Raw genomic sequence first — 227369 nt, 5'->3', positions numbered from 1 at the left:
CTGCTGGGAGCGACGGGTTTTGCGGTGCTGTTCTTTGGCGGGGTGCTGGACGAACGCGCCCGCATGACCTGTCCGCCACCCGCGGCCCTGCGTCGCCGGGCCAATGTCGTCACGGCATGCGGTTTCGTGTTGGTGCTGGGGTCGTTCCTGCTGCAGTGGAAGGTATTCGGCTGAGCCCTTCGTGTTCGTGGTCGCAGGAAAGCGCAGCCGGGCATGGGCTATGCCGGCCGACTTGACCGGCACCTTTCGAGCCGCCGCAAGCGGCATGGGACAATGCCCCACCCGCCGCCTGCCGTGCCCGCAATGCTGATCGCCTTCAACAAGCCCTTCAACGTGCTCTGCCAGTTCACCGACCGCAGCGTGCCGCCGCGGCCGACCCTGGCCGGGTTCGGCCTGCCGCCGCGCGTGTATGCCGCCGGTCGCCTGGACCATGACAGCGAAGGCCTGCTGCTGCTGACCGACAACGGTACGCTGGCGCACAAGCTGACCGACCCGAAGCACAAGGCTGACAAGACCTACTGGGTGCAGGTGGAAGGCATGCCCAGCGACGAACAGCTGCAACAGCTGCGCGACGGCGTGGTGCTCAATGACGGGCCGACCCTGCCGGCGAAGATCGAGCGCCTCGATCCGGCGCCGTCGCTGTGGACACGCGATCCGCCGGTGCGCTTCCGCAAGACCGTGCCTGACAGCTGGTTGGCGATCACGATCCGGGAAGGCCGCAACCGGCAGGTGCGGCGGATGACCGCGGCGGTGAGCCTGCCGACGCTGCGGCTGGTCCGCGTGTCGATGGGGCCTTACCGGCTGGACGACCTGCAGCCGGGGCAGTGGCGGCAGATCGGTTGATGCAGAAAGGGCCGGATACCTTCCGGTGTCCGGCCCTCATGTAGTGCCTTGGGGTCAGAGTCCTTCCTGTGGAAAGGATCCGACCCCGGCAGGCTCAGGCGTCGCTGCCGATATCGCTGTGCTCGTCCACCACGGTGTCGTTGCGGCGGTCACGTGCGTTGATCCGCTGCGCCTGCCCATTCACCACGTGGCCATTGGCGGCCTTCTTCTTCTGCTGCTTGCGGTACAGCGCGTAGCCGAGCAGGCCTACACCGACCGCAGCGGCGGCCACGGCCACTGCCGGATTGCGGCGCACGAACTTGGTTGCGGCCTTGCCGCCGGTCTTCACTGCGCCGATGGCGGCGCCGGTCTTGATCCAGTCCGCATTGCGCAGGCTGCCACCGGCGCTCTTCAGGCCATCGCCGGCGGTGTGGGCCAGCTCCAGGGCGCGCTCCAGAGCGCGGTCGGTGATTACGGTCAGCTTGCTCATGCGGGGGTCCTTTGCCTCGGGTCGAAGTCCAGTGTCGCGTGTTGCCCGTAAACGGTATGTCAGTCGAGGTCACACGTGGCGTGACTTTACCGCAGCCATTCAGGATCAGGCAGGGTCCGCAGCCGGCCCCACCGGTCAGGTCCCGCGCGGCTTGGCCCGATGGGTGGCCGTCGCCGTCCACGGGTCATCCGGCCACGGATGGCGCGGGTAGCGGCCCTTCATTTCCTTTTTCACTTCCGCGTAGGTGTTTTCCCAGAAATTGCGCAGGTCCTGGGTGACCTGCAGTGGGCGGCCACCGGGCGAGAGCAGGTGCAGGGTAAGCGGCACGCGGCCGTCGGCGATGCGCGGGGTGTCAGCCAGGCCGAACAGTTCCTGCAGCTTCACCGCCAGCACCGGCGGCAGCGGTTCGCCGCTCTCGCTGTCCAGCGCGTAGGTGATCGGCCGCTCCAGCCCGGAGGGCACGGTGATGCGGGTCGGTGCATGACGCTCGACCAGCTGACGCTGTGACCACTCCAGGGGCGACTTCAGCGCTTCGCCGAAGCTGGACTCGTCCAGCGCATCCAGGCGCGTCTTGCCGGCGAACGCAGGCTGCAGCCATTGCGCACGCGTGGCCAGCAGGGCGTCGTCGCTGCAGTCGGGCAGGCCGAGTTCGGGCATCCAGCGCCGCAGCGACTCCACGCGTGCCTGCCATTGGCGCAGGCCTTCGGTCCACGGCAGCGCCTGCAGGCCGAGTTCGGCCACCGCGTCGGTCAGCGCCTGTGCGGCGTGCTGCGGATCAACCCGCCCGGCCGAGCGGCTGTCCAGCACGATGCGGTCGAAACGGGTCTCGCGCAGTGCCACCAGGGCGCGACGCTCGCTGTCCCAGCGCACCACATCCTCGGTCACGAAGCGCTCCGGCCACGCCTTGCGCAGCTGGCCCTCGTCCACCGGTGCGGCACGCAGCAGCAGCGCGTCGCGTGCCTCGAAGCGCAGTTCACTGGCTACCAGCCACGGCTCGCCACGCAGGTCGCTCAGCTCGTGCAGGCGTGCGCTGCGACCGTTGGCCAGCAGGTAGCGCAGTGGGTCGCTGGGGTGCTGGACACCGATGCGGTCGGGGAAGGCGTGCGCGAGCAGGTCACCGAGTTCATGGGCTTCGATGCTGGCCGGCGGTGCGGCATCGCAGCGCAGGCGGCGACGCCATTGTTTGGCGGCGGCATCGATCGCGGTCAGGCCGCTGCGGTTGGCGTCGCCCGGTGCGCGGCCATTGCGGAATGCCGCCAGCGCACGCCAACGCGCGGCCAGCGCATCACCGCCCTGGCGCAACGGATCGCGCGCCTCCAGCAGGGCGGCCAGATCGGCGGCCAGCGCCTGTGCGCGGGCATCGGACGCGGCCAGCAGCATCGCCGCCATCCGCGGATGCGTGCCCAGCGCCAGCACACGGCGGCCAAGTGCGGTGATCGCACCGCTGCTGGACAGCGCGCCGAGCCGCTGCAGCAGTTCGCGGGCGGCACCCATCGGGCCGGCCGGTGGCGGATCGAGGAAGCGCAGGTCGCTGCTGCCCCAGGCGGCCAGTTCCAGCGCCAGTCCGGCCAGCTCGACCTGATCGATTTCGGCGCGGCGCTGCGGCTCCAGCCGCTGCGACTGCGGCCACAGCCGCCACGCCACGCCCTCGGCGACACGGCCGGCGCGGCCCGCGCGCTGGTCGGCCGATGCCTGCGCGATGGCCACCACGTCCAGCCGGGTGAAGCCGCTGTTGGGGTCGTAGCGCGGCTCGCGCGCCTGGCCGCTGTCGATCACCACGCGCACGCCCGGCAGCGTCACCGAGGACTCGGCCACGTTGGTGGCCAGCACCACGCGCCGACGACCATCACTGGCCGCCTGCAGGACCCGCGCCTGCTGCTCCACCGGCAGTTCACCGTGCAGGGCCAGCACTTCGACGCCGGCATCCAGCGATTCCTGCAGCCCGGCCTGCACCCGCGCGATCTCGCGCTGGCCGGGCAGGAACACCAGCAGGTCACCGGGATGTTCTCCCAAGGCCTGCTGCACCGCGCGGCGAACCTGCAGTTCCAGCGCCTCATCGCGGCGCGCCGGGAAATGGCTGACCGTCACCGGGTAGCTGCGGCCTTCGCTGCTCAGCCGCGGCGCATCGAGGAAGCGTGCCAGCCGTTCGCCATCCAGCGTTGCCGACATCACCACCAGGCGCAGGTCATCGCGCAGCTGTGCCTGCACGTCCAGCGCCAGTGCCAGGCCGAGATCACCGCTGAGGTGGCGTTCGTGGAATTCGTCGAACAGGATCGCGCCGACCTCTTCCAGCATCGGGTCGTCCTGCAGCATGCGGGTCAGGATGCCTTCGGTAACCACCTCGATGCGGGTGCGCGACGAGACCTTGTTCTCGAAGCGGATGCGGTAGCCGACGGTGCCGCCCACCTCTTCGCCCAGCTGCCGCGCCATGAACAGCGCGGCGCTGCGTGCGGCGACCCGGCGCGGTTCCAGCAGGATGATCTTCCGCCCCTGCAGCCACGGTGCATCGAGCAGCGCCAGCGGCACCTGGGTGGTCTTGCCGGCGCCGGGCGGTGCCTCCAGCACCAGTCGTGGCTGCGCGGCGAGGTGCCGCTGGATCTGCGGCAGCAGCGGGGAAATCGGGAAGAGCGGCGCGTTCATGTGTAAAGGATAAGGGGCCACGGCGGGCGCAGGTACAATGCGCGGGCACTTTTCCCCCGCGATGACCATGCACCTGATCGATATCGGCGCCAACCTGACCCACGACTCCTTCGACCGCGACCGCGATGCCGTGCTGGACCGCGCGCGCCAGGCCGGCGTGGTGCAGATGGTCATTACCGGCGCCAGCCGCGAGCACTCGCCGCTGGCCGTGCAGCTGGCGCAGCAGCATCCTGGTTTCCTGTATGCCACCGCCGGCGTGCACCCGCACCACGCTGTGGAATACACCGAGGAATGCGATGCCGAGATGCGCGCGCTGCATGCGCACCCGGAAGTGGTGGCGGTGGGCGAGTGCGGGCTGGACTACTTCCGTGACTTCTCTCCGCGCCCGGCCCAGCACCGCGCGTTCGAGCGCCAGCTGCAGCTGGCCGCAGACAATGGCAAGCCGCTGTTCTTGCACCAGCGCGACGCGCATGCCGATTTCATGGCACAGATGAAGAACTTCGAGGGCCGCATCGGCCCGGCAGTGGTGCATTGCTTCACCGGTGAGCGCGACGAGCTGTTCGACTACCTGGACCAGGACTGGCACATCGGCATCACCGGCTGGCTGTGCGACGAACGCCGTGGCGCGCACCTGCGCGAGCTGGTGAAGAACATCCCGGCCAACCGCTTGATGATCGAGACCGACGCGCCGTACCTGCTGCCGCGCACGCTGAAGCCGATGCCGAAGGACCGCCGCAACGAACCGATGTTCCTCTCGCACATCGTGGAAGAACTGGCGCGTGACCGTGGTGAAGACGTGGCGGTGACCGCCGCGAATGCAACTGCCGCGACGCGTGCGTTCTTCCGCCTGCCGGACGCGGGTTGATCAGGTAGTGCCGGCCGCTGGCCGGCAGCAGCATGAACGCCGCAAACATCGCGCGGTTGCCGGCCAGCGGCCGGCACTACCGGAGCAGGTCGCGCAGGCCCTCACGGTAGCTGGGGAAGCGCGGCTCCCAGCCCAGCGCCTCGCGCGTACCGGTGCTGTCGATGCGCTTGTTGCTCTCGTAGAAGCGCCGCAGCGTCGGGCTGAGTGCAGGGTCGTCCCATGCCACTGCAGGTGGCATCGCAAAGCCGCCCAGCTGCGCGGCGAAGGCCAGTACCTCCTGCGATGGTGCCGGCTCGTCATCGGCTGGCAGATACAGCCCATCCACGCACGGCCGCTGCATCGATGCGATAACGACCGTTGCCAGGTCATCCACGTGCAGGCGGTTGAACACCAACCCTGGACGCACTACGTGGCGCGCACGTCCCTGTGCCAGCTGCAGCAGCGCATTGCGTCCCGGCCCGTACAGGCCGGGCAGGCGGAATACCGCCGAGGCGATACCGCGCTGCTCCGCCAGCGCACGCCACTGGTCCTCGGCGCGTCTGCGTTGCATGCCGGTCGTTTCAGTGGCATCGGCCACGCTGGTTGCGTTGATCCAGCCGCCGGCCCGATCGGCATAGACCGACGTGGATGACAGATAGCCCACCCAGTGAAGTGCTGGACTTTCCTGCAGTGCCGGCAGCAACAGACGCAGTGCCGGGTCACCCTCGGCATCGGGCGGCACGCTGCACAGCACGGCCTCGGCCTGCGCGATCTCACCGAGCAGAGCGGGCGATGGCGTGTCGTCGGCACGTAGCTGATGGCGCAGCAGGCCATCGTGCGGTGCTGATGCCAGGTCGCGCACCGTGCCGACCACGTGTACGCCCAACGCCCGCAGATGCGTGGCCAGCACGCACCCGCTCCAGCCCATGCCGAGGATCAACACCCGCGCGGGCAGGGCGTTGGCCTGCGTCGTATCGCTCACGCGCTGCGCAGCGCCTGGTAGGCCTGCAGGCTGCTGTAGGCGACCTGCAGCAGCAAAGCTTCCTGGTCGGCCTTGCGCGCGCGCGCCAGCATGTCGCCGACGATCTGCTCGGCTTCCACCTGCTGGCCGGCTTCCAGGTCTCGCAGCATCGATGCCTTCAACGCAGAGCCCGCCTGGGTGAGGGTGCCGCGTGCGGTGTCCTGCGCGGCATCAGGAATCGGTTCACCGGCAGCCTCGGCCACGGCCAGGCACTCGTCGTACAGGCCACGCACGATCGCCTCGCCATCATCGGTGGCGACGATGCTGCCGATATCCGCGCGCAGCAGGCAGGTCGCGGCGGCCAGCGCGGTCAGGAAGGTGTACTTGATCCACTGTTCCTGGCCGATGTGCTCGCTGGCCAGGTGATCGAGGTTGGCCTGCGCGCAGGCGGCGGCGAAGGCACGCATGCGTTCTGAGATGGCACCGCCGTCGCGCTCGCCGAAGGTGAGCTTGGCCGGCTTGCCCAGGTGCAGCACGGCGCCGTCGGGGGCCTTGGTGGCGCTGATGAAGCATAGGCCACCGAGCACAGCGTCGCGGCCGAAGCGCAGGTCCAGCGCGTTGTAGTGATGCAGGCCGTTGAGGATCGGCAGCACGGTGGTGTTTGCGCCCACGGCCGGAGCGATGGCATCGATTGAGCTGTCCAGGTCGTAGGCCTTGCAGCTGAGGATGACCAGGTCGAACGGCTTCTGTGCGGCCAATGCGGGTAGCGCATCGGCGGTGACGTGCTGCACCGGGAAGCTGGCATCGCCGAGTGGGCTGCGGATGACCAGGCCGTCGCGGTCCAGCTGGGCGGCGCGTGCGGGGCGCACGAGGAAGGTCACATCTACGCCGGCCTGAGCCAGGCGACCGCCGAAGTAACCGCCGGTACCGCCGGCGCCGAGGATCAGGATGCGCATTGCACGTTCACCGTTTTCTGGGGAATCAGGAGTGCGATTGTGCCGGAGATTGCGGCCAACGGCGGAGCCCCTCGTGGTGGAAGAAGCACAAGCCGTGCCTGGTCGGGCGGTCCGGGTGCGCGGGGGACGCCGCAAGTACGTCCGTGTAGGCTTGGCCGCCGCATCCATGCGGCGGACACCCCCGCGCACCCGGACCGCCCGACCCCTGACAGTTTCCGGGTGCGGCCACCACGGAAGACAGATCAGGAGCGAAAGCGGGTCGCTCGCTGCGCTCGCTGCGCTCGCTCGTGTGGAGCGGTGCTCAGGGCAGTTGTTCGCTGAAGTCTTCGGTGTAGCCCAATAGCAGTGTGGTGCGGTTGGCCAGCGTTGCAGCCAGTTGTGACCACGTGTCGTGCGTTCCGGCCGCGTAGACGCGCTGCAGGTCCGCGACCAACGCGCTCGCCTCTGCAGGCGACGGTGCGCGGTCGCGCTGGAAGCCGAGCCACGACGCACCGAGTCCGAACAGGCGGTAGCCGTATCGCTGCTGAAGGTGCCGGATCAGGGCGTGGTTCTGGAAGAGGTCCCAGTCCGCGCTGAAGTAGCCGTTGGGCAGGGCGGCAATCAGCAGGTCATCGCGGGCCACGGGTACCTGCTGCACGCAGACCACGTCATCGATGATGAGATCCGGCTTCGCATTGGCGGCGACCAGCGCCTCGATGTCTTCGTCGCTGCACATCAACGTACCCGCCAGCGCTGTCCACTGCAGCCGATGCGTGGAATGCTCAAGCTGCGCGACGACGTGCGCCAGCAACCGCCCGCGTGCCGCCAACGCATCTTCCGGCGTCGCCGGGTCTTCGTCCTCGTACAGCGCGATGCGTTCGTCATCGGACGCGTGCATGCTGGTGTAGCGGCACTGGCCGACATCGTCGAGCGTGCATAGATAACGATGAAGGGGATCAGCCGCCTGCAGCGAGGCCAGGCAACCGAGCACCTCATCCAGCGTAGGCGAATCGCTCAGCAGGACGTGGCTGAACGCATCGATCGGACCATCCGACACGGCCTTGTCCAACGGAATGGAAGTGATCTTCATCGCCACAGCCTAGCCGTAATCCGAAACGAAAAGAGCCAAGCATCGGCTTGGCTCTACAGGAACGCTTCATCCACGCATGGCGTGGATCTACCGTGTCGACCAAGGTCGACACCTACCAGCAGCAGCGGAGAACGCTGTCCCGACAGATCGCAGAAACCTGTCGAAGGCGGGGTGGGTCCGGTTGCGGGGGCGTGAGCCGCATGGGCCCGAGGCATGCCTCGGGCGGGTTGGGCAGGACGCCCAACCCAGGTCTTGCCGTGTGCGCAGGACAGCGCACACGAGCAAGCGGCGACCGAGCTTACATGGGTGAGGGCGCTTTGCTTGCGAAGCATTGCTTCGCAAGCGCCCGAACGCACAGCCGCCAGCGGCTGGGCCGGGCCCCGGAGGGGGACTTGCAGCGTCCCCCGCAACCGGATCCACCCCGCCAACCCACGGAATGCCAGCTTTTGACGTTGCCGTAGAAGTTGACGTTGACGTTGATTCGGCGGGTGCAGGGCCGCAGGCCCTGCAGGCAACCCTCAGCTGCGCATGCCCACGCCACGGCGCAGCAGCCACAGCGCCAGCGCCGTCAGCACCACCACGAATCCGATCATCAGCCCGTAGGCCACCGGCAGCGGCACATCGCTGCTGCCCAGCAGGCCATAGCGGAATGCATTGACCATGTAGAAGATCGGATTCGCGTGCGTGGCGGCCTCGGCCCAGCCCGGCAGCAGCTTCACCGAATAGAACACGCCACCCAGGTAGGTCAGCGGGGTCAGGATGAAGGTCGGCACGATCGCCACGTCATCGAACTTCTTCGCATACACCGCGTTGATGAAACCGGCCAGCGAGAAGATCGTCGCACCCAGGATCACCGTGGTCAGCATCACCAGCGGGTGCGGGATGCGCACCGGGGTGAAGAACATCGCGATGATCAGCACGATCACGCCCACCATCAGGCCGCGCAGCACCGCACCGGCCACGTAGCCCCACAGGATCACCCAGTTCGGCATCGGGCTGACCAGCAGCTCTTCCACGTGGCGGCCGAACTTGGCGCCGAAGAACGAGGAGCTGATGTTGCCGTAGCTGTTCTGGATCACGCTCATCATTACCAGGCCCGGCACGATGAACTGCATGTAGGTGTAGCCGCCCATGTCCCCCACGCGCGACCCGATCAGGTTGCCGAAGATCAGGAAGTACAGGGTCATGGTGATCGCCGGCGGCACCAGGGTCTGGCCCCAGATGCGCATGATGCGGGCGACTTCGCGGCGCACGATGGTCATCAGTGCGACGCGGTTGCGCTGGCCGTCGGTCAGCTCGGTGGTGCTCATGCAGGCTTCTCCAGGTTGCCGGTGAGGCGCACGAACAGCTCCTCCAGGCGGTTGCTCTTGGTACGCATCGAACGCACACGGATACCGGACTCGTTGAGCGTGGCAAACACGCGGTTGAGGTCCATTGCGCGCGGCATGTCGATGTCCAGCGTGTGCGGGTCCGGTGCGGTCAGCGTCGCGCCCTCGATCACCGGCAGCTGCGCAGGCAGGTCACCGTCGATGTCCAGCAGGAAGCCTTCCACGTCCAGCTTGGCCAGCAGGGTGCGCATCGGCCCCTGCTCGACGATCTGGCCATGATTGATGATCGCCAGGTGGCGGCACAGGTACTCGGCTTCTTCCAGGTAGTGCGTGGTGAGGATGATCGTGGTGCCGGCGGCGTTGATCTCCTTCAGCACGCGCCACATGTCGCGGCGGATCTCGATGTCCACGCCGGCGGTCGGCTCGTCCAGGATCAGCAGGCGCGGGCGGGTCATCATCGCGCGGGCGATCATCAGCCGGCGCTTCATGCCGCCGGACAGCGTGCGGCTCATCACCTGCGCCTTTTCCCACAGGTGGGCGCGCTTGAGTTCCTCTTCGGCACGCTGCTCGGCTTCCTCGCGCGGCACGCCATAGAAACCGGCGTAGTTCACCAGGATGTCGAAGGGCTTTTCGAACAGGTTGAAGTTGATTTCCTGCGGCACCAGCCCGATCAGGCGCATGGTGGCGCTGCGGTTGCGCACCAGGTCGCTGCCGAACACTTCCACCTGGCCCTCGCTGAGGTTGACCAGGGAGCTGATGATGCCGATCAGGGTGGACTTGCCGGCACCGTTGGGGCCGAGCAGGGCGAAGAAGTCGCCCGGGGCCACTTCCAGGGAAACCCCCTTCAGGGCCTGGGTGCCGTTGTCATAGGTCTTGCGCAGGTCGCGCACGCGCAGGGCGGGCGCCGTATCGTTCAGGGAAGCCAAGCTCGAAGCCTTCGCGCCCATGGGCTGGCGCTGGAGAGGGGCGGGGAGGGGCTATTATAGAAGACCCCGAGGGCTTGCCCCGGCTACACACTGTCCCGAAAAGTCGTGCCTGTTCAATTCCCCCTCAAGCTGGTCGGCTGCCGCATGCTGGCCCCGACCGTCGGCCACTACCAGTTCGTGCGTGACGATGGGCAGCCGCTGGATTTCCAGCCCGGCCAGTTCATCCAGGTCCATTTCAGCTACGCCGACGGCACCGAAACCAAGCGCAGCTACTCGCTGGCGACCATCCACGACCACGCGCTGGGCCCGGGCGAGGCGGTGGATATCGCGGTTAGTTTCGTACCCGGCGGCGCCGCCACGGCCCTGTTCGAGGCACTGCAGCAGGGCGGCCAGATCAGCGCGTCCGGCCCCTACGGCCGCTTCTGCCTGAATCCCGGTGACCACAACGCCCGTTACCTGCTGATTGCCACCGGTACCGGCGTCACCCCGTACCGCTCCATGCTACCGCTGCTGGAAAAGGCCATGGCCGAGCGCGGTGTGCAGATCGTGCTGCTGCAGGGCGCGCGCAGCCCGGGTGAGCTGCTGTACAGCGAAGACTTCTACAGCTTCGCCGAAAAGCATCCGAACTTCCGCTATGTGCCGTGCCTGTCGCGCGAACTGCCGGCCGATCCGCACCCGGACGTGCAGCACGGCTACGTCCAGCAGGCGCTGTCCGGCTTCACCCCGGACCCGGCCACTGACATCGCCTATCTGTGCGGCAACCCGGACATGGTCGATGCCTGTGCCGAGCTGCTCAAGGCCGCGGGCCTGGGCAACCCGCAGATCCGCCGCGAGAAGTACGTCAGCAGCAAGTAAGCCAGGGTAGTGCCGGCCGCTGGCCGGCAACCCCATGGCGCCTTGAAATGCTCACCGGAGGCGGCATCACGCCGCCCCCGGTGCCCTGCCTCAGTACGCGATCCAGGCGTCGCGCCAGGCAAAGCCGGTACCCGGGCGGTAGGCATCGGCGTTGATGTTGCACCATGCACCTTCCGGGAACGGGCGGCAGGCATACAGCTTGCCGTCGGTGCCCTTCACCACGGTCTCGCCCGGCTTGTAGCTGCCGAGGCCGGCCGGATACACGAAGTCGAAGTCGCCGCCCGGCGGATCGACCGGATCGATCGGGCCCGGACCGGGTACCTGGGTTTCCAGCTGGAAGCGGTTGCCCGGCTTCAGGTACACGCGGTTGTCGGTGGCCGAGGCGACCGGCGTGATCACGCCGTTCTTCATCACACCCACGCGCGCGTGCTGTGCGCTGGCGTTGACCTTGCGGGCCAGGGCCAGCGGCCACTGCGTCGGGCTGGTCTGGCCAGCGGCCAGCTTGGTTTCCACGCGCTCCAGGTCGTTGCCGTTGGCATTGAACACACGCAGGGTCACGGTGCTGTCCACGTCCAGTGCGCCATTGGCGGTCACCGCGCCGGCATCCTGCCACTGCGGCGGCGGAACCACGCCACCGCCACCTTCGAAGCGCACGTCCATGCAGGTGTAGAACGCTTCCTGCGAATCCGAGCGCTGCCAGGTGTTGTAGATGATGTGCTGGCCACTGCGCTTGGGCAGCGGGCAGTCCAGCTTGTAGACACCGCCTTCGGACAGCGGCACGTTGCCCAGGGTGCAGAATTCCTGCAGGTCGGCCCAGCGCAGCGGGCTGCCCGGCTGCCAGCCGTCACGGGTCACGTAGAACTTCCACTCTCGGGTGGCGTGCGGCGCCGGCGCCAGGAACTCGAAGGTGTAGCGGCCACGCGAATCGGCGCGCACCGGCGTGGTCGGCCAGTCGCTGCGATTCAGATCGAGGCCGCGGTACTTGGGGATGCTGGCGCTGCACAGCTCGCCATCGCGCACCAGGTCGCGGTGGTTGCCATTGGCGTTGCCGTGGGCGATCGCGCTCCAGTCATAGAACGGCTGCGCGCCGCCGATGGCCTTGGCCGCGGCACAGGCCGGGTTGGTCGGGTTTTCCGGATTGCCTTCGTGGCACTGCTTCACGCGGCTGAGCGGCTTGGACATGGTGCCGTGGGCGAGGGCGCTGCCGGACAGGGCCAGGCCGGCAACGACGGACAGAGCGAGGACTGCCCGGTGGGACAGGTGCATGCAGGAACTCCTTTGCGAAGTGTGGGAAACCTCGCGCAGTCTTCACATGCAGGGCCGTCGGCAACATCGGACAAGTTTGAAATCGATGGCGGCTGTGTTCGATCTGCAACACGGTGCTCACTGTGCCGCCATCCGGGCGAAAGGCGGTGCACTGTGCACCGCCTCCCGCATCACTGCCTCAGTACGCGATCCACGCATCGCGCCATGCTGCACCCACGCCCGGCCGGTAGGCTTCGGCGTTGACGTTGCACCATGCACCTTCCGGGAACGGGCGGCAGGCATACAGCTTGCCGTCGCCGCCCTTCACCACGGTCTGGCCCGGCACGTAGCTGCCGATACCGGCGGGATACACGTGGTCGAAATCACCGCCCGGTGATGGCGTGCCGGGGTCCGGCACCTGGGTATCGAGCTGGAAGCGGTTGCCGTTCTTCAGGTACACGCGGTTGTCGGTGGCCGAGGCGGAGGGCGTGATCACACCGTTGTTGAGCACGCCCACGCGCGCATGCTGGGCACTGGCATTGACCTTGCGGGCCAGCGCCAACGGCCACTGCGCGGCCGCAGTCTGGCCACTGGCCAGGGTCGCTTCCACGCGTTCGACGTCATTGCCGTTGGCGTTGAACACGCGCAACGCCAGGGTGGTGCCGACCGGCAGCTCGCCGCGTGCGGTGACCGGGCCGGCATCCTGCCATTGCGGTACCGGCGGGGTGCCGCCACCTCCACCTTCAAAGCGCACGTCCATGCAGGTGTAGAACGCTTCGGTTGAATCCGAGCGCTGCCAGGTGTTGTAGATCACATGCTGGCCGCTGCGCTGCGGCAGCGTGCACTGCAGCTTGTAGGTGCCATCGGCCGACAGCGGCGTGTTGCCCAGCGTGCAGAACTCCTGCAGATCGGCCCAGCGCAGCGGGCTGCCCGGTTGCCAGCCGTCGCGGGTGACGAAGAAGCGCCAGTCACGCGTGGCGTGCGGCGCGGTCGCCTTGAACACGAAGGTGAACTTGCCATTGGCATCAGCCTGGATCGGCGTGGTCTGCCAGTCACTGCGGTTCACATCCAGCCCGCGGAAGGTCGGGTTGTTGCCGCTGCACAGCTTGCCGTCGGGCACCACGGCCTGGTGGTTGCCGTTGGCATTGGCCTGGTTGATGCCATTCCAGTCGTAGAACGCCTGCGAACCGCCCACCGCTTTCGCGGCGGCGCAGGCCGGGTTGGTCGGGTTCTCCGGATTGCCCTGGAAACAGGCATAGACGCGGCTGACCGGCGTGGTCATGGTGCCGTGGGCGAATGCGTTGCCGGCCAGGCACAGGCCCGCAGCGGCGAACGAGGTGGCCAGCAACAGCGGTGTGGATCGGAATGACATGGCGCTTCCTTGTGGTCGTCGAAAGAGAACGGTGACCGCAGGAGCTGCGCTGCACGGCGGACTTTCGGCGGCACCACAGCGAGTATCGAGTCGCGATGCAGGGTGCGGAACCACCGAAGCGCCGATCCGTGACTGGGGGTGTGAAGCCCTTCCCGCAGGCTTCACGCGGGACTGAACGGATGCGTTGGCCATCACGTCTTCGGCGTGGCATCGATCACGTCGTGGAGATCCTGCTACGTCGCCGGCATACCCACCCGATCTGCCTGGCACGAGAAGCAGCCGTGGGCCGCGTTGTGCAGTTGCACGAAGGCCACGGCAGGGTCGGCAAACAGCGCGTCCAGCCGGGCGGCAACATCAGTGCCCGCGCTGATCTCTGCGGCCAGCATCAATGCAGCGTGGTCATAGGCGCGCAACGAGATCGTACGGCGCTGTACATAGGCGGGTACCTCACCCGGCGGCAGCACGCAGCGCGTTACGCCACGCTGCACGAAGATCGGGCCCGAGGCGTGATAGGGCGAGTGCAGCGGCAGGTGCACATGGGACAACAGCAGCAGCTCGCTGCCGCTGGGCGGATCGCTCAGGCCGATCCGGCAGGGGTGTCCTCCTGTTTCGCCGGCCCAGCGACGCTGGATGCCCAGCGCAGCCAGCGCGGTGTCACTCTTCTCGAACAGGTGCTGGAAGGGGCGGTGGTCGAGGCCACCGAGGTACCACGCATGCATGGGCGTCTCCTTGGTTTTCCCCGGATTCTGCGCACGCACCGGCCGTCATGCTCGCCGTTTTCAGACCCGGCATCGCCATCGGGCCAGGCAGTGCCACGGGGATCGCACCGCAAGGCGCTAAGATGCGCGCGCCGCCCCGGCCGATGAGCGCCGCATGTCCCTGGATTTCCCCACCATCACCGTGCTTGGCTTCCTGCTCTGCATCGGCATTGCGGTGGGGTTCTCATTGCTGCTGGTGGTGCTGCGCGGGCAACCGGTGCTGCGCCTGTGGACCGCCAGCCTGTGGCTGCTGACCCTGGGCGTGACCCTGCTGGCGCTGCGCCCCTACCTGCCGTTGGCGCCGGCCATACTGGCCGGGAATGCGGCGATGGCCGGTTGCGCGGTGCTGATGCTGCGCGGCGTGGCGCTGCATCTGGAACAGCCGCTGCCGCTGTGGCGGCCGTTGTTGTTGGCGGCCGCGTTCATGGCCTGCATCTTCGCCTTCCTGGTGTTCTGGCCGGACCTGGGCGTGCGCCTGCAGGTGTTCAGTGTGTTCACGCTGCTGGTCGATGGCTGGATCGCCTGGCTGCTGCTGTGGCATGCCCCCGTACAGCAGCGCACCAGCTGCCGTCTGGCGGCGGCGGTGTTCCTGGCCGAGGCGGCACTGTACGCGGTGCGCCTGTTCCTGCCGGTGGCGCCCGATGCCGGTGAGGACATCATGCGCACCGGCACGCCGATGTTCGTCACCTACATTGCCGGGGTGATGCTGGAGCTGGCGCGATGTTTCGCGATGGTACTGCTGCTGGTCGAGCGCATGCTGGTCGATCTGCGGCGTGCGGCACGCACCGATGGCCTGACCGGGCTGCTCAACCGCAGCGCGGTGCTGGCCGATGGCCAGGCGCAGTTGCAGCGGCTGCGTCGGCAGGGCCGGCCGCTGGCCCTGCTGCTGGTCGACGTCGATCACTTCAAGCAGATCAACGACCGCTGGGGCCACCTGGCCGGTGACCAGGTACTGCGTCACTTCGCTGCGCTGCTGCAGCATGGTTTGCAGGGCCACGACACGCTGCTGGGCCGCTACGGTGGCGAGGAGTTCGTGCTGGTGCTGGCCGGCAGCACACAGGGCGAAGCGATGGCGTGGGCCGCGGCGATCCGTACCGCTCTGCAGCAGAAGCCGGCGCGGCTGGGCACCGGGCCGGTGACGGTCACCGCCAGCATCGGCCTGGCCATGGACGACGGCCATGGCGACCTGTCCACGCTGCTGGCAGCGGCGGATGCGGCGCTGTACCGGGCCAAGGCCGCAGGCCGCGACCGCCTGGCCTGCGCCACGCCCGCGGAGATTTCGCGTCTGCCCATCGCCGACGACGCCGTGCCCGTGTAAGTTGAGTCACATCTTCCGCGGCAGCCCGTCGTGGTTGCCAGGAACGTCCTCCAGGGGAAACGAGCACGATGCAAAGACACCACCTCGCGTTGGCCGCAGCGTTGGCCAGCCTGATGCTTGCCGGTTGCAGCCAGTCACCGTCACCCGGCGCTGAAAGCGCCAGCGATGCACCCAGCCGCCGTTTCGGCACGATCGACTTCCAGCCCTGCACGCTGTCCACCGAAGGCGCCAGCGCCAACGTGGAAGCGCAGTGCGCCACCCTGCAGGTGCCGGAAGACCGGGCCCAGCCCGATGGCCGACGCATTGGCCTGCGCATCGCCTGGCTGGAATCGGGCAGCAGCGGCTCCAGCCAGCCCGACCCGGTGTTCTTCCTGGCCGGTGGCCCCGGCCAGGCGGCCAGCGAAGTGGCGGTCATCGTCGATACCGCGCTGCGCCAGGTGCGCAAGCAGCGCGACATCTTCCTTGTCGACCAGCGGGGTACCGGTGGCTCCAACCCGCTCAGCTGCCTCGGCGCGGACGGCAAGGACCTGCAGATGGACGAGGACGCCGCTCCCACCGAGGCGTCGCTGCGCGACTACGCGCAGCGCTGCGCGGCCTCGCTGCAGGGGCGTGCCGATGCCCGCTTCTACACCACCACCGAAGCCATCGCCGACCTGGATGCGGTACGCCAGGCCTTGGGCGTGGACCGGATCAACCTGGTCGGCGGCTCCTACGGTACCCGCGTGGCCCAGCGCTATGCCGGTGCCTATCCGCAGCACACCCGCAGCATCGTCATCGATGGCGTAGTGCCCAATGAACTGGTGGTGGGCGGCGACTTCGCCACGACGTTCGAGGATGCGATCGCCCTGCAGTCGGCGCAGTGCCGCAAGGATGCCGCCTGCAGCAAACGCTTCCCGACCGACACCCGCGCGCAGCTGCGCAGCGTGGTCGAGACCCTGCGCCGTGCGCCGGTCTCGGTGGAGTATCGCGACCCCGGCACCAACCAGACCCGGCAGGATGTGCTGAGTCCGGACAGCGTGATCGGCCTGGCGTTCGCCTTCTCCTATGTGCCGCAGTATTCCTCGCTGCTGCCGCTGGTGCTCGATGAAGCCGCGCATGGCCGCTATGCACCGCTGGCGTCGCTGGCACGCGGTGCGAACCGCAGCATGGATTTCCAGATCAACCGAGGCATGCAGTGGTCGGTGATCTGCAGCGAGGATGCGCCGCGTTACAAGGCGCCGGCCGAGGACCCGGAGCGACTGTTCGGCAACGACGTGGCCAGTGCCTTCTTCGCGGCCTGCCCGGTATGGCCGCACCAGCCGGCGCCAGCGGCCAATGCCGTGCCGCTGCGCAGCGACGTACCGGCGCTGCTGCTGTCCGGTGAACTCGACCCGGTGACGCCACCACGCTATGCCGAACAGGTCCTCAAGGGCCTGCCGAATGGCCGCGCGCTGGTCGCCCGCGGCCAGGGCCACGGCACGCTGAGTGCCGGCTGCATGCCGCGCCTGCTCGGCCAGTTCATCGACAAGACCGATGCCAAGGCGCTGGATGCCGGCTGCCTGGACACGCTGAGCTACGTGCCGGCGTTCACCTCGTTCAACGGATGGGAACCATGATCGTCGCCGACAACCTGCACAAGGCTTTCGACACCCGCACCGGCCGCATCCAGGCGGTCTCCAATGTCGGCTTCCGCGCCGAGGACGGCCGCATCACCGGCCTGCTGGGCCCCAATGGTGCCGGCAAGACCACCACCATGCGCATGCTGTACACGCTGATGACCCCGGACCAGGGCAGCATCAGCGTCGATGGTGTCGATGCCGCACGCAATCCGGTGGAAGTACGCCGCCACCTTGGCGTGCTGCCCGATGCGCGTGGCGTCTACAAGCGCCTGACCGCGCGCGAGAACATCGCCTACTTCGGCGAGCTGCATGGCCTGTCGGCCGAGCGCATCCGCGAACGCATCGAAGTGCTGTCGCATGCCCTGGACATGGGTGACATCCTCGACCGCCAGACCGATGGCTTCTCGCAGGGCCAGCGCACCAAGACCGCGATCGCCCGCGCGCTGGTGCACGACCCGCGCAACGTCATTCTGGATGAGCCGACCAACGGCCTGGACGTGATGACCACGCGCGCACTGCGCCGCTTCCTGCTGGACCTGCGCGAAGAGGGCCGCTGCGTGATCCTGTCCAGCCACATCATGCAGGAGGTGGCCGCGCTGTGCGATCACATCGTGATCATCGCCAAGGGCACGGTGATGGCTGCCGGCAGCGCCGATGAACTGCGTGCGCAAGCCGGCGAATCCAACCTGGAAGACGCGTTCGTGAAACTGATCGGCAGCGAAGAGGGCCTGCACGCATGAGCATGATGTCGACCCTGATGACGGTGATGCGCAAGGAACTGCGCGACCTTTCCCGTGATCGCCGCACGCTGCTGCTGACCCTGCTGTTCGGGCCGCTGCTGTACCCGGTGCTGCTGCTGGGCATGGGCAAGCTGGCCGAGAGCCGGGTACGCACCCAGATCGAGCAGCCGCTGCAGATTCCGACCATCGGTGCGGAGAACGCCCCCAACCTGGTGCGTTTCCTCGCCGCGCAGGGGCTGAACACCGCACCTGCACCGAAGGACCTGGCCGAGGCCATCCGCAGCCAGGACATCGACGTGGCGCTGCGCATCAGCGATGACTTCGGCAAGGACTGGGCCGATGGCAAGCCGGCGCTGGTGGAGGTGATCAAGGACAGTACCCGTCGTGCCGCCGAAGTGCCCAGCGCACGTCTGGAGGCGGCACTGGCCACCTACAACGGCCAGGTGGGGGCACTGCGATTGATGGCGCGTGGCATCGACGCGCAGGTGGCGCGGCCGCTGGACGTGGCACGCCAGGACCTGGCCAGTGCCGAGGCCAAGCGCGGCATGATCCTGTCGATGCTGCTGCCGGTGCTGCTCACGCTGACCTCGTTCATCGGCGGCGCCTATCTGGTGATGGATGCCACCGCCGGCGAGCGCGAGCGGCAGTCACTGGAACCGCTGCTGGCCACGCCCGGCTCGCGCAGCGCGATCGTCAGCGGCAAGATCGCGGCTGCCTGCGTGGTCGGCTTCGTGTCGTTGCTGCTGACCCTGGTGGCGTTCAAGGTGAGCGCGCAGATCGCGCCTGGCAACATCGGCCGCCAGTTCAACATGAACGTTGCCTCGATGCTGCAGATGCTGCTGGTGATGCTGCCGATGCTGATGATCGGCACCTCGCTGCTGACCTTCCTGTCGGCCGCGGCCAAGAGCATGAAGGAAGCGCAGAGCCACATGACCTGGCTGATGCTGTTGCCGATGATGCCCGGCTACGCGCTGGTGGCCTATCCGCTGAAGAGCGAGCTGTGGCAGTACGCCGTGCCGTTCCTGTCGCAGAACCAGATGCTGTTGAAGGTGATCCGCCACGAGACCATCACGCCGTCGGTCTGGGCCATCTATCTCGGTGCCAGCCTCGGCCTGGCCGCACTGCTGTGGTTCGCCGCCGTGCGCCGTTACCACAACGAGCGCCTGGCGATCTCGGGCTGACTGCAAAAGGGGACGGAGGGGATTAAGTCGTTTTTAACCCTCCGCCCCCTTCTTCTGAGGGCGCCCCCGCTTGCGCAACACCACGGGGCGGCCCAGTGTCTGTTCCACCATCCGCAGGTAAGCTGCATTTCCCAACGGATGCTGCCGGGCACTGTGCGCGCGTATTGCCGGCAGGTCGGCGGACGCGTTCACGTCCCGCAGGAACTGCGCATAGAGCGTCGTCCGCTGTCGCTTGGTCGAGGCCAGTGCCTGAAAGGCGGGGTGTTCTGTCAGCATCGGATCATCGCGGCGCTGCAGGTTTCCATGCACGCTCGACCATGGGTGATCTTCCGGGGCGCCTGTCATGCCTGCACGAACCGGATTGAGTTCGATGTAGCGATAAACGCTGAGCAGATAGGCGTCGCTGTCCACCATCGAAGAATGGAAGCGGCCCTGCCAGAGTGGTCCGCTGCGCTCATGCCGCTGATTGAACGCCTGGACATAGTTGTTGCCCTGCATCCGCATCGCGTTGGCCAAGCCGGCCTGAGTGGAGGGTGTGGCCAACAGATGGACGTGATTGCCCATCAATACATAGGCATGCAGCGCGACCTGATGCTTCAGGAAGGCGCTGTGCAAAAGGTGCAGAAACAGCTGGCGGTCGATATCGTCAACGAAGATCGCCCCCTTGTTCACACCGCGCTGGGTTACGTGATACGGCTGTTCGGCCAACATCAGGCGTGCTTGTCGAGGCATGGCAGTTCAGGGGGTTCAAGGAATCATCAGCCTGCCGCCTCCGTGACCGCGAAGGGCATCAGGCGATGCCGCGAGTTGATGTGGGGGAGGGCAGAAGCGACTTAATCCCCTCCGTCCCCTTTTCCATACCGCGCAGGCGTCACCCCCATCTCGCGCTTGAACACGGCGATGAAGGCACTGGGTGTGTCGTAGCCCATCGACAGCGCGACGCTGATCACCGGCTCGCCGGACAGCAGGCGTGGCAGTGCCAGCAGCACCCGCAGGCGCTGCCGCCACTGGCTTGGCGACAGGCCGGTCTCGGCCAGCCAATGGCGGGCGAGGCTGCGGCTGGACAGACCGCTGCTGGCGGCCCAGTCCTCGATGCTGCGGTTGTCGTGCGGTGCGCGCGCCAGTGCGGCGGCAAGTTTCTGCAGTCGCCGGTCATGCGGTTGTGGCAGGGCAAGCGGCAGAGGCGTGCTGGCGGCAATCTCATCGGCGATCACACCGGCCAGTCGTGCCTGTGTGGCATCCAGTGGAACATGCGGCCACTGCAGCGCCCGAATCACCGCGGCCTGCAGCAGCGGCCCCGGCTGGAAGATGCGAGGGGCTACAGGCAGGTCGGTGCAGGCCTGCGCGCTGAAGTACAGGCTCCAGCCGTCGAACGCACTGGTACTGGCCAGAGCGTGGGGCAGCGAAGGCGGTATCCAGGCGACATGACCCGCCGGCAGCAGCCAGTGCAGGTCGCCGACCTCGATCCGCAGCAGGCCCTGATGTGCACCCAGCAGCTGCCCACGTGCGTGCTGGTGGCGTGCCGTGCGGCGCGGAGCCGGCAGGCGCAGCTGCGCCCCCAGCAATGCAGGCCCGTCGGCGGCATTGGCCAACGCCGGGTCAATCAATGCGGTGGTTGTCTGATCTGCCATATCGATTGGCAGTTATACGGCAGAAACGTCGCGTCCGGGCTCCGACACTGGAGCCCACTTCAACGGAGCGCTTCCCCATGCAGCCACAGGACATTCTTCCCGACCATCAGAACGACGTGCAGGTGAACGGCATCACCGTGCGCAAGGGTAGCGTGGGTGCTTTCCTGGCCAGCGTCCGCGACTGGCAGGATCCCGCCAGCGATGATGCCACCCGCGCCACTGCCGAAGCCGACCTGCGTGCGTTGCTGCCCGACCTGCATGTGCTGGGCCTGTTCCAGGTGCTGGCCGCGCGCGATCCGGCGTTGCAGCGCCTGATTGATGGCGCTGCCTGAAACGGACAAGGCCCGGACGGACCGGGCCTTGGCGTCATGGAGGTGGCAGAAACGACTTAATCCCCTCCGTCCCCTTTTTTGCGGTCAGCCGCCCGGTGCGAATACCAGGGTGCGGCGGGTGGTGACCGGCGCGTTGACCGGCTCGAAGCGCCAGCGCTTGACCGCGTTCAGGGCTTCGCGGTCGAAGGTCCGTCCCGACGTCGCGCGCAGCACGCGGGCGCTGACCACTGAGCCGTCGGTACCGACGGTGATCTCCACCAGCACTTCGCCCGACGTTCCCGAACGCAGTGCCTCGGCCGGATAGCGCGGCGCCGGCGTGCTGACCGGGCGGAGGGTGGGAGCTGCCGCGGCGGCTGCCTGGCGTGCGGCGCTGGCCTGTTGGGCGGCGGCCTGCTGCTGTTTCTGTTCGGCATCGCGACGGGCCGCGGCCTGGCGCTCCGCCTCCTGGCGCTCGTTGTCGCGGCGTGCGGCATCCTGCTGCGCGGCAATCTGCTTGGCCGCATCGGCTTCCTTGGCGCGCTGCTCGGTCAGGCGCTGCTGTTCGGCCTGCTGCTTGGTCCGGTCTTCGGCGTCCTTCTTGGCCTTCTCGGCTTCGGTCTCGCTGCGCTTGGCCGCATTTTCCACGCCCTTGGCCAGGCCTTCCTTCAGGCGCGGCAGGGCGGGAGCGGAGGCGTCCACCTTCTCGATCAGTGCCACCAGGCGCTGCGCCTCGGTGTAGTCCTCGCGGCCCAGGTGCTGCTCGGCGGCGATCAGGGTGTAGGGCAGCAGGTCGGTCAGCGCGCTCTTCACCGACGCGTCGTCCGGTGTCTTGTCGCGCAGGGCGAGGTAGTACTCGATGGCGTTGTCGCCGGCCGGCGCGTACATGCGGTTCTCGCGCAGTGCCTGGCTGGCCGATTCACGCAGCTGTTCGGTGCCCATGGACTGCACCTTGGCGGCGACCACCGGTGCGGCCGGTGCAGCAGCGGCGGGTGCGGCGGCCGGGGCCGGTGCTGCAGATTCTTCCTTTCCCGAGCAGGCGGCCAGCGCCAGTGCCAAAGCAACCGGCAGCCACCGGCGCGCGGCGGTGATCGTTGAGACGTGCGACATCCTGCTCCCCTCTAGAAGACGACGTGACGTAAATCATTGATACGCATGGCCGGGACCTGTGGTCCGGGCGCGGAACGATGACGTTTCCCGACGCCACCGCCGGCAACGGCGAGGGTGCAATCTAGCATCCCGGCCACCGCCGCGTACAAGGGGCAGGGGCCGGGATGGGGCAGCGGCGAAGGATCGCTGCCGGTTGCCGCATCAGTGGTCGTGCGACTTGCTGTGGCTGTTGGACATCAGCTTGTCGGTCCAGGCAATACCGATCGCCGACAGGATGAACACGCAGTGGATGATGGTCTGCCACAGCACGCCTTCCTGGGTCATGGTCGTGCAGGTATCGACACCAGCGTTGTAGAAGCTGGTCGAAGCCGACGACACTGCTGCTGCCCATTGTTCCGGCTTGCACAGCGGCAGTCCCTTCAGCGCGCTGGTGGCGATGAAGGTCTTCAGCAGGTGGATCGAGGAGATGCCGATGATCGCCATCGCCAGCTTCACCTTCAGCACGCTGGCGTTGACGTGGCTCAGCCATTCCGGCTGGTCCGGGTGGCCTTCCAGGCGCAGGCGCGAGACGAAGGTCTCGTAGCCGCCGACGATCACCATCACCAGCAGGTTGGAGATCATCACCACGTCGATCAGGCCCAGCACGATCAGCATGATCTGCTGCTCGCCCATCGACACCGAGTGCGAGATCAGGTGCCACAGTTCCTTGCCGAACAGGAACACGTAGACGCACTGCGCCACGATCAGGCCCAGGTACAGCGGCAGCTGCAGCCAGCGCGAGGCGAAGATCAGCGAGGACAACGGGGACAGGGGGCGAGGACTGTGGCTCATGCAGGACAGTGCGTTTCGGGGGAGCCGCGAGGTTACCGGCCCGTCGTGACGGTGCCAACCCAACTCTCGCACTAGACTTCAGGTTCCTTTCCGCACCCCGAGCCGCCGCCATGATCGACCTGTATTACTGGCCCACCCCGAACGGCCACAAAGTGACCCTGCTGCTGGAAGAAGCCGGCCTGGAGTACCGCATCCATCCGGTCAACATCGGCTCGGGCGACCAGTTCAAGCCGGAATTCCTCGCCATTTCGCCGAACAACAAGATGCCTGCGATTGTCGACCACGCCCCGGCCGATGGCGGCGCCCCGCAGAGCGTGTTCGAGTCCGGCGCGATCCTGCTGTATCTGGCCGAGAAGACCGGCCAGTTCCTGCCCAGCGACCCGCGCGGCCGCGTCACCACCCTGGAGTGGCTGTTCTGGCAGATGGCCGGCCTGGGCCCGATGAGCGGCCAGATGGGCCACTTCAATGTGTATGCGCCGGAGAAGATCCCGTATGCGATCGAGCGCTATGACAACGAAGTGCGCCGCCTGCACGGGGTGATGGACAAGCGCCTGGCCCAGCACGCCTTCCTGGCCGGGGACGCGTACACCATCGCCGACATGGCCAGCTACCCGTGGATCGGCGCCTACGACAAGCTGCCGGTGGATTTCGCCGCGTTCCCGAACCTCAAGCGCTGGCACGAAGCGATTGCTGCACGCCCGGCCACCCAGCGCGCCTATGCCCTGCGCCAGCAGGTGAACCCCAACGCCGGCAAGCCGCTCAGCGACGAAGAGCGCAAGCACCTGTTCGGCCAGCGTTGACCCGGAACGGTGGGTGCCGACCGTTGGTCGGCACGCCTCATGGGCAGAAGGTCATGCTGCCTTCCCGCACGGGCTTGGTTAGGATGGGGGACGACCGCCCCGCGTCCATCGCGGTGGCGGACCTGCCGTTTGCCGGGATCCTCCATGCGCCACCTGTTCGCTTCGCTCGCCCTCATGCTCGCCACCAGTACCGCCGCCCACGCTGAAAAGCTGACCCTGGAAGCCATCACCGGCCCGCTGCCGCTTTCCGGCCCGACCCTGATGAAGCCGAAGGTCGCCCCCGATGGTTCGCAGGTCAGCTTCCTGCGCGGCAAGGACAGCGACCGCAACCAGCTGGACCTGTGGACCTATGACATCGGCAGCGGCCAGACCCGCCTGCTGGTGGATTCGAAGGTGGTGCTGCCCGGCACCGAGACCCTCAGTGATGAGGAAAAGGCCCGCCGCGAGCGCCAGCGCATCGCCGCGATGACCGGTATCGTCGATTACCAGTGGTCGCCGGACGCGCAGCGCCTGCTGTTCCCGTTGGGCGGTGAGCTGTACCTGTACGACCTCAAGCAGCAGGGCCAGGCCGCAGTGCGCCAGCTGACCCACGGTGAAGGATTCGCCACCGACGCCAAGCTGTCGCCCAAGGGCGGTTTCGTCAGCTTCATCCGCGGCCGCAACCTGTGGGTGATCGACCTGGCCAGCGGCAAGCAGCTGCAGCTCACCCGCGACGGCAGCACCACCATCGGCAACGGCGTGGCCGAGTTCGTCGCCGACGAGGAAATGGACCGCCACACCGGCTACTGGTGGGCGCCGGATGATTCGGCCATCGCCTTCGCGCGCATCGATGAAGCACCGGTGCCGGTGCAGAAGCGCTACGAGGTCTACGCCGACCGCACCGACGTGATCGAGCAGCGTTACCCGGCCGCGGGCGACGCCAACGTGCGCGTGCAGCTGGGCGTGATCGCACCGGCCGCCGATGCGCAGCCGCGCTGGGTCGACCTCGGCAAGGAACAGGACATCTATCTGGCTCGTGTCGATTGGCGCGATGCGCAGCACCTGAGCTTCCAGCGCCAGTCGCGCGACCAGAAGCAGCTGGACCTGGTGGAAGTGGCGCTCGATTCCAATCGCCAGCGCGTGCTCGCCCACGAGACCAGCCCGACCTGGGTGCCGCTGCACAACAGCCTGCGTTTCCTCGATGACGGCAGCGTGCTGTGGTCGTCCGAGCGCACCGGTTTCCAGCATCTGTACCGCATCGACAGCAAGGGCAAGGCCACCGCGTTGACCCACGGCAACTGGCCGGTGGACGAACTGCTGGCGGTCGATGAGAAGGCTGGCAAGGCCTACTTCCGCGCCGGCATCGAGACCTCGCGCGAAAGCCAGATCTACGCGGTGTCGCTGCAGGGCGGTGAGCCGCAGCGCCTGTCCAAGGCACCGGGCATGCACAGCGCCAGCTTCGCCCGCAATGCCAGCGTCTATGTCGACAGCTGGTCCAACAGCACCACGCCGCCGCAGATCGAACTGTTCCGCGCCAATGGCGAGAAGATCGCCACCCTGCTCGAGAACGACCTGGCCGACCCGAAGCATCCGTATGCGCGTTACCGCGATGCACAGCGCCCGATCGAGTTCGGCACGCTGACCGCGGCCGACGGCAAGACCCCGCTCAACTACAGCCTGATCAAGCCGGCCGGCTTCGATCCGTCCAAGCGTTACCCGGTGGCGGTGTACGTCTACGGTGGCCCGGCCAGCCAGACCGTCACCGACAGCTGGCCCGGTCGTGGCGACCACCTGTTCAATCAGTACCTGGCCCAGCAGGGCTACGTGGTGTTCTCGCTGGACAACCGCGGCACCCCGCGCCGTGGCCGTGACTTCGGTGGCGCGCTGTATGGCAAGCAGGGCACGGTGGAAGTGACCGACCAGCTGCGTGGCGTGACCTGGCTCAAGCAGCAGCCGTGGGTGGACCCGGCGCGCATCGGCGTGCAGGGCTGGTCCAACGGCGGCTACATGACCCTGATGCTGCTGGCCAAGGCCTCGAACCAGTACGCCTGTGGCGTGGCCGGTGCGCCGGTGACCGACTGGGGCCTGTACGACAGCCACTACACCGAACGCTACATGGACCTGCCGGCGCGCAACGAAGCGGGTTACCGCGAAGCGCGCGTGCTGACCCATATCGACGGCCTGCGTTCGCCGCTGCTGCTGATCCACGGCATGGCCGATGACAACGTACTGTTCACCAACTCGACCAGCCTGATGAGTGCGCTGCAGAAGCGTGCACAGCCGTTCGAACTGATGACCTATCCGGGTGCCAAGCATGGCCTGTCCGGTGCCGATGCGCTGCATCGCTACCGCGTCGCCGAAGCCTTCCTGGGACGTTGCCTGAAACCCTGATCCACAGCCGGGAAGGAGCCCGCCGATGACCCTGCCACCACCGATTCCCGCCCATCGACAGACGTCCGCCGGTTGGTGGTGCCGTCATTGGCGCTGGGCGATGCCGTTGACGGTGGTGCTGGTGCTGGGCGGCGCCGGTGGCGTGGTGACCTGGAGCGTGCTGCGCTGGAGCGAGGCGGCACGCGAGAGCCCGCCGATGCGCGAGGCGCTGCGACGCGCGGGCTGCAGTATTGAACTGGTGGAAGCCTTTGGCGAGCCGCTGCATATCGAATCGATGCCGCTGGGCAGCATGCAGACCGCGATGAACGGCCAGCGCGACGTCGGCCTGACCGTTGCGCTGGAAGGACCGCATGCGCACGGCCGGCTGTTCGTGCAGGGCAGCCGTCGCGATGAAGTCTGGGATTACCCGGTGATGTATGTACTGGCCGAAGACAAGCAGACCTTCGACCTGACTGCACTGGATGACGACGAGGCTGCGGGGGAGTGCGAGCTGCAGGCCTGCCGTGAGCGTGGCGAATGCCCGCTGACCGCCGCGCTGTGACCGCAGGTCGCGCGGCCGGGTAAGGGCGGCCATGTAGAGTCGACTGTTAGTCGACTGCTCTCCACAAGACGCCTGAAAAACCCCGCGCTGCGCGCGATAGTCGACTGACAGTCGACTCTACCCATCAGCCGCGCCGTGACCTCCAGCCGATTGTCGCCATCGCCGTGAGCGCGTAAGTTGCGGGCAACCCTTTGCTGGAGTGTCCCATGAAGCCGATTGCGCTCGCTGTTGCCCTGGCCCTGACTGCCGCCCCGTTGCTGTCCGCACCGCCGGCGCTGGCTGCACCCGCCGCCAAGGCCGCCACTCCTGCCAGCCCGGCCTGGGTGGCCCGCAGCAATGCACTGGCGCAGATCCTGCTTGATGCACAGGGTCCGTTCCAGCCGGAGGAAACCGGCTTCTTCGGCGTTCCCGGCTACGACGACAAGGTGGCCGACCTCGGCCCGGACAACGGCAAGCGCTACCGCGCCGCGATGGCCAAGGCCCGCGACGAACTGAAGGCGAAGCTGGCCACCGAGCAGGATCCCAATGTCCGCCAGGACCTGGAGATCATGATCCACGCCGCCAGCCAGAACATCGAAGGCAGCGAGCTCAACGAGAAGTACCTGTTGCCGTGGAGCGATGCGCCGCAGACGGTGTTCAGCGGCCTCAACCTGCTGCTGTCCGACCAGGTGCCGGCCGAGCGCCGGGCCAAGGCGCTCGACCGCCTCAAGGCCTACGCCGGCCTGCAGCCGGGCGGCACCGCCTTCACCACGCTGGCGCGCCAGCGCTATGAAGAGCGCTTGAAGGACAGCAGCCTGCTGCAGCCGACGAAGATCGAAGTGCAGCAGTCGCTGGACAACGTCGAGACCTACATCACCGGTATCGAGTCGCTGCTGAAGAAGTACCAGATCGCCGGTGCCGATGAAGCAATGAAGGCGCTGGCCGGGCAGATGAAGGACTACGCCACCTGGACGCGCACGACCGTGCTGCCGAAGGCACGTGCCGACGCACGCCTGCCGGCGCCGCTGTACGCCTACCAGCTCAAGCAGGTCGGCATCGACATCGACCCGAAGCTGTTGATGCAGCGCGCGCAGCTGGAGTTCATGGAAACCCGCTCGGCGATGCAGCAGCTGGCGCCGCTGGTGGTGAAGGACAAGGGCCTGAAGGTGGCCGACCCGAGCGACCCGGTGGCGGTGATCCGCGCGCTGAAGGCCGACAAGATCGCCGACGATCATCTGGAAGGCCACTACCGCAAGGTGATCGATGCGATCGACCCGTTGATCCGCGAGCACGCCATCGTCGACGTGCCCAAGCGCGCGATGCAGATGCGCCTGGGCTCGGCCGCCGAGAGTGCTGCGAGCCCGGCGCCGCATTTCCTGCCGGCGCCGCTGGTCAACAACACCGGGCAGCAGGGCACCTTCGTGCTGCCGCTGGGCAACCCGGCCGCGGGCCCGGGTGCGCAGTACGACGACTTCAACTTCGGTGCGGCGGCGTGGACGCTGAGCGCGCATGAGGGCCGCCCGGGTCACGAGCTGCAGTTCACCGCCATGGTCGAGCGCGGCGTCTCGCTGGCACGCACGATGTTCGCGTTCAATTCGGTGAACGTGGAAGGCTGGGCGCTGTATGCCGAGGCCGAGATGGTGCCGTACGAGCCGCTGGACGGGCAGATGATCGCCCTGCAGTTCCGCCTGCTGCGGGCTGCGCGCGCGATGCTGGACCCGATGCTCAACCTCGGCCTGACCGACCGCGCCAACGGCGAGCGTGTGCTGATCGAGCAGGTCGGCCTGTCCAAGGCGATGGCCACCCAGGAACTGGACCGCTACATGGTGCGCATGCCGGGTCAGGCCGGCAGCTACTTCTACGGCTACACCCGCATCCTGGAACTGCGCATGCAGACCGAGCTGGCACTGGGCGCGAAGTTCGACCGCCTGGCGTTCAACAACTTCCTGCTCGACCAGGGCCTGCTGCCGCCGGACCAGCTGGCCGATGCGGTGAACAAGGTGTTCGTGCCGAAGTACAAGCGCTGAGCATCACCGGTAGTGCCGGCCACTGGCCGGCGCCGCGGGTTTCGTGCCAACCAAGGTTGGCACCTACCAGAACGATGCGTCGGTTGTTGCAGGGGTAGTGCCGGCCGCTGGCCGGCAATCGCCGTTGGTAGATGCCGACCTTGGTCGGCGCTGTGGGTTTCGTGCCAACCAAGGTTGGCACCTACCAGAGCGATACGTCGGTTGTTGCAGGGGTAGCGAAGCCGCTGGCCTACAATCGCCGTTGGTAGATGCCGACCTTGGTCGGCGCTGTGGGTTCGTGCCAACCAAGGTTGGCACCTACCAGAGCGATGCGTCGGTTGTTGCAGGGGTAGTGTTTACCACTGGCCACAATCGCCGTTGGTAGATGCCGACCTTGGTCGGCGCTGTGGGTTTGTGCCAACCAAGGTTGGCACCTACCAGAGCGATACGTTGGTTGTTGCAGGGGTAGTGTCACGCCACTGGTACAACCGGTGTTGGTAGATGCCGACCTTGGTCGGCGCTGTGGGTTTCGTGCCAACCAAGGTTGGCACCTACCAGAGCGATACGTCGGTTGTTGCAGGGGTAGCGGCCACGCTGGCTTACAATCGCCGTTGGTAGATGCCGACCTTGGTCGGCGCTGTGGGTTTCGTGCCAACCAAGGTTGGCACCTACCAGAGCGATACGTCGGTTATTGCAGGGGTAGTGCTTGCCGCCGGCTTGGCAATCGCCGTTGGTAGATGCCGACCTTGGTCGGCGCTGTGGGTTTCGTGCCAACCAAGGTTGGCACCTACCAGAGCGATACGTCGGTTGTTGCAGGGGTAGTGCTTACCGCTGGCCGGCAATTGCCGTTGGTAGATGCCGACCTTGCCGCATGCCGCGGGTTTCGTGCCAACCGAGGTTGGCACCTACCAGAGCGAAGCGTCGGTTGTTGCAGGGGTAGTGCCGCTCCGCTGGTCAATTGCCGTTGGTAGATGCCGACCTTGGTCGGCGCTGTGGGTTTCGTGCCAACCAAGGTTGGCACCTACCAGAGCGATACGTCGGTTGTTGCAGGGGGAGAGGCCACGGCTGGCGATTTCCCCTGGGCGAAGAGGATTTCTGAGGTTGCTTAGCCAGCGGCTTAGACTACCGGCGGTGACCCTCTCGGGTCACCGCTGCGGCTGCGGTGTGATCACCTGTGTCGGCAACCGCGCGGGCGGTGCCGGATTCGGCACCCAGATCGCGACGCCGGCGGCGCGCTTCTGCGTGGTCGGAATACCGATGCCGACGCCGCCACCGACGTGCGAACCGAACGTGCCGGCGCCGACCGACATGCCCACCGGCGAGCCACTGCTGCCCACGCCCATCAACACCACGCCATTGGCGCCGAGCGCGGCGGCCTCACGCTTCAGGCGTGCCACGGCGGCATCGGTCTGGCCCTGGGTGCCGAAGCCGACGGCGGACGCCGATTCCAGCTGGGCGATTTCCAGGGAACCGGCCGGTGGCGTCGAATAGATCTGCACCAGCGCCGGATCGATCGGGGCGCGGGCGCGGCCCAGCATCACCTTGGAGGTACTGGCACAGCCAGCGGCGACCAGCAGGATGGCCGCCAACGCGGCCCAACGGATGTTCATGGCACGACCCCTGTAGGACTGGTTGCGATCATCGGCGGGCCACTCTGAATCGGCGCCAACACCCGGGCCAGGGCACGCACGGCAGCACGCTAGCACGGCGGGGGTGACAGCCCCGCCAATGGCAGTAGGCGGCGGCAGCGGGAACGTCTATGGTTGGGGCAGGAACCAACTGCGGGAGAGCGGCATGGGTGTGATCAGTCTGTTGTGGGGCGTACTGGCGCTGTTGTGGATGATCCTGGCGCTGATTCCACTGCTGGGCTGGGGCAACTGGTTCCTGATCCCGTTCGCTGCCGTGGGCGCGGTGATCGCCGCGCTCGGCATCCTGTTCACCCATCCGAGCAAGCGTGGCCGGGCCTGGGCCGGGCTGGTGCTGAACGGCATCGTGGTGGTGGTCGGCATCCTGCGCCTTGGCCTGGGTGGCGGCGTGATCTGAGCCCGCACCCGGGTGCGACAGGGCGTCGCAGGCGCACGGTCCATGGCCGGGCAGGGGCGTACAATGGATGGCTGCGCGAGCCCCCCGCGTGCCTGTGAATCCGCGCCCGGCGCGGCAGCCCCATGATCATCCGACCCCGTCCCCACGGCTGGCAACTGCTCTACATCCTGCGCGGCTCGATCGTCAAAGCGATCGCGCCCAAGGTGCTGGCCATCCTGATCCTGTCCATTGCGGTGGCCGCAGTGGTGGAACTGGCGCCACCGACCGGCATCGAGCGCGTCTCGGTCACGCCGTTCACCCTGCTCGGCCTGGTCCTGTCGATCTTCCTCAGCTTCCGCAACAGCGCCTGCTACGAGCGCTGGTGGGAAGGCCGCAAGCTGTGGGGCCAGCTGGTCTACGAATCGCGCTCGCTGGCCCGCCAGGTGAACCTGCTGCTGGCCGATGACACCGGCCGCCGCCGCCGCATCGCCTACCTCACCACCGCCTTCGCCCATGCCCTGGCCGGTCGCCTGCGCGGGCGCATCGTGGCGCTGATGGCCCTGCCGTGGCTGGACAAGCGCCAGCGCGAACAACTCGGGCAGCGCGAGAACGTGCCCGACGCGCTGCTCTCGATGATCGCTGGGGAACTGGCGCAGGCCCTGCGCGCCGGTGACCTCGACCCGATCCTCTACACCCAGCTGGAAGAGCGCCTGCATGCGATGTCGTCGATCCAGGCCGGCTGCGAGCGCATCCTCACCACACCGCTGCCGTTCGCCTACACCCTGCTGCTGCACCGCTGCGCGTGGATGTTCTGCGTGCTGCTGCCGTTCGGCCTGGCCAGTTCGCTGGGCTGGGGCACGCCGGTGCTGTCGGCGGTGCTGGCCTATGCCTTCTTCGGCCTGGACCAGCTGGGCGAAGAAATGGAAGACCCGTTCGGCCTGGAGCCGAACGACCTGCCGCTGGACGCGCTGGTGCGCACGATCGAGATCGACCAGCTCGACGCGCTCGGCGAACGCCCATTGCCCGAACCCCTGCTGCCGCAGGGTTACCTGTTGCAATAGCCACTCCTCGGAGCCTGCCATGTCCCACCCGCTTTACCGCCCGCGCCGCATGCGCCATGACGAGTTCTCGCGCCGCCTGATGCGCGAGAACACGCTGACCACCGACGACCTGATCTACCCGGTGTTCGTGCACGAACTGGCTGGCCGCACCGCGGTGCCGTCGATGCCGGGCGTGGAGCGGCTGTCGATCGAAGAACTGCTGAAGGTGGCCGAAGAGGCGCTGGAGCTGGGCATTCCGGTGATCGACCTGTTCCCGGTGATCGACCCGTCGCTGAAGTCGCTGGATGCATCGGCGGCGTGGGCCGAGGACGGCCTGGCGCAGCGTGCGATCCGCGCGCTGAAGTCGCGCTTCCCGGAACTGGGGGTGATGACCGACGTGGCGCTGGACCCGTACACCACCCACGGCCAGGACGGCATCATCGACGACAAGGGCTATGTGCTGAACGACATCACCGTCGAGGCGCTGGTCAAGCAGTCGGTATCGCACGCCGAAGCCGGTGTCGACATCGTTTCGCCCTCGGACATGATGGACGGCCGCATCGGCGCGATCCGTCGTGCGCTGGATGCCGACAACCACATCAACGTGCGCATCATGGCCTACTCGGCCAAGTACGCCTCAGCGTTCTACGGTCCGTTCCGCGATGCGGTGGGCAGCGCCGCCAGCCTCGGCAAGGCCGACAAGAAGACCTACCAGATGGACCCTGCCAACGGCGACGAGGCCCTGCGCGAGATCGCGCTGGACCTGGAAGAGGGCGCCGACATGGTGATGGTCAAGCCGGGCATGCCGTACCTGGACCTGGTGCGCCGGGTGAAGGAAAAATTCGGCGTGCCGACCTTCGCCTACCAGGTGAGTGGCGAGTACGCGATGATGAAGGCCGCCTTCGCCAACGGCTGGCTGGACGAGCGCGCCTGCGTGCTGGAGTCGCTGCTGGGCTTCAAGCGGGCCGGCGCCGACGGCGTTCTGACCTATTTCGCGCCGCAGGTGGCGCGATGGCTGCGCGAGCGCTGACAATAGCGCCACGATAGACGGAGGAGTGCGCGATGGGACCCGAACTGGGATGGATGCAATGGCTGATCTGGGGCATCGGTACGCTGGTGTTCGGCGCCATCATCGTCGGTGTCTTCATCGCCGCCTGGCGGGCCGGCAAGCGCCCGCCGGAGCAGCTCTCCGCCGCCCGCCATGTCGCCCGTGAGCAGGCCCTGCCGGACAGCGTGCAGGCCGAACTGGCCGCGTTGAACCAGCGCAAGGACAACGGCCAGCTGAGCGAGGTGGAGTACGAGCAGTTGCGCGCCAAGGTGTTGTCGCGCTGATGGGTGGGTGCCAACCCTGGTTGGCACTTTCCCGCATGCCAACCAAGGTTGGCATCTACCAAGCGGCCATCCACGCACGGCGTGGATCTACCGCACGCACCTGGCGCCTCCATCGCCCTGGTAGCCGCCAACCTTGGTTGGCATTTGCCGTCACCGTGCGCCCGGTAGGCACCCGGCCACCGCCACCACCTTCGGCACGGCCAACCGGTACACATCCACGCCACCGGCACGCGGTGCCTTCGCCGCACTGCTGGCGACCATCATCTCGCCCGGCTTGGCGTTGTCGATCACCGGCGCGCCGGTCCAGCCGCCGGCCTGGTTGAACGACAGCCCCAATGGCTGCAGCGCCGCACCGGTCCACGCACAGCCGCTGCTCCACACCTGCGTGGTCGTGCCGTTGCCGCGGCTGAACACCACGGCGCCGTCATGCCCCAGCCAGTCGCCGTCGGTCTCGTCGTCGGCACTGTTCAACGCGCTCAGTGCGCTGGCCGGGCCACGCAGTCCCTGCGCATCCAGCGTCGCCACGAACAGGTCCCAGCCGGCGCCACGGCCCTGCTGGCGGGCAAACAACAGCTGCCTGCCATCCGCGCTCAGGGCCGGCCCGCGCTCTTCCCGGCGGCCCGCGTCGCCCGCCAGCAGCTGCGCGGTACCCAGTTGGCCATCGGTGGCGAGAGCGGCCCGATACAGCGCCAGCTTGCCCTCGCGGCCGGCCGCGAACAGCAGCCAGCGGCCGTCGCGGCTGAAGTAGGGATCATGGGCCTCACCGGCCACGCCTACCGGCAAGGCCTGCGCCTGCTGCCAGCGGCCGTCCACCACGCGCGCCTCCCACAGGGCCCAACCGGCCTCGCCACGGCGGGCGAAAACGATGCGCTGGCCATCGGCGCTGATCGTGGCGCGGCCCTCGTCGGCACGGGTCGAGACCACGCCCATGCCTTCGATGCCGTACTCGTTCAACGCCATCGCCACGGGGGCAGAGAGTAGACTGGCGGCAAGCACCAGCAGGGGCGGGGTGATGCGCATCATCCGGGTCCGTGCACGAAAGAGCATCAGTCTAGCCAGCTTGAGGATTCCATGACCGACCGTTACGCCGTCTTCGGACACCCCGTTGCCCACTCGAAGTCGCCGCAGATCCACGCGACGTTCGGTCGCCAGGAAGGCATCGCGGTGGATTACCGCGCGATCGACCTGGCCCCGGATGCGTTCCTGGCCGGCCTGGAGGCGTTCGCCTCAGAGGGCGGCGTCGGCGCCAACGTCACCTCGCCGCACAAGGAAGCCGCGTTCTCGGTGTGCACCACGCTGACTGCACGTGCGCGCCGCGCCGGTTCGGTCAACACGCTGCTGCGCAAGGGCGACCGCTGGCACGGTGACACCACCGACGGCATCGGCCTGGTGCGCGACCTGACCGACCGCCACGGCCTGGACCTGCGCGGCCGCCGCATGCTGCTGATCGGTGCCGGTGGCTCCGCGCGCAGCGTCGCCCCGGCCTTCCTCGATGCTGGAATCACCGAACTGGTGGTGGTCAACCGCACGCCGGAACGTGCCGATGAACTGATCGACGCCATGGGCGAGCCGGGCCGCGCGATCAGCCGCTACTGGGAAGACCTGCGCGAGCTGGGCGACTTCGAGCTGATCGTCAATGCCACCTCGGCCGGCCGCGACCGTGACGTCGAGTTCAAGCTGCCGCTGTCGCTGGTCAACTCGATGACCACCGCCGTCGACCTGAACTACGGCGAGGCCGCCATCGCCTTCCTGGCCTGGGCGCGCGCAGCGAACTGCCGCAATACCGTGGATGGCCTGGGCATGCTGGTCGAGCAGGCCGCCGAGAGCTTCCTGCAGTGGCACGGTGTGCGTCCGCAGACCGACGAGGTCTACCAGACGCTGCGGCAGGGCTCGGCCGTGCTGGCCGGCGAGGACTGATCGATGGACAACACGACCCTGATGGTGACGGTGCTGAGCATCGTGGGCGTGCGCCTGCCGGTGCTGATCGCACTGTGCGTGGGCCTGGTCTGGGTGGTCGGCGCACCGCGCGATGCCACCCGCACCGGCGCCCTGGTCGGCCTGGTGCTGTTGCTGCTGTCCAGCCTCGGCGGCATGGCCGCCGGCATCCTGCCGATGTGGTTGATCAACAGCGGCAACTTCGACGCCATCTCGGGCATGAGTGCCATCCTTGGCGTGCTGCACTTCGCGCTGGCGATGGTCGAGGCCATCGGCGTGGTGCTGCTGGTGTGGGCGCTGGTGCGCCTGCTGCGTACCCGCACGATCCCGGCATCCTGACCGGTAGCGCCGGGCCATGCCCGGCGTATCTGGCCCTTGGGCGGTCCGCCCATCGGACCGTGACCGCCGCCTGGCGTCGTCGCTGGCCCGTTCAGGGTGCCAGCGACGGTGAACGCGGCCGGCCATGCGACAATGACCGGCCTGATCCAGCCACGGTACTTCCCGGCGTGACCGAAACCGTCGCCGCTCCGCGCACGCTCGATGACACCTTGAAGGACGCGATCCGCAAGGCGTACACGACGCTGCAGGCCAATACCCCCGGCTTCTCCACCCGTCGCTCGCAGAGCCAGATGATCGGCGTGGTGTCGCGTGCGCTGTCGAAAAGCGGTGGCGTCGGCGTGGTCGAAGCGCCCACCGGCGTCGGCAAGAGCCTGGGCTACCTCACCGCAGGCGTGCCGATCGCGCTGGCCAGCAAGAAGAAGCTGGTGATCAGCACCGGCACCGTGGCGCTGCAGTCGCAGCTGGTCGAGCGCGACATTCCGAATTTCCTGAAAGCCACCGGCCTGGAAGCGACCGTGGCGCTGGCCAAGGGCCGTACCCGCTACCTGTGCACGCGCAACGCCGCCGAGGCGCAGGGCGAGGGCTCGCAGGGCGGCATGTTCGAGGATGACGCGCCGCTGTTCGACCGGCCGCTGGCGCCGATCGAGATGGACATCGCCAAGCGCCTGACCGATGCCTTCACCGGCGGCAGCTGGGATGGCGACATCGACAACGCGCCGGAGACCATCAGCCCCGGCCTGCGCAGCCGCATCACCACGCCGGCTTCGGGCTGTGCCGGGCGCCGCTGTGCCTATTCGGCGCAGTGCGCGGTGCTGCGTTCGCGCAATACGGTGCGCGACGCACAGATCGTGGTCACCAACCACGCGCTGCTGCTGTCGGCGCTGTCGATCGGTGACAGCGACAACGGCCAGCCGTTGATCGCCCCGCCGTCGGACATGCTGCTGGTGTTGGACGAAGGCCATCACATCGGCAACGTGGCGATCGACCAGGGCGCGGCCAGCCTGGCGCTGGACGAGATGGCCAAGCGCACCGGCCGCCTGCAGATCCTGATCGCCGGCGCCTACCGCGCGGTCGACAAGGATCGGTTGGGCAACCTGTTGCCGAACGAGGCGATCGAGGTGGCCAGCAACGTGGCCAAGCAGCTGCGCGCGTTCCGCGACCACGTCGAGCGGGTGTGGATGCCGGCACCGGCCGACGAGGAACCGATGTGGCGCGCCGCCAATGGTCGTCTGCCCGAGGCCTGGCGCGAGCCGATCGAAGCGCTGGCCGACGACACCCGCAGCCTCTACAACTGGGCGCATGCCGCCACCGCGCAGGTGGCCAAGGGCAAGCCGGACGATGCCGCGCGCGAGCGCCTGCAGCGCAACCTGGGCATGGCGCTGGAAATGATCGAGCAGCAGTACAACCTGTGGCAGGCCTGGCGCCGCGAGGACAAGGACGGCGCGCCGCCGATGGCGCGCTGGGTCACCGCCACCCGCGACGGCGACCTGGTGCTGCATGGCTCGCCGGTGTCGGCCGCGCACGTGCTGCGCAAGCTGCTGTGGGATGAAGTGGACTCGGTGGTGATGACCTCGGCGACGCTGACCGGCGGTGGTGATTTCCAGTCGCTGGCGATCGACAACGGCATTCCGGAAGAGGCCGAGATGGTCTCGCTGTCGTCGCCGTTCGACCTGCCCAACCAGGCCGAGCTGATCGTGCCGAAGTTCCCGGTCACGCCGGACGACCGCGAAGGCCATCCGCGCGAAGTGGCGCGCTACCTCGACACCGAACTGGACTGGGCCAAGGGGTCGATGGTGTTGTTCACCTCGCGCTGGAAGATGGAGAAGGTGGCCGGGCTGATGTCGGCCGCGCGCCGCAAGCAGGTGCTGGTGCAGGGCGAGATGTCCAAGACCCGGCTGATCGACGAGCACCTGCGCCGCGTGGCGGCAGGCGAAGGCTCGGTGCTGTTCGGGCTGAATTCGTTCGGCGAAGGCCTCGACCTGCCCGGTGAGGCCTGCACCACGGTGGTAATCACCCAGGTGCCGTTCGCGGTGCCGACCGATCCGCAGACCGCCACGCTCAGTGAGTGGTTCGAGGGGCGTGGCCTCAATGCCTTCAACCTGATCGCCATTCCGCACGCGCTGCGCACGCTGACCCAGTTCGCCGGCCGCCTGATCCGGACCTCCACCGACACCGGCCGCGTGGTCATTCTTGATTCGCGACTGCTGACCCGCCGCTACGGCAAGCGCATCATCGACGCGTTGCCACCGTTCAAGCGCGTGATCGGCTGACCGGTAGCAAAAAGGGGACGGAGGGAATTAAGTCGTTTATGGCAAAAACGACTTAATTCCCTCCGTCCCCTTTTTTGCGAGCACTGTACAGATGCCGGCCAGGGGCCGGCACTACCGCACGGGCTGACGATCGGACAGCGGCGCTTGGTGGTTACCGGGTGCCTGTTTCAGGCGTCCGGCAGCCTGGCCCATAGGCCTCCATGTAGGGTTTGCCGAAGCAGCGCAGTAGCCCATCAAGCACATCCAGGTTGGGCGGCCACGGCATCTGCACCTGCTGCCCGCCTTCGGTGGTGAACTGGTAGCGACCGTCCTTGATGTTCTCCGCCATCGCGGTGGGCGTCGGTATCGCGACCAGCCTCGCACGAGCCTTCTCCAGGGCGCTGCGGTCCTGGCGCAGGAACGCGACCATGCCGTCCACGTAGGCATTCCAGTAACCCGGGTCGCCCGCGTTCACGGGTTTGTGGCTGCGTTCCATCAGCGTGATCGCCTGCGCGGTCTGCCCCAGCTCCGCGCGCAGCTGGCCCTCGTGCCAGGTGATGATGACGTTGCCTTCTGCCTTGGGCAGAGCGCCGTAGGCGGACAGCAGGTCGGCCGCTTCGCGGGTACAGCCACGGTCGGCCAGCGGGCGCCAGCCACCTGCCAGGTCCTGATCGAATCGGCCAGGTTCCATCGCCAGCATCGCGGCACGGTCGTAGCTGCAGTCCGGGGCTTTGGGCGGTTCGGCTGACGTGCCCATGGCAGTGGCCAGCGCAAAGGAAAGCAACATCATCTCAACCTCCGTGTTGGTGACTTCCTGGACCACCATAACGGATCAGGAGGGGTAGCGCCGGCCGCTGGCCGGCAACCTCATTGATTTGCAGACGCATTGTGCAGATGCCGGCCAGCGGCCGGCACTACCGCACGGGGATCAATCGCCGAGCAGCGCGGTGTTGCGTACGGCGCCCTTGTCGGCACTGGTGGCCAGCAGCGCGTAAGCCTTCAGCGCGCTGGTGACCTTGCGCGGGCGGGGTGCGCGCGGCTTCCAGCCGCGGGCATCGGCGTCGGCGCGGCGCTGGGCCAGCGTGGCCTCATCCAGCAGCAGGTCGATGCGGCGGGCCGGGATGTTGATGCGGATGCGGTCGCCGTTTTCCACCAGGCCGATGACACCGCCGCTGGCGGCTTCCGGCGAGACGTGGCCGATCGACAGGCCCGAGGTTCCGCCGGAAAAGCGGCCATCGGTGAGCAGCGCACATTGCTTGCCCAGCCCCTTCGATTTCAGATAGCTGGTCGGGTACAGCATCTCCTGCATGCCGGGGCCGCCCTTCGGGCCTTCGTAGCGGATGACCACCACCTCGCCCGGCTGCACCTCGTCAGCGAGGATGCCGGCGACGGCGGCGTCCTGGCTTTCGTAGACGCGCGCGGGGCCTTCGAACACATGGATCGACTCGTCCACGCCGGCGGTCTTCACCACGCAGCCATCGATGGCCAGGTTGCCGCGCAGCACGGCCAGCCCGCCTTCCAGCGAATACGCGTGCTGCAGCGAGCGGATGCAGCCCTCGGCGCGGTCCACATCCAGCGTCGGCCAGCGCGTGGCCTGGCAGAAGGCTTCCTGGGTGGGGATGCCGGCCGGGCCAGCCTTGAAGAAGGTATGCAGGGTGTCGTTGTCACTGCGCACCACGTCCCAGCGTTCCAGTGCTTCGGCCAGGCTGGCGCTGTGCACGGTCGGCACCGTGGTTTCGAGCAGGCCGGCGCGGTCCAGTTCACCGAGGATGCCGAACACGCCGCCGGCGCGGTGCACGTCCTCGATGTGGTACTTCGGCGTGTTCGGCGCCACCTTGCACAGCTGCGGTACGCGCCGCGACAGCGCGTCGATGTGGGTCAGGTCGAAGTCGACCTCCGCTTCCTGCGCCGCGGCCAGCAGATGCAGGATGGTGTTGGTGGAACCGCCCATGGCGATGTCCAGGGTCATCGCATTGGCGAACGCGGCCTGGGTGGCGATGCCGCGCGGCAGCGCGCTCGGGTCTTCGCCGCCATACCAGCGGTGGCAGAGTTCGACGATCAGGCGGCCGGCGCGGCGGAACAGCGCCTCGCGGTCGGCATGGGTGGCCAGCGTGGTGCCATTGCCCGGCAGCGACAGGCCCAGCGCTTCGGTCAGGCAGTTCATCGAGTTGGCGGTGAACATGCCCGAGCAGGAGCCGCAGGTGGGGCAGGCGCTGCGCTCGAACGCCGCCACCTTCTCGTCGGAGGCGCTGTCATCGGCGGCCACCACCATCGCATCGACCAGGTCCAGCTTGTGCTCGGACAGCTTGGTCTTGCCCGCTTCCATTGGCCCGCCGGAGACGAACACCACCGGGATGTTGAGGCGCAGCGCAGCCATCAGCATGCCGGGGGTGATCTTGTCGCAGTTGCTGATGCACACCAGCGCGTCGGCGCAGTGCGCGTTGACCATGTACTCCACGGCGTCGGCGATGATCTCGCGGCTGGGCAGCGAATACAGCATGCCGTCGTGGCCCATCGCGATGCCGTCGTCCACGGCGATGGTGTTGAATTCCTTGGCGACGCCGCCGACCTGTTCGATCTCGCGCGCGACCAGCTGGCCGAGGTCCTTCAGGTGCACGTGGCCGGGCACGAACTGGGTGAAGGAGTTGGCGATGGCGATGATCGGCTTGTGGAAGTCGCCGTCCTTCATGCCGGTGGCACGCCACAGGGCGCGGGCGCCGGCCATGTTGCGGCCGGCGGTGGAGGTGCGGGAGCGGTATTCAGGCATGGCTGGCGGAACGGGCGGGCCGTACAACGTGGGGGTCGCCCGATCATGGCCAATTTTTTCGGTTGCTGCTGCAACCACCGGGTAGGATTCGGCAGGGCTGCGCCCTGCACCTGCCGAAGCAAGTGCTAATGCAACGGCCGAAGCAACGGCAACAGCTGGCCTATCCGTGGGATGGCGGGGTGGGTCCGGTTGCGGGGGACGGCGCAAGTACGTCCATTTAGCCTCGGTCGCGCCATCCATGGCGCTCACGCCCCCGCAACCGGACCCACCCCGCCTTCGACACTTTCCCAATGCTGTTGGTGGGTGTCGACCTTGGTCGACACGATGTATCCACGCCATGCGTGGATGATGGGGAACGACGAAAATGAAAGTCCGTTCATCTTTCGGACTTTGCCGATTCCGGTTGCTGGTCCGGATTTGGCATCATTGGGGCATTGATCCGTCGACAGGGCATGAGGCCATGAAACGTTCCCGCACCACCGCGCTGCTGCTGATGAGCGCTGCGCCGCTGCTGTTCACCGCCTGCCAGAAGGAGCCGGAGGTGAAGGTGCAGGAAGGCCTGTACACCTCGGTGGAGGCCTGCACCGAGGCCACCGGCGATCCCTCGTCGTGCCGCAATGCCTTCGCCGAAGCGCAGAAGCAGGCCGCCGATGCGGCGCCGAAGTACGCCAGCAAGGAAGCCTGCGAGAAGGACTACAAGCCGGAACAGTGCGTGCAGCAGCACACCTCGGCCGGTACCTCGTTCATCGGCCCGATGATGATGGGCTTCTTCATGTCGCAGATGCTGAGCAACCGCGGCGGCCTCGCGCCGCAGGCGCCGGCGGCGGCGCCGGCCTACCAGGACAAGAGCGCTGGATGGGCGCGTCCGGCACCGGGCGGTACCGGTGGCCTGAACACCGCCAGCGGCATCGGCGCGGGCAAGGCCGGCCTGGCCCCGGTCACCAGCGAGCCGAACCGTGCGGTCACCGCCAGCCGTGGTGGCTTCGGCAACACCAGCGCACGCCGCAGCACCAGCGGCAGCTACGGCGGCTGATCGACCCATGCAGCGCATCCGGATTGCCGAGCGTGCCCAGTGGCGGGCACGTGCGGATGAAGCGGGTTTCCGCTTCCACACCATCGACGGCCAGCCGTATTGGGATGAAAGCGCGTACTACGCCTTCACCCTGCGCCAGATCGAACAGGACATCGAAGACCCCAGCGCCGAGCTGCACCAGATGGCGCTGGACCTGGTCGGTGATGTCATCGGCAGCGAACGATTGATGGACCAGCTGGCGATTCCGTCGCATTACCGCGACTGGATCGCCAACAGCTGGCGCCAGCGCCAGCCGCATCTGTACGGTCGCCTGGACCTGGCCTACGACGGTACCGGCCCGGCCAAGCTGTACGAACTGAACTACGACACGCCGACCTCGCTGTTCGAGGCCAGCTTCTTCCAGTGGCAGTGGCTGGAAGACCAGCGCAACGCCGGTCGCCTGCCGCAGCATGCCGACCAGTTCAACGCGATCCACGAAGCGCTGGTCGAACGTTTCGGCGAACTGGCCACGCAGTTGCCGCCACCGCTGTATTTCAGCGCCGTGGGCAGTTCGGAAGAAGACCGCGGCACCGTCGACTACCTGCGCGACTGTGCGTCGCAGGCCGGCCTGCATGGCCAGGCCATCGCCATCGAGGATATCGGCCTGTCCGAGGACGGCCGCTTCACCGCGCTGGACGATTCGGTGATCGGCACGCTGTTCAAGCTGTACCCGCTGGAAGACCTGATGGCGGAAGAGTTCGGCCGCGCGCTGCCCGGTTCGGGCGTGCAGCTGCTGGAGCCGGCGTGGAAGGCGGTGCTGAGCAACAAGGGCATCCTGCCGCTGCTGTGGCAGCGCAACGTGGGCCATCCGAACCTGCTGGAAGCGCATTTCGATGACGGCAGCACGCTGGCCTCGGGCTGGGTGCGCAAGCCGCTGTTCTCGCGCGAAGGCGCGAACATCGAGATGCACCTGGCCGATGGCAGCACCCAGCGCAGCGACGGTCCCTACGACGGCCCGGCGATCATCCAGCGTGCGCATCCGCTGACCCGCTTCGAAGGCGGCTACCCGCTGATCGGCAGCTGGGTGGTGGGTGACCACGCCTGCGGCATCGGCATCCGCGAAGACGACAGCGCGATCACCCGCGACAGTGCGCGCTTCGTGCCGCACGCGATCGTTGATGAGGCGCCGACGCGGATCTACGTCTGATGACGGTACGGCGCCCCCGGGCCGGCGTGGGCAACCGACGCCGGTCGTAGAACAACCGCTGTAGGTAGGGGCCGACCCTGGTCGGTGCTGTGGATTCCTTGCCAACCAAGGTTGGCACCTACCAGAGCGATGCGGCGGTTGTTGCAGGGGTAGTGCCGGCCGCTGGCCGGCAACCGCCGTGGGTAGATGCCGACCTTGGTCGGCGCTGTGGGTTTGTGCCAACCAAGGTTGGCACCTACCAGAGCGATGCGTTGGTTGTTGCAGGGGTAGTGCCGGCCGCTGGCCGGCAACCGCCGTTGGTAGAGGCCGACCTTGGTCGTCGCTGTGGGTTCGTGCCAACCAAGGTTGGCACCTACCAGAGTGATGCATCGGCTGTTGCAGGGGTAGTGCCGGCCGCTGGCCGGCTACCGCTGTTGGTAGATGCCGACCCTGGTCGGCGCTGTGGGTTCGTGCCAACCAAGGTTGGCACCCACCAGAGCGGTGCGTCGGTTATTGCAGGGGTAGTGCACGCCGGCTTGCCAATCGCCGTTGGTAGATGCCGACCCTGGTCGGCGCTGTGGGTTTGTGCCAACCAAGGTTGGCACCTACCAGAGCGATGCGTCGGTTGTTGCAGGGGTAGTGCCGGCCGCTGGCCGGCAATCGCCGTTGGTAGATGCCGACCTTGGTCGGCGCCGTGGGTTTCGTGCCAACCAAGGTTGGCACCTGCCAGAGCGATACGTTAGTTGTTGCAGGGGTAGTGCCGGCCGCTGGCCGGCAACCGTTGTTGGCTCCCACCAGATCTATCGCTGGTATCAGAGCAGCCCTTCGCGCTTCACCGCCAGGTAGCGTTCCACCAGAGCACCGGGCAGGGCATCGGCGGTTACGTCCAGCACCATCACCTTCTCGCTGCGCAGCGCCTCGTGCGCCTTCGCGCGCTGCTGCAGGTACAGCGCCGCTGCACCGGCCTGGGTGGCGTCTTCCAGTGTCTGCACTTCGCTGTCCAGCACGCCGTCCAGCTCACGCTCGCGCAGGCTGGCCACGCATACCAGGTGGCGCTGCTGCAGCAGGCGCACCGCCGCCAGCAGGTCTTCGATGTCTTCGTCGCGCACGTTGCTGACCAGCATCACCAGCGCACGCCGGCGCTGGCGCAGCGACACTTCGGTGGCGGCGGCCAGGTAGTCGGTGGCCACCGCGCGCGGCTGCAGGTCGTAGCTGGCGCGCAGCAGGTGCTCGACGGTGCCCATGCCGCGCTGCGGCGCCACCCAACGGCGCTCGCCACCGGTGGCGAACAGGCCGGCGGCGTCGCCCTGGCGCAACGCCAGGTAGGCCACCACCAGCGAGGCGTTCAAGGCATGGTCGAAGTGCGAGAGCCCGCCTTCGCTGGCCAGCATGCGCCGACCGCTGTCGAGCATCAGCAGCAGCTGCTGGTTCTTCTCGTCCTGGTATTCGCGCGAGATCAGCTTGCGCGCACGCGCGGTGGCCTTCCAGTCGAGCTGGCGCAGGCTGTCGCCGATGCGGTACTCGCGCATCTGGTGGAAGTCGGTGCCTTCACCGCGGCGGCGCTTCACGTGTGCACCGACCAGCCGCGAGGCCTGGTCGGCACTGAACAGGGCAAAGCGGGTGAGCGGCACGAAGTTCGGATAGACCCGCACGTCCAGTGCGGGCGGCAGCGTGCGTTGCTGCCACCACAGCCGCCACGGCGAACGCATGCGCAGGTGCACGCCTTCGAAGCGGAAATGCCCACGCTGCAGCGGCTGCAAGTGGTAGTGCAGGGTGGAGGCACTGCCGGCCTGCAGGCGCACGCGCTGCGGCAGTGATTCCAGCGGCCAGCCGCCGGGGACCAGGTCGAACACCTGCACCGTCATCGGTGCGTCCGCCTGCAGCCGCAGTGCAGCCTCGCGGCGCACGCCCAGTGCCAGCGCTTCGGGCAGTTCGCGCTGCACCTGCGGCGACGGACGCCGCCACTGGCGCCACAGATCCATCAGCGCCGGCACGGCAATCGCCAGCGCCGCCAGCGCCCAGCTCCAGCGCGGCAGCAGACCGCCCAGCACCAGACCGCCCTGGGCAGCCCAGGCCAGCAGCAGTGCCAGCAGCAGCGGGGCCGGCCTCATCGGCGCGGCGCTTCCACCTTGGCCAGCAGCGCGCCCAGCACGTCGTCGGCGTCCTGGCCTTCGATCTGCAGTTCCGGGGCCAGCGCGATGCGGTGGCGCAGCGCCGGGCGTGCGATGTCGCGCACATCATCCGGAGTGACGAAATCACGACCGGCCAGCACCGCCTGCGCGCGCGAGGCACGCACCAGCGCGATGCTGCCACGCGGGCCAGCGCCGACCGCGATACCCGGCCACTGCCTTGTGGCCGCCACAATCCGCACCGCGTAATCGATCACTTCGTCATCGACCGTGATCGCCGCAGTGGCGCGCTGCAGTTCCAGCAGCTCGCCGGCGCCGAGCACACGCGGCACCTGGCTCAGGTCGAAATCGCTGGCGGCGCGGCCACTGGTGATCGCGGTCACCATGCGCTTCTCGTCCTCCAGCTGCGGGTAGTCGATCAGCACCTTCAGCAGGAAGCGGTCCAGCTGTGCTTCCGGCAGCGGGTAGGTGCCTTCCTGCTCCAGCGGGTTCTGCGTGGCCAGCGCCATGAACGGCGGCGCCAGGGTGAAGGCCTTGCCTTCGATGGTCACCTGGCCTTCCTGCATCACTTCCAGCAGCGCCGACTGGGTCTTGGCGGGTGCACGGTTGATCTCGTCGGCCAGCAGCAGGTTGGTGAACACCGGGCCGCGGCGGATCTTGAAGCTCTCGCTCTTCGGGTCGTACACCGCGTGGCCACTGACGTCGCTGGGCATCAGGTCGGGGGTGAACTGTACACGCCCGTAATCCAGCTCCAGGGCCTGTGCCAGTGCGCGCACCAGCAGGGTCTTGCCCAGCCCGGGCACGCCCTCGATCAGCACGTGACCACCGGCAAGCAGCGCCACCAGGATCTGGTCCAGCACATCGGCCTGGCCGATGAAGGCGTGGCCGACGGCATCGCGGATGGCATCGACGCGTTCGATCAGGCGGGCGTTGGCAGCCGCCGGCAGCTCGGGGACTTCAGTCATAGCAGGGATCTCATCTGGAGCAGCAAGCGGATGCGCTCGCGCAGGGCGGAGGAATCGTGCGGCGGTGGGGGCGTGAGCGCGCTGGCGACGCGGCCCTGCGGCCACTTCAGCAGCTCGGCGATGGCCTGGTCACGCGGCGCGCCATCCAATGCGGCGGCAACCGGCGCGCGCAGGCGCAGGCGGTGCAGGAACAGCGCGAGCACGGCTTCGTACAGGCGTATGCCGTGACCGAAGCGCAGCAACAGTTCGCCACTGGCACGCAGGTGCTCCAGCAGTGAACGACGTTCCAGCACCGGCGACGGCAGCAGGCTACCGAAGCGCTGTGAACGGCCCCACAGCCAGCCCAGCAAGGCCAGCAGCAACGGCACCCACAACGGCCAGCCCTGATAGAACATGCGCGACCACAGCGACGGCGGGCGGCTGGCATAGACCAGCCAGACCGCACCCTTGCCATAGTTCGGATCGAGCAGGTAGCGGGTCAGGTCGCGATGCGACGCGTCGTGCAGGCCGTCGCTGGCCCCGCCACCTGCCGACGCCAGGCGCGCTGCCGGTGAGTCCACTTCGCTGCGCATGAACTCCATGTCGGCCAGCACGCTCACTCTGCCCTGGCCGTGGCGCAGGCGCGCGAACACCAGGTCGCGATCAGTGCCCCAGCGGCGTTCGGCCTGCGCACTGGCGGCAAAGCCCAGGGTGAAGCGGCGGCCACCACAGAATTCGACGTGGCCCGGATCGTCGTCGACATGGAAGGCCTGGCAGTCGCTGCGCTGGAACAGGCTGTCTACGCCCAGCCGGTCCAGCAGGGGGCCCTGTGTGCTGCCGGCATCGTCCTCGGCCGGCGGCGGCGTACGTACCAGCAGGTGGCCACCCCCGTCGACCCAGTCCAGCAGTGCGCTGGCGACGGGCGGCGGCAGTTCGCTGCTGTCCTGCAGCAGCACTACCGTGTCGTGGCGCCCCAGCGTCATCTGCTGTAACTCCAGCCGCGGTCGCGAATGCACGTCGATGCCATCGGCGCGCAGGGCCTGGCCGAGCACGTACAGCGGGTTGTAGGCGGCCTCGCCCTGTGGCGGTAGCCGGATCGTCTCGGTCACCCGTTCGTGCGTGCGCAGGTAGAGGATGGTCAGCGGTACGCCGAACAGCACCAATGCACCGAGCAGCAGCGACCAGAACAGGCGCGGACTCATGCCTGCCACCCGTACTGCTGGCGCAGGGTATCGGCCAATGCATCGAAATCGGCGCGGCTGGGCAGGCGGCCACCGTAGGCAGCGTACTGCCACATGCGCACGATGCGCGCGAACAGGTCACGGTCGCTGGCCTGGGGCATGCGTCGCGATGCGCGCAGGCATTGCGCTTCGGTGGCACCGGGTGGAAGCGCGATACCGCTGCGCTCGCCCACCGTGCGCACGCTGGCGCGGTACAGCAGGGCCAGCGCCTGCCGCGGCCGGCCCTGGTCCCAGAGCAGGCCGGCCTGGGTGGCCACGTCCGGCGGCAGCACCACCGGCAACTCCACCTGCTCCTCCAGCACCTTCGGTGCAGCGTCGGCCTTGCGCCGGCCACTGCCACGCAGCCACGGCAGCCACAGCCGCGCGGTCAGCAGCAGCACCAGCAGCAGGATGCCGAGCAGGCCCCACAGGCCCCATTCGGCCAGCCGTGCCAGCCAGGCGATGCCGTCCTTGCGCGCCTTGCGTTCACCTTTGCTGTTGGTGTCACGCTGCAGCTGCTTGTCTTCCTTCTTTTTTTCCTCGGCCTGCTCGATCGGCTTCCAGCGGGTGACCTGGCGGGTCGGGCGCTGCAGCGGGTCTTCATAGGCGCGGTTCACTGCCTGACGGAAACCGGCGGTGTCCACCGGCGCTGTACCGAAGATCATTGCCGGCGTATTGGCGGGGTCGTTGGCCGCGGTGGCCGGTTCTTCCGCACTGTCTTCGTCCTCTTCGGCATCGCCTGCCTGCTCCGCGACCGTCTGCGCGTCCTGCGCATGCACCGGTGCGGACACCAGCGGCAGTGCCAGCCACAGCAGCAGCGCCAGCGTCGATGCTGCCGGCAGCAGCCGCTCGCGCAGGCGGCGCAGGGCGATTTCGACGTCCCAGGCTTCCATCTGCGTTCGACGGTTCAGGTACAGGCCAAAGCCCGCACCGACGAAGAACGGGCCGATCAGCACCGAGGCCAGCCAGCACGCCAGGTTGAAGCCCAGCCGAGCCCATGCCGGCGTGTCCTTGCCAATCATGTCCCACGCCGCACGCCACGATTCGGACATCAGCTCCAGTGGCATGAACATGAACACCGCACCGATCGCGCCGGATACCAACACGGCTTCGAACGCCAGGCAGGTCACCGTCAGTACCAGTGCCGCGCCCGCTGCGCCGGCTGCCACCGCACGACGGCGTGGGCCGCGCTGGCCCGGTGTGTTGCCTTCCAGCAGGTTCACCGGCAGGCACAGGCTGCGCAGCACGCTGAAGCGGCGCCAGCCCAGGTAGCCCCAGAAGCCGCTGTTGCCCCAGCTTCGCTGCGCGCGCACCGCGGCCAGCGTGCCGACCGGCTCACCGAAAATGCCGCGCGACAGCACGTACAGCGGCGCGCGTTCGAACAGCGGCTTGCACCACCACATCGCCAGCCAGGCCCAGCCGAAGGCATCCAGCCACCAGCCGAGCGCGTTGAAGATCACGAACAGCGGTGCACTGGCCAGCAGCCAGCTGCCCCACAGCGCACGCGCGTGACGGCGGGACAGGGCGGTGCCCAGCTCCATCGCTTCCCAGCCACTGCGGGCGCGCAGCGCCACATCCAGGCGGTCAATGCGCATGGCCGCCCCCACGTCCGCCGCGCCACAGCCACAGCAGCACGCCGGCCCACAACACACCGGCCACGCTGAACTTGCCCCACGCCGGTACTTCGGCAAGCGAGGACCAGAAGGCTTCGATGAAGGCGGCCACCAGCAGCATGAAGGCGACGCCGAGGCACAGCCGTGCGCCGATGCGGCCGCCTTCGACCAGTGCATCCAGGCGGCTGCGCCGGCCCGGTGCCAGCAGCTTCATGCCCAGCTGCAGACCGGCACCGCCGGCGATCACGATCGCGGTCAGCTCGAAGGCACCGTGGCCGACCACGAAGCGCCAGAACGGGTCGCCATGGCCGATGTGCTGCAGGTGACCGGCCACCGAACCGATGATCACGCCGTTGAACAACAGCACCAGCAGCGTGCCCAGCCCTGCCAGCAGTCCGCTGGCGAAGGTGCGCAGGGCGATGCTGATGTTGTTCATGATGTAGTGGCCGAACATCATCCAGTCGGTGCCGCTGTCACGCCCCAGGCGCTCGGCGGCGGGATCGTACATGCGCTCCATCTCGGCGATCTGGCGGTTGTCCATCAGCATGTGGATCAGGTCCGGATAGACCTGCACCAGCACGAAGCAGGCCACCGCCGGCAGCGCGAACATCGCCAGCGCCACCCACATGCTGCGCGCCTGGCTGCGCACCAGCAGCGGGAAATCGGCCACCAGGAACTCCAGGGCACCCCGCCAGCGCGTCGGCGGCGTGCGGTACAGCACGCTGTGGCCCTGCTGCATGAGCTGCTGCAGGCGCTGCACCAGCTGCGGGCTGTAGCCGCGTTCGCGGGCCAGCGCCAGTTGCTGGCACAGCCGCCGGTAGCGCTGCGGGAAGGTGGTGTCGTCCAGTGCCAGGCCGCTGGCCTTGCGGCGCGTGCGGCGTGAGGCACCGGCACGCAGCAGCAGCCACTGCTCCAGGTCCTGCCATTCCTGCTGGTAGCGGGCGACGAACTGTTCCTGCTTCATCGCCGCCCCAGCAGCCAGTTGGCCATCGCATACAGGCGCAGCACGCCGACCTGGCCATGGGTGCCGGTCAGTGGCTCGGCAATACCGGCCAGCTCCTGCTGGCGCGCCGCCGACAACCGTGGCGCGCGCTCGGCGAAGGCCATCAACGCAGCCTGTTCCTCTGGTCGCAGGGGCTGCGGCGGGGCCAGCACGCTGTCGATGGTCGGCGGCGGTGGCAGGTACAGCGCGGGTGCGTGCACCACCACGGTGCCCGCCACCAGGTCGCCAAGGCGGCGGCCATGCGGATCGAACAGGCTGCTGATCAGGCCCAGCGCATAGCCGAACGGCAGCATGTCCACCGTGCGCAGCAGGTTGCGGGTGATCGCCGCCATCCAGCCTACCGGCGCGCCATCGCGGGACAGCACGCGCAGCCCCAGCGCACGCTTGCCCAGCGTGCGCCCCCACAACGCTTCGCAAACGATTGGGTAGGCCCAGTAGACCAGGAACATCAGCACCAGGTAGCGGCCGGAGCCGAACTTGTCCAGCAGCGCCAGCGGAATGGACACCAGCACCAGTGCCGCGATGCGCACGCCAAGATCGACCAGCCAGGCCATCGCCCGCGGTACCGGGCCGGCGGCAGGCAACTGCAGCGGCACACCCTCCGGCGTCACCACCTCGCGGTAGGTATCGAGCATCGGTGCGGCCATCAGCGCGATGGCCTTCGTTGTGGGCGCCGGAGTCCTCTCCGGCGGGCAGCCACAGGCATGGGGGTCTCGACAGGTCCTGGTCGGGCCAAGACTTTAGCAGAGCCGCATGGCAGCGTCGGGGGCTCAGCCCCGGTATTCGTCCTTCAGCCGCACGTAGTGGTCGGCCGAGTAATGCAGCGCCTCGATCTCCTTGTCACTGAGCGTGCGTGCCGGTCGTGCAGGGTTGCCGACCCACAGCTCGCCTTCGCCCACCACCTTGCCGGGGCCGATCACCGCACCGGCGCCGACGAAGCCATGGCGCTCCACGCGGGCGCCATCGAGGATGCAGGCGCCCATGCCGATCAGGCTGTAATCGCCGATCGTGCAGGCATGGATGATGCAGCCGTGGCCGACGGTCACGCCTTCGCCGATCAGGGTCGGGTAGCCGGCCTTGTTGTACGGGCTGTGGTGGCTGACGTGGATGATGGTGCCGTCCTGCACGTTGGTGCGTGCACCGATACGCACATGGTTGACGTCGCCGCGGATGACCGTGCCCGGCCACACCGACACGTCATCGGCCAGATCCACGTCGCCGATGATGGTGCAGGCCGGATCGATGTACACGCGTTCGCCGAGGACGGGCATCTTGTCGCGGAAGGGGCGCAGCGGGTTCATCGAAGTCTCCGGAAATCAGGGCGTTCACGACGATGATACCTGCGTGGTCTGCACGCCGCGCGCGCACCGCAGGGTAGTGCCGGCCGCTGGCCAACCTCAAGGTCATGTCTGGAGTTCTGCGGTTGCCGGCCAGCGGCCGGCACTACCCGCTACGGTTCGTAGCTGTAGCCGATGCTGTATGCGGAACAGCGGATCGCGCGCAGCATTGCAGTAGATCCACGCCATGCGTGGATGGCATCTATCGCGCTCGTGTTATGCCACGCGTCCCCGGCGTGCGCGCTCCAGATGCACCAGCAGCAGCGAGATCGCTGCCGGGGTCATGCCCGGAATGCGCTGTGCCTGGCCGATGGTCTGCGGGCGTACGCGCTCCAGCTTCTGCAGCGCTTCGGCCGACAGCCCGCGCACCGTCGCGTAATCGAAGGCTTCAGCGATCGGCGTGGCTTCGTGCCGCTGCTGGCGCTCGATCTCCTCGCGCTGGCGGTCAAGGTAGCCGGCGTACTTCACGCCGATCTCCACCTGCTCGGCGACCTTGCCATCAGCCACCGCCGGGCCCAGCGAGGGCACCTGCATCAGCTTGGCGTAATCCAGCTCGGGGCGCTTGATCAGGTCCAGCACATTGGTCTCGCGGCTGACCGCCACGCCCAGCGTCTCGTTCACTTCGCGGCCCAGTGCATTGGCCGGGGTTGCCCACAGCGCACCCAGGCGTGCGCGCTCGGCAGCGACGGCGGCCTGCTTGGTCTCGAACGCGCTCCAGCGGCGATCATCCACCAGGCCCATTTCGCGGCCGGTCGGGGTCAGGCGCTGGTCGGCATTGTCCTCGCGCAGCTGCAGGCGGTACTCGGCGCGGCTGGTGAACATGCGGTACGGCTCGTTGGTGCCGTGGGTGATCAGGTCATCCACCAGCACGCCCAGGTAGGCCTCGTCGCGACGCGGGCACCAGCCGTCCAGCCCGCGCACCTGGCGTGCGGCGTTGAGGCCGGCCAGCAGGCCCTGCGCGGCGGCTTCTTCATAGCCGGTGGTGCCGTTGATCTGGCCGGCGAAGAACAGGCCGTTGACCAGCTTGGTCTCCAGCGAGGCCTTCAGCCCGCGCGGGTCGAAGAAGTCGTACTCGATCGCGTAGCCGGGGCGGGTGATGTGTGCGTTCTCGAAGCCACGGATGCTGCGCACCATCTCCAGCTGCACGTCGAACGGCAGCGAGGTGGAGATGCCGTTGGGGTAGATCTCGACGATGCCCAGGCCTTCGGGTTCGACGAAGATCTGGTGGCTGGCCTTCTCGGCGAAGCGCACCACCTTGTCCTCGATGGACGGGCAGTAGCGCGGGCCGATGCCTTCGATCTGGCCGCTGTACAGCGGCGAACGGTGCAGCGCGTCGCGGATGATCTGATGGGTCTGTTCGGTGGTGTGGGTGATCCAGCAGCTGACCTGCTGCGGATGCTCGTCCACCGAGCCGAGGAAGGACATCACCGGCCGCGGCGAATCGCCGGGCTGCTCGTCCATCACGCTGTAGTCCAGCGAGCGGCCATCGATGCGCGGCGGCGTGCCGGTCTTCAGGCGGTCCACCTGGAACGGGCGCTCGCGCAGCCGCGCGGCCAGTGTGGTGGCCGGCGGGTCGCCCATGCGGCCGGCGGCGTACTGGGTCGGGCCGACATGGATCTTGCCGGCCAGGAAGGTGCCGGCGGTCAGCACCACGGCCTCGGCATCGAAGCGCAGCCCGGTCTGGGTGATGACCCCGCGCACGGCGTCGCCTTCGATGACCAGGTCGTCCACGGCGGCCTGGAACACGGTCAGGTTGGCCTGGCCTTCGACGATGGCGCGGATCGCCATGCGGTACAGGTTGCGGTCGGCCTGGCAGCGGGTGGCGCGCACGGCCGGGCCCTTGGAGGCATTGAGCGTGCGCCACTGGATGCCGGCGCGGTCGGCGGCATGCGCCATCGCACCGCCCAGCGCGTCGATCTCCTTGACCAGGTGGCCCTTGCCGATGCCGCCGATGGCCGGGTTGCAGCTCATCGCACCCACCGTTTCGATGTTGTGGGTCAGCAGCAGGGTGCGCACGCCGGTGCGGGCCGCGGCCAGCGCGGCTTCGGTGCCGGCGTGGCCACCGCCGATGACGATGACGTCGTAATGATGGAAGGACGGGTTCATGGGGGGCTGTTCAGCTGGGGGCGGGCGCGGCCGGAGGCGGCGCCGGGGTGGCGATTTTAGCGCCATTCGGGGCCGGGACGTCGCCGCCGGCCGGCCAGCGCCGAAATCAGCCCTAAAGTTGGCAGGATTTTTGCAGATAACCCAATAGCACCCACCGTGGCTGGCGCCGTAGGCGCCCGTGACCGGAATTGGAACAGGGGCCGGTACAGGCGCACGGTGGGGGAGCAGAGGGCCGGCAGTCGGGGGACTGTCCGGCCCTGTTTTTTTGCGGCTGTCGGGAAGGCGCCATCCACGCATGGCGTGGAGCTACTGACGCTGGGGCCCTCGGCGGTTGGCGACCCAACAAAACAAACGGCCCCGCATTGCGGGGCCGTCTGTCTTCAGAGGTGCCGACATCCGACAGGGCCGGAACAGGGGGGATCCAGATGTTCCTGTCGGATATCGACGTAGAGCTTTTTGCGGCGGCCCGTGTCGTTTTTGTCACTTTGTGACGTGGGCCGTCACTGTCCGCGTAGATTGCGGCTTAGACCGTGTGAAATGCAAGACGGTTCAGCGCTCAACTGTGCGCTGCGTCGCACGATCCATGTTGCGCCAAGGGGAACCGTTCATCCTCGGCGCACTCGGTGCCGGTGTCGGACGGGTCTGCGGCGGGGGCGCCGACGGCTGGGCGTTCGATTGCGGCGGGCGGCGCATGGAGTCCATGTTCCGCCACGGCGAACCCCCGTTGTACGACGGACGCGACGGCGGCGGCGGACGGTGCTCGCCGCCATTGCCCGGACGCGGCGGCGGGCGGTGGTTGTGCGGCGGACGGTAGATCGGGCGCGAGTAATACGGGTTGCCGTAGCCGCCGTAGTAGCCGCCATAGCCACCGTAGTAGGGGCCGTAGTTGTAGGGATAGCCGGCCGGGTAGCGGTATTCCACCGACGGCGCACCGTGGTAGTAGCTGCCGCTGCGGCCGCCGCCGACATAGTCGTAGGTGGTGCAGCCGGTCAGGGCCAGCAACAGGCCACCGGCAAGCATCAGGCGCATTTTCATGGTGGGTCCCCCCAGAGGACGGGTGTGCAGTCAGCTTCGGGCGCAAGCGTTGAATCGGCCCTTAATTCCGCCGGCCAGGATGAATGGAGGCGTAGGGCTGCATGCTGGCATGACCTGTGTCCCGGTCGCCAGCGCGGGGGCATACGTTAATCTTGCGTCATGAGCGATTCACTGTTGCCCCGCGCCGACGACGTCCTGCTTGCTGCCGCGAGGATCGCCCCGCATGCCAGCGTGACCCCGGTGCTGCGCTCGCACACGCTCGATGCGCTGGCCGGGGCACAGCTGGCGTTCAAGGCCGAGCACCTGCAGCGTGGTGGTGCGTTCAAGTTCCGCGGTGCCTGCAACGCGGTGTGGTCGCTGGAGGCTGATTCCGCCAGTGCCGGCGTGGTCACCCACTCCTCCGGCAATCACGGCGCCGCGCTGGCGCTGGCCGCACGCACCCGTGGCATTCCCTGTCACGTGGTGGTGCCGGAAGGTGCGGTGGCGGCCAAGCTGGCCAATATTGCGCGCCATGGCGCCACGCTCTGGCACTGCCCGCCGACCATTGCCGACCGTGAGGCCACCTGCGCCAAGGTGCAGGCCGACACCGGCGCGACCCTGGTGCATCCCTATACGAATCCGGCGGTGATGGCCGGGCAGGGCACCGCCGCCCTGGAACTGCTGCACAGCGACGGCCCGTTCGACGTCCTGGTGGTACCGGTGGGCGGCGGCGGCCTCGCCAGCGGCACTGCGCTGGCGCTGCAGCACGCCAGCCCGCAGACCCGTCTGGTGCTGGCCGAGCCGGCCGGTGCCGACGATACCGCGCGCTCGCTGGCCGCTGGCGAGCGCCAGGACGCGTTCACCCCGGACACGATCTGTGATGGCCTGCGTACCCTGATCGGCGCGCCCAATTTCGAACTGCTGCGCGCGGCCGGTGCCGAGGTGATCGTGGTCGATGACGCGGCGACGATGGCCGCGATGCGCCTGCTGTGGGAGGTGCTCAAGCAGGTGGTCGAGCCGTCCTCGGCCACCGTGCTGGCTGCGGTGCTGGCGCAGCCGCAACGTTTCGCCGGACTGCGCGTGGGCCTGGTGCTGTCCGGCGGCAACGTCGACCTGCCAGCGCTGCGCTGGGGCGCGCCGTGAGCCGCGACCGGCAGCGGCCTCGCACCGGCCTGCTGGGCTGGCTGTGGCGGCTGTTTGTCCTGCTGGTGATCTGGCTGCTGGGCGTGACTGCCTGGATCGTCTGGGTCGGCGAGCGTGACCAGGCCGCCAAGGCCGACGCCATCATCGTGCTGGGTGCGGCCGCCTATGACGCCAAACCGTCACCGGTGTTCGAAGAGCGTATCCGGCATGGGCTGGACCTCTACGAGGCCCAGTACGCGCCGCTGCTGATCTTCACCGGCGGCTACGGTGGCACCGGTGCGCGTTTTTCCGAATCGCAGGTGGCGCGGCGTTATGCGCTGAAACATGGCGTGCCGGACGATGCGATCCTGATCGAAACCGCCTCGCGCAATACCGTGCAGAACCTGGTTGAAGCCAAGCGGCTGATGGACCAGCGCGACCTGCACCGGGTGATCATCGTCAGCGATCCGCTGCACATGGCGCGCGCGCTGCGCCTGAGCAAGGCGCTGGGCATCGATGCGCTGGCCTCGTCCACGCCCAGCACGCGCTTCCGCAGCTTCCACACCAGCTGGCGCTTCCTGGTGCAGGAAATCTATTTCTTCCACCGCGACCTGGTGCGCCCGCCGCTGAGTTCGCCGGCCAATACCTGAGGGTGCCGCTGCGCTCGCCGGGCATGGCCCGGCGCTACCCGGTTCACGTGCCGGCCCATACCCGCCTTTGGTAGGTGCCGACCTTGGTCGGCACACTGCTGGCGGCACCGCGATCTGATGGGGTGTGCCAACCAAGGTTGGCACCTACCAGAGCGATTCGCGTGCGGTGTGGAATGCGTTAGTGCCGGCCGCTGGCCGGCAGATGCCCAGCATGGAATCATGAAGTTGCCCGCCAGCGGCCGGCACTACCGGACGATCAGGTCTGCTTGCGCCGGATCGGAATCGCCGACACCGGCACCGATGCCACGTCATGCCCACCTTCGCGGATCGGCGCGCCCGGGTCCGGTGCCCAGGCGTGGGCATAGATCACCTCCCAACTGCTCGGCAGCTTGCCGTCGGCGCGGCGCATCGGCTCGTAGGCGGCCGCAGCAGCAGCGAAGCGGCCACGCCCGGTCAGCGTGTGGCGGCGGTCGACGCGAGCATTGGTCGCGCCCATCGCACGCAGCTCGCGCATCAGTGACGGCAGATCGTCGTAGGTCAGGGTGAACAGATCGCGGTCCAGCACCGGGTCGCGGAAGCCGGCCATCATCAGCGCATCGCCGAACTGGGCGATCTGCGCGAAGCGGCTCACGTGCGGGCGGTCATCGGCAGCGGCGAATGCTTCGTTGAGTTCGATCAGGGTTTCCGGGCCGAAGGTGGAACACACCAGCAGGCCACCTGGCTTGAGCACACGGCGGAACCCGGCGAACACCGCCGGCAGGTCGTCCACCCACTGCAGGCACAGGTTGCTGAAGATCACGTCCACGCTGTTGTCGGCCAGCGGCAGCGCGGCGGCATCACCGCACAGGCGCTGGAACGGCTTCCACCAGCCGGCCTGGCGCTTGGCCTGGTCCAGCATCGGCAGCGCCACGTCCAGCGCGATCACCTGCGCCTTCGGCCAGCGCTTCTTCATCAACGCGCTGGCATGGCCGGTGCCGGCACCGATGTCCAGCACCACCTCGGGCTTGCGTGCCTCCAGGTAGTCCAGCGATTCGATCAGCCGCGACTGCACTTCGCGCTGCAGGGCGGCGGCGGCGTCGTAGCCGTTGGCGGCACGGGCGAACGCGCGGCGGACGTGGCGGGCATCGAAGTGGGACGGCATTGCGAAAGTCTCTTAGAACGTACCAGGGTAGGCGCCGCCGTCGATCAGCAGGTTCTGCCCGGTGAGGTAACCGGCCTGTGCACTGCACAGGAAGGCGCAGGCGGCGCCGAATTCGTCGGGTGTGCCGAAGCGGCCGGCGGGGATCTGCTGGCGGCGGCGTTCGGCCACTTCGCCGGCGTCGCCGTCCTTGCCCGCACTGTGGGCGAAGTTGGCGCGCAGCCGGTCGGTGTCGAACTGGCCGGGCAGCAGGTTGTTGATGGTGACGTTGTGGGCCACGGTGCGGCGCGACAGGCCGGCGACGAAACCGGTCAGGCCACTGCGCGCGCCGTTGGACAGCGCCAGGATGTCGATCGGGGCTTTCACCGCCGACGAGGTGATGTTGACGATACGGCCGAAGCCGCGCGCGATCATCGCGTCGACGGTGGCGCGGATCAGCGCGATCGGCGCCAGCATGTTGGCGTCCAGCGCGGCAATCCAGTCATCGCGCTCGAAATTGCGGAAATCACCGGGCGGCGGGCCACCGGCGTTGTTGACCAGGATGTCCAACTGCGGGCACGCGGCCAGCGCCGCGGCACGGCCGGCCTCGGTGGTGACGTCGGCGGCGACCGCGCGCACCTCGGCAGCGCCGGGCAGGGCACGCAGTTCTTCAGCGGCGGCCTGCAGGGCGGCTTCGCCGCGGGCCACGATCACCACGTTGACGCCTTCACGCACCAGCGCACGCGCGCAGCCCAGGCCCAGCCCCTTGCTTGCGCCGCAGACCAGTGCCCAGCGGCCATTGATACCCAGATCCATGCGTCAATCCTGCGGAATTCGGAAGGCGCTCATTGTCCGCCATCGGCCGGTGACAGGCCGGCAACGAAGTGTTGCAGGGCGGCGGCGACCTCGTCGGCATGGCCGAGGAAGGGCGCATGGCCGCCGTGGGCGATGGTCAGCGCCTGCCCGCCCGGGGCCAGTGCCGCGGCGGCCTGCATCGCCGCCGGAGATACCAGCCGGTCGCGTTGGCCGGCGATCCACAGGCTGGGCCTGCCCAGCGTCGGCAGCGCGCCGCGCAGATCGGTGCTTTCCAGCAGGCGCAGGCCCTCCAGCAGCGCGCGTTCGGTGGGCGCACCGCGCTCGACCAGGCGCTGGCGCAGCGTGCGCAGCTCCTCGCGGGCGTGTGCCGAGCCCATCACATCCAGCGCCAGGAAGCGCTCCAGGGTGCCACCGAAGTCGCTGGCCAGCTCGCGCCCGAACTGTTCGAACACCGCCGGTTCCACCGCGTGCGGCCAGTCTTCGCCACGCACGAAGCGCGGCGTGGCCGCGATCATCGCCAGCCCGCGCACCTTTGGCAGCGTCGCGGCAGCATGCAGCGCGAACAGGCCGCCCAGCGACCAGCCGCACCACACCGCCGGCGGCGTGGCCGCAGCAATGGCATTGACCACGAACGGCAGGCGCAGCGGCGTGGTGTCCTCGCGGCTGTGGCCATGGCCGGGCAGGTCTACCAGGTGCAGGGTGAACTGGTCCGCCAGGCGCTGCACCAGTGGTGCGAACACACCGCCCTGCAGGGCCCAGCCGTGGATCAGAACCAGGTCCGGCCCACGGCCGGTCACTTCAATATGCATGGGCAACGACACGGAACTCAGGCAAAAGCGGGCAGCGGCGGTGGCGCGGCTTCACGCACGGCCAGGGTCACGCGGTCGCGCGCGCTGGCGATGGCCTCCACCAGGCCGCGCACCTGTTCCGGCGTATGCAGTGCGGACAGGGTGACGCGCAAGCGTGCCTTGCCTTCCGGCACCGTCGGTGGGCGGATTGCGCCGACCAGCCAGCCGGCCTGTTCCAGCGTCGTGGACATCGCCACGGCGGTATGATCATCACCACATAGCAGCGGCTGGATCGGCGTTTCCGAAGCCATCAGGTCCAGGCCGTGGCGACGTGCTTCACTGCGGAACAGCGCGATCAGGTCGGTCAGTTTGGTGCGGCGCCAGTGGTCGCGGCGCGCCAGTCGCACTGCTTCAAGCGCCGCAGCGGCCATCGCCGGTGGCACGGCGGTGGTGTAGATGTACGGGCGCGCGGTTTCGGCCAGATGCTCGATCAGGTCGTCACGGCCCAGTACCAGTGCACCGGAACCGCCCAGTGCCTTGCCCAGCGTGACCAGTTGCAGCGGTACGTCGTCCACGCCCAGCCCGGCGGCGGCCACGGCACCACGGCCATCACCGACCACGCCCACGCCGTGCGCGTCATCGACGTAGAACAGCGCCTGCTGCAGGCGTGCCACAAGCGACAATGCACGCAGCGGTGCGATGTCGCCATCCATGCTGAAGACACCATCGGTGGCCAGCATCGCCGCGCCATCGGGCGCGTGCTTGAGCTGACGCATCGCGCCTTCTGCATCCAGATGCGGATAGCGGCGCAGGCGTGCACCGGCCAACCGCGTCGCATCGAGCAGGCTGGCGTGGTTGAGCTTGTCCTGCACGCAGACATCGTTCTCTTCGCTCAGCAATGCCTGCTGCACCGCCAGGTTGGCGGCGAAGCCACTGCCGAACAGCAGCGCACGCGGATAGCCCAGCCACTCGGCCACTTCGCGTTCAAGTGCCTCGTGCAGGGCGTGGTGGCCGCAGACCAGGTGCGAGGCACCAGCGCCAGCACCTTCGCGCGCGGCAGCATCCTGCAGCGCATTGACCACGCTGAACTGCTGGGCCAGGCCCAGGTAGTCGTTGCTGCAGAAGCCGGTCAGCCACTGGCCGTCCACTTCCAGGCGCACGCCATCACGACGGCTGACCGTGCGTCGCGGGCGGCGACGGCCTTGGGCATCGCGCAGGGCGCGTTGGGCGTGGAGGCGGGCAGTCAGGTCGGGGCGGGCCATGGTGGCTGAATGCGACGACGGGGCGGCTAGGGTAGCGCGTTGCCGCGACGCCTGCTTGCGGCCCGTCTCAGGCCGCGTGAGCGCAGCCACAGCCGGGCGTATCGGCACTGATATCGGCGTGCACGGTGCCGCCGTGGTCGTGGCCCTCGGCATCCACCTGCACCGCCATCGGCTGCAGTCCCAGCCGCGCGAACAGCGCCAGGTCACGCTCGCTTTCCGGGTTGCCGGTGGTCAGCAGCTTGTCGCCATAGAAGATCGAGTTGGCACCGGCCAGGAAGCACAGCGCCTGCAGTTCATCGCTCATCGCCTCGCGACCGGCCGACAGCCGCACCATCGAGCGCGGCATGACGATGCGTGCCACCGCGATCATGCGCACGAACTCGAACGGGTCCAGTTCGGCGCTGCCATGCAGCGGCGTGCCCGCCACCTGCACCAGCTTGTTGATCGGTACCGAATCGGGATGCGCCGGCAACGTGGCCAGCGCCAGCAGCAGACCAACACGCTGCGCGCGCGTCTCGCCCATGCCGACGATGCCGCCGCAGCAGGTCTTCAGGCCGGCATCGCGCACGTGCTCCAGCGTGTCCAGGCGGTCCTGGTACTGGCGCGTGTGGATGATCGAATCGTAGTAGTCCGGCGCGGTATCGAGGTTGTGGTTGTAGTAGTCCAGGCCGGCGTCCTTCAGCGCACGCGCCTGCTCGCCGCTGAGCATGCCCAGCGTGGCGCAGGTCTCCAGTCCCAGCGCCTTCACCCCGGCGATCATCGCCGCCACCTTCGGGATGTCGCGGTCCTTCGGCGAACGCCATGCGGCGCCCATGCAGAAGCGCGACGCACCAGCGGCCTTGGCCTGGCGTGCCTTGGCCAGCACCGCGTCGGTTTCCATCAGCTTCTGCGCGTTCACGCCGGTGTTGTAGCGCTGCGCCTGCGGGCAGTACGCGCAGTCTTCCGGGCAGCCGCCGGTCTTCACCGACAGCAGCGTGGAAACCTGCACCTGCGACGGGTCGAAGTGCTCGCGATGGACCGCTGCGGCGCGGAACAGCAGCTCGGGGAACGGCAGATCGAACAGCGCCTGCAGTTCGTCGTGTTGCCAGTCGTGGCGGATGGCAGCAGCCATGGCGGGACCTTGGGTACGAGTGGAGCGAGGGCGGCAGTGTGGGTGGGCGTGCGCAGGCTGTCAACAATATTCATGTTCACATGGTTTACAGTGTTTGCACTCCGGGCGATCCCGCCCGGAGCGTTGCTTCTGTCGTCGAGCGCGAAAAGTGATCGGCATCAAGGCGTGTGCGGTGTTTCGCTGATCAACGCGGTCACCTTGCCGAGGATGAAGGGACCGTCATCGAAGTAGCCGTGGCCCCAACCTTCGCGCTGGTCGGCATTGAGGTCATCAAGGGTCCACCAGCTCACCGCGCTTTTTCCCTTCCGGGCGAAGAACGCCTGGCAGGCCGAGATGTCTGCCCACGCCGCAGAGTTGCGATAGACGTTCTCCCGGGTGAAGAAGCGCTCCATGCCGAGCAGAGGCTCATCGGCAGCATCTTCGAAGATGTTGGACACGATGTAGAGCAGCGAACCGGGAAAGAACAGTGAGCGCTCGTTGGCTTCGTCGGCATCCTTCATCGCCAATTGCCGGAACCTCCCGATTCGGTCCTCGTGCTTCGAGATGGCACGCGCGAACCGACGACACGTCACCGCAGGCGCTTCGAGAATAAGGTCGAACGTCAGATCCGGAAGGATCTGCGCTGCCTGGTCCAACAGCTCGCACAGGAAGATGCTGCCGGCGCTGTGGCCGACGAGCGTGATGCGGGGAACAGAGGCTTCGGACTGCAACTGCCTGTGCAGCTCGCGCAGGAATCTGACGCCACCCGATGCCGGGCCGTCGAATGAATCCTGTGCATCCTTCTTCATGGGATTCCACCAGCCGATGCGCCCCACGTCATCGAGATAGAACTCTCGCAGTACTTCTTCCACGATCACGGCGGAGACGGCACCTGGCCGGCCCCGGCCACTGTGCTGGCGTTGCCATACGCGCATCACCAGTCTGGCCACCTTGATGGCCAGCGCGATCCAGTTCAATGCTACGGCCTTGTTGGGTGACGGAGTGCCAAACAGTTCCATTGCCGTGCGCTCGTTGACGATGGCCGCGTGTTCGGCTGGCGGTTCATGTGCCAGCATCTTGTTTACGGGCGTCAGCGTCGCCTCCCTGTAATCCTCCCGGGCCTCGGCAAGGGCCTGGTTCACCTCGGGATCTTCAGCGAACTCCTGTGCGAGATCTGCCGAAAGGCTTTCCTCGTCGGGTGGCGCGGCGTTGAGGATCTTCATGCCGGGCGTGAATGCCTGTTCACCGCCGAGCTTTTCCAGGATCTTGTCCTGGACTTTCCTGAAGAGCAGTTTGGCGAGTACTGCACCCAGGATCTCGCCCAGGTTGTTCAACGGAGCTTCGATGTCACCCGTTTCCCAGATGAAGAACAAGGGGTAGGCCTGTGCCCGCACATAGGGGTCATGCAGGGTTTCTGCGATGCGCCGTCCACGCTTCTGCGAAACGCGGCCGCCATGTACATGGATGACGATTCCGGAAGGTGACCTGGCCTGCAGCGCGCGACCGACAATCCGGCGAAGGTCTGATTCCTGCAACGTGCCATCACGAAGATGGATGATGTGATCCAGCGGGTCGTAGGCATTCATCTCACACTCCATTGTCATTGAGGATGTCGAGAACGAAGCAATTCACGCAGATGTCGGCACGCAGGTGCTGGCAAGCGCTACCGCGATGACGAGCGGTGGCGGCCTTTCGTTGCCGGCGGAGCTGCACCCTCTCCCCAGAGGGCAGCGGCTGCAATGCTACCTCCACGAGGCGCGTTGGACGAACCCGGCAGGAATCGGCCGGCCTTCACGCATGTGGGACGGCGTGCCATTGCTGCCAAAGCATGCGGTTCCCGGCGCGTGAGCGTATTCACCACATCCTGCAAGGCCTTCAGCCACAGTACCCGCTGTCCGCCTTCCTCCGCAGCGTCCAGACTGCCCCGCATGACCGATCTCCACCGCCTCCGCGGCCGCATCACCGCGCTGGTTCTCAGCGAGGCCTGGCGCCGCCGCGCCGCGCTCTGGGGCGGCGCCGTGGCCGTGGCTCTGGTGGCGATCCTGTTCGCCAAGGCCAGCGATGCGGCATTCCATCTATTCCAGCGCATCACCTCGCATTCGCCGTGGTGGGCCCTGCTGCTCACGCCGGGCATCTTCGCGTTGTTGGCCTGGCTGACCTCCGGCGTGCTGAAGCCCACGCGGGGCAGCGGCATTCCGCAGGTCATCGCCGCGTTGGACAAGCCGGATGAGTCGTTCCGCAGGACCAATCTTTCGCCCGCGGTCTCGGCCGGCAAGCTGCTGCTGACCTCGTTGTCGCTGCTGGGCGGCGCGTCGGTCGGGCGCGAGGGCCCGACGGTGCATGTGGGCGCCAGCCTGATGTACCTGTTCGGCCGCTGGTTCGGCTTCAAGGACCCGCGCGAGCTCTCGCACTTCCTGCTGGCCGGTGGCGCGGCAGGCATCGCGGCGGCGTTCAACACGCCGTTGGCCGGTATCGTCTTCGCCATCGAAGAGCTCAGCGGCCGCTTCGAGCATCGTTTCTCCGGCACCTTGCTGACCGCGGTGATCGTGGGCGGCGTGGTGTCGCTGGGCCTGCTGGGCAACTACACCTATTTCGGCCATGTAAGCGCGCGGCTACCGCTGGGCCAGGGCTGGCTGGCGATCCTGCTGTGTGGCGTGGTGGCCGGGCTGCTCGGAGGCTTGTTCGCGCGTGCGGTGCTGGCGAGTGCGGCGGGCCGCCCACGTTGGCTGGGCCAGTTGCGGCAGCGACATCCGGTTCTGTTGGCCGCAGGCTGCGGCCTGGTGGTGGTACTGCTGGCCCTGGTCTTCGGTGAAGGTGCGTTCGGCACCGGCTACGAACAGGCGCGCAGCCTGGTGCAGGGGCAGGCGATGGTGGGCCATGAATTTGGTTTGATGAAGCTGCTGGCCAATCTCGCATCGTACGTGGCCGGTATTCCCGGCGGCCTGTTCTCGCCGGCGCTGGCGGTCGGTGCCGGCCTTGGCCACAACCTGGCGGTGTTGATGCCTGGCGTGGACCCGCGTGCATTTGTACTGTTAGGCATGTGCGCCTATCTGACCGGCGTCACCCAGGCACCGCTGACCTCGGCGGTGATTTCGCTGGAGCTGACCGACAGCGGCGATCTGCTGCTGCCGATCCTGGCCACGGTGCTGATCGCTCGTGGCGTGTCCGGGCTGGTGTGCCGCGTGCCGATCTATCGCGGGTTGGCGGAGTTGTTGATGATGCCCGCCGTCGCGCCACACTCGCCTCCCAGCGGAAAGGATTTCACGAAATGAGCTACACCATCGCCCCTGAACAGGTCATCGATTACCCGCCCGAGCGCTTGCGCGAGTTCCATGGCAGCGTGGTCGAGTACATCGACAACCGGGTGTTCATGCTGGATCCGGGGCAACTGGTCGGCGAGCCTGCCGCGCAGGCCTACCGGGAGACCGCAGCCGGGATGTTCACCGCACTGGGCTGGCAGGGAGATGGCCGCATCGAGCTGTTGTGGCTGCCTGCCTTCGTTTTCCCGCTGTCGGAGCACATGGCGGATGTCGGAATTGGCGTCTGGCACGTCAAGCAGGACGAAGACGGTATCTCCTACCTGTTATCGCCGGTGCCGATGCCGTTCGAGGCACTGCACAACACGCCACACTGGAAGGAGGTCGGTCAGACGGCAGACCGCAGGCGCGGTGCACTGGGCCGAGCGGTGGATGAAGTCCTGCACTATGTTTGGGATCCAATAGGCATCCAGGCCAATCCGGACTGCCGTGGCGAGTACGCCGCCTATGCAGATCGCATCGAGTCCCAGCTCCTGCGCGGTGCAGGCGAACAGGAACTGTGTATGGCCCTTGCCGGCATGGCGCGCAATGAGATGGGCGTCAATCCGGATGAGTACAGGACCCAGCGTGCCGCCGCCGCCCTGGTGGCTTGGCGGGCATCGCTGCGTGACTGACCCGATGAGACGGCCGACAGCACTGCGTCCGCTTTCCTGACCGTCCGGTGTGGTTGCCGGTGATGGTTCCGGCATCGCTGCGCGGGCAGGTTGGGGTATGCCTCTTGCCTACCTCCCTCTACCGGCGGATTGGCCCGCAGTGCTGCTTCGCGTGCTCCTGCCACTGCGGTGTCTGGTCTGCGGCGACCCGGGCCACGATGATCTTGACCTGTGCCGCGCCTGCCTTGCCGACCTGCCGTGGGCCGGCCGCGCCTGCCTGCGCTGTGCATTGCCGCTGCCCGACAACGCCCTGATCGTCTGCGGCACCTGCCGCGAGGAAGCGCCACCGCAGGCCGCCACCCATGCCAGCCTGTTGTACCTGCCACCGGTCGACCAGCTGCTGGTCCGCTACAAGTTCCATCAGGATCTGGCGGCCGGGCGCCTGCTGGCGCAGTTGATTTAGCGCGCGCCGCCGCCCTGGTGGTGTCCGCCACTGGTGCCGGTGCCGCTGCACAACCGTCGCCTGCGCCAGCGCGGCTACAACCAGGCCGCGGAACTGTGCCGCCTGCTGCCAATGTCGGTCTGGCACGGGCTGTACCGGCGCCGTCATACCGCGCCGCAGTCCGAGCGCAACGCCGAGCAGCGCAGGGAAAATCTCTTCGATGCCTTCGATGTACGTGGGCCGGTGCCCTCGCGGCTGACCGTCGTGGACGACGTGATGACCACCGGCAGCACGGTAATGGAAATCGCCGAGACATTGCGGCTGGTCGGCGTCGAAGACGTGCGTGTATGGGTATGCGCGCGGGCGCCGTGATCGCCCTCTTCATCCCCAGGGGCTAGGATGAGCCCGTTTCCGGATCGAAGGAGTGGCCATGAATTCCCCCTTGTCTCCCCTGTTGTCGGCAGTCGGCCGTAGCTGGTGGATCCTCCTCCTGTACGGCCTGGTTGCACTCGGCTTCGGCATCGTCGCCATCGGCTGGCCGCTGTCTGCAGCCATGGCATTGGCATGGACGCTGGGCGTGATGGCCATCGTTGAAGGTGTCATCAGCCTGTTCGCACTGGTCAGCGGCGGCAGCGGTGCCTCGCGTGGCTGGCTGGCGCTGTATGCCATCGCCTCGCTGGGTTTCGGTATCCTGGCGGTGATCAATCCGCTGGCCACCGCCAGCGTGCTGGTGCTGTTCCTGGCAGCGTGGCTGCTGGTGGCCGGCATCTATCGCATCGTGTTCGCGATCCGCGTGCGCAAGCAGATCCAGGGCGAGTGGCTGCTGATCCTCAGTGGCGTGTTGGCGGTGGTGCTGGGCGTGCTGTTCGCGGCCAACCCGTATGCGGGCGTTGCGGTGACCACGCTGTGGATCGGCATCGGCAGCCTGCTGTACGGGCTGTTGCAGGTGCTGGTGGCGTTCAAGCTGCGGAAGCTGAAGTGAGGGCTGCGCTTCCCCTGTTGCTGGGCATGGCGTTGACCCTGACCGGATGCATGCCGGGCGCTACACCCGGTGTCTTGGCAGGCAAGGATCATGCGCCACGCCCCGGCGTGGATGTGCGCCTGAGTGCGGTCGATGCAGCCGGCAAGGGCACATCGGTGCAGTGGCAGGGCGAGACCCTCGCCCTGCGCGAGCCCCCGATTGCCGGCAGCGCGGATATTGCCGATGTGCGCTATGTGCTGGATGAAGGCAAGCAGCCGGGCCTGCAGATCCGCTATCGGCCGGCGGCGCATCAACGCATCCACGATGGCACGGCAGCACTGGTGGGCCAGCGCGCGGCGATCAGCGTGGACGGCCGCGTGCTGATGGTGGCGACGGTGCAGGGGCCGTTCGGCGAATCGATGATGCTGAGCGGCTTGTCCAGCGTTGCCGAGGCGCGGGAGCTGGCGAAGCACATCACTGGCGAATGACGGGCGCGCCATGAACCCGCGCTGCGCGCGGAGGTCGACCCAGGTCGACCGCTACCGGGCGAACCGGGCCTCGATTTCTTCCAGTGACTTGCCCTTGGTCTCCGGCAGCCAGAACGCGGCCACCAGGAAGAACGCGAAGGTGCAGGCCGCCCAGAACACGAACATGCTGGCGTAGCCATAGTGGCCCACCGTGGGCAGGAAGATCGCGGCGATAGTGGTCGACACGAACTGGTTGATCAGCAGCGCGATGCTCATGCCGTTGGAGCGGATGCGGTTCGGCATCAGCTCGGACAGCGCGAGCCACACGCAGACGCCGGGCCCGACCGCGAAGAACGCGACGAACACCAGGATGCAGGCGGCCACGGCCCAGCCGTGTGCCGGTGGCGGCACCGGGCCGATGCGTGCCTGCTCGATGCGCAGCGGTGCCTGCACGGCCTTGGCCGGGTCGGCGAACGGGTTCAGGTGCAGTTTGCGGAAGAACGCGCCGATCACGCTGTCCGGCTGCACGGTGCCGGCACGCTCGATGCGCAGCTCGCGGTCGGTCAGGTTGTCGCTGCGCAGGGCGCGCACATTGGTGAAGTCGCCGTAGGCGTAGGAGACGGTCAGCTGCATCGGCCGGCCCTGGCTGTCGATGCCATTGCTCAGGCGCTGCCACTGCGCATCATCCAGCACCAGCTGCAGGCCGTCGCCGCTGACCGCCGCCTGCAGCTGCGGCTGCACGTCGGTGCGGCCGCGTTCGGCCTGGAAGAAGAGGGTGGCGGCGGCCAGCAGGGCCACGCAGATGCCGCCACTGCCGAGCATCAGCAGGAACTTGCGGCCCTTGCGGTCGACCAGCAGCAGCGCGACCACGGTCATCACCGCATTGAGCAGCTTGATCGCCACGTCGGCGCCATTGGCCACCGAGCCGGACAGGCCAGCCTGGTTGAGGATGTTCACCGCGTAGGCCAGCACCGAGTTGATGCCGGTGGCCTGGGTGCAGGCCAGCACCACGCAGGCGAGCAGGAACGGCACCACGTAGCGGCGGCTGAGCAGCGGGTCGCGCTTGCCGCTGCCGCTGCTCGATTCCGGTGCCTGGATCTGTGCAAGCGTCGGCTCCACCTCCGAAGCGGGCAGCACGCGCTGCAGGCTGCGGCGCGCATCATCGATGCGGCCGCGACGCACCAGCCAGCGCGGCGATTCGGACAACCAGAAGATGCCGGCGCAGAACAGCAGGCCCGGCGCCAGGCAGGTCCAGAAGATGGTGCGCCAGGCGTGGTCCTTCACCGTGAACAGCTCCTGCGCCTGCTGCGCGACCGGCAGTGAGCGCACGGCTTCGGTGGCGGCATCCACGGCGTGGGCGTGGTACAGGCCGATAAGGGCGGCCAGCACCAGGCCAACGGTCAGCAGCAGCTGGAACATGGCCGCGCCGCGCCCGCGTCGCTCGGGGCTGAGCACTTCGGCGAGGTACAGCGGAATCACCACACCGATCAGGCCACCACTGATGCCCTGCAGCAGCCGGCCGAGCAGCAGGGGCGTGTAGCCGGAGGCCAGTGCCATGATCGGGATTGAGGCGGTGAACAGCAGCCCGGCCAGCAGCATCGCACCGCGGCGGCCGATCAGGTCGGCAATCATGCCGGCGAACAGCGAGGACAGCACGCTGCCCAGCAGCACTGCCGCCACGACGAAGCCGAGCTGCTGGCTGCTGAGCTGCCAGGCGTGGCTGGCCGTTGCCTCCAGGTAGGGCAGGGCGCCGGCGATGATGCCGATGTCGATGCCGTACAGCAGGCCACCGAGGCCGCCGATGAAGAGCAGGTAGCGTACGGGCCAGCGCGGAGCAGTGCTTGCAGTCATCGGCAGTTCCTGTGGTAGCGCCGGGCTATGCCCGGCGACGGTTCGTCGCAGATTGCTTTCTGTAGAGTCGAGCCATGCTCGACTGCTCTTCGTTCCGATATCGAGGTTCCCTGCACCGCGCGTTGCGCGGTGAGTCGAGCATGGCTCGACTCTACAAAAACGCAGATATCAGGCGTTTGCGGCGTTCAAATCAACTACGCGCCCGCCAACCACCACCCGCTGCAGGCGCAGTTCGGCGTCCAGTACCACCAGGTCGGCGCGGGCGTCGGGCGCGATGCGGCCGCGATCGTCCAGGCCCAGGTAGTCTGCCGGGAAGGTGGAAACACGTTGCGAGGCATCGGCCAGCTCCAGGCCCACACGCACTAGGTTGCGCAGCGCCTGGTCCATGGTCAGTGCGCTGCCGGCCAGCGAACCGGTCGCCAGGCGCACGCAGCCGCCACACTTGTGCACGCGCTGCTCGCCCAGCGCGTACTCGCCGTCGGGCATGCCGGTGGCGGCAGTGGCGTCGGTCACCGCGTACAGGCGCGGAATCGCGCGCGCGGCCAGCCGGATCACGCCGGGGTGGATGTGCTGCAGGTCGGGAATGATCTCGGCGTACTGCGCATGTGCCAACGCCGCCGCTGCAATGCCCGGGCGATAGTGATCGACGCCGGTCATGCCGTTGAACAGGTGGGTGAAGCCGGAGGCACCGGCCTGCAGCGCGGCCACGCCTTCCTCGTAGGTACCGGCGCTGTGACCGAGCTGCACGCGGATGCCCATCGCCGAGAGCGCGGGAATCAGCGCGGTGTGCTCACCGATTTCCGGGGCCAGCGTCATTACCCGGATCGGTGCCAGCGCATGCAGCTGCTGCACCAGTGCCAGCGTCGCCTCGATCGTGCGGTTGGGCTGCGCACCCAGACGCTGCGGGCTGATGAACGGTCCTTCCAGATGCACACCGACGATGCTGGCGGCGTCGGCATCGGGTGCCGCCATGGTGGCGGCCACGCCCTGCAGCGCGTACTCGATCTCGTCCAGCCCGGCGGTCATGGTGGTCGCCAGCAACGTGGTGGTACCGAAGCGCAGATGGGTGCGGGCGATGGTTCGCGCCACGTCGCCGCCCTGCATCAGGTCCACGCCGGCCGCGCCATGCACATGCAGGTCGATGAAGCCGGGCAGGATCACCGGCAGCTGCAGGTCGTCAGCGCCGCTGTGGTCATCCACCTGCAGCTGGCGCACCTGCGAATCGAAGTGGACGTGGCCACGCCGCCAACCCAGCGGGGTGAGGATGCGGCCATGCAGGGTGCGGGTGTCGGTCATGCGGTGGGCTCGGCGATGATCACTTCGATGCCCAGCCGCTGCAGCCCCTCACGGGTTGCGTCGTCAATGCCGGCGTCGGTGATGATGGCGTGGATCTGATCCAGCAGGGCGATGCGGTGCAGGCTGACGCGGCCGAACTTGGAGGCGTCGGTCAGCACCACGATACGGCGCGCACGCTCGACCATGCGGTGGTTGAGGCGGGCTTCGGCCTCGTCGTGGGTGGTCAGGCCGAACTGCAGGTCCAGGCCGTCCACACCCAGGAACAGGGTGTCGAAGCTGTACGAGTTGAGGCTGGCTTCGGCCTGGCTGCCCTGCAGCGACAGCGACTGCTGGCGCAGCAGCCCACCGGTCAGCAGCACGGTGATGCCCGCGGCATTGGCCAGTTCCCAGGCGATGTTCAGGCCGTTGGTCATCACCGTCACGTCGCGATGCGCGCGCAGGTGGCGGGCCAGGGTCATCGTGGTCGAGCCGGAATCGATGATGATGTTGTCGCCGGGCTGTACCAGGCGCGCGGCGCGCGCACCGATCGATTCCTTCAGCGGCAGGTTCAGCGCGTCCTTCTCGTGGATGTCCTGTTCCTGCGGCGGCGTGCGCACCAGGGTGGCACCGCCGTGGGTGCGGTTGGCCAGGCCCTGCGACTCGAAGTGGGTCAGGTCGGCACGGATGGTCACCGCCGACACGCCGAAGCGCTCGACCAGATCGGCCACCTGCACCGAGCCGTGCTCGATCAGCAGCTGCAGGATCTGTTGCCGGCGGGAGCGGGTGTTGCGCATGGCCATTCTCGGTTTCGCGGGAAAAGGTAAAGATTAGCCGTTCGCAGCAACGCCGGCAGCCGAGCCCGCGTTCTGCGTGCGGGGGCCGGCCTGGTTGGCGCTGCAGGCGCGGGCGTATTCGCCCAGGCACAGGCCGATACGGTGCTGCACCAGGGCGGTGGGGGTGTTGGCCAGGCGGCCCTCGCGCACGGCGCGGTACTGCTCCGGCAGGTACTGGCTGAGCAGCACCAGCGGCGGCGCATGCTGCTCCAGGTTGCCGAACAGGGTCTGCACCGCCTGCACCAGCGCCGGCTCGCCCCAGTAGTAGCGGCAGCGGTCGCTGAAGGAATAGCTGCGCAGCAGGCGCAGCGCCGCCTCATCGCCCTGGTAGTAGGACTGCCAGTACTTCGGCTGCGCCACCATCACCTCGTCCAGCACCTGCGGCAGGCGCGAGCACTGCGCGGCCGGCAGCAGCTCGGCCTCGATCGCGGCCAGCGCGAACAGTGCTTCGCGGTAGGCGAAGGTGGCCGCCGGGCCGACCTTCAGGATGGCGAAGTGATCGCGCACCAGTGCATGCAGGCCGCTTTCGCGCTGGTAGTCAGTGGAATGCGCTTCGAACACGATGCGCGGCTGCTGTTCGAGGAAGCCGGCCAGCGTGCTGGCGGCTGCGGCATCGTACTCGTGCACGCTGCTGTGGTCGAAGTCCACGCCCGGCTGCACCACCATCGCGATCACGCGCTGCCACGCGTCGCGCAGCTGCGGCGTGTCGAACGCCTGCTGGTGGATGGCCAGGGTCTGCGCGGCGGCGGCCGGCGTGGTTACCTGCAGGCCTTCGGCCAGCGAGGCTTCGCCACCGGGAATCGGCACTTCGGTACCGATCACGTAGACCGGCGGCGGCAGGCCGTGTTCGGCGGCGGTGCGCTCGGCGATTTCGGCCAGCTCGGCCGAACGCGCGGCGACGATGGCATCGGGCAGCGGCACCGGGTCATCGGCGCAGGACATGCTGCAGTCCAGGTGGATCTTGTGGAAGCCGGCGGCGACGTAGGCTTCGATCAGCACGCGCGCGTGGGTCATCGCTTCGGCGGCCGGGCGCTTCTGCCAGGCATTCGGGCCGAGGTGGTCACCGCCCAGGATCAGCCGTTCGCGCGGGAAGCCTTCCTCATCGGCCAGCGTGCCCACGTAATCGCGGTACTGCGGTGGGGTCATGCCGGTGTAGCCGCCGAACTGGTCGACCTGGTTGGAGGTGGCCTCGATCAGCAGCACGGTGCCGTGTGCCAGCGCCACGTGCATGGCCGCGCGCAGCACCTGCTCGTTGCTGCAGCAGACGCTGTACAGGCCGACGTTGGCGCCAGCGCGGTGGGAGGCAAGCAGGGTCTGCAACGGGGACATGGTCAGGCTCCGGACATCAGGAAAACGAGGGTTGGCAGGCGAGCAGGGCAGCACCACGTGCGCCGCCGGCATCGCCAAAGCGTGGCGGCACGATCGGTGGCACCTGCACGCCCTTGAACAGATGGGCGGCGATGGCGGCGGGCAGGTGCTGGTACAGCGGCGCGTACTGCGAAAGACCGCCGCCGAGCACGATCACGTGCGGGTCCAGCGCCAGCACCAGCGCCGCCAGGCTGTGGCCGAGCAGGTCGCGATGGATGTCCAGCGCCTTGCGTGCGCGGGCATCGCCGGCTTCGGCCAGGGCGATCACCGCGCTGGCGTCGGCGGCGCTGCCACCGAGGTGACGCTCGATCATCGCCACGCCACTGCCGGACACATAGCGCTCCACGCAGCCCTGCAGGCCGCAGGCGCAGTCGATCAGCGGCAGGCCGTGGCGCTGCAGCAGATGACCGGGCACGCTCCAGTGGCCCCATTCGCCGGCCAGGCCGTTGAAGCCGGACAGCAGGCGGCCGTGCAGGCAGAAACCACCACCCGCGCCGGTGCCGAGGATGGCACCGAACATGCTGGGATAGCCGTCAGCGGCACCGCAGTGTGCTTCCGACAGGGCAAAACACTGCAGGTCGTTACCGAAATGCAGCGGCCGCTGCAGGCGCGCCTGCAGGTCGGCCGCCACGCTGTGGCCGGTCAACGCCGGCACGTTCGCGCTGAGCTGGCGGCCGCTGCGGCGGTCGCGCACGCCGGGCAGGGCGATGCCGATCGCCGCATCACTGCGGCCCAGCGCGGCATCGGCCTCGGCGACCAGGGTCACCACCGCCTGCAGGAAACCGTCGTAGTCGCCCTGCGGCGTGGCCACGCGGCGGCGCCAGGTGACCTGCATCGCCGCATCGCACGCCACCAGCTCGATCTTGGTGCCGCCGATGTCGATGCCGTAGCAGGCGTGGGCGATCAGCTCAGCCATGGTGGATGGTGACGCCCTTGACCACGCGGTTGACGGTGCCATCCGGGAACGGATTGTCCGGAGTCAGGCCCAGCGCAGCCGAGCGCTGCAGCGCGAACAGCTGCGCAAAGCCCAGCCACACCGGCGCCAGCCACGGATCATCCAGTGCCGGTACGGTGAGGGTGTACTCGTCGTCCGCACCGATGTCCGAATGCGGGCCGATCGCCAGCACCTGGCCGGCCACACCATCGCGGCGCAGTTCTTCCAGCAGGTCCTGTTCGTAGCGGCGCGCCAGCGGCTGCACGCTGCGCAGCACCACCACCAGGGTGTTGCCGTCCAGCGTCGACTTCGGGCCGTGGCGGAAGCCCAGCGGGGTGTTGGCCAGCGCCAGCACGCGGCCGGCGGTCAGTTCCAGCACCTTCAGCGCACACTCGCGTGCCAGCGCTTCCAGCGGGCCGCTGCCGAGGTAGATGATGCGGTTGAACGGGCGCTGTGCCAGCGCGGCCACCGGTGCATCCCACTGCGCATGGCCTTCGCGGGCCAGCGCGGCGATCTGCTTCAGGCGCGCCACACGCGCATCCCACGGCGAACGATCGAACACGGTCAGTGCGGCCAGCAGCATGCAGGTCAGGCTGCTGGTCATGGCGAAGGCACGGTCGCAGCTGGCCGACGGCATCAGCAGGGTGCAGGTATCGGCCCGGCCGGCGCCACGACGGGCCAGTTCGCCATCGGCATTGCAGGTGATGTCGAGGAAGCGCGCGTCATCCACGTCGCTGCGCACGCGGTCCACCGCCGCCACGCTTTCCGGGCTGGAACCGCTGCGGCCGAACGAGACCAGCAGGGTCGGGCGGTCGCGCTGCAGGTACAGCGCCGGGTGGGTCAGCAGGCTGGTGGTGTGCACCACGCGCACATCGGCTGGCCACTGCGCGTTGATCGCATCGGCCACCATCTCGGCAATGAAGCCGGAGCTGCCGGCGCCGGTGAACAGCACGCGCTGGTTGGGATCGTTGAGGCTGTCGCCAAGGAAGGCCTGCAGGCGGTCGCGGGCACGCGACAGGTCCTGTGCGAGGGCGTCCCACAGCGCGGGCTGCTGGGCGATTTCGGTAGCGGTATCGGCTCCGCCAAGGCGCTGCCAGGCGGACACATCGGAAAGCAGGGTGACGTCCATTCGGAGGTTCCAGTTGGGCCAGCGCACCATCTGCGTTTTCTTTCGAAATGTCAAATAGCGAAAGTAAAAAGAAAGAAAATGGCGTGGTGACTTTTCCCGCCCGGGAGTGCTTGGGAAAACGAAAGAACCGGCCGGATGCCGTATCGCACAATGCTTAACAGGCGCCTGCAAGCGCTTACACAAAGTATTGCGGCGCAACAACTTTCGTTTCAATGGAATATATCTTCCTTTTTCCTTTCAATTTGTTGACATCTTTCGAATCGCTGCCCTAGAGTCGGCCCAATCGCTTTCGAAACGCCCGGTGAACGGGTTGGGAGTCCGCGTGGAAATCTGCGTTCGTCGCTCGCCGCTGATGCTGGCCCTGTTGCCGGCATTGATGCTGGCGTCCATGCCGGCCCGGGCCGAGCCCGTCGGCAACCTGCGTTCGGTCAGCGCCAGCGCCAGCCGCGACGGCGTGCAGGGCTGGGATCTGCAGACCGACAAGGGCGCGCGCATCCGCATCGAACTGCCGGCCACCGACATCATCCGCGTGCAGGCCGGCCGCAACGGCACGCTGACCGGCGCCGGCGACAAGGCCGCACCGATCGTGTTGCCGCAGCCCAAGGCGAACGTACAGGCGCAGCTGGAAGAAGACGCGCAGGAAATCCGCGTGCGCACCGATGCACTGGTGCTGCATGTACAGCGGCAGCCGCTGCGCATGCGCCTGGAGCGCTTGGACAACGGCCAACCCACCGCCCTCTGGCAGGAGCTGCAGCCGCTGGACCTGGATGCCACGCAGAGCGTGCAGGTGTTGTCCTCGCAGGCCGATGAAGGCTACTTCGGTGGTGGCCAGCAGAATGGCCGCTACCAGTTCAAGGGCCGCGAGCTGGAGGTGTCCTATTCCGGCGGCTGGGAAGAGGGCGACCGCCCCAGCCCGGCACCGATGCTGCTGAGCAGCCGCGGCTGGGGCATGCTGCGCAATACCTGGAGCGATGGCAGCTACGATCTGCGCGAGGCCGACCAGGCCACGCTGCTGCACCGCGAAGACCGCTTCGATGCGTACTACTTCGTCGGCGCCGACCTGCCGAAACTGATCGAGCGCTACACCCAGCTGACCGGTCGCCCCAACATGGTCGCGCGCTGGGCGCTGTCCTACGGCGATGCCGATTGCTACAACGACGGTGACAACAGCAAGAAGCCCGGCACCGTGCCCGAAGGCTGGAGCGACGGCCCGACCGGCACCACCCCGGATGTGATCGACAGCGTGGCCAAGCAGTACCGCGCCCACGACATGCCCGGTGGCTGGATCCTGCCCAATGATGGTTACGGCTGCGGTTACAAGCAGTTGCCGGAAACGGTGAAGGGCCTGGCCACGTACGGCTTCCGCACCGGCCTGTGGACCGAGAACGGCGTCGACAAGATCGCCTGGGAAGTGGGCAAGGCCGGCAGCCGCGTGCAGAAGCTGGACGTGGCCTGGACCGGCAAGGGCTACCAGTTCGCGATGGACGCCAACCGCCAGGCCTTCAACGGCATCCTCGACAATTCCGATTCGCGCCCGTTCCTGTGGACGGTGATGGGCTGGGCCGGCATCCAGCGCTATGCGGTGGCATGGACCGGCGACCAGAGCAGCAGCTGGGACTACATCCGCTGGCACGTACCGACCCTGGTCGGTTCGGGGCTGTCCGGCATGGCCTACGCCAGCGGCGACGTCGATGCGATCTTCGGCGGCAGCGCCGAGACCTTCACCCGCGACCTGCAGTGGAAGGCGTTCACCCCGGTGCTGATGGGCATGAGCGGCTGGTCGTCGAACGCGCGCAAGCACCCGTGGTGGTACGACGAGCCCTACCGCAGCATCAACCGCGATTACCTGAAGTTGAAGATGCGCCTGACCCCGTACATGTACGGGCTGGTGCACGAGGCTGCGCAGACTGGCGCACCGCCGGTGCGTGGCCTGATGTGGGACAACCCGCGCGATCCGCATGCGCAGGATGAAACCTACAAGTACCAGTTCCTGCTCGGCCGCGACCTGCTGGTGGCGCCGGTGTACCGCAGCCAGGCCGCCAGCCGTGGCTGGCGCCGCGACATCCATCTGCCGGCCGGCGGCTGGATCGACTACTGGGACGGCCGCCGCGTGCAGGCCGCCGCCGATGGCCGCCAGCTCGACCGCCAGGTGGACCTGGCCACGCTGCCGGTGTTCGTGCGTGCCGGTGCGATCCTGCCGATGTACCCGTCGATGCTGTTCGATGGCGAAAAGCCCCTGGATGAAGTGACGTTCGACCTGTACCCGCAAGGGGATTCGCAGTACACGCTGTACGAGGACGACGGCAACACCCGCCGCTACCAGCAGGGCGAATCGAGCACGCAGCAGATCCGCGTGCAGGCGCCGGCGCAGGGCAGCGGCCCGGTGCAGGTGCAGATTGATGCCGTGCAGGGCCAGTACAACGGCCAGCTGGCGCAGCGCCGCTATGGCCTGCGCGTGCTCAGCCGCCAGGCGCCGCGCGCGGTGCAGGCCGGTGGCCGCGCGCTGCCTGCGTTGGCCGATGCCGCTGCGTTGAACAGCGGCAGCGAAGGCTGGTACTTCGATGCCAAGGAGCGCCGCGGCACGCTGCATGTGCGCACGGCCGCGCAGGACATCCGCCAGCCGCTGCAGCTGCAGCTGGACTTCGCAGTCGCTGCCGCAGCCGCCGATGATGCCTATCCGGCCGCGCCGGTGCTGGGCCGCGAACTGCCGGCCGACAGCCTGCTGGTGGTCAATCGCCCGGCCGAAGAACCCGGCCATGCGCTGGAAAATGCCTTCGATGATGATCCGGGCACCTGGTTCCGCAGCGTGCGCAACCAGGCCGTGCGCACCGGTGCGCACGAGTGGGTGATCGGCTTCGGCGAGCGCAGGATGATCGACGGCATCGACATCGCGCCGCGCAACGACAAGAACTGGAAGCACGGCCAGGTACGCGACTACGAGGTCTACCTCGGCGACAGCAATGGCGAGTGGGGCGAGCCGATCGCCCGCGGCCGCCTGCAGCTGAAGGAAGGCGTGCAGCGCATCGACTTCCCGGCCCACGCGGGTCGCCTGCTGCGTTTCCGCGTGCTGAGCGTGCAGAACCCCGAAGGCGACGGCGCCAGCAGCACCGACCCGATGGTGACCGCCGCACAGGGCAGCGCCCGCGCCTTCGATGCATTGCAGCCGCGCGATGTCGGCCCGATCGCCTTGTCCACCTTCCACATTCTTGAACACCAGGAACCGGAGCGACCGGCCCGGCAGCGCTATCTCTCCGAGCTGCCGGTGCCGGCCGCGCTGGCCAGCCAGGTGCGCACCGACCAGTCGTTCCGTGGCGACGCCGGCATGCGCATGAACGGCCTGCAGTTCCGCCGTGGCCTGGGCGTCGGCGCCAACAGCCGCATCGACCTGCGCCTGCAGGGCGGCTGGCACCTGCTGCGTGCCGACCTCGGCATCGACGACGCCTGCCGCACTGCCGGTGGCCTGCAGTTCCAGGTCTGGGGTGACAACCGCCTGCTGTACGACAGCGGCCTGGTGAAGGCGCCCGGCGTGGTCAAGCCGGAGCTGGACATCCGTGGCCTTTCCACCCTGAGCCTGCGCACGCTGGGTGCGCAGGGCAGCCAACCCGCCCAGGTCTGTGCCAACTGGGCCAACGCCGTGCTGATCGGCCAGGAGGGCGACTCCGCCAGCATCGTCGCCCCATGACTCCAACGTAACACCGCTCCTCCCCCCGCCCATTCCGACTACGGCCCTCATGGCCGTGGCCCGGGAGCGTTTTGCCCGCCGAACGCCCACGCGCTCACTTTTTGCGCCGCACCCCTGCCAGGAGAGAACCCCGATGTTGCCCGCACGCCACCACCGCCCCCCCTGTCGTTCGATCGCTCCGCTGTCGCTGGCCATCGCCAGCGTGCTGCTGTCGGTCGCCGTTCCTGCCTTCGCCCAGGAGAGCAAGGACAAGGCCACCGACCTGGCCCGCATCGAGGTCACCGGCTCCAACATCCGCCGCACCGACGTTGAAACCGCTTCGCCGGTGCAGGTGATCAGCAAGCAGGACATCCAGAACATGGGTGCGCGCACGCTGCTGCAGGTGCTCGACAATCTGCCGGCCGCACGCCCGGCGCAGCAGGACGCGCGTTCGCTGTTCACCGGTTCCGACGGTGCTTCGCAGGCCAACCTGCGTGGCCTCGGCGCACAGGGCACGCTGGTGCTGCTGAATGGTCGTCGCCTGTCGTACTACGGTGCGCCGGCAGGATTCCAGACCCAGTTCGTCAACATCGATGCGATTCCGGCTGCGGCCATCGAGCGCATGGAAGTGCTGACTGACGGCGCGTCGGCGGTGTACGGCACCGACGCGGTGGCCGGCGTGATCAACGTGATCACCAAGCGCAACTTCCAGGGCGCCGAGGTCAGCTTCACCAACGACACATCCTCGCGCATCGACTCCTACGGCGAGCGCCAGGCCAGCATCACCGCCGGCTTCGGCGACCTGGCCGAGAACCGCTTCAACATCTACGGCGCGGTGAACATGTACCGCCGCGACGCGATTCCGCTGAGCGACTTCTACGACAAGCGGCCTGACCAGTACTACGTCAACAAGCCGAACTATCTCAACGACCTGCGCCTGGGCGTGGGCAGCAAGCCGGGCGAGTTCAACCCGGGCAGCTACTTCGCCTTCGATCCGGTCACTGGCCGCCGCGTGCAGGAAGCTGCGCCGGGCTGCAAGAACGTGCTGACCAGTGAAGCGGCCGGTCCGCGTTGCGTCTGGGAAACCTGGATGAACAACGAGATCGATGCCGGCGCCAAGTCCGAGCGCAACACCGCCTACCTCAACGGCACCTTCCTGGTGGGTGACAGCACCGAGATCTTCGCCGAGGCGACCTACACCGACATCGACCTGCGCGCCAACGGCGGCACGCCGCGCACCTACGGCACCACCACCGGCAACCCGACCAGCTGGTTCTCGCGCAACACCGGCAACAACGTCAACCAGTTCCTGTACCCGTTCCTGGGCCCGAACAACGAGTACAACCACGCCAGCCCGGAAATGAAGGCGATGATGGGCGGTGTGGTCGGCCTGAATTACCTGTTGCAGGATGCCGGCCCGAACTACTTCGGCCAGCGCAACACCGACAAGAGCTACCGCGTGCTGGCCGGTGCGCGTGGCAACCGGGGTGACTGGAACTGGGAGACCGCGTTCGCCAGCGCCGGTACGCACTCCACCACGTACCAGACGATCAACGTCAACATCAAGGGCTTCGAGAAGGCGTTCGGCCCGTACTCGATCGATCCGGGCACCGGCCGCGTGATCATCTCCGACCACCCGGCGTACAAGTTCGGCGAGATCAGCGAAGCCAACGCCGCACTGATCCGTGAAGCGTTCCCGACCTTCGACATCCAGTCGTGGACACGCCTGCACACCCTCGACGGCAAGATCGAAGGCCCGCTGTTCCAGCTGCCGGCAGGTGAAATGCGCGCCGCGTTCGGCTTCAACGCCAGCCGCGAAACCTTCTACACCCCGGGCAACGCCGATGCGGCCAACGGCCTGATTTCCCAGCAGGGCGGCTCGTGGTTCGACGGCAAGCGCAATACCTACGCGCTGTTCGCCGAGACCGTGGCGCCGATCACCGACAAGCTGGAACTGGACGCGGCGGTGCGCGTGGACAAGTACCCGAACTTCAGCGCCAACGTCGCGCCGAAGATCGGCTTCAAGTACCAGGCGTTCGACCAGCTGATGCTGCGCGGTACCTACTCGACCGGTTTTCGTGCACCGAGCCTGGCCGAATCCGGCAATGGCGGCGTGTTCGCGCAGCTGGGCGGCTACCGCGACGAGCTGCGCTGCAACGAGACCAACGCCATCGCCAACCTGCTGCTGAAGTCGCAGCGGCCGGGTGATGTCGATCTGGGCAAGACCATGCTGAACGTCGATTGCAGTCGGACCGTGGCCCGCATGACCCAGCCGAACAAGGACCTGAAGCCGGAGAAGGCGAAGATCGCCACCCTCGGCTTCGTCTACGAGCCGGCAACCTGGCTGTCGGTGTCGGCCGACTACTGGTTCATCTACCGCGACAATGAAATCGTCGCGCCGGACTACCGCCGCATGGAAGACATCATCTCCTCGTCGCGTTCGCCGATCACCGACAGCGACCGGGCCAACCTGGCGCAGCTGGCGGCGATGTGTGCCGACCCGGCCAGCGGCGTGAACTGCCCGTCGGCACTGCCAGGCTATTCCGCCGGCAACGTGGCCAGCGTGGTGGGCCAGTACAAGAACCGTGGCAAGACGCTGATCGACGGCTTCGACATCGACGCGCGCAGCCGCTTCTCGCTGGGTGACTGGGGCAACCTGAACATCGGTCTGGCTGCCACCATCGCCAACCGAAACCGCTTCTACATGGACGAAGCGAGCGGCTGGTACTACGGCGACGTGGTGGGCTACTACAACAACCCGCGCCTGCGTGCCACGCTCAACGCCGACTGGACCTACAAGCAGGTCACCACCAGCATGTTCGTCAACTATGTGGGCGGCACCAAGTGGGCCACCGACCAGGTCGACGAAAAGAGCAACAACAAGGAAACCTGCACCGGCGGCTACCTGGCCCTGCAGAAGAGCAAGTGCGACGGTGCACCGTCGTGGTGGACCGCCAACATGAGCGTCACCTGGCGCCCGGATGATGCGTGGAATCTGAGCTTCACGGTCAAGAACCTGTTCAACCGCCTGCCGTTCTACGACCCGAACAGCTTCCTGGGTGACTCCAGTGACTACGCAACGATCTTCGGTCGTGGTTACAGTGTGACCATCGGCTACCGGTTCAAGTAATTCCGTTTGCGTGACCTGGCGTGCCGGCTTCGGTCGGCACGCTGCCAAGAGGAGAGATGTTTGCCATGAAGCGTAGGGAATTCATCGCGGCCAGCGCCGCTGTCGCCGCCAGCAGCCTGCTGCCGCAGACCCCGGCCTGGGCACGCGGGCGCAAGGTGCGCCTGGCCATGATCGGTACCGGCATGCGTGGCCTGGTGCTGCTGAAGGAACTGGTGCGCCGCGACGACGTCGAGGTGGTCGCCGTCTGCGATATCGAGCCGATCATGCTCGGCCGCGCCGTGGAGATGGTCAGCAAGGCCGGCAAGCCGGCACCGAAGACCTTCGGCCAGGACCGCGACACCAATGCCTGGAAGCGCCTGCTGGAACAGAAGGGCATTGATGGCGTGATCATTGCCACGCCGTGGGAGTACCACGCGCCGATGGCGATTGCTGCGATGCAGGCCGGCGTGGCAGTGGGTTGTGAAGTAGTGGCCGGCATCACCCTGCAGGATCACTGGGACGTGCTGAAGACCCAGCTGAGCACCGGCACCCCGTACATGCTGCTGGAGAACGTCTGCTACCGCCGTGACGTGATGGCCGCGCTGCAGATGGTGCGCCAGGGCCTGTTCGGCGAGCTGGTGCACCTGCAGGCCGGCTACCAGCACGACCTGCGCGGTGTTAAGTTCAATTCCGGTGACCCGAACCAGCCCTACGACAGCGGCGTGGAGTTCGGTCCCAAGGGCTGGAGCGAAGCCCGCTGGCGCACCGAGCATTCGGTGGAGCGCAATGGTGAGCTCTACCCCAGCCACGGCATCGGCCCGTGCGCGATGTACACCGGCATCAACCGCGGTAATCGCTTCACCCACATCAACGCCTTTGCGACCAAGGCGCGCGGCCTGCACGAATACACCGTGGCCAAGAGTGGCGGCACCACCCATCCCAGCACCAAGGTGAAGTTCAAGCTGGGCGATATCGTGACCACCACGCTGGCCTGCGAGAATGGCGAGACCATCCTGCTGCAGCACGACACCTCGCTGCCGCGCCCGTACTCGATGGGCTTCCGCGTGCAGGGCACCAAGGGCCTGTGGATGGATGTGAACCATTCGATCCACATCGAAGGCCGCAGCCCGCCGCACCAGTGGGAAGAGTTCAAGAAGTACCAGGACGAGTACGAGCACCCGCTGTGGAAGCAGAATGCCGAGACCGCTGCCAGCGCTGGTCATGGTGGCATGGACTGGTTCGTCATTCATGCCTTTGTGGAAGCGCTGAAGGCCAACGCACCGATGCCGATCGACATCTATGACGCAGTGACCTGGAGCGCGATCACCCCGCTGAGCGAGCAGTCGATCGCCAACAGCTTCCAGACGCTCGAGTTCCCGGACTTCACTGGCGGCGCGTGGAAGCAGCGCAAGCCGATTTTTGCGTTTGACGGCAAGTACTGATCCGCTCTTGTAGAGTCGAGCCATGCTCGACTGTTTTGAACACAACGCCGGGCCATGCCCGGCGTTGCTGTTTGCGGCGCCCCCTAACAGGCCCATGCTAGGCTCGGCTTCGTGCCCGGCAGTTGATGTCAATCGACAGAGAGGAGCTTGCCTGATGCGCCTGCTGACCTTCACCTGTCCACTTTGCGGCGCTGCCGGGCAGCGATTCCCGCTGCTTTCCGCATCGAGACGGCAGGCGAAGACGGCATGCAGGGGATGTGGCGTGATGCTGCGCTCGGATCCCCGCTTGGGCCTGCACACGCTCTACCTGCTGTATACGCAGATCATCGTGCTGCTGGCTGCATTGCCCATGATCTGGGCCTATGCCTTGGGCCGATGGTTCTGGTTGGCTGTGATCTGGGCCGTGGTGCTGGCGTTGTGCTGGTTCCCCGGCGTAATCAGGCACGCACGAAGTCCGATCATGCGCGCCTGCCGCGATCCGGATTACAGCTACGCGCGCAGGCCGGGTGCTTCCACTACGCGCGCTGCTGCAAACGCTGGGCAGGGTAGCGACGTGCCAGGTGCCAGCCCATGATCCGGCCGATCATTGCCCTCCTGACCGCAAGCCTGGCCGCGTGTGCATCGCACCCAGCCGATGCCGTGCAGTGCCCCGAGGCCACGATCACCTACATCGGCAGTGAAACTGTGGATGCCGTGGTCCTTGGCAGGTTCCAGATCAGTACGGAGGGATCGCAGGCACTACGACTGCCACTGGCCAGCGTGGATCGGCAGGCGCATGCACACGCGGTATCGACCGATATCCGCGACGAACACGGTCTGGCCTGGCGTCCCTTCAGTGTTGTTCTGGAAGAGCTCAAGCCGCCGGCTGCGGACCTGGTGGTTGCACGTGGTGAGATTGAAACCTTCCTGTACGACGGCAAGGGCGCCTTCCTGCCCGGTGCGGTGCAGAAAGGGCAGGAGCTTTCCATCGTCGTGCGCGATCTTCAAGGTTGCGCACATCGCTCAATGCCGTTCGCTCCTGAGCTGCGTTGACGTGGAAGCGCAAGCGAGAGGCCAGGAGTGACGGGTACGAGCAGGGGAAGATGGCGCGCCCGGAGGGATTCGAACCCCCGACCAATGGCTTCGGAAGCCACTACTCTATCCGGCTGAGCTACGGGCGCGTTGTAGAACCGCCGCGCCACCGACCAGTGCCGGAGCGGGCATCGCAGCGCCATGAAGCGGTGCGGGACCGGCATTCTATCCAGTTTCGCCGAACAAATCTCCCCCCATGGGCAAAGCCCTGCCGGAGGGGCAGGAGTATCCTATCGCCATGGCTGATACCCCCCTCACTTCGCCGCAGTCGCCGGCGACGCCGCGTTGGCGGCATTACTGGAGTCTGATGCGCGCTGATCGCCCGATCGGCACGCTGCTGCTGCTGTGGCCCACCTGGTGGGCGCTGTGGCTGGCCGCCGGCGGCCTGCCGCCGCTTTGGAACCTGTTCGTGTTCACCGCCGGCGTGTGGCTGACCCGCTCGGCCGGTTGCGTCATCAACGACTACGCCGACCGCTGGCTGGATCCGCATGTGGAGCGTACCAAGGCGCGTCCGCTGGCCACCGGCGCAATCAGCGGCCGTGCCGCGCTGGCACTGTTTGCCGTGCTGATGCTGGTGGCGTTCGGCCTGGTGCTGACCCTGAACGGGCTGACCATCGGCCTCAGCTTCATCGGCGTGTTCCTGGCCGCCAGCTACCCGTACCTGAAGCGCTACACCCATCTGCCGCAGGTCTACCTGGGCATGTCGTTCGGCTGGGGCATCCCGATGGCGTTCGCCGCCGTGCAGGGCGAGGTGCCGCTGCTGGGCTGGCTGTTGTATGCCGGCAACATCCTGTGGTCCACCGCCTACGACACCTGGTACGCCATGGTCGACCGCGAGGACGATCTGAAGATGGGCTCGCACTCCACCGCGATCCTGTTCGGTGACCTCGACCTGGTCATCCAGGGCGTGCTGTACGCGCTGTTCCTGGCCACGATGGCGCTGGTCGGCGTGCGCGGCGGGTTGGGTGGGTACTACCTGGCCGGCGTGGCGGTGGCCACCGTTCTGGTGGTGTACGAGTTCTGGATCTGCCGCAACCGCGAGCGCGGCCCGTGCTTCAAGGCGTTCCTGCACAACAACTGGGTGGGTGCCGCGCTGTTCGCCGGCATCGCCGTGGACCTGGCGCTGCGTTGAGCCCAAGGTGAGGTAGAGCCGGCCGCTGGCCGGCTGCACCCGTGCGCGATCCCGAGGTTGCCGGCCAGTGGCCGGCACTACCGCCTTCCACCACCTGCGATGATGCCTGGATCTGGTAGAGCCGGCCGCTGGCTAGCTGCACCCGTATGCGATCCCGAGGTTGGCAGCCAGCGGCCTACACTACCGCCTTCCACCACCTGGGATGATGCTTGGATCTGGTAGAGCTGGCCGGCTGTAGCTGCACCCGTGTGCGATCCCGAGGTTGCCGGCCAGCGGCCGGCACTACCATTCCGCCACCTACGACCAATAGGTGGCTGACAGCCTGCACCTCACCGCCCAGAATCGATCCATCGAACCTGGGAGGGTAGGCGATGGCCTCGACGGCAGCAGTACAGGACGGCTGGATGGCGCGCGCTGCGCTGCGCTCGGCCGCCTGGGCGGAAAAGTGGTTCCCCGATGCGTACGTGTTTGCGGTGCTGGGCGTGGTCATCGTCGCGCTGGCGGCGATGGGCTTCGGCTCGACCCCGCAGGCCACCGCCAGCGCCTTCGGTGATGGCTTCTGGAGCCTGATTCCCTTCACCATGCAGATGGCCTTCGTGGTCATCGGTGGCTATGCCGTGGCCACTGCACCGGTGGTCGCACGCTTCATCGATTTCCTCGCCCGGGTGCCGCGCACCGGCCGTGGTGCGGTGGTGTACGTGGGCTTGGTCAGCATGCTCGCCTCACTGCTCAGCTGGGGTTTCTCGCTGGTGTTCGGCGGCCTGCTGGTGCGCGCGTTGGCGCGCCGTACCGAACTGCGCATGGACTACCGCGCGGCCGGTGCCTCGGCGTATCTCGGTCTGGGTGCGGTGTGGGCGATGGGGCTGAGTTCCTCGGCCGCGCAGCTGCAGGCCAACCCGGCCAGCATGCCGCCGGGACTGGTCGAGATCACCGGCGTCCTGCCGTTCACCGAAACCATCTTCCTGTGGCAGTCGATCGCGCTGACCTCGGTGCTGATCCTGGTTTCGCTGCTGATCGCCTGGCTGACCGCACCGGCTGCCGGCAGTGCGCGTACCGCTGAGGATTTCCCCGGCGCCGCGCAGGCCGAGCCGGAACCGCTGCAGCGCCGCACGCGCCCGGGTGAGTGGCTGGAATACAGCCCGCTGCTGACTGTGCTGCTCTCGTTGCTGGCGCTCGGTTGGCTGTTCAACGAGTTCGCCAACAAGCCGGTGGTCACCGCCATCGCCAACCTCAATACCTATAACTTCATGTTCATTTCGCTGGGCCTGCTGCTGCACTGGCGGCCGCGCAGCTTCCTCAACGCGGTGGCCAAGGCGGTGCCCAGCACCACCGGCGTGTTGATCCAGTTCCCGCTGTACGGTGGCATCGCGATGATCCTCACCCATGCTGCCGGCGGCGATGGGCAGACGTTGGCGCACCGCCTGTCGAGCCTGTTCGTACACGTGGCCAGCACCGATACCTTCGCACTGGTGATGGGCGTCTATTCGGCGGTGCTGGGCTTCTTCGTGCCCTCCGGCGGTGGCAAGTGGATCATCGAGGCGCCGTACGTGATGCAGGCCGCCAACGAACTGAAGGCACACCTGGGCTGGGCGGTGCAGGTCTACAACGCGGCCGAAGCGCTGCCGAACCTGATCAACCCGTTCTGGATGCTGCCGCTGCTGGGCGTGCTGGGCCTGAAGGCACGCGACATCGTGGGCTTCACCTTCATCCAGCTGCTGGTGCACATTCCGTTGGTGCTGGGCCTGCTGTGGCTGCTGGGCATGACCCTGGCGTATGTGCCACCGGTGATGCCCTGAAAGCAGGGTTGGCTTCCCTGCGTGCGTTGGGAAGCCAACCTTGTTCAGCGCGTGTTTCCGGCGGCGAACGCCATGAATGCGTGCAGGCTGACGATGGCATGAGCACATGCCGAACCCGCATGAATCCTTCAGCCGCTTGTGCCACAAGGGCTTCTGCGCGTTCATTCACAGGCGTACACACAGATGTAGCCGCCCACCCACGCGTGATTAACCATTCGCTGCAGACGATGGCCACGTCCACCGCATTCCGCGAGTGGCTTTGGAGATCGGACATGGCACAGCAGAACCAGAACCCGAACCAGAAACAGCAGGGCCAGCAGAACCAGCAGGATCAGCAGCAGGGCCGTGGCCGCGACCAGCAGCAGCAACAGCAGCAGGAACAGCAGAAGCGCAACCAGAACCAGCAGCAGGGCGGACACGACGAAGAAGAATGACCGCGTTGCATGTGCAACGTGACCGGCGAAGCCCCGCCCCGTGCGGGGCTTTGCTTATTCCAGCATGCCGATGCGCTGCAACACCGGCGCCGCCGACATGTCGTTCGGATTGGTGCCGGGCTGATCCTGCGGCACCTCCATGCCCATGCCGCGGTACAGATCAATCCAGTGCTGGGCGATCTCCCCGGTCTGCGGGTTACGGAAATTCATCGGCTGCAATGCGAACACGTGGTGCGCACGGAAGGCGCGTTCGATGAAGTCCGAGCAGTAGTAGCTGTCCTCGTTCAACACATACGACGTGTTGTACGGCTTGCCCAGCATCGTGCGCGCGGTGGCGACCGCATCCTTGATCGCTGCCTGCTGCGGCACGCGCAGGCGATAGACCACGATCTGCCGCTGCTTGGCGCGCGCTTCCTGGCGGAATTCGACCAGCGATTGCCGGCGCGATCCTTTCTCGTCTGCATGCAATACCTCCCAGCCCTTCGGCGCGGAAGCGACCAGCGCGACGTGATCGAAGCTGGGCGCGCCCTGCTTGCCGGTGGCATCGTCGATGGCCGCACTGAGACCGCTGCGGCCGGCAGTGACGAACAGCAGGTCGCCTTCGTGGACATCGACGGCCCTCGCCACCGCCGGCCACAGGGCGGGCAGCAGCAGGCCGATCAGGAGCAGGAGGCGATGCATGAGCATTCTCGGACAGGCGGAATGCCTGAATTGTAGGGTGCGCGGTAGCATGGAGCGACCGGACCGGATTCAGGATGAGCCCATGTGTCGATACCGTTCTGCCGCAGTGCTGATGCTCGCCTGCGCCGTGGTGCTGGTTGCCTGCGCGCCAGTGCCGCAGGCACCGCAGACCGCGACCGAAGCCTCACCTGCCGCAGCGGCGCTGGCGACCACCCCCGCCGAGCCCACAGCTGTGGCTGCACGCGGTGACTGCCCCTACCCGGAATTCGATACGTTCCTGAAGCATTTCGGCAACGAGATCGCGTTGCAGGAAAAAGCCACCGCCGATCCGCTGCTGGACAGCTACATCGATGCCGAGGCCGAGCCGGAACCGCGCAAGGTGGAAAGCCGGCTGGCGCTGGCCGATGTCGAGTGGCCGGTGATGCCTGACCCCGTCGCACTGGCCGGGCAGGGCCGCGAAATGCAGGTCAGCCCCCTGGCCGATGGACAGCGGCAGGTGCAGATCCGTACGCCGGACAGCAGCGACCAGCAGACCTATACCTTTGCGCAGGCGCCGTGCTGGACGCTGGTCAAGCGTGAGGATGAGTCGATCTGATGGCTGATCCGGCACAGGCGCGGCGGGCCAGCGGCTGCTAGGCTCGATCCCTGGTCCAGGCAGGGAGACGCCGATGCAGGCTTTCAGGAAGCGCACCACCACCGCCGCCATTGCCGCCGTATTGGCGATAGCCCCCTTCAGCGGCGCGCAGGCACAGTCGGTGCATGCCGATGACCGCACCTACTTCGCCAGCGCCGCGTCCGAACAGACCGCGCGCGACGCGCTGGGCAAGCGCGTCGAGGCCCTGCAGCAGGCGTCCACCCTCGCACCGGCGGAACGCTTCCAGCAGGCCGAGGCACTGGAGGCGCAGTGCCTGCGGCATCTCGGCTACCTGCATCTGCAGTCCGCCCGCAACGCGCGCGATCTTCGCCCGGCACAGGCGATGGAGCAGGCAGCGGGGCTGTGCAGCCGCATCGCTCGCAGTGGTCGCGCCGCACTGCGCGAGGCGCCCGCAGATGCGGCGTGGGCAGCACCGTATGGCTTCCTGCGCACTCGGGCGCTGAAGGAGGCTGCCACCCCGGCCAACGCCGCGCTGGATGAGGCCGTGGAGGCACTGGCCGATCCGGCGCTGGACAGCTTCGCGCGCCTGCGCGGGCAGATCCTGCGCAGCGCCGAGTATCCGCAGATCGAGCACGGCGGTCGTCACTGGGACACCGGACGCGACAAGCAGCTGCTGGCCCAGCAGCCCGACCGCGCCCTGCGCGAGGCCGGCTGGAAGGGCTACTGGCAGGGGCTGCACTCGCGCCGTGAGCCGATGGCCTCGGTGCTGCTGGGGCTGGTGCAGGTGAATGACGCCGCCGCACGCCTGCAGGGTGACGGCTCGGCGCCGGCATATGGCTACCAGCGCATGGGCCTGGATACTGCCGCAGTGGATGCAACGCTGGTGGCGATCGAACAGCACGCCGGGGACCGCCATGCCTACCAGGACATGCTGCTGCGCCACGCTGCGCGATCCGGCATCGACGCGCCGCAGATCTGGGATACCACCGTGCCCGATGCCGGCTATACGCCACCAGTGCTGACATTGACGCAGCTGCGTGACAATGCCGCCGATGCCATGCAGCACCTGGGGCCGGCGTACGTCGCCGAACTGCGCGCGCTGCTCGATCCGGCCAACCAACGCATGGATCTGGCCACCGAACGTGGTGACCGCAGCCAGGACGCGTTCCCGGTGAGCGCTCCCGGTGTGCCGGCAATGCTGTTCGTTGGCCTGCGCCGTGGTGATCTGGAAAGCGACGTCGAGATCGCCCATGAAGCCGGTCATGCCGCGCACGGCGAGTGGATGCAGCGCGGTCATGCGTCGCCGCTGCAGCGCAATGGCAGCCAGTGGCTGACCGAGGCGTTCGCGATCTACAACGAGCTGCGCTTCCGCGACCAGCTGTACCAGCAGGCAGAGGATCCGCGCGCCAAAGCCTATTACCTGAAATCGCTGCTGGACGACATGGTGCTGCAGCTGTTCACCTCTTCCGAGGAAGCGCAGCTGGAGCAGTCGATCTATCGGGGCGTGGCCGCCGGCACGCTGGGCACCGCCGATGACCTGGACGCGCTGACCGGGCAGGTGCTGGCGCGCTTCGGCCAGCAACCGGAGCGCTACCCGCAGCTGCGCAACACCTGGATCGGCAAGCGCCTGATGTATGAAGACCCGAACTATCTGGTGAACTACCTGTATGCGGGGCTGCTGGCCGTGCAGTTGTATGTGCAGGACCAGCGCGACCCCGAAGGGTTCCGTGAGCGCTATCTTGCCGTGCTTGGCGAGGGCTTCGACCGCGCGCCGAACGAGCAGGTGGCGCAACTGCTGGGGCACGCGCCTGACTGGGCGGCCCTGGTGGATGCCGATCTGCAGGTGTTCAACCAGACGGCGGCGCAGCTGCAGGCGCTGCATGCGCAGATCGAGGCAGGGCAGGGTACGTGAACCCGGCGCGCCCCTTGCAGCAGGCGGCCGCCACCGTGTGGCTGCTGTTGCTGCTGTGCCTGCTGCCCATGGCGGCGACGGCGGTCACCCCGATACCTGCGCTGGACGATCCGGTGGTGGATGCCGCCAACGCGTTGTCCGCCGACACCCGCGCCACGTTGCGCAGGCAGGCGCTGCAGCTGCAGGCGCGGAAAGGTGCACAGCTGCAGGTGCTGGTGGTACCCAGCGTGGGCAGCGAAGGCATCGAGGCCTATGCACAGCGGGTGTTCGATCAGTGGCAGCTGGGGCGCGCCGGTGTCGACGATGGTGTGCTGCTGTTGGTGGCGGTGCAGGACCGCCGCGTGCGCATCCAGACCGGCTATGGCCTGGAAGGAGCGCTACCGGACGCGTACGCCGCTCGCATCATCGACAACGCGATCGTGCCGCGCTTCCGTGAGGGCGATGTCGACCAGGGCGTGCTCGATGGCACGAAGATCATGGTGGCGCTGATCGATGGCGAGGACCTGCCGGCATGGGAAGAACCGTCGGCCAGCAACGTGCTGCCTGCGGACTGGCGACGTGCAGACTCGGTGGTGGCGTTGACCCTGCTGGCCGGTTTCCTGGCCGGGCTGTGGCGCTCGCCGCCGCCCCTCCCGCCGGCGAAGACCGAGGACGATTTCAGCGGCAGCCGTCGGGAGCGGCGGCGCAAGGCACTGGCCGCCAATGCATCGGCACCAAAACCAACCTGGCCGACCTTGCCGGCCTGGGGGCGTCCGATGCTGCTGACAGGGGTGATTGCCGCAGGCGCGCTGTCCGTGGCGTTGCTGCTGCCACGCCACCTGCTGCCGGGCCTGTGCTTCGTGATGGTGCTGGGCGTGCCGGTGGCGGCCCTGCTCGGCTGGTGCTGGCGTCGCAGCCGCGGGGTGCGCGTCGTCCTGTGCGGCATGCTGGTGCTCAGCGCAGTCTTCCTGGTACAGGCGCTGCTTCGTGGCCAGCTGCCACCGAGCCTGGCCCGACACCTGCTGCTGCAGGCCGCCGCGGGCGTTGTCACCCTGATGGTGTTCCTGCTGGTGCAGGCCTGCCGCACACGCTGGAAGAAGAATCGCGGCAGCTTCGTCGTGCGCATGACGGTGCTGGTGCTGTTGACCCTCGGCTATGCCGCGGGCGCGTTGCTGGCGATCCATCGTGCCGAAGGTGACGATCCACGGCTGCTGGCAATGATCGTGTCCGGGGTGTGCGGCGTACTGCTGTACTTCGTGTGGTTGTTCACCATGCTGCCGGGCGAGCGCGCACGTGGCCGGGTTTCATCCTCCCGCGAACGCACGTCGTCCCGTTCGTCGTCCTCGTCGAGTTCGTCGTCGAGCAGTTCCAGCAGCTGGTCTGGAGGCGGCGGCCGCAGCGGCGGCGGCGGCGCGTCCGGCAGCTGGTAGTTCAGGTCGCCTGTACCCGCCAGCCGAGCGCGGCGTCCTCCACAACACCCGGGCCGGCGACGTCGCCGACCTGCAGCTGCAAGCCGCGCGCGTTCGGCAGGTCCTTCTGCTCGGGGAACCAGCGACGATCCGCCGCAACCACGATCAGCAGGCCCTCGTCGTCGCCCATCGGCGCGAACTGCGGCGACGGCGGGCTGATCGGTTGCAGGCCGAACCGCAGGCTGGACTGTTCGCGCACAGCGTCGACGTCGTGGCTGGGCAGGCCGACTTCGCTCAGGCAGGTCAGTTCGCTGCCGTGGAACGCACCTTCGCGCGCGCTGGCCGGCAAACGGCGGCGGCCGATCAGTTCCAGGATCAGGCCGTCAGGGCCAGTGAAGTACACCGACTGCGACTGCCAGCTGCTCTCCAGCGCGAAGTAGTCCAGTCCCGCCGGATTGCGTTGCAGCGGCGTGCGCTCACGCAACCAGGTCATCGCCTCGCTGAAGCGGTTGTCCGGTACGTTGAAGGCCAGGTGAACGCCACCGACCGGACGTCCTTCAGTGGGCTGCAACTCGATCGTGCTCCAGCCGATGTGCACATGATTGCCGACCACGCGCTGCTGCAGCACATCGTGGAAATACGCGGCGACGGTGGTGACGTCGGACACTGGCAGGGTGAGGTGAAGCAGGCGCATGGCCGATCCTCCGTGGATGCGCCCACTGTAGCGCCGGGCCATGCCCGGCGGCCACTACCGCAGTGCTTCGGCGAAGAATCGCACCGCGGCATCCACTGCCTGCGCGTGGGTGTCCGCCTTCGGAACCGAACTGCTGCAGAGCTCGGGCAGCCTCTGCACACCAACCGCTGTACAGGCCGCCAGGAAGTCGTAGTGACCGACATCCGGCAGACGCTGCAGCACAGCGCCCGGAATCAGTGTCTGTGCAGCCTCGCCATTGCTCTTCGGTTGCGCAACCGTGTCAGCCTCGCCCAGCACGATCGACACTGGCTGCCTCAGCGAGGACAGCTGCTCGGGCGCGAACGCCTGCGCGATCGCGGGTGCCAGCAGGAATGCCGCACGCACGCCGGGGATCGCGCGCGAGTCGTTGGCGTGGGAGATCCAGGGAGACATCGCGGGTGAGCCCGCAGCGGCAACACGCGCGTCCATCGTGTGCGTGGCGGTTTCCTGTTGTGGCCGGCAGACGCCGTCATCCGGGTGCGCGCGGCAGAAGGCCAACAGCCGCTGCAGGTCGGGGCGTGCACCGGCGGCCAGCAGCGCGGTGTAGCCTCCGGCCGAGAACCCGGCCACACCCAGTCGCTCAGGGTCGACATGCGGACCCAGCAGCGGATCGGCCTGTATTGCAGCGAGTGCCGCGCGCAGGTCATCCGCACGCAACCAGCTCAGTACGCTGCCGGGCAGGGTCATCTCGTCCACGCCGTTGTTGCCGGGATGATCGACCGCGATTACCAGATACCCGGCGCGCGCCAATGCCGTGCCCAACCAGCCCATCATGCGCGCGCTGCCGCCGTTGCCGTGGGAGAGCAGCAGGGTCGGCAGGCGCTTGCCCGCGATCGGGGCATCCGTGGCTGAGCGGCCGACGTCGAACAGCGGCGCATCGGGCGGACCGATGGTCAGGGCGGTTTCCGTGCTGCCAGCGGGCGCGGGATACCAGACCGTGTAGCGCAGGGCGTCGCGATGCTGCGCATCGCGAACCGCGGCGCTGGCCACTGTGGTGGTGCCGTGGCGTTCGCCTGCCTTCCAAGGCTCGCCAGCGCTGGCGGCCCCCGCGGAGGCCATCAGCATCATTCCCATCACAGTGGCTGTCATGCGCATCCTCAACTCCTTGTCAGCGTGGGCGTTCGTCCACCGGCAGCCAGATTTCCACGCCGCCGTTGCCGCTGTGCTCATCGAAACGCATGTCGTAGCGTTCCAGATCGGGGGCATCGGCCAGGCTGAGCCCGGAGCCGGGCAGGTAGTGATCCAGCAGCCAGAACCAGGTCGAGCGGATGGTCGAGATGTGCCCCCCGTGCCAGGCCACCAGGTAGCGGCGCGGCGGAATGTCCACGCGTTGCCAGTGCGCAGGTACGCTCGGCACCGCGCTGGCCGGCAGTGCGGCGATGTAGTCGAAGCCGCCATCGTCATCACTGTTGCAGCACACGCCGAAGCTGATCGGTGCCGGCGTCGGCCATTCCCGGTTGAGCTGCGCCCACTGTCCGGGTATCGCACCGCCGCTGTCGCGGGTATGCCGCATGCCGATACCCGCGACCTGGAAGGCAGGGGTATCGAGCAGGCGCGGCGCTTCACCGCAGGCAGTCGGCGCATCGTCCACGCGGATCGCCTGCACCAGCGCCAGCCCATCGGTGCCTTGTTCGCGTACCCGCTCCGGGGTCTGCCCGAACTGTTCGCTGAAGGCGCGGGTGAACGCGGCATGGGTGGTGTAGCCCGCGCCCAGTGCCACCTGCAGGATGTCGCCCGCCCCGTTGGCCAGCCGCTGCGCGGCAGCGGTCAGGCGCCGTCCCCGCAGATAACGCACCACCGAGGTGCCGGTGCGGGCCTGGAACAGGCGCGACAGATGGAACGGCGAAAGCCCCGCTGCGGCGGCAATATCGGCCAGTGCCAATGGCCGGTCCGCATGGGTTTCGATGTACCACAACGCCTTGCCTGCCGCGCTCATCCTTCCGTTCCCCGAATCCAATGCCGGCACAGTAGCGGATCGGCAGGCGCCGCGTTTAGCAGTTCTTGCGCTCCAGCGGCATCAAGCTGTCGCACTGACGTCATGGCTCCTTCACAGATCGCGCCGAGACTGCGCGCCTTGTCCACGCCTGTTGTGTCCGAGCAGGTGCTGGCCCTGTCGCGTCCTCCCGGAGCCCTGCCGTGCATCGTTCGAAGCTTTCGCGTTCCATCCTCCTCGCCCTTTCCATGGCCAGCGCAGGAGGCGCGATCGCAGCGGAGGCCGATGCGGTCGATGCCCCGGCGGGCAGCCGTGCGGCGCCCACCCAGCTCGATGCGATGCTGGTCACCGGCACCCGCGCCTCCAACCGCACCCAGTTCGAAACGTTGGCGCCGGTGGACGTGTTCACCAAGGAAGATATCAAGTCCGTTGAATCCACCGACCTGAAGGACGTGCTGGCGCAGCTGGTGCCGTCGTTCGTGGTGCAGCGCCTGCCGATGGCGGACGGTCAGGTGTTCGTGCGCCCGGCCACGCTGCGTGGCCTGTCGCCGGATCAGACGTTGGTGCTGGTCAACGGTCGTCGCTTCCACCGCAGCGCGCTGCTCGGCAACCGTGGCGCGCAGGCGGCCGATCTGGCACAGATTCCGACCAGTGCGATCAAGCGCATCGAAGTGCTGCGCGATGGTGCGTCGGCGCAGTACGGCTCGGACGCCATCGCCGGCGTCATCAACATCATTCTCGAGGATGGCCCCGGTACCGAGATCACCGCCGGCTACTCGCAGTACGCGCAGGGCGATGGCGCCTCGCGCGATTTCAGCGCACGCACCGGCTGGTCGCTGGGTGACTACGGCAGCCTGGTGCTGTTCGCCGAATCGTCCAACTCCGACGCCACCTCGCGCACCCGCCAACGCCCCGATGCCATTGCCTTCCAGGCCGCGCATCCGGATCTGGACGTGCCCAACCCGGTACAGCGCTGGGGCCAGCCGGAACTGGAAAGCCGCCGTGTCGGCTTCAACGTGAAAGCCAATGCCAATGACACGCTGGAGCTGTATGCGTTCGGCCTGTACAGCCACAGCGATGGCGTCAGCGATTTCAACTGGCGCAATCCGGACACCACCACCGGTGCCTACCGCACCACGGCGATCTTCCCCGGCTGGAACCTGCGTTCGATCTATCCGGTGGGCTTCAGCCCGCAGTACGGCAACGTCCAGAACGACCTGCAACTGGTCGGTGGCCTGCGTGGCGAGATCACCCCGAAGCTGCGCTGGGATGTCAGCGCCTCGTATGGCCGCAACGCCATCGACTACAGCCTGAAGAACTCCATCAACGCCTCGCTCGGCCCGGCCAGCCCGACCGCATTCGATCTCGGCCGCCTGACCCAGACCGAGAAGAACGCCAACGCCGACTTCAACTACGAGTGGGATGTGGCTGCGCTGTCCAAGCCGATCAACGTCGCCTTCGGTGGTGAGTTCCGCCAGGAGACCTACCAGGTGCGCGCGGGTGATCCGGCTTCGTACGCGGTGGGGCCGGGCGCAGCGGCGGGCCTGGAAGCCAACTCCAACGGCGCGCCGGGCTTCTCGGCCAGCCAGGCCGGGCAGTGGAGCCAGCGCAGCAAGGCCGCCTACGTGGATATGGAAGTGCCAGTGGGTGAGCGTTGGAGCATCGGTGCAGCCAGCCGCTACGAGGACTTCTCCAGCTTTGGCAGCACGCTGGACGGCAAGCTCTCGGCGCGTTTCGCGATTACCCCGGACGTAGCCCTGCGCGGTACGGTGTCCACTGGCTTCCGTGCACCGACCCCGGCGCAGCTCAACACCACCAGCACCACCCAAGGCCTGGATACGCGCACGCTGCAGATCTTCACCAGTGGTCGTCTGTCGCCGAACGATCCGCTGGCGCAGCTGCTCGGTGCCAGGCCGCTGAAGCCGGAGGAATCGCGTACCGCGTCGCTGGGCCTGACCTGGCGCACCGACCTGGGCCTGTCCGGTTCGGTCGACGTCTACCAGATCAAGCTCACCGACCGCTTCAGCCAGTCGGCCAGTTTCGCCATTCCGGCTGGTACTCCCAATCCGCTGGGCTATACCTCGGTGAACTACTTCACCAACGACTTCGATACCACCACCACCGGCGTGGACGTGGTCGGCAACTACCTGCGCGACCTCGGCGCGGGTCGCATGACGCTGACCCTGGCCTACAACTACAACCGCACCCGCGTGGACAACGGCAGCACCTCGGTGGCCACCAACGAGACCCAGCGCGTGCTGTTTGAAGACCGCCTGCCCGAGCACAAGGGCAGCCTGACCGGCAGCTGGGATGTCGGCGCCTGGTCGCTGATGGCGCGCATGCGCTACTACGGTGCCTGGACCGACGCCAGCGGCAATGCGGTGGGCGATATCTACCAGCGCTTCGGCGCGATGAGCTTCCTCGACCTGGCCGTGGGCTATCGCATCAACGAGCACCACAGCCTGCGCGTGGGGGCCGACAACGTGCTGGACCGCTATCCGGATGAGGCGGTGTTCCAGGCCAGCCGCGGCCTGGTCTACTCGCGGAACGCGCCGTACGACACCGATGGTGCCAACCTGTACGCGCAGTACCGGTTGAGCTTCTGATGGACCGCACGCGCCGCTCCCTGCTGCGTGCCGGCACCCTGCTGCCCGCCGCAGCCGCACTGTCTTCACTGCCCGCCATGGCTGCCACGCGTTACGCTGCGCCCATGCAGATTCCCGCAACGACCGTGGCGCCGGACGTGCTGGCCCGCGATGAAGGCTATTGGGCCTCCGTGGCCAGTCACTTCGATATCACCGATGAAGTGAACCACCTGGAGAACGGCTACTGGGGTGCGATGGGCCGCGAGACGCTGGCCAGTTACCAGCGCCACACCGCCGAGGTGAATCGCGGCAACGCCTGGTATGGTCGCCGCGAGTTCCCGGCGCAGTACATGGCGGTGCAGCGGCAGGTGGCCGAGCTGCTGGGCGTGGGCGTTGATGAAATCGCACTGACCCGTGGTGCCACCGAGGCGATGCTGGCGCTGATCGGCGGCTACAACCGCCTGCAACCCGGCGACCAGGCGCTCTACGCCGACATCGACTACGACAGCATGATCGGGGCGATGCGCTGGTTGCAGCAGCGTCGCGGCGTGCAGGTCGAGCGTATCGCGCTGCCGGCGGTGCCGGACCACGCGCAGATCCTGCAGGCGTATGAGGACGCATTCGCGCGGTTGCCGCGTCTGAAGCTGGTGCTGCTGACCCAGGTCAGCCATCGTCATGGACTGGTGCTGCCGGTGGCCGAGATCGCCGAACGTGCGCGTGCACGTGGTATCGACGTGATCGTCGATGCGGCGCATGGGTTCGGCCAGATCGACTACGCGGTGCCGCAGCTCAAGGCTGATTTCGTCGGCATCAATCTGCACAAGTGGATCGGTGCGCCGGTCGGCGTCGGCGCGATGTACGTGCGCAAGGGCCGTGTGGCCGATCTTGACCCGTACATGGGGGAGACCGACGACGGCCGCGTGGGCAGCCGCGTGCATACCGGTACGGTCAACTTCGCCGCCTACCTGGCGCTGCCGGAAGCGATTTCCCTGCACCAGCGTATCGGTGTAGCCAACAAGCAGGCGCGCCTGCGTTACCTGCGCGAGCGCTGGACGCTGCCGGCGCGGCAGATCGCACATATCGAAGTGCTGTCCTCACCGGATCCGGCGTTGGCGAGTGCATTGGCCAGCTTCCGCCTGCGCGGGCGTACCAGCGTGGCCGACAACATCGCGCTGCAGAAGCGCCTGCTGGATGAGCATCGCGTGTTCACCACCCATCGCGACGGGTTGGAGTCCGGCGCGTGCGTGCGGGTGACACCGTCGGTGTTCACCCGGCCGGAGCAGATGGATGCGCTCGTGCAGGCGCTGGACGCGCTGGCCTGACCCTGCTTTGGTGGGTGCCAACCTTGGTTGGCACATTCCGCACGTGCCGGGGAATCTTCCGCCGGGCATGGCCCGGCGCTACCGATCCTCCTCCAGCCTGGTGGGTGCCGACCGTTGGTCGGCACATTCCATCCACGCATGGCGTGCACGGGCATTGCCAACCAAGGTTGGCATCTACCGAAGCGGGTCCCGTAGAACCACGCCATGCGTGGATGCTCTCCACCTACCGCTCGATGGCCGGCAACGCATCCGACAGCAACAACCGGTCGATCCTCCGCAGCGCACTTTCCAGCTGCCGTCGATCCGCCGCCAGTCCCAGCGACAGCCGCACGCCACTCTGATGCAATACCCCCGGCGGGCAGAATGCCGATGACGGCGCGATCGCCAGCCCCTGCAGCTGTGCGGTACGCACCAGGGTGGCATCGGTCCACGGTGCCGGTATCCGGCACCAGGCATGCAGGCCTTCAGCGCGCTGCAGCAGCGAAGGCGCAAGCAGATATCGCGCCAGTCGCACGCGTTCGCGCGCCTCGGTGCGCACCTGCGCCAGCAGTGACTGTGCCGAACCATCCAGCAGCAGCTGGCTGGCCAACGCCGATACCAGCGGATGGCCCATCAACCGCGTTGCTCGCAGTGCGGCCGTCATCGCCTCGGCATGCGCCGCGCTCGGGCAACGCACGAAGGCGGTGCGCAGGCCGGGGCTGATCACCTTCGACAGCGTCGCCACGTAGAACACCTGACGCGGTGCAAGGGTTGCCAGCGGTGTCGGCGCATCTTCGGCGAGATGCCAATAAGGATCGTCTTCGATCGCCAGCAGGCCTTCGCTTTCCAGCACACGCGCCAGCGCTTCGCGCCGATGCAGCGGCAGGGTCAGTGCGGTCGGGTTCTGGCAGGTGGGATTGAGATAGACCAGGCGCGCACCGCTTTCGCGTGCCAACCGCGCCAGCGCCTCGGGGCACATGCCGTGCTCGTCGCTGTCCACCGGCAGCAAGCGCCGCCCCAGTGCGGCGGCCGCCTGCAGCAGGCCCGGATAGACCAGCGCATCGCACAGGATCGCGTCGTCGTCGCGTCCCTGGCTGACCAGGATCGACGCCAGCGCCACCTGTGCACCTTCGGTCAGCAGCAGGCAGGCATCGTCCACCTTTCCCAGCATCGGCTGCAGCCAGCGCGCCGCTGCGTGGCGGTCGGTCGGGTTGCCGCCACCCAGGTGATAGGTCATCAGGTTCGGTGCGTTGCTGCGTGCGAGTACGGCGGCCGCGCCACGCCGCAGCGTCTCGGCCAGCGCATCGGCGTCGGGCACTGGCGGTACGTTCATGCTCAGGTCCACCACCTGGTCGAAGCCAGCCTTGGGCGGTGCGATGAAACTGCCCTGCGGACCGCGCGCCTCGATCAGGCCGCGTTTGCGTGCTTCATCGAAGGCCCGCGTTACCGTGGTCAGGTCGATACCGAGCTGCTGCGCCAACGCGCGCTGCGAGGGCAGGCGCTGTCCCGGTGCGAGACCACCGCGGCGCACCGTGCGTTCCAGCGAATTGACGATGCGTAGGTAGATCGGCCCGTTGTGCGCGAGCACGTCCTGCACCCATTCGCGGGCTGCGACATCCGGTCGCGGCATGTACGGAGCATGTCGGGGCGTATCGTTGCTTCCAACGGCGGGAGCCTGTCCATAACCATCGGTCGGTTCGGACAGGTGACCGCCGTTGTTGTTTGCGGCGGCCACACCGGCCAGCGTCAGTGATGTCATTGCGCGTCCTCAGCGCTTGGCCTGCCAGGGGCAGTAGCAGCCCACGGCAAGCAGTCCTTTCGGGCGCACGGTCTCGCCGCGTACCAGTCTGTCCAGCAGTGGTTCGACGAAGCTGTTGGCCGAATTGCAGACCATGCCGATGCTGTACGGGCCGGCGTACGCCAGGTGGCCGTGCCGGTCCCAGATGGCCACGGCGGGGCTGGCCGGGATGTGTTCGATGCCATCAATGGTCGGCAGGTTGATCACCTTGTTGCGCAGCGGCTCGGGCAGCTCGCCCTGCGTACCCGGGCGGCGGATCGCATAGAAGTCGATGCCGGCGCGGCGGTACATGCTGATCAGGTAGCTCAGGTGCGCACCGGTCTCGCGATTGCACACGCCGCAGGCCGGGTCCCAGAAATGCACCACGCGGATGCGGCCGGTATCACCGGCCAGGTCGGCCGGCAGGCGCAGCTGCGAATCGTCGAAGACGATGGCCTGTTCGGTGAAGGTGGACTGCGCGCTGTAGCCGAAGTACTGCCACAGCGCAGCCGCGACGCCGGCCATGAACAGGCAGGCGAGGGCGATCATCGTCGGCAGCAGCCAGCGGCGACGCGGCGCGGCTGCGCCCATCAGGAATCTTCCCGGCCGAACTTGTGCACGTACTGCTTGCGCATCTCGCGGCAGGAATCGGCCTGAGCGCGGCGCTGGATCTCGCTACGCGACGGATCCTCGCTGCGCTGCACGCATTGCTCGATGGCGTGGCGTTCGGCGGCCTGTACGTCCACGGTCTGTGGCTGCAGGCAGACCCAGGCCAGCGCGGCCAGCATCAGCACCACAAAGCCACCGCACCCGGCCATCACCAGGTGGAACTTCAGTTTCTCGGCGCGCATCGATGCACGTCCCTTCATCCATACATTGCATACAAAATATCATCTTGTATGGATAAAGCGCCATGCGCCCCGTTCAGACGATGGCGTTGTGGCGTGCCTCGGGGGCCTCGGACAGGATCTCGTTCAGCTTGGCCAGCGCCCCGGCCAGCGCGCCCTGGTCGACCGCGCCGCCCAACGACAGGCGGATCGCATTGCCCGGTGGCGGTTCTTCCACGCTGAAGGCATCGGAGCTGGCAATGCCCAGCCCCTGCTCCTGTGCGGCCTGGATCAACCGGTACTGGTCGAGCCGCGGCGGCAGCGGCAGCCACACATGCAGGCCGGCCGGATGCGCCTGGGCGCGGGCCGGCAGGTAACGGGCGGCAATGGCCTGGCGCTCGCGCAGTTCCTGCTGGAAGCGCTGCACCATGTCCTGGGCCTGGCCGCTGCGGATCCACTGCGAGGCCACCGCTACCATCGACTGGGTCGGCATCAGTGCGATCGCGCGCAGCGCATCCAGCACCGGTTCCATCGGCTCGCCGGCCGGCACCACCAGGTAGGCGGTGCGCAGGCCCGGGGCCAGGCACTTGGACAGGGTGGAGATGTAATAGACCGGGCAGCCGGCATCGCGGTGCGCGGCCAGCGGCGGCGCGGCGTCTCCGGCCAGCAACCAGTAGGGATCGTCTTCGATCACGGTCAGATCGTGGCGCTTCGCGACCGCCAGCAGGGCCTGCCTGCGTTGTGCCGACATCGTCGCCGTGGTCGGGTTCTGGATGGTCGGCACCAGGTACAGCAGGCGCGGGCGGCGTAGCTGGCAGGCCTCCTCCAGTGCGTCGGGGAGCATGCCTGCGGCGTCCATCGCCACTGGCACCACGCCCCGCTGCAGCACGCGCGCGGCGGCCAGCAGGCCCGGGTAGGTCAGCTGCTCGGCGGCAATCAGCTCGCCCGGCTGGGTGCGGGCCAGGATCAGCGCGCACAGTGCGGTCTGCGCACCGGGGCAGATCACCACCTGGTCGGCACCGACCGTCCCCAGCATCGGTGACAGCCACTGCACAGCGGCGGCGCGGTCCTCGCGGGTGCCGGCGCCGACGTGGTAGCTCATCAGTTCGCCCTGGCCCAGCTGCTGGCCCACGTGCTGGAAACCGGCCTCCATGCCCTGTGCGAACGGCGCGCTGCCCAGCAGCGGCGGGATGTTCATGCTCAGGTCGACCGAGGTGCTGCGGTTGCCGGCCGACAGCGCGATGAAGGTACCGCCAGCGCCTTGGGCGTCGAGCAGGCCGGCCTGGCGCAGCTCGGCGAAGGCACGGGTGACCGTGGTCAGGTCCACGCCCACCTGCTGGGCCAGGTCGCGCTGCGGCGGCAGGCGGTCGCCCGGGCGCAGCACGCCGTCATCCACCGCCTCGCGCACCTGCTGGGCAATCTGCAGGTACAGCGGGCCGGCGCCCTCGCGGAAGGGGCGAACCCAGGTGCGATTGGGGTGTTTCAGGCGGCGGCCGGCGGCAGGTGGCGTCATCGGTCAGTTTTTTCCATACGTGCAGCTGCACAAGTCCATACAATGATGTATCTTGTATGGGCTTGATTGGAGTGGTTCGCCTGCTTGTAGGCGACCTCGTACCCACAGTGTAGCCGCTCCACGCCCGGGCGCTGCGCGCAGGCGAGCCGGTCAAGCGCGCTTCTTCAACAGGGTTGACCTCCAATGAATATCTGCTGGAACCGCATCCGCCTGGCGCTGGTCGCCCTGGCCTGCGTCGGCCTGTCGGGCTGTGACTGGGTGCTGCTGGATTCGAAGGGCATGGTCGGGCTCGCCCAGCGCGACCTGATCCTGATCTGCATCGGCCTGATGCTGATCGTGGTGATACCGGCCATCGTGCTGACCTTCGTGTTCGCCTGGCGCTACCGCGCCGGCAATACCAAAGCCAAATACATGCCTGACTGGTCGCACTCCACCAAAGTGGAGATCGTGGTCTGGGGCGTGCCGCTGATCATCATCGCGGTGCTGGCGGTGATCGTGTGGAAGTCCACCCACGAGCTGGACCCCTACAAGCCGCTGGACGTGGCCGGTGAGCCGCTGCACGTGGACGTGATCGCCACCGACTGGAAGTGGGTGTTCGTGTATCCGGACCTCGGCATCGCCACGGTCAACCAGCTCAACTTCCCGGTCGACCGCCCGCTGGCGTTCAACATCACCTCCAACTCGACGATGAATACCTTCTTCATCCCGCAGCTGGGTGGGCAGATCTACGCGATGGCCGGCATGCGCACGCAGCTGCACCTGATCGCCAACGAGCCCGGCCAGTTCCGTGGCATGTCCGGCAACTACAGCGGGCATGGCTTCTCGAACATGAAGTTCATCGCCACCGCCAGCAGCAACGAAGAGTTCGAGCGCTGGGTGACCGAGGTGCGCAGCGCGCCCGACGCCCTCAGCTTCACGCAGTTCAAGGCGCTGGCCGCACCGTCGAAGAACGCACCGGTGCAGCACTTCTCCAGTGTTGAACCGCTGCTGTTCAAGAAGGTCATCGACCAGTTCATCGGCGTTGGTGAGAACACCGCTGCTGCGACCCCGGCGGGCGCTGCCGGCGGTGCCCAGGTTTCCCAGGAGTAACGAACATGTTGGGTAAATTGACGTGGGAGGCCGTGCCGCTGCACGAGCCGATCGTCGTGGTCACATTGGCGGCCATGGTGCTGGGTGGCCTCGCGCTGCTCGGCGCGGTGACGTACTTCAAGCTGTGGGGCCCGCTGTGGCGTGACTGGTTCACCACCGTGGACCACAAGAAGATCGGCATCATGTACGTGGTGGTAGCGCTGGTCATGCTGGTGCGCGGCTTTGCCGATGCGCTGATGATGCGCGCGCAGCTGGCCGCGGCTGGCCCGGGCAGTGACGGCTTCCTGCCACCTGAGCACTACGACCAGATCTTCACCGCGCACGGCGTGATCATGATCTTCTTCGTGGCCACCCCGTTCGTGGTCGGCCTGATGAACATCATCGTGCCGCTGCAGATCGGCGCGCGCGACATGGCGTTCCCGTTCCTCAACGCCTTCAGCTTCTGGATCTTCGTGGTCGGCGCCGCGTTGATGATGATCTCGCTGGGCGTTGGCGAATTCGCCATGACCGGCTGGGTGGCCTATCCGCCGCTGTCGGGCATCGAGTTCAGTCCAGGCGTGGGCGTGGACTACTACATCTGGGCATTGCAGGCTTCGGGCATCGGCACCTTGCTGACCGGCGTCAACCTGTTCATCACCATCCTGCGCATGCGTGCGCCGGGTATGACCCTGATGAAGATGCCGGTGTTCACCTGGACCGTGCTGGTCACCAGCGTGATCATCATCGCCGCCTTCCCGATCCTGACCGTGGCGCTGGGTGCGCTCACCCTGGACCGCTACCTGGACTTCAACTTCTACACCAACACGTTGGGTGGCAACCCGATGATGTACGTGAACCTGGTGTGGGCCTGGGGCCATCCGGAGGTGTACATCCTGGTGCTGCCGGCGTTCGGCATCTTCTCTGAAGTGACCGCCACGTTCGCGCGCAAGAAGCTGTTCGGCTACAAGTCGATGGTGGGCGCCACCCTGGCGATCGGCATCCTGTCGTTCATCGTCTGGCTGCACCACTTCTTCACCATGGGCTCCGGTGCCAGCGTCAATGCATTCTTCGGCATCATGACGATGATCATCGCCATTCCCACCGGCGTGAAGATCTTCACCTGGCTGTTCACCATGTATGGCGGCCGCGTCGAGTTCAGCGTGCCGATGCTGTGGACCATCGCCTTCCTGGTCACCTTCACCATCGGCGGCATGACCGGTGTGCTGCTGGCCATCCCGGGTGCGGACTTCCTGCTGCACAACAGCCTGTTCCTGGTCGCGCACTTCCACAACACCATCATCGGCGGCGCGCTGTTCGGCTATCTGGCCGGCTTCGCCTACTGGTTCCCGAAGGTGTTCGGCTTCACCCTCAACGAGCGCCTGGGCAAGTGGTCGTTCGCCTGCTGGGTGATCGGCTTCTACCTAGCCTTCATGCCGCTGTACATGCTGGGCTTCATGGGCATGACCCGCCGCATGAACCAGTACGACAACCCGGCGTGGACGCCGTACCTGATCGCCGCCTTCATCGGTGCGCTGTTCGTGTTCGCCGGCATCATCCTGATGCTGGTGCAGATCTACGTGAGCGTGCGCGATCGCAAGCGCAACCTGGACCTGACCGGCGACCCGTGGAATGCACGCACGCTGGAATGGGCCACGCCGTCGCCGCCGCCGTTCTACAACTTCGCCGTCGTGCCCAAGGCCGATGAGCTGGATGCCTTCCACGAAGCGAAGAAGCGTGGTCTGCCGCCGCCGGCGAAGAAGTACGCGCCAATCCACATGCCGAAGAACACCGGCGTGCCGCTGATCCTCAACATCTGGATCCTGGTGCTGTGCTTCGCCCTGGTCTGGCACATCTGGTGGATGGCCGCAGCCAGCTTCATCGCGATGATCGTGACCCTGATCGTGCGGTCCTATGACGAGGACGTGGACTACTACGTCAGTTCCGAAGAGGTGGCGCGCACCGAAGCGGCCAACCTTGCCAAGCTGAAGGAGGTACGCGCATGAACCTGTTGACCCGCCCCGAGCTGGCCAGCGACACGCAGGCGCACGAGGATCACCACGAACACGACCATGGCCACGAACAGGGCGGCATGAAGGTGTTCGGCATGTGGGTCTACCTCATGTCCGACCTGGTGCTGTTCGGTTCGCTGTTCGCCTCGTACGCGGTGCTCAGCACCGCCTACGCCGGCGGCCCCACCGGCAAGGACCTGTTCTCGCTGCCGTTCGTGATGGCCGAGACCTTCCTGCTGCTGGTTTCCAGCATCACCTACGGCCAGGCCGTGCTGGCGATGCATCGTCACGACACCTCGGCAGTGCTGCGCTGGCTGGGCGTGACCTTCGTGCTCGGTGCCTCGTTCATCGGCATGGAGATCTACGAGTTCTCGCACCTGATCCACGAAGGCGCGGGCCCCAGCACCAGTGCCTACCTGTCGGCGTTCTTCGCGCTGGTCGCCACCCACGGCCTGCACGTGGCCAGCGGCCTGATCTGGATGGCGGTGGTCATGCACCAGGTCTACAGCCGCGGCCTGACCCCGACCAACATCACCCGCGTGTCGTGCCTGAGCCTGTTCTGGCACTTCCTGGACCTGGTGTGGATCTGCGTCTTCACCTTCGTCTACCTGATCGGAGCCTTCTGACATGGCCCACGTCGAAACCTCGCGCGCCGGCAATGCGCACGGCTCCACCAAGTCCTACCTGATCGGCTTCGTGCTGTGCGCGCTGCTGACCGTGGTGCCGTTCGCGCTGGTGATGAACCCGGTGCTGTCGCGGCCGCTCACGCTGTTCCTGCTGGTCGGCTTCGCGGTGGCGCAGATCCTGGTACAGCTGGTCTATTTCCTGCACATGGACCGCAAGTCCGAAGGTGGCTGGAACCTGGCCAGCTTCGTGTTCACCCTGGTGATCCTGTTCATCGTCGTCGCACTGTCGGTCTGGATCATCTGGAGCATGCACTACCACATGATGATCAACTGACCGTGGCCGGGGTGATCGGCATGGACCGCGCGATCACCCCGGCACCTCCGTCCTCTTTCCCCCACGGGCAGGCCTGACCGAGACCCCGCCCGCGTCTGCGTTGGTGGTACCCGTGAAGCGCTCTGCTGCTGTTGCCCGTTCGTTGTTCTCTCCCCGTTTCCGCCTGCCGCTGCTGGCAGGCCTGGCCATCGGCCTGCTGGCCGGCTGCAGTGCGCAGTCGCGCATGGACTTCTATTCCAAGGACATCGCCTGCGAAGAGCTCGGCCAGCAGTGGTCGATGCCCGACAGCCACGGCACCGTGCGTGGGCCGAAGGACCTGCAGGGGCAGGTGACCTATCTGTTCTTTGGCTTCACCAGCTGCCCGGACGTGTGCCCGACCACCATGGTCGAGCTCAGCCAGGTCAAGCACCTGATGGGCAAGGATGCCGACCAGCTGCAGGTAGTGTTCGTCAGTGTCGATCCCGCACGCGACACGCCCGAAGTCGCCCGCACCTACGTGGAAGCCTTCGACCCCAAGGCGATCGCACTGGTCGGCAACGAAGCACAGCTGGCCGCGATGGCCAGCGACTTCAAGGCGTTCTACGAAAAGGAACCCGGCCCGGTGCCGGACACCTACACCATGAGCCACATCGCCGGCGGCTACGTGTTTGATCGCCAAGGCCGCCTGCGCCTGTTCGCGCCCTATGGCATGCCGGTGGACAAGCTGTTCTCGGACGTGCAGCGCCTGCTGCTCGAGCCTGGCCATCCGGCCGCCGGCAACGGCCCGCTGGCCAGCTGCCACCTCAAGCAAAGCGACACGCTCGCTGCCGGGTAATCCTGGGCCATGCCCGGCTGATGCCGCCTGTTCGTCGCGCCCGCTGCCCCGGTAGGTGTCGACCTTGGTCGACACGCGGTGAATGAATCTGGTGGGTGCCGACCGTTGGTCGGCACACCCCCCACACCAATCCCCCGACCGGCCAGGAGAGCCAACCGGCCGGGGGCACCACTCAACGCCTTACTTGGTTTCTTCCCACTGCACCACGTCCGGCTCGGCTGCCTTGATGCCGGCGGTCGACAGCAGCTTGGTGGTCGCATCCAGCGCCGCGTTCACCGACGGGTACTCCACAATCGCGCGGCCCGAGGCCTTGGATACCTTCACCACGGTGCCGCCGGTGGCGGTGGCCGCACGCTGCGCCGAAGCCGCATCGGTGAAGAACACCTTGACCCGCGAGGTCGCCACGACCGGTGCGCCATCGTTGGAGACAGCGGCCGCAAACTTGCTGGCACCGGCATCCGCACGTGCGGCCACACCGGTAGACGCATCCGTGGACCGCTTGCTGCGGGTGCCGACGGCCGCCGCGCTGGCATCAGCCCCGGTGGTGATCCGGAACTGACCGCCGCTGGCCTGCTGCACGGTTGCCGACGGCGCCAGCTGGAAGCGCGAGCCGCCCACATTGAACGAACGGCCAGTGGCCTCCGCCTTCAACTGCTGCGTGTCTACGGTCGACAAGGTCTTCGCCGGAGGTGTCTGGCCCGAACTCTGTGCCCAGGCGGTGGTGGTCATCGCCGCGAGGGCGAGGGTGCTCAACAGAATGGTCGTCTTCATCATCAGTGCCCCAGAACGCGGATCTTGAAGAATTCGAGGTTGCCACGCGATGCAGCGTTCGCGGCCTGCCCCAGGTCGGTGACTTCCAGCGTCCAGGTGCCCGTGGCGTTCTCATCCAGGAAGGCATTGCTGGACAGCAGGTCCCAGTTGGTGAAGTTGCGCTGGACACCATTGAGGCCAGAGCCGATCGCGGTGAATGCCGGTTGCACCACGCTGCGGGTGCCACTGGGCGAGATCAGCACGAACTGCAGCTGGCGGGTGTTGCTGTGGTTGACGCGGAAGCCGAGCTGCACGCTCTCGATGTTGCGTGCACCGTTGGCGAGCTGGAAGGTCAGGCGCGCCGCGGCCGCCGAGGTATTGCCGATGGCCACAGTGCGCGTCGTGTTGCGCCAGCCACTATCCACCAGTGCACCCAGCGGCTGGAAGTCCTCTGCGACCTGTACCGCGCGTGCCGCGTTGACCACACCGAAACCGTACCAGTTGCTGTAGGCACGGCCGGCGGCATTCACCGTCCAGCCCGGCACCAGCACGCGGCCGTCGGAGTGGGTCACCGCTGCCCGGTTCGGATCGGTGCGGGTGGCGGTGGTGGCCAGGATGTACTTCACATCGCGGTAGGACAGGTTCGGGTTGGTCTCCAGCAGCAGTGCCGCCACGCCCGACACCATCGGCGTGGCCGCCGAGGTGCCGTTCATCTTGCCGGTGTAGTTGCAGGTGCTGTCGATGGCAGACTGGTCGCCGTCCAAGGTGTTGCGCAGGCTCGTGTTCTTGTTGCTGCCCTGCGCGCAGCCGGTGACATCGGTGGTGAGGATGGCCGGATCGTAGCGGATCGCCAGCTGCCCCGGCACGACCTGCCGCTGCCAACCATTCTCACCGCCGAAGCCGGACACCCACAGCGCCGAGCCGGTGGACGAGTAGGACGAGCGCACGCCATCGGCGCGCACGGCGGCAACGGTGATCACGTTGAACAGGTTGTTACGCGGGTCGCGGCCGGCCGGAATGCAACCCGTGTTGCGGTTCTTGGTGTCTGCCGAGCAGATGTCGGTGCCATCCGAGCGTGCGCCGTTGTTGTGATTGTTGCCGGCGGCCTTCACGTAGATGCCACCGCGCCCGCCACGGGTGCCGGACATGGCCTGCTCATAGGCGGCGATGTCGTTCTGGCTATAGGCCAGCGGCAGGTTGGGGTTGCCCGGGCTGGAGCCCCAGCTGTTGTTGAAGACCCCCACGTCGGCCACTTCGGCGCCATCCCACCACGAGTACTCGATGTTGGAGTTCGAATTGCCCTGGGCATTGGAGGCCAGGAAATTGAAGCCCTTCAGGGTGGCCGCCGAGGCGACGCCGCGCACGCCCAGGTTGTTGGCACCTACTGCACCGGCGATGCCGCCGACCATGGTGCCGTGATTGTCGCGGTCCGGATTGGACGGTGAAGGGTTGTTGCTCTGGTTGGCGAAGTTCTTGCCGGCGACCGCCGCAACGTTGGCGGCCAGGTCCGGGTGTGCGATCTGCAGGCCGTCATCGACGATGGCGATGGTGACGCCCTGGCCACGGATGCCATTGCGGAACAGGCCATCCACGTTCAGATCGTTGCCAGCCACCGGCAGGGTATCGCCCAGTACGGCCTGTCCGGTGTTGAGCAGATGCCACTGACGCCCGGCCAGCGGATCGGCCTGCTGGGCCTGGGCGGTGACGGCCAGGCTGCCCAGCACCAGGGCAGTGGCAAGGGCCAGGCGCGCGGAGCGCGGTGGCGCGGAGCGTTGCGTGTGTCGCTTCATACACGAATCCTTCTGTTGTGAATCGGCATGGCAGGACGGCGGGGCGGAACTGCCCCATCGCAACGAGCCAAACGCGACACAACGAACAACCCCCTACCTCTTCACACTCCCAATCTGCAGATGTGCCGATTGCGTCACAAACGCTTATGCCGTGGGGTAATGACGACTGCAGCGGCCCGCATCTGGTAGGTGCCCACCTTGGTTGGCACGCGTATCGACACATGGCGTGGATCTACCCGGCATCATCGCGCCCCCTCACATCCGGCTGTGCTACTACAGCCCGTGCACTCTTCCGCATCGGAGCACGATGATGGTCAACCCTCTGGCCCAGGCCCATCGCGGCCTCGGCACCACGCTGTTCAGCCTGTTGAACCCGATACCCTTCGGCTTCTTCGTCGGCGCGCTGATCTTCGACGCGATCTACCTCAACAGCGCCGAGGTGATGTGGGGCAAGGCCGCCGCCTGGCTGATCACCTTCGGCCTGCTGATCGCCATCATTCCGCGCCTGATCAACCTGTTCGCGGTCTGGCGCCGCAACGGCACCGCCACCCGCATCGACCGCATCGACTTCTTCCTCAACCTGGTCGCGGTCGTGCTGGCCATCTGGAACGCCTTCGTGCACAGCCGCGATGCCTATGCCGTCGCGGTGCCGGGCACGATCCTGTCGGCGCTGACCGTGGCCCTGATCGCACTGGGCCTGATCCTGCTGTCACTGCAGCCGCCGGTGCTGCAGGGAGGTCGTCATGGCTAAGCACATCCTGCCTACCGTGGGCGCCCTGGCGCTGGCCGTGATGCTGTCGGCCTGTGCCGGCAAGGCCGAATACCACCCCACCGACCAATCCGGTGCGAAGCCGCCTCTGCCGGCACCGAAGAACTTCCTGATGCCGCCGATGCAGGTGCCGCGCGGCGTGGGTTGGGCCGAGGGCCAGTCACCCACGGTGGCCGAAGGCCTGAAGATCGAACGCATCGCCGCCAACCTGCAGCATCCGCGGCGATTGTTGACTCTGCCCAACGGCGATGTGCTGGTGGTGGAGGGCAATGGCCCCGGCGAAGAACCGGTCACCACGCCCAAGCAGTGGATCGCCGGCAAGGTGAAGGCACGCTCGGGCAAGGCCGGCAAGGGCGGCAACCGGGTCACCCTGCTGCGCCGTGCGCCTGGCACTTCCACGTGGACCCAGCACGTGTACATCGAAGGCCTGCATTCGCCGTTCGGCATCCAGCTGATCGGTGACACGCTGTACGTGGCCAACACCGGCAATATCGTGCAGTACCACTACGTGCCGGGCGAGACCCGCATGTCCGACAAGGGCCGCGAGTTCACCGACCTGCCCAGCACCATCAACCACCACTGGACCAAGGAACTGCTGGCCAGCCGCGATGGCCGCAAGCTGTACGTGGGCGTGGGCTCCAACAGCAACATCACCGAGAATGGCCTGGCCGTTGAATACCGCCGCGCAGTGGTGCTGGAAGTGGACGTGGCCACCCGTGGCAGCCGCATCTTTGCGTCGGGCATCCGCAACCCGACCGGACTGGACTGGGAGCCGAGCACCGGCACGCTGTGGGCCGTGGCGAACGAACGCGATGAAATCGGTGCGGATCTGGTGCCCGATTACCTCACCTCGGTGAAGGAAGATGGCTTCTACGGCTGGCCCTACAGCTACTACGGCCAGCACGTGGACGAGCGCGTGCAGCCGCAGCGGCCGGACCTGGTGGCGAAAGCCATCACGCCGGACTACGCCATCGGCTCGCACGTGGCACCGCTGGGCCTGCTGTTCTACACCGGCCAGGCACTGCCGGCGCAGTACCACGGCGGCGCCTTCATCGGCGAGCACGGCAGCTGGGATCGCTCACCATTGAGCGGCTACGAAGTGGTCTACGTACCGTTCAAGGACGGCAAGCCGACCGGGCGGCCGCAGACCGTCGTCAGCGGCTTCGCCTCCAAGGACGAGAAGACGCTGATGGGCGCGCCAGTGGGCATGGCCATGGATGCCGAGGGTGCATTGCTGGTCGCCGATGACGTGGGCGACGTGGTGTGGCGGGTGTCAGCCAAGTAGTTCTGTAGCGTCGAGCCACGCTCGGCTGCTTTGAACTGGCCTGTGTAGAGTCGAGCCATGCTCGACTGCTTTTGCCAGCAGCAGTCGAGCATGGCTCGACTCTACAGAAGGCCATAAGCAGCCGAGCCTGGGCCCGGCGCTACATTTCCGAAGGCGCAGCGCGGAATCCACTGAACACCGACTCGGCGGCAAACCCCACGCCACCCAGCAGCACGCCGAAATACACCACCGTAGCCACCACGAAGCCATAACCAGCCGCCACCGCCGCACCATCGCGCTGGATGAAGCCAATCGCAAACGACATCAGCGCCAGTGCCGGCAACGTGTTGCTGAACGGAATCGGCCCGGCCGGCGCCATCAGCAGCAGGGTCGCGAACACCAGCATCAGGTTGTTCAGGCGCATCATCTTCTTCGAGCGCACCATCACCGCCAGCCGCAGCGGCCGCGACAGGCGCTCCATGCGGTGCACCCACTTCAGCGCACGGCCCAGGTTGGCCTTCAGCTTGTCGGTGGCGATCTCGCGGCGCGCCAGTTTCTGCGGCACCCACAGCGGGCGGTTGCGCACGCGGCTCAGGCCGATCAGCAGGATCGAGGCACCAAACACCGTACTCAGCCCGGGAATCGACACCGGAATGATGAAGATGGCCGAGAGCAGGATCACGATCAGCAGCAGGCCCTCATCGCCCAGCGCGCTGAGCAGGGTGCCGATACTGACCTGCTCACCGGGCAATTCGTCGATCATCTGCTCGATCTGCTCGGCCAGGGGCGCGCTGTCATTGGTTTCGGGGGCACGGTAGGTCATGCGTCGCAAGGTTCTCCAGGGAAGGGCGGTCAGCGGGCCGTCCTGCGGTGGGGGACGCACAGGCTCCCGCAGTATCCCGGCCAACGTGGGCAAAGAGGTGAACCGGGCATGAGGGGTTAAACTGGCGTGCCCCGCACGAGTTGAACGCAATGGACATGGGCCGCAGGCAATCGACCATCGAACTGGTCGCCATCGACATGGATGGCACCCTGCTGGATCCCACCCACACGCTCACCGCGCGGGCCAAGCAGGCGATCGCGCAGGCGCGCGCGCTGGGCGTGCACATCGTGCTGACCAGTGGCCGCCCGGTTCCCGGCCTGGCACCGTTCCTGCACGAGCTGGGCATCACCGGCGACGACGACTACTGCATCGCCTGCAATGGCGGCCTGGTGCAGCGCATCGGCACACGCGAAACCGTGGTCGAGTATCCGCTCAGCTTCGACGACTTCCTGTTCTGCGAGCAGGTAGCCCGCGAAGTGGGCGTGCATTTCCAGGCGCTGGACAGCCAGCGCATGTATACGCCCAACCAGGACATCAGCTACTACACCGTGGCTGACTCGCATCTTTCGCGGATGCCACTGTCCTACCGCCGCGTGGCCGACATGGACCCGTCCATGTCGTTCATCAAGCTGATGATGATCGACGAGCCCGACGTGCTGGATGCCGCCATCGCGCGCCTGCCCAGCGAGCTGACCGAGCGCTTCGCGGTGCTGAAGAGTGCACCGTTCTTCCTGGAAGTGTTCGACCGCCGCGCCGGCAAGGGCCCAAGCCTGCAGAAGCTGGCCGAGCACCTCGGCATCGACCGCACCAACGTGATGGCCATCGGTGACCAGGAAAACGACCTGACCATGCTGCAGTTCGCCGGTACCAGCGTGGCGATGGGCAATGCCATCGACGCGGTGAAGGCGGTGGCGCGGTTCGAGACCACCAGCAATGCCGACGAAGGCGTGGCGCGCGCCATTGAGCGTTTCGTCCTGCAGTAACCGCGCGTTCCTACGCCCCGGTAGGTGCCAACCTTGGTTGGCACACGCACACCGTATGCGCCGACCAATGTCGGCCTCTACCATGTCCCATCCGCCCTGGTAGGTGCCAACCTTGGTTGGCACACGCACGCCGTATGCGCCGACCAAGGTCGGCCTCTACCGGGTCCCGTCCGCCCCGGTAGGTGCCAACCTTGGTTGGCACACGCGCACCGTATGTGCCGACCCAGGCTATACCCACGTATAACCCACCCATCCCCATCGCCATCGGCGCTGTACCACGGCGCAATGGCGGATGCGGCACTGCGATGCAAGAATTTCGCACGTCGAAATCACCCCACCGAATCCCGCAGCAGATGATCGTCCTCGTCTGCTGACCGGCGCGCACCGCGCCGTCACTCCTTCAACGCAATCGCATCGCCAGCCAGGGCGCCGACACCGGTGCTGCAACGTGCTGGGCGTGTGCCTGCGCCGCTCTCTCCCTGCACCTGGATCTGCCGATGAACACCCCACCCACGACGCGCCTCGCCTTGGCCATCATCACGGCCATCACCGCACCTGCGTACGCCGCCGAGATTCACGACGCAGCACATGACACCCCCACCACCTTGAACGCCCTGCAGGTCATCGCCACCCCGCGCGGTGCGGCCGTTGCGCCCACCCAGGTGGTCGGTCCAAACCGCTACATCATCAAGGCCGAAGACCTCGACGCGATGGTCACCGGCAACAACGGCCTGGCCATGCTCAAGCAGGTGCCGGGCGCCAGCTACACCGCCACCGACGGGCTGGGCCTGGATATCTCGGCCACCAGCCTGTTCGTGCGCGGCTTCCGTATGAATGAAATGGGCATCACCTTCGAAGGCGTGCCGCTGAACGACAACGGCTTCCTCTCGCTCACCGGCACCAGCGTGGTGAACGTGGGCGTGCCCGATGGCATCGGCGCGATCACGGTCAGCCCCGGCGGCGCACCCGTCAGCGTGTTCTCCAGCAGCGTCAACGGCGGCAGCCTGGAATACCGCCTGCGCGAGCTGCAGGACACGCCCAGCCTGCGCGTGAAACAGGGCGTGGGCAGCAACAACACGCTGGTCACCACCGTGTCCGGGCAGAGCGGCCAACTCGGTGAGCACGGTCCGAAGGTGCTGGTCGACCTGCAGCGCGTGTCCGCCGACAAGTACCAGGGCGAGGGCACCCAGAACTTCCTGCGCGGCGACCTGAAGCTGCAGCAGGATGTCGCCTGGGGTGACTTCACCGTGTTCCTGTCCGACAGCAAAGCCAAGGTCTGGGGCTACAACAACATCTCCTTCGACATGATCCGCAAGCTGGGCTGGAAGGCCGACATCTTCTATCCGGACTATGCGTGGGCCTGGTACGTCGCCTCGCCGGAGAACGCCGACAAATCCTGCGGCGCCTACACCTGCGGTGAGCTGTCCGAACTGATCCCGTACGACACTGGCCAGATCACCCGCGACCGCGTGTCCTCGATCAACCATCGCTTCCAGATCACCCCGGCGCTGAGCGGCAACGTGCAGCTGTACAACGCCAACAGCCACACCCAGGCTACGCTGACCGACCCGACCGTGCCGTCGCCAAACGGCGCACCGTTCTCCGAACAGGTGCAGACGCCGCGTGTGAATCGGCTGGGTGGCATGGTCAACCTGCAGTTCGAGACCGGCGCGCACACCTTCACCGCCGGTTTCTGGCAGGAGAAGAGCAAGGCCGCAGCCAAGACCGAGTGGTACCAGCAGCCGCTGCTTGGCGAGGGCCCGCCGCTGAAGGCCACCGGTCCGTTCGATGTGTACGGACCTGCGTTCAAGACCGACAACGCATCGAGCTGGGTGACCCGCTCGCGCCAGTTCTACCTGCAGGACGACATCGTGTTGAACGACACGCTGAAGCTGGGTGTCGGCTTCAAGGCCGTGGACTTCCGCACCAGCGGTGGCGGCCTGGGTGATGCCAAGGATCGCCCGGTGAACGGCACGCTGCGCGCGAAGAGCAACTTCCTGCCGCACGTCTCGCTGTTCTGGAGCCCGACCGAATCCACCGACGCCTTCATCGACTTGGCCAATACCATGAACGGCTATCGCGTGGCGCAGCGCGGCAACATCGGCTACACCGCCTCCGCGTGGACCATCACCGACCAGGAAGAGTTCGACCGCGTGGCCGGCACGCTGCGCCCGGAGAAGAACTGGAATCTGACCGTCGGCGCGTCGCATCGCTTCGACCGGCTGACGATCACCGGTGACGTGTTCTACAACGACATCCGCAACCGCCTGCTGTCGGCCGCCATCGGCACCCAGTTCGCGCAGATCAACACCGTGCGGTTGATGCCGAAGATGCACGTGATCGGCGCCGACCTCGGCATCACCGCCGACCTGACCGACCACCTGCAGTTCTACCAGGGCGTGGCCGTGGCCCGTTCGTACTACGACAGCGATTTCGTGGTGGGCGACACGGTGTACCCGATCAAGGGCAACGCCCAGCCGGGCTATCCGCAGATCTCGCTGGTCAGCGACCTGTCCGCGCATTTCGGCGACTGGCGCTTCGGTGCCACCAGCACCTCCTACCTGCGCCAGCCCTTCACCTACGAGAACGACATCCGCGTGCCGACCTTCTGGCAGGTCAACACCTATGCCGCCTACCGCTTTGGTGCGGACAGCACCGTGCCGGGCCTGGAGCTGCGGCTGGACGTGAGCAACCTGTTCAACCGCCACAACATCGGCACCGCCACCATCGCCGGCTCGTCGTTCTCGGGGGATTACCAGACCCTGCAGCGCAGCGCGCCCCGGCAGCTGATGTTCAGCACCTCGATGACCTTCTAAGTAGATCCACGCCATGCGTGGATGCACCTGGCGGTCCCCAGGCAGGTGCCCAGATCCGTCCACAAACCCGCCTTGCGCAATCAACAGGGATTTTCTGGCGGCGACGCAAGGTTCCCACAATGTTGCTGGTTCATGCTGTCGGCATGGCTCAGTACAACCCCCGATCACCGTTGTTCGGCATACGGAGTCATGGACGGCCCCGGCAGGCGCTGTCCGTGGCGCCTGTGATCGACCTGCAGGCCGAGTACCAGTTCTGGCACGTGTACGAGCGCGTGGTCCGTCCGTTGCCCGGTGGGGGGCTGCGGCTGGCCTGGCTGGTGTGCCAGAAGGTGTACCGGGACCGGTGGCAGCACCCGCACGACAGCGACGAGGCGGCGTTGTCGCGGGTGTTGTTCGGCGGGAACATGACGGCTGACCGGGCGTCGGAGCTGGCGGAGCTGCACGCGCTGGTCAGCCGTCGGGTGGCGTTGCTGGCGAAGCGTGGGCGGGTGGATTCCGCAGCCTGATGCGTGGGGGCTGCTATCGGCGTGCCGAGCTGCCATGACCCGCTCTGGCACCATCGCACCATCCGTCGCCATGACCCGCTGTTGGTAGAGTCGACTGCTAGTCGACTGCACTTCGCGCGCGAGTCGACCAACGGTCGACTCAACCAACGACCACTCCGAACGGTGCTCCTAGGGCTTCCCCCGATCCAACTGCCGGTAACCGATCGCCTCAGCCAGATGCGCCGTCTGGATCGTTTCACAACCCGCCAGATCAGCAATCGTGCGCGCCACCCGCAGAATCCGGTGCATCGCTCGCGCAGAAAGTTGCAGACGCTCAATCGCCTGCTCCAACAGATCCTGATCAGCCTCGCTCAGTTTGGTACAGGCACGCAGCGCCGCCGGTGGCAGATGGGCATTGAGCGCGCCACGCGCCTGCTGCCGGGCATGGGCGGCTTCCACCCGTGCACGTACCGATGCACTGGGCTCACCCAGCGGCGTGCTCTCGCGCAGCTCCACCGCATCCATGCGCGTCACGCCGATATGCAGATCGATGCGGTCCAGCAACGGACCGGACACGCGTGCGCGATAGCGGTTGATCCGCTCATCGCTGCACAGGCAGCGATTGCTGCGGTCACCGGCCCAGCCACACGGGCAGGGGTTCATCGCTGCCACAAGCTGGAACCGCGCCGGATACTGCACGCTGCGCGCCGCGCGGGCGATGCGGATGTGGCCGGATTCCAGCGGCTCGCGCAGGGTTTCCAACGCGCTGCGGTTCCATTCCGGCAGCTCGTCCAGGAACAGCACGCCGTGATGGGCCAGCGAGATTTCACCGGGGCAGGGTGGGTTGCCGCCACCCACCAGCGCCGCCGCACTCGCACTATGATGCGGCGCTCGAAAGGGCCGCTGCCGCCATCGTCTTGGGTCCACCCCATCGCCACTCACCGATGCAATCGCGGCCAGCTGCAGCGCCTCAGTCTCTTCGGTATCCGGCAACAGACTGGGCAGGCGCGAGGCCAGCAGTGTCTTGCCGCAGCCAGGGCTGCCGATCAACAGCAGATGGTGTCCACCCGCGGCGGCCACTTCCAACGCGCGCCGTGCATGCGCCTGCCCGCGCACGTCGGCCAGATCGGGCAGCGGTAACGGCGTCGTGTCCACGCGCTCTACGGGCGGCAGCAGGCGTGGGTTCCCCAACCCAGCGCAGCATTCCAGCAGCGTGCGCGCCACTCGCACATCAGCGTGCTCGGCCAGAGCTGCTTCTGCCGCATTCCCGGGTGGTACCACCAGAATTCGCCCGGCTTCGGCTGCCGCAATCGCTGCTGGCAGCGCTCCAGCCACAGGCCGCAGTTCACCGGTCAGGCCAAGCTCGCCCAGGAATTCGTACTGCAGCAGTGACTGTGGATCGACCTGGCCGCTGGCCGCCAGAATGCCCAGCGCAATCGCCAGGTCGTAACGCCCACCTTCCTTGGGCAGGTCGGCGGGCGCGAGGTTCAAGGTGATGCGCCGCTGCGGGAAGTCGAAGCGCGCGCAGAGCAGGGCAGCACGCACGCGCTCGCGAGATTCGCGCACGCTGGTCTCGGCCAAGCCCACGATCTGCGTGACAGGCAGGCCGCCAGAGAGATGCACCTCCACCCGCACCAGTGGGGCATCGACCCCGGCGCGGGCACGGCTGTGGACTAGCGCCAGGCTCATGTGTGGTTTCCTGCAGACGGGCGCTTAATGGTGCGGCGGCGGTGCGTCGATCACCATCGGAGTACTCCGGCGGTGTATATAGGATTTGTCCGGCCAGCCACTACGTGTGGTTCAGTCGTCGGGACAACGTCAGATATGTCGTTCGGCAGACCTCATCAACTCAACAATGTTGTCGAGGAGGGAGATCGGAAGGTTGCGCGATGCCGTCAACATGTGGGCTTCCATCTGCAGGCGCATACCTTCAGGCTTCCCACCATCGGCGATGGTGTTCCCCGTAATCAGCCAAGATACGCTCACGCACGTGACCCTGCTCAACGCATGCAGATGGTCGATAGACGGCACGAAGCCTAGTTCGCGTTCCCAGTGGCCCACCGTCGCCCGGTTTACGTTCAGGGCTTTGGCGAGATCGGTTTGAGATAGCCCGTTGCTGATACGCGCAACGCGGATCCGGGCGGACAGTGAATCAGTGCGGAACTCCATGAATACTCCCCTTCCTATGCTCCCTTGCACAGGGCGTGCGGGGAAGTGTGTGAGCGCCAATACAGATCGTCAATTCTGTAGCAGTTCTACATATGTCGGTTCTCGCACGAATATCTTCTTGAATGCGCTGAGGACGCTGCTTCTGACACGTGGCGATACGGGATGAACGCCGCGTCCTCCCTATCTTTGGCCAAGACGTTAGCGACAGTGACGTCCTTTCGGGGCCAGCACGCAAGCGCAAATTCAAGCACTCGATTGGTGATGGTTGCCCTCTGCACGTAGTGAAAGCTGGGGCGCAACCGCCCGCGCGCGGCGGAAGCTGTGCGCGGCACAGCAGCGAGGTTGCAGCTGGATGCCGGCGGGCCGTTGAATCAAGTTGAGCCACAACGCTGATCACGTTCGCAGCTCAGAAGATCAAATGCCCACCATTACATGGAGTAAAGAAAAATGACCCAACGCACTGCTGTAAAGACTCTCTCGTCCCTCACGCTGATCATTGCGGGTGTCGCGGCAGCAGGTTCGGCTTCTGCTGCTGCATCGAACGGAGATTTCGCCAATGACATTGCGGCATCGACGTCCATCCAGGCGGATATGCAGTCTCTGAGCATCAGTGAGTTCAGAGACGAAAAATCCGCGCTTCTCGCAGATGGGCACCATCACTCCGATTCATTCGGATCCCATCACCATCATGACACGGCGAGCAAGCAGATGGCATTTGCTTCGCGCATTGCCGCGGATTCCCGATTCGACGTCTGAAGAGAGAGGGGCGGGGATCTCTCCACCCCTTGCACGTGAATCACTGTCATGCAGCGCCTATGGAGGCCGGAGGTGGCTTCTTGTCTTCGGCCTCAAAGTGGATTTGAAGGGTGGATAAGAGCGGCCAGGAGCAAGTGGCGAGGACGGCGATCACCACATGGAGTAGGAGAATGAGTTCGATGGCCCAGGCCCAACCGCCAGATGTAAAGAACCCGATCTGCCTGATGGAAATCGCAGATGCAACAGAAAGCATGGAGTCGGTCGTCGAGGGCATCCTCTGGTCAAGACTCCGCAGGATGAGAGCGCGACTTCAGGAAGTGCTTGCCGACCAGCAGTACGGGGCCATGGCTCGTGTCATGCACCAGATGTACCAGTCAATCGGTGCCGATCACCAAGCCCGCGTACTGCTCAGTTCCGAGTTCTGTGAGCAGTATCTGTGCCTGGAGTCCGCACGGAAGGGTAGGCTGGAGGCGGGAGCCGACGAGCAGGAGAGGGCGGAGGAACAGGCCCGCGCGCTTGGCGCGCTGCACGACATCATCGCTCGGGAGAAGTCGATCGCCGAACTGGCACAGGGACGGACAGGCAGGTACCTGAGGGAGGCGCGGCAGTGGCAGCTCTACAGTCCGGTTGGAGACTGCGTTGCGGAGAAGGATGCCACGGGCGTGTGGACCCTTCGGCAGTTGCCGAAGCTGGGTGACTGTATCGCGTTGGATCTTGAGAGCCCACCGGCGCGGCATCATGAGCCACGCTCTGGAGTGCTGAGCCAACCGTGCCTGCCGCTGACCGATGCGGAGCGCGAGCATGTCTCGCGAAAGCTGTCAGACGCACTGGCGGCGATCGATAGTGCAGAACCCATGTACGGCCTTCTCATCCGCAACTTCGTCCGGCGGATCACCGTACGCAAGTCGGCAGACGTCACCTCCGATGAAGCCGGCCGCTACGGCTCGGAGCATGTGCCGAGGCAGCCGGGTTCCATTCGACTGCTGAACACGCATAACCCTGAACTTCTGGTTGAGGCATGCATGGAGAGCATCATGCATGAAAGCACCCACAACTATCTGGCCGCATGGGAGCTGGCCAACGGATTCTTCGTTGCCAATGACTACCAGCATCGTGTCGTATCTCCCTGGTCCGGGAATCCCATTCCCAACTCCTCCTACATCCACGCTGTCTTCGTCTACTACGTGTGCCACCGCTTGCTGAAACGTCATCTTGAAGTCTCGCCGGACCTGGGTGAAACCGCCAAGCGCCACGTCCAACGTAGGCTGGCCGTCTGCGCTGCCGGCTTCCTGATCGAGCAGGATCTCAGTGGTCGGTTGATGACCAAGGACGCCATCAATAGTGAGGTTGGGCAGATGATCGATCGAATGCAGGCCGAAATGAAGCGGCAGTATCGCTATGGGGAGTGGCAGCAATGAGCAGAACGGTCGTCATCCATGCGGATCACCTTGACCCGGTCGCCCTGCGGGCCGTGGCTACAGGTGTCCCTGCCATGCACATCGATGAACTGATCCCGGTAATGGAGGGCCAGCCCTGGCCCGAAGTACTTCGCTTGAGCCCAGGTGCGCATCTCGAGCGTCTTTTCCGCGGAGCCAATGTGGTGAATCGGGTCTTCTCACTGGCAGGAACGCAGATCGAACAGTTTTTGGCCGAGCGCGGAGTGGACGCCCGCTGGTTCCATATCCGCCTGCAGCCGCTTCTGGCGCTGGGGGTGAGCCTCTGTCACGACACGGGCACGCGCGGTGTGTCCCGGTGCCTGGCTCCATTGAACGTGCAGTGGTTTGAACTCGAACGCGCTCTTCCCGGCGCGAACACGCCTGACTTCGCCTACAGTTTTGGCTACGAAGAACCAGACCTGTCCCGCATCGAAGACCCCATGCAGAAGTCGGTATGGTCACTTTTTGACTGGCGGCAGGAACGGCAGCTTGATGATGAAGAGCGCCGCAGACACCAGTTCCACGTTTCCAGGCCGAAGGGCGTCCCCGTGGTTGCGTGGTTCCTTGGGCGGGACTACAACGGAATCCACTTTCCCCGTGAAAGCGTTGAGGTCGATGGTGGTGTGTGCGAGCAACTAACGCGAGCGGCCGCACACGCCTTCCGATCCGAAGCGGGAGAGATGCTCCTGTACGTGACGGATGAGGCGGTAACCTTCCATGCATTCTCGCCTTACCTTCGTTCCGTCGCGGCCGATGCGGCTGTGCAGGATGCGTTGGATGCGTGGTTGCTTGCCGGCAACGCCGGAGGTGTGAATGCTGCTTGAAAAGCTGAGCTCGCTGCGCGAGTCCATGGGCTGGGTTTACGGAAGCGAGGATCTGTGCGTACTGCTGTACAGCTTGGTCAAGCGGATGCGCCCACGCATCGTGGTTGAACTGGGCACCGGGTTTGGCGTCACTGCGGCCTGGATGGCCGGTGCGCTGCGGGAGAACGGTGGCGGTGTCATTCACACCTACGACAATGGCTCGCACTTCTCCAGCGAGCCAGGCATCAGGTTTGTGGAGGGCCTGCAGGGGCCGTTTGCCGATCTGCTGCGGGAAAAGGCGCAGGACTATCCCGCTTTCCTGAAGCACGTATTCCAGTGGGCCGGGGTCGAGAATCACGTTGTCTCCAACTGGCAGGAAATCGGCTTTGCCGATATTGCCCGGGCCCCCGCCTTTGACGGCGGAATAGACATGGTCTTCTCCGACTTCAATCACTCCCAGGACAGCATCCAGGCCTTGCTAGCGGCGTTTCTGCCGCGCATGGCGGAAAGCGCCTCGATCTTCATCGACAGTGCCTCTACCCAGCGGCTTGGTTACCTGACCCTGGAAGCCGTTGTGGACGCCCTGAATCAGAACAAGATACCCAGGGCGTTCATCAAGGATCGCAGCGAGAAGGGCATCGAAGCGATCCTTCGGATCGTCCAGCGCTCGCGCTTCCGCCTGATGCATCTGCTGGAAGCCCGCGACAGGGCGCAGAACAGCACAGCGTGGATCTCGATTGAACCGGTGGACGTGATTCCGACTGCGGCCACATTCCTGCATTAGAGAGACGTATATGTTAGGCCATTACTTTGCGCTGGCCCGCACAAGGCTTCTGGAAACCAAGGGGATGAGCGCCGCGTTGATCCTGGCGCTGGGATTGGGCATCGGCGCGAGCATGACGATGTTGACCGTCGTGCGGACAATGACGTGGGATCCACTGCCGGGGCGAAGCGAGCATCTCTATCACCCCTTCATCGACGCACTCCCCACCTCCTACGACGTCAGGCCTGGCATGGACCCGCGGGTGGCCCTTACCTGGGTAGATGCCCAGAACCTGCTGCGGCAGGCCCCGGCCTCCCATCAGGCCGCGCTGGCATCTGCTCGTCTATTGGTGGATGCGCAGCGCAGCGTGCAGATTCCATTCTTCACGCAAGGGCAGTATGTCACTGCGGATGCGTTTGCCATGTTCGGCATCCCAGTGGTGCAGGGCAGGGCCTGGACGCGTGAAGATGATGCTGCCCACGCCCGGGTTGTCGTGCTGGGTCAGGATCTGGCTGCTCATTTGGGCGGTGAAGGCCTGGTGGGTACGACTGTTCGGCTGGGTGGCCAGGCATTCACGGTGGTGGGTGTTGCCGGTCCGTGGAGCCCGCGCCCACGGTTCTATACGGACCTTCAGCAGGACGTGTTCAAGGGGCGCGAAGACTTCTTCATACCGTTAGGTGTCGCGGCAGAGATGCAGATGACGGTGTCCAACAGCGTCTTTTCATGGAGTGGTGACAAATCCCCCAATCGCCTGCAGGACGCTCGCACGTCGTGGATCCAGTTCTGGGCCGAGTTGCCTGACGCGGCCAGTGTCGAGCAGTACGAGCGCTTCCTGGGCAACTACGCACGTGCACAGCACCAGGCGGGAAGGTTTGACAGGACAACTGCACCGCGGATGGTGTCCCTGAAGGACTTCCTGGTCGAGCATCGCATCATCCCCAACGAGGTGAAGCTGCAGTTGGCGCTGTGCCTGGGGTTCCTGATCGTTTGCCTGCTGAACATGAGTGCCTTGATCTTCGCCCGCTTCATCCGCCGGTCCCATGAAATATCGGTCCGTCGGGCGCTGGGTGCGCGTCGGCAGGACGTCATCCATCAGCTCTGCACTGAAGCACTGATCATCGGCGGCTTGGGCGGGGCGGTAGGGTTGATCGTTGCAGAGGCCGGCCTCTACCTTGTGCGGACGCAGCCGGAAGACTACGCCTCGCTGGCCAACATGGATCTCAGCATGGCCGCTCTCACGATGGGCCTGGCGTGTGTCTCCAGCGTGATCGCTGCGTTCTTCCCTGCGCTGCGCGCTACCTCGGGCCGTCTGGCCATGCAGATCAAGGCGTCAGAATGAGCATTGCAGAAGTTCCCCTTGTCGTCCGCGCGCTCACCCGCAACCGCGTCATCGCGTCCATTCTTCTGGTGCAGGTGCTGGTTGCCACCGCGTGCGTGACGAACCTTGCGTTTCTGCTGTCCGAGCGGCTGGGAACCCTCACCTACAAGACGGGCCTGGAAGAGGCGAACCTGGGCGTCATCGAGACCGAGTACCTGGGGCCTGCAGCAGCCAACCCTGCAGCCTCGATCAGGACCGACCTGGAGGCCATCCGGCAACAGCCAGGCGTCGAACAGGTAGTCGCAGCAGAGTCGCTTCCCCTTTCCCAGCGCAGCTGGTCGGTGGGATTCACCAACAAGGTGCTTGAAGGCAATGACATCTCCGGTATCGTCGAGGCAGAGCCGACTGTCTACACGGCATCTTCGCCAGCAGTCCAGGTGTTGGGCCTGACCCTTGTTGCCGGCCGTGACCTGTCTGCGGGAGCGTTCGTGCCGATGGAGGCCAGCGCCGACTATGCCGGGCTCTACAAGGCAAGCGAGGCCGTTGTCTCGCAGGCACTGGCAGACAAGCTGTTTCCGGAAGGCGGCGCAGTCGGCAAGTTCCTGTATGCCGATGCGCAGCATCCCATCCAGGTGGTCGGCATCGTCAAGTCGCTTTCCCGGCCTGTTCTGAAGACCGATGCAGACAATGACATGTCACTCATCCTGCCGCTGATTCCGGACGGGCCTCGCGTGATGTTCGCCATCCGTGCCGCGGATGGGCGGGTGGCGGATGTGATTGCGTCCAGTGAGGCGGCCTTGTCGCAGCGCGACGCAAACCGCACCATCGCCCGCAGCACCTCGTTCCGGGAACTGCGCGCCGACTACTTCCGCCACGATCAGACCATGGCGATAATGTTCCTGAGCTCCGGGTTGGCGCTGTTGGTGGTAACGGCTACGGGCGTGTACGGACTGGCCAGCTTCTGGGTTCGCAAGCGGTATCGTCAGATCGGTATCCGGCGCGCATTGGGTGCCCGGAAATCCGACATCCTCCGGTACTTCCTGGTGGAGAACCTGATTCTCACCGCCACCGGGTCTGTTGTCGGCACCGTACTGGCCATCGGCCTGAACATGGCCGTGGCCCGGTACTACGAGGTGGCCAGGATCGAGACGCCATTTCTCGCCATTGGCGTACTGACCGTGCTTCTGTTGGGCCAGGCCGCAGCATTTGTTCCGGCCCGACGAGCAGCCAAAGAAGCCCCGGTGGCGATCCTGCGCAGCGCCTGACCCGGACGGGTCTGTCATCCGGCCAGTGCTCGCGCCAAAGCACCGTTCCTTACGGCTACGCGATGGCAACTCGGAGGAGTTGCGATAGACAAGGCGTATAACAGGGCAGTGGAAGAAAGGAGTAACCGGCAATGCGATGCATTCGGGTACTAACCCTCCTCTCGCTCATCCTGGGTCTGCTGGGGTGCAGGGACGAGGTGGAGAGTTCAACGTATCCCATGGGTCAGAGTGGAAAGACCTGCACTGCCGACAAGGGCTTTGATCGCCACCCACCTGAAGTGGTTGTTGCCGAGCTTTCCAGACGGGCGTTGGATAGTCGCAGGTTGACTCATAAAACAGTCTGCGGCTCGGTCACCAGTTGGGAGATCCTTCCCGCGGGGGCTTCGATCAATCAGATACCTCCGCCAGATGTTTATGTAAGCGTCCGGCTGAGGGAGGACGGCTCCGTTTCCGCTAGTACGGACCGCCCATGATGTCGGCGCTGCCCCTGATGCTCGAGCATCAGGCCAGGATCACAGGACGGTAGGATTGCTACGTGTGGTGCCGGGTTCGTCGAGTACCCGGAGAGGTCAGCCTCTGGCCGGAAGCGAATCTGATCGATGACGGCGTCGCAATTCGTTTAATGCGACGGAGCCCAATTTGATGATCTGCGGAGGGTAGACAGAGAACGCTCGATGGCGCGACGGGCACTCCGCGGGCTGACGTTGTGAGTCGCTGGCGAAGCGGCTAGAAGGATTACGACCAAGGGCGGCCCGCGGTCCTCAACAAACAACGCTGCTCATCAGGCACGTACTCATTGAAGCGTCGAAACAGCGCTTCGATCCACGAGGTTCCTGCACTCTCCACCAGCAACCCGACCTGGCTCTGGTGGTAGTCCCACCATCGCTCGAAACTGAGACGCAGGCGTTCGATATCCGGCGCCCGCGTAAGTGCATCTGCGGACATCCGGATCAGCACGCGCGAGGGCGCATTCTCCACGTCCATCACCAGCACGCCCTTGCACCGGATCTCGAAGGACGTCGCTCCGGCATGGCGCGCGTGCAGTTCAAAGCCCTCGTATGCCTTCGCGGTAACGAAGCCGAGCGCATCACTGCGCAGCTGGCGGTAATCGGCCGGCCGCAGCTTCTGGTAGGCCCACACCTGATCGCCCGCTGGCTCGGGCCACTCCACCCACATCGCGCCGATCACCGCGATGCACACCGCTGCAGCGGCAAGGCCGTGCATCTTCATTCGTCACCCCGCACACAGGCAGAAAACTCCGCGCAATAAGCGCGCTCAGTCCTTGGGTCGCATTCGCTCGTGGATGTAGGCGGTCAGCGCCAGATCGGCCATCACCAGCCCCTCCATCACCCGGTCGCCCACGTACTGTTCCGGCTCGCCGTTCTGGCGCGTGCGCTCGGCCGCCAGCAGGATCTCCTGCACGATGCGTTGGCCGGTGAGCGCGCAGTCGGCGTCGGACAACGCCATCTGCCGGCTGCGTAGATGGTGCCGCTCGGGCCAGGGCTGGCCATCGGCCGCAGCGCCCGCGCCGATGGCGTGCAGGATGGCGATGAGGCTGTTGGGGTCCAGGGCCGGAGTGGCCGAGGGCGCTTCCCGGATCGGGCGCGGCGGAGGGGAGTGCGGTGTGGTCATGGCGGGCTCCGTGCATGCAAGCGGAAGCCGCCACCGATAAAGGTGGCGGGCAGAGCGTGGCTCGAAAACCGGATGTTGGGAACCGGCGGGTACAAGACCCCCACGCCCCGCCCGCCATAGCCGGCAGACGGATTGCCAGCCGGCACCACGCGCGGTGGTGCCGGCTGGCAAGCGCAAACTACTTCCCAACAAAACGGGCTTTCGAGTCCCGACCACCGATGCACGGTGGCGCAGTAACGATTACCTGCTGTTGTTCGGAATGCCAACGGGTTGGGGTCAATGCCGCCAAAACCCGAGACGCTTTTGGCATTGTCGCATAGCACCGGAAGCGGCGAGAGCCTTGGCGTGCTAGGCGGAACGGCACTTCTGGAACCGAGTCGTCAGAACCTTCCGTAAGAGACGCAGGGAACGGCAAATGCGACAACATCGGGCCGACGGCAACGTGTGATCGCCATTGCGAAGGAACCGGTGCGACGGCCGCTGATGGGTGCCGCGTACTTCGCCTCCAAGCGTGAGTGACTTTCTGCCTATTGACCCCGTAGGACGTCACGCAGAATCTGACTACTGCTGTAGTCACCCGGAACTGTCCTGTCCGCAGCAGGAGGGATCTGCGGCGTTTGAACGGATTCCACCCACTGGCGCAGGCCAAAACAAGGATCACTGCACGTGTTACGCCGCAATCGACTTCTTCTGTCTGTGGGTCTGGTCCCGCTTCCGTGGTTCCTGTTCTGGACCAGCGTTGCCGCCGTGTTCGCGCCGGGCTACAACCCGCTTGCACAGCACGCCAGCGAGCTGCTGCAGGCGCCAACGATTGCAAGCGTTTGCGGCAGGGTTGCCGCCATCGGCTCCGGCGTGGGCTTCGTGGCGTTCTCCATCGGGGTATGGCGGGAGTCCGGTCGCCGGATTGCCGTAGGCGCGATCTGCTGGATGATCTTTGGCGTCTCCATGCTGACCAACGGGCTCTGGCCCATGGGCCATCCGATGCACGGCTTCTACACCATCGGTATCGCAAACATCATTGCACCTGCGATGTCGCACATCGAGATGAGCGCGTGGTCTGCCAACCGAAGGGCGTACGCCGTGACCGCTTTGGTGAGCATTGCGAGCATCGTCTACCTCTGGTTGAACCTGGCCGGCGCGGATCCGGAGGGCTTCAGAGGGCTGACCCAGCGCCTGTTCTCATCGATCAACTCGCTGTGGCCATTCCTGGTGGCGTTGTATCTGCTGCGCAGGGATTCCAACGAGCTGAAGACGCACCTCGAGCACTGATGGGCACACATGCGGGTTGATGTGTTCAATTGGTGGCCGGCCCACTACTTCTGACTGGATGAAGGACCTCTCGTGATGAAACTTCCAGCCCGCTTCTGGGTGCATCTTTTCAGCCATCTGGGGTTCGTCGGGATCTTGGCCGGGCTGTTGGCCGGCTGGGTAGGGACGTTCTTCGAGGCCCTTGCCGGTCATTCCGATGCCGCAACCGACGCCGCCCGGGTGAGCGGCGTTGGAACGCTGTTTGGGTTCTGCATGCTTGCCCTGTTGCTGCTGGGAGCGCTGACCGTCTCTGGCGAGCTGTTCGGGCTGATCAGGCCGTACGACCGCAAGGCGCCCTATCGGCATGAGGCGCAGGCGATGCATCGGAAGGTGTTGCTGATTGTCGTGGCGGTACTGTCCTGGGCGGGCCTGACTGCGGCGTTCGTCATTGGGTCGTTGATGCGCTCCAGCTAGGTGCTGATGGTGGTGCTGGCATCTTCGGATTCCTCGGCAGAAGGAATCGGCGGGTTCGACACGGGAAGCCGAGCGGAGTGGTGATTCATCCGGAATCGGTTGCCCTGACCAGGGACAGCCTGCGGATTGAGGTGATACCGGTGCGGTCGCCGCGATGAGACGACTGGAGGATGAGATGCCGTGTGGCACGATTCGCGGATAAGGGCCACACGAGCGTGTTGATAGGAAGACGCCGACGTGCCCCGTCGGCGTCTTCCTCCATCAATTGATGATCTCCCCACTCCCCGAAGCAACAAACGCCTTCAACTGCCGAACGAACTCCGCATCGTAGGCTTCCCACTCCACAATCTCCCCAACCACCCGCAACGGCTGCGCACTCCGATACGACCGCGTCGGGTTCCCGGGAAACTTCTTGTTGGTCACGTTCGGGTCGTCTTCAAACGGCCCGGTCGGCTCCACCACATACACGCGCGGCCGCCCCGCACCGCGGGCCATCTCCGCAGCCAGCCCGGCGCCTTTGGCAATCGTGGTGAAGTAGATGTGGTTCATCACCACACTGTCGCGATAGTTGGAGCGGAAGCCCACGCTCAGCAACTCGCCCACCGCCAGATCAGCGCGGGTGCCGTGGTAGAACGGCCCGGCGACCTGGCCGCAGGTGTCATGCGCAACGGGTGTCCATTCGGTGTCCTGCGCCATCGGCACTGCCCCTGCGTGTCCTGCCGGATCGACAGGCCGGCGAGTCTAGGGCGCCCGGTGGGCCTTGCTGCAAGGCCCCATCCGGGAAATAATCTGTAAACGGGAGGCGCGGTGCGCCTCCTTTTTTCATTCTGCGGCGCCGCGCCCTTCCAGCTCGCGCACGGCGGTTTCCAGCGCGTCCAGCTTCTCGCGGGTCTTCAGCAGCACGGCGCGCTGCACTTCGAACTCCTCGCGGGTGACCAGGTCCAGCTTGGCCAGGCCGGCCTGCAGCGCGCTCTTGAAGGTGGCCTGCAGTTCCTCGCGCGATTCGCGCAGGCCCGGCGGCACCAGGTCGCTGAGGCGACGGGCGAGGTCATCGATGTGGTTCAGGTCGATCATGGGGTGCTCCGTGGGGGTGGGCCCGTGCATCCGGCGCGGGCAGGCCATTCGGGCACAAGGATACTGCCGGCACCCATCGCCCGGACAGGCGGCGGCGGCTTCGCACGGGCCGCGTTCAGGCGCTATCCTCCACGCCGGAAGACAGGAGATAGACGATGAAGATGGTCATGGCGGTGATCAAGCCGTTCAAGCTCGACGACGTGCGCGAAGCGCTGGCCGAGCGTGGGGTCACCGGGATCACGGTGACGGAAGTGAAGGGCTTTGGTCGCCAGAAGGGCCATACCGAGCTGTACCGTGGCGCGGAGTATGTGGTTGATTTCCTGCCGAAGGTGAAGCTGGAAGTGGCGGTGACCGATGACCAGATGGAGGCGGTGGTTGAGGCCATCGTGAAGGCCGCCGGCACCGGCAAGATTGGTGACGGCAAGGTGTTCGTGTACGACCTGGGCAGCGTGGTGCGTATTCGTACCGGTGAGCTGGACGCGGACGCGTTGTAACCCGGTTTCTGTAGAGTCGAGCCATGCTCGACTGCATTTCGCGCGATGCAGGAAGAGCAGTCGAGCATGGCTCGACTCTACAAGGAGCGGTAAAGCGGTCGAGCAAGCTCGACCCCTACCGGCGCTTCGCCCACTTGTAGAACCGCTTCCAGCCCTGGCGCACGGCGGAGACCCAGCCGGGGTCGGCCACCAGTGCGGCCTGCGCGGCACTCGGCGCCTGGCCAGTCACGCGCTGGCGGATCTTCAGCAGGTTCTTCATGTCGCTGCGGCGCATCTGCCGGCTCAGCGGGTTGCGGCGCAGCCAACGCGGGGCCCGCCAGGCCGAGGTGAAGTCCAGCAGCACCGGTACGCCGCTGCTGACCACCACGTTGGTGCCATGCAGGTCGTTGTGGGTGATGCCGGCGGCATGCAAACGGCTGAGCGCGTGCTGCAGCTGCTCGAACACTTCATTGCCCACGGCCTGCGCGGTGCTCAGGGTCTGGCCGGGAATGAACTCCATGCCCAGCGCCAGGCCACCGAGGGTGCCGAGCAGTGCGGGGGCATGCTTCCAGCCGCCGAGGCGCTGCAGCATGCGGGCTTCACGGCGCACCATCAGCCGCGCGATCAGTGAAACGGGAGTTCCGCGGTAGCGGGAATAGTCCTTGATGACCGCCTCGCGCCCGTCCAGGCAGGTACGGTAGACGTCGGGGGCCAGGAAGCGTTCGCCGCGCTTGAGCAGCAGCGGGGTGGCGGCGTCATCGCCGCAGGAGGAGGGGGGGAGAGCAGGAAGATACATGTCGGGGTCTCGGACGACCCGGTGGGTGGCGCAAAGCGTCAAGCGAACCGGTGTTACAGGGAGTTACTAAGTTTTCGTTAATTTTAGTACTCGCCAGTTCGCTATTCCACGATTTGTCGGAGAAATGTCGGGGTCGTGGCTGGAACAGTTCGTCGCGCTCAATCGGACAATTCTGTCTCACTTGACCGATGGTTCTTTCAGAATCAATAGGTTGCGTTTCGCTCTGCTTCGTTCATCCGCGGCCCGCTGAACGTCACGCACGTCCAGCTTGACCCCGACGCACGGCCTACCGACCATAAGCTGTTAATTCGCGACATCGGCGGCCGCCCCTTCCTGGCACGTCCCCGTCCCCTGCCGCGGTCCCCACCGGTGCTGGCCGTCCGGCCGTGCATCGCCCTGATTCCCGTTCCGGCTGCGGCTGGAGGAAAGTGTTTTGATCATCAAAATCGTCATTGCAGCGCTGTTCGTCGCCTGCGTGCTGTACATCCACTTCCGTGGCAAGGTCCGCGCGCGCTGGTCGCGCCAGCTGCTGGACCATTCCAGTTTCATGGCCCCGATCAACGTGGTCATGTACATGTTCTCGAAGGTGCCGACCACGCCGTTCCTGGACCCGGCCAAGGAGTTCCCGCAGCTGGAGCCGCTACGCCAGAACTGGCAGATGATCCGCGACGAGGCGCTGGCGCTGCGCGATGCACAGGCGATCGCGGCCTCCAGCACGTTCAACGACGCCGGCTTCAACTCGTTCTTCCGCCGTGGCTGGAAGCGCTTCTACCTGAAGTGGTACGGCCCGTCGCACCCGTCGGCGAAGGCGATGTGCCCCAAGACCACGGCGTTGCTCGAGTCGCTGCCGGACGTGCGCGCGGCGATGTTCGCGCAGCTGCCGTCGGGCAGCGAACTGCGCCCGCACCGCGACCCCTTCGCCGGTTCGCTGCGCCTGCACCTGGGCCTGGCCACGCCCAACAACGACGGCTGCTACATCGAAGTGGACGGCATCAAGAAGAGCTGGCGCGACGGCGAGTGGATGATGTTCGACGAGACCTACATCCACCACGCGCACAACGAGACGCCGGATGACCGCGTGATCCTGTTCTGCGACATCGCCCGTCCGCTGCGCTTCGGCCTGCCGGGCCTGTTCAACCGCGCGGTGGCGGCCACGCTGCTGGCCGGTGGTGCCTCGCCGAACCTGCCGGGTGACCCGACCGGTGGCGTCAACAAGGCCTTTGGCAGCGTCTACAAGGTGCGCCTGAAGGCCAAGGCACTGCGCGAGCGCAGCGTGGTGGCGTATCAGGTCATCAAGTGGGGCCTGGTGGTGGCGGTGATCGCCGGTATCTGGGCGCTTTGAATTGTAGAGTCGAGCCATGCTCGACTGCATTTCGGTCAGATCGCGGTAGCCCTGCAGAAGAGCAGTCGAGCATGGCTCGACTCTACAGAAAGCAAAAACCCGCGCTGTTGCCAGCGCGGGTTTTTTGTTGGATCAACCCTTCAGTGCGGCCTGCACGAACGGCGGGGTCACCAGCACGCCGGTGTGCAGCGCGGCGGTGTAGTACAGGGTGTTGAAGGTCTTGGCGGCTGAGTCGGCCTGGCGGAAGTCGAAGCTGCTGTCGCCCTTGCGCGCCATGGTCACGCTCCACCAGCCGGTGGGGTAGCACGGCTGCGGGAACGGCAGGGTCTTGAACGAACCGAAGCCGGCCTTGCCCATCTCGGTGCGCATTTCGTTGATCAGGTCCAGCTGCATCAGCGGCGACTCGGACTGCTGCACCAGGATGCCGTCGTCCTTCAGGGCCTTGAAGCAGCTCTCGTAGAAGGCCTTGTTGAACAGGCCTTCGCCGGGGCCGACCGGGTCGGTCGAATCGACGATCACCACGTCCACGCTGCCGGCCGGGCAGTTGGCCATGTAGGCCACGCCGTCGTCGAACAGCAGCTCGGCGCGGGCGTCGTCGTTGGAATCGCACAGTTCCGGGAAGTGCTTGCGCGCCATCACCGTGACCTGCTCGTCGATATCGCACTGGGTCACGCTCTCCACGCCGGTGTGCTTGAGCACTTCGCGCAGGGTGCCGCAGTCGCCGCCACCGATGATCACCACGCGCTTGGGCGCGGCGTGGGTGAACAGCACCGGGTGGCTGATCATCTCGTGGTAGAAGAAGTTGTCCTTGCTGGTCAGCATGATGGCCCCGTCGATGGTCATCAGGTTGCCCCAGTCGGTGGTCTGGAAGATCTCGATCTTCTGGAACGGCGACTGCACCTCGTCCAGCTTGCCGGTGATGCGGTAGCCGATGGCCGAGCCGGTGCGCTCGAAGTGCTCGATGTACCAGTTGTTGCTGTCAGTCATTGGAAAACAGTCCTGTTCGGAGGGGTGGAGCCGGGCTGGCGGGCGGGGCCGCGTGGCACAGATGCCACATCCGGACGGATCGGCCCGTTCAGGTTGGAACCTGTCACGGGCGCGGGCGCGCATGATAACGAACCTGTGGGCATATAGGCGTTATCATGCCCCCCCTTTTATTGCCAACAAGGCCGACTGAAATGACCGATTGGTCCCTCGACCAAGCCCGCAAGACCTACTCGATCCCGCATTGGGCGGACGGTTACTTCGACGTGGATCAGGCCGGGCACATGGTGGTGAGACCGACCGGGGCGGACGGCCCGGTGGTGTCGCTGCCCAAGGTGGTCGATGCGGCGCGCGCGGCCGGTGCCAAGCTGCCGCTGCTGGTGCGCTTCCCGGACATCCTCGGCCAGCGCCTGGGCAAGCTGCAGGCGGCCTTCGCCCAGGCCCAGCAGGACTGGGAGTACAGCGGTGGCTACACCGCCGTGTACCCGATCAAGGTCAACCAGACCCGCGGCGTGGCCGGCACCCTGGCCAGCCACCACGGCGAGGGCTTCGGCCTGGAAGCGGGCAGCAAGCCCGAGCTGATGGCCGTGCTGGCGCTGTCGCGCCCGGGTGGCCTGATCGTCTGCAACGGCTACAAGGACCGCGAGTACATCCGCCTGGCCCTGATCGGTCGCAAGCTGGGCCTGCAGACCTTCATCGTCATCGAGAAGCCGTCCGAGCTGAAGCTGGTGCTGGAAGAGTCCAAGGCGCTGGATGTGAAGCCGGGCCTGGGCGTGCGCATGCGCCTGGCCTCGCTGGGCGCCGGCAAGTGGCAGAACAGCGGTGGCGACAAGGCCAAGTTCGGCCTGTCGCCGCGCCAGCTGCTGGACCTGTGGAAGTCGCTGCGTGACACCGAGTACGCCGACTGCCTGAACCTGCTGCACTTCCACATGGGCTCGCAGATCTCCAACGTGCGCGACATCGCCAACGGCATGCGCGAAGCCACCCGCTACTTCGTGGAGCTGTCGCGCCTGGGCGCGAAGATCACTCACGTCGATGTGGGCGGTGGCCTGGGCGTGGACTATGAAGGCACCCGTTCGCGCAGCTTCTGCTCGATCAACTACGGCCTGCATTCCTATGCCAGCAACATCGTGCAGCCGCTGGCCAATGCCTGCGAAGAGTTCGGCCTGACCCCGCCGCGCATCGTCACCGAGTGCGGCCGCGCGATGACCGCGCATCACGCGGTGCTGATCGCCAATGTCTCGGAAGTGGAAGAGGCGCAGGAAGGCCGCGTGCCGGACCAGCACGACGACGAGCCGGCCGCGATCCGCCACCTGCGCGAGATCCACGACGAGCTGGACGTGCGCCCGGCGGTGGAACTGTTCCAGGAAGCACAGCACTTCCACGCCGAAGGCCTGGCCAGCTATGCGCTGGGCCAGATCGACCTGCCGCAGCGTGCGCGCATCGACGATCTGTTCTACGCCATCGCCCATGGCGTGCGTGCGCGCCTGAGCTACGACGAGAAGAGCCATCGCCCGGTGCTGGATGAACTGAACGAGCGCCTGGTCGACAAGTACTTCGTCAACTTCAGCGTGTTCGAATCGATCCCGGACGTGTGGGCGATCGACCAGGTGTTCCCGATCGTGCCGATCGAGCGCCTGGACGAAACCCCGGACCGTCGCGGCATCATCGCCGACATGACCTGCGACTCGGACGGCATGGTGGAAACCTATGTCGAGAACGAGAGCCTGGACAGCTCGCTGCCGCTGCACAAGATGAAGCCGGGCGAGAGCTACCGCATCGGCTTCTTCATGGTCGGCGCCTACCAGGAAATCCTGGGCGACATCCACAACCTGTTCGGCGATACCGACGCGGTGGAAGTGCTGGCCGATGCCGATGGCTACGCCATCACCCAGCAGCGCCGTGGTGACACCACCGACGTGATGCTGGATTACGTGGGTTACCGCCTGGACGAGCTGCGTGCGACCTATGCGCAGCGCGTGGCCGAGGCGCAGCTGTCGCCGGAACGTGCGCAGGAGCTGTCGGAGGCGCTGGAAGCCGGCCTGACCGGTTATACCTACCTGTCCGACGAACCGCTGGTCTGAGGTCAACGGGAACGCCGGGCCTGGCCCGGCGCTACCGGCCCCGATGAGCGCGCGCGCGATCTTCCACCTGTTCCTGCATGCCGCCGTGCCAGCCCTGCTGGCATGGCTGTTCTGGCGCAAGCGCTTCGCCTCGGCGTGGCTGCTGATGCTGCTGGGCTGGATCATCGATCTGGACCACCTGCTGGCCGATCCGATCTATGCACCGAACCGCTGCAGCATCGGGTTCCACCCGCTGCACACCGCACCGGCGATTGCGGTCTATGCGGGGCTGTGCGTGCCGAAGAAAACGCGGTTGTTCGGCATCGGTTTGATCATCCACATCGTGCTGGACGCGATTGATTGCTGGTGGATGCACCACCGTTGATGCTGGGTGCGTGTCGACCAAGGTCGACACCTACCGGGAGCGCGATGGCCGACGGAACTGATGCACTGCTTTGGTAGATGCCGACCTTGGTCGGCGCTTTTGATGCGTGTCGACCAAGGTCGACACCTACCGGGAGCACGGCGACCGGTCGGGTTGGCGCTTGGTAGAGCCGGCCGCTGGCCGGCTTCCGCAGGGCGTTCCCGGTGACCACGTGGTTGTAGGCCAGCGGCCGGCACTACCCGCCGTTGGGTTGGCCAAGGTCGACACCTACCGGATGCACGATGGCCGACGGAACCGATGTACTGCTTTGGTAGATGCCGACCTTGGTCGGCGCTTTTGATGCGTGTCGACCAAGGTCGACACCTACCGGGAGCACGGCGACCGGTCGGGTTGGCGCTTGGTAGAGAGCCGCTGGCAGCTTCCGCAGGGCGTTCCCGGTGACCACGTGGTTGTAGGCCAGCGGCCGGCACTACCCGCCGTTGGGTTGGCCAAGGTCGACACCTACCGGATGCACGATGGCCGACGGAACCGATGTACTGCTTTGGTAGATGCCGACCTTGGTCGGCGCTTTTGATGCGTGTCGACCAAGGTCGACACCTACCGGGAGTACGGCGACCGGTCGGGTTGGCGCTTGGTAGAGTAGGCCGCTGGTAGGCTTCCGCAGGGCGTTCCCGGTGACCACGTGGTTGTAGGCCAGCGGTAACGCCTTACCCGCCGTTGGGTTGGCCAAGGTCGACACCTACCGGATGCACGATGGCCGACGGAACCGATGCACTGCTTTGGTAGATGCCGACCTTGGTCGGCGCTTTTGATGCGTGTCGACCAAGGTCGACACCTACCGGATGCACGGCGAACGGCGTTCCCGGTGACCACGTGGTTGCCGGCCAGCGGCCGGCACTACCCGCCGTCAGGTTGGCCGCCTCACGCCACCGGCAACCACAACGTGGCCCGCAATCCCGGCTGAGCATTCTCCAACGCCAACCGCCCGCCATAACTGGCAGCGATATCACCCACAATCGCCAACCCCAGCCCACTGCTGCCCTCGCGCTCATCCAGGCGCACGCCACGCTGGGTGACCTGTTCCAGCGCGTCTGCGGCCAGCCCGGGGCCGTCGTCGCGTACCTCAATGCGCAACTGCCCTTCGCTGGTGTCTGCAGTGACGTCCACCTGTTGCTTCGCCCACTTGCCGGCGTTGTCCAGCAGATTGCCCAGCATCTCCTCCAGGTCCGCACTGGCACCGGCGAACTGCAGTGCCGGATCGATACCAGCCGCCGTGAACGTGATGCCACGTTCGCCATGCACGCGTGCCATCAGCCGGCACATCGCCTGTGCGACAGCGGCCACGTCGGTGCGCTGGCGATGGTCGGCGGCCAACCCTGCGGCCAGGTAACGGTCGACGCTGGCCTGCATACGCGCACTCTGCTCGCGTACGGTGGCGCGCCAGTCCGCGCCGTCGCCGTCGGCCTCAGTGGCCAGTACGCTCAGCGGGGTTTTCAGCGCATGCGCCAGATCCTGTGCACTGGTGCGCGCGCGCGCGACCATGCGTTGCTGATGCTCCAGCAGCGCGTTGAGCTCCTCGCCCAGCGGTGCGACCTCCGCACCCAGCCCCTGTGTATCGATGCGCTGCGCGTCGCCGCGCCGCACCCGTTCCAGCTGTGCACCGAGGCGATGCAATGGACGCAATCCGAAGCGCACCTGGCTGGCCAGCACCGCCAGCCACGCCGCGACCAACACACCCAGCGCGATGGCAGTACGCTGGCGGAACGCGGCAACGTCTGCATCCAGCGCGCTGCGATCGGTGGCAACCACGGCCACGAACGGTTCGTTGGCGCGTGGCAGGCGCACCTGCTGCACGCGTGCGCGCAGGGATTGCTGCAGCGGCCCACTCAGATTGCGCGTGGCCGGCCCGCTGGCTGTGACGGGCAGGGTTTCATCCCACAGCGAGCGCGACTGCAGCAGTACGCGGCCATCGGCACCGGCGATCTGCCAATAGGCACCGGAGAACACACGCTGGAAGCGCGCGTCATTGGGTTCCTGGCGCAGGCGCAGCTGTCCGTCCGCATCCACTTCGGCCTGCGCCAACAGGGTCAGCATGTCCTGCTGCAGTTCATGGTCGAAGCGATCGCGCGCGCTGCGCTTGAACAGCTCGCCCAGCAGTGCGCTGGCCAGCAGCGAGACCAGCAGCAGGCCGACGCCACCGGCCAGCAGCAGGCGCCGCCGCAGCGACGGTTGCCGGTTCATGGCGAGGCCAGCCGCCAGCCCTGGCCGCGCACGGTCTGGATCAGATCGATGCCGAGTTTGCGGCGCACCCGCCCGAGCAGCACGTCCAGTGCGTTCGAGTCCGGATCGTGGCCGCCATCGAACACCTGTTCGCCCAGGCGGTCGCGGCCGATCACCTGGCCGCTGTGGTGGATGAAGTAGCTGAGCAGGCGGAACTCCTGCGGGCTCAGCGCCAGCGCCTGCCCATCCAGCTCGAAGCGGCCTGCATTGACGTCCAGTTGCAGCGGGCCGCAGTGCAGGCGCGGGCTGGCGTGGCCGTGGCTGCGACGGATCAGGGCGCGCAGGCGCAGCACCAGTTCGTCGGCCTGGAAGGGTTTGGTGAGGTAATCGTCGGCGCCGGCGTCGAAGCCGGCCAGCTTGTCGTGCCAGCGCCCGCGCGCGGTCAGCACCAGCACCGGAAAGCTGCGGCCGTTGCCGCGCCAGCGCTCGATCACGCTCAGTCCGTCCAGCCCGGGCAGGCCCAGGTCGACGATGGCGGCCTGCAGATCTTCGATCTGGCCGATCTCCTCGGCCTGGCGGCCGTCGGCGACCACGTGCACCACGTAGCCGGCCTGCTCCAGCAGGGGCACCAGGCGCTGTGCCAGTGCGGCATCGTCTTCGGCCAACAGGATGCGCATCAGTCGTCGAGCTCCGTCTTCAGCAGCTTTCCGCTGCGCGCATCATAGTCCAGCTCCACTACCACGCCGTCGCCGCGCAGGATCTCCACTTCGTAGACGCCATCGTCCAGTTCCACTTCCAGCAGCTGGCCCGGAAAGCGCTTGAGCGCATCGCGCACCACGCTTTCCAATGGCACGTAGCGGCCCTGCTGCACGGCGCGGCGCGCGACCTGCTGCGCCGGGTCCTGTGCCGGTGCGGCGGCGGTGGGGGCGCTGGCCAGGGCCAGCAGCAGGGGCAGGGTGGAGAGCATCGGGGCGCAGGGCGGGCTGTAGGAACAGGCGTGAGTGTGCCGGGGCTGACTAACAGCTGGCTAACAGTGCCGGCTAAGGAGCTGTTAACCACGGGGTGCATTGTGGCGTTGCCGGGATGGTCCGGCCACGAACACGAACAGGAGAACCCCCATGTTGAAGTCGCTCACCCTTGCCACCGTCGTCGCCCTTGCGATTGCTCCCGCCGCACAGGCCGCACCGCTGGGCATGGCCCAGGTCGAACAGACCCTGCGCAAGGCCGGTTACACCCAGATCCACGAGATCGAACGCGATGACGGCCTGTGGGAAGCAGACGTGAGCCGCGCCGATGGCCGCTTCAGCGAGGTCTACGTTGACCCCAAGACCGGCGAGATCTTCGACGAGCACAGCGGCCGCGCGCTGTTGACCACCGAGCAGGTGCTGGCACGGGCACAGGCGCATGGCCTGCGCGAGATCCATTCGCTGGAACGCGATGGTGCGACCTGGTCGCTGGAAGCCCGCAATGCCCGCAACCAGAAAGTGGAGGTGCGCCTGAGCGGCTATGACGGCCGCATCCTGCACAGCGAGCGCGATGGCTGGCTGGATTGATTCGCGTGCCGGTAGGTGCCGGCCGCTGGCCGGCACACGGGGAGAAAGCGTGTCGACCAAGGTCGACACCTACCGGACACGTGCAGCGGTAGCGGCCGACCTTGGTCGGCCCAGGCCCGACGCGGCGCTTACCAGCCAAACGGCGGCGGGTAATCCCAGTAGCCCGGGCCGCGGCCGTAGTAGCCGCCGTACGGGCCGTAGAAGCCCGGGCCCTTGCCTTCGCTCACGTGGATGTTGACGTTGACCCCGTGGGTCTTGCCCTCATCGGTGGTGTAGTTCTTGCTCAGGTTCAGCGTGGCGGCGTTGTAGTGGCTGTTGCCACCGTTCTTGGAATAGCCGATGCCGGTGGTGAAGCTGCCGGACACTTTGACCTTGTCGTCGGTGACGTCGGCGATCTTCGCGTCGTCGTGCACGCGCGGGCCGCTCTTGTCACCGTAGTACGTGCCCGGCGGGTCCTGCTGCAGGGCCGGGTCGTTGAGGTAGCGCATCGGCGCCTGCGGCAGCGTCAGGTCCAGGCCGGCGGCCTGCGGCGCGGTGGCGCCAGCGGCGGACTGGGCCAGCACGGTTCCCGGCAGGGCCAGGCACAGCAGCAGGGTCAGGGGGCGGATCATGACGGCGCTCCAGCGGACAGGTGGCCACGCAACACGCGGCGGTACAGGCCGACGCTAGCAGGGGTTGCTTGAATGATGCCTGTCGGCGCCGGATTGGGGTAGAGCCAGGCAATGCCTGGCTGCAGGTCACAGCCGCCCGAACCCGAACAGCCCTTCCAGCGCATGCCTGCGCCGCTCGATCCGGGCCCGCAGCAGCTGGGCGCCGATCATCGAATAAGTGATGCCGTTGCCGCCGTAGGCCATGGCGAAATGCACCCGTGGCCCCCACTGATCGTGCGGGCCGAAGAAAGGCAGGCCGTCGGCGGTTTCGGCGAAGGTGCCGGCCCAGGAGAAGGCGGGCACCGGATCCAGCCGCGGGAACCAGTGCTGGAGCTGTTTCATCAGCTTGTCGGCCTTGCGCTCTACGCGCCTATCGCGGCGGGCGGGGATGTCGATGGCGTCGTCCAGCCCGCCCACCAGCAGGCGGCGGTCGCCGGTGGCGCGCAGGTAGAGGTACGGGCGTGCGCTCTCCCACACCATCGTGTTGCGCAGCCGGCCCAGCACGTCCGCATCGATCGGGTCGGTGATGAAGGCATAGCTGCTGCGGTTGCGTGCGACGCGCTGCTGCAGCCAGCGTTGGTTGGCATAGCCCATTGCCAGCACCACATGGCGGGCGTGAATCGTGGCGCCGCCCTCGGTGAGGGCGCTCACGCCGCGTGCGGAGGGAGTGAGCGTGTGCAGCACCGTGCGGTCATGCACCTGGCCGCCGCGCCGGCGCACGCGCTGCAGCAACCCATAGGTCAGGCGATAGGGATCGACCCGTGCCGCCTGGCGCGTGAGCAGGGCACCACCGGCGTCCACGTCGAAGCGTTCCTGCAGTGCCTCCGGGCCGAGCCAGCGGGCATCCAGACCGATGCCGCGCCGCGCCTCACCCTCGGCCATCAGGCGTGGTACGTCGCGATGGCGGCTGGCCAGATAGAGGCTGTCCATGCGCTGGAAATCGACGTCCAGCCCACGCGACACCTCACCCAGGGCCGGAATCGCCTCGGCACACGCCCGATAGGCAAGCGCGGCGGCGTCCTGACCATGGCGCTGGGCCAGTTCCAGCAGATGGGTATCGATCTCGTACTGCAGCAACGCGGTGCTGGCAGCGGTGCTGCCCCAGCCGATGTCGCGCTGCTCGATCACCGCCACGTCGTGGCCATGCCGGGACAGTTCGTCGGCAATCAGCGCACCGGTGATGCCGCCGCCGACCACCAGTACGTCGCAGCGCAGGTCCTGCTGCAGCGGAGGAAAAGCGTGGATCAGGCCGTTGCGTACCGCCCACCACGGGTAGCCACTCTTGAGGTCCATGCGTCAATTCGCCGGATCGATTTCATGCTCGTCCGCAGGCTGATCTACAAGCAATCGAGCGAACAGGTCGGGAAGGTCACTCGCTACCGGAATGGCGTACTGACGTTCCATGCCAATGAATGGAATCCGCACTACCGGCATTGCTGCGTCCAGTGTGTCGAATCCATAGCCCTCCCCGCCGCCGTCCGAAGCGAACAGGAATATGCCCGGCGCGTATGATTCAACCTCATACTCACGATTGAAGTCGATGACCTCTTCTGCTTCCCAGAAGACAATGTAGTTGTCGCCAATAAATCCTTCGCCACCGTTGTGCGCCCTAAGGAATTCAAGGTAATTCTCGGGAAGTGCCACTCCCACGCGGGCTGACAGACCAGTAATGGCCGACATTTCAGCCGGGCCATTGAGCTGTCCCTCTGTCAGGTGATATTCCATGGCTGCTCTTCCATGTCTCTCGGGGACTGGTTAAACCAGAAGTTTGCCTGCTGCTGATGAATGTCGCGATGGGGGATAACGTCATTGGCGGAGTCGGTTGGCGTCCACCATTGCCCGTAGATCAGGCCGTGGGACGGCCGGTATGCGGGGTCTGGATCAGTTCGGACAGATCGAAGCCCTGCAGGCGGGCGGCCGCCAGATAATGGTCCTGCACGGTAGCGTCCAGCTGCGGTTCGCGGGCCAGCAGCCACAGGTACTTGCGATCGGGGCTGCCGACCAGTGCCACGCTGTAGTCCGGCGCGACCTGGATCACCCAGTAGTCGCCCTTGGCGAACGGCAGCCAGCGCAGGCCCTTGGGCAGGAAGCTCACCTCCAGGCGCGCGCTGTCGTTGTCGACGGCGCAGGCCTCGCCGGTGGCTTCCTCGACCTCGCCGTCCATACGGCAGCGGTTGGTGACGCCGACGTTGCCGTTGTCGAGCAGGGTGTAGTGCGCCGACACGTCAGTGCAGCCTTCCGGTTCATGGCGCATCGGCAGGCGTGCGATCTCGTACCAGGTGCCCAGGTAGCGGGGCAGCTTGAGGTCGGCGACGGTTTTCAGCGGCGGGTGCTCGGTCATCGGCGGTCGTGGCAGGGGTGGGCCTCCACGATGCCGATGGCCTTGCCATGGGCGGGTGAAGCCGGGGCGATGGCCGTGTCCAGAACGTTCCGTCGCCCCGGCGGAGCGCCCGTTGTCACCGGCGTGGCGGTATCCTGCCGCCAGCGCCGTGTTTTCCTGATCCAACCGAGGTGGAGGTGCCGATGTACCAGGTGATCCTGTTGAAGAGTGAATCCGCGTTCGCGCGCGAACAGTGGCCGCAGGTCGACGACCTGGTCGACTACGAAGGCGTGGCCTACAGCCTGCGTGCCGGCCCGCGCCAACCGCTGCCGACCGACCACGACTGGCACCCGGTGGCGGTGTATGCGCCCGATGAAATCACCGAGGAAGAGTTCCAGGACTGGTACGCGCTGCAGCAGCCCACGGTGGAAGAGCTGCGCCTGAAGTACTGATGCTCGACGCTGCCGGGGCCACCCATCCGCCCTTGACCGGCTCTGCCGTATAGTCGCGCGCAGGCGCGGTGGTCCGCGCGAACCGGTGTGGCTGGCTTGTCTTCTTTCCTGCGATCAATCCGTGCACGGGGCCCCTGGTGGGTCCTGATGCTGTGCACTGCCCTCCTGCTGTCCGCGCCGGTGCTGGCACAGGATGATGCGCCCACGCCGAAGCAGCAGCTGGCAGATATCGATGCGAAGCTGAAGGAGGTCGACCGCAAGCGTGGTGATGCGGCTGCCATCGAGACGCTGGCGATGCTGTCCGAGAATGCCTCGCAGGTACGGCGTGACGCCGAGGCGCTGGAAAAGGAGCTGCAGCCACAGCTCGTCCGCCTCGACGAACAACTGGCGCAGCTGGGCACGCCTGCCGAGGGCACCACCGAGCCGCCCGAACTGGCGGCGCAACGGCGCAGCATCAACAAACAACGCGACGGACTGGCCGCGTCGGTAGCGCAGGCCAAGACCAGTGCCGTGCGCGCCCAGCAGCTGGCGACCGACATCGACCAGCAGCGCGCCGCGCAACGTACCGAAGAATTGGGGCAGAAGGTTGCCTCGCCGTTGTCGCCCGCGCTGTGGAGCAAAGTTGCCGAGCGCCTGCCGATCGATATCGCACGCGTCGCGCCGTTGGCCGAGCAGGGGCGCGATACGTTCGTCGCTGGCGTCCGGGCCAATGGCTGGGGCACGCCGCTGCTGGGCCTGCTGGCTGCACTGGTGATGATGTTCCCGCTGCGGTTGTGGCTGCGCCGGCTGGGTCGCCGCTTTGCCGCGTCCGAGCGTGCGCCCGATGGCCGCCTGCGGCGCTCCGGCCTGGCCATGTGGCTGCTGCTGGTGGGCACGCTGCTGCCCGGCTATGCCGTGGTGGTGCTGATGGCGGCGCTGGATGCCATCAATGCGATTGCGCCGCGCCTGCAGGTGGTGGCCGACGGGCTGGAGACCGCAACGTTCCGCGCTGCGTTCATTGCGGCACTCAGCGCCTGCATGCTGGTTCCCAAGCGGCCGTCGTGGCGGTTGCTGAATCTGGATGACACCGCCGCGCTCAAGCTGCGCAAGTACGCGTGGGGCGCGGCGGCGCTTGCCTGGCTGAGCACGGTGCTGGTGGCCCTCGATCAGGCCACGCGTACCAGCGATGTCACCACGGTGGCGCTGGATGGCCTGATTGCGCTGACTTACCTGGGCCTGATCATGGCCATGCTGGTGACCCTGGCGCGCCTGCATCGCCGGCAGACCGCCGAGGCCGAGGCCAAGCTGGAGGCGCAGGCCGATGGCGTGGGCGCTGCCACTCCGGTGCGCCGCAGCAGCTGGCTGGTGCTGGCGCGCGTGGCGGGCAATGTCGCGGTGGTGGCCGCCATCGTCGCGACGTTGATGGGCTACCTGAACTTCGCCAAATTCGTGAACCAGCAGCTGATCGGCGGCAGCATCGTGGTGCTGGCGGCGACGCTGCTGTTCAAGTTCGTCGATGACTTGAGCACGTGGATGCTCAACGCCGACAGCAAAGTGGGCCAGACCATCCTGCTCAGTACCGGCCTGAGCGTGTCGCGGCTGGAGCAGGCCGGCGTGCTGCTGTCGGCGGTTCTGCGTACCGTGGTCGTGCTGATCACATTGCTGGCGCTGGTGGCACCGTTTGGCAACATCGGCGCGGTGGTGGAACGCTTCTCTTCGCTGCTCACCACGGGCATTCCGTTGGGCGGAACCACCCTGAAGCCGATGCAGATCGTGCTGGCGGTTGTGGTGCTCCTGGCCGGCCTGGCGATCACCCAGCTGGTGCAGCGCTGGCTGACCGATACCTACCTGCCCAAGACCGAACTGGACCTGGGGGCGCGCAACTCGGTCAGTACCGTCGCCCGCTACGTCGGCATCATCCTCGCCGTGATCTGGGCGTTGACGGCGATGGGGCTGGAGCTGACCAAGCTGGCGCTGCTCGTCAGTGCGTTGTCAGTGGGTATTGGTTTCGGCCTGCAGGTGATCACACAGAACTTCGTCTCCGGCCTGATCCTGCTGGCCGAGCGTCCGGTGAAGATCGGCGACTGGGTGAAGCTGGGCGACCAGGAGGGCGACATCCGCCGCATCAGCCTGCGCTCGACCGAGATCCAGGTGGGCGACAAGTCCACCCTGATCGTGCCCAACTCCGAGCTGGTCACCAAGACCGTGCGCAACATGACGATGGGCAACAACCAGGGCCGCATCCAGATCCAGTTCGCGGTGCCACCCAGCACCGATGTCGGCAACCTGCGGCAGGCGCTGCTGGATGCGTATACCGCACACACCAACGTGCTGAAGCAGCCGGCGCCGACGGTCTACATCGACAGCATTGCCGGTGGCCAGATCACCATCAACAGCTTCGCGTACGTGGCCAGCCCGCGGCAGGTGTATGCCACCCGCAGCGATCTGTACTTCAGCCTGCTGCAGATCCTGGCGGAGCGGAACATTCCGCTGTCGACCCCGACCGACATCCACATCACCCGCGATCCGCAGGAGTAGGGGTTTCTTTGCAGGGCTGCGCCCTGCACCCGCTACAAGCCGGAGCAAAGGCAACAGCAACGGCAACGGCAAAAGCTGGTTTCCTGTGGGATGGCGGGGTGGGTCCGGTTGCGGGAGACGCCGTAAACCCTTCCATGGGGGCTTGGCCGCGGCATCCATGCCGCGGACACTCCCGCAACCGGACCCACCCCGCCTTCGACAGTTTGCTGCGGTCTGTCGGAAATGCTCTTGGGGTCAGATCCGTTTTCCGGAGGAAACGGATCTGACTCCAGATTGATTTCCATATCTGACAGAAGTGTCAACCAAGGTCGACACCCACCGACAGACGCAGGAATCTGTCAGAGGTGGGGCGGTGTGGGAGTGCGGGGTGTCAGCCGCATGGATGCGGCTGCCAAGCCTACAGGGACGTACTTGCGGCGTCCCCGCACTCCGGCACCACCCCACCAAACCACGGAATGCCCGCTGTTGCCGTTGCCGTTGCTGTTGCTGTTGCTGTTGCTGTTGCTTCGGCTGTTGCTTCGGCGGGTGCAGGGCGCAGCCCTGCAAAGAAACCACTACCCTCGTGGCCGGCTGCGCGAGGGCACCAGTGCGAACGTGTCCACCGCAAGCTTCTCGGCGTGGTTCAACCACGCGCGGATCTCCAGATCATCCACTTCGTGGTCCAGACCGAACGACACGTTGATCTTGCCGTTGGCATCGGGCTGCACCCACTGCTGCGCCAGTACCACCTTGCGCTGCGAGGACACCGCCTCGATCCAGAAGCCGCGATCCGGGCGCGTGCTTGCCACCAGCTGCAGCATGTACTGGCCGGCACGGGTACGGCGGCCCTTCTGCGTAATCATGTGCGCCTGGCGCACGCTCGGGCGCGGGCCCTGGAACGCATCCAGCGGTGCATCCACGGCGATGCCGCCACGCAGGTCGTTGTCGCGGTACAGCTTGATGCCGTTGTCGCGGTTGACCAGCAGGGCGCACCAGTCACCGTCGGCCGAGCCGTCCTCGAACGCGGTGCAGCGGTCGACGTAGGCCAGGGTGTTGTCCGGGTTGGCATCGTCGAACTGGCGTGAGGTGTTTTCCAGGTAAACGGACTTCAGACTCCAGTCCTTGTCGTACTCCAGCAACACCGGTGGCTGCACGTGCTGCAGGCCCACCACCACCTGGTCGTCGCCATCGATCTTCAGCTCGCGGGTCGGTTCGCCCAGCCACAGTGAACGCGCGAAGGCCAGATACTGCGGATAGTCACGGCCACCATCGCGCTGGGTGGCCACGCTGGCGCTGGGCGCGCGCTGGCTGTCGATCAGCGAACGGCCGAAGCCCATCGTCTTCAGGTTCGGGTCCAGCAGGCTGAGCAGGGTCGCACCCGAATCCAGGGTGGTGCCGGCATCGGCGCTGAGCTGCTGCGGGGCAATGCCATCACCCAGGAACAGCAGCAGGTTCTCGCGCTTCTGCCGGGTCAGAATGTGGGTCAGATCGTTGGGCATCGCCAGGTGGTCGGAGGCGATCACGATCAGCGTGTCCTTGCCGTACGGGCTGGCCTGGATGCGTTGCACCAGCTGCGAGATCAGACGGTCGCTGCACTTGAGCGCGTTGAGCATGTTGATGTTGCCGTACTGGCTCTGGTAGCGCTCGCCCTTGCACGACACCGGCAGGTGACCGGCCGGGTGGTGGGTGTCCATGGTCAGCGTGGTCAGCATGAACGGCGAACCGGCGCGCGAGAGCTGCTCGAAGCGCTGGTAGGCGGTATCCAGCAGCACGTCATCGTGCACGCCCCAGGCCGAGTAGTGGATGCGGCCGATCTTCTTCTGCTGCTTGAACCACGCCAGGTCATGCACTTCATCGAAACCGTGGCTGGCCAGGAACTGGCCTTTGCCGGCGAACTGGCCGTTGGCACCGCCCAGATAGTGGTTGGTATAGCCCTGCTGCTTCAAGTAATCGCCCAGGCACACGGCCTTGGGCAGGAAGCTGCCCATGCGGTCCATGCTGTTCTCATCGCCCTGCGAAGTGGTCAGCGGCACGCCGCACATCGACGAGACCAGGCCGGCGATGGTCCAGCCGCTGCCCTCGGCCGAGGCCAGGTTGCGCACGTCCAGTGACTCGGACGCCAGGCGGTTGAGGTTGGGCATCAGGCCGGGAAACACGGCCTCGTCCAGGTAGGTACGTTCCAGGCTCTCGCCGTAGATCCAGACGATGTTGCGCGGGCGCTGCAGCGGCTGCGTCGGCACCTGGTATTCGGGTGCGATGCGGGCGAAGTCGACCGGCCGCAGCTGCTGGTAGAGGCGCTGGCCGTCGCGGGCCAGCGGACTGATCATGATCGTGGCCACCCACACGGCCGCGAAACCGGCGAACAATGCGCCACCATGGCCGGGCCGGCGCCAGCGCTTCACCCGCGTGGCGAACAGCGGCAGCAGCGAGACCAGCGCCAGCACGATGAAGCCGGCGATATAGCCCTTGAAGTCGGAGACACCGGCGCCTTCCATGTCGGCGCCCAGGTGGTACAGGGTGGCGGCATTGAGCCCATCACCGGACAGCTTGTCGATCAGCCACCACGCGCTGAGCATGAGCAGCAGCAGCGAGAATGCACCAGCCTTCCACCACACCCACTTGTCGGACGCGAGGAACAACCAGCACAGCAGCAACAACGACAGCAGCAGTATCCAGAGCATAGGCAGCTTCGGCAGTGACGGGGTGGTGGTGATGGACGTCGTACCGACGCGTGTCCATCCGACCGACGCTGCCACAAGCACATGCACATGACAGGCCGATGACCCGATAGTGCATGCACGAACCTGACTGAAATGTTTGTTGAAATAACACGCGCGCAATCGCGCTCAGAAGGTAAAACGAGCGTGAAGGGCTTCGTTGGATTACATTAAAAACCGCATGAATACGGCGGTTTTCGCTGATGCGCTAGCGATGACCACGTTCTTCGCGTGCCCGCGCACGACGGTCGAACAGCAATGCACTGGTCACGATGCCAAGGCCGAGCACCACGCCGATGAACAGCAGAATCAGCGCAATGAGCGGGTAGCCGAACAGGTGCCAGCCGGTGTCGATCTTCATCATCATCGCCGCAGCCATGATCAATGCGGCACTGATGATGCCGGCAGCCACGCGGTTGGCGATCTTCTGCAGGTTCTCCATCAACCGCGATTCTTCCAGGCCGGTCACCTTCATCTGCAGGCGGTTCTCGGCCAGCAGCGCCATGATGTCCGAAAGTTTGCGCGGCCCATCCCGCAGCAGCTGCTGCAGTTCCATCGCCTCGCTGGCGAGGTTGGCGGCAGACAGCGATTTCTTCAGGCGCGCACGCATCACGTGCTGCAGCTGGCGCTCAACGATGCGGCGGGTTTCCAGCTCCGGCGCCAGCAGCCGGCACACGGTTTCCAGATTGAGCAGCGCCTTGCCCAGCAGGCTCAGTTCCGGTGGCGTGCGCAGGCCGCAGGCGGTGGCGATGCGCACCATGTCCAGCACCACGCGGCCTTCGGAGAAGCTACCGCTGGCGGCGTAGCGCGCGATCAGCTGGCCGGTCTCGCGCAGGTAACGCTCTTCGTCGAAGGCCTCCAGCCGCGTGCTGATGCTGATCAGGTCGTCGGCCACTTCTTCGCCACGACCATCGACCGCGGCGAACAGGATCTTCAGCAGGCGCTCGCGCAGACGCGGCGGCATGTGCGCGACCATGCCCAGGTCGAAGATCGCCAGCCGTCCATCTGGCATCACCCGCAGGTTGCCCGGGTGCGGGTCGGCATGGATCTCGCCATGCACGAAGATCTGGTCCAGGTAGCCGCGGATCAGCGCCGCCGCCAGAGGATCCATCGATTGCTCGGTGCGGCGCACATCGGGAATCGCATCCACGCGCACGCCGGTGGCCAGTTCCATGGTCAGCACGCGCTGGCTGCTGTAGTCCCACAGCGGCTGCGGAATCCACAGGCGGCGGAACGGCTTCAGGTGCCGGCCGAAACGGGCCAGGTTCTCGGCCTCGGCGTGGTAGTCCAGCTCCTGCATCAGGGTCTTGGCGAACTCGTTGAGCCAGTCGCGCAGGCGCACCCGACGGCCCACCTGGGTCAGGTGGTCGGCGGCCAGCGCGAAGCTGCGCAGTGCCTCCAGGTCCGAGCGCAGCTGCGCGGCGACCTCGGGTTTCTGCACCTTCACCGCCACCTGGCGGCCATCGTGCAGCACCGCGCGATGCACCTGCGCGATCGAGGCACAGCCCAATGGCTCGGGATCGAACGCGGCGAACAGCTTGTTCACCGGCGCGCCCAGCTCCTGTTCGACGATGGCATGGATGCGCTCGACCGGAATCTCGGCCACCTTTTCCTGCATACGCTCCAGCGCCGTGGCGAACTCCACCGGCACCATGTCCGGGCGGGTGGACAGCATCTGGCCTAGTTTGACGAAGGTCGGTCCCAGCGCTTCCAGGTCGCTGACGAACTGTTCCGGGTTGCCATCGGCGGGGACGTCGGCCTGGTTGCTGGCGGCATCCAGGTTCATGCCCGAGAACACGCCCGAATGGCGGTAGCGCATCAGCAGGCGCAGGATCTGGCTGCGCCGGTTCATGCCTTTGACTAGCGGGGGATTGCCATTGGCGGTGGGCGGATTGCTCAAGCGGAACTCCTTGCAGACGACGGCCGGTAGCGCCGGGCCATGCCCGGCGGAACGGGATCACGCCTCAGTCTGGCCGGGGCGGGGTCGTCACGTGGTGAACCCGATATCTTCCGCAGTCCACGCCGGATCGGTCAGAATCCGCTCATTCCCTCACTTGGACGCCCCATGGCCGGTGCCAGCCTGTTCGCCCTGCTCGACGATATCGCCTCCCTGCTGGACGACGTCTCGGTCCTGACCAAGGTTGCGGCGAAGAAGACCGCCGGTGTGCTCGGCGACGACCTGGCGCTGAACGCGCAGCAGGTGACCGGAGTCAACGCCAACCGCGAACTGCCGGTGGTGTGGGCGGTGGCCAAGGGCTCGCTGGTCAACAAGGTGATCCTGGTACCGGCGGCGCTGGCGATCAGTGCGCTGGAGGCCTGGCTGCACAGCCGTGGCTGGAACGTGCCGCTGATCGTGCCATTGATGATGATCGGCGGTGCCTTCCTCTGCTTCGAGGGCGTGGAGAAGCTGGCGCATCGCTTCCTGCATTCGGCTGACGACGATGCCGAGCATCAGGCCGAGCGGCGCAAGGCGCTGGCCGATACCCAGGTGGACATGGTGGCGTGGGAGAAGGACAAGGTAAAAGGCGCGATTCGCACCGACTTCATCCTCTCGGCCGAGATCATCGTGCTGACCCTGGGCGTGGTCGCCACCGCACCGTTCACCAACCAGATCCTGACGCTGAGCGTGGTTGCGCTGGCCATGACCGTGTTCGTCTACGGACTGGTGGCGGGCATCGTCAAGCTCGATGACGTTGGGCTGTACCTGTCGCGCAAGGGCGGTGCCATCGCCGCCTTCGGTCGCGGCCTGGTGGCGTCGGCACCGTGGCTGATGAAGTTCCTGTCGGTGGCCGGCACCATCGCCATGTTCCTGGTCGGTGGCGGCATCCTGGTGCACAACGTGCCGGCACTGCACCACGCGGTGCAGGCACTGGGTGGCGAAGGGCAGTGGGGCTGGCTGATCAGTGCTGCGGCCAACATGGTGGTGGGCATCATCGCCGGCGCCATCGTGCTGGCGGCGGTGACCGGGTTCCAGAAGCTGCGCGGTAAGTAAGCGGCGGCCCATTGCCCGGTAGAGGCCGACCTTGGTCGGCGCTTTGTTTACGCGCGTGCCAACCAAGGTTGGCACCTACCGAAGCGCTGTCCTTGGCGTTGGTAGAGGCCGACCTTGGTCGGCGCTTTGTTCCGGCGTGAGCCAACCAAGGTTGGAACCTACCGAAGCGCTGTCCTTGGCGTTGGTAGAGGCCGACCTTGGTCGGCGCTTTGTTCCGGCGTGTGCCAACCAAGGTTGGCACCTACCAAAGCGCTGTCCCTTGCGTTGGTAGAGGCCGACCTTGGTCGGCGCTTTGTTCCGGCGTGTGCCAACCAAGGTTGCCACCTACCGAAGCGCTGTCCTTTGCGTTGGTAGAGGCCGACCTTGGTCGGCGCTTTGTTGGGTTCTACCCCGTTTTCACGGACACTTACAAGAAGGCCGATTCAGGCCATGAGGAGTGTTCATGTCAAAGCGTAGGAAGTTCAGTGCCGAGTTCAAGCGCGGTGCGGTTGAGCAGGCGAGCCAGCCCGGCATCAGCTGCGCCCAGGTGCCCGGGAGCTGGGAATTCGCGACAGCCTGCTAACCCGCTGGAAGCGCGAGGCGCAGAATCCAGAAGCGGCCGCTTTCGGCGGCGCCGGAACGCCACGGGACGAAGAGTTGGCTCGACTCAAGCGTGAATTGGCGCGGGTGAAGAAGGAACGGGATTTTTTGCGAGAAGCGGCGACGTTCTTTGCAAAGGGATCATCCTGAGGTATCAGGTGATCGAACGTTGCCGCGATGAGTTTCCGATCCGGCTGATGTGCCGGTGCCTGAAGGTATCGGCCAGCGGCTACTACGTGTGGAGTAAGCGCCCTGCGAGCGCCCGGCAGGTCGACAATGAGCGCCTGGTGGTAAGGATGCGCGAACTGCATGAAGACAGCCGGGGTACTCTGGGAGCTGGCCGCATGCGCGAAGACTTGGCTGAGGAAGGCGAGATCGCCAGCCTGAACCGGGTCGCGCGCCTGATGGCGGCCGACGGCCTGCAGGGCTGGCCCCGGCGGAAGCGTCGCGGGAAGCGTGGCAGCCCGTCCGTAACGCCGCCGGGCGTGGGCAACCTGCTCGAACGCGATTTTCTCGCGCTGGAGCCGGAAACCAAGTGGGTCACGGACATCACCGAGATCAAGACCCAGCAGGGCAAGCTGTATCTGTGCATCGTGCTGGATCTTTACGACCAGCGCATTGTGGGCTGGTCAATGCACGATCGACAGGATCGCCAGATGGTGATCCGGGCGGTGCAGATGGCGGTCTGGCAGCGTCAAGGCAGCGATGAGGTGATCCTGCATTCGGATCGTGGCAGTCAGTTCCGCAGCGGTGACTACCAAGGATATCTCGCGGCTAACGGGCTGATCTGCTCAATGAGCGCCGTTGGACATTGCGGCGACAACGCCGCCTGCGAAGGCTTTTTTGGGCTGCTCAAGCGTGAGCGAGTCTATCGAACGAGCTACCCGACACTGGATGCAGCAAGAGCGGATGTGTTTGACTACATCGAGCGACGCCACAACCCAAGGATGCGGCGAAGGGTCGCCAGGCAGGATCAGAAGGTTGCAGCTCTTTTAGAACCGTCCGTGATATCGGGGTAGAACCCGTTTCCGCGCGTGCCAACCAAGGTTGGCACCTACCAAAGCGCTGTCCTTGGTGTTGGTAGAGGCCGACCTTGGTCGGCGCTTTGTTTCCGCGCGTGCCAACCAAGGTTGGCACCTACCGAAGCGATGTTCTTGGCGTTGGTAGAGGCCGACCTTGGTCGGCGCTTTGTTTCTGCTCGTGCCAACCAAGGTTGGCACCTACCGAAGCGGTTTGCGGTGGGCCGGGCGATCAACCCGCCTGTACGCGGTTCTTGCCCTGGCGCTTGGCGGCATACAGCGCGTCATCCGCGCGCCGCAGCAGGGTCTCGGTATCGTCGCCGGGCTGCCATTGCGCCAGCCCGGCACTGAAGTGCACCGGCACGCGCTGGTCCTGTACGGTCAGCACGCGGTGCGCCAGTGAACGCTGCAGGCGCTGCACGGTGGCCATGCTGTCGGCACCCTGGGTCTCCGGCAGCACCAGCACGAACTCGTCGCCACCCAGCCGCGCGATGCCATCGGTGGCGCGCAGCAGCAGCTTGCAGACGGCCACCAGGTGCTGCAGCAGTGCATCGCCACCGGCATGGCCATGTGCATCATTGGTCTGGTGGAAATCATCCAGATCGATCATCGCCACGCCCAACGGCGAGTTGTTGCGCGCGGCGCGCGCCAGCTCACGCTGCAGCAGTTCGTCCAGGCCGCGGCGGTTCAGTGCCTGGGTCAGGGGATCGATGCGGGCCAGATCGCCGGCGGCGCGCAGTTCCTGCTCCAGCTCGGCAATGCGTTGCTCTGCACGCTCCACTTCCTGCCGCGCGTTGGCCAGGTGATCGCGCGCCTGTGCGGCCTGCTGCTGCACCTTGCCGGTATCGCGCATCACGTCCTGCAGCAGCTGATTGAGGTCGGCGATGCTGCGCGCTTCGCGCAGCTGCAGCGCATAGCTGCCAATGCGGTCGTGGTATTCGCCGGTGCTGGTGGCCATGCCGTCCATACGCTCGATGAACTCGCCCATCAACCCGCGCATCGCCGCCTTCGAATCGTCGATGCCCTGGCGCAGCAGCCCCTGCTTGTAGATCACTTCGCGCAGTTCGGCGCGGGTGCGCTCGACCGCCTCAGCTTCCAACGGCCCGTCCAGCAGCTGGCGTACTGCGGCGATCTGGCCCTGCAGCCAGCTGCGGTCATCCAGCAGCTCGCTCACGTTCTCCAGCAGCAGCGCGAACAGCTCAAGCAGCAGCGCCTGCTGCTCCTGCCAGCTCTCGGCACGCACGCCGACCTGGTGGCCGAGCTCGCGCACGCCCTGTTCGATCGGTTCCAGCGCCGTGCCCGGTTGCCACTGGCGCAGCTGCATGGCCAGCGTCTGCGCCTGCTCGCGCAGGTCCGGATCGTGCTGCAGCAGGGCCACCACCGCGCCGCCCAGCAGCAGGCGCAGCTGCTCGGACAGGCGCAGGCTTTCCGGCTGCCCATCCGGCGAATGCTGTTCGATGGTGCGGATGTACTTGTCGATCAGCTGCCGCATTGCGCGCCCATAGCGCGGCCAATCGGCGCTGGCCTGCGCCGACTGCAGGCGGTCGCCCATGTCGCCCAGTTCGCCGGGCAGGGTGGCCATGCCATTGGCGAACGCGGCCAGCAGCGGCTCCGGTGCGTCGGCCCCGGCGAACAGCTGCTGCAGGGCCACGCCACCGCCACCCTGCAGCACCACGCGGTCGCCCAGCCCATCGTCCACCACCGCGCGCACGCGTGCCGGCGGCCCAAGGGCGGTACCGGGGGCAGGGCGGTGGTCGGGCTGGTCCGTCATGGAGCAAATCCTGGGGCTGGCAGGGACTGGTTCCAGCATATCGGCGCGGCCGCCGACGGCTTGAACGGCTAGGATGGGCGACAGGATGCCGCAGTGGAGGTGGTGATGCGCGTGATGTTGCTGGGGGCGACCGGGCTGGTCGGTGGGCTGACCCTGTCCAGGCTGCTGGACGACCCGCGCTGCAGCGCCGTGATCGCGCCGACCCGCCGCCCGTTGGCTGTGGCCCACGCCAAGCTGGAGAACCCGGTGCTGGCCTTCGACGCGTTGCCCACTTCGCCAGCATGGGCGCGCGTGGACGCGGTCATCTGCGCGCTCGGCAGCACCATTGCCCAGGCCGGCAGCCGCGAGGCTTTCCACCGCATCGATCATGACTACCCGCTGGCGTTCGCCCGCCTGGCGCAGGCGCAGGGTGCGCAGACCTATGTGCTGAATTCCGCAGCCGGCGCCAACCCGCAGTCGTCGATCTTCTACAGCCGGGTGAAGGGCGAGCTGGAGCATGACCTGCGCGCGCTGGGCTTCAACTCGTTGACCCTGGTCCGCCCCGGGCTGATCGGCGGCGAGCGCACCGAGGTGCGACGTGGCGAGCGCCTGGCGCTGACGGTGTTGGGGGCATTGGGGCCGCTGCTGCCACGGGCGTGGCGGATCAATCCGGCCAGCGAAATTGCCAAGGCACTGGTCGAGGCCGCACTCGCCCCGCAACCGGGTGAACACGTGGTGGCGTCGGGCGCGCTGGTCGGCTGATGTCGCGTGCGCTGCGCCTGACCCAGCTTCAACAGCTGCTGCGCCGCCATCGGCGGCCGGTGTCCGGGCAGGTGCTGGCCGAAGCGCTCGGCATCAGCCTGCGCACGCTGTACCGCGATATCGAGACGCTACGCGAACAGGGGGCCGACCTGCGGGGTGAGGCTGGCGTCGGCTACCAGCTGGCACCGAGCGATACCCTGCCGCCGATGACCCTGCCGCCCGCCGAGATCGACGCGCTGGTGCTTGGCCTGCGCTGGGTCGCGGCGCGCACCGAGCCAGCGTTGGCTGAGGCCGCACGCGATGCCCTGGCGCGCATCGCGCATGTGTTGCCTGCCGCGCGGCGCGAAGCGCTGCGTGATAGCGGCCTGCGCGTGGGCCCTTCGCGCGCTGCGGCCAAGATGCCGGCGGCACGCCTGCAGGCCGTGCGTGAGGCTGTGGGTTCACAGCGGCGCCTGAAGTTCGGCTACCAGGATGCACAGGGCCAGCGCAGCGAGCGCATTGTCTGGCCGTTCGCACTGGGCTACTTCGATGAAGTACCGATGCTGGCGGCGTGGTGCGAGAGCCGCGAGGACTTCCGCCATTTCCGGCTGGACCGCATCCGCCAGGTGCGCGTGCTGGAGGATCGCTACCTCGTGCCGCGCGCCACCCTGCTGCGGCGCTGGCAGAAGGCACAGGGCATCGCACCGGACTGGCTGGACCGTTCGTAGCGTCGAACTTGCTCGACTGCTTCCGTGCATCGCTTCCGGCTCCTGGGGACGGCGGCCTTCGCTCTTCGCTCCTGGTAGAGGTCGAGCTTGCTCGACCGCCTTTGATCTTCGCGAACAGCAGTCGAGCAAGCTCGACATCTACCAGGGCAGAGGCAACAGCAGTCGAGCAAGCTCGACATCTACCAGAGCAACGGCAACAGCAGTCGAGCAAGCTCGACATCTACCAGGGCGGGGGCAACAGCAGTCGATCACGCTCGACGCTACTGACAGAATCTGTCAGCAGGGCCATACCACCATGATCGCTCCCAACAACGGAGCTTCCCCATGTTCACGCCCAGCACCCTGCTGCAGTACGTGCGCGACGTCGCCACCAGCGCCACGTTCTACAGCGGCATTCTCGGAAAGCCACCGGTCGAGCAGTCGCCCGGTTTCGCCCTGTTCCTGCTCGGCGATGGCGCCGCACTGGGCCTGTGGCAACGCGATGACGTGCAGCCGCCGGTGTCCGCGCAGGCCGGTGCCGCCGAACTGGCGATGCTGGTCGCCGACCCGGAGGCCGTGCAGCAGATGCACGATGCGTGGCAAGCGCTCGGCGTGCAGATCCTGCAGGCACCGGTGACCTTGGAATTCGGCCACACTTTTGTCGGGGCAGACCCGGATGGCCACCGTCTGCGTGTGTACAGCCGTGCCGAGGGCATGGTCGCGCGGAACTGATCAAGGGAGGGGGCCGGCACTTGCTGGCTCCTGGACCTACCCTTGCTTCTGCGCTGCGTCGACGACGATTGAGAATATCTCGTCGTCTTCCGAATCCCATTCAACGGCCAGCTGGGCCAGCTCTGCGACCACGTCGCGGCCTGGATTGCATCGCCTGAGCTCTTTGATGAACTGTCGGACCTGGCGTGGCGTTAATTCACTGCCCGGATAGTTGAAGAGATTGAGCGCAGCATCTGAAGAGACGTCCAATAGGTCGGGTGCGAGGATGGAATACGCTTTGATGTAGCGGGAGAGCGGAATATCCGACAGGAAGTTCTCTGCTGCACACATGATCGATGCGTCATGTGGCGGGTTCCGGAGGAATTCCCTCATGACCGCAAGGACGACTTCTACTGACGGTGGTTTTGTCAGTGGCCTGTAGAAGTGGTTGGCGTATGCACGGTCACCTTCGTGGGTGACCGCAGCATCCGATAGCGTTGCGAGCATCGTAATCCAGACGTCAGCGTCCAGCGGCGTAGCCGGCTCGGCGTGTCCTTGTTGATCGGCATTGGGGATGATCGCCCGGACGATGGACTCGCCGTTGCGCCATGACTGCAGACGGGAGTCGATAATTGCGTACACCTGATCCTGCTTGTCCCACATGGCGTCCGGCGAGGGCATGGCGTCTTGAGGGAACAATGAGAAGACGTCCGACAAGTAGGGTGCGGCCATGCAGAAGTAGCGAACGGTGAACTCCAGCAATTCCGGGTCGAATGCAGCGCCGGGGATTTCGTCCTGGAAGGCAGCTTCGATGCATGCCAAGGCATCTGCCGGCGAGGGGGCGGCTGCCACCGTAGAGCCGACCGATGCGTCAAGGAAAGCGTGATTTCGGGCGAGCCAGCGCAGGAAGATGATGCCAAGGACCCAGTTCGTGTCTGACGGATCCTCATCCCTCGTCAACCGTAGGAAGAATGGAGAGGCGCGGAAAAAATCATTGCCCGCCTTCATGAATTCTTCGAGTGTGGGTGGTGTCTCAATCACGGAAGTTCGACGTCTGCAGAGAGGCTCAATGCTATCGAGCTGCTCTTGGGAATCCATGCAACTATTCTCAAAATGCCCCCTTGCGCTCTCGCCCGACCGTCGGAGAGACCAGTAGATCCACGTCCATGCGTAGATGGGGTGCGACGGAGCAGGCACAAAAAAACGCCGGGCATTGCCCGGCGTTTCTCCACTTCATGTGCCAACCAAGGTCGGCACCAACCGATAAGGTGGCCGATCAGCTGGCCAGCGCCAAATCGTCCATCATCGCGCGCAGGAAGCGGGCGGCTTCGCCACCGGTAGCCGCGCGGTGGTCGAAGGTGACCGACAGCGGGATCACCTTGTGCGCTTCCACGCCGCCCATCACCGGGGTCATCTGGTGGCGGGCACGGCCGGCACCGACGATGGCCACGCACGGCGGCACCACGACCGGGGTCGCGTAGCGGCCGGCGAACATGCCGAAATTGGACAACGAGATGGTGTAGCCGCTCAGTTCCGAGGCGGCGATCGAACGCGATTCGACCTGCTCGCGCAGGCGGTTGACGCCTTCACGGATGCCGCGTGCGTCGAGCATGTCGGCGTTGCGCAGTGCTGGCACGAACAGGCCGTCGTCGGTGTCCACGGCGATGCCGATGTCCACCTGCGCGTGCAGGGTGCGGGTCAGCGCTTCACCGTCGAACCAGGCGTTCATCGCCGGCACCTTCTGCGCGGCGACCACGATCGAACGCACCAGGCGCGCGGTGACGTCGTTGCCCGGCAGCCAGGCGTGGATGTCGGCATCGTCGTTCAGCGTGGTCGGCACGACCTTGCTGTGCGCATCGGCCATCACGCGCGCCATGTTGCGGCGAACGCCCTTCAGCGGTTCCGGCTGGCCCTTGGCGACCACGCCCGGCGGCTGGGTACGCATCGGCTTGCCGGCAGCAGACAGCGGGGTGCGCGCTTCGCTCTGCACCGGGGCAGACACCTGCGCCGGGGCCGGCGCGGCATAGGCAGCAGCGGCCGGCGCCGGAGCGGCACCGATCTTTGCGCTGCCATCCGCAGCTGCCTGCTTGACGTCGGCCATGGTCACCGCGCCATCGGCGCCGGTGGCGCGTACGCGGGACAGGTCCACGCCCAGCTTGCGCGCGGTGGCACGCACGGCCGGCACGGCCTTGACGCCACCGACGGCGAGCGCCTGCTCGGCGTGCACGGCATTGGAGCTCTGCATCGCGCCGACCACGGTACCGGCGTCATCACGCTCGGCGGCGGCGGGCTTGGCGGCTTCGGCGGCCACCGGTGCAGCGGCGGCTGGCAGCGGCGGCGGGGTCGGTGCGGCGGCCGGTGCAGCATGGCCATGGCTGTGGCCGGTGTCCTGGCCATCGGCACGCTGCGGCAGGTTCGGGTCCAGTTCGAAGCTGGCCAGCACCGATCCGGTCGGGATGATGTCGCCGGCAGCGCCGGACAGCTTCAGCACCGTGCCGGAGAACGGCGACGGCACTTCGACGACGGCCTTGGCGGTCTCCATCGAGACCAGCGGCTCGTCCAGCTTGATCACATCGCCTTCCTTGACGAACCACTCGACGATGGTCGCGTCCGGCAGGCCTTCGCCCAGGTCGGGCAGGTTGAAGTTCTTGGTCTGGCTCATTTGCAGTTCTCTTCCAGCAGTTCCAGTTCGCGGGCCGGCAGCCAACCCGTCGCGCCATTGGCGCGCTCGGACCACCACCACCCGCCGTGTTCGTGATGAAGCTTCACCATCTCGCCGCTTTCCACATCCAGCTCGCGGGCGTCGTAGTCGCACAGCGCTTCGGCGCGACCCTCGTCCAGCAGCTGCAACCAGGCGATGGGCGCCCATCCAGCGCGCCCATCGTTGGTGCGTACCCAGGCAAACGCCGGCCATTCCTCGTCACGGACACCTACTTCGACGATCTGGCCGGTGTGGAACCGGAGCGGGTTGGGATACTGGCTGCGGTAAGCCCCCAGAAGGCGGGCCCGCATGTCAGCCGGCCGCCACCGCGCGCTTGGCCGCAGCCACGATCCGCTCAACGCTCGGCAGGTACTTCATTTCCAGGCGGAACAGCGGAATGTGGGTGTCGTAGCCAGTAACGCGCTCGACCGGGGCCAGCAGGTCGTAGATCGATTCCTCGGCCAGGCGCGCAGCGATCTCGGCGCCGAAGCCCGCGGTCTTCGGGGCCTCCTGCACGATCACGCAGCGGCCGGTCTTGGCCACCGATTCGGCGATGGTGGCGAAGTCCAGCGGACGCAGCGTGGCCACGTCGATGACTTCGGCACTGATGCCTTCACCGGCCAGCTTGTCGGCCGCTTCCAGCGCTTCCTTCACCTGCGCGCCCCAGGTCACCAGGGTCACGTCGGTGCCATCGCGCAGCACGAAGCAGACGTCCAGCGGCAAGGCTTCGCCGTCGTTGACGACCACTTCCTTGTACTGGCGGTAGATGCGCTTGGGCTCCATGTAGATCACCGGATCCGGCTCGCGGATCGCGGCCAGCAGCAGGCCGTAGGCACGCTGCGGCGACGACGGCAGCACCACGCGCAGGCCCGGCACGTTGGTGAAGATCGCCTCGTTGGCTTCGCTGTGGTGTTCCGGCGCGCGGATGCCACCGCCCCACGGCACGCGCAGCACCATCGGGCAGTGCAGGCGGCCACGCGTGCGGTAACGCAGGCGTGCGGCGTGGCAGACGATATGGTCGACCATCGGGTACATGAAACCGTCGAACTGGGCCTCGGCCACCGGCTTCATGCCCTGCGCGGCCAGGCCGATGGTCAGGCCGGCGATGGTGGTTTCATCCAGCGGGGTGTCGAGGATGCGTTCGGAGCCGAAGCGCTGCTGCAGGCCGGCGGTGGCGCGGAACACGCCGCCGTTGACGCCCACGTCCTCGCCCAGCACCAGCACCGACGGGTCGTGCTCCAGCTCCCAGGCCAGTGCCTGGGTGATGGCTTCGATCAGGGTGATGGGGGTGGTGGTCATGCTCTCTTCTCCGCGCGCGACGGCGGCGCTGTCGGCGGCGTTGGTGTGCGCGCCGGGCGCGCCGTTCTTGATCTCATCCATGGCGCTTCTCCAGGGCGATCGCCTGGGCACGCTGAGCCAGCAGGTCCGGCGGCGGATCGGCATACAGGAAGTCGAACATCGCCTCGACCGGCTGCACCGGCGTGTTGAGGTACAGGTTCACTTCCTCGTCCACGCGGGTGCCGCATTCGGCGACCCAAGCAGTTTCCTCTTCTTCGCTCCACACACCGGCGTTGATCAGGTACTTGCGCAGGCGCAGCATCGGCTCGCGCTGCCAGGCATCCTTCACTTCGGCGTCGTCGCGGTAGCGGCGCGCGTCATCGGCGGTGGTGTGGTCGGACAGGCGGTAGGTCATCAGTTCCAGCACGGTGCCACCGTTGCCGGCCAGCGCACGTTCGCGCGCCTGCTCCATCGCCGCCAGCACTGCGATCAGGTCGTTGCCGTCCACCTGCAGGCAGTGCAGGCCGCCGGCCAGGCCCTTCTGCGCCAGCGTTTCGGCACCGGTCTGGGCCGAACGCGGAACCGAGATGGCCCAGCCGTTGTTGACGATGCACAGGATCAGCGGCAGCTTGTAGGCGCCGGCCGAATTCAGTGCCGCGTAGAAGTCGGTCTTGGAGCTGCCGCCGTCGCCACACACGGCCACCGCGATCTGCGCTTCCTTGTTGAGCTTGAACTTCAGCGCAGCGCCTGCGGCGTGCAGGCACTGGGTGGAAATCGGCACGCAGAACGGGAAGTCCTTGGCCGCGTTGCCGCCGTAATCGTTGCCGCGTTCGTCGCCGCCCCAGTACATCAGCACGTCGTGCGGGCGCACGCCACGCATGAACATCGCGCCATACTCGCGGTACGAAGGTGCGAACACGTCGTCCTTCTGCATCGCAGCGCCGATGCCCACGTGCGCGGCTTCATGGCCCAGGCAGGCGGCGTAGGTGCCGAGCTTGCCGGTGCGCTGCAGCGCGATGGATTTGCTGTCGAACGTACGTACGAACAGCATCTGCTTGAACAGCGGTACCAGGACCTTGGGGTCGCGCAGCGACGCGGGCAGGTCATCGCGGACGAGCTTGCCGTCCGTGTCCAGGTACTGCAGGTATTCGATCTTGAATTCAGCGGCAACCGTCATTGCGTACTGCACCTTCGACAGAGAAGTTACAAATGATATGAATCGCCATGTTAAGGAACGCGTACGGAATAGCCTTCCTGCGGCGCAACACGGCGACACCCCGTTTTACCCCTGCCGGCGGGTGGGGGGCCAATAACAACAACGTATTCAGTCGTTGCTGCAAAGCATCAGAATATGCCTCTGGCTGACTGCCCGCGCAACGGCCTGATCGGTTCCACGCGCAGGCCCGGCATCGGGCGATGCTCCACGGCCTTCCGCACGCCCGGGTATGGACCCGGCGGCTGCCAGCGCGGCGGCAACGCGCTACCCTTGCCGCCCCCGATCTGGTCCCGCCCATGTCCGTCGACAACAACCAACGCGATCTCGAAGCCGGCATCCACACCGACCTGCAGGGGCGGCTGACCTATGGCGGCTACCTGCGGCTGGACCAGCTGCTCAGCGCGCAGCAGCCGTTGTCCAACCCGCCGCACCATGACGAGATGCTCTTCATCATCCAGCACCAGACCTCGGAGCTGTGGCTGAAGCTGCTTGGCCACGAACTGCGTGCCGCAATCGGCTTCCTGCAGCGTGATGAAGTCTGGCAGTGCCGCAAGGTGCTGGCGCGCAGCAAGCAGGTGCTGCGCCAGCTGACCGAGCAGTGGTCGGTACTGGAAACGCTGACCCCGTCCGAGTACATGGGCTTCCGCGACGTGCTGGGCCCGTCGTCGGGCTTCCAGTCGCTGCAGTACCGCTACATCGAGTTCCTGCTGGGCAACAAGAACGCACAGATGCTGCAGGTGTTCGAGCACGATGCGGCCGGGCAGGCGCAGCTGCGCACCGTGCTGGAGGCGCCCAGCCTGTACGAGGAATTCCTGAAATACCTGGCCCGCTTCGGCCATGCCGTCCCGGCGGTGTACGAGGCCCACGACTGGACCCAGCCGCATGTGGCCGATGACGCACTGCAGCCGGTCTTCGAACGCATCTACCAGGACACCGACCGCTACTGGCGCGAGTACTCGCTGTGCGAGGACCTGGTGGACCTGGAGACCGCCTTCCAGCTGTGGCGATTCCGACACATGCGCACCGTGATGCGGGTGATCGGCTTCAAGCGCGGCACGGGCGGCTCGTCCGGCGTGGGCTTCCTGGCCAAGGCGCTGGAACTGACCTTCTTCCCCGAACTGTTCCAGGTGCGGACCAGCCTGCAGGCCGGGCCCCCGGCAGAACAGGGCTGATCCGTATTCAGCTTGGATCCCGGCCGGCGGCTGGATCGTTTCAGATGCAAGTTCAGGGAGCAGGCTGGCACCTGCCTCAAACGGCGTGTATTTGACGTGAACGCCAGAAGTCGGTGATCCTCGCGCGTTGCTCCAACTGCACATCGGACGTGCTCGTCATCCACCGAACCAGGAAATCCGCATGAGCGTAAACGCCACTGCGAACACCCCAGATCCGGCGCTGCCGGACTTCAAGACCACGCTGGGCCACCCGCGCCCGTTGTGGATGCTGTTCATGACCGAGTTCTGGGAGCGCTTTGCGTTCTACGGCATCCGCTGGGCCTTGGTGCTGTACATCGTCGCCCAGTTCTACAACGGCAGCGCTGCCGGCGAAGGCGACGCCAGCCGCATCTACGGCGCCTACCTGGCCCTGGTGTATGCCGCAGCGATCTTCGGTGGCTACGTGGCCGACCGGGTACTGGGTTACCAGCGATCGATCCTGACCGGCGCGATCATCATGGCCGCCGGCCTGTTCATGATCTCGCTGCCGCAGGAGCACATCTTCAAGCTCGGCCTGGCCACGATCATCGTCGGCAACGGCCTGTTCAAGCCCAACATCTCGACCATGGTCGGCAAGCTGTATGGCCTGAAGGACGAGCGCCGTGATTCGGGCTTCACCATCTTCTACATGGGCATCAACATCGGCGCGATGATCGCCCCGGTGCTGACCGAGTACCTGGCCCGCAAGGTCTTCGGTACCGACGCGATGCCGTCCTACAAGGTCGTGTTCATCGCCTCGGGCGTGGGCATGCTGATTTCGCTGGTGTGGTTCTACATCGGTCGTGCCGGCCTGAAGGGCATCGGTGCACCGCCGGCCGGCGCTGAAGGCTTCGGCCGCATCATCATGGTGCTGGCCGGTGCCGTGGTCGCCATCCCGGTCGCCTACTTCCTGCTGGCCACCGGCGCCACCGCACTGGCCTGGATCCTGGGCGCGATGTTCACCGCGCTGGCCATCCTGCTGCTGGTCGAGGGCATCCGCGAAGGCAAGGTGCAGCGCGACCGCGTGATCGCGATGCTGATCATCTTCGCCTTCAACGTGATGTTCTGGATGTTCTTCGAGCAGGCCGGCAGCTCGTTCACCTTCCTGGCCGAGAACATCGTCAACCGCCAGATGGGTGACTGGACCTTCCCGACCGCGTGGTTCCAGTCGGTCAACTCGGTGGCCATCATCACCCTGGCGCCGATCATCGCCTGGATCTGGGTGGCCCTGGGCCGCGCCAACCCGTCCATTCCGCGCAAGTTCGGCCTCGGCCTGCTGTTCAACGGCGCCGCCTTCGCCCTGCTGATGTACGCGCTGTCGCAGATGGTCGTGGACGGCAAGATCCCGTTCTGGACCCTGTTCATGGTCTACGTCATCCAGTCGGTGGGTGAGCTGTGCCTGTCGCCGATCGGCCTGTCGATGGTGACCAAGCTGGCCCCGGTGCGCCTGGTCGGCTTCGGCATGGGTGGCTGGTTCCTGTCCACCGGCATCGGCAACAACCTGTCGGGCATCTTCGCTGGCGTGGTCAGTGGTGAAGGCGGCATGACGGTCGAGTCGGCCCTGAAGGGGTATACCTTCGGGTTCTGGGCCCTGATCGGCTCCGGCGTGGTGCTGTTCCTGGTCGCCCCGCTGATCAACAAGCTGATGCACGGCGTCAAATGATGATGAGAGGGTAGTAGGCATGCGCAGCAAGCTCGGTGGTGCAGTGGTGGTGGTCTGTGTGGCGCTGATCGGCGCCTGTTCCCAACCGCAACCGCCTGCCGCCGCCGAGCCTACGCAGCCTCTGGATACCCGACCCACCGAGCCACCGGTCGCTGACCCCAGCGAACCGGTGGCCTCGGGCAACACCCCGGTGGCGGCGGACATCGCCGCCATCGCAGGGCTCGGCGCGCAGTTCGACCCGGCCCGCAACCCCGCCGACGACCTGGCCACCGCCAAGGTGGAAGCCCAGCGCGGCAAGAAGCGCATCCTGCTCGAGGTCGGCAACGCCGCCTGCGAGCGCTGCCGGGCGCTGGACGAGGTGGTGGAAGGCAACGGCGACCTGCGCCGCTTCCGCGATGCCCACTACGTGTGGGTGAAGGTCAACGCCAGCGACGAACAGCCCAACACCGCTTTCTTCGCCCAGTTCCCGATGATGGAACGCGACTACCCGTACCTGCTGGTACTCGATGCCGATGGCGGACTGCTGGTGTCGCAGGCGACCGGCGAGCTGCGCAAGGGCGAAGCCTTCCAGCCCGCGCGCGTGACCGCGTTCCTCAAGCAGTGGGCACCTGACAAACCGGAATAGGGTAGTGCCGGCCGCTTCGGTGGATGCCGACCGCTGACCGCCACCCCCGTTGGGTGCCGACCGTTGGTCGGCACTGAGGCACATCCACGCGTGACGTGGGTCGATTGCGCGCGCCGTCACACTCTCTGAAACGGCGTCTCAACTTCATCGCACGTACGCCGTTACCGGCAAGGACCTCAGTCGACATCCCGTCGATGCAACCTTCCGGAACGCCCATGCACAGCGACCACGCCGAACGACTGCCCGAACCTGCCAGCGACCTGGCCGAGGCTGGGGCAGGCGAGGGCGTGACCCTGCCGCCGCAGGAGGCGTTGCTGGATGACGCCGGTACCGGCGAGGACACCGTTGAACTGGCACCGCCGCGTCACCGCCTGCCGCAGATCGCGCTGCCCGACAACGTGGTGCTGAAGGGGGCGGTGCAGAAACTGGTCGAGCAGAAATCACGGCTCGATGCATTGGCCGCCGACGGCCAGCTGGCCGGGCTGCTGCCGCCGGAATGGCAGGGCCAAGGCGTGCGTGCGATCGAACTGTCCACGTTCATCCAGGGCGTGCTGCCGTTCCTGCAACCCGGCGAACGTGGCGAAACCGCGCCCGCGCGCCTGCCGGTGCGCCACGTGCTGGGAGACGACAGCCGCTGGGGCTTGGAGGATGTCGCCGAACCGAAATCGCTGGCCTGGTACCTGGCCAGTGACGAACGCGCTACCGTCGGCAGCAAGGACGTGGCCGAGGCCTATCTGGTGGGTGCACTCGGTCTGGCGTGGATGCAGGAAGGGCGCAGCCGTCCTGGCTTCCTGCGCGCGATGGGCCAGGACAGCCTGGCCGCGCGGGTGACCATGCGCGGCTATCCACCGGCCAACGAACTGGCGCTGTACAGCGTCACCGCGCACGGCCAGCCGCAGATCTGGTGCGTGCATGGCCGCCGCCGCATGCGCCCGCTGGTGGCGCCGTGGCTGAGCGTGCCGCTGCTGACCGCCTACGGCGTGCCGGCACCGGTCGCGTGGCCGTCCAGTTTCCCGCCGGTGGAGGCGGTGGCCGAACTGCTGGCGACCGCACGGCAGGGGCGCGCGCTGCCGGAAGTGGACCTGGGCAAGGTCTTGGCGAAGATCGCTGAAGATGCCGCATCCGACGCCTGGCAGCCGGTCAGCCTGCTGCAGCTCAACACCTGGTCACCGCGTTGGCACTTCTTCCTGGGCACCTTCGTCGGCCTGCCGTCGCTGCTGCTGGTGGCTGCCGCGCTGGCGCTGCCGGGCGCGGTTGAAGCGGCCACGGTTGCCGCATCGCTGGGCTTCGCCGGCGGTGCCATCGCTGCGCTGGCGGTGCCGTGGATCCATGCGCGGCGCAAGCATCTGAGCTGAAAAAAGGGGACGGAGGGGATTAAGTCGTATCACGCACATATGTGCCGATTGCGGCTTAATCCCCTCCGTCCCCTTTTTTCTTTCAGACCCCTTCGCCCATCCGCTCCAGGCCTTCGCCGGCCAGGCGGAGGATCAGTTTTTCCAGCACCTGCTCTTCCTCTTCGCTCAGCACCGACATCAGTTTGCGGGTGATCTCGATCACCATCGGCGCGATGGTCTCGTACACCTCGAAACCGGCTGCCGACAGCGCCAGCACCGAGCGGCGGCGGTCGTCGCCGTGGGTCTCGCGCTTGATGAAGCCGCGCTCCAGCAGGCGGGCCACGGCGCGGCTGACCGCCACCTTGTCCATTGCCGTGCGGTCGGAGACCTCGCTGGCCGAGGAGCCCGGGTACAGCGCCAGGATGGTGATCACCCGCCACTCGGGAATCGCCAGACCGTAACGATCGCCGTATAGCTTGGCGATGTTGCCGCTGACCCGGTTGGACAGCACGCTCAGCCGGTACGGCAGGAACTGTTCCAGGTCGAGCAGGACGTGCGAGGAACGCAGGCGGGTCGAAACGGGATCGGCGGGGCTCATGTTGCGGTGCACCTTGCTGGTGGTTTCAAGTGTAACTATAAGGGGTAGGTCCAGACCCTGCATTCTCGCCGGGTCCCTACCTGCCCGCACCTGGTTTGTACCGATGCGGTACCGATTCGGAGCCACGCCATGAATACCGCAGTCCCGACCGCCTCGCACCCCAACCCCGGCATGCAGGTCACCACCTTCGAGAACCCGATGGGCATCGACGGCTTCGAGTTCGTCGAATTCGCCGCCCCGGCCGGCCGTGGCCAGGAGCTGCACGAGTACTTCCGGAAGATGGGCTTCAGCGCGGTGCTCAAGCACAAGCAGCGTCCGATTACCGTCTATCGCCAGGGCGACGTCAACTTCCTGGTCAATGAAGACCCGGATTCGTTCGCCTCGGACTTCGCCGAAAAGCACGGCCCGTGCGCCTGCGGCTTCGCCATCCGCTTCAAGAAGCCGGGCCAGGAGGTCTACCAGACCGCGCTGGGCAACGGCGCCGAAGCCATCGCCTTCAAGCCGGACAGCAAGGCGGTCAGCGCGCCGGTCATCAAGGGCATCGGCGACTGCATGCTGTACCTGGTCGATCGCTATGGCAGCGCCGGCAGCATCTTCGATGGCGATTACGAGCCGATTGCCGGTGCCGACCTGCACCCGGTGGGCTTCGGCCTGACCTTCATCGACCACCTGACCCACAACCTGTACTTCGGCAACATGCAGCAGTGGTCGGACTACTACGAACGCCTGTTCAACTTCCGCGAGATCCGCTACTTCGACATCAAGGGCCTGAAGACCGGCCTGGTGTCCAAGGCGATGACCGCGCCGGACGGCATCGTGCGCATTCCGCTGAATGAATCGTCCGACCCGAAGAGCCAGATCAACGAGTACCTGGACGCGTACAAGGGCGAGGGCATCCAGCACATCGCCTGCTTCACCGAGAACATCTACGAGACCGTCGAAGCGATGCGCGCGCAGGGCGTGGACTTCCTCGACACGCCGGAGACCTACTTCGACGTGATCGACCAGCGCGTGCCGAACCACGGTGAAGACGTGGCGCGCCTGGCCAAGAACAAAATCCTGATCGATGCCGATCCGGAAACCCACCAGCGCAAGCTGCTGCAGATCTTCACCCAGAACTGCATCGGCCCGATCTTCTTCGAGATCATCCAGCGCAAGGGCAACGAAGGCTTCGGCGAAGGCAACTTCACCGCGCTGTTCGAGAGCATCGAGCGCGACCAGATCCGCCGCGGCGTGCTGTAAGGTCTGCAGGCAATGTTGGCCTCCCGCCGACATTGCCTGTCCAAATGGTAGTGCCGGCCGCTGGCCGGCAATCTCTGGAGTTTCCATGTCCACCGCCATCTCCGCCCGCGGCTACCAGTCCGGTTTCGGCAACGAATTCGCCACCGAGGCCGTCGCCGGCGCGCTGCCGGTCGGGCAGAACTCGCCACAGAAGGTGGCCCACGGCCTGTACGCCGAACAGCTGACCGGCACCGCCTTCACCGCGCCGCGCGGCAGCAACCGCCGCAGCTGGCTGTACCGGATCCGCCCGGCGGTGACCCATGGCGAGTTCACCCCGTTCGCGCAGTCGCGGTTGCAGTGTGATTTCGGCGCACAGCCGGCCTCGCCGAACCAGCTGCGCTGGAGCCCGCTGCCGCTGCCGGAATTGCCGACCGACTTTGTCGAAGGCCTGTACACGATGGGTGGCAACGGCTCGCCCGACGCGCATGCCGGCGTGGGCATCCACCTCTATGCCGCCAACCGCGACATGGTCGGCCGCTACTTCTACGATGCCGATGGTGAACTGCTGATCGTGCCGCAGCTGGGCGCGCTGCGCCTGCTGACCGAGCTGGGCGTGATCGAGATCGAGCCGCAGCAGATCGCGGTGATTCCGCGTGGCGTGCGCTTCCGCGTCGAACTGCCCGATGGCCCGAGCCGTGGCTACATCTGCGAGAACTACGGCGCGCTGCTGAAACTGCCGGACCTCGGTCCGATCGGGTCCAACGGCCTGGCCAACCCGCGCGACTTCGAAACCCCGCACGCGGCGTTCGAGGATGTCGACGGTGATTTCGAACTGATCGCCAAGTTCGAGGGCCGCCTGTGGCGTGCGCCGATCGACCATTCGCCGCTGGACGTGGTGGCCTGGCATGGCAATTACGCGCCGTACCGCTACGACCTGCGCCGCTTCAACACCATCGGTTCGATCAGCTACGACCACCCGGATCCGTCAATCTTCCTGGTGCTGCATTCGCCCAGCGACACGCCCGGCACCAGCAACATGGACTTCGCGATCTTCCCGCCACGCTGGCTGGTGGCGCAGAATACGTTCCGCCCGCCGTGGTTCCACCGCAACATCGCCAGCGAGTTCATGGGCCTGGTGCATGGCGCCTACGACGCCAAGGCCGAAGGCTTCGTGCCCGGCGGCGCGTCGCTGCACAACTGCATGAGCGGCCACGGTCCGGATGCGCCGACCTTCGACAAGGCCTCCAATGCGGACCTGTCCAAGGCCGATGTGATCAAGGACACGATGGCTTTCATGTTCGAGACCCGCGCAGTGATCCGCCCGACAGCACAGGCGCTGGCCGCCGGCCATCGCCAGGGCGATTACCAGCAGTGCTGGAACGGCCTGCGCAACAACTTCCGGTCGTCCCGCTAGCTTGGTGGGTGCCGACCTTGGTCGGCACGGATGCTGATCGCATCCACGCCATGCGTGGATGCTCTCCGCCGAAACCTGCGCCTACGCCACCTCCGCGAACGCGTCGCAATGCTCCAGCGGCAGCGCTTCCAGCAGGCGCTGGCGTACGCGCTGGCAATAGCCGTCCGAGGTCAGCCCGGGCAGCATCTGCATCGCCGACTGCAGCCGCTGCAGCACCTCGTCTTCCGCACGCGCCTGCTGCAGGTCGCGGAACAGTGCTGCCGCCTGCGGGTGGCGCTGCATCTCCAGGATGCCCAGCACATAGATGCGCGCGGCCACCAGCGAGCGGCGGCGTTCGACCGCGGGTGCAGCAAGTGCTGCAGGTGCGGCTGCCGGCGGTGTGGGCACCGGCGCTACCGCGGTTGCGGGCGACGGTGCTGGGACGCCAGTGCTCAGGTACCCCGCCTGCACAAGCTGGATGACCATCGCAGGTGCGTCCTGGCCGAGCAGGCCGGTCAGGTCGGCAATGGTGCGCTGGCCGTCGCACAGGATCAGCAGCCGTCGCTGGCGCATGTCCAGCGGCGCGCGGTGGGCCTGCAGCGCGGTTCGGGCGAGATCGGTCTTGCGCGGTTGCATGGAAGGGACGGCCAGGTCGGTGCTCGCCGAGCCTGAACGAAGGCGATGAAGCCGCGATGACAATGCAGCGCCTGCACACAGGATGGGCTAGCGTGCAGCCACCTTCGTGCCAGGGAACCGCACCGATGAAGCACCTTCCGATTGCTGGTCTGTTGCTGCTTTCGCTCACCGCCTGCGGCGGCCAGGACAAACAGGGGGCGGCCGGCAGTGGCAGCGATACCCCGGCCGAAACCGCTGCGGCGACCGGGCCCGTGCAGTCGACGGATCCTGATCTGGCAGCCCGTCCAGCCAATGACCGCCGCGAGGACAGTCCCGCGCACCTGGAGGGCTACGCCGGCGCGAAGCTGGGTGCCGGCATCGCTGAGGTCCGCAGTGGCTTCGGCGCGCCGTTGCAGGGGCTGGGCACCGATGCCAGTGGCAAACCGCTGCCGGTCGACGACAGCAACGATGGCTGCTATTTCCTGCGACCGCAGAATGCCGAAGACCCGCGCCTGATGATCGAAGGCCGCAAGCTGGTGCGCTACGACGTGCGCAGCGCCGCCATCATCGCACCGGGCGGCGGCAAGGTCGGCATGACCTTGGGCGAGCTGCAGGTGCTGTACCCCGAGCGCGGTGACGTCGGCCCCGACAAGTACGACGAGAAGGCCCAGCACCTGCGCGTGCGTCCGGCGCAGGAGGGTGGGTCGGTGATCGACTTCGCGCTCGGTGCGGACGGCCGGGTCGGCGCGTGGCGGGTCGGGCAGACCCCGCAGGTCGATTATGTGGAAGGTTGTGGCTGATCCTTGATCCACGGCCCAGCCATGCGCGCGGGGCCAGCGTAGAATCGCGCCACGACCGCAGGGGGAGTGCTCGATGATCGCCATTGCCATTGCCTGGTTCCTGCTCGGCCTGCTGCTGCTGGCGCTGGGCGGGGACTCCATCGTCAAGGCCGTGTCCGGCTTGGCGCAACGCTTCGGGGCCAGTCCGTTCACGGCTGGTCTGTTGCTGCTCGGCGTGACCACTTCGCTGCCGGAACTGGCGGTCAACGCGCGCGCGCTGGCGGTCGGTCAGCCGGAGCTGGCGCTGGGCAACGCGGTGGGCAGCAGCATCGTCAACCTGGGCCTGACCCTGGCCGTGGCGGCCATGGCTGCGCCACTGCTGCTGCGCGCGCGCCTGCAGACGGTGCTGTGGTGGTCGCTGCTGGCGGCCGGCGTGCTGCTGATCCTGTTCGGTCTTGATGGTGGCCTGGCACGCTGGGAGGGCGGCGTGCTGCTGGCCGGCTTCATCGTGGTGCAGGTGCTGCTGCTGCGCCGCGGTCGCGTCGAGAGCGCGGAGGTGCAGGCGGCCATCGCCGAATCCGCACTGAGCCGCACCAGCCTGCCGTTGAATGTACTGCGGGTGCTGATCGCCGCGCTGGCCCTGTACTGGGGCGCACGCCTGGTGGTGGGGGCCGCAGCGGACTTCGGTACTGCACTGGGTTGGACGCCGCTACTGGTCGGTCTGCTGCCGGTCGCGATCGGTACCGCGCTGCCGGAGGTGGCAACCGCGATTGCTGCCGCACGCCGTGGTCATGGCGACATGGTGCTGGGCCACGTGCTGGGTTCCAGCGTGGTCAACCTGTTGCTGGTGATTGGTGCGATGGCCGTACTGCAGCCGCTGGCCCTGCCGGCCTCGTTCGTGCGCCTGGAATTGCCGGCGCTGCTGGCCTTCGCACTGGTGCTGTACCCCATGCTGCGCGGCGACCTGAAGATCAGCCGCGGCGAAGGCGCGATCCTGCTGGTCGCGTTCGCGGGCTGGTTCGTGCTGGAGCTGCTGCTGGTGGGTGCCCCGGCGTTGTAGATCCACGCCACGCGTGGATGCGGTTGGTTCCGTGCCGACCAAGGTCGGCACCTACCGGTCACCTCGCCGATGATGCGGTAGCTGCCAACCTCGGTTGGCACTCGGGGAAACAGAGCGCCGACCAAGGTCGGCCTCTACCGGGCATTGTGGTCGGTAGATCCACGCCACGCGTGGATGCGGTTGGCTCCGTGCCGACCAAGGTCGGCACCCACCGGTCCACCCACCGATGATGCGGTAGCTGCCAACCTCGGTTGGCACTCGGGGAAACAGAGCGCCGACCAAGGTCGGCCTCTACCCGGCATTGTGGTCGGTAGATCCACGCCATGCGTGTATGCGGTTGGCTCCGTACCGACCAACGGTCGGCACCCACCGGTCAACCCACCGATGATGCGGTAGCTGCCAACCTTGGTTGGCACTCAGGGAAACAAAGCGCCGACCAAGGTCGGCCGCTACCGGATTCACCGGTTCTGCGTGGTTTCTTCTTCCCGCACCGGTTCCGGCGGCGGCAGCTGCTCTTCGGCGGCCGGTTCGTTGCCGGGCAGGCTGGGGCGGGTTTCCATCAGCAGCGACAGCGCGGCCTTGGCCATCATGTGCGCGCTGATCGGTGCGGTGATGAACAGGAACACGGTGATCAGCAGCTCGCGCGGCTGCGGGTCCTGGCCGAGAAAGATGTGGTAGCACACCGAGCACACCAGCACGCAGCCCACGCCCAGCGTGCTGGCCTTGGTCGGTGCGTGCAGCCGCTTGAAGAACGTGGACAGCTTCACCAGGCCCAATGCACCGACCAGGATGAAGAAGCAGCCGAACAGCAGCAGGATCGACAGGCCGATCTGGATCGCGGTGATCATTCGACGATGTCCCGGCGCAGCACGAACTTGCTCAGCACCACGGTGCTGCCGAAGCCGAGCATGGCGATGATCAGCGCCGCCTCGAAGTAGATCGGCGAGTTGAGGTACATGCCGAACAGCATCAGCTCGGCAATCGCGGTCACCGACAGCGTGTCCAGCGCGAGGATGCGGTCGGGCACGGTCGGCCCGCGCAGCAGGCGCCAGGTGGCCAGCAGCATGGCCAGGCCGACCACGTGCATGCACACCACCAGGGTGGTCTGGATGACTTCAAAACCGGTCATGGGAAGATCTCCATCAACGGCGCCTCGTAACGGCGCTTGATCGTATCGATCAGGTCCTGCGGGTCCTCCAGGTGCAGCACGTGCACCAGCAGGAACTTGCGGTCGTCACTGAGCGCGGCCGAGACCGTGCCCGGGGTCAGCGTGATCATGCTGGTCAGCGCGGCGATGCCGTGGATGTTGGCGATGTCCAGCGGCAGCCAGATGAAGCCCGGATGGATGTTCTTCTCCGGGCCCAGCACCTGCACGGCAACGCGGATGTTGGACATCAGGATGTCCCACAGGGTCACGCACAGCAGCTTGGGCAGCGGGCGCAGGGTACCGATGCGGGCGAACTCGCGGTCCAGGCGCGCGGCGAACAGCGGCACCACCACGCCCAGCACCAGCCCCAGCACGAACTGGCCGAGGGTGAAGCTGTCGGACATCAGCAGCCAGAACGCCACCACCATGATGCTGAGCATCGGCGAGGGAATGACGCGACGGAACAGGGAGCGCTGGGCGGTCATGGCTGGCGGATCTCCGGCGTGGTCGCGCGCAACTGCTGCACGTACTCGCTGGGTTGCAGCAGCTGTGCGGCGGTGGCGTCGGTGTAGCGCATCAGCGGTGCAGCGGCCAGGGTCATGCCGATGCCGTAGGCCAGCAGGATGCAGGCCGCGTACAGCTCGACCCGGCGCAGGCGTGCCTTGCGCGGCTTCGGTGCATCGGCCTCTACCGGCGGCACGCGCCAGAACAGGCGGATGCCGCCTCGGGTCAGGCCCATGATCACCAGCAGGCTGCTGACCAGCACGGCGGTCCAGACCGGGCCGGTGTACTGCGCCGGCATGCCGGCCAGCAGTGCGGCCTTGGCCAGGAAGCCGGACAGCGGCGGCAGGCCGGCCACGGACACCGCGCCGATCAGGAACAGCACCGCCGGCGTTTCCTTGCCCGGCATCGGCGCGACCACTTCCTTGCGGTCGCTGGCGCCACCGCGGCGGCGGCGGATCAGGTCGGCAATCAGGAACAGTGCGGCGGCGACGAAGCTGCTGTGCGGCAGGTAGTACAGGCCGGCGGACAGCACCTGCGGCGTGCCTACCGAGAAGGCGATGAACAGCGTGGCCGCCGAGACGATTACCAGATACGAGATCAGCACGCGCAGGCGGGTCGCGGCCAGCGCACCGAGGCCGCCCAGCACCAGCGTTGCCACGCCGGCCCACAGCAGCCAGTCGCGGCCATAGCCGGCCATCGCACCGGCATCGTCGCCGAACCACAGCATCTGGATGCGCAGCACCGAGTACAGGCCGACCTTGGTCATGATCGCGAACAGGGCGGCCACGGCGGCCGGTGCGCGCGAATAGGCTTCCGGAAGCCACAGGTACAGCGGCATCAGCGCAGCCTTGGCGCAGAACACCAGCAGCAACAGGCCCATCGTGGCCTTTACCAGGGTCAGCTGCGCCGGCGGAACCTCGGCAATACGCTGCGACAGCTCGGCCATGTTCAGCGAGCCCAGCGAGGCGTACAGCAGGCCCAGTGCGATCAGGAACAGGGTCGAGGCGGTGACGTTGAACACCACGTAGTGCAGGCCGATGCGCATGCGCAGGCCGCGGCCGCCACTGAGCAGCAGGCCGTAGGAGGCGATCAGCATCACCTCGAAGAACACGAACAGGTTGAAGATGTCGCCGGTCAGGAACGCGCCATTCAGGCCGACCAGCTGGAACTGGAACAGTGCATGGAAGTGCGGTGCGCGCCGGTCCCAGCCCGAGCAGGCATGCAGCAGGCAGGGAATGGCCAGCAGCAGGGTGGTCAGCAGCATCCACGCCGACAGCCGGTCGGCCACCAGCGCGATGCCCAGGCGCGACGGCCAGTCGCCGAGCAGGTAGACGTTGATCTCACCAGTGGCGGTGGCGGCAAACAGCAGGCCCACCGCCAGCGCCAGCGCCGACAGCGCAGTCCAGGCCACCGCGCGCTGCACCTTCGGGCCATAGCGGCGGTGTTCGACGAACAGCGACAGTGCAGCACCCAGCAGCGGAATCAGGATGGGCAGGATCACCAGGTGGTTCATGCGCGGTCCTCGCCCTGGCGCGGCAGCACGCTCTCATCCTGCAGGTCGTCATCCGGCTCGTGGGCGTCCACATGGTCGCTGTGGTTGTCGCTGCGGCTGCGCATGGCCAGCACGATGCTGACCGCGGTCATCGCGAAGGCGATCACGATCGCTGTCAGCACCAGCGCCTGTGGCAGCGGATCGGTGTAGTTGCCCAGGTGACTGTCCACGCCTTCCTGCAGCACCGGTGCCTTGCCCAGCACCACGCGGCCACCGGCGAAGATCAGCAGGTTGGTGGCGTAGGACAGGAAGGTCATGCCGAGGATCACATCGAAGCTGCGCGCACGCAGCAGCAGGTAGATGCCGATCGCGGTCAGTACGCCGATCGCGGTAGCCAGGGCCAGTTCCATCAGTGCATCTCCCCGGTGCGTGCCGAACGGCGTTGCAGGTCGATCTCACCCTTGCGGGCAGTGCGGGTACGCGACGGCTTGATCGTGCCCATCATCGACAGCATCAGCATGGCGCCACCGAACACCACCAGATAGACGCCGATGTCGAAGCCGATCGCACTCGCCAGCGGCACGTCGCCGATCAGCGGCAGGTGCAGGTCGAGGTGGCCGCTGGTCAGGAACGGCACGCCGAACAGCATCGACGCGGCGCCGCTGAGGATGGCGATCAGCAGGCCGATGCCGATGCAGCGGATGTAGTCGAAGCCGAAGCGTGACTCCACCGAGGCGGTACCCTGGATCACGTACTGGATCAGCAGCGGCACCGCCAGCACCAGGCCGGCGATGAAGCCGCCGCCCGGCGCGTTGTGGCCGCGCAGGAACAGGAAGATGGAGACCGTCAGGGTCAGCGGGAACATGATCTGGGCCAGATCGGCCGGCACCGGCAGCTTGATCGGCGGACCAGGCATGATCTGCTCCGGCGCCATCCGCGTGCGACGCAGCAGTGCATGCACGACCAGTGCGGCAATGCCGAACACGGTGATCTCGCCGAAGGTATCGAAGCCGCGGAAGTCGACCAGGATCACGTTGACCACGTTCTGGCCGTATGCCTCCGGCAGGGCGCGGGCAACCAGCTCGCCGGCCATGGTGTTCGGCGGCAGGGTCATCGCGCTGTAGGCCAGCGCGCCCAGGCCGGCACCGGCCACGATCGCGATCAGCGCATCACGGCGCTTGCGCCACCGCGGCCGCTCCGGGCCGGACTGTGCCGGCAGGTAGTTCATGCCCAGCAGCATCAGCACCAGGGTCACCATTTCCACCAGCAGCTGGGTCAGCGCCAGGTCCGGTGCGGACAGGAACACGAAGGTCAGCGCCACCATCAGGCCGACGCCGCCGACCAGCAGCACGGCCAGCAGGCGCTGCTTGTACATGCGCAGGGTCGCCACCGCGCAGGACATCATCACCAGCCACAACGCCCAGCCCAGCAGCGGTATCGGCTGCGGTCTGGTCCATTCCGGCGAGGCCGGGTTGGCGATGTAGGGCGCGGCGGCGGCCACGATCGCCACCAGCACCAGGCCCAGCAGCATGCGCTGCAGGCTGCCGTTGGCGATGCCGGCGGTCAACCGCTGCGCACCGGCCGACAGCAGGTCCAGCTGGTGGTGGAAGACGTTGCGTCCCGGCGTGGTGTTGGTTACCGCATGCAGATCGATCAGCCTGCGCAGGCCGAAGTAGAGGAGCACGCCACCGACCACGCCAGCAGCGCTCATCGCCAGCGGCAAGTTGAAGCCATGCCAGATCGACAGGTTGTACTCGGGCATCGCGCTGCCGAGGATCGAGGCCGCTGCCGCGTGCAGTACCGGGGCCACGGTCACGGCGGGAGCGATACCCACCGCCACGCAGATCACCACCAGGATCTCCACCGGTACCTTCATCCAGCGCGGCGGCTCGTGCGGCACGCGGTCCAGGTCATGCGGGCCGTTGCCGAAGAACGTGTCATGCACGAAGCGCAGGCTGTAGGCCACGCCGAACACGCCGGCCAGCAGCGCGGCGATCGACACCGCCGTGCGCATGGTGTCGGTGCCACCGGCCGACAGCGCTTCGGCAAACAGCATTTCCTTGGACAGGAAGCCGTTGAGCAGCGGGATGCCGGCCATCGCCAGCGAGGCGATGATCGCCAGCGCGCTGGTGAACGGCATCAGCCTGCGTAGGCCACCCAGCTTGCGCATGTCGCGGGTGCCGGTCTCATGGTCGATGATGCCGGCGGCCATGAACAGCGAGGCCTTGAAGGTGGCGTGGTTGATGATGTGGAACACGCCGGCCACCACCGCCATCGGCGTGGACAGGCCGAACAGCAGGGTGATCAGGCCCAGGTGCGAGATCGTCGAATAGGCCAGCAGGCCCTTCAGGTCATGCTGGAAGATCGCGTTCCAGGCACCAATCAGCAGGGTGATCGCACCGATGCCGCTGACCGTGTAGAAGAACAGATCGCTGCCGGCCAATGCCGGATGCAGGCGCGCCAGCAGGAACACACCGGCCTTCACCATGGTGGCCGAGTGCAGGTAGGCAGACACCGGGGTAGGCGCGGCCATCGCATGCGGCAGCCAGAAGTGGAACGGGAACTGCGCACTCTTGGTGAAGATGCCGGCCAGCACCAGGAACAGCGCGTACGGGTACAGCGCGCTGGCGCGGATCTGTTCGCCTGCGGCCAGCACCACGTCCAGGTCGAAACTGCCGACGATGCGGCCGATCAGCAGCACGCCGCCGAGCAGGGCCAGGCCGCCGCCGCCAGTGATCACCAGCGCCATGCGCGCGCCCTCGCGGGCGTCCTGGCGGTGCGACCAGAAGCCGATCAGCAGGAACGAGCTGATGCTGGTCATTTCCCAGAAAATCATCAGCAACAGCAGGTTGCCCGACACCACCATGCCCAGCATGGCGCCCATGAACAGCAGCAGGTAGATGTAGAAGCGGTGTGCGTTGTCCTGGCTGCTCAGGTAGTAGCGCGCATACAGCACCACCAGTGCGCCGATGCCCAGCACCAACCCGGCGAACATCCAGGCCAGCCCATCCAGGCGCAGGGTGAAATCCAGGCCGATCTGCGGCAGCCAGGGGACCATCGTCCGCACCACCTGGCCGTCGAGCACCGATGGGGTCAGCCAGGCGAGGATGGCCAGCCCGCCCAACGGCGCCAGCGCCGCCAGCCAGGCAGCAGTCGAGCGCGAACTACGGGGGAAGGCCGCAACAGCCACTGCCATCAGGAACGGCAGGGCCAGCAGCAGGGGCAGGCTGGGGAGCATGCAGGGAATCCATGATTCACGAGCAGGTCAGGGAGGATAACAGGCTGCGAAATGTTGCCGAAACCTATCGAACAGCGATCAATTGCATGTAACGTTCGCTGATTCATTTTTTCTGCGGCGCAACATCACGTTCCTGCAGTCGCTCCCGGGTTGCCCTCGGGGATCACCCTACGCCCACGCAGGGAGACCGCAGGCCCTGTCGCACAGGGGCTGCCGTCGACGGGCGGGAGGTGGGGGGCGGGTCACCGGCGCAGGCTGGCAGGGCCGCCGTAGACTACGGGTGACGGAATCTGCCCGTTCAGGAAACAACAGCCCTTGCCGGTCGTGGTCGGGTCAGTAACGCCAGTCGAGCTTCCGATAGGCCTTGGCCATCACCCAGGCCGGGCCGATCAGCAGGTAGGTCAGGTCGGTCAGGAAGCTGGGCTTGCGGCCCTCGAACTTGTGGCCGATGAATTGTGCGATCCAGGCCACCACGAACACGCCCACCGCCAGCCAGAACAGGTTGTGCAGGCCGATTTCCGCCTCCAGCAGCCGGCACAGGCAGCCGAACACGAAGAACTGGATGAGCATGCCGATGCCCAGCGAGCGCGACAGCTTGTTGTAGAAACACCAGGCGCTGAACATCGCGAACGCCGACCAGATGCCGTACTGGAACCAGGTGATCAGCGGCGGCACGCACCACAACAGGGCCACCACCGACCACAGGATCGCCGGCACCGCCACCACGTGGATGCGCTGGTTGATGACATTGCGGTGGTCGTCGGAATAGCTGGCGAAATAGCGGTCGATCGGCCGCGCAAGCTCGGTGGATGTCTGCATGCTGCGTTGCTTCCTCGGACAACGGTAGTGCCGGCCGCTGGCCGGCAATCCAGAGCATAGCCGAGTTCGCGAGGTTGACGGCCAGCGGCCGGCAGTACCCCAGGCAACCGGCAGTAGAGCCAGGCCATGCCTGGCTGCAGGTTCGCGAGGTTGTAGGCCAGCGGCAAGCACTACCCCCAGGCAACCGTCAGTAGAGCCAGGCCATGCCTGGCTGCAGGTTCGCGAAGTTGTAAGCCAGCGGCCGGCACTACCCCCAGGCAACCGTCAGTAGAGCCAGGCCATGCCTGGCTGCAGGTTCGCGAAGTTGTAGCCCGGCGGTGGCACTACCCCCAGGCAACCGTCAGTAGAGCCAGGCCATGCCTGGCTGCAGGTTCGCGAGGTTCTGGAAGCCGGCGGTAGCGGTACCCCAGGCAGTAAGCAGTAGAGCCAGGCCATGCCTGGCTGCAGGTTCGCGAGGTTGCCGGCCAGCGGCCGGCACCACCCCAGGCAACCGGCAGTAGAGCCAGGCCATGCCTGGCTGCAGGTTCGCGAGGTTGCCGGCCAGCGGCCGGCAGTACCGCATTCAGAACGCCCCCAGCCAGACCGGCGGGGGGCGCAGGGCATCAGTCGACGCTGATCCCGGCCAGGCGCTGCAGCGCCTCGGCGTACTTGGCGCGGGTGCGCTCGATGATCTCGGCCGGGATGGTCGGGCCCGGGGCGGTCTTGCCCCAGTCCAGCGTCTCCAGGTAATCGCGCACGAACTGCTTGTCGTAGCTCGGCGGGCTGGTGCCCACTTCGTACTCGTCGGCCGGCCAGTAACGCGAGGAATCCGGCGTCAGCATCTCGTCCATGATGTACAGGCGGCCATCGGCGTCGGTACCGAACTCGAACTTGGTATCGGCCAGGATGATGCCGCGCTCGCGGGCGTATTCGGCGGCGAACTTGTAGATGCGCAGGGTGGCATCGCGCACGCGCTCGGCCAGCTCGGCACCGACCTGCTTCACCATCGCATCGAAATCGATGTTCTCGTCATGGTCGCCCACGGCGGCCTTGGTCGAGGGGGTGAAGATCGGCTCGGGCAGCTGCTCGGCCTGGCGCAGGCCGTCGGGCAGGTCGATGCCGCTGACCTTGCCGGTGCGCTGGTAGTCCTTCCAGCCGCTGCCGATCAGGTAGCCGCGGGCGATCGCTTCCACCGGCACCGGCTTCAGCTTGCGGGTGACCACCGCGCGCTTGGCGTACAGGGCCGGGTCCACGCCTTCGGGCAGCACGCTGGCCACGTCGATGCCGGTCAGGTGGTTGGGCATCAGGTGCGCGGTCTTGGCGAACCAGAAGTTGGAGACCTGGCAGAGCATCTCGCCCTTGCCCGGAATCGGGTCGGGCAGGACCACGTCGAACGCCGACAGGCGATCGGTGGCCACCATCAGCAGGTAGTCGCCCGGCGGGGTCCCTGCTGGCAGCCGCTCGCGCGGGATATCGAACACATCACGCACCTTGCCGCGATGGCGCAAGGGCAGGCCGGGGAGATCGGATTGCAACAGCGTGGTTGGCACGGGCACTCCTGGGGCGTTGTCGATACGGCTGCTGCCCAACGGACCCGGCGGGCCCGCTGACCAGCGGGCGGCCTAGTGTAAAGCCGTCCGGGCCCGCTGTGACGTAAAATGAGCGTCCATTTCGTCGGTCGACCCCGGAGCGCCATGCGCTGGTACGGAAAACTGCTCGGATTCATCGCCGGCGCCCTGCTGTTCCGGCCCAATCCGTTGTTTGGCGCGGTGGTCGGCCTGTTGATCGGCCATGCCTTCGATTCGGACTGGTTCCGCCTGAACAAGGAGAACCCGTACCGGGAGCTGGGGCTGACCTCCGAGGCCACCGATGCCGAGGTCGAGCGCGCCTACCGCAGGCTGATCTCGCAGTACCACCCCGACAAGCTCGGCGGCGCGGCCCCCGAGCTGCAGCAGCAGGCCGAGCAGAAGTCGCGGCGGATCAATGCCGCCTACGACCGCATCAAGACCCTGCGCAAGCGCTGACCCTCTTTCCTACCGTTGCAAGGCCCGGCCATGTCCAACTGCCTCATCGCCCCCTCCATCCTGTCCGCCAACTTCGCCCGCCTCGGCGAGGAAGTCGACAACGTCCTCGCCGCCGGCGCGGACTGGGTCCACTTCGACGTGATGGACAACCACTACGTGCCGAACCTGACCATCGGCCCGATGGTCTGCCAGGCGCTGCGCAAGCACGGCGTGACCGCGCCGATCGACGTGCACCTGATGGTCGAGCCCGTGGACCGCATCATCCCGGACTTCGCCGAAGCCGGTGCCACCTACATCAGCTTCCACCCGGAAGCGAGCCGCCACGTGCACCGCACCATCCAGCTGATCCGCTCGCTGGGCTGCAAGCCGGGCATCGTGCTCAATCCGGCCACCCCGGTGGACATCCTCGACTGGGTACTGGACGATCTGGAGCTGGTGCTGCTGATGTCGGTCAACCCGGGCTTTGGCGGCCAGGCCTTCATTCCCTCGGCGCTGCACAAGCTGCGCGTGGTGCGCAAGATGATCGATGCCAGCGGCAAGGACATCCGCCTGGAGATCGACGGCGGCGTGAAGGCCGACAACATCGGCGAGATCGCCGCTGCCGGTGCCGACACCTTCGTTGCCGGTTCGGCCATCTTCAACGCCAAGACCAGCTACCAGGACGTGATCGCGCAGATGCGCGCGAATGTCGCTGCGGCACGCTGACAAAAAAGGGACGGAGGGGATTAAGCTCGCCTGATTCCCTCCGTCTCCCTTTTCCGCCCATGGCTCTGTTGAACATCCGTCCGGCCACTGTGGCCGATGCCGGCCTGATCCTGCATTTCATCCGCGAACTGGCCATCTACGAGAAGGCCGAGCATTCGGTGCAGACCGATGAGATCGGCATCGCCGAGAGCCTGTTTGGCGCCGATGCCACGGCGCGCGCGCTGATCTGCGAAGCCGACGGCGAGCCCATTGGTTACGCCGTGTATTTCTACAACTACTCCACCTGGTTGGGCCGCAAGGGCATCTACCTGGAAGACCTGTATGTCAGCCAGGAAAAGCGCGGCGCAGGCGCCGGCAAGGCGCTGCTGAAGTACATCGCACGCCAGGCCGTGGCCGAGGGTTGCGGTCGTTTCGAATGGTCGGTGCTGGACTGGAATACCCCGGCCATCGAGTTCTACACCGCCGCTGGCGCCACGCCGCAGGACGAGTGGACCGTGTACCGGCTGCAGGGCCAGGCATTGCACGATTTCGCCAACGGTTGAGGCGAAGTGCATCCACGCATGGCGTGGATCTACCCACCTGGTGTGCGCGAACCGCAGCCTGGTGGGTGCGAACCGCAACCCGGTGGGTGCGAACCTTGGTTCGCACTCCCTACGCACCAAAAAAAAGCCACGCCAATCACTGGCGTGGCCTCGCTGCATGCGTGGGAGGCTGATCCTGCCTCCATCCGTCGTCCCTGCTATGGCCTTCCATTCTCCAGCAGCTGAATGACACCTGCGTGACATTCACTGCGGACAAACGGCGCATTGCTAGCCTGTGCCACCCCCGTCCTGGAAGCACCGCATGACCACCCCGCGCTGGCGCCTGATCCTCAACGGAAAATCCGCAGGCAATGACGAGCTGCGCGACGCGGTCGGTCATTGGCGTGGGCAGGGCGTGCAGCTGGAAGTGCGGGTGACCTGGGAAGACGGTGACGCCGAACGCTACGTGGCCGAGGCGATCGATCATGGCGTGGACGTGATCGTGGCCGCCGGTGGCGACGGCACGCTCAACGCGGTGGCCGAGACACTGGCGCATCGTGAGGAGCCGGCAGATGCGTTGCCCTCGCTGGCGCTGATCCCGATGGGCACCGCCAACGACTTCGCGACTGCGGCCGGCATCCCGACCGAGCCGAAGGCGGCCTTGGCCTTGATCGGGCAGGCCACGCCGCATGCCATCGATCTGCTGCGCGTGGACGCCGATGGCACGCAATGGTGGTGCGCCAACCTCGCCAGCGGTGGCTTCGGCACGCAGGTGACGGTGGAGACCGATGCCGGCCTGAAGAAGATGCTGGGCGGGCTGGCCTACGTGATCACCGGCATTGCCAAGCTGGGGCGGATCGAGCCGATCCATGCGCGCCTGTCGGGCCCGGATTTCGCGTGGGAAGGCGACTTCATCGCGCTCGGCATCGGCAATGGCCGCCAGGCCGGTGGTGGCCAGCAATTGTGCCCGCAGGCGCTGATCGATGATGGGCAGCTGGACGTGACGGTGCTTCCGGAGCTGGAAGGTGAAGTCACCGCCACGCTCGGCCAGATGCTGAAGTCGGGCACCCAGGCCGCACTGGAACAGCTGGCAACGCGCGCGCGCCTGCCGTGGCTGCAGGTGGATTCCGAGCGCCCGTTGACGCTCAACCTGGACGGCGAACCGGTACAGGCGCGCCAGTTCCGCATCGCGTGCGTGCCGGGCAGGGTGCGGATGCACCTGCCCGTGGGCTGTGCCCTGTTGTCCGAGCCGCGCTGAGCCGGACCGGAAGTCCTACAACGGGGGGATGTCCTGCTCCTTCGCCGGGAAGCCGAATGCTTCGCGCTTCTCGCGGATGTACTGCGGCAGCGGCGGCCGCGCAATGCCGTGATCGATCAGCCACTGCTGGCACTTCTTCTGCCAGGGCAGCAGGTCCGGTGTGGTGATTTCCCAGTAGATGGCTTCGACCATGGCCATCCGATCGGGCGCGCCTGGTTGCGCCGATGACGGCGATGCAATCGTGGGGTCCGCACCATGCTCAAGCAGCCAGTAAGCCTGCTCGAAGCCGCCACGGCCGGTGTACCAGCTGAGAACGGTATCGGCCTGGCCGATGTTGGATTCGTTGACGTGCGCGCCTCGCTCCACCAGCAGCTGGATGTTCTTCCACAGGTTGCCGGAAATGAAAGCCTGGAACAGCAGCGTTTCGGTATTGGAGGTGCGCGTGTCCGGGTCGCCGCCATGGTCCAGCAGCAGGGCCAGGTAGCGCGGATCGTCCATCTTCGCGGCATAGACCATGGCGTTGTTGTGGCGGAACGTCTCGCCGTCCAGCGTTTCAATACGCCGTGCATTCGGGTCGGCGCCGTTGTCGAGCATCGCGCGCAGGCCTTCCAGGTTCTGTGCGCGCAACGGCCACGCGATGAGCGGAATGCCATCCTGCTTCGAGAACTCCTTGTCGGGGTTCACGCCTTCGGTCTTGATCAGGCGCGTGATCGTCGCTGCATCACCCTGTTCGGCGGCGATGGCCAGTTCAAGTGCCTTGCCCTCGAAATAGCGCTCCGCGCCATGTGAAGACGTGCGCGCGCAGGCGCTCAGCAGCATCAGCAGCATCAGCGCCAGGCAGGAAAATGGCGTAAAGGAACTGTGAGGGTGACGGTGCATGTGATCCCTTGACATGGACGCGTTCGGGGGATGATAGCGTTGGCCGTGGTCATTCCAGCAGGTCCTGGATGACCGTGTCTTCACTGATGAGCAATGGAGTCTGCCATGAGCGGTCACGATCCCGAGCAGCAGGAACGCCTGTTGCAGGCCCGCGCCAAGAGCGTCCAGGCGCAGCAGCACCTGGTCGAGCAACTGCAGGGAGGTGGACATGCCACCGAGGCGGCGCGCTTGCGCGAGACCTATCACGCCCGCGAGCTGGGTTCGCTTGCTGATGATGTGTATGCCTCGGCAAAGGGCAAAGGTGAGCCGCCGGTCGGGTGGACGCGAGCCAGTGCCGTGACCGACCCGGACACGCTCAAAGCGGCGGGCATCAGCCTGGGAGCGGCCGACCTGAAGAAGCTGATGCGGCCGAACGATTCGGGCTTCCGCGCAGAGATCTACATTCCGGACAAAAGGGTGTTCGGTGATGACGCCAAGCCGGTGCTGGTGTTCAAGGGATCAACGGGCGAAATCATCGATCCCCGGGCGAAAGGCGGGCGGCGTGAATCCGGAGGCGAGGATTTCCTCAACAATGGACGCCAGGGCGTAGGCATGCAGAGCGACTACTACGATCGGGCCATGGCACTGGCGAGTCGCTTGAAGACCTCTGGTACCCAGTTTGAACTCGCCGGTCATTCGCTTGGTGGCGGCATGGCCTCTGCCGCTTCGGCGGTTACCGGTGTACGTGCGACCACCTTCAATTCGGCGGGGCTGCATCCGGCCACCGCCGATCGCTACGCGAAATCCCACGGATTGCCGGTGTTCAACACGCGCGACACGGTGCACACCTACCAGACGTCGGGTGAAGTGCTCAACGATGTGCAGAACGGATTGAAGCGGCTCAACGAGCATCACCGGCAGGGCTTTGGCCTGTTGGCCAGTGAGACCAGCCAGCTGCTGCGTCAGCCCGGCGTGCAGCAGATGGTTACCCGCAAGCTGCAGGAGATGATGCCGGCGGGTGCGCAGACGGCCACGGCCCAGCTGGTTGACCAGCTGGCGTCGAAATCCGGGGCAGAGGCATTGCGCAATGTTCCGGTGGCCGCGGGCAGGATGGAACTGTTGCTGGACGCCAAGACCGAAGTGAACGGAAAGGTGGTGGACCGCCGCCATCGAGAAGCGCCAAGCCAGCTTGCCGAATACGGTGGCCCGCTGGCCGAGGTGCTGATCGCAGGTGCGCGCGGCATGCGTGCCGGACGGGTTGCCGGTGAACATGTCGAGCAGGTCGGCGCGCTGGCGGGCCGGGGCATGAGCTTGTCCGGCGTGGCCGTCGAGCGTGCGTCGACCCTGCAGGGAAATGCGATCGGCACCGTGGTCGACTACGGTGGCAAGAGCATGCGGGTGGGCATCGAAGGCGGTGCGACGGTCATTGCCAAGGGTCGCGAGCTGCAGGGTCTGGTCGAATCGGTCAGCCACCGCGTGCAGGCCAAGGGCAGTTACGGCTGGAACATCGGGGCCAGCGTGCTGGGTGCGCTCGGTGCCGACGACATGGCCAGACAGATGCGTGAGCACGGTGACGCGGCGCGCAATCAACACGAAACCAAGGCCAGTGAAGCCACCCGTGAAGCGGCGGCGGATGCCGGCCGCATCCGTGCCGGCGGCCATCATCTGGGCGGCCAGCTGCAGCAGGGCGTGCATGGCGTGGCCAATGGGCTGCGCAACGGCTATGCCGTGTACGGCGCGACTTTCCACATGGGCATGAACTGGAGCAGCCATCAGATCACCGGGCTGACCTCGCAGGCGCCGGCCGTGCTGGCCGGCACCGTCGGGCTGGGCGCGATGGCCAACAAGGGCATTGCCACGCACCTGCCCACGCCGGCACTGCCGCAGAACCTGGTCAACCTGGCCAAGACGTCGTGGGTGATCGGGCGCGGCAGTGCGACCATGGGGGAGTCGGTGGACCGGCATGGCATGAGCGAGACGATGAACCCCAGTCTCGACGCGGCAATCGCGAGCCAGGAGGCGGCCGCGCGCAAGCTGCTTGGACGGCCGCATGCGCAGCTGCAGGAGGGGGGCGCGAAGATACCCGCGCTGAACGATCCGGGGCACATCGATTTCCATCTGTTCAAGGGCGCGCAGACCGGTGTGCACGGCCTCGATGTGGCACATGGCCGCATCCCGAACCTGCAGAGCGATCAGCTGGCCGGGGCGTTGGCTGCGCAGGCCAAGCGCGAAGGGTTGCAGGCCATCTCCCATGTGCTGCTCAGTGACGACCGCACGCGGGCATTCGCGATCGACACCCCGGATCTGCAGGCGGCCCACCGCCGACATGCGCATGTGGACGTGGCGGCCGGCATGGCCCAGCCGCTGGCCGTGAGCACGGCGCAGGTTGACGCCCTGAACACCGGTCGCGAACAGGCGACGGCAGCCGGACTGGCACAGCAACAGGGGCTGGAGGCCCAGGACAACGCCCGGCGGATGGGCTAATGGCCGAATGAACCGCGACGCCGCGACGGGGTTCCCCTCCCGCCCCGGCTGCGATACAGTCAAGGGGTGTCCAGCCTGACGACCCCGCATACCCTTTCTTCCGCACGCCGTTGGTGGCGATGGTGGCCCGTTGCCGTCGTCCGCCCCCATAACGCTGTGTCCCGGAAGGAAAGTCGTCTTGAACTCGCACGCTCAGTTTCTGCAGCAGGCCGCTGAAGGCCACACCCATATTCCCGTCGTCCGTGAAGTGCTGTCCGACCTGGACACGCCGCTTTCGGTCTATCTGAAGCTCGCCGACGGCCCCAATACCTACTTGTTTGAATCCGTCGAAGGCGGCGAGCGCTTTGGTCGTTACTCGATCATCGGCCTGCCGGCGCGCCGCGTGTATGCCTTCCATGGCCACACGCTGACCGTGCGCGAAGATGGCCAGGTGGTGGACACCCGCGAGGTGGCCGACCCGTTCGCCGAAGTCGAGGCGCTGCGCAGCGCCCACTCGGTGCCCAAGCTGGAAGGCCTGCCGGGCTTCACCGGTGGCCTGGTTGGCTGGTTCGGCTTCGAGTGCATCGGCTACATCGAGCCGCGCCTGGCCCCGCCGGCTGGCCGCGATGAGCTGGGTACGCCGGACATCCTGCTGCTGGATTCCAACGAGCTGGCGGTGTTCGACAACCTCAAGGGCCGGCTGTACCTGATCGTGCATGCCGACCCGCGTGTCGAGGGTGCGTTCGAGCAGGCCCAGGCGCGCCTGGATGCACTGACCGCCAAGCTGCGCGCGCCGGGTGCTGGTTATCCCGCACCGCTCAACAGCGATGTGCTGGACGAGTCCGATTTCGTCTCCGGTTTCACCCGCGAAGGCTTCGTCGATGCGGTCCAGCGCAGCAAGGAATACATCCGTGCCGGCGACATCTTCCAGGTGGTGCTGAGCCAGCGCCTGAGCGTGCCGTTCAAGGCGCGCCCGGTGGATGTGTACCGTGCGCTGCGTGCACTGAACCCGTCGCCCTACATGTATTTCCTCGATGTCGGCGACCTGCAGGTGGTAGGTTCCTCGCCGGAAATCCTGGTGCGTCTGCAGGATGGCGAAGTGACGGTGCGCCCGATCGCTGGCACCCGGCCGCGCGGTGCCACTGTCGAACAGGACCTGGCGCTGGAAGCCGAGTTGCTGGCCGATCCGAAGGAGCGCGCCGAGCACCTGATGCTGATCGACCTCGGCCGTAACGATGCCGGTCGCGTGTCCAAGGCCGGCACCGTGGAAGTGGGCGAGCAGTTCGTGATCGAGCGCTACAGCCACGTCATGCACATCGTCAGCGAAGTGACCGGGCAGCTGCAGCCGGGCCTGAACTATGCCGACGTGCTGCGTGCCACCTTCCCGGCCGGCACGGTCAGCGGTGCGCCGAAGATCCGCGCGCTGGAAGTGATCCGCGAGCTGGAACCGATCAAGCGCAATGTCTACGCCGGCAGCATCGGCTACATCGGCTGGCATGGCGATGCCGATACCGCGATCGCGATCCGCACCGCGGTGATCAAGGACGGCCGCCTGTATGTGCAGGCCGGCGCCGGCATCGTCTACGACTCGGACCCGGACAAGGAATGGGACGAGACGATGAACAAGGGCCGCGCGCTGTTCCGCGCCGTCGCCCAGGCCGCCAAGGGCCTGTAAGCCTGCCTCGCCACGGCCGCTGCGCCGTGGTCGTTCCGCCGTTCCCGTTCAAGACAAGGAGTACCGCATGAAGCTGCTGAGCGCATTGCTGTGGTCGTCACTGCTGGCCACGATGGCCCCGTCTGCGTGGGCGCAGGCCAACACCATTCCCTCGCAGCCGCACCTGCTGGTGAAGGGCGAGGCGCGCCGCGAGGTGATGCCCGACCGGTTCGGCCTGCAGTTGAATATCGAAGAGACCGACATGGATGCCGACGCCGCGCGCCGCCGCGTGCAGGACAACGTCGCGCGCGTGCTGGCGCTGTTCAAGCAGCACAAGGCGGTGGAGGGCAGCGTGCGTGCGGACAATCTGCGGATCGGCCCGGCCACGCGCTATGAGCAGAACCGGCAGGTCTTCGTCGGCACCCGCGTGTCGCGCCAGCTGCGTGCCAGCTTCGCCAGCGTGAAGGCGATGCAGGACGTGCTGGGTGCACTGAAGGCCAACGAGAACCTGCAGGTCAGCAGCGTGGCCCCGACCTACTCGGGCGAAGTGGCGCTGCGGCGCGAACTCAAGGGTGAGGCCGCCGCGTCGACGCGCCAATCCGCGCAGGGCCTTGCCAATGCCTACGGCACGAAGCTGCGCGGGCTGTACAGCATCTCTGATGTGGCGCCGAACTTCGCCTATGGCGTGCAGGCGGGCAATTGGCCCAGAAGCGACGACATGGTGACACCGCCATCGCCGCCGTCACCTGCGGCGCAGATGGACATGATCGAGACCACCGGCTCACGCCTGCGCGAATCCATCGAAGCCGGCCCCATCACCTACACCGAAAACGTATACGCCATTTTCCTGATAAGCGACGGAACCTGACCATGTTGTGGATGATCGACAACTACGACAGCTTCACCTACAACCTCGTGCAGTACCTGCAGACGCTGGGCGCCGAGGTGAAGGTGGTGCGCAACGATGCGATGAGCGTGGACGAGATCGCCGCGCAGAAGCCTGAGCGCATCGTCATTTCGCCCGGCCCGTGCACGCCCAACGAAGCGGGCGTGTCGCTGGAACTCATCCAGCGCCTGGGCCCGACCACGCCGATCCTCGGCGTGTGCCTGGGCCACCAGGGCATCGGCCAGGTCTACGGCGGTACGGTCATCCGCGCCGGCAACATCATGCATGGCAAGACCTCGCCGATCCGCCATGAAGGCAAGGGCGTGTTCGCCGGCCTGCCGGACCGTTACCAGGCCACCCGCTACCACTCGCTGGTGGTGGACAAGAACAGCCTGCCCGAGGTGCTGGAAGTGACCGCCTGGACCGAGAACGACGACGGCTCGATCGAAGAGATCATGGGCCTGCGCCACCGCCAGTTCCCGGTGGAGGGCGTTCAGTTCCATCCCGAATCCATCCTCACCGAACATGGCCACGCCCTGCTGCGCAATTTCCTGCAGCGTCCGGCGGCCTGATCCAAGGAGCATTCCCATGAGCTTCTCCCCCCAGGAAGCCCTGCAACGCACCATCGAACACCGCGAAATCTTCTTCGACGAAATGGTCGACCTGATGCGGCAGATCATGCGCGGCGATGTCTCGCCGATGATGACTGCCGCCATCCTCACTGGCCTGCGCGTGAAGAAGGAAACCATCGACGAGATCGCCGCTGCGGCCACGGTCATGCGTGAATTCGCGCTGGCGGTGCCGGTGGCCGATACCACCCACCTGGTCGACATCGTCGGCACCGGCGGCGATGGCTCGCACACCTTCAACATCTCCACCTGCGCGATGTTCGTCGCGGCCGCGGCCGGTGCGCGCGTGGCCAAGCATGGCAACCGCAGCGTGTCGTCCAAGTCCGGCAGCGCCGATGCAGTCGAAGCACTGGGTGCGGCCATCGAGCTGCAGCCGGCGCAGGTGGCCGCGGCCATCGAACAGACCGGCATCGGTTTCATGTTCGCGCCGATCCATCACCCGTCGATGAAGGTGGTCGCGCCGGTCCGCCGCGAGATGGGCGTGCGTACCATCTTCAACATCCTTGGCCCGCTGACCAACCCGGCCAGCGCACCGTCGGTGCTGATGGGCGTGTTTCACCCGGATTTAGTGGGTATCCAGGCACGCGTGCTGCGCGAGCTGGGCACCGAGCGCGCCATGGTGGTCTGGGGCCGCGACAACATGGACGAGATCTCGCTGGGCGCCGGTACCCTGGTGGGCGAGCTGCGCGACGGCAAGGTACGCGAGTACGAGATCCACCCGGAAGACTTCGGCATCGCGATGTCGGCCAGCCGCAACCTGCGCGTGGATGGCCCGGAGCAGTCCATTGCCATGCTGCGCGCCGTGCTGGACAACCAGCCCGGTCCGGCGCTGGACATCGTGGCCCTGAACGCCGGCGCCGCGCTGTACGTGGCCGGCGTGGCCAGCGACATCGGCGACGGCCTGGCCCGTGCCCGTGCCGCCATCGCCAACGGCAGCGCCCGCCAGCGCCTGCAGCAGTATGTAGAGACCACCCGCGCGCTGGTTGCCTGAGCGCGCGGTTCAGCCTGACCCTCTTGATGGCCGATAATGGCCGTCCTCACCGCCCCCGCACCGAATCGAAGACGATGAGCGACATCCTGCAGACGATCCTGGCCCGCAAGGCCGAAGAAGTGGCCCAGCGCCGTGCCCAGCGTCCCCTCGAGGACCTGCAGGCCGCCGTGGCCAGCGCCCCGCCGGTACGTGGCTTCGTGCGCGCGCTGCAGGCGGCAGTGGCCAACGGCGATCCGGCGGTGATCGCCGAGGTGAAGAAGGCCAGCCCGTCCAAGGGTGTGATCCGCCCGGATTTCCGCCCGGCCGACATCGCCGTCAGCTATGAGTTCGGCGGCGCCAGCTGCCTGTCGGTGCTGACCGATGTGGACTTCTTCCAGGGTGCCGATGCCTACCTGCAGCAGGCCCGTGAGGCCTGCACGCTGCCGGTGCTGCGCAAGGACTTCGTGATCGACGCCTACCAGGTGTACGAGGCGCGCGTGCTGGGTGCCGACTGCATCCTGCTGATCGTCGCTGCGCTGGACGACACGCAGTTGGCCACGCTGTCCGAACTGGCGATTTCGCTGGGCATGGACGTACTGGTGGAAGTGCACGACATCGACGAGCTGGAGCGTGCGCTGCAGGTACCGGCACCGATGATCGGCATCAACAACCGCAACCTGCGCACCTTCGAGGTGTCGCTGCAGACCACGCTGGACATGCAGCAGGCGGTGCCGCGCGATCGCCTGCTGGTCACCGAGAGCGGCATCCTCGGTCCGCAGGACGTGGCGCTGATGCGCGATGCCGGCATCCACTCGTTCCTGGTGGGCGAAGCCTTCATGCGCGTGGAAGAGCCGGGCGAGGGCCTGCGTCAGCTATTCTTCGCGGCATGAAAACGCACTATCCGACGCCGCGCGACGATGCGCCGCTGGTGGTCTTCGATTTCGACCACACCCTCTACGACGGCGATTCGGGTACTCACCTGTTCGCTTCGCTGATCAAGCGCAACCCGCTGCGCATGCTGGCGGCGCTGCTGGTCACGCCGATCGCCGGGCCGATGGTGGCGCTGCTGCCGACCCGCCGTACCGGCATTTCGGTCTATGTGTGGATCGGCAGCTTCGGCCTGCACCGTGCGCGCGATTTCAACAAGGTGATCGACGCCTATGTGCTGCGCAACGAGGCGCAGATGCGCGCCAAGCTGCTGCCACAGGCGCTGGAGGTGTTCGCAGCGCACCGGGCCAAGGGTGACCGCGTGGTGGTTGCCACGGGCGCGCCACCAGAGCTGGCACGCGCGATCCTGGCCTTCGTCGCCCACCAGGACGTACCGGTGATCGGCACCGAGGTCGGCCCACGGCTGGGTGGCGTCGGCCCGACCCGCCACTGCCACAACGAAGAGAAGATGCGCATGCTGCGCGAGCGCGGCTACGGCGACATCGATATCGCCTACTCCGACAGCACCGCCGACCTGCCGTTGCTGCTGGCCGCCAAGGCGCCGGTGGTGGTGAACCCGAAGCCGGGCAGGGTGGACTTCTTCCGCCGCGTGCTGCCGGCCGGCACCCGCATCCTCAACTGGGGCTGCGTGGACCGCGGCGGCGACAAGGCGTAACGCGCGGAATCCGCCGGGGATGGGATGACGGAGTGCCGGGCTGCGACCCGGTAGTGCCGGCCGCTGGCCGGCAACTTCATGATTGCGGAAGGGCTTGCGGGGTGCCAGCGGCCGGCACTACCGAATCCCGTGCAGCTAGCGCCGGGCCATGCCCGGCGAGCGCTCAGCGCGCCAGATACCCGGTCAGCGCATGCCCGATCTGGAACAGGCTGATGCCCAGCACCAGCACGCCCACGGCCACCAGCACCCAGCGCTCCTTCAGGCGCTTCACCAGCAGTGCGGCCACCGGCGCGGCCATCATGCCGCCGATCAGCAGGCCGGCCACGATCTGCAGGTGATGCAGCCCCATCGACAGCAGGAACGTTGCTGAAACTGTCAGGGTGACCACAAACTCGGCCGCGTTCACCGTGCCGATGGTGGTGCGTGCCTGGCCGCCGCGGGCCAGCAGGGTGGAGGTGGCCACCGGCCCCCAGCCGCCCCCGCCGCTGGCATCCAGGAAGCCGGCCACGAAGCCCAGCACGGGCACCCGCTTGACCTCGCCCTTGGGCATCAGGCGGCCGGCGGCACGTACCAGGATGATGATGGCCAGCACCAGCAGGTACAGGTAGATGAGCGGGCGGATCACCTCGCCGGGCAGCTGGGTCAGGCCGTAGGCACCCACGGCGCCGCCTACGGCGCCGGGCAGCGCCAGGCGCAGGAACAGGCGCTTATCGACATTGCCGGCGACCAGATGCGACACGCCGGAGGCGCCAGTAGTGAACACCTCGGCGGTGTGGATGGCTGCACTGGCCTGCGCGGGCGGAATGCCCATGGCCAGCATCACCGACGACGACACCAGGCCGAACGCCATGCCCAGCGCGCCGTCCACCAGCTGGGCGCCCAGGCCGATGAGGATGAACCACCAGAATGCGCTGCTCAGTTCCATGTACCGAGCCTAGCGCGTGAAAGAGTGCGGACCAAGGTCCGCACCCACCGGGTGCTCAACGGTCAACGGGTGCCGTACAGCACCACGGTCTTGCCGCGGGCATGCAGCAGGCCGTCGGTCTGCAGCTTCTTCAGCACACGGCCGGCCATTTCACGCGAGCAGCCGACCAGGCGTGCCAGCTCCTGGCGCGAGACGCGCAGCTGGCTGCCCTGCGGATGGCTCATCGCCTCCGGCTCCTGCGCCAGGTCGTGCAGGGTGCGCACGATCCGGTCGGTAACGTCCAGGAATGCCAGGCGGCTGGCCTTGCGGCTGGTGTCGAGCAGGCGCTTGGAGATCTGCTGGCCCAGCGCGTAGAGCAGGCGCGGGGCATCGGCCGACAGCGGGCCGAGGAACAGCTGGTGCAGGCGCTCGTAGCTGATTTCGGCCAGCTCGCAGGCGGTACGGGTCCTCAGGATCACCTCGCGGCGGTCCGATTCAACGAACAGGCCCATCTCGCCGACGAACTCGCCGGCACCGAAGTAGCCCAGCACCAGCTCGCGATCGTCATCTTCCTCGGCCATGATCGAAACCGAGCCGCTGATGACGTAATACAGGGTTCCCGCCGGGTCACCGGGTCGGAAGACGTCGGTACGGGTGGGGTATCGCCGCCTGTGGCTGTGCGCCAGGAAACGATCGATTGTGGCGATATCCAGGGCCAGTGGACTGCTAGCTAGGCGCACGGTTGACACGATAGGAGCGCTCCCTCTGCGCATGAACGGATTCACGGGGTCGATAGCGGAGCTTAACCAGCGCAATTGTTAAGGGCAAACAGTGTGCCAGATGTGAGCGCTCTTCACGTTCCCCCCGGGGACAGTTTGCCCCATAATTCCCCCTTTCCCTTCTTACACAGGAATCGACCGCCGTGGTCAAGCCGTTGCCTCGCCTGAGGCTGCAGGGTTTCAACAACCTCACCAAGGCGCTGAGCTTCAACATCTATGACGTGTGTTACGCGCGCACCGAAGAGGAGCGTCAGCGTTACATTGAATACATCGATGAAGAGTACAACGCCGACAGGCTGACTCAAATCTTGACTGATGTCGCCGAGATCATCGGCGCCAACATCCTGAACGTGGCCCGCCAGGACTACGATCCGCAGGGTGCCTCGGTGACCATCCTGATCTCCGAAGAACCGGTGATCGACAAGAAGCAGGCCGGCAAGGAGCTGATCTCCGATGCCGTGGTCGCGCACATGGACAAGTCGCACATCACCGTGCACACCTATCCGGAAACGCACCCGCAGGAAGGTATCGCCACCTTCCGCGCCGACATCGACGTGGCCACCTGCGGCGTCATTTCGCCGTTGAAGGCGTTGAACTACCTGATCGAAAGCCTCGAGTCGGACATCGTGATCATGGACTACCGCGTCCGTGGCTTCACCCGCGATGTGAAGGGCAAGAAGCACTACATCGATCACAAGATCAACTCGATCCAGAACTTCCTGGCCAAGAACATCAAGTCGCGTTACGAGATGTTCGACGTCAACGTCTACCAGGAAAACATCTTCCACACGAAGATGCACCTGAAGGACTTCGACCTGGACCAGTACCTGTTCGAGGAAAAGGCCAAGAACCTGTCGTTCAAGGAACGCATGAAGATCGAAGCGCTGCTCAAGCGCGAGATCGAAGAGCTGTTCCACGGCCGGAACCTGTCCGAGTAAGCCCCATGTGCGATGCCCGCAGGCATCGCCGCCCAGGCGGGACGACCCGCCCCGTGGAACCAGTGCCCCGCACGCGTTACAGTTCCACGGTGATGTACCGACCCACGGCCCGGTGTGAAAACACCGGGCCGTTTCGTTTTTCTCAAAAAAGGTAAGGAGCCCCCACCCATGCCCTGGATCTACCTGCTGCTGGCCGGCCTGTTCGAGATCGGTTTCGCCCTCGGAATGAAGTACTCCGAAGGCTTCAGCAAACCCCTTCCCACCGCTGCCACGGTCGTGTCCGCGCTGATCAGCCTGTACCTGATGAGCCAGGCGATGAAGAGCATCCCGGTCGGTACCGCCTACGCGATCTGGACCGGTATCGGCGCCATGGGCGTGGCGGTGCTGGGCATCTACCTGTTCAACGACAGCGCATCGCCGGCCCGCCTGGCCTGCGTGGGCCTGATCGTGGCCGGTGTGATCGGCCTGAAGCTGGTCTCGCCCAATTAACTGGTAGTGCCGGCCGCTGGCCGGCAACCTCCGGATCTTCTGCGGCGTCTGCGTGGTTGCCGGCCAGCGGCCGGCACTACCTGGCGGTCACAGCCGGTAGGCGATGGTCTTCATGACCTTGGAAGCCAGCGCCATCGCGCCCGGGATCGGGAACGGCAGGCGGCGTGCGCCGGCCTGCTCGGCGTGGTCCGCATGGCGGGCCTCGTCTTCCTTCATCACGGCGATGACCGCGCGGCTGCGCAGGTCGCCGGCCGGCAGGTCGACCAGGTGCTCGTCCAGATGGGCTTCCACCTGGCGCTCGGTCTCGACCACGAAGCCCAGGTTCCAGCCGTCGCCGCGCAGCCCGGCCAGGGTGCCGATGGTGTAGCTGCCGGCGTACCAGAGCGGGTTGAACAGGCTCGGACGGCTGTCCAGTTCGCCCAGGCGGGTGGCGCACCAGGCCAGGTGGTCGGTTTCTTCCTGGGCCGCTTCCAGCAGGTGTTCACGCGTGGCCGGGTCGCGGGCCACGGCCGCCTGGCCGAAGTAAAGGCCCTGTGCGCAGACCTCGCCGACGTGGTTGATCCGCATCAGGCCGGCCGCGTGGCGGCGTTCGGTGCTGTCCATGCCCGGCTCGTCGGTGTCCGCAGCCGGATAGGGGCGGGCCGCCGGCGGGTTGCCGAACACCGTGTCCAGGGCGCGCTGCGCCTCGGTCAGCAGGTGGTCCAGCGGGGTGATCTGGCGGAGCACGGTCATGGCGGTACACGGTGGGGCGGAAGACCCCGCGATTCTCGCCCGACCCCGTCCCCCTGCCAACCCGGTCAAGGGCCGGCTTGCAACGGGGGGCTGACCTGCGTACAATCCCGCCTCTTACGCTTCACCTTTTCACAACGCGTGGCAGAGTTCCGGCGAGCCTTTCGCCGCAATGAGCCCGACCTAACCTAGAGTTCTTCATGAGCACTTTCACTGCCAAGAACGAGACCGTCCAGCGCGACTGGTACCTCGTCGACGCCGAGGGCAAGACCCTGGGCCGTCTCGCCACCGAGCTGGCCCGCCGTCTGCGTGGCAAGCACAAGCCGGTCTACACCCCGCACGTTGATACCGGCGACTACCTGGTCGTCATCAATGCAGAAAAGATTGCCGTCACCGGCAAGAAGCTGCAGGACAAGATGTATCACCGTTTCACCGGTTACATCGGCAACCTGAAGACCGAATCCCTGGCACAGGCGCTGGAGCGCCACCCGGAGCGCGTGATCGAGATCGCCGTGAAGGGCATGCTGCCGAAGGGCCCGCTGGGTCGCCAGATGTACCGCAAGCTCAAGGTCTACGCCGGCACTGAGCATCCGCACGCCGCACAGCAGCCGCAGGTTCTGGATATCTAATCATGGCTATCACTCAAAACTACGGCACTGGCCGCCGCAAGTCCTCCACCGCTCGCGTGTTCCTGCGCAAGGGTTCGGGCAACATCACCGTCAATGGCCGTCCGCTGGACGAGTTCTTCGGTCGTGAGACCGCGCGCATGATCGTGCGCCAGCCGCTCGAGCTGACCAAGAACACCGAAAGCTTCGACATCCTGGTCACCGCCGCTGGCGGCGGCACCACCGGCCAGGCCGGTGCGATCCGTCTGGGCATCGCCCGTGCTCTGGTCGAGTACGACGAAACCCTGAAGTCCGAGCTGCGCAAGGCTGGCTTCATGACCCGTGACGCCCGTGAAGTCGAGCGTAAGAAGGTCGGTCTGCACAAGGCTCGCCGCGCCACCCAGTTCTCCAAGCGCTGATCTACCGCGCCTGGTTGGGCTCCTTCGGGGGCCCGCTGGTTGGACAAGCAAAAGCCCGGCTTCGGCCGGGCTTTTGTCGTTCTGGGGAGCGCATTTCGAGGTTGCCGGCCAGCGGCCGGCACTACCCGGGGGGGGGGGGGCATGTCAGCAGGGCGGGGTTCTGCAGAAAGGGATCCCGCCCCGGACGCCTTTCTGGGGAAGAGCCCCCTTGTTGTTCAAGGGGGTGCGCCGACAGGCGCGGGGATAAGGTGGAATGCGCGACCAAATTAAAAGCAAAAGGCCAGATCTTTCGATCTGGCCTTTTGCTTTTAATTTGGCTGCCCCGGATGGATTCGAACCACCGAATGCCTGAGTCAGAGTCAGGTGCCTTACCGCTTGGCGACGGGGCAAAACGTGCAACTATTTTCTCACTTTTCACGCTGAAAAACAACTTGATTTTCAGCGTGGTGGCTATGGGTGGACTCGAACCACCGACCCCAGCATTATGAGTGCTGTGCTCTAACCGGCTGAGCTACATAGCCTTGGTGAGCCCGCTATTCTGCGGATGTGTATCGCCCCTGTCAACACTTTTGTATCGTGCTTGTGGGCCGACAGGCGGCATGGGATAGTCCCGACCAGTAGATTTTTTAGGAGTCCGCATCGTGATCGATCCGGACGGCTATCGACCGAACGTCGGCATTGTGCTGATGCGGCAGGACGGCCAGGTGTTCTGGGCACGACGTGTGCGCCGGGACGGCTGGCAGTTCCCGCAGGGTGGCATGAATACCGACGAGACGCCTGTCGAGGCCATGTATCGTGAACTGCAGGAAGAGACCGGCCTGCTGCCTGAGCACGTGGAAGTGCTCGGGGCAACGCCCGGCTGGCTGCGTTACAAGCTGCCGGCGCGGGCCATCCGCCGCAACGAGCGGCAGGTCTGCATCGGCCAGAAGCAGGTCTGGTTCCTGCTGCGCCTGACCGGCGACGAGTCCCACGTGAAGCTGGACCACACCGACTCACCCGAGTTTGACCACTGGCGCTGGGTGGACTTCTGGTACCCGGTGGAGCACGTGGTGATGTTCAAGCGTGGCGTCTATGCGCGCGCCTTGCGACATCTGGCGCCGTTGGCGCGCGGGGTGGCCGGGCAGGGCGTGACCGCCATGCCCAAGAGCGCTGCGGAGGCCTGGATGCCGGGCCATACCGCCGGGCATGACCGCCCACGCAAGCGCCCACGGACCCGCGGCTACTGGCCGAAGAAGGCCACCGGCGATGGTCCGGCCACGTGACCGGCTGAACCGTATCGAGAATGGTTCAGGTCTCTGATTGACAACCATTCTCGTTTCCATTGGAATAGCCAACAGGCCACTCTTGGCCTGTCAGCCCGGTTCACGCCTGTGTACGTCTGCATCTGCAACGGAGTCACCGACCACCAGATCCGCGAAGCCGCCAGCCATGGCGTCAGCACGGTGGCCGAACTGACCATGCGTACAGGGTGTGGTGCCACCTGCGGTTCCTGCCTGGACATGGCCGGCGACCTGCTGGCCAAGGCGCGTGCGACCCACGATCTGCCGCTGCCGGTATTGGGCCTGGCCCAGGTCGCCTGATCGTCTCTTTCGCGGCGCGTTGACGCCGCGCTTTCGCATCCTTCACGTGCGGCCGCACAGGCCAATGCGCACGATTCGCGTTCCTTCACGGCCGCGCGCAAGGCGTTAAAGTGCCTGCGTTTTCAGCGTGCAGGAGCACCCCCATGAAGGGCGACACCAAGGTCATCGAATTCCTCAACAAGGTCCTCTACAACGAGCTGACCGCGATCAACCAGTACTTCCTGCACGCCAAGATGCTGAAGAACTGGGGCATCAAGGAGCTGGCCGAACACGAGTACAAGGAATCGATCGACGAGATGAAGCATGCCGACATGCTTGCCGACCGCATCCTGTTCCTCGAAGGCCTGCCGAATTTCCAGGCGCTGGGCAAGCTGCGCATCGGCGAGAACCCGACCGAGATCCTGCAGTGCGACCTGTCGCTGGAGCGCGACGGCGTAGTGACCCTGCGCGAGGCCGTGGCCTACTCCGATTCGGTGGGCGACTACGTCAGCCGTCAGCTGTTCGTGAAGATCCTCGACTCGGAAGAAGAGCACATCGACTGGCTGGAAACCCAGCTCGACCTGATCGAGCGTATCGGCGAGCCGAAGTACCTGCTCAGCAAGCTGGAAGAGTGACGTAGCGTCGAGCTTGCTCGACTGTGATCAGCATGGCGATGGTCGAGCAAGCTCGACGCTACCGATGCTGTGCCAGGTAGCCCGTCAGCGCCACGCGCGCCCGGGCGAATTCGGCAACCAGCAGCGCCACCGCCACTGCGGGGCGCTGCAGGCTGCCACTACGGGCTTCGTGCTCGATCCGCTGCGCGATTGCCGACAGCGACAACGCCCCCACGTTCGCACTCGATGATTTAAGGCTGTGGGCGATTGCCTGCAGTCGCGGCTCGTCGCTGCTCTGCGCGGCCTGCTGCAGCTGCTGCACCATCGCCGGCGCATCCTCCAGGAACACCGAGACGATCTGGAGGGCGGTATCGCCGATCATCGCGTGCAGTTCGTCCAGCACATCACGGTCCAGCACCGGTTGCGTCACCGCTTGGCTTTTCGTCTCTTGTAGAGCCGGGCCATGCTCGGCTGGCGGGATTCCACTGGCCCCGGATGCATCACCGTCGAGCAAGCTCGACGCTACGACATCGCGTGATCGCTGCCCCCAGCGCCTCAACAGCGCATGCAAGGTGGCGCGTGCGATCGGCTTGGACAGGTAGTCGTCCATGCCGGCCTGCAGGCAGCGTTCGCGGTCACCGGCCATGGCGTTGGCCGTCATCGCGATGATCGGCAACCGCGAGCACCCGGTTTCCGTTTCTTCCGCACGCCAGCGGCGCGTGGCGGCGTAGCCGTCCAGCACCGGCATCTGGCAATCCATCAGCACCACGTCCACGCCGCCTTCGCGAAGGGCGGCCAGTGCCTGCTTGCCGTCGGCGGCGTTGCGCACCTCGCACTGGAACACGCGCAGCAGATGCTCGGCCACCATCCGGTTGACCGTGTTGTCTTCCACCAGCAGCACGCGCAGGTGCAGTGGCGGCAGCGTCGGTGCGGGCAAGCCGTCTTCGGCATTGGCCAGCAGGGCGGCAGGGCGGGCAGGCGTGGCAGGCGCCGCCAGCAGTGCATGCAGGGCTGCATCATCGAAATGCGGGAGCAGCTGGCGTTGGCGCGGGCGTTGTGCAGGCGTGTCTTCCTGCAGCCACAGTACCTGCAGTGCATCATCGTCGCCGCGCTCGGCCAGCGCCTGCTGCAGCGTGACCTCGCCGTTGCGGCGGGTGCGGGAATCGACAATCAGCCATGCCGGTGCTGGTTGTCCGGGCCGCGCGGGAGCGCGCAGGCGCTCGACCACGGCATCCAGCTGTGCCAGCACCTGCACCTGCAGCCCATGGTGGGCGGCGATGCGCTCGATGCGTGCCTGCAGCGTTGCATCGGCGCTGAACAACAGTAGCGCTGCGGGGGCGCGCGCCATCGCAGGCAGGTCGCCGGGTACTTTCAGCAGCGGGATCTCGAACCAGAACGTTGCGCCCTGGCCGGGCGTGGACTGCACGCCGATCTGCCCGTGCATCAGGTCGATGATGCGCTTGCAGATGGCCAGGCCCAGGCCGGTGCCACCGTAGATGCGCGTGGTCGAGGCATCGGCCTGGCTGAAGGACTGGAACAGGCGTGCCTGCAGTGCCTCATCGATGCCGATGCCGGTGTCGATGATCTCGAAGCGCAGCTGGTGCTGGGCCGCACCTTCGCCCAGGCGCTGCACGCGCAGCTGCACCTGGCCGCGGGCGGTGAACTTGATGGCGTTGGCCAGCAGGTTGCTCAGCACCTGGCGCAGGCGTACCGGGTCGCCGCGCACCGGCAGGCGCACCGATGGGTCAAGCTGCAGGGCCAGGGACAGGCCCTTGGCATCGGCGGCGCGCTGCATCAGCTGCACCACGCCATCGAGCAGTTCGCGCAGGTTGAAGCTGGTGATCTCCAGTTCCAGCGCCTGCGCTTCCAGCCGGGAGTAGTCGAGGATGTCGTCGACGATGCGCAGCAGCTGCTGTGAACTGGCCGAAGCGGTGGCCAGCATCTGCCGCTGGTCCTCACCCAGCGGCCCGCGCGCGATCAGCTCCAGCATCGGCAGGATGCCGTTGAGCGGCGTGCGGATCTCGTGGCTCATCGTGGCCAGGAACTCGCCCTTGGCCAGCACGGCCGCTTCGGCGGCCTGCTTGGCCTGCAGCAGCTGCTGTTCCAGCTGGCCCTGGCGTTCGGTGGTATGGCGCAGCTGGTCGCGCTCGGCGGCCAGCGCGCTGTGCTCGCGCTGCAGCTGGGCCAGTGCCCGGCTGCGCGCGCGCAGGCGCATGCCCAACAGCAGCAGTGCGACGGCCGCAGCAAGGGCAACCAGCAGCACGCCCCACAGCGGCACCTCAGAGCACCGCGTTGTGGAAGTCGAAGTTCAGGTCACTGCCGGCCGACTGCACCATGTTGCCCTGGATGTAATCGACGCCGCCGACCCACATCGCTGCCGCGGCCTGCGGGTCCTCGATCTGCTGGCCGATGATCTGCAGCCCGGCGGCATGCGCCTGTTCGATCGCCTTGCGCAGTTCCTCGCGCGTGGCCGGGTTGGAATGGCTGCTGGAGAAACGCGCGGCCATGCGCACGAACGACAGCGGCAGCTGGGTCAGCAGTGCATCGGCTTCGCCACTGGGTTCGAACTGGCTCAGGCAGAAGCGCACGCCGGCGCCGGCCATGCGCTGGCAGAACTGCTGCAGCGGCACGGTGTGGATCAGCGCGTCGGGCAGGCGCACGTCGATCACCAGCGCACTGCCGGGCAGGTCACGCTGCTGCAGCGATTCCAGCAGCCAGTCGCCAAAGGCATCGCGCTGCAGGGTGCGCAGCGACTGCGAAACGAACAGGTTCAGCGGTTGCGTTGCGTGCCGGTACAGGTCCAGCAGGCCCAGCGCATGGTCCATCACCTGCTGGTCGAGGTCGGCGATGCGGCCTGCCGCTTCGGCGGCGGGAATCACTTGGCCGGCCGCCAGCACCGTGCCGTCGGCCTGGCGCAGGCGCAGCAGCAGCTGGTACTGCGCGGTGTTGCCACCGGCGACAGCGACGATCGGCTGATAGGCCAGCTCCAGCTGGCCTTCCAGCAGTGCCAGGTGTTCCTGTTCGGTGACGGCCTGGCGATGCACGTGGCCTGCCACGCCGGCGCTGAGCAGGCGTGCCTGCAGGGTGGTGCGCTCGACCGCTTCCAGTGCGGCGTTGGCATCGTCGAAGCCCGGCGACAGCGGCGCGTAACCCACCACGCCGCGCAGATGCACCGATTCATCATCGCGGATCACGAAGGCGCGCGCCGAGAGCTGCTCACGCAGGGTCGCGGCGATGCTTTCCAGGCTGTCTTCATCGGTATTGCGGGCCAGCAGCAGGAAGCTGTTGTCGTTCAGGCGTGCCAGCAGGTGCGGATGGCCGGCCTCGGCCAGGCGCTGCCCGGCCTGCACCATCAGGCGCTCGAAGGCGGCGTAGCCATAGCGTTCGCGCAGGCCCAGCGCGCTGGCCACTTCAATGAAGAACACGCCGCCCCGGTCGCGGTGGGTGAGGGTGGCGTTGAGTTGCTGCAGCACGTGGTGACGTGTCGGCAGGCCGGTTTCCGGATTGCTGGTGGCCGGTGCGCCGGTAGCACCAGGCAGGGTTGCTGCCTGCGCACGTGCGCGGCGGATGCGGTTGGCCACCGCCGCGATCAGGTGGCGGGGGCGGATCGGCTTGCTCAGGTAATCGTCGGCGCCACTGTCGAGCACCTCGAACTGGCGCTCCGGGTCCGGATCGCCGCTCAGGAACACGATCGGCAGCAACTGCAGGCCAGGCTGCTGGCGGATCAGCGCGGTCAGGCGCATGCCGTCCAGGCCGGGCAGGTGCAGGTCCATCAGGATCAGGTCGGGGCGATGCTCCTTGATCGCCTGCAGCGCGCCGTCGGCATCGCTGTGCACGATCGCCTGCATGCCGGCGCCATGCAGCACGCTCTGTGCGAACAGGGCCTGCGCGCGGTCGTCCTCGACGATCAGCACGCGGTAGGGCGAATCGGAGGGCGGCGGCGCCTGGTCGTTGTTGCCAGCCTCGGCCAGCACGGCCGGGGCCGGCAACGGCGGCGGTGCGCTGCCGATCGATGCGGGTGCGTCGGAGGCGGCCAGCGGCGGAACCGCGGCCGGCGCTGCGGCGACCGCGCTCGCCGGTTCAGCGGTCCAGCGTTGCCAATGATCGGCCGGAGGGGTTTCAGCGCGTCCCGGGCGGGCGCCCGCGGGGGATTCGTTTGCGGCCATCGGTGCTCCTGGTGTTCGCGTCCATTATGCGACAAGCCCGGCGATCAACCGGTACCGGGCTGGCGTGGACTGTCGGGCGACGCACTGCGTGCCAGCCAGCGCACGCCCTTCCACAAGGTGCGCCAGACCAGCCACACCAGCAGCGCGCCGGCCAGGCTGCAGGCCAGCACCACGATCAGCGCGATCCACGGGTGTGCCAGGGCCAGGGCCAGGCCACCGACCACCACGGTGTCCTCGGCTGCGGAGGCCACCCAGTTGCTGGCAGGCTCGGGCGAGGTATTGAGCAGGGCGCGGGTGCCGGCCTTCAGGCCATGGCTGGCCAGCGCGACACCGGCACCGGCAGCAAGTGCGCCGGTGCCCAGTTGCCCATCCGGCGACAGCGTGGCTGCGGCAAGGAAGGCACCTGCGGGTACGCGTGCCAGGGTCTGCACCAGATCCCACGCCGAGTCGACGCCGGGAATCTTGTCGGCGAAGAATTCGGTTACCGCCAGCGCTGCCGAGGTGCCCAGCACCCACCACGATTCGGTGGTCTGCAGGGCCGGCGGCAGGTCGACCCAGCCGAGCAGGCCGGCCAGGCCGACACCGAACACGGTGAGGTAGACGCGGATGCCGGCCAGCCAGGCCAGCAGGATGCCGATCACGAACAGGTGGGCTTCGGTCATGGCGATGCTCCGGCGACGGAACTGTGCAGGGGACCACACTATCGACGATGGCATGCCTGAACGCCACAGACGGTGGCTCGCCACTGCGCAGGAAACCCACCCGTCCTGTCATACACTAGCCCGTCGTTTGCCACAGGGGCCGTACCGGTGTCGCCCTCGCGATGCCCCGGAATCCACCCATGACCAACCGTCCTCCCATGCGCGTGCAGGTTCGCCTGCCCGGCGCGCCGCAACCGCCGGCCGACCGCCGCCGCCTGCTGGTGATCGGCGGCATCTGGCTGCTCAGCCTGGTGCTGGCCGTGCTGGGTGGCTGCTGGATGGCCACGCCGCGCGATGCACAGGGCCAGCGCCTGCAGGCCGCCGAGAAGCGCGCCGAGACGTTGCAGGCGCAGCTGACCGAACTGCGCCAGAAGCAGGCCACGCTGGAAGCCTCCGACCGCATCAGCCGCGCCGCCAACACCGAGGTGCAGTCCTCGCTGGCCGAACGCGATGAGGAAATCGCCGGCCTGCGTGCCGACGTTGCCTTCTATGAGCGCCTGGTGGGTTCGACCAGCCAGCGCAAGGGCCTGAACACCCATTCGATCGAGTTCAGCCCGGAAGCGGCCGGCACCTGGCAGTACACCGCCGTGCTGACACAGAACCTCAACCGCGGCGCCATCAGCCAGGGGCAGATGCGTTTCACCGTGGAAGGCGTCAAGAACGGCAAGCTGGCCACGATCAGCTGGGATGATCTGCACCAGCGCAGCAAGGTACCGGGACAGGATTACTCGTTCCGGTACTTCCAGCAGCTCACCGGCAGCGTGATGCTGCCGGCTGACTTCACCCCGCAACGCGTGCGGGTGACATTGGGGAGTGGTACGGGGGGTACCACCCAGGTATTCGACTGGAAACAGGCCGGTGCGCCGGCCGCCAAAGGGGAGTAGGCAGATGTTCGGAAGCAGCAAATCCAACCGTGAAGGCCAGCTGGTGGTGGATGCCCTGATCGGCAACCAGGTGGTGATCCGCGGTGATGTGGAATTCAGTGGTGGCCTGTATGTGGAAGGCCGCATCCACGGCAAGGTGATCGCCGCCGAAGGCGCCAGCGGCGCGACCTTGACGGTCGCCGAGCATGGCGTGATCGAAGGTGAGATCCGTGCCCAGGTGGTGGTCATCAGTGGACGCCTGGACGGCGACGTGCATGCCACCGAGAAGGTCGAACTGACCCCGAGCGCGCGGGTCAATGGCAACGTCCATTACCAGGTGGTGGAGATGAATGCGGGTGCCCAGCTGAACGGCCGCCTGATCCATGCCAGCGCCCCGATGGCAGCCCTGCCGGCCCCGGAAGGTGATGAGGCCAATGGCGGCAAGGGTGACACCGCCGCACGCCGCAAGCTGGCCGAGGCGATGGCTTGAAAGCCATCGTCGGCACCCCCATGCTGACACCATGAGCACGCTAGTCTCCCTGCCCGGCGCCACCCCGGTTGCCGCGCCCGATTACCAGTCGCTGGAGCGCCCGCTGAACTTCACCGAGTCGGCGGCCGCCAAGGTCAAATCCCTGATCCAGGAAGAGGGCAACCCCGACCTGGCCCTGCGCGTGTACATCGAAGGCGGTGGCTGTTCGGGCTTCCAGTACGGGTTCGAGTTCGACGAGAACCGTGCCGAGGATGACCTGGCGGTACAGACCAGCGGGGTGACCCTGCTGGTCGACCCGCTGAGCCTGCAGTACCTGATGGGCGCCGAGGTGGACTACACCGAGAGCCTGACCGGTGCCCAGTTCGTGATCCGCAACCCGAACGCCAAGACCACCTGCGGCTGCGGCAGCAGCTTCAGCATGTAAGAGGCCTGTGGCCGGAAGGTGCCAACCAAGGTTGGCACCTCAGTAGATCCACGCCATGCGTGGATGCTGTGCCTGCACGCCCACACCGGCAGATTGCGCACAGCGCCGAACTTGCCACCTGCATCGATTGGCGGCACGCTTGCCGGATGCCCAATACTCCTTCGCCGCTTTCCGGTTTCGCCTTCGTTGGCGAACCGCTGGAGCGCGCCGATGCCCTGCGCGACGATGCCGATGCACTGGCGCGCCTGTGGCCGGGCGCGCGCATTCTCGTGCTCGATCAGGACGGCAGCGTCTTCACCGGCGATGACGACCAGCCGCTGGCGCTGACCGGCGCCGACATCGGCGGCGGCCCCGGTGCCGCGATCTTCCTTGGCCTGCGTGGCGAGCAGGCCTGGTTCTCGGTCGAAGCCGCCAACGTTACCGTCACGGCCCCGCGCCGCCTCGACCTGCGCCAGGCCGCACTGCTGTGGCCGATGGCCGATGCGACCGCCTTCAGTTATGCCCGCGGCATGTCCTACTGGCACTCGCGCACCCGCTTCTGCGGCGTGTGCGGCGGCGCCGTGGCGTTTGCCCGTGGTGGCTTCGTCGGCCGCTGCGGGCAGTGCGCCACCGAGCACTACCCGCGTGTCGATCCCGCCGTGATCGTCGCCGTGGAAAACCAGGGCCGGCTGCTGCTGGGCCGGCAGTCGAACTGGGCACCGCGGCGTTACTCGGTGCTGGCCGGCTTCGTCGAACCCGGCGAGACCTTCGAGCAGACCGTGGTGCGTGAAGTGCACGAGGAGAGCAAGGTACGGGTGACCGCCTGCCAGTACCTCGGTTCGCAGCCGTGGCCGTTCCCGGGCGCGCTGATGATCGGTTTCCGTGCACAGGCGCAGGATGACCTGCCGACCGTGGATGGCGAGCTGGAAGATGCGCGCTGGTTCAGTGCCGACGAGGTCGGCGCCGCACTGGCACGCGATGTGGAGGACGATGGCCAGGGCATCCGCCTGTCGCCGCCGATCTCGATTTCGCGCGGCCTGATCGAACACTGGTACCGGCAGCAGAAGGGCTGAGCGGGCCTGACGGTGGCGCCTGTATTGCCGCCACCTGAACACGGCCCGGGTTACAGTCCGGTTCACCGCTGAGGGCGCCGCTGCGACAGGTAAGGTAGCGACGCCGAGCGTTCTGTTTCGTAGGGAGACCTGCCATGTTCACCACTCTGGCCGCCGTGCTGGTGGCACTGGCCCTGGGCCATGTTGCCCCGGCCGCTGCCGCCTCGCTGCGCCGTTTCGACGGCTTCCGGCGTTGGCTGGGCTGGCTGGACGCGCGCGGTGGCAAGGCTTGGCAGGGGCCGGCAGGCGTTGCCCTGGCACTGCTGCCGCCGCTGTTGCTGATGGCGCTGCTGGCGTGGCTGCTGCGCGGGGTGCTGTTCGGCCTGCCGTCGCTGCTGCTGGGCGTGGCGGTGCTGGCGTGGTGCTGGGGCCCGCGCGATCTGGACCGCGATATCGAAGCGATCATCGATGCCGATGACGCGGCGACGCGCCAGGCCGCGGTGCGTAACCTGCAGGCGGCCGGTGGCAGCCTGCGCGAGGACATTCCGTCACTGGTCGAGGCAACCGTGCTCAACGCCTTGCGGCGCTGGTTCGCGGTGCTGTTCTGGTTCCTGCTGCTGGGCCCGGCCGGTGCTCTCGGTTACCGGCTGCTGGCGCAGATGGCGGAAAGCCCGATGCGTGCCCGCGTGCCGGTGGAGCCGCTGGCGCTGGCGCAGCGCCTGCTGGGCTGGATCGAGTGGCCGGTGGCGCAGCTGATGGCATTTTCGATGGCGCTGGTGGGCAACTTCGATACGGCGTGGAAGGCCTGGCGCCAGGCCCACGGCGAGCGCCTGGCCGGCAACATCGGCTTCCTGGGCGCGGTGGCGCGGGCCAGCGTCAATGCCGAGCTGCGCGAGGATGCGCACGATTACACCGAGGCGGGGCTGTTGCCGGTGTGGCAGCGGTTGCCGGACCTGCGGGATGCGATGAGCCTGGTGTGGAGGATGCTGCTGCTGTGGCTGGCGATCCTGGCCCTGCTGGTGATTGCAGGCTGGGTGACGTAGTTGCTTTGCAGGGCTTGCAGCCCTGCACCTGCAGAGGCAACAGCAACAGCAACAGCAGCTCTGGATTGGTGATGGTTGGGCGGGGCGGTGTGGGGCTGCAGGACACGCCGTAAACCCGTCCTTGGGGGCTCGATGGCGCCTTGCTCGTGTGCGCTGTCCTGCGCACACGGCAAGACCGGGGTTGGGCCTCCTGCCCAACCCGCCCGAGGCATGCCTCGGGCCCATGGCGCCAACGGTCCTGCAGCCCCACATCGCCCCACCCCCGGCAGATTCCCGCGGCTGTTGGTAGGTGTCGACCTTGGTCGACACGGTAGATCCACGCCATGCGTGGATGCAGAGCGAAGCGATCCGCTTTCGCTTTTGATCTTCTCTTTCTTTTCCGTGGTGGACGCACACGGAAACTGTCCGTGGCCGGGCGGGATGGGTTTGCGGGGGTGTCCGCGGCATGGATGCCGCGGCCAAGCCTCCACGGACGGATTCACGGCGTCCCCCGCAAACCCATCCCGCCCGGCCAACCCCATGATCGACAAACGCCGCCCACCACGAGGGGCTGCGCCGTTGGCTGGAAACCTAGATCGGTGCCAGTGCGGTGAACGGCGCCCACGGCAGGTTGCGCAGCAGCGCATACCCGGGCAGCACCCAGAGCCAGAACACGGGATTGGCCAGCACCCGCATCAGCGGGTCGAGCACACGCGGGCGGATGCCGGCGATGTTCAGCAGCATCAACAACAGGAACGGCAGGCTGATGACCAGCAGCGGGTTCATCGCCATCGCGCCGGGCAGGTCGAAGTGGACCAGGGAATACAGGCAGCGCGTGCTGCCACAGCCCGGGCAGTACAGGCCGGTCAGCGCGTACAGCGGGCAGCTCGGCAGGGGATTGCCGGCGACATACGGATTGACGTTGCGCAGCACCACCGTGGCACCCACGGCCAGGCCGGCGGAAACCAGCAGCGGTGCCCAGCGGGCGAGTCGGGAACGAGCGGGAAGCGCGGACATGCAACAACGGATCCGGCGCAGGCGCCGGATCCGTCCAGGCGTATCAGTAGTTGCCGTTGCTCATCGCGCCCATGCCGCCGAGCACAACGAAGAACAGCACGTACAGCACGACCAGCACGACCCAGGCGATGGCCGACCACATGGCCCACTTCTTGGCCTTGGCGGCGGAGTCCTGGGCGCCGGCGATGTCGCCGGCCGCCAGCTTGCCGTTGACCTGGGCGGCGTAGACGATCGACACGATGCCGGCCGGCAGGCAGCAGAACAGGGTGGTCAGGATCGCCCAGACCAGGTTGTTCGGGACCTGCGGAGTAGCAGTATTCATGGGTTCAAGCTCCTTGATGGGTGGTGGTGGTGAATCATTGGTCGGAAAGAGCGCCCAGTACGGCCAAGCCGCCGAACAGCCCGAACCACAACAGCAACAGGACCGGCAGGGCCACGGCCGAAGCCACCGCCCACCAGCCCGCCTTGCGCGACGCACTGTAGGCCCCCGGCAGGTCGCCGGCCGCGCGGCGGCCATCGACCTGGGAGGCGTACACGATCGACACCACGCCCAACGGCAGGCAGCAGAACAGCGTCGTCAGGATCGCCCAGACCAGATGGTTGGGGATGTAGACCGGACGGCTGAGCGGTGGTGGTTGATTCAAAGCGAGACTCCATTCCTTGGTGGCCGGCCATGATGAATCGGCCGGACCTCCCCCCTGTGGGTGCGTAATCTACCGCAACCTGCGTTGCATGTATGCGTTTACAGTCACGGCATGTCGCGTACACCACTGGACGGTGACGTATGTGGGGGAGTCCGCTGGGCCCGCTCGGCGGGCCCATCTCGTCAGGCGTGATCGCCGCGCAGGGCTCGCACCTGGGCCTCCAGCACCGGTGCGCTGGTGCTGTGGCCAACCACGGCCGCTGCCGCCACCACCTCGACGGTGGCGCGGAAACGGCGCGGCACGCGCATGCGGCCCAGGCGGCTGTCGCGCCGGCTCCACATGCTCGACCACATGCCGCGCAGCGCCATCGGCACCACCGGCACCGGCCGCCGTTCGAGGATCTTCTCGACGCCGGACTTGAACGGTGCCATCGCACCATCCTTGGTCAGCGCGCCTTCCGGGAAGATGCAGACCAGCTCGCCTTCGGCCAGCGCAGCATCGATGTCATCGAACGCGCGCTGCATCAGCGCCGGGTCCTCGCGCGCGCCGGAGATCGGGATCGCCTTGGCGGTCCGGAAGATCCAGCGCATCACCGGAATGTTGAAGATCTTGTAGTACATGACGAAGCGCACCGGGCGCGGGATCGTCGCCGACAGGATCAGCGCGTCCATGTAGCTGACATGGTTGCAGACCAGCAGCGCGGCGCCCTCGTCGGGCACGTTGGCCTCGATGCCGTGCGGGCGCAGGCGGTACAGGGTGCGCACCATCAGCCAGCTGAGGAAGCGCATCAGGAATTCGGGGACGATGGTGAAGATGTAGATCGCCACCAGTGCGTTGGCGATGGCCAGCGCCAGGAACTGCTGCGGGATGGTCCAGTGCAGCAGCTTGTGCGCGGCCAGCGACAGCAGGGCTGCGCCGACGATGAAGCCGGAGTTCTGGATGTTCAGCGCCGCAAACACGCGCGACATCTGCGCCTTCGGCGTGCGGCTCTGGATCAGCGCGAACAGCGGCACCACGAAGATGCCGGTGAACAGGCCGATGCCGATCAGGTCGATGACGATGCGGATGCTGCCCGGCTGCTGCAGGAACGTCCCGATGGTCAGTCCGTGCACGGTCGCTTCGCCGCTGCGGGCGAAATACAGGTCGAGCAGGAACGCGGTCATGCCGAACGCACCCAGCGGCACCAGGCCGATTTCCACCGTGCGTGCCGACAGCTTCTCGCACAGCAACGAGCCGATGCCGGTGCCGACCGAGAACAGGGCCAGGGCAAAGATATACAGGGTCGGCTCACCGCCGAGGTTGGTCACGGCATAGGCCGGCAGCTGCGAGGTCAGCACGGTGCCGACGAACCAGAACCAGGACACGCCCAGGATTGAATTGCGCACCGCCTTCTGCTGGCGCGCCATGCGCAGCACCGCCAGTGATTCGGGCAGCGGGTTCCAGTTGATCTTCAGGTTCGGGTCGCCGGCATCGACCTTGGGAATCAGGCGCGCGGCGATGTTGCCGCAGATCGCCAAGCCGATGATCGCGCAGGCCGCCACCACCGTACCGTGGCTGCCGGCAACGGTGAACACCAGGCCGCCGACGATCATGCCGGACAGGATCGACATCGAGGTGCCCATTTCAACCAGGCCGTTGCCACCGGTCAGCTCTTCGGGCTTGAGCACCGACGGCAGCACCGAGTACTTCACCGGGCCGAACAGGGTCGACTGCATGCCGGTGCAGAACAGGGCGACCAGCAGCACCGGCAGGCTCTGAGTGAGGAAGCCGGTGGCGGCCAGCGACATGATCACGATCTCCATGGTGGTGGTGATCACGATCAGCCGCGATTTTTCCAGTTTGTCGGCGATCTGCCCGGCCAGCGCCGAGAACAGGAAGTACGGCAGGATGAAGATGGCCGGTGCCAGCGTGGCGTACAGCCCCAGTTCTTCCTCCGGTACGGCCATGAACAGCAACATGCTGATGATCGCCTGCCGGTACACGTTGTCGTTGAACGCTCCGAGCGCCTGGACGACGAAGAACGGCAGGAAACGGCGCTGGCGCAGCAGGGCGAACTGGTTGTGACCGGACATGGAGCCTCCTTGACCGGCGCAGCCTAGCATTCCTGCCTATCCGCCGGGACCATGGCGGGATGCATCCACGCATGGCGTGGATCTACTGAAGCCCCACAACTGTGGGTGCGGACCGTTGGTCCGCACACCTTGATAGGTCTCAGACGATATCGTCGACCACGCCGCCATCCACGCGCAGCGCTGCGCCGGAGGTCGCCGAGGCCTGCGGCGAGGCCAGATACACCACCATGTTGGCCACTTCCTCGACCGTGGCGGTGCGCTGGATCACCGAAGACGGCCGGTGTGCCATCACGAACTCGCGGCCGATCTGCTCCAGTGGCTTGCCGCTGCGCTGGCGTTCATCTTCGAACATCGCCGCGAAACCGTCAGACAGGGTCGGGCCGGGCAGCACCGCGTTGACGGTGACGCCGCTGCCGGCCACGCGCTTGGCCAGGCCGCGCGACAGCGACAGCTGCGCGGTCTTGCTGACGCCGTAGTGGATCATGTCGGCCGGAATGTTGCGTGCCGATTCGGACGAGATGAACAGGACGCGACCCCAGCCGGCATCGACCATGGCCGGCAACAGTGCCCGCGACAGGCGCACGCCGGACATCACGTTGGTCTGCCAGTAACGTTCCCAGGTCGCGTCTTCGGTCTCGAAGAAGTCCTCGGGGCCGAAAATGCCGGCGTTGTTGACCAGGATGTCGACCTTGGGCAGGCCTGCCAGCAGCGTGTCGACGCCGGCCGCATCGGAGAGGTCGGCGGCCACGCCGAGCACGTCGGCACCCGGAACGGCGGCGAGCAGGCGCTGGCGGGCGCGTTCGACGCTGTCGGTGCTGCGGCCGTTGAGAATGATCCGCGCGCCCGCGTTGGCCAGGCCCTGGGCAATCGCCAGGCCGATGCCGGCGGTGGAGGCGGTGACCAGCGCGGTACGGCCGGTGAGTTCGATCTTCATGGAGGAATCCGGGGCAGGGGATCACCCAGTATCCGCGCGGGAACGTGATCGGGGTGCATCGCCATACGCAACGCACGGTTGCACGCGATGCAGTGGATCCACGCCATGCGTGGATGGAATGTCCGACCAGCGATGAGGGATCAGGTCAGGCTGCGCACCGCTTTATTCGCCGCCGCCCGCACCTTCGGCAGCATCCGCAGCACCAGCGCCATCTGCGTGCGGATCAGCTGCAACTTCGGCGGCATCGCCTCGTCGATCTGTTCCAGTTCGGCCGCCACCGCGCGATCAGCGTCGTTGTCGTCCTCGCTGACCGGCTGCCGAGCGCTCAGGGCCGTCGCCAGCTGCTGCAGCGCCTTGCGCACGCGCTCACCGGCAGCCAGCGCCAGCGGATCGCCGGCGTAGCTGTCCACCTGGTCGCGGTGCGCACCCAGGGCCGACAGGTGCCCGAGCAGTGTGTTGGACAGCGCCAGGAAGTGGAAGCCGGCATCCAGATTGCGGCGCACATGGCCGGGCTCACGCAGCATGTTCGACAACGCGGTGGATAGCGCGGCGTCGGCGTTGTGCATGTCGCGGCGGGCGATGCGGTAGGCCAGATCGTCACGCATGCCGCTGCGGTACTGGCCCAGTACCGAATCCAGGTAGCGCGCGGCGGTGTCCAGCACGCGCGCCAGCACAAGGTGCAGCTGGCGGCCCTGCCAGTCGGGCAGGATCAGGAACGCGGCCGCCGCCGCGATTGCACAACCCAGCAGCGTATCGACCATGCGCGGCACGATCAGCACGAAGCCGTCGCCGATCAGGTTGAAGCAGGTCAGGGCCATCACCGTGATCGCCGCCGACGCCACCAGGTAGCGGTCGGTGCGGGTGAAGAAGAACAGCAGCGCCGACAGCAGCGCGATCAGCAGCTGCACGTGCAGTTGCGGGAACAGCTGCAGCAGTGCCCACGTGAGCACCAGGCCGGCCACGGTGCCGACGATGCGTTGTGCAAGGCGCTGGCGGGTCGCGCCGAAGTTGGGGCGGCACACGAACACGATGGTCAGCAGCACCCACGAGCCGTTCTGTGCATTGAACAAGCGGATTGCCGCGAAGCCGGCGATCAGGGCCAATGCCATGCGCAGGCCGTGGCGGAACAGGACCGAGCCGGGCGTGAGCTGCTGGCGCACGCGCACGCCCATCTCGCGCAGGGTGTGCGGGTTGCTGTCGCGCAGGCGGGTATCGACGTTGTCCAGGCTGGCCTCGGAGCGCTCGGCATCCAGCAGGCGGCGCTCGATGCTGCGCAGGTTGTGCACCAGCAGATCCAGCGAGCCAAGCAGTCGCTGCCACTGCGGCCGCTGCTGGTCGCGCAGATAGGCCAGCGCATCGGCCAGGTCGCGCCCGGCCTGCTGGTTGCTTTCGCCATACACGAACGGACGGCGCAGGCGGATCGCCTCGCCCAGCCGTGCGCAGGCCTGCCCCTGCAGGTCGAGCAGGCGCTGGCAGCGGTACAGCACATCGCTGTGGAAGAAGGCATCGACCAGCGCACCGTAGGGGTAGTGCGAGGAGCTGGCGCGCTCGTGGAAATCCTGTGCCATGTAATAGAGGCGCAGGTACAGGCCGGAGTTCACGCCGGGCCGCCCGGAACGGCCGAAGCGGGCCAGGATCGCGGTCTTGGCTTCATTCAATGCACCGACTACGCGCCGGTTCTGTTCGGCCAGGTCGAGCTGGCGACGCTGCAGGTCGGCCTCGCGCACCGGCTCGAACAGTGTTGCCTTCAACTGCAGGTAGCGGCCCAGTTCAACGTACAGTCGCGCCACGCGTTCGCGTACCGGACGGTTGGCGAACAGTGCGGTCCACAGGATCGACAGCAGGCCGTACCAGACCGCACCGGCCAGCAGGTGGCTGACCGCGTCCAGCGCGCTGTGCAGGTCGCTGGCGCCATGCTGCTCCAGCCCGATCATGGTGTAGATCGCAAGCGTTACCGTGGCCTGGGCGATGGACGCGTAGCGCTCGCCGAGCGCACCCAGCAGGGTCAACCCGAAGGTGGACAGCGCCAGCGCGCCGATGAAGATCCACGGCCAGGGGAACAGCCAGATCACCGAGGCGGCGGCGAGGCAGAAGCACAGCAGCGACAGCAGTACCGCCTTGGTACGGCCCCACCAGTTGTCGTCGGTCTCGGCGATGGCGCTGGCGATGATGCCGAGGAACACGCCGGGCAGGGCAGTGAGCGCGTCCAGCTGCCAGCACACGGCAAGCGCTGCGGTCAGGGCGATGAACACCCGAAGGCCATAACTGGCCTTTTCGTGGGCCCACAGGCGGCTGAGGCGGGATTCGCGGGCGGGCATGCAGGCTCGGTGGAAGGGTCTCCCACCATTATTGCGGGTACGGGGTGAAATATGGAGTGCGGACCAACGGTCCGCACCCACCGTCCATGTGCGGGCCCGTCGTCCGCATGGACGGCGGGGACCGGCACCTTACATCTCCCAGCGCACGCTCACCGCGAACGTGCGCGGCAGGCCGGCGCCGGCGTTGGACCAGTACTTCCGGTTGGCCAGGTTCTCGACGCTGGCACGCAGGGTCACCGGATGGCCGGACGCCAGCAGGCGATAGCCGATGCCTGCATTCACCAGCGTGTAGTCAGGCAGCTTCAGGGTGTTGTCGGCGTCATACCAGACATCGCCGTAGTAGCGCACGGCGGCATAGGTTTCCAAGCCGTCTACCCACGGCAGCTGGTAGGTGGCGTGCAGTACGCCGCTCCAGCGCGCAGCACCGGCGGTGCGGTTGCCTTCCTGTGCGGCACTGCCCGGGGACAGCTTGTCGTAGGTCGGATCCAGCCAGGTCACGCCGCCGCCGACGGTCAGTGCATCGTTGAGGTGCAGGTCGGCACTGGCTTCAATGCCTTCGTACAGCGTGATGCCGTCCTGCACCAGGCGCTTGCCGGCCGGCGTGAGCTCATCGATGTTGGCACCACGTTCCAGCCGGAACGCGGCCACGTTCGCATTCCAACGCGCCGCTTCGACCTTGGCCCCGATCTCGTACTGCTTGCTGATGGTGGGATCAAGCACGTCACCGGCGTTGATGTAGCTGTTGCCTACGCGGCTGCCCGCTTCGAGCGACTCGATGTAGCTGGCGTAGAGGGTGACCGCCTCGCTGGGCTTGAACATCACGGCGTAGGTCGGGGTGACCGGGTAGGTGTGGTACCGCCCCTTGGTTTCGAAGTCGTTGTAGCGCCAGCCCGCCAGCACCGACCAGCCGCTGCCGAGGTTCACCGTATCGCTTGCGAACACCGCCTGCTGCACCGTCTCGTCGCCGCGGGTCATCACCCGCGAACCAACGGTGTCGTGGCGGATGGCATGGCGCTGGTACAGGTTGGCGCGGCCAATCAGGTTCCACTCGTAGGGGCGGTCCCACCCCAGTCCGGTCTGGTGGCTGATGCCCGCCACCACCTGATGCTGAAGGGGGCCGGTGCGGAAGCTGCCCTGCAGCATCGCCTGGGCCAGCTTCCACTCGCTCTTGCCACCCAGTTCGTAGACGTTGACGTCGTAGTCGCCGTTGAGATCGTCGATGTAGGCGAAGATCTTGTTGACGTCATTCCACGAGGTGGTGACGCCGTAACTCAGGCTGGCTTTCCAGTCGCTGTTGATCTGCCAGTTCAAGCCGGTCGACAGCAGGCTGGAGCGTGTGTCGTAGTAGGTGCCGGGCACGCTGTTGTCGGTATCTCCGGCGATCGGCCGCGGCAACGAGGTCAGGCCACGGAAGTAGTACTGCGGCGATTCCTCGCGCAGGTCGCGCGACTGGAACACACCGTCGAAGGTCCAGGTGAGCGCATCGCTCAGGCGCGCGTCCAGCGACAGTGCGCCCACCTTGCGATCGACGTGTCCGCCATTGAAGGTCTCGCCTTTTTCCTGGAAGGCGTTGAAGCGGTAGCCGAACATCTGCTCGTTGCCGAAGCGGCCGCCAACGTCGATGCCGCCGCTGACGATGCCTTGTTCGCGCCAGCCCAGCTGGGCGGAGAAGGTGGGCGTGTCCGTCGGCTTCTTGGTGATGTAGTTGACGATGCCGCCGGGGGTGCCGAAGCCATACAGGAATCCGCCCGGGCCTTTCAGCAGATCGACCTGTTCCATCACTTCCAGCGGCCATTCGGTGCCCCAGGAAGAGACCTGCAGGCCATTGACCCGGTAGCTGTCGTAGTTCAGCTCCAGACCGCGGTTGCGGATGGGCGAGCTCCAGCCACTGGCATAGGCGCTGACCTGGGTGCTGACCGAAGGGTCGAGCAGGAAGGCTTCGCCCAGCGAGACCACCTGGCGCTGCTCGATCTGCTCGCGGCCAACAGCGGTGATCGCGAACGGAGTGTCGCGCAGGGCGCGGTCGCCCAGTGCGCCAGCGTCGGTATGGGTGCGTTCGGCGGTGACCTTCACCGCATCCAGATCGGTGGCGTTACGGCTGACGGCCGGCGCTTCGGCATGGGCAGCGCAGGCGGCTGACAGGGCGATGGCCAGCAGGGCCAGGCGGGGAGAACGGGAAGGCAGCATCGATGGTGGTCCTCGACGGACGGCCACAGGCCATCCGCCCACGGGTGGGGGAAGGGGCAGTGGCTGGGATCACGCAGGCTGGCCGGAGATGGCAGCGGGGCGCCGCGAAGGGGCGCAGGACCATGGCTGGATGAGAATTGTTCTCTTTTCGTTACCGTGCGTCAAACCCGGAGGTATGCGGACCAACGGTCCGCACCCACCATCCGTGCCCACGGTTCGTACCCACCATCCGCTCCCACGGTAGTGCCGGCCGCTGGCCGGCAGATTGGCTGTACGGAGAACACCGGCCAACGGCCGGCGCTACCAGTAGATCCATGCCCTGCGTGGATGGGCCCTTCTACGCCCGCTGTGCGCGCTTGAGCAGCTTCGCTTCGCGCCTGCGTGCGCGACGTGCGCGCCAGCGCTCGGCCAGGCAGGAGAAGATCACGTACAGCGCCGGCGTGCTGAGCAGGGTCAGGCTCTGCGAGAACAGCAGGCCGCCGATCATCGCGATACCCAGCGGACGCCGCAGCTCGGACCCTTCGCCCAGGCCGATCGCCAGCGGAACCGCCGCCAGGATCGCCACCATCGTGGTCATCATGATCGGGCGGAAGCGCACGATGCTGGCCTCGCGTGCCGCTTCGCGCGGAGCCAGCCCATGTTCGCGCTGCGCCACCAGCGCGAAGTCGATCATCATGATCGCGTTCTTCTTGACGATGCCGATCAGCAGCACCAGCGCGATCATCGAGATCACCGACAGTTCGGTACTGGTGCCGAACAACGCCAGCAGCGCACCCACGCCCGCCGCCGGCAGCGTGGACAGGATGGTGACCGGGTGGATCAGGCTCTCGTACAGCATGCCCAGCACCAGGTACACGGTCAGGATCGCGGCAAACACCAGGATCAGCATGTCGCTGGGGTCGGAGTTGAAGCCGAAGCCGGCGTCATCAGCCAGGCGGATGTCGCCGGGCATGCGCATGCCGGCCACGGTCGCGTCGATGATCGCCTTGGCCTCGCCCATGCTCACGTTCGGCGCCAGGTTGTAGCTGAGGTCCATCGTCGTGTACTGGTTCTCATGGGTGATCTGCGAAGGCGCCAGCCCCGGCACCTGCTTGGCCACCGCCGTGAGCGGCACCATGTCGCCGTTGCGCGCACGCACATGCACCTCGTCCAGCGCCGCCGGAGTAGCGGTCTGCGAGGGCAGGGCGTTGACCACCACGCTGTACTGGTTGATGTCCGAATAGATGGTCGAGATCTGGCGCTGGCCGAACGCACCGTACAGGGCGCCGTCGATGGCGCCGACCGAAACACCCAGGCGGGCGGCCTTGGCACGGTCGATCTCGATGTTCTGGCGCAGCCCGGCATTGTCCACATCGGTGCCGACGTCGCGCAGCTTCGGGTTCTTCTTCAGCTCCGCCTGCAGCTTGGGCAGCCATTCCTGCAGTGACGCCAGGTCATTGCCCTGCAGCGAGATGCGGTACTGCGCGCCCTGGCTGGAGCCACCGCCATCGTTGCTGGGCAGGTCCTGGATCGCGCGCAGGCGCAGCTGCAGGTCGGGGTAGCGGTCGGCCTTGGCGCTCAGTCGCGCCAGGGCATGTGCGGTGGTTTCGCGGCGGCCTTCCTTGCGTGATTTCAGCTCGACGTTGAACTGTGCGCTGGAGCCCTGGCGACCGCTGCCCAGGCGCACACCCACGGTCTTCACCGCCGGGTCGGCCATCAGCATGTCGGTGATGCGGCGCTGGCGGGCGACCATGTCCTCGAAGGATACGGTGGCGCTGGAGTTGGCGCGGCCCCAGATCAGGCCGGTGTCCTGCGGCGGGAACGCGCCCTTCTTCACCGCGCCGAACAGGAAGACGGTGGCACCGATCAGCAGCAGCGGCGTCAGCGACAGCAGCAGCGCATGGCGCAGAGAGAAATCCAGGAACACGGTGTAGATGCGCAGCATGCGCTCGTGGCCGGCATCCAGCCAGCGGCCGAAGCGCGACGGCGGCGCCGTGTGGTCGTGGGCGCTGAGGAAGCGGCTGCACAGCGCCGGGGTCAGGGTCAGCGAGACGATCATCGAGACCACGATGGCCGCCACCAGGGTGACGGTGAACTCGCGGAAGAACGCGCCCATCATGCCGCTGGCGAACAGCAGCGGGATGAACACCGCCACCAGCGAGGCGGTGATCGAGACGATGGTGAAGCCGATCTCGCGCGCGCCGGTCAGCGCTGCCTGCATCCGCGGCATGCCTTCGTCGAGGTGGCGCATGATGTTCTCGATCACCACGATCGCATCGTCGACCACGAAGCCGATCGCGATCACCAGCGCCAGCAGGCTCAGGTTGTTCAGGGTGAAACCCATCACGTACATCACCAGCGCGGCACCGGCCAGCGACAGCGGCACGGTCACTGCGGCGATCAGCGTGGGTGCCAGCCGGCGCAGGAACAGCGCCATGGTCAGCACCACCATCGCCAGGCTGATCAGCAGAGTGATCTGCACTTCATGCAGCGACGAGCGGATGGTCGGCGTACGGTCGAAGTACGGCGTCATCGTGGTGCCCGGCTGCAGGTAGTCGCGCAGCGCGGGGATCTGTGCCTTGACCCGGTCCACGGTCTCCACGATGTTGGCGCCGGCGCGGGTGAACACGTACATCACCACCGCCGGCTTGTGGTCGAACCACGCGGCCTGGTAGGCATCCTGCTGGCCGTCGTAGACGTTGGCGATGTCCTTCAGCCGGATCACCCGGCCATCGCCCTGGGTCTTGACCACCAGGTCGGCGAAGTCGGCGGCGCGTGCCACCGAATCGTTGGCGATGATCGCGGTGGTGGTGTTGCCATCGCTGAGGAAGCCGGTGGGTGAGGTCACGTTGGCCGCACGCACCGCGTTGCGCAGGTCATCGGCGGTCAGGCCGAGTGCGTTCATCAGGCGCAGGTTGACGTCCACACGCACCGCCGGCGTCGAGGCACCGGCGATGTCGACCGAAGCAACACCGCTGATCTGGCGGATGCGCTGCGCCAGCAGCGAATCGGCGACGTTGTACAGCTCGTCGGCCGACTGCGTCTGCGAAGTCAGCGCGATGGCGATCACCGGGTCGTCGTTCGGGTTCGCCTTCTGGTACATCGGCGAGCCCATGCCCGAGGGCAGGTCGGCCTGCGCCGAATTGATCGCGGTCTGTACGTCCAGCGCGGCCGAATCGATGTTGTGGCCGCTCTGGAAGATCATGAACACCAGCGAGCTGCCTTCCGAGCTCGACGAGCGCATGCGGTCGATGCCCGGCAGCTGGCCGAGATGACGTTCCAGCGGCGCGGTGACCGTGGAGGCCATGGTTGCCGCATCGGCACCGGACTGGCTGGCGTGCACGAAGATCACCGGGATCTCGATGTTCGGCAGTGCCGACACGCCCAGCCGCAGATAGCAGATCAGGCCGACCATGAACAGGCCGATGGCCAGCAGCGCGGTGCCGATCGGACGGCGGATGAAGGGGCCGGACAGGTTCATCGTGCGGCCCCCCGCAGCAGCGGGGCGTGGATCATGCCTGCGGCTCCTGCAGCGAACCGTCGCGCAGTGCGCGCTGCTCGCGGCGGCGGGCCAGCCATTCGGAGAAGCGCTCCATATACAGGTAGATCACCGGCGTGGTGTACAGGGTGACCAGCTGCGACAGCAGCAGGCCACCGACGATGGCGATGCCCAGCGGGCGGCGCAGTTCCGAGCCGATGCCGGTGCCCAGCGCCAGCGGCAGTGCACCGAGCATGGCCGCGGCGGTGGTCATCATGATCGGGCGGAAGCGCAGCAGGCAGGCGCGGCGGATCGCTTCATGCGCGTTGGCGCCGGCGCGGCGCGCCTCGATCGCGAAGTCCACCATCATGATGCCGTTCTTCTTGACGATGCCGATCAGCAGCACGATGCCGACGATGCCGTCCACGGACAGGCTCAGCCCGCACAGCATCAGTGCCAGCAGCGCGCCGACACCGGCCGGCGGCAGCGTGGAGATGATCGTGATCGGGTGAATGTAGCTCTCGTAGAGCACGCCCAGCACGATGTAGATCACCACCAGCGAGGCCAGCAGCAGCCACACCACATCGGTCTGGCTGCCGGTGAATTCGGCGGCCTTGCCGATGAATTCGGCATGCAGGTGGGTGGGCATGTCCAGGCTGTCCTTGGTCTCCTGGATTGCACGCACGGCGTCGGACAGCGAATAGCCCGGCGCCACGTTGAACGAGACCGTCACTGCCGGCAGTTGCTGCTGATGGCTGACCACCAGCGGCGCACTGCTGACCTTGCCTTCGGCCAGTGCCGACAGCGGAATGATGCTGCCCGCGCCGACGGTGATACCGGTGTTCTGCGCGCCGATGCCGGTAGCCGTCGATGAGTTCGACGAGGTGACCTGGCCGAAACTGGTGGCATTGGTGCCGGTCAGTGCACCGGCACCATTGGAGGCAACGGCCAGCTGTTCCATGAGCGCGGTGCTGGTGCGGAACTCCGGCGCCACTTCCAGCACAACCCGATACTGGTTGAGTTCGGTGAAGATGGTCGAGATCTGGCGCTGGCCGAACGCATCGTAGAGGGTGTCGTCGATGGTCTGCATCGGCACGCCCAGCACGCTGGCCTTGTCGCGGTCGATGTTCAGTTCAAGCGCGCGGCCCTGGTTGGACAGGTTGTTGTCGACGTCGGCCAGTTCCGGGCGCTTGCGCAGCGCTTCGGTCAGGCGTGTGGCCTGGGTGGCCACGGTCGCCGGATCGACGTCCGACAGCGAGTACTGGTACTCGGTGGCGGCCACGCGGGTATCCAGGGTCACGTCCTGCACCGGCTTCAGGTACAGCGCGACACCTGGAATGCCGGCGACGGCCTTCTGCAGGCGCGGCAGGATCTTGTCCAGGCCGTCGCGCTCGCCGCGTTCCTTCAGCACGATCGACAGCTGGCCCTGGTTGAGCGTGGGGTTCATGCTGCCCGCGCCGATGAAGGCTGACACGCCGGTCACGTCCGGGTCCTGGCGCAGCGCTTCGGCCACCTGCTTGGTGCGCTGCTCCATCTGCGGGAAGGCGATGTTCTGGTCAGCCTGGACCACGCCGGTGATCAGGCCGGTGTCCTGTTCGGGCAGCAGGCCCTTGGGAATCAGCACGTACAGCAGCACGGTCAGCACCAGTGCGCCGCCGGCCACGGCCAGGGTCAGGCGCTGGTGGTCCAGCACCCAGTCCAGGCTGCGCTCGTACAGGCCGACGGTGCGCGTCCACAGGTTCTGCTTGCCGGCCGCCGCCGCGCGCTCATGCGCGTCCTCGCCTTCGGGCAGGGCGTCGGGCTTGAGCAGGTAGGCACACATCATCGGGGTCAGCGTCAGCGAGATCAGCATCGACAGCACGACGGCGATGCTCAGCACCCACGCGAACTCGTGGAACAGGCGGCCGGTGACGCCGGGCATCAGCAGCAGCGGCAGGAACACCGCCACCAGCGAAACGGTCAGCGACAGCACGGTGAAGCCGATCTGGCGCGCACCGATTTCGGCCGCTTCCTTGCCACTCTTGCCCTGCTCGATGTAACGCACGATGTTCTCGATCATCACGATCGCATCGTCGACCACGAAGCCGGTGGCCACCACCAGCGCCATCAGCGAGAGGTTGTCCAGCGACATGCCGGCAAAGGCCATCACCGCGAAGGTGCCGGCCAGCGACAACGGCACCGCCACCGAGGGAATGATCGTGGCCCACAGGCGGCGCAGGAACACGAAGATCACCGCCACCACCAGGCCGATGGTCAGGATCAGGGTGAACTGCACCTCATGCACCGAGGCGCGGATGGTCTCGGTACGGTCGTTGAAGATCTCCAGGTGCACGTCGGCTGGCAGCACGCCCTGCAGCTGCGGCAGGATCGCGCGGATGCGCTCGACGGTCTGCACGATGTTGGCGCCGGGCTGGCGGCGCACTTCCAGCAGCACCGCCGGCTTGCCATCGGCCCAGGCCGCCAGCTGGTCGTTCTCCACGCCGTCGACCACGTCGGCCACGTCGGACAGCCGCACCGGGCGGCCGTTCTTGTAGCTGATGATGGTGTCGCGGTACTCGGCGGCGCTGGCCAGCTGGTCGTTGGTGCCGATGCTGTAGGACTGGGTCTTGCCGTTCAACGAGCCCTTGGGCGCATTGACGTTGGCCTGGGTGAGCGCGCTGCGCAGCTGTTCCAGGGTCAGGCCCATGTTCGACAGCTGCGCCGGATTGACCTGGATGCGCACGGCCGGGCGCACGTTGCCGGCAATCGAGACCAGGCCGACGCCCTGCACCTGCGACAGGCGCTGGGCCAGGATCGAGTCGGCGTAATTGTTGACGTCGCGCAGCGGGCGCGTGTCAGAGGTCAGTTTCAGGGTGACGATGGCCGCGTCGGCCGGGTTCACCCGGTTGTAGACCGGCTGGTAGGGCAGCGACGAGGGAAGGGTGGCCTGGCGGATCGCCGCCTGCACGTCCTGCGCGGCGATGTCGATGTCGCGGTCCATCGAGAACTGCAGGATGATCGTGGACAACCCGGCCGACGAGTCGGAGGTCATCAGCTCCAGCCCGGAGATCTGCCCGAACTGGCGCTCCAGCGGCGTGGTGACCAGCGAGGCCATGGTGGTGGCGTTGGCGCCGGGGTACTGGGTGGTGACCACCAGGCTGGGCGCATCGATTTCCGGCAGCGCCGACACCGGCAGCTTGCGGTAACCGAGGATGCCCAGCAGCAACAGGCCCGCCATCAGCAGCGAGGTGGCGATGGGGCGGCGGATGAAGATCGTCGAAAAGCCCACGGACTGATCCTTGCTGGCACTTCAATGTCGGCGCCGGCAGGCTTGCCGGCGCGAGGGAGGTCGGTAGCCTGCGCTCAGCGCGGGCCGCCGCCACGACGGCCACCGCCGCCGTTCTTCTGCTCGGCGGCCTTCAGCTCGGCTTCGGTCGGCACCGCCGGGGTTTCGCCCGGCTTCAGCGAGGTGACCTTGCTGCCCGGCTTCAAGCGGAACTGGCCTTCACTGACCACCCGCTCGCCGCCCTTCAGGCCCTCGGCGATCTGCACCTGGCTGTCACCCACTTCCACGCCGCTGCGCACGGTCTGCATCTTCACCGTGTTGTCGCCCTGCACCACATAGACGTACTCGCCGTCCGGGCCACGCAGTACGGCCTGGGTCGGAATGACCACGCCACCGGCAATCGTGCGCAGCTGCATGCGCACGTTGACGAACTGGCCCGGCCACAGGCCGTTGTCGGTGTTGTCGAAGATCGCGCGCGCCTTGAACGTGCCGCTGTCGGCACTGATCAGGTTGTCGACCACGTCAAGCTTGCCGTCGCCGGACAGCACGTGCGAATCGGCGCGGTCCAGTGCCGCGACGGGTACCGCACCGGCGGCCTGCGCCTGGCGCACATCGCCGAGCTGGCGCTCGGGCAGGTTGAACAGCACGTGGATCGGATGGATCTGGGTCAGCGTGACCAGCGCGGTGCCGGCGTTGACCACGTTGCCGGCGTCGACCGCGCGGATGCCTGCGATGCCGGTGATCGGCGCGGTGACCTTGGTGTACTGCAGCTGCACCTGCGCCGAGCGCATGCTGGCCTCGTTCGCCGCGACTGCGCTTTCGTACTGTGCCACTTGGTTTCGCTGTGTATCCAGATCGGTCTTGGCGACGAACTGGCGATACTCCGGCGCGTTCGAGCGCTGGTAGTTGGAACGCGCGGTGGCCAGCAGCGCCTCGTTCTGGCGCTTGGAGGCCACGGCCTGGTCATAGCTGGCCTGGGCGGTGCGCGGGTCGATCACCGCCAGCACATCGCCCTTCTTCACTTCCTGGCCTTCGCGGAAATTCAGGCTCATCAGCTGGCCGCCAACCTGCGGGCTGACGGTGACGGTGTTCATTGCGGTCACCGTACCCAGCGCGCTGGCATAGACCGGCACGTCCTGGCGTGCCGCATCCACCACGGTCACCGGCACCGGGCCGGCATCCGGGTCTTCACTGCCCTGGCGCGCAGCTGCCGCCGGGCTACCGGCCTTGTCCTTGCCCCCGCCGAGTACGCGCAGGCCGACCACGGCCAGCACCAGTACCGCCACGACCAGCAGCACGATCTTCCAAACACGTGACATTCAAGGACTCCAAGAGGGCTGGACGGGGCACGGCCCCGGTTGGCAATGCGCAAAGCATACCTGCGCCACATCACGTTTCCTGCATGACGGATGGGACGGGCGCTAAGACCGGATCCGGCCGCGGAGGTTCCCGTAGCGGCGGTGTTGCCCTACATTCAGCTGGAACCCCCTGCCGTGGAGATCGTGATGCGCCGTTCGTTGCTGCTGTCCGCCCTGCTGCTGGCCTTGCCGGCTCTTGCCCACGCCCAGGACGGGCAGCGCCCGGAGGTGACCGCTGCCGCCCAGCGGCTGCAGGCCAAGGTGGTGGAATGGCGGCGCGATTTCCACCAGCACCCGGAACTGTCCAACCGTGAGGTGCGCACCTCGGCCGAGGTCGCCAAGCGCCTGCGTGCGATGGGCCTGAAGCCGAAGACCGGCATCGCCCACCACGGCGTGGTGGCGATCATCGAAGGCGGCAAGCCCGGGCCGAAGATCGCCCTGCGCGCGGACATGGACGCGCTGCCGGTGACCGAACAGACCGGCCTGCCGTTCGCCTCGAAAGCCACCGACCAGTACCGCGGGCAGACCGTGGGCGTGATGCATGCCTGCGGCCATGACGCGCACACCGCCACCCTGCTCGGCGTGGCCGAGGCACTGGTGTCGATGAAGAAGGATCTGCCGGGCCAGGTGATGCTGATCTTCCAGCCGGCCGAAGAGGGTGCACCGCCGCCGGAAGAGGGTGGTGCTGCCCTGATGCTGAAGGAAGGCCTGTTCGCCGACTTCAAGCCGGAAGCCGTGTTTGGCCTGCATGTGTTCTCCAGCGTGCAGGCTGGGCAGATCGCGGTGCGCGGTGGCCCGCTGATGGCCGCCTCGGATCGTTTCGGGATCAAGGTGATCGGTCGCCAGACGCATGGCTCGGCGCCGTGGAACGGTGTTGATCCGATCGTGGCCACCGCTGACCTGGTCGGCACCGCGCAGACCATCGTCAGCCGCCGCGCGAACCTGTCCAAGCAGCCGGCGGTGCTGACCTTCGGCGCGATCAACGGGGGCATCCGCTACAACATCATTCCGGATGAAGTGGAAATGGTCGGCACCATCCGTACCTTCGACGAAGGCATGCGCCAGCAGATCTTCGCCGACCTGCGCAACGTGGCCGAGCACACTGCCGCCGCGCACGGTGCCAAGGCGGTGACCGACATCTACGAGTCTGAAGGCAACCCGGCCACGGTGAACGACCCGGCGCTGACCGCGAAGATGCTGCCGAGCCTGCAGGCGGTGGTGGGCAAGGACAACGTGTACGAGCCACCGCTGCAGATGGGTGCGGAGGATTTCTCGCTGTACGCGAAGGAAGTGCCGGGGATGTTCTTCTTCGTCGGTTCGACCAGCGTGGGCATCGACCCGGCGACGGCACCGGCGAATCATTCACCGAAGTTCCTGCTGGATGAGAAGGCGCTGGATGTCGGGTTGCGGGCGTTGCTGCAGGTGAGCCTGGATTACTTGAACGGTGCCGGCACTCCTGCGGGGTGAGGGTTTCAGGCAGGGCTGCGCCCTGCACCCGCCGAAGCAACGGCAACGTCAACGGCAAAAGCGGTGCTGGATTTCTGTTGGTTGGGCGGGGCGGTGTGGGCCTGCAGGACACGCCGTAAACCCGTCCATGGGGGCTCGATGGCGCCATCCATGGCGCCAACGGTCCTGCAGGCCCACACCGCCCCGCCCCCGACAGGTTCACGCGGCTGTTGGTGGGTGTCGACCTTGGTCGACACGGGCAGA

The 227369-nt window shown here is 66.7% G+C and carries 201 protein-coding genes, 3 tRNA genes and 3 pseudogenes (1 of these 207 running past the window's edge); 104 read left to right on the top strand and 103 right to left on the bottom strand.

Annotated features, from left to right (window positions below; genetic code table 11):
- Both ACZK45_RS20980 and ACZK45_RS20975 read left to right on the top strand, forming a co-directional pair.
- Positions 1-174: the 3' portion of a hypothetical protein gene (locus ACZK45_RS20980; protein ID WP_223224685.1), read on the top strand. The gene continues 78 nt to the left of window position 1, outside the view; the window shows 174 of its 252 coding nt (coding positions 79-252); its start codon lies off the left edge, out of view; it ends in the stop codon at positions 172-174.
- A gap of 129 nt (positions 175-303) precedes the next feature.
- On the top strand, positions 304-843 hold the full coding sequence (locus ACZK45_RS20975; RefSeq protein ID WP_125895755.1) for a pseudouridine synthase: 540 nt from the start codon (positions 304-306) through the stop codon (positions 841-843).
- A 94-nt stretch (positions 844-937) separates the two neighbouring features.
- Here the strand turns inward: ACZK45_RS20975 and ACZK45_RS20970 are convergent, their stop codons facing one another.
- Entirely contained in the window at positions 938-1312 is a 375-nt protein-coding gene (locus ACZK45_RS20970) for a hypothetical protein (protein ID WP_019336760.1), read from the bottom strand.
- Between the two features lie 135 nt (positions 1313-1447).
- Complete coding sequence (gene hrpB, locus ACZK45_RS20965) at positions 1448-3952, bottom strand: ATP-dependent helicase HrpB (protein ID WP_478445211.1); 2505 nt, start codon at positions 3950-3952, stop codon at positions 1448-1450.
- 67 nt (positions 3953-4019) lie between these two features.
- Here hrpB and ACZK45_RS20960 point away from each other — a divergent pair, with 67 nt between their 5' ends.
- The gene (locus tag ACZK45_RS20960; protein ID WP_346486290.1) at positions 4020-4817 is read left to right on the top strand and encodes a TatD family hydrolase; all 798 of its coding nucleotides are present in this window, start codon (positions 4020-4022) and stop codon (positions 4815-4817) included.
- Positions 4818-4893: 76 nt separating this feature from the next.
- On the opposite strand, the gene ACZK45_RS20955 is transcribed toward ACZK45_RS20960, so the two are convergent.
- From ACZK45_RS20955 to ACZK45_RS20935, 5 genes are all read right to left on the bottom strand, one after another.
- Complete coding sequence (locus tag ACZK45_RS20955) at positions 4894-5724, bottom strand: Rossmann-fold NAD(P)-binding domain-containing protein (RefSeq protein WP_263010078.1); 831 nt, start codon at positions 5722-5724, stop codon at positions 4894-4896.
- Positions 5725-5774: 50 nt separating this feature from the next.
- Positions 5775-6713, bottom strand: coding sequence for a 2-dehydropantoate 2-reductase (panE, locus tag ACZK45_RS20950; RefSeq protein ID WP_125895743.1), 939 nt, complete (start codon positions 6711-6713; stop codon positions 5775-5777).
- 301 nt (positions 6714-7014) lie between these two features.
- Positions 7015-7782: a hypothetical protein gene (locus ACZK45_RS20945; protein ID WP_154354870.1), complete on the bottom strand. Its 768-nt coding sequence runs from the start codon at positions 7780-7782 to the stop codon at positions 7015-7017.
- A gap of 518 nt (positions 7783-8300) precedes the next feature.
- Positions 8301-9092: an ABC transporter permease gene (locus ACZK45_RS20940; RefSeq protein WP_010482250.1), complete on the bottom strand. Its 792-nt coding sequence runs from the start codon at positions 9090-9092 to the stop codon at positions 8301-8303.
- Positions 9089-10057, bottom strand: coding sequence for an ABC transporter ATP-binding protein (locus ACZK45_RS20935; protein WP_478445210.1), 969 nt, complete (start codon positions 10055-10057; stop codon positions 9089-9091). Before ACZK45_RS20935 ends, ACZK45_RS20940 begins: the two co-directional genes overlap by 4 nt.
- A gap of 84 nt (positions 10058-10141) precedes the next feature.
- Between ACZK45_RS20935 and ACZK45_RS20930 the strand changes: the two genes are divergently transcribed.
- Positions 10142-10891: a ferredoxin--NADP reductase gene (locus tag ACZK45_RS20930; protein ID WP_006401061.1), complete on the top strand. Its 750-nt coding sequence runs from the start codon at positions 10142-10144 to the stop codon at positions 10889-10891.
- A gap of 90 nt (positions 10892-10981) precedes the next feature.
- Here the strand turns inward: ACZK45_RS20930 and ACZK45_RS20925 are convergent, their stop codons facing one another.
- The 3 genes from ACZK45_RS20925 to ACZK45_RS20915 form a co-directional block, all read right to left on the bottom strand.
- Complete coding sequence (locus ACZK45_RS20925) at positions 10982-12157, bottom strand: lytic polysaccharide monooxygenase (protein ID WP_006401059.1); 1176 nt, start codon at positions 12155-12157, stop codon at positions 10982-10984.
- A gap of 178 nt (positions 12158-12335) precedes the next feature.
- The gene (locus ACZK45_RS20920) at positions 12336-13508 is read right to left on the bottom strand and encodes a lytic polysaccharide monooxygenase (protein ID WP_478445209.1); all 1173 of its coding nucleotides are present in this window, start codon (positions 13506-13508) and stop codon (positions 12336-12338) included.
- Positions 13509-13741: 233 nt separating this feature from the next.
- Positions 13742-14227, bottom strand: a complete 486-nt coding sequence (locus ACZK45_RS20915) for a DUF1203 domain-containing protein (RefSeq protein ID WP_180838689.1) — start codon at positions 14225-14227, stop codon at positions 13742-13744.
- Between the two features lie 154 nt (positions 14228-14381).
- Between ACZK45_RS20915 and ACZK45_RS20910 the strand changes: the two genes are divergently transcribed.
- From ACZK45_RS20910 to ACZK45_RS20895, 4 genes are all read left to right on the top strand, one after another.
- The gene (locus tag ACZK45_RS20910) at positions 14382-15584 is read left to right on the top strand and encodes a GGDEF domain-containing protein (protein ID WP_478445208.1); all 1203 of its coding nucleotides are present in this window, start codon (positions 14382-14384) and stop codon (positions 15582-15584) included.
- 68 nt (positions 15585-15652) lie between these two features.
- Complete coding sequence (locus ACZK45_RS20905) at positions 15653-17179, top strand: alpha/beta hydrolase (RefSeq protein ID WP_197615696.1); 1527 nt, start codon at positions 15653-15655, stop codon at positions 17177-17179.
- On the top strand, positions 17176-17922 hold the full coding sequence (locus ACZK45_RS20900; protein ID WP_478445207.1) for an ABC transporter ATP-binding protein: 747 nt from the start codon (positions 17176-17178) through the stop codon (positions 17920-17922). Before ACZK45_RS20905 ends, ACZK45_RS20900 begins: the two co-directional genes overlap by 4 nt.
- Complete coding sequence (locus ACZK45_RS20895) at positions 17919-19103, top strand: ABC transporter permease (protein WP_478445206.1); 1185 nt, start codon at positions 17919-17921, stop codon at positions 19101-19103. The genes ACZK45_RS20900 and ACZK45_RS20895 overlap by 4 nt, the downstream gene beginning before the upstream one ends.
- A 33-nt stretch (positions 19104-19136) precedes the next feature.
- Here ACZK45_RS20895 and ACZK45_RS20890 read toward each other — a convergent pair whose 3' ends face one another.
- Entirely contained in the window at positions 19137-19835 is a 699-nt protein-coding gene (locus ACZK45_RS20890; protein ID WP_478445205.1) for a transposase, read from the bottom strand.
- A 101-nt stretch (positions 19836-19936) separates the two neighbouring features.
- Complete coding sequence (locus ACZK45_RS20885; protein ID WP_478445204.1) at positions 19937-20734, bottom strand: AraC family transcriptional regulator; 798 nt, start codon at positions 20732-20734, stop codon at positions 19937-19939.
- Positions 20735-20811: 77 nt separating this feature from the next.
- On the opposite strand from ACZK45_RS20885, the gene ACZK45_RS20880 reads away from it, so the two are divergent.
- Positions 20812-21066, top strand: coding sequence for a hypothetical protein (locus ACZK45_RS20880; protein WP_478445203.1), 255 nt, complete (start codon positions 20812-20814; stop codon positions 21064-21066).
- Positions 21067-21150: 84 nt separating this feature from the next.
- Here the strand turns inward: ACZK45_RS20880 and ACZK45_RS20875 are convergent, their stop codons facing one another.
- Together ACZK45_RS20875 and ACZK45_RS20870 are read right to left on the bottom strand one after the other, a co-directional pair.
- Entirely contained in the window at positions 21151-22152 is a 1002-nt protein-coding gene (locus ACZK45_RS20875; protein ID WP_125895406.1) for an energy transducer TonB, read from the bottom strand.
- A 201-nt stretch (positions 22153-22353) separates the two neighbouring features.
- Positions 22354-22983, bottom strand: coding sequence for a TIGR00645 family protein (locus ACZK45_RS20870; RefSeq protein ID WP_478445202.1), 630 nt, complete (start codon positions 22981-22983; stop codon positions 22354-22356).
- A 110-nt stretch (positions 22984-23093) separates the two neighbouring features.
- Between ACZK45_RS20870 and ACZK45_RS20865 the strand changes: the two genes are divergently transcribed.
- The 4 genes from ACZK45_RS20865 to ACZK45_RS20850 all read left to right on the top strand — a co-directional run bounded on the left by ACZK45_RS20865 (position 23094) and on the right by ACZK45_RS20850 (position 28700).
- Entirely contained in the window at positions 23094-23783 is a 690-nt protein-coding gene (locus tag ACZK45_RS20865) for a glutathione binding-like protein (protein WP_032129128.1), read from the top strand.
- Positions 23784-23927: 144 nt separating this feature from the next.
- A complete protein-coding gene (locus tag ACZK45_RS20860) occupies positions 23928-26153 on the top strand; it encodes a S9 family peptidase (RefSeq protein WP_153854779.1) in 2226 nt (741 codons plus the stop codon).
- A 25-nt stretch (positions 26154-26178) separates the two neighbouring features.
- A complete protein-coding gene (locus ACZK45_RS20855; RefSeq protein ID WP_032129126.1) occupies positions 26179-26694 on the top strand; it encodes a cytochrome c oxidase assembly factor Coa1 family protein in 516 nt (171 codons plus the stop codon).
- A gap of 206 nt (positions 26695-26900) precedes the next feature.
- Positions 26901-28700 carry a DUF885 domain-containing protein gene (locus ACZK45_RS20850; RefSeq protein ID WP_299107645.1) on the top strand — a complete coding sequence of 600 codons (1800 nt, stop codon included), beginning with the start codon at positions 26901-26903 and terminating at the stop codon, positions 28698-28700.
- 1124 nt (positions 28701-29824) lie between these two features.
- On the opposite strand, the gene ACZK45_RS20845 is transcribed toward ACZK45_RS20850, so the two are convergent.
- A complete protein-coding gene (locus ACZK45_RS20845) occupies positions 29825-30289 on the bottom strand; it encodes a hypothetical protein (RefSeq protein WP_478445201.1) in 465 nt (154 codons plus the stop codon).
- Positions 30290-30473: 184 nt separating this feature from the next.
- Between ACZK45_RS20845 and ACZK45_RS20840 the strand changes: the two genes are divergently transcribed.
- The 4 genes from ACZK45_RS20840 (at position 30474) to ACZK45_RS20825 (ending at position 33073) form a co-directional block, all read left to right on the top strand.
- The gene (locus tag ACZK45_RS20840; RefSeq protein WP_006475755.1) at positions 30474-30722 is read left to right on the top strand and encodes a hypothetical protein; all 249 of its coding nucleotides are present in this window, start codon (positions 30474-30476) and stop codon (positions 30720-30722) included.
- A gap of 122 nt (positions 30723-30844) precedes the next feature.
- Positions 30845-31762 (top strand): bestrophin family protein, encoded by a 918-nt coding sequence (locus ACZK45_RS20835; RefSeq protein ID WP_197615690.1) that lies wholly within the window; start codon positions 30845-30847, stop codon positions 31760-31762.
- A 19-nt stretch (positions 31763-31781) separates the two neighbouring features.
- Complete coding sequence (hemB, locus tag ACZK45_RS20830) at positions 31782-32771, top strand: porphobilinogen synthase (protein ID WP_032129123.1); 990 nt, start codon at positions 31782-31784, stop codon at positions 32769-32771.
- Between the two features lie 32 nt (positions 32772-32803).
- Positions 32804-33073 (top strand): SHOCT domain-containing protein, encoded by a 270-nt coding sequence (locus ACZK45_RS20825; RefSeq protein WP_049424121.1) that lies wholly within the window; start codon positions 32804-32806, stop codon positions 33071-33073.
- A 150-nt stretch (positions 33074-33223) separates the two neighbouring features.
- Here ACZK45_RS20825 and ACZK45_RS20820 read toward each other — a convergent pair whose 3' ends face one another.
- Complete coding sequence (locus ACZK45_RS20820; RefSeq protein WP_478445200.1) at positions 33224-34096, bottom strand: TolB family protein; 873 nt, start codon at positions 34094-34096, stop codon at positions 33224-33226.
- Between the two features lie 48 nt (positions 34097-34144).
- On the opposite strand from ACZK45_RS20820, the gene aroE reads away from it, so the two are divergent.
- The 3 genes from aroE to dinG all read left to right on the top strand — a co-directional run bounded on the left by aroE (position 34145) and on the right by dinG (position 37617).
- Complete coding sequence (gene aroE / locus ACZK45_RS20815; RefSeq protein ID WP_180838706.1) at positions 34145-34990, top strand: shikimate dehydrogenase; 846 nt, start codon at positions 34145-34147, stop codon at positions 34988-34990.
- A gap of 3 nt (positions 34991-34993) precedes the next feature.
- Positions 34994-35347 (top strand): hypothetical protein, encoded by a 354-nt coding sequence (locus ACZK45_RS20810; protein ID WP_006400655.1) that lies wholly within the window; start codon positions 34994-34996, stop codon positions 35345-35347.
- 167 nt (positions 35348-35514) lie between these two features.
- Positions 35515-37617 carry an ATP-dependent DNA helicase DinG gene (gene dinG, locus ACZK45_RS20805; RefSeq protein ID WP_071228543.1) on the top strand — a complete coding sequence of 701 codons (2103 nt, stop codon included), beginning with the start codon at positions 35515-35517 and terminating at the stop codon, positions 37615-37617.
- Positions 37618-37768: 151 nt separating this feature from the next.
- Here the strand turns inward: dinG and ACZK45_RS20800 are convergent, their stop codons facing one another.
- Together ACZK45_RS20800 and ilvD are read right to left on the bottom strand one after the other, a co-directional pair.
- On the bottom strand, positions 37769-38386 hold the full coding sequence (locus ACZK45_RS20800; protein ID WP_125895411.1) for a hypothetical protein: 618 nt from the start codon (positions 38384-38386) through the stop codon (positions 37769-37771).
- A 138-nt stretch (positions 38387-38524) separates the two neighbouring features.
- Positions 38525-40363, bottom strand: coding sequence for a dihydroxy-acid dehydratase (ilvD, locus tag ACZK45_RS20795; protein ID WP_478445199.1), 1839 nt, complete (start codon positions 40361-40363; stop codon positions 38525-38527).
- A gap of 460 nt (positions 40364-40823) precedes the next feature.
- Between ilvD and ACZK45_RS20790 the strand changes: the two genes are divergently transcribed.
- Complete coding sequence (locus tag ACZK45_RS20790; RefSeq protein WP_125895412.1) at positions 40824-41396, top strand: DUF1190 domain-containing protein; 573 nt, start codon at positions 40824-40826, stop codon at positions 41394-41396.
- A gap of 7 nt (positions 41397-41403) precedes the next feature.
- The gene (locus ACZK45_RS20785) at positions 41404-42582 is read left to right on the top strand and encodes a glutathionylspermidine synthase family protein (RefSeq protein ID WP_125895413.1); all 1179 of its coding nucleotides are present in this window, start codon (positions 41404-41406) and stop codon (positions 42580-42582) included.
- 791 nt (positions 42583-43373) lie between these two features.
- Here the strand turns inward: ACZK45_RS20785 and ACZK45_RS20780 are convergent.
- The 9 genes from ACZK45_RS20780 to ACZK45_RS20740 all read right to left on the bottom strand — a co-directional run bounded on the left by ACZK45_RS20780 (position 43374) and on the right by ACZK45_RS20740 (position 53948).
- Positions 43374-44672, bottom strand: coding sequence for a DUF58 domain-containing protein (locus tag ACZK45_RS20780; RefSeq protein WP_253144150.1), 1299 nt, complete (start codon positions 44670-44672; stop codon positions 43374-43376).
- On the bottom strand, positions 44669-45655 hold the full coding sequence (locus ACZK45_RS20775; RefSeq protein WP_005411535.1) for an AAA family ATPase: 987 nt from the start codon (positions 45653-45655) through the stop codon (positions 44669-44671). Before ACZK45_RS20775 ends, ACZK45_RS20780 begins: the two co-directional genes overlap by 4 nt.
- The gene (locus tag ACZK45_RS20770) at positions 45652-46836 is read right to left on the bottom strand and encodes a DUF4350 domain-containing protein (RefSeq protein WP_478445198.1); all 1185 of its coding nucleotides are present in this window, start codon (positions 46834-46836) and stop codon (positions 45652-45654) included. The genes ACZK45_RS20775 and ACZK45_RS20770 overlap by 4 nt, the downstream gene beginning before the upstream one ends.
- Positions 46833-48449, bottom strand: coding sequence for a DUF4129 domain-containing protein (locus tag ACZK45_RS20765; RefSeq protein ID WP_478445197.1), 1617 nt, complete (start codon positions 48447-48449; stop codon positions 46833-46835). The genes ACZK45_RS20770 and ACZK45_RS20765 overlap by 4 nt, the downstream gene beginning before the upstream one ends.
- Positions 48439-49431 carry a stage II sporulation protein M gene (locus ACZK45_RS20760; RefSeq protein ID WP_032129115.1) on the bottom strand — a complete coding sequence of 331 codons (993 nt, stop codon included), beginning with the start codon at positions 49429-49431 and terminating at the stop codon, positions 48439-48441. The genes ACZK45_RS20765 and ACZK45_RS20760 overlap by 11 nt, the downstream gene beginning before the upstream one ends.
- Positions 49428-50117 carry an RDD family protein gene (locus ACZK45_RS20755; RefSeq protein ID WP_478445196.1) on the bottom strand — a complete coding sequence of 230 codons (690 nt, stop codon included), beginning with the start codon at positions 50115-50117 and terminating at the stop codon, positions 49428-49430. The genes ACZK45_RS20760 and ACZK45_RS20755 overlap by 4 nt, the downstream gene beginning before the upstream one ends.
- A 123-nt stretch (positions 50118-50240) precedes the next feature.
- Entirely contained in the window at positions 50241-50771 is a 531-nt protein-coding gene (locus tag ACZK45_RS20750; protein WP_478445195.1) for a gamma carbonic anhydrase family protein, read from the bottom strand.
- Positions 50772-51023: 252 nt separating this feature from the next.
- Complete coding sequence (gene mnmG, locus ACZK45_RS20745; protein WP_478445194.1) at positions 51024-52913, bottom strand: tRNA uridine-5-carboxymethylaminomethyl(34) synthesis enzyme MnmG; 1890 nt, start codon at positions 52911-52913, stop codon at positions 51024-51026.
- Between the two features lie 549 nt (positions 52914-53462).
- On the bottom strand, positions 53463-53948 hold the full coding sequence (locus ACZK45_RS20740) for a hypothetical protein (protein WP_180837668.1): 486 nt from the start codon (positions 53946-53948) through the stop codon (positions 53463-53465).
- Positions 53949-54107: 159 nt separating this feature from the next.
- On the opposite strand from ACZK45_RS20740, the gene ACZK45_RS20735 reads away from it, so the two are divergent.
- Entirely contained in the window at positions 54108-55070 is a 963-nt protein-coding gene (locus tag ACZK45_RS20735) for a pyridoxal-phosphate dependent enzyme (RefSeq protein WP_049400864.1), read from the top strand.
- Entirely contained in the window at positions 55055-55699 is a 645-nt protein-coding gene (locus tag ACZK45_RS20730) for a YdcF family protein (protein WP_032127185.1), read from the top strand. Before ACZK45_RS20735 ends, ACZK45_RS20730 begins: the two co-directional genes overlap by 16 nt.
- 256 nt (positions 55700-55955) lie before the next feature.
- Here the strand turns inward: ACZK45_RS20730 and bioC are convergent, their stop codons facing one another.
- The 6 genes from bioC to ACZK45_RS20700 form a co-directional block, all read right to left on the bottom strand.
- Positions 55956-56840 (bottom strand): malonyl-ACP O-methyltransferase BioC, encoded by an 885-nt coding sequence (bioC, locus tag ACZK45_RS20725; RefSeq protein WP_478445193.1) that lies wholly within the window; start codon positions 56838-56840, stop codon positions 55956-55958.
- A 12-nt stretch (positions 56841-56852) separates the two neighbouring features.
- On the bottom strand, positions 56853-57632 hold the full coding sequence (locus ACZK45_RS20720; protein ID WP_478445192.1) for an SDR family oxidoreductase: 780 nt from the start codon (positions 57630-57632) through the stop codon (positions 56853-56855).
- A gap of 29 nt (positions 57633-57661) precedes the next feature.
- On the bottom strand, positions 57662-58441 hold the full coding sequence (gene bioH / locus ACZK45_RS20715) for a pimeloyl-ACP methyl ester esterase BioH (protein WP_478445191.1): 780 nt from the start codon (positions 58439-58441) through the stop codon (positions 57662-57664).
- A gap of 17 nt (positions 58442-58458) precedes the next feature.
- Positions 58459-59682, bottom strand: a complete 1224-nt coding sequence (gene bioF, locus ACZK45_RS20710; protein ID WP_125895472.1) for an 8-amino-7-oxononanoate synthase — start codon at positions 59680-59682, stop codon at positions 58459-58461.
- A 67-nt stretch (positions 59683-59749) separates the two neighbouring features.
- On the bottom strand, positions 59750-60793 hold the full coding sequence (gene bioB, locus ACZK45_RS20705; protein ID WP_253144141.1) for a biotin synthase BioB: 1044 nt from the start codon (positions 60791-60793) through the stop codon (positions 59750-59752).
- A 158-nt stretch (positions 60794-60951) separates the two neighbouring features.
- On the bottom strand, positions 60952-62358 hold the full coding sequence (locus tag ACZK45_RS20700; protein WP_478445190.1) for a hypothetical protein: 1407 nt from the start codon (positions 62356-62358) through the stop codon (positions 60952-60954).
- A 342-nt stretch (positions 62359-62700) separates the two neighbouring features.
- Here ACZK45_RS20700 and ACZK45_RS20695 point away from each other — a divergent pair, with 342 nt between their 5' ends.
- From ACZK45_RS20695 to ACZK45_RS20675, 5 genes and pseudogenes are all read left to right on the top strand, one after another.
- Positions 62701-64044: a chloride channel protein gene (locus tag ACZK45_RS20695; RefSeq protein ID WP_478445189.1), complete on the top strand. Its 1344-nt coding sequence runs from the start codon at positions 62701-62703 to the stop codon at positions 64042-64044.
- Positions 64041-64703, top strand: coding sequence for a hypothetical protein (locus ACZK45_RS20690; protein ID WP_125895468.1), 663 nt, complete (start codon positions 64041-64043; stop codon positions 64701-64703). The genes ACZK45_RS20695 and ACZK45_RS20690 overlap by 4 nt, the downstream gene beginning before the upstream one ends.
- A gap of 97 nt (positions 64704-64800) precedes the next feature.
- A pseudogene (locus ACZK45_RS20685) lies at positions 64801-65496 on the top strand (double zinc ribbon domain-containing protein).
- Between the two features lie 58 nt (positions 65497-65554).
- Positions 65555-66106, top strand: coding sequence for an HdeD family acid-resistance protein (locus ACZK45_RS20680; RefSeq protein ID WP_049461697.1), 552 nt, complete (start codon positions 65555-65557; stop codon positions 66104-66106).
- A complete protein-coding gene (locus ACZK45_RS20675; RefSeq protein WP_478445188.1) occupies positions 66103-66573 on the top strand; it encodes a SecDF P1 head subdomain-containing protein in 471 nt (156 codons plus the stop codon). The genes ACZK45_RS20680 and ACZK45_RS20675 overlap by 4 nt, the downstream gene beginning before the upstream one ends.
- A gap of 51 nt (positions 66574-66624) precedes the next feature.
- On the opposite strand, the gene ACZK45_RS20670 is transcribed toward ACZK45_RS20675, so the two are convergent.
- The 6 genes from ACZK45_RS20670 to ACZK45_RS20645 all read right to left on the bottom strand — a co-directional run bounded on the left by ACZK45_RS20670 (position 66625) and on the right by ACZK45_RS20645 (position 73942).
- On the bottom strand, positions 66625-68403 hold the full coding sequence (locus ACZK45_RS20670; protein WP_478445187.1) for an MFS transporter: 1779 nt from the start codon (positions 68401-68403) through the stop codon (positions 66625-66627).
- Positions 68404-68571: 168 nt separating this feature from the next.
- The gene (nagA, locus tag ACZK45_RS20665; protein WP_478445186.1) at positions 68572-69699 is read right to left on the bottom strand and encodes an N-acetylglucosamine-6-phosphate deacetylase; all 1128 of its coding nucleotides are present in this window, start codon (positions 69697-69699) and stop codon (positions 68572-68574) included.
- Entirely contained in the window at positions 69696-70472 is a 777-nt protein-coding gene (locus ACZK45_RS20660) for a DeoR family transcriptional regulator (RefSeq protein ID WP_014038836.1), read from the bottom strand. Before ACZK45_RS20660 ends, nagA begins: the two co-directional genes overlap by 4 nt.
- A gap of 33 nt (positions 70473-70505) precedes the next feature.
- Complete coding sequence (locus tag ACZK45_RS20655) at positions 70506-71840, bottom strand: D-tagatose-bisphosphate aldolase, class II, non-catalytic subunit (RefSeq protein WP_478445185.1); 1335 nt, start codon at positions 71838-71840, stop codon at positions 70506-70508.
- A gap of 16 nt (positions 71841-71856) precedes the next feature.
- The gene (locus tag ACZK45_RS20650; protein ID WP_478445184.1) at positions 71857-72795 is read right to left on the bottom strand and encodes an ROK family protein; all 939 of its coding nucleotides are present in this window, start codon (positions 72793-72795) and stop codon (positions 71857-71859) included.
- Entirely contained in the window at positions 72788-73942 is a 1155-nt protein-coding gene (locus ACZK45_RS20645) for an SIS domain-containing protein (protein WP_478445183.1), read from the bottom strand. Before ACZK45_RS20645 ends, ACZK45_RS20650 begins: the two co-directional genes overlap by 8 nt.
- A 322-nt stretch (positions 73943-74264) precedes the next feature.
- Between ACZK45_RS20645 and ACZK45_RS20640 the strand changes: the two genes are divergently transcribed.
- The 5 genes from ACZK45_RS20640 to ACZK45_RS20620 all read left to right on the top strand — a co-directional run bounded on the left by ACZK45_RS20640 (position 74265) and on the right by ACZK45_RS20620 (position 83186).
- A complete protein-coding gene (locus ACZK45_RS20640) occupies positions 74265-77624 on the top strand; it encodes a TIM-barrel domain-containing protein (protein ID WP_478445182.1) in 3360 nt (1119 codons plus the stop codon).
- 133 nt (positions 77625-77757) lie between these two features.
- Positions 77758-80733: a TonB-dependent receptor domain-containing protein gene (locus tag ACZK45_RS20635; RefSeq protein ID WP_478445181.1), complete on the top strand. Its 2976-nt coding sequence runs from the start codon at positions 77758-77760 to the stop codon at positions 80731-80733.
- Between the two features lie 65 nt (positions 80734-80798).
- A complete protein-coding gene (locus ACZK45_RS20630) occupies positions 80799-82154 on the top strand; it encodes a Gfo/Idh/MocA family protein (protein WP_478445180.1) in 1356 nt (451 codons plus the stop codon).
- A 154-nt stretch (positions 82155-82308) separates the two neighbouring features.
- Positions 82309-82728 carry a hypothetical protein gene (locus ACZK45_RS20625; protein ID WP_006399919.1) on the top strand — a complete coding sequence of 140 codons (420 nt, stop codon included), beginning with the start codon at positions 82309-82311 and terminating at the stop codon, positions 82726-82728.
- Entirely contained in the window at positions 82725-83186 is a 462-nt protein-coding gene (locus ACZK45_RS20620) for an adhesin (RefSeq protein ID WP_121504191.1), read from the top strand. The genes ACZK45_RS20625 and ACZK45_RS20620 overlap by 4 nt, the downstream gene beginning before the upstream one ends.
- A gap of 51 nt (positions 83187-83237) precedes the next feature.
- Here the strand turns inward: ACZK45_RS20620 and ACZK45_RS20615 are convergent.
- A tRNA-Arg gene (locus tag ACZK45_RS20615) sits at positions 83238-83314 on the bottom strand.
- 149 nt (positions 83315-83463) lie between these two features.
- On the opposite strand from ACZK45_RS20615, the gene ubiA reads away from it, so the two are divergent.
- From ubiA to ACZK45_RS20600, 3 genes are all read left to right on the top strand, one after another.
- Positions 83464-84357, top strand: coding sequence for a 4-hydroxybenzoate octaprenyltransferase (gene ubiA / locus ACZK45_RS20610; RefSeq protein WP_478445179.1), 894 nt, complete (start codon positions 83464-83466; stop codon positions 84355-84357).
- A gap of 371 nt (positions 84358-84728) precedes the next feature.
- Positions 84729-86153: a short-chain fatty acid transporter gene (locus tag ACZK45_RS20605; protein WP_346485382.1), complete on the top strand. Its 1425-nt coding sequence runs from the start codon at positions 84729-84731 to the stop codon at positions 86151-86153.
- 272 nt (positions 86154-86425) lie between these two features.
- Positions 86426-86587, top strand: a complete 162-nt coding sequence (locus ACZK45_RS20600) for a hypothetical protein (protein WP_010482135.1) — start codon at positions 86426-86428, stop codon at positions 86585-86587.
- Between the two features lie 54 nt (positions 86588-86641).
- Here ACZK45_RS20600 and ACZK45_RS20595 read toward each other — a convergent pair whose 3' ends face one another.
- A complete protein-coding gene (locus ACZK45_RS20595; RefSeq protein WP_346485384.1) occupies positions 86642-87268 on the bottom strand; it encodes a YiiX/YebB-like N1pC/P60 family cysteine hydrolase in 627 nt (208 codons plus the stop codon).
- Between the two features lie 82 nt (positions 87269-87350).
- Between ACZK45_RS20595 and ACZK45_RS20590 the strand changes: the two genes are divergently transcribed.
- The 3 genes from ACZK45_RS20590 to ACZK45_RS20580 all read left to right on the top strand — a co-directional run bounded on the left by ACZK45_RS20590 (position 87351) and on the right by ACZK45_RS20580 (position 91184).
- Complete coding sequence (locus ACZK45_RS20590; RefSeq protein WP_478445178.1) at positions 87351-87863, top strand: hypothetical protein; 513 nt, start codon at positions 87351-87353, stop codon at positions 87861-87863.
- Positions 87864-87936: 73 nt separating this feature from the next.
- Complete coding sequence (locus ACZK45_RS20585; protein WP_478445177.1) at positions 87937-89775, top strand: M3 family metallopeptidase; 1839 nt, start codon at positions 87937-87939, stop codon at positions 89773-89775.
- A gap of 68 nt (positions 89776-89843) precedes the next feature.
- Complete coding sequence (locus ACZK45_RS20580) at positions 89844-91184, top strand: TPM domain-containing protein (RefSeq protein WP_478445904.1); 1341 nt, start codon at positions 89844-89846, stop codon at positions 91182-91184.
- Position 91185: 1 nt separating this feature from the next.
- Here ACZK45_RS20580 and ACZK45_RS20575 read toward each other — a convergent pair whose 3' ends face one another.
- Genes ACZK45_RS20575 through ACZK45_RS20565 form a run of 3 tightly spaced genes read right to left on the bottom strand, consistent with a single transcriptional unit; the run spans position 91186 to position 93832 of the window.
- The gene (locus ACZK45_RS20575; protein ID WP_478445176.1) at positions 91186-91857 is read right to left on the bottom strand and encodes a VOC family protein; all 672 of its coding nucleotides are present in this window, start codon (positions 91855-91857) and stop codon (positions 91186-91188) included.
- A 54-nt stretch (positions 91858-91911) separates the two neighbouring features.
- Positions 91912-92991: an alpha/beta hydrolase family protein gene (locus ACZK45_RS20570; protein WP_478445175.1), complete on the bottom strand. Its 1080-nt coding sequence runs from the start codon at positions 92989-92991 to the stop codon at positions 91912-91914.
- Positions 92992-93004: 13 nt separating this feature from the next.
- Complete coding sequence (locus ACZK45_RS20565; protein ID WP_478445174.1) at positions 93005-93832, bottom strand: AraC family transcriptional regulator; 828 nt, start codon at positions 93830-93832, stop codon at positions 93005-93007.
- A 200-nt stretch (positions 93833-94032) separates the two neighbouring features.
- On the opposite strand from ACZK45_RS20565, the gene ACZK45_RS20560 reads away from it, so the two are divergent.
- Together ACZK45_RS20560 and ACZK45_RS20555 are read left to right on the top strand one after the other, a co-directional pair.
- Positions 94033-96435 (top strand): TonB-dependent receptor plug domain-containing protein, encoded by a 2403-nt coding sequence (locus ACZK45_RS20560; RefSeq protein WP_293792190.1) that lies wholly within the window; start codon positions 94033-94035, stop codon positions 96433-96435.
- Positions 96435-97736: an aminotransferase class V-fold PLP-dependent enzyme gene (locus ACZK45_RS20555; RefSeq protein ID WP_478445173.1), complete on the top strand. Its 1302-nt coding sequence runs from the start codon at positions 96435-96437 to the stop codon at positions 97734-97736. The genes ACZK45_RS20560 and ACZK45_RS20555 overlap by 1 nt, the downstream gene beginning before the upstream one ends.
- Positions 97737-97959: 223 nt before the next feature.
- On the opposite strand, the gene ACZK45_RS20550 is transcribed toward ACZK45_RS20555, so the two are convergent.
- From ACZK45_RS20550 to ACZK45_RS20535, 4 genes are read right to left on the bottom strand one after another with little or no spacing between them, the layout of a single operon-like run.
- Positions 97960-99474, bottom strand: a complete 1515-nt coding sequence (locus ACZK45_RS20550; protein ID WP_478445172.1) for an aminotransferase-like domain-containing protein — start codon at positions 99472-99474, stop codon at positions 97960-97962.
- Between the two features lie 9 nt (positions 99475-99483).
- The gene (locus ACZK45_RS20545) at positions 99484-100083 is read right to left on the bottom strand and encodes a DUF6436 domain-containing protein (RefSeq protein ID WP_006399841.1); all 600 of its coding nucleotides are present in this window, start codon (positions 100081-100083) and stop codon (positions 99484-99486) included.
- Positions 100083-100361: a hypothetical protein gene (locus ACZK45_RS20540; protein WP_005414763.1), complete on the bottom strand. Its 279-nt coding sequence runs from the start codon at positions 100359-100361 to the stop codon at positions 100083-100085. Before ACZK45_RS20540 ends, ACZK45_RS20545 begins: the two co-directional genes overlap by 1 nt.
- A gap of 55 nt (positions 100362-100416) precedes the next feature.
- The gene (locus tag ACZK45_RS20535) at positions 100417-101832 is read right to left on the bottom strand and encodes an aminotransferase-like domain-containing protein (protein ID WP_478445171.1); all 1416 of its coding nucleotides are present in this window, start codon (positions 101830-101832) and stop codon (positions 100417-100419) included.
- 183 nt (positions 101833-102015) lie between these two features.
- Here ACZK45_RS20535 and cyoA point away from each other — a divergent pair, with 183 nt between their 5' ends.
- The 5 genes from cyoA to ACZK45_RS20510 all read left to right on the top strand — a co-directional run bounded on the left by cyoA (position 102016) and on the right by ACZK45_RS20510 (position 106683).
- Complete coding sequence (gene cyoA, locus ACZK45_RS20530; RefSeq protein WP_032127101.1) at positions 102016-102921, top strand: ubiquinol oxidase subunit II; 906 nt, start codon at positions 102016-102018, stop codon at positions 102919-102921.
- A 5-nt stretch (positions 102922-102926) separates the two neighbouring features.
- Positions 102927-104903, top strand: coding sequence for a cytochrome o ubiquinol oxidase subunit I (gene cyoB, locus ACZK45_RS20525; protein ID WP_478445170.1), 1977 nt, complete (start codon positions 102927-102929; stop codon positions 104901-104903).
- Entirely contained in the window at positions 104900-105535 is a 636-nt protein-coding gene (cyoC, locus tag ACZK45_RS20520; RefSeq protein ID WP_012512371.1) for a cytochrome o ubiquinol oxidase subunit III, read from the top strand. Before cyoB ends, cyoC begins: the two co-directional genes overlap by 4 nt.
- A gap of 1 nt (position 105536) precedes the next feature.
- Entirely contained in the window at positions 105537-105869 is a 333-nt protein-coding gene (gene cyoD, locus ACZK45_RS20515; protein WP_006399830.1) for a cytochrome o ubiquinol oxidase subunit IV, read from the top strand.
- Between the two features lie 142 nt (positions 105870-106011).
- Entirely contained in the window at positions 106012-106683 is a 672-nt protein-coding gene (locus ACZK45_RS20510) for an SCO family protein (protein ID WP_478445903.1), read from the top strand.
- Between the two features lie 180 nt (positions 106684-106863).
- On the opposite strand, the gene ACZK45_RS20505 is transcribed toward ACZK45_RS20510, so the two are convergent.
- Both ACZK45_RS20505 and ACZK45_RS20500 read right to left on the bottom strand, forming a co-directional pair.
- On the bottom strand, positions 106864-107457 hold the full coding sequence (locus ACZK45_RS20505) for a S8 family serine peptidase (protein ID WP_006399785.1): 594 nt from the start codon (positions 107455-107457) through the stop codon (positions 106864-106866).
- Entirely contained in the window at positions 107457-109223 is a 1767-nt protein-coding gene (locus ACZK45_RS20500) for a S8 family serine peptidase (RefSeq protein ID WP_049400824.1), read from the bottom strand. Before ACZK45_RS20500 ends, ACZK45_RS20505 begins: the two co-directional genes overlap by 1 nt.
- 310 nt (positions 109224-109533) lie before the next feature.
- On the opposite strand from ACZK45_RS20500, the gene ACZK45_RS20495 reads away from it, so the two are divergent.
- Both ACZK45_RS20495 and ACZK45_RS20490 read left to right on the top strand, forming a co-directional pair.
- Entirely contained in the window at positions 109534-109974 is a 441-nt protein-coding gene (locus ACZK45_RS20495) for a DUF2231 domain-containing protein (protein WP_049400823.1), read from the top strand.
- Entirely contained in the window at positions 109967-111277 is a 1311-nt protein-coding gene (locus ACZK45_RS20490; RefSeq protein WP_478445169.1) for a PQQ-dependent sugar dehydrogenase, read from the top strand. The genes ACZK45_RS20495 and ACZK45_RS20490 overlap by 8 nt, the downstream gene beginning before the upstream one ends.
- A gap of 139 nt (positions 111278-111416) precedes the next feature.
- Here ACZK45_RS20490 and ACZK45_RS20485 read toward each other — a convergent pair whose 3' ends face one another.
- Complete coding sequence (locus ACZK45_RS20485; RefSeq protein ID WP_478445168.1) at positions 111417-112079, bottom strand: exopolysaccharide biosynthesis protein; 663 nt, start codon at positions 112077-112079, stop codon at positions 111417-111419.
- Positions 112080-112228: 149 nt separating this feature from the next.
- Between ACZK45_RS20485 and yidA the strand changes: the two genes are divergently transcribed.
- The 3 genes from yidA to ACZK45_RS20470 all read left to right on the top strand — a co-directional run bounded on the left by yidA (position 112229) and on the right by ACZK45_RS20470 (position 116384).
- Positions 112229-113062, top strand: a complete 834-nt coding sequence (yidA, locus tag ACZK45_RS20480) for a sugar-phosphatase (RefSeq protein ID WP_478445167.1) — start codon at positions 112229-112231, stop codon at positions 113060-113062.
- Between the two features lie 497 nt (positions 113063-113559).
- A complete protein-coding gene (locus ACZK45_RS20475; protein ID WP_478445166.1) occupies positions 113560-115878 on the top strand; it encodes a TonB-dependent receptor in 2319 nt (772 codons plus the stop codon).
- Positions 115879-115997: 119 nt separating this feature from the next.
- Positions 115998-116384 (top strand): hypothetical protein, encoded by a 387-nt coding sequence (locus ACZK45_RS20470; RefSeq protein WP_478445165.1) that lies wholly within the window; start codon positions 115998-116000, stop codon positions 116382-116384.
- 168 nt (positions 116385-116552) lie between these two features.
- Here the strand turns inward: ACZK45_RS20470 and ACZK45_RS20465 are convergent, their stop codons facing one another.
- Both ACZK45_RS20465 and ACZK45_RS20460 read right to left on the bottom strand, forming a co-directional pair.
- Positions 116553-118052 carry a YifB family Mg chelatase-like AAA ATPase gene (locus tag ACZK45_RS20465; protein WP_478445164.1) on the bottom strand — a complete coding sequence of 500 codons (1500 nt, stop codon included), beginning with the start codon at positions 118050-118052 and terminating at the stop codon, positions 116553-116555.
- A 129-nt stretch (positions 118053-118181) separates the two neighbouring features.
- Positions 118182-118532, bottom strand: coding sequence for a helix-turn-helix domain-containing protein (locus tag ACZK45_RS20460; RefSeq protein WP_049400816.1), 351 nt, complete (start codon positions 118530-118532; stop codon positions 118182-118184).
- Between the two features lie 447 nt (positions 118533-118979).
- On the opposite strand from ACZK45_RS20460, the gene ACZK45_RS20455 reads away from it, so the two are divergent.
- The 6 genes from ACZK45_RS20455 (at position 118980) to ACZK45_RS20430 (ending at position 124873) form a co-directional block, all read left to right on the top strand.
- The gene (locus tag ACZK45_RS20455; RefSeq protein ID WP_032127113.1) at positions 118980-119288 is read left to right on the top strand and encodes a hypothetical protein; all 309 of its coding nucleotides are present in this window, start codon (positions 118980-118982) and stop codon (positions 119286-119288) included.
- Between the two features lie 170 nt (positions 119289-119458).
- Positions 119459-120706: a hypothetical protein gene (locus ACZK45_RS20450; RefSeq protein WP_152905172.1), complete on the top strand. Its 1248-nt coding sequence runs from the start codon at positions 119459-119461 to the stop codon at positions 120704-120706.
- A complete protein-coding gene (locus ACZK45_RS20445) occupies positions 120703-121548 on the top strand; it encodes a hypothetical protein (protein WP_478445163.1) in 846 nt (281 codons plus the stop codon). The genes ACZK45_RS20450 and ACZK45_RS20445 overlap by 4 nt, the downstream gene beginning before the upstream one ends.
- Entirely contained in the window at positions 121538-122311 is a 774-nt protein-coding gene (locus ACZK45_RS20440) for a class I SAM-dependent methyltransferase (RefSeq protein WP_049400811.1), read from the top strand. Before ACZK45_RS20445 ends, ACZK45_RS20440 begins: the two co-directional genes overlap by 11 nt.
- 64 nt (positions 122312-122375) lie before the next feature.
- Positions 122376-123629 carry an ABC transporter permease gene (locus ACZK45_RS20435; protein WP_478445162.1) on the top strand — a complete coding sequence of 418 codons (1254 nt, stop codon included), beginning with the start codon at positions 122376-122378 and terminating at the stop codon, positions 123627-123629.
- Complete coding sequence (locus ACZK45_RS20430) at positions 123626-124873, top strand: ABC transporter permease (protein ID WP_253146044.1); 1248 nt, start codon at positions 123626-123628, stop codon at positions 124871-124873. Before ACZK45_RS20435 ends, ACZK45_RS20430 begins: the two co-directional genes overlap by 4 nt.
- A gap of 735 nt (positions 124874-125608) precedes the next feature.
- Here the strand turns inward: ACZK45_RS20430 and ACZK45_RS20425 are convergent.
- Together ACZK45_RS20425 and ACZK45_RS20420 are read right to left on the bottom strand one after the other, a co-directional pair.
- Positions 125609-126103, bottom strand: coding sequence for a hypothetical protein (locus ACZK45_RS20425; protein WP_049400809.1), 495 nt, complete (start codon positions 126101-126103; stop codon positions 125609-125611).
- Positions 126104-126148: 45 nt separating this feature from the next.
- A complete protein-coding gene (locus ACZK45_RS20420; RefSeq protein ID WP_253146043.1) occupies positions 126149-126505 on the bottom strand; it encodes a hypothetical protein in 357 nt (118 codons plus the stop codon).
- A gap of 666 nt (positions 126506-127171) precedes the next feature.
- Between ACZK45_RS20420 and ACZK45_RS20415 the strand changes: the two genes are divergently transcribed.
- Both ACZK45_RS20415 and ACZK45_RS20410 read left to right on the top strand, forming a co-directional pair.
- Positions 127172-127774 carry a DUF998 domain-containing protein gene (locus tag ACZK45_RS20415; RefSeq protein WP_253146042.1) on the top strand — a complete coding sequence of 201 codons (603 nt, stop codon included), beginning with the start codon at positions 127172-127174 and terminating at the stop codon, positions 127772-127774.
- A 75-nt stretch (positions 127775-127849) separates the two neighbouring features.
- Positions 127850-128227: a hypothetical protein gene (locus ACZK45_RS20410; protein WP_478445161.1), complete on the top strand. Its 378-nt coding sequence runs from the start codon at positions 127850-127852 to the stop codon at positions 128225-128227.
- 261 nt (positions 128228-128488) lie between these two features.
- On the opposite strand, the gene arr is transcribed toward ACZK45_RS20410, so the two are convergent.
- Together arr and ubiK are read right to left on the bottom strand one after the other, a co-directional pair.
- Positions 128489-128923, bottom strand: a complete 435-nt coding sequence (gene arr / locus ACZK45_RS20405) for an NAD(+)--rifampin ADP-ribosyltransferase (RefSeq protein ID WP_478445160.1) — start codon at positions 128921-128923, stop codon at positions 128489-128491.
- A gap of 126 nt (positions 128924-129049) precedes the next feature.
- Positions 129050-129301: a ubiquinone biosynthesis accessory factor UbiK gene (gene ubiK, locus ACZK45_RS20400; RefSeq protein WP_049456468.1), complete on the bottom strand. Its 252-nt coding sequence runs from the start codon at positions 129299-129301 to the stop codon at positions 129050-129052.
- Between the two features lie 155 nt (positions 129302-129456).
- Here ubiK and ACZK45_RS20395 point away from each other — a divergent pair, with 155 nt between their 5' ends.
- Positions 129457-129795, top strand: coding sequence for a P-II family nitrogen regulator (locus ACZK45_RS20395; protein ID WP_253146040.1), 339 nt, complete (start codon positions 129457-129459; stop codon positions 129793-129795).
- Positions 129796-129910: 115 nt separating this feature from the next.
- Here ACZK45_RS20395 and ACZK45_RS20390 read toward each other — a convergent pair whose 3' ends face one another.
- Positions 129911-130570, bottom strand: coding sequence for an RIO1 family regulatory kinase/ATPase domain-containing protein (locus tag ACZK45_RS20390; protein WP_478445159.1), 660 nt, complete (start codon positions 130568-130570; stop codon positions 129911-129913).
- 436 nt (positions 130571-131006) lie between these two features.
- On the opposite strand from ACZK45_RS20390, the gene ACZK45_RS20385 reads away from it, so the two are divergent.
- Positions 131007-131912: an aspartyl/asparaginyl beta-hydroxylase domain-containing protein gene (locus tag ACZK45_RS20385; protein WP_032973506.1), complete on the top strand. Its 906-nt coding sequence runs from the start codon at positions 131007-131009 to the stop codon at positions 131910-131912.
- A gap of 132 nt (positions 131913-132044) precedes the next feature.
- Here ACZK45_RS20385 and speE read toward each other — a convergent pair whose 3' ends face one another.
- Entirely contained in the window at positions 132045-132899 is an 855-nt protein-coding gene (speE, locus tag ACZK45_RS20380; protein ID WP_049400802.1) for a polyamine aminopropyltransferase, read from the bottom strand.
- Between the two features lie 191 nt (positions 132900-133090).
- Here speE and speA point away from each other — a divergent pair, with 191 nt between their 5' ends.
- Positions 133091-134980, top strand: a complete 1890-nt coding sequence (speA, locus tag ACZK45_RS20375; protein WP_005411370.1) for an arginine decarboxylase — start codon at positions 133091-133093, stop codon at positions 134978-134980.
- 43 nt (positions 134981-135023) lie between these two features.
- Positions 135024-135344: a DUF6122 family protein gene (locus ACZK45_RS20370; protein WP_005411369.1), complete on the top strand. Its 321-nt coding sequence runs from the start codon at positions 135024-135026 to the stop codon at positions 135342-135344.
- A 921-nt stretch (positions 135345-136265) separates the two neighbouring features.
- Here ACZK45_RS20370 and ACZK45_RS20365 read toward each other — a convergent pair.
- From ACZK45_RS20365 to ACZK45_RS20355, 3 genes are read right to left on the bottom strand one after another with little or no spacing between them, the layout of a single operon-like run.
- Positions 136266-137585, bottom strand: a complete 1320-nt coding sequence (locus tag ACZK45_RS20365) for a sensor histidine kinase (protein WP_478445158.1) — start codon at positions 137583-137585, stop codon at positions 136266-136268.
- Complete coding sequence (locus tag ACZK45_RS20360) at positions 137582-138241, bottom strand: response regulator transcription factor (protein WP_478445157.1); 660 nt, start codon at positions 138239-138241, stop codon at positions 137582-137584. Before ACZK45_RS20360 ends, ACZK45_RS20365 begins: the two co-directional genes overlap by 4 nt.
- Complete coding sequence (locus ACZK45_RS20355; RefSeq protein ID WP_005411366.1) at positions 138241-138531, bottom strand: PepSY domain-containing protein; 291 nt, start codon at positions 138529-138531, stop codon at positions 138241-138243. The genes ACZK45_RS20360 and ACZK45_RS20355 overlap by 1 nt, the downstream gene beginning before the upstream one ends.
- Positions 138532-138682: 151 nt before the next feature.
- On the opposite strand from ACZK45_RS20355, the gene ACZK45_RS20350 reads away from it, so the two are divergent.
- Positions 138683-139117, top strand: coding sequence for a PepSY domain-containing protein (locus ACZK45_RS20350; protein WP_478445156.1), 435 nt, complete (start codon positions 138683-138685; stop codon positions 139115-139117).
- A 128-nt stretch (positions 139118-139245) separates the two neighbouring features.
- Here the strand turns inward: ACZK45_RS20350 and ACZK45_RS20345 are convergent, their stop codons facing one another.
- The 4 genes from ACZK45_RS20345 to ACZK45_RS20330 form a co-directional block, all read right to left on the bottom strand.
- Positions 139246-139728: a hypothetical protein gene (locus tag ACZK45_RS20345; RefSeq protein ID WP_049400799.1), complete on the bottom strand. Its 483-nt coding sequence runs from the start codon at positions 139726-139728 to the stop codon at positions 139246-139248.
- 126 nt (positions 139729-139854) lie between these two features.
- Positions 139855-141060, bottom strand: coding sequence for an NAD(P)/FAD-dependent oxidoreductase (locus tag ACZK45_RS20340; RefSeq protein WP_478445155.1), 1206 nt, complete (start codon positions 141058-141060; stop codon positions 139855-139857).
- Positions 141061-141063: 3 nt separating this feature from the next.
- Positions 141064-141492 carry an SMI1/KNR4 family protein gene (locus ACZK45_RS20335; RefSeq protein ID WP_032127134.1) on the bottom strand — a complete coding sequence of 143 codons (429 nt, stop codon included), beginning with the start codon at positions 141490-141492 and terminating at the stop codon, positions 141064-141066.
- Between the two features lie 121 nt (positions 141493-141613).
- Entirely contained in the window at positions 141614-142108 is a 495-nt protein-coding gene (locus ACZK45_RS20330; protein ID WP_285301785.1) for a lipocalin family protein, read from the bottom strand.
- Between the two features lie 182 nt (positions 142109-142290).
- Between ACZK45_RS20330 and ACZK45_RS20325 the strand changes: the two genes are divergently transcribed.
- The gene (locus tag ACZK45_RS20325; protein ID WP_006399378.1) at positions 142291-142539 is read left to right on the top strand and encodes a hypothetical protein; all 249 of its coding nucleotides are present in this window, start codon (positions 142291-142293) and stop codon (positions 142537-142539) included.
- Positions 142540-142686: 147 nt separating this feature from the next.
- Positions 142687-145056, top strand: coding sequence for a DUF3772 domain-containing protein (locus tag ACZK45_RS20320; RefSeq protein WP_478445154.1), 2370 nt, complete (start codon positions 142687-142689; stop codon positions 145054-145056).
- Between the two features lie 554 nt (positions 145057-145610).
- Here ACZK45_RS20320 and ACZK45_RS20315 read toward each other — a convergent pair.
- Positions 145611-147716, bottom strand: coding sequence for a phosphoglycerol transferase I (locus tag ACZK45_RS20315; protein WP_478445153.1), 2106 nt, complete (start codon positions 147714-147716; stop codon positions 145611-145613).
- Positions 147717-147960: 244 nt separating this feature from the next.
- Positions 147961-149607 (bottom strand): annotated as a pseudogene (locus ACZK45_RS20310) (ABC1 kinase family protein); the annotation flags it as partial.
- Between the two features lie 210 nt (positions 149608-149817).
- On the opposite strand from ACZK45_RS20310, the gene ACZK45_RS20305 reads away from it, so the two are divergent.
- Both ACZK45_RS20305 and ACZK45_RS20300 read left to right on the top strand, forming a co-directional pair.
- Positions 149818-150744, top strand: a complete 927-nt coding sequence (locus ACZK45_RS20305) for a DUF808 domain-containing protein (protein ID WP_180845053.1) — start codon at positions 149818-149820, stop codon at positions 150742-150744.
- Positions 150745-151186: 442 nt separating this feature from the next.
- A pseudogene (locus ACZK45_RS20300) lies at positions 151187-152342 on the top strand (IS3 family transposase).
- 232 nt (positions 152343-152574) lie between these two features.
- On the opposite strand, the gene ACZK45_RS20295 reads toward ACZK45_RS20300, so the two are convergent.
- Positions 152575-154113 (bottom strand): GGDEF domain-containing protein, encoded by a 1539-nt coding sequence (locus ACZK45_RS20295; protein ID WP_478445152.1) that lies wholly within the window; start codon positions 154111-154113, stop codon positions 152575-152577.
- A gap of 105 nt (positions 154114-154218) precedes the next feature.
- Here ACZK45_RS20295 and ACZK45_RS20290 point away from each other — a divergent pair, with 105 nt between their 5' ends.
- From ACZK45_RS20290 to ACZK45_RS20280, 3 genes are all read left to right on the top strand, one after another.
- Positions 154219-154854, top strand: a complete 636-nt coding sequence (locus ACZK45_RS20290; protein ID WP_478445151.1) for a Rossmann-fold NAD(P)-binding domain-containing protein — start codon at positions 154219-154221, stop codon at positions 154852-154854.
- On the top strand, positions 154854-155561 hold the full coding sequence (locus ACZK45_RS20285; RefSeq protein ID WP_478445150.1) for a helix-turn-helix transcriptional regulator: 708 nt from the start codon (positions 154854-154856) through the stop codon (positions 155559-155561). The genes ACZK45_RS20290 and ACZK45_RS20285 overlap by 1 nt, the downstream gene beginning before the upstream one ends.
- A gap of 324 nt (positions 155562-155885) precedes the next feature.
- On the top strand, positions 155886-156272 hold the full coding sequence (locus ACZK45_RS20280; protein ID WP_049401688.1) for a VOC family protein: 387 nt from the start codon (positions 155886-155888) through the stop codon (positions 156270-156272).
- 36 nt (positions 156273-156308) lie between these two features.
- Here ACZK45_RS20280 and ACZK45_RS20275 read toward each other — a convergent pair whose 3' ends face one another.
- The 5 genes from ACZK45_RS20275 to pdhA form a co-directional block, all read right to left on the bottom strand.
- Complete coding sequence (locus ACZK45_RS20275) at positions 156309-157259, bottom strand: hypothetical protein (RefSeq protein WP_478445902.1); 951 nt, start codon at positions 157257-157259, stop codon at positions 156309-156311.
- A gap of 268 nt (positions 157260-157527) precedes the next feature.
- Positions 157528-158913 carry a dihydrolipoamide acetyltransferase family protein gene (locus ACZK45_RS20270; protein WP_478445149.1) on the bottom strand — a complete coding sequence of 462 codons (1386 nt, stop codon included), beginning with the start codon at positions 158911-158913 and terminating at the stop codon, positions 157528-157530.
- Entirely contained in the window at positions 158910-159263 is a 354-nt protein-coding gene (locus tag ACZK45_RS20265) for an SH3 domain-containing protein (protein ID WP_005411349.1), read from the bottom strand. The genes ACZK45_RS20270 and ACZK45_RS20265 overlap by 4 nt, the downstream gene beginning before the upstream one ends.
- Before the next feature lies 1 nt (position 159264).
- Positions 159265-160332 carry an alpha-ketoacid dehydrogenase subunit beta gene (locus ACZK45_RS20260; RefSeq protein WP_019338598.1) on the bottom strand — a complete coding sequence of 356 codons (1068 nt, stop codon included), beginning with the start codon at positions 160330-160332 and terminating at the stop codon, positions 159265-159267.
- Complete coding sequence (gene pdhA / locus ACZK45_RS20255) at positions 160325-161407, bottom strand: pyruvate dehydrogenase (acetyl-transferring) E1 component subunit alpha (protein WP_032127144.1); 1083 nt, start codon at positions 161405-161407, stop codon at positions 160325-160327. Before pdhA ends, ACZK45_RS20260 begins: the two co-directional genes overlap by 8 nt.
- A 335-nt stretch (positions 161408-161742) precedes the next feature.
- On the opposite strand from pdhA, the gene ACZK45_RS20250 reads away from it, so the two are divergent.
- The 4 genes from ACZK45_RS20250 to ACZK45_RS20235 all read left to right on the top strand — a co-directional run bounded on the left by ACZK45_RS20250 (position 161743) and on the right by ACZK45_RS20235 (position 166279).
- Positions 161743-162618 (top strand): tryptophan 2,3-dioxygenase, encoded by an 876-nt coding sequence (locus tag ACZK45_RS20250; protein WP_121504224.1) that lies wholly within the window; start codon positions 161743-161745, stop codon positions 162616-162618.
- A 181-nt stretch (positions 162619-162799) separates the two neighbouring features.
- The gene (locus ACZK45_RS20245; protein ID WP_478445148.1) at positions 162800-164299 is read left to right on the top strand and encodes a peptide MFS transporter; all 1500 of its coding nucleotides are present in this window, start codon (positions 162800-162802) and stop codon (positions 164297-164299) included.
- A 19-nt stretch (positions 164300-164318) separates the two neighbouring features.
- Positions 164319-164924 (top strand): thioredoxin family protein, encoded by a 606-nt coding sequence (locus tag ACZK45_RS20240; protein WP_125894233.1) that lies wholly within the window; start codon positions 164319-164321, stop codon positions 164922-164924.
- Between the two features lie 215 nt (positions 164925-165139).
- Positions 165140-166279 (top strand): hypothetical protein, encoded by a 1140-nt coding sequence (locus ACZK45_RS20235; protein ID WP_478445147.1) that lies wholly within the window; start codon positions 165140-165142, stop codon positions 166277-166279.
- 82 nt (positions 166280-166361) lie between these two features.
- On the opposite strand, the gene ACZK45_RS20230 is transcribed toward ACZK45_RS20235, so the two are convergent.
- Positions 166362-166919, bottom strand: a complete 558-nt coding sequence (locus ACZK45_RS20230) for a MarR family winged helix-turn-helix transcriptional regulator (RefSeq protein WP_005411341.1) — start codon at positions 166917-166919, stop codon at positions 166362-166364.
- Between the two features lie 66 nt (positions 166920-166985).
- Between ACZK45_RS20230 and hppD the strand changes: the two genes are divergently transcribed.
- Positions 166986-168098 (top strand): 4-hydroxyphenylpyruvate dioxygenase, encoded by a 1113-nt coding sequence (hppD, locus tag ACZK45_RS20225; protein WP_176433087.1) that lies wholly within the window; start codon positions 166986-166988, stop codon positions 168096-168098.
- 85 nt (positions 168099-168183) lie between these two features.
- Positions 168184-169491: a homogentisate 1,2-dioxygenase gene (gene hmgA, locus ACZK45_RS20220; protein ID WP_180838407.1), complete on the top strand. Its 1308-nt coding sequence runs from the start codon at positions 168184-168186 to the stop codon at positions 169489-169491.
- 81 nt (positions 169492-169572) lie between these two features.
- On the opposite strand, the gene ACZK45_RS20215 is transcribed toward hmgA, so the two are convergent.
- Positions 169573-170106 carry a hypothetical protein gene (locus ACZK45_RS20215; protein WP_049422941.1) on the bottom strand — a complete coding sequence of 178 codons (534 nt, stop codon included), beginning with the start codon at positions 170104-170106 and terminating at the stop codon, positions 169573-169575.
- Between the two features lie 125 nt (positions 170107-170231).
- Between ACZK45_RS20215 and ACZK45_RS20210 the strand changes: the two genes are divergently transcribed.
- Together ACZK45_RS20210 and ACZK45_RS20205 are read left to right on the top strand one after the other, a co-directional pair.
- Complete coding sequence (locus tag ACZK45_RS20210; protein WP_478445146.1) at positions 170232-170885, top strand: hypothetical protein; 654 nt, start codon at positions 170232-170234, stop codon at positions 170883-170885.
- A gap of 73 nt (positions 170886-170958) precedes the next feature.
- Positions 170959-171924 carry a sodium:calcium antiporter gene (locus ACZK45_RS20205; RefSeq protein WP_132810918.1) on the top strand — a complete coding sequence of 322 codons (966 nt, stop codon included), beginning with the start codon at positions 170959-170961 and terminating at the stop codon, positions 171922-171924.
- Positions 171925-172382: 458 nt separating this feature from the next.
- Here ACZK45_RS20205 and ACZK45_RS20200 read toward each other — a convergent pair whose 3' ends face one another.
- From ACZK45_RS20200 to ACZK45_RS20165, 8 genes are all read right to left on the bottom strand, one after another.
- The gene (locus ACZK45_RS20200; RefSeq protein WP_049401677.1) at positions 172383-172772 is read right to left on the bottom strand and encodes a Na+/H+ antiporter subunit G; all 390 of its coding nucleotides are present in this window, start codon (positions 172770-172772) and stop codon (positions 172383-172385) included.
- Positions 172769-173053: a K+/H+ antiporter subunit F gene (locus ACZK45_RS20195; protein WP_005411334.1), complete on the bottom strand. Its 285-nt coding sequence runs from the start codon at positions 173051-173053 to the stop codon at positions 172769-172771. Before ACZK45_RS20195 ends, ACZK45_RS20200 begins: the two co-directional genes overlap by 4 nt.
- The gene (locus ACZK45_RS20190; RefSeq protein WP_049401676.1) at positions 173050-173556 is read right to left on the bottom strand and encodes a Na+/H+ antiporter subunit E; all 507 of its coding nucleotides are present in this window, start codon (positions 173554-173556) and stop codon (positions 173050-173052) included. Before ACZK45_RS20190 ends, ACZK45_RS20195 begins: the two co-directional genes overlap by 4 nt.
- Entirely contained in the window at positions 173553-175088 is a 1536-nt protein-coding gene (locus tag ACZK45_RS20185; RefSeq protein WP_346486280.1) for a monovalent cation/H+ antiporter subunit D, read from the bottom strand. Before ACZK45_RS20185 ends, ACZK45_RS20190 begins: the two co-directional genes overlap by 4 nt.
- Positions 175085-175477 carry a Na+/H+ antiporter subunit C gene (locus tag ACZK45_RS20180; protein ID WP_180845044.1) on the bottom strand — a complete coding sequence of 131 codons (393 nt, stop codon included), beginning with the start codon at positions 175475-175477 and terminating at the stop codon, positions 175085-175087. The genes ACZK45_RS20185 and ACZK45_RS20180 overlap by 4 nt, the downstream gene beginning before the upstream one ends.
- On the bottom strand, positions 175477-178305 hold the full coding sequence (locus ACZK45_RS20175; RefSeq protein WP_478445145.1) for a monovalent cation/H+ antiporter subunit A: 2829 nt from the start codon (positions 178303-178305) through the stop codon (positions 175477-175479). The genes ACZK45_RS20180 and ACZK45_RS20175 overlap by 1 nt, the downstream gene beginning before the upstream one ends.
- A 333-nt stretch (positions 178306-178638) precedes the next feature.
- A complete protein-coding gene (locus ACZK45_RS20170) occupies positions 178639-179124 on the bottom strand; it encodes an Mpo1 family 2-hydroxy fatty acid dioxygenase (protein WP_478445144.1) in 486 nt (161 codons plus the stop codon).
- Between the two features lie 602 nt (positions 179125-179726).
- The gene (locus ACZK45_RS20165) at positions 179727-180653 is read right to left on the bottom strand and encodes a phosphoribosylaminoimidazolesuccinocarboxamide synthase (RefSeq protein WP_478445143.1); all 927 of its coding nucleotides are present in this window, start codon (positions 180651-180653) and stop codon (positions 179727-179729) included.
- 144 nt (positions 180654-180797) lie between these two features.
- On the opposite strand from ACZK45_RS20165, the gene ACZK45_RS20160 reads away from it, so the two are divergent.
- From ACZK45_RS20160 to yegS, 4 genes are all read left to right on the top strand, one after another.
- On the top strand, positions 180798-181127 hold the full coding sequence (locus ACZK45_RS20160; RefSeq protein ID WP_014038745.1) for a J domain-containing protein: 330 nt from the start codon (positions 180798-180800) through the stop codon (positions 181125-181127).
- 30 nt (positions 181128-181157) lie between these two features.
- Complete coding sequence (rpe, locus tag ACZK45_RS20155) at positions 181158-181832, top strand: ribulose-phosphate 3-epimerase (RefSeq protein ID WP_478445142.1); 675 nt, start codon at positions 181158-181160, stop codon at positions 181830-181832.
- 59 nt (positions 181833-181891) lie between these two features.
- Complete coding sequence (locus ACZK45_RS20150; RefSeq protein ID WP_032127161.1) at positions 181892-182374, top strand: GNAT family N-acetyltransferase; 483 nt, start codon at positions 181892-181894, stop codon at positions 182372-182374.
- Positions 182375-182675: 301 nt separating this feature from the next.
- Positions 182676-183611, top strand: a complete 936-nt coding sequence (gene yegS, locus ACZK45_RS20145) for a lipid kinase YegS (protein WP_478445141.1) — start codon at positions 182676-182678, stop codon at positions 183609-183611.
- A gap of 15 nt (positions 183612-183626) precedes the next feature.
- On the opposite strand, the gene ACZK45_RS20140 is transcribed toward yegS, so the two are convergent.
- Complete coding sequence (locus ACZK45_RS20140; protein ID WP_230080636.1) at positions 183627-184490, bottom strand: ankyrin repeat domain-containing protein; 864 nt, start codon at positions 184488-184490, stop codon at positions 183627-183629.
- 105 nt (positions 184491-184595) lie between these two features.
- On the opposite strand from ACZK45_RS20140, the gene ACZK45_RS20135 reads away from it, so the two are divergent.
- The 7 genes from ACZK45_RS20135 (at position 184596) to ACZK45_RS20105 (ending at position 192674) form a co-directional block, all read left to right on the top strand.
- Complete coding sequence (locus ACZK45_RS20135; protein WP_478445140.1) at positions 184596-186953, top strand: Tle-like phospholipase domain-containing protein; 2358 nt, start codon at positions 184596-184598, stop codon at positions 186951-186953.
- 178 nt (positions 186954-187131) lie between these two features.
- Complete coding sequence (gene trpE, locus ACZK45_RS20130) at positions 187132-188607, top strand: anthranilate synthase component I (protein WP_478445139.1); 1476 nt, start codon at positions 187132-187134, stop codon at positions 188605-188607.
- A gap of 67 nt (positions 188608-188674) precedes the next feature.
- Positions 188675-189454 (top strand): SIMPL domain-containing protein, encoded by a 780-nt coding sequence (locus tag ACZK45_RS20125; RefSeq protein WP_049461246.1) that lies wholly within the window; start codon positions 188675-188677, stop codon positions 189452-189454.
- Between the two features lie 2 nt (positions 189455-189456).
- Positions 189457-190044 (top strand): anthranilate synthase component II, encoded by a 588-nt coding sequence (locus tag ACZK45_RS20120; protein WP_125895885.1) that lies wholly within the window; start codon positions 189457-189459, stop codon positions 190042-190044.
- 16 nt (positions 190045-190060) lie between these two features.
- A complete protein-coding gene (gene trpD, locus ACZK45_RS20115) occupies positions 190061-191092 on the top strand; it encodes an anthranilate phosphoribosyltransferase (protein ID WP_049401667.1) in 1032 nt (343 codons plus the stop codon).
- A 74-nt stretch (positions 191093-191166) separates the two neighbouring features.
- Positions 191167-191961, top strand: coding sequence for an indole-3-glycerol phosphate synthase TrpC (trpC, locus tag ACZK45_RS20110; protein ID WP_478445138.1), 795 nt, complete (start codon positions 191167-191169; stop codon positions 191959-191961).
- The gene (locus ACZK45_RS20105; RefSeq protein WP_032127168.1) at positions 191958-192674 is read left to right on the top strand and encodes a haloacid dehalogenase-like hydrolase; all 717 of its coding nucleotides are present in this window, start codon (positions 191958-191960) and stop codon (positions 192672-192674) included. The genes trpC and ACZK45_RS20105 overlap by 4 nt, the downstream gene beginning before the upstream one ends.
- A 163-nt stretch (positions 192675-192837) precedes the next feature.
- Here ACZK45_RS20105 and ACZK45_RS20100 read toward each other — a convergent pair whose 3' ends face one another.
- Positions 192838-193599: a sulfite exporter TauE/SafE family protein gene (locus tag ACZK45_RS20100; protein WP_253144349.1), complete on the bottom strand. Its 762-nt coding sequence runs from the start codon at positions 193597-193599 to the stop codon at positions 192838-192840.
- Positions 193600-193661: 62 nt separating this feature from the next.
- Entirely contained in the window at positions 193662-194351 is a 690-nt protein-coding gene (gene crp, locus ACZK45_RS20095; RefSeq protein ID WP_010482649.1) for a cAMP-activated global transcriptional regulator CRP, read from the bottom strand.
- Between the two features lie 149 nt (positions 194352-194500).
- Between crp and speD the strand changes: the two genes are divergently transcribed.
- Together speD and ACZK45_RS20085 are read left to right on the top strand one after the other, a co-directional pair.
- Positions 194501-195295 carry an adenosylmethionine decarboxylase gene (gene speD, locus ACZK45_RS20090; protein ID WP_006473908.1) on the top strand — a complete coding sequence of 265 codons (795 nt, stop codon included), beginning with the start codon at positions 194501-194503 and terminating at the stop codon, positions 195293-195295.
- A gap of 168 nt (positions 195296-195463) precedes the next feature.
- Entirely contained in the window at positions 195464-195784 is a 321-nt protein-coding gene (locus ACZK45_RS20085; protein WP_005411314.1) for a DMT family transporter, read from the top strand.
- An 87-nt stretch (positions 195785-195871) separates the two neighbouring features.
- Here ACZK45_RS20085 and coq7 read toward each other — a convergent pair whose 3' ends face one another.
- Positions 195872-196516: a 2-polyprenyl-3-methyl-6-methoxy-1,4-benzoquinone monooxygenase gene (gene coq7 / locus ACZK45_RS20080; protein ID WP_049401665.1), complete on the bottom strand. Its 645-nt coding sequence runs from the start codon at positions 196514-196516 to the stop codon at positions 195872-195874.
- Between the two features lie 197 nt (positions 196517-196713).
- Here coq7 and rplM point away from each other — a divergent pair, with 197 nt between their 5' ends.
- Both rplM and rpsI read left to right on the top strand, forming a co-directional pair.
- Entirely contained in the window at positions 196714-197142 is a 429-nt protein-coding gene (rplM, locus tag ACZK45_RS20075) for a 50S ribosomal protein L13 (RefSeq protein WP_005414692.1), read from the top strand.
- A gap of 2 nt (positions 197143-197144) precedes the next feature.
- Positions 197145-197537 carry a 30S ribosomal protein S9 gene (gene rpsI / locus ACZK45_RS20070; protein WP_005411311.1) on the top strand — a complete coding sequence of 131 codons (393 nt, stop codon included), beginning with the start codon at positions 197145-197147 and terminating at the stop codon, positions 197535-197537.
- A gap of 314 nt (positions 197538-197851) precedes the next feature.
- Here the strand turns inward: rpsI and ACZK45_RS20065 are convergent.
- Together ACZK45_RS20065 and ACZK45_RS20060 are read right to left on the bottom strand one after the other, a co-directional pair.
- Positions 197852-197926, bottom strand: a tRNA-Gln gene (locus tag ACZK45_RS20065).
- A gap of 55 nt (positions 197927-197981) precedes the next feature.
- A tRNA-Met gene (locus ACZK45_RS20060) sits at positions 197982-198058 on the bottom strand.
- A 120-nt stretch (positions 198059-198178) separates the two neighbouring features.
- On the opposite strand from ACZK45_RS20060, the gene ACZK45_RS20055 reads away from it, so the two are divergent.
- From ACZK45_RS20055 to bfr, 3 genes are all read left to right on the top strand, one after another.
- Positions 198179-198799, top strand: a complete 621-nt coding sequence (locus ACZK45_RS20055; RefSeq protein WP_032127170.1) for an RNA pyrophosphohydrolase — start codon at positions 198179-198181, stop codon at positions 198797-198799.
- 108 nt (positions 198800-198907) lie between these two features.
- On the top strand, positions 198908-199117 hold the full coding sequence (locus ACZK45_RS20050; protein WP_005411309.1) for a (2Fe-2S)-binding protein: 210 nt from the start codon (positions 198908-198910) through the stop codon (positions 199115-199117).
- Positions 199118-199260: 143 nt separating this feature from the next.
- Entirely contained in the window at positions 199261-199731 is a 471-nt protein-coding gene (bfr, locus tag ACZK45_RS20045; RefSeq protein WP_005419804.1) for a bacterioferritin, read from the top strand.
- Positions 199732-199789: 58 nt separating this feature from the next.
- On the opposite strand, the gene ACZK45_RS20040 is transcribed toward bfr, so the two are convergent.
- Genes ACZK45_RS20040 through ACZK45_RS20030 form a run of 3 tightly spaced genes read right to left on the bottom strand, consistent with a single transcriptional unit; the run spans position 199790 to position 204538 of the window.
- Positions 199790-201988, bottom strand: a complete 2199-nt coding sequence (locus ACZK45_RS20040) for an ATP-binding protein (protein ID WP_478445137.1) — start codon at positions 201986-201988, stop codon at positions 199790-199792.
- Position 201989: 1 nt separating this feature from the next.
- Positions 201990-203876, bottom strand: coding sequence for an EAL domain-containing protein (locus ACZK45_RS20035; RefSeq protein ID WP_049424052.1), 1887 nt, complete (start codon positions 203874-203876; stop codon positions 201990-201992).
- 44 nt (positions 203877-203920) lie between these two features.
- Entirely contained in the window at positions 203921-204538 is a 618-nt protein-coding gene (locus tag ACZK45_RS20030) for a DUF4126 domain-containing protein (RefSeq protein WP_478445136.1), read from the bottom strand.
- A gap of 179 nt (positions 204539-204717) precedes the next feature.
- Here ACZK45_RS20030 and ACZK45_RS20025 point away from each other — a divergent pair, with 179 nt between their 5' ends.
- From ACZK45_RS20025 to ampE, 5 genes are all read left to right on the top strand, one after another.
- Entirely contained in the window at positions 204718-205461 is a 744-nt protein-coding gene (locus tag ACZK45_RS20025; RefSeq protein ID WP_019336613.1) for a DUF6776 family protein, read from the top strand.
- Positions 205462-205465: 4 nt separating this feature from the next.
- Positions 205466-205930 carry a bactofilin family protein gene (locus tag ACZK45_RS20020; RefSeq protein WP_006398829.1) on the top strand — a complete coding sequence of 155 codons (465 nt, stop codon included), beginning with the start codon at positions 205466-205468 and terminating at the stop codon, positions 205928-205930.
- 31 nt (positions 205931-205961) lie between these two features.
- Positions 205962-206354 (top strand): iron-sulfur cluster insertion protein ErpA, encoded by a 393-nt coding sequence (gene erpA / locus ACZK45_RS20015; protein WP_005419789.1) that lies wholly within the window; start codon positions 205962-205964, stop codon positions 206352-206354.
- A gap of 146 nt (positions 206355-206500) precedes the next feature.
- A complete protein-coding gene (nudC, locus tag ACZK45_RS20010; protein ID WP_180838246.1) occupies positions 206501-207406 on the top strand; it encodes an NAD(+) diphosphatase in 906 nt (301 codons plus the stop codon).
- 134 nt (positions 207407-207540) lie between these two features.
- Entirely contained in the window at positions 207541-208428 is an 888-nt protein-coding gene (gene ampE, locus ACZK45_RS20005) for a regulatory signaling modulator protein AmpE (protein ID WP_478445135.1), read from the top strand.
- A gap of 570 nt (positions 208429-208998) precedes the next feature.
- On the opposite strand, the gene ACZK45_RS20000 is transcribed toward ampE, so the two are convergent.
- The 10 genes from ACZK45_RS20000 to ACZK45_RS19955 all read right to left on the bottom strand — a co-directional run bounded on the left by ACZK45_RS20000 (position 208999) and on the right by ACZK45_RS19955 (position 225620).
- Positions 208999-209424, bottom strand: a complete 426-nt coding sequence (locus ACZK45_RS20000; RefSeq protein WP_006473646.1) for a DUF2752 domain-containing protein — start codon at positions 209422-209424, stop codon at positions 208999-209001.
- Between the two features lie 43 nt (positions 209425-209467).
- Positions 209468-209746, bottom strand: coding sequence for a CD225/dispanin family protein (locus ACZK45_RS19995; RefSeq protein WP_032127177.1), 279 nt, complete (start codon positions 209744-209746; stop codon positions 209468-209470).
- 34 nt (positions 209747-209780) lie between these two features.
- Positions 209781-210068, bottom strand: coding sequence for a CD225/dispanin family protein (locus tag ACZK45_RS19990; protein WP_005419784.1), 288 nt, complete (start codon positions 210066-210068; stop codon positions 209781-209783).
- Positions 210069-210250: 182 nt separating this feature from the next.
- The gene (locus ACZK45_RS19985; protein ID WP_478445134.1) at positions 210251-212140 is read right to left on the bottom strand and encodes an MFS transporter; all 1890 of its coding nucleotides are present in this window, start codon (positions 212138-212140) and stop codon (positions 210251-210253) included.
- Positions 212141-212279: 139 nt separating this feature from the next.
- Positions 212280-213074, bottom strand: coding sequence for an SDR family NAD(P)-dependent oxidoreductase (locus ACZK45_RS19980; protein WP_049461643.1), 795 nt, complete (start codon positions 213072-213074; stop codon positions 212280-212282).
- Between the two features lie 140 nt (positions 213075-213214).
- On the bottom strand, positions 213215-215392 hold the full coding sequence (gene yccS / locus ACZK45_RS19975) for a YccS family putative transporter (protein WP_293798909.1): 2178 nt from the start codon (positions 215390-215392) through the stop codon (positions 213215-213217).
- 129 nt (positions 215393-215521) lie between these two features.
- Positions 215522-217579 (bottom strand): TonB-dependent siderophore receptor, encoded by a 2058-nt coding sequence (locus ACZK45_RS19970; protein WP_293798911.1) that lies wholly within the window; start codon positions 217577-217579, stop codon positions 215522-215524.
- A gap of 337 nt (positions 217580-217916) precedes the next feature.
- A complete protein-coding gene (locus ACZK45_RS19965) occupies positions 217917-221039 on the bottom strand; it encodes an efflux RND transporter permease subunit (RefSeq protein WP_125895792.1) in 3123 nt (1040 codons plus the stop codon).
- Positions 221040-221070: 31 nt separating this feature from the next.
- On the bottom strand, positions 221071-224304 hold the full coding sequence (locus ACZK45_RS19960) for an efflux RND transporter permease subunit (RefSeq protein WP_125895791.1): 3234 nt from the start codon (positions 224302-224304) through the stop codon (positions 221071-221073).
- Positions 224305-224378: 74 nt separating this feature from the next.
- Positions 224379-225620 carry an efflux RND transporter periplasmic adaptor subunit gene (locus tag ACZK45_RS19955; RefSeq protein WP_253144367.1) on the bottom strand — a complete coding sequence of 414 codons (1242 nt, stop codon included), beginning with the start codon at positions 225618-225620 and terminating at the stop codon, positions 224379-224381.
- A gap of 186 nt (positions 225621-225806) precedes the next feature.
- Between ACZK45_RS19955 and ACZK45_RS19950 the strand changes: the two genes are divergently transcribed.
- Entirely contained in the window at positions 225807-227126 is a 1320-nt protein-coding gene (locus ACZK45_RS19950) for a M20 family metallopeptidase (protein ID WP_071229371.1), read from the top strand.
- Positions 227127-227369: the final 243 nt, after the last annotated feature.

This window comes from Stenotrophomonas sp. 63632_Sma, from assembly GCF_056482875.1.
This window is presented reverse-complemented; position numbering and strand designations above follow the sequence as displayed.

Bases quoted from the DNA above. Each gene is read 5' to 3' on its own strand.
- ACZK45_RS20875 (WP_125895406.1), bottom strand. From the start codon at position 22,152: ATGTCGCACGTCTCAACGATCACCGCCGCGCGCCGGTGGCTGCCGGTT.
- ACZK45_RS20785 (WP_125895413.1), top strand. From the start codon at position 41,404: ATGCAGCGCATCCGGATTGCCGAGCGTGCCCAGTGGCGGGCACGTGCG.
- ACZK45_RS20865 (WP_032129128.1), top strand. From the start codon at position 23,094: ATGATCGACCTGTATTACTGGCCCACCCCGAACGGCCACAAAGTGACC.
- ACZK45_RS20505 (WP_006399785.1), bottom strand. From the start codon at position 107,457: ATGATGAAGACGACCATTCTGTTGAGCACCCTCGCCCTCGCGGCGATG.
- ACZK45_RS20100 (WP_253144349.1), bottom strand. From the start codon at position 193,599: ATGGAACTGAGCAGCGCATTCTGGTGGTTCATCCTCATCGGCCTGGGC.
- hppD (WP_176433087.1), top strand. From the start codon at position 166,986: ATGAATACCGCAGTCCCGACCGCCTCGCACCCCAACCCCGGCATGCAG.
- ACZK45_RS20420 (WP_253146043.1), bottom strand. From the start codon at position 126,505: ATGACCACACCGCACTCCCCTCCGCCGCGCCCGATCCGGGAAGCGCCC.
- ACZK45_RS20475 (WP_478445166.1), top strand. From the start codon at position 113,560: ATGAACACCCCACCCACGACGCGCCTCGCCTTGGCCATCATCACGGCC.
- hmgA (WP_180838407.1), top strand. From the start codon at position 168,184: ATGTCCACCGCCATCTCCGCCCGCGGCTACCAGTCCGGTTTCGGCAAC.
- ACZK45_RS20345 (WP_049400799.1), bottom strand. From the start codon at position 139,728: ATGATCCGCCCCCTGACCCTGCTGCTGTGCCTGGCCCTGCCGGGAACC.
- ACZK45_RS19995 (WP_032127177.1), bottom strand. From the start codon at position 209,746: ATGAATACTGCTACTCCGCAGGTCCCGAACAACCTGGTCTGGGCGATC.
- ACZK45_RS20410 (WP_478445161.1), top strand. From the start codon at position 127,850: ATGAAACTTCCAGCCCGCTTCTGGGTGCATCTTTTCAGCCATCTGGGG.
- mnmG (WP_478445194.1), bottom strand. From the start codon at position 52,913: ATGAACCCGTCCTTCCATCATTACGACGTCATCGTCATCGGCGGTGGC.
- ACZK45_RS20835 (WP_197615690.1), top strand. From the start codon at position 30,845: ATGATCATCCGACCCCGTCCCCACGGCTGGCAACTGCTCTACATCCTG.
- ACZK45_RS20945 (WP_154354870.1), bottom strand. From the start codon at position 7,782: ATGAAGATCACTTCCATTCCGTTGGACAAGGCCGTGTCGGATGGTCCG.
- ACZK45_RS20905 (WP_197615696.1), top strand. From the start codon at position 15,653: ATGCAAAGACACCACCTCGCGTTGGCCGCAGCGTTGGCCAGCCTGATG.
- ACZK45_RS20020 (WP_006398829.1), top strand. From the start codon at position 205,466: ATGTTCGGAAGCAGCAAATCCAACCGTGAAGGCCAGCTGGTGGTGGAT.
- ACZK45_RS20825 (WP_049424121.1), top strand. From the start codon at position 32,804: ATGGGACCCGAACTGGGATGGATGCAATGGCTGATCTGGGGCATCGGT.
- cyoD (WP_006399830.1), top strand. From the start codon at position 105,537: ATGGCCCACGTCGAAACCTCGCGCGCCGGCAATGCGCACGGCTCCACC.
- ubiA (WP_478445179.1), top strand. From the start codon at position 83,464: ATGGCTGATACCCCCCTCACTTCGCCGCAGTCGCCGGCGACGCCGCGT.
- ACZK45_RS20435 (WP_478445162.1), top strand. From the start codon at position 122,376: ATGAGCGCCGCGTTGATCCTGGCGCTGGGATTGGGCATCGGCGCGAGC.
- ACZK45_RS20270 (WP_478445149.1), bottom strand. From the start codon at position 158,913: ATGAGCCAGACCAAGAACTTCAACCTGCCCGACCTGGGCGAAGGCCTG.
- ACZK45_RS20645 (WP_478445183.1), bottom strand. From the start codon at position 73,942: ATGGACGTCACCCTGCTTTCCGATGTGTCCGCCTGGCAGCGCCTTGGC.
- hemB (WP_032129123.1), top strand. From the start codon at position 31,782: ATGTCCCACCCGCTTTACCGCCCGCGCCGCATGCGCCATGACGAGTTC.
- ACZK45_RS20925 (WP_006401059.1), bottom strand. From the start codon at position 12,157: ATGCACCTGTCCCACCGGGCAGTCCTCGCTCTGTCCGTCGTTGCCGGC.
- ACZK45_RS20580 (WP_478445904.1), top strand. From the start codon at position 89,844: ATGGCGGCGACGGCGGTCACCCCGATACCTGCGCTGGACGATCCGGTG.
- ACZK45_RS20445 (WP_478445163.1), top strand. From the start codon at position 120,703: ATGAGCAGAACGGTCGTCATCCATGCGGATCACCTTGACCCGGTCGCC.
- ACZK45_RS20770 (WP_478445198.1), bottom strand. From the start codon at position 46,836: ATGAGTCCGCGCCTGTTCTGGTCGCTGCTGCTCGGTGCATTGGTGCTG.
- ACZK45_RS19970 (WP_293798911.1), bottom strand. From the start codon at position 217,579: ATGCTGCCTTCCCGTTCTCCCCGCCTGGCCCTGCTGGCCATCGCCCTG.
- ACZK45_RS20895 (WP_478445206.1), top strand. From the start codon at position 17,919: ATGAGCATGATGTCGACCCTGATGACGGTGATGCGCAAGGAACTGCGC.
- ACZK45_RS20205 (WP_132810918.1), top strand. From the start codon at position 170,959: ATGATCGCCATTGCCATTGCCTGGTTCCTGCTCGGCCTGCTGCTGCTG.
- ACZK45_RS20630 (WP_478445180.1), top strand. From the start codon at position 80,799: ATGAAGCGTAGGGAATTCATCGCGGCCAGCGCCGCTGTCGCCGCCAGC.
- ACZK45_RS20540 (WP_005414763.1), bottom strand. From the start codon at position 100,361: ATGAAGGGACGTGCATCGATGCGCGCCGAGAAACTGAAGTTCCACCTG.
- yidA (WP_478445167.1), top strand. From the start codon at position 112,229: ATGGACATGGGCCGCAGGCAATCGACCATCGAACTGGTCGCCATCGAC.
- ACZK45_RS20780 (WP_253144150.1), bottom strand. From the start codon at position 44,672: ATGAGGCCGGCCCCGCTGCTGCTGGCACTGCTGCTGGCCTGGGCTGCC.
- ACZK45_RS20485 (WP_478445168.1), bottom strand. From the start codon at position 112,079: ATGACCTACCGTGCCCCCGAAACCAATGACAGCGCGCCCCTGGCCGAG.
- ACZK45_RS20160 (WP_014038745.1), top strand. From the start codon at position 180,798: ATGCGCTGGTACGGAAAACTGCTCGGATTCATCGCCGGCGCCCTGCTG.
- ACZK45_RS19980 (WP_049461643.1), bottom strand. From the start codon at position 213,074: ATGAAGATCGAACTCACCGGCCGTACCGCGCTGGTCACCGCCTCCACC.
- ACZK45_RS20500 (WP_049400824.1), bottom strand. From the start codon at position 109,223: ATGAAGCGACACACGCAACGCTCCGCGCCACCGCGCTCCGCGCGCCTG.
- speA (WP_005411370.1), top strand. From the start codon at position 133,091: ATGACCGATTGGTCCCTCGACCAAGCCCGCAAGACCTACTCGATCCCG.
- hrpB (WP_478445211.1), bottom strand. From the start codon at position 3,952: ATGAACGCGCCGCTCTTCCCGATTTCCCCGCTGCTGCCGCAGATCCAG.
- ACZK45_RS20960 (WP_346486290.1), top strand. From the start codon at position 4,020: ATGCACCTGATCGATATCGGCGCCAACCTGACCCACGACTCCTTCGAC.
- ACZK45_RS20340 (WP_478445155.1), bottom strand. From the start codon at position 141,060: ATGGACCTCAAGAGTGGCTACCCGTGGTGGGCGGTACGCAACGGCCTG.
- cyoB (WP_478445170.1), top strand. From the start codon at position 102,927: ATGTTGGGTAAATTGACGTGGGAGGCCGTGCCGCTGCACGAGCCGATC.
- bioH (WP_478445191.1), bottom strand. From the start codon at position 58,441: ATGCATATTGAAGTGACCGGCCGTGGGCCGGACCTGGTTCTGATCCAC.
- pdhA (WP_032127144.1), bottom strand. From the start codon at position 161,407: ATGACGGTTGCCGCTGAATTCAAGATCGAATACCTGCAGTACCTGGAC.
- nudC (WP_180838246.1), top strand. From the start codon at position 206,501: ATGCCCAATACTCCTTCGCCGCTTTCCGGTTTCGCCTTCGTTGGCGAA.
- ACZK45_RS20170 (WP_478445144.1), bottom strand. From the start codon at position 179,124: ATGCAGACATCCACCGAGCTTGCGCGGCCGATCGACCGCTATTTCGCC.
- ACZK45_RS20910 (WP_478445208.1), top strand. From the start codon at position 14,382: ATGTCCCTGGATTTCCCCACCATCACCGTGCTTGGCTTCCTGCTCTGC.
- ACZK45_RS20790 (WP_125895412.1), top strand. From the start codon at position 40,824: ATGAAACGTTCCCGCACCACCGCGCTGCTGCTGATGAGCGCTGCGCCG.
- ACZK45_RS20425 (WP_049400809.1), bottom strand. From the start codon at position 126,103: ATGAAGATGCACGGCCTTGCCGCTGCAGCGGTGTGCATCGCGGTGATC.
- ACZK45_RS19985 (WP_478445134.1), bottom strand. From the start codon at position 212,140: ATGTCCGGTCACAACCAGTTCGCCCTGCTGCGCCAGCGCCGTTTCCTG.
- ilvD (WP_478445199.1), bottom strand. From the start codon at position 40,363: ATGCCTGAATACCGCTCCCGCACCTCCACCGCCGGCCGCAACATGGCC.
- ACZK45_RS20235 (WP_478445147.1), top strand. From the start codon at position 165,140: ATGCACAGCGACCACGCCGAACGACTGCCCGAACCTGCCAGCGACCTG.
- ACZK45_RS20595 (WP_346485384.1), bottom strand. From the start codon at position 87,268: ATGCATCGCCTCCTGCTCCTGATCGGCCTGCTGCTGCCCGCCCTGTGG.
- bioF (WP_125895472.1), bottom strand. From the start codon at position 59,682: ATGGCCCGCCCCGACCTGACTGCCCGCCTCCACGCCCAACGCGCCCTG.
- ACZK45_RS20625 (WP_006399919.1), top strand. From the start codon at position 82,309: ATGCGCCTGCTGACCTTCACCTGTCCACTTTGCGGCGCTGCCGGGCAG.
- ACZK45_RS20765 (WP_478445197.1), bottom strand. From the start codon at position 48,449: ATGCGCATTGACCGCCTGGATGTGGCGCTGCGCGCCCGCAGTGGCTGG.
- ACZK45_RS20885 (WP_478445204.1), bottom strand. From the start codon at position 20,734: ATGGCAGATCAGACAACCACCGCATTGATTGACCCGGCGTTGGCCAAT.
- ACZK45_RS20120 (WP_125895885.1), top strand. From the start codon at position 189,457: ATGTTGTGGATGATCGACAACTACGACAGCTTCACCTACAACCTCGTG.
- ACZK45_RS20605 (WP_346485382.1), top strand. From the start codon at position 84,729: ATGGCCTCGACGGCAGCAGTACAGGACGGCTGGATGGCGCGCGCTGCG.
- ACZK45_RS20365 (WP_478445158.1), bottom strand. From the start codon at position 137,585: ATGAACCGGCAACCGTCGCTGCGGCGGCGCCTGCTGCTGGCCGGTGGC.
- ACZK45_RS19955 (WP_253144367.1), bottom strand. From the start codon at position 225,620: ATGTCACGTGTTTGGAAGATCGTGCTGCTGGTCGTGGCGGTACTGGTG.
- ACZK45_RS20755 (WP_478445196.1), bottom strand. From the start codon at position 50,117: ATGGCCGCACCGATGCTCGATACCTACCGCGAGGTGGTGACGCCGGAG.
- ACZK45_RS20230 (WP_005411341.1), bottom strand. From the start codon at position 166,919: ATGCAGGGTCTGGACCTACCCCTTATAGTTACACTTGAAACCACCAGC.
- ACZK45_RS20030 (WP_478445136.1), bottom strand. From the start codon at position 204,538: ATGACCGAAGCCCACCTGTTCGTGATCGGCATCCTGCTGGCCTGGCTG.
- panE (WP_125895743.1), bottom strand. From the start codon at position 6,713: ATGCGCATCCTGATCCTCGGCGCCGGCGGTACCGGCGGTTACTTCGGC.
- ACZK45_RS20260 (WP_019338598.1), bottom strand. From the start codon at position 160,332: ATGGATGAGATCAAGAACGGCGCGCCCGGCGCGCACACCAACGCCGCC.
- yccS (WP_293798909.1), bottom strand. From the start codon at position 215,392: ATGCCCGCCCGCGAATCCCGCCTCAGCCGCCTGTGGGCCCACGAAAAG.
- ACZK45_RS20635 (WP_478445181.1), top strand. From the start codon at position 77,758: ATGTTGCCCGCACGCCACCACCGCCCCCCCTGTCGTTCGATCGCTCCG.
- ACZK45_RS20915 (WP_180838689.1), bottom strand. From the start codon at position 14,227: ATGCATGCGTGGTACCTCGGTGGCCTCGACCACCGCCCCTTCCAGCAC.
- ACZK45_RS20025 (WP_019336613.1), top strand. From the start codon at position 204,718: ATGACCAACCGTCCTCCCATGCGCGTGCAGGTTCGCCTGCCCGGCGCG.
- ACZK45_RS20775 (WP_005411535.1), bottom strand. From the start codon at position 45,655: ATGACTGAAGTCCCCGAGCTGCCGGCGGCTGCCAACGCCCGCCTGATC.
- ACZK45_RS20395 (WP_253146040.1), top strand. From the start codon at position 129,457: ATGAAGATGGTCATGGCGGTGATCAAGCCGTTCAAGCTCGACGACGTG.
- ACZK45_RS20860 (WP_153854779.1), top strand. From the start codon at position 23,928: ATGCGCCACCTGTTCGCTTCGCTCGCCCTCATGCTCGCCACCAGTACC.
- ACZK45_RS20350 (WP_478445156.1), top strand. From the start codon at position 138,683: ATGTTGAAGTCGCTCACCCTTGCCACCGTCGTCGCCCTTGCGATTGCT.
- ACZK45_RS20660 (WP_014038836.1), bottom strand. From the start codon at position 70,472: ATGCGCAACACCCGCTCCCGCCGGCAACAGATCCTGCAGCTGCTGATC.
- ACZK45_RS20600 (WP_010482135.1), top strand. From the start codon at position 86,426: ATGGCACAGCAGAACCAGAACCCGAACCAGAAACAGCAGGGCCAGCAG.
- ACZK45_RS20920 (WP_478445209.1), bottom strand. From the start codon at position 13,508: ATGTCATTCCGATCCACACCGCTGTTGCTGGCCACCTCGTTCGCCGCT.
- ACZK45_RS20200 (WP_049401677.1), bottom strand. From the start codon at position 172,772: ATGATCACCGCGATCCAGATCGGCCTGTCGATCCTGCTGCTGTTCGGC.
- aroE (WP_180838706.1), top strand. From the start codon at position 34,145: ATGACCGACCGTTACGCCGTCTTCGGACACCCCGTTGCCCACTCGAAG.
- ACZK45_RS20800 (WP_125895411.1), bottom strand. From the start codon at position 38,386: ATGATGTTGCTTTCCTTTGCGCTGGCCACTGCCATGGGCACGTCAGCC.
- bioB (WP_253144141.1), bottom strand. From the start codon at position 60,793: ATGGCTGCTGCCATCCGCCACGACTGGCAACACGACGAACTGCAGGCG.
- ACZK45_RS20305 (WP_180845053.1), top strand. From the start codon at position 149,818: ATGGCCGGTGCCAGCCTGTTCGCCCTGCTCGACGATATCGCCTCCCTG.
- ACZK45_RS20890 (WP_478445205.1), bottom strand. From the start codon at position 19,835: ATGCCTCGACAAGCACGCCTGATGTTGGCCGAACAGCCGTATCACGTA.
- ACZK45_RS20975 (WP_125895755.1), top strand. From the start codon at position 304: ATGCTGATCGCCTTCAACAAGCCCTTCAACGTGCTCTGCCAGTTCACC.
- ubiK (WP_049456468.1), bottom strand. From the start codon at position 129,301: ATGATCGACCTGAACCACATCGATGACCTCGCCCGTCGCCTCAGCGAC.
- ACZK45_RS20570 (WP_478445175.1), bottom strand. From the start codon at position 92,991: ATGCGCATGACAGCCACTGTGATGGGAATGATGCTGATGGCCTCCGCG.
- ACZK45_RS20845 (WP_478445201.1), bottom strand. From the start codon at position 30,289: ATGAACATCCGTTGGGCCGCGTTGGCGGCCATCCTGCTGGTCGCCGCT.
- crp (WP_010482649.1), bottom strand. From the start codon at position 194,351: ATGCGCAGAGGGAGCGCTCCTATCGTGTCAACCGTGCGCCTAGCTAGC.
- coq7 (WP_049401665.1), bottom strand. From the start codon at position 196,516: ATGACCGTGCTCCGCCAGATCACCCCGCTGGACCACCTGCTGACCGAG.
- ACZK45_RS20215 (WP_049422941.1), bottom strand. From the start codon at position 170,106: ATGCAACCGCGCAAGACCGATCTCGCCCGAACCGCGCTGCAGGCCCAC.
- ACZK45_RS20330 (WP_285301785.1), bottom strand. From the start codon at position 142,108: ATGACCGAGCACCCGCCGCTGAAAACCGTCGCCGACCTCAAGCTGCCC.
- ACZK45_RS20190 (WP_049401676.1), bottom strand. From the start codon at position 173,556: ATGACCGCCCAGCGCTCCCTGTTCCGTCGCGTCATTCCCTCGCCGATG.
- ACZK45_RS20720 (WP_478445192.1), bottom strand. From the start codon at position 57,632: ATGGATCTGGGTATCAATGGCCGCTGGGCACTGGTCTGCGGCGCAAGC.
- ACZK45_RS20820 (WP_478445200.1), bottom strand. From the start codon at position 34,096: ATGATGCGCATCACCCCGCCCCTGCTGGTGCTTGCCGCCAGTCTACTC.
- ACZK45_RS20275 (WP_478445902.1), bottom strand. From the start codon at position 157,259: ATGAAGGCGGGCAATGATTTTTTCCGCGCCTCTCCATTCTTCCTACGG.
- ACZK45_RS20495 (WP_049400823.1), top strand. From the start codon at position 109,534: ATGGTCAACCCTCTGGCCCAGGCCCATCGCGGCCTCGGCACCACGCTG.
- ACZK45_RS20620 (WP_121504191.1), top strand. From the start codon at position 82,725: ATGATCCGGCCGATCATTGCCCTCCTGACCGCAAGCCTGGCCGCGTGT.
- ACZK45_RS20455 (WP_032127113.1), top strand. From the start codon at position 118,980: ATGACCCAACGCACTGCTGTAAAGACTCTCTCGTCCCTCACGCTGATC.
- yegS (WP_478445141.1), top strand. From the start codon at position 182,676: ATGACCACCCCGCGCTGGCGCCTGATCCTCAACGGAAAATCCGCAGGC.
- ACZK45_RS20760 (WP_032129115.1), bottom strand. From the start codon at position 49,431: ATGAAGCAGGAACAGTTCGTCGCCCGCTACCAGCAGGAATGGCAGGAC.
- ACZK45_RS20550 (WP_478445172.1), bottom strand. From the start codon at position 99,474: ATGACATCACTGACGCTGGCCGGTGTGGCCGCCGCAAACAACAACGGC.
- ACZK45_RS20195 (WP_005411334.1), bottom strand. From the start codon at position 173,053: ATGACCGGTTTTGAAGTCATCCAGACCACCCTGGTGGTGTGCATGCAC.
- ACZK45_RS20140 (WP_230080636.1), bottom strand. From the start codon at position 184,490: ATGCACCGTCACCCTCACAGTTCCTTTACGCCATTTTCCTGCCTGGCG.
- cyoA (WP_032127101.1), top strand. From the start codon at position 102,016: ATGAATATCTGCTGGAACCGCATCCGCCTGGCGCTGGTCGCCCTGGCC.
- ACZK45_RS20555 (WP_478445173.1), top strand. From the start codon at position 96,435: ATGGACCGCACGCGCCGCTCCCTGCTGCGTGCCGGCACCCTGCTGCCC.
- ACZK45_RS20465 (WP_478445164.1), bottom strand. From the start codon at position 118,052: ATGAGCCTGGCGCTAGTCCACAGCCGTGCCCGCGCCGGGGTCGATGCC.
- ACZK45_RS20670 (WP_478445187.1), bottom strand. From the start codon at position 68,403: ATGACTGCAAGCACTGCTCCGCGCTGGCCCGTACGCTACCTGCTCTTC.
- ACZK45_RS20185 (WP_346486280.1), bottom strand. From the start codon at position 175,088: ATGAACCACCTGGTGATCCTGCCCATCCTGATTCCGCTGCTGGGTGCT.
- ACZK45_RS20430 (WP_253146044.1), top strand. From the start codon at position 123,626: ATGAGCATTGCAGAAGTTCCCCTTGTCGTCCGCGCGCTCACCCGCAAC.
- trpC (WP_478445138.1), top strand. From the start codon at position 191,167: ATGAGCGACATCCTGCAGACGATCCTGGCCCGCAAGGCCGAAGAAGTG.
- ACZK45_RS20700 (WP_478445190.1), bottom strand. From the start codon at position 62,358: ATGAATGCCTACGACCCGCTGGATCACATCATCCATCTTCGTGATGGC.
- ACZK45_RS20690 (WP_125895468.1), top strand. From the start codon at position 64,041: ATGAGCTACACCATCGCCCCTGAACAGGTCATCGATTACCCGCCCGAG.
- ACZK45_RS20565 (WP_478445174.1), bottom strand. From the start codon at position 93,832: ATGAGCGCGGCAGGCAAGGCGTTGTGGTACATCGAAACCCATGCGGAC.
- ACZK45_RS20585 (WP_478445177.1), top strand. From the start codon at position 87,937: ATGCAGGCTTTCAGGAAGCGCACCACCACCGCCGCCATTGCCGCCGTA.
- ACZK45_RS20035 (WP_049424052.1), bottom strand. From the start codon at position 203,876: ATGGCCGCAAACGAATCCCCCGCGGGCGCCCGCCCGGGACGCGCTGAA.
- bioC (WP_478445193.1), bottom strand. From the start codon at position 56,840: ATGCCGTCCCACTTCGATGCCCGCCACGTCCGCCGCGCGTTCGCCCGT.
- ACZK45_RS20390 (WP_478445159.1), bottom strand. From the start codon at position 130,570: ATGTATCTTCCTGCTCTCCCCCCCTCCTCCTGCGGCGATGACGCCGCC.
- ACZK45_RS20320 (WP_478445154.1), top strand. From the start codon at position 142,687: ATGCTGTGCACTGCCCTCCTGCTGTCCGCGCCGGTGCTGGCACAGGAT.
- ACZK45_RS20970 (WP_019336760.1), bottom strand. From the start codon at position 1,312: ATGAGCAAGCTGACCGTAATCACCGACCGCGCTCTGGAGCGCGCCCTG.
- ACZK45_RS20135 (WP_478445140.1), top strand. From the start codon at position 184,596: ATGAGCGGTCACGATCCCGAGCAGCAGGAACGCCTGTTGCAGGCCCGC.
- ACZK45_RS20840 (WP_006475755.1), top strand. From the start codon at position 30,474: ATGGGTGTGATCAGTCTGTTGTGGGGCGTACTGGCGCTGTTGTGGATG.
- ACZK45_RS19950 (WP_071229371.1), top strand. From the start codon at position 225,807: ATGCGCCGTTCGTTGCTGCTGTCCGCCCTGCTGCTGGCCTTGCCGGCT.
- ACZK45_RS20575 (WP_478445176.1), bottom strand. From the start codon at position 91,857: ATGCGCCTGCTTCACCTCACCCTGCCAGTGTCCGACGTCACCACCGTC.
- rplM (WP_005414692.1), top strand. From the start codon at position 196,714: ATGAGCACTTTCACTGCCAAGAACGAGACCGTCCAGCGCGACTGGTAC.
- ACZK45_RS20360 (WP_478445157.1), bottom strand. From the start codon at position 138,241: ATGCGCATCCTGTTGGCCGAAGACGATGCCGCACTGGCACAGCGCCTG.
- ACZK45_RS20105 (WP_032127168.1), top strand. From the start codon at position 191,958: ATGAAAACGCACTATCCGACGCCGCGCGACGATGCGCCGCTGGTGGTC.
- ACZK45_RS20150 (WP_032127161.1), top strand. From the start codon at position 181,892: ATGGCTCTGTTGAACATCCGTCCGGCCACTGTGGCCGATGCCGGCCTG.
- ACZK45_RS20545 (WP_006399841.1), bottom strand. From the start codon at position 100,083: ATGGGCGCAGCCGCGCCGCGTCGCCGCTGGCTGCTGCCGACGATGATC.
- ACZK45_RS20290 (WP_478445151.1), top strand. From the start codon at position 154,219: ATGCGCGTGATGTTGCTGGGGGCGACCGGGCTGGTCGGTGGGCTGACC.
- ACZK45_RS20175 (WP_478445145.1), bottom strand. From the start codon at position 178,305: ATGCTCCCCAGCCTGCCCCTGCTGCTGGCCCTGCCGTTCCTGATGGCA.
- bfr (WP_005419804.1), top strand. From the start codon at position 199,261: ATGAAGGGCGACACCAAGGTCATCGAATTCCTCAACAAGGTCCTCTAC.
- ampE (WP_478445135.1), top strand. From the start codon at position 207,541: ATGTTCACCACTCTGGCCGCCGTGCTGGTGGCACTGGCCCTGGGCCAT.
- ACZK45_RS20655 (WP_478445185.1), bottom strand. From the start codon at position 71,840: ATGTCCCCGTTGCAGACCCTGCTTGCCTCCCACCGCGCTGGCGCCAAC.
- ACZK45_RS20750 (WP_478445195.1), bottom strand. From the start codon at position 50,771: ATGAACCCGCTGCGCCCCTTCCGCGACAAGATGCCCGTCCTCGGCGAA.
- speE (WP_049400802.1), bottom strand. From the start codon at position 132,899: ATGACTGACAGCAACAACTGGTACATCGAGCACTTCGAGCGCACCGGC.
- ACZK45_RS20870 (WP_478445202.1), bottom strand. From the start codon at position 22,983: ATGAGCCACAGTCCTCGCCCCCTGTCCCCGTTGTCCTCGCTGATCTTC.
- ACZK45_RS20955 (WP_263010078.1), bottom strand. From the start codon at position 5,724: ATGGGCTGGAGCGGGTGCGTGCTGGCCACGCATCTGCGGGCGTTGGGC.
- cyoC (WP_012512371.1), top strand. From the start codon at position 104,900: ATGAACCTGTTGACCCGCCCCGAGCTGGCCAGCGACACGCAGGCGCAC.
- trpD (WP_049401667.1), top strand. From the start codon at position 190,061: ATGAGCTTCTCCCCCCAGGAAGCCCTGCAACGCACCATCGAACACCGC.
- ACZK45_RS20935 (WP_478445210.1), bottom strand. From the start codon at position 10,057: ATGGGCGCGAAGGCTTCGAGCTTGGCTTCCCTGAACGATACGGCGCCC.
- ACZK45_RS20335 (WP_032127134.1), bottom strand. From the start codon at position 141,492: ATGGAATATCACCTGACAGAGGGACAGCTCAATGGCCCGGCTGAAATG.
- ACZK45_RS20295 (WP_478445152.1), bottom strand. From the start codon at position 154,113: ATGACGGACCAGCCCGACCACCGCCCTGCCCCCGGTACCGCCCTTGGG.
- ACZK45_RS20000 (WP_006473646.1), bottom strand. From the start codon at position 209,424: ATGTCCGCGCTTCCCGCTCGTTCCCGACTCGCCCGCTGGGCACCGCTG.
- ACZK45_RS20590 (WP_478445178.1), top strand. From the start codon at position 87,351: ATGTGTCGATACCGTTCTGCCGCAGTGCTGATGCTCGCCTGCGCCGTG.
- ACZK45_RS20285 (WP_478445150.1), top strand. From the start codon at position 154,854: ATGTCGCGTGCGCTGCGCCTGACCCAGCTTCAACAGCTGCTGCGCCGC.
- ACZK45_RS20265 (WP_005411349.1), bottom strand. From the start codon at position 159,263: ATGCGGGCCCGCCTTCTGGGGGCTTACCGCAGCCAGTATCCCAACCCG.
- ACZK45_RS20460 (WP_049400816.1), bottom strand. From the start codon at position 118,532: ATGGAGTTCCGCACTGATTCACTGTCCGCCCGGATCCGCGTTGCGCGT.
- ACZK45_RS20085 (WP_005411314.1), top strand. From the start codon at position 195,464: ATGCCCTGGATCTACCTGCTGCTGGCCGGCCTGTTCGAGATCGGTTTC.
- ACZK45_RS20370 (WP_005411369.1), top strand. From the start codon at position 135,024: ATGAGCGCGCGCGCGATCTTCCACCTGTTCCTGCATGCCGCCGTGCCA.
- ACZK45_RS20695 (WP_478445189.1), top strand. From the start codon at position 62,701: ATGACCGATCTCCACCGCCTCCGCGGCCGCATCACCGCGCTGGTTCTC.
- nagA (WP_478445186.1), bottom strand. From the start codon at position 69,699: ATGACCGACACCCGCACCCTGCATGGCCGCATCCTCACCCCGCTGGGT.
- ACZK45_RS20940 (WP_010482250.1), bottom strand. From the start codon at position 9,092: ATGAGCACCACCGAGCTGACCGACGGCCAGCGCAACCGCGTCGCACTG.
- ACZK45_RS20240 (WP_125894233.1), top strand. From the start codon at position 164,319: ATGCGCAGCAAGCTCGGTGGTGCAGTGGTGGTGGTCTGTGTGGCGCTG.
- rpsI (WP_005411311.1), top strand. From the start codon at position 197,145: ATGGCTATCACTCAAAACTACGGCACTGGCCGCCGCAAGTCCTCCACC.
- ACZK45_RS20880 (WP_478445203.1), top strand. From the start codon at position 20,812: ATGCAGCCACAGGACATTCTTCCCGACCATCAGAACGACGTGCAGGTG.
- ACZK45_RS20210 (WP_478445146.1), top strand. From the start codon at position 170,232: ATGAAGCACCTTCCGATTGCTGGTCTGTTGCTGCTTTCGCTCACCGCC.
- ACZK45_RS20535 (WP_478445171.1), bottom strand. From the start codon at position 101,832: ATGACGCCACCTGCCGCCGGCCGCCGCCTGAAACACCCCAATCGCACC.
- ACZK45_RS20245 (WP_478445148.1), top strand. From the start codon at position 162,800: ATGAGCGTAAACGCCACTGCGAACACCCCAGATCCGGCGCTGCCGGAC.
- ACZK45_RS20900 (WP_478445207.1), top strand. From the start codon at position 17,176: ATGATCGTCGCCGACAACCTGCACAAGGCTTTCGACACCCGCACCGGC.
- rpe (WP_478445142.1), top strand. From the start codon at position 181,158: ATGTCCAACTGCCTCATCGCCCCCTCCATCCTGTCCGCCAACTTCGCC.
- ACZK45_RS20125 (WP_049461246.1), top strand. From the start codon at position 188,675: ATGAAGCTGCTGAGCGCATTGCTGTGGTCGTCACTGCTGGCCACGATG.
- ACZK45_RS20315 (WP_478445153.1), bottom strand. From the start codon at position 147,716: ATGCTCTGGATACTGCTGCTGTCGTTGTTGCTGCTGTGCTGGTTGTTC.
- ACZK45_RS20810 (WP_006400655.1), top strand. From the start codon at position 34,994: ATGGACAACACGACCCTGATGGTGACGGTGCTGAGCATCGTGGGCGTG.
- ACZK45_RS20180 (WP_180845044.1), bottom strand. From the start codon at position 175,477: ATGGAACTGGCCCTGGCTACCGCGATCGGCGTACTGACCGCGATCGGC.
- ACZK45_RS20490 (WP_478445169.1), top strand. From the start codon at position 109,967: ATGGCTAAGCACATCCTGCCTACCGTGGGCGCCCTGGCGCTGGCCGTG.
- erpA (WP_005419789.1), top strand. From the start codon at position 205,962: ATGAGCACGCTAGTCTCCCTGCCCGGCGCCACCCCGGTTGCCGCGCCC.
- ACZK45_RS20355 (WP_005411366.1), bottom strand. From the start codon at position 138,531: ATGCTCTCCACCCTGCCCCTGCTGCTGGCCCTGGCCAGCGCCCCCACC.
- ACZK45_RS20850 (WP_299107645.1), top strand. From the start codon at position 26,901: ATGAAGCCGATTGCGCTCGCTGTTGCCCTGGCCCTGACTGCCGCCCCG.
- ACZK45_RS20250 (WP_121504224.1), top strand. From the start codon at position 161,743: ATGTCCGTCGACAACAACCAACGCGATCTCGAAGCCGGCATCCACACC.
- ACZK45_RS20680 (WP_049461697.1), top strand. From the start codon at position 65,555: ATGAATTCCCCCTTGTCTCCCCTGTTGTCGGCAGTCGGCCGTAGCTGG.
- ACZK45_RS20280 (WP_049401688.1), top strand. From the start codon at position 155,886: ATGTTCACGCCCAGCACCCTGCTGCAGTACGTGCGCGACGTCGCCACC.
- ACZK45_RS20855 (WP_032129126.1), top strand. From the start codon at position 26,179: ATGACCCTGCCACCACCGATTCCCGCCCATCGACAGACGTCCGCCGGT.
- ACZK45_RS20740 (WP_180837668.1), bottom strand. From the start codon at position 53,948: ATGAAAATGCGCCTGATGCTTGCCGGTGGCCTGTTGCTGGCCCTGACC.
- ACZK45_RS20650 (WP_478445184.1), bottom strand. From the start codon at position 72,795: ATGGCTGAGCTGATCGCCCACGCCTGCTACGGCATCGACATCGGCGGC.
- arr (WP_478445160.1), bottom strand. From the start codon at position 128,923: ATGGCGCAGGACACCGAATGGACACCCGTTGCGCATGACACCTGCGGC.
- ACZK45_RS20470 (WP_478445165.1), top strand. From the start codon at position 115,998: ATGTTGCTGGTTCATGCTGTCGGCATGGCTCAGTACAACCCCCGATCA.
- ACZK45_RS20450 (WP_152905172.1), top strand. From the start codon at position 119,459: ATGAGTTCGATGGCCCAGGCCCAACCGCCAGATGTAAAGAACCCGATC.
- ACZK45_RS20325 (WP_006399378.1), top strand. From the start codon at position 142,291: ATGTACCAGGTGATCCTGTTGAAGAGTGAATCCGCGTTCGCGCGCGAA.
- ACZK45_RS19965 (WP_125895792.1), bottom strand. From the start codon at position 221,039: ATGAACCTGTCCGGCCCCTTCATCCGCCGTCCGATCGGCACCGCGCTG.
- ACZK45_RS20440 (WP_049400811.1), top strand. From the start codon at position 121,538: ATGCTGCTTGAAAAGCTGAGCTCGCTGCGCGAGTCCATGGGCTGGGTT.
- ACZK45_RS20735 (WP_049400864.1), top strand. From the start codon at position 54,108: ATGAGCGATTCACTGTTGCCCCGCGCCGACGACGTCCTGCTTGCTGCC.